The following is a 225,213-nucleotide window of genomic DNA, read 5'->3' on the forward strand; positions in this document are numbered from 1 at the left end:
GCGGCTCAACGCCGAGAACCGCGCATCGAAGGTCGGGGGAACCTCCGCGGCGGCACGGACGACGACGGCGCCCTCCTCAGGCGCGAGCACGCCGGCCAGTCGACGCAGGATCGCCGCCTGCGGGGGAATGTCCCGGCCTCGGGAGAGTCCCTCCCACTCGGCGCGCTGCAGGTCCAGGTGGACGACCTGGCCGCGAGCATGGACTCCGGCGTCGGTGCGGCCGGCGACGACGACCTTCACCGGGCGGCGGATCAGGGTGGCCAGCGCGTCGGTGAGCACTCCCTCCACAGTGCGCAGCCCGGGCTGGGCGGCCCAGCCGCGGTAGGCCCCGCCGTCGTAGGCCAGGTCGAGTCGGATCCTCACGTCTGTCATGGCCTCCAGGGTATCGGGCCGGACCGCCGTCACCACAGACACGCAGGAGCCCCCGATCCCTGCAGGGATCGGGGGCTCCTGGCGCACCGGAGGCCGGTAGAGACGACTCACGAGGCCCTCAGGCCCCGAGGACTCACTTGTCCTCGGTCTCCTCGGAGGTCTCCTCCGTAGTCTCTTCGGCGGTGGGCTCCTCGGCGGCGGCCTCTTCGACCGGAGCCTCTTCGACCGGCTCCTCCTCGACCTGGGCGGCGGCGGCCTGCTCGGCCTCCTTCACCACAGCCTGCTTCGGGGAGACGGGCTCCATCACCAGTTCGATGACGGCCATCGGAGCGTTGTCGCCCTTGCGGTTGCCAATCTTGGTGATGCGGGTGTAGCCACCCTCGCGCTCCGCCATGGCCGGGGCGATCACGGTGAACAGCTCGTGCACGATCGCCTGGTTGGTGGAGTTCTTGGCGCTCAGCTGGCCGACCACCTTGCGGCGAGCCGCCAGGTCGCCCTTCTTAGCGATGGTGATCAGGCGCTCGGCGTAGGGACGCAGGCGCTTGGCCTTCGTCACGGTGGTGGTGATCGAGCGGTGCTCGAACAGGCTGGCAGAGAGGTTCTGCAGCATCATCTTCTCGTGCGACGGGCTGCCGCCCAGGCGCGGTCCCTTGGTGGGAGTAGGCATGGTCTCGTTCTCCTTGGATGGTGCGCCGCCGGGTCACATCCCCTGCGACGCGCAGATGTTGTCGTGTGCGTCAGTCCCTCAGAACTGCTGCTCGCCCTCGAGGTACTCGCCCTCGCCCGCCTCCTGGAAGCGGGCCGCCGTCGGGTCGAAGCCCGCCGGGGAGTCCTTCAGGGACAGGCCGAGCTCCGTGAGCTTGTCCTTGACCTCGTCGATGGACTTCGCACCGAAGTTGCGGATGTCCATCAGGTCGGCCTCGGAGCGTGCCACGAGTTCACCCACGGTGTGGATGCCCTCGCGCTTGAGGCAGTTGTAGGAGCGCACGGTCAGCTCGAGGTCCTCGATGGGCAGAGCCATGTCGGCGGCGAGGGCGGCGTCGGTCGGCGACGGGCCGATCTCGATGCCCTCGGCGGCGACGTTGAGCTCACGAGCCAGTGAGAACAGCTCGACCAGTGTGGTGCCGGCCGAAGCCAGCGCGTCACGCGGCACGACGGACGGCTTGGTCTCGACGTCGACGATGAGCTTGTCGAAGTCGGTGCGCTGCTCGACACGGGTCGCCTCGACCTTGAAGCTGACCTTCAGGACCGGCGAGTAGATCGAGTCGACCGGGATGCGGCCGATCTCCGAGTCGCCGGCCTTGTTCTGCGAGGCCGAGACGTAGCCGCGGCCGCGCTCGACGGTCAGCTCCAGGTCGAGCTTGCCGTCCTCGTTGAGGGTGGCCAGGTGGAGCTCCGGGTTGTGGATCTCCACACCTGCCGGCGGGGTGATGTCCGCGGCGGTCACCTCCCCCGGGCCCTCCTTGCGCAGGTAGGCGACGACGGGCTCGTCGTGCTCCGAGGAGACGGAGAGCCGCTTGACGTTGAGGACGAGCTCAGTCACGTCCTCCTTGGCACCGGCGATGGTGGTGAACTCGTGGAGCACGCCGTCGATCCGGATGCTGGTCACCGCGGCGCCAGGGATGGAGGACAGCAGGGTGCGACGCAACGAGTTGCCCAGGGTGTAGCCGAAGCCCGGCTCCAGGGGTTCGATGATGAAGCGGGAACGGTTGTCTGCGACGACTTCTTCGGTCAGCGTGGGGCGCTGTGCAATGAGCACTGGTGGTTCCTTTCAGAGTGCATCCGCTATATGACGCAGTCTCAGCGATGATGATGCTCATCCCCGCCGCGACCAGGGAGGTCGCGGCGGGGATCATTGTCCTGGAGAAGGTCGCTCAGACGCGACGGCGCTTCGGCGGGCGGCAGCCGTTGTGCGCGCTCGGGGTGACGTCCGAGATGGAGCCGACCTCGAGACCGGCGGCCTGCAGGGAGCGGATGGCGGTCTCACGACCGGAACCCGGGCCCTTGACGAAGACGTCGACCTTGCGCATGCCGTGCTCCTGGGCACGCTTGGCAGCCTGCTCGGCGGCCATCTGCGCGGCGTACGGGGTGGACTTGCGGGAACCCTTGTGGCCGACCTCGCCCGACGACGCCCACGAGATCACGGCGCCGGTGGGGTCCGTGATGGAGACGATCGTGTTGTTGAAGGTTGACTTGATGTGGGCCTGGCCCTGGGTGATGTTCTTGCTGGCCTTGCGGCGCGGCTTGCGTGCCGCTGCGCGGGTCTTGGGGGGCATATTCTCTCCGTGACTCAGTTGGTCTGATCTGCGTGTGCCGGCCGGTCCGACGGACTCAGGCCGAGGGCATCACGTCGAACTACTTCTTCTTGCCTGCGACGGTGCGCTTCGGACCCTTGCGGGTGCGAGCGTTGGTCTTGGTGCGCTGACCGCGGACCGGCAGACCACGACGGTGGCGCAGGCCCTGGTAGGAACCGATCTCGACCTTGCGGCGGATGTCCGCGGCGACCTCACGACGGAGGTCACCCTCGACGGTGAAGCTGCCTTCGATGTAGTCACGCAGAGCGACCAGCTGCTCGTCAGTCAGGTCCTTGACGCGGGTGTCCGGGGCGATCCCGGTGGCCTCGATGGCCAGGTTGGCGCGTGTCTTGCCGACGCCGTAGATGTAAGTGAGTGCGATCACCGTGCGCTTCTCGCGCGGGATGTCCACACCAGCCAGACGTGCCATATGGCAGTCCTCCTCTTTCTAGTCCGAAGGTCTCAAGCAGTGCGTTCCCTCTGGGACCCGCCCGATGCGTGCATCGGGGGCGTCCGGCGTCGGAGGTGACGCCGTCAGCGGGTCTCCGGCCTTCGGCAACCGGAGGTGTGTCCGTGCAGCTCATCCACGGACTGCACTGCTATTCATCATTGAGCTGTGGTCGAGCGCGCGGGCGCCCTCACTTCATCGTGTGCAGAATGGTGAGGAGCTCAGCCCTGGCGCTGCTTGTGGCGCGGATTCTTGCAGATCACACGGATCACGCCGTTGCGGCGGATCACCTTGCAGTCAGTGCAGATCTGCTTCACGCTGGGGTGAACCTTCATGACTTTCCTCTTTACTTGTAGCGGTAGACGATACGTCCACGGTTGAGGTCATACGGGCTCATCTCCACTACGACCCGGTCCTCGGGGAGGATCCGGATGTAGTGCTGGCGCATCTTGCCCGAGATCGTGGCAAGCACCACGTGGTCGTTCTCCAGACGCACACGGAACATCGCGTTGGGAAGGGCCTCGGTCACCCGGCCCTCCACCTCGATCACACCTTCTTTTTTACCCATATGCTCCACACCGTTCGCGACTCCCCCGTCTGGTGCCCGCGCGAGGCCGACGGCGCCCGCATATCTGACCGAGGACGGCGCGACGCACCGTCTGGCCCGTGATCATGAGGAATGATGCCGCCGCGCACATGTGCGGGCCGGGAGAATCTGGTTCTGTTTCTGACAGACGCCGCTGAGCCTCGCCGACCTGAGGACCGGGAGCGCATGACGCCCGCCGGTCTGCGGGCACGGCTGAACCACAGAGACAACCAGCAGTCAATCCTACCTGACGCGGGTCGGCCCGGCAATTCAACGGAATCTGAGGGCCTCTGCCACGTCCCCAGCTGATGGATCGGGCGCCAGGAAGCAGGGCCGGATCAGCTGAGGGGAACGGGGGTGATGCCCAGCGGCTCCAGCTCGGAGGCGCCGCCGTCGGCAGCGGTGAGGACCCAGATCCCGCCCTCATGCCGGGCCACCGAGTGCTCCCACTGGCTGGCACGGCTGCCGTCCTCGGTCACCACGGTCCAGTCGTCATCGAGCACCCGGGTCTCGATTCCCCCACGGGTCAGCATCGGCTCGATGGCCAGCGCGAGCCCGGGCCTGATCTTCGTGCCCTTCATACCGGTGGCATAGTTGAAGACATCGGGCGGCAGATGCATGGCGGAACCGATCCCGTGGCCGACGTAGTCCTCCAGGATGCCGAGCCGCTCCCCCGGCTGGGAGACCACGTACTCCTCGACGGCCTCCCCGATCTCCCCCACATGTCGGGCGACGGCGAACGCGGCGATCCCGCGCCACATCGCCTGGCGAGTGATCTCCGAAAGGCGCTCGTCCCCAGCGTCGGCGGTGCCCTCGGCGGAGGAGCCCAGGATCACGGTGCGCGCCGAGTCGGAATGCCAGCCATCGATGATGCAGCCGCCGTCGATCTTCAGCACATCCCCGGGCTGCAGGACTCGGCCACCCGGTATCCCGTGCACCACCTCGTCATTGACCGAGGCGCAGATGTGCCCGGGGAACCCGTGGTAGTTCAGGAAGTTGGGCTTCGCCTCGTGGGCGGCCAGCACCTCGGCGAAGATCGCATCCAGCTCCGCCGTGGTCCGCCCCGGCTCTGCGGCAGCGACGGCGGCATCCAGCGCCTCACACAGCACGGATCCGGCGGCGTCCATCGACGCGAGCTGCTCCGGGGTCTTCAGCTCCACCCGGGGACGCGAGAACATCAGGAGCGGATCGCTTCCATGATGCGGCTGTTGACCTCATCGATGGCGCCGAGGCCGTCCACCTGACGCAGCAGCCCACGGGAGTCGTACGCGGAGATCATCGGCGCGGTCTCGGTCTGGAACAGCTCGAGACGACGGCGGATGGCGTCCTCATCGGCGTCGTCCTCACGGCCTTCGATCTCGGCACGCCTCTTCAGCCGCTGCGTCAGCTCCTCGCGGTCGGCGGTGAGCTCCAGGACGACGTCGAGCTCCACGCCCAGGCGAGAGAGCATCTCGTCCAGCGCGGTGACCTGGGTGCGGTTGCGCGGGTAGCCGTCCAGCAGGAAGCCCTCCTGCGCGTCCTCCCAGGAGAGGCGGTCCTCCACCATGCGGTTGGTCACCGAGTCCGGGACCAGCTCACCGGCGTCGACGTACTTCTGAGCCTCCTGGCCCAGCTCCGTCTGGCCCTTGATGTTGGCACGGAAGATGTCTCCGGTGGAGATGGCCACGATCCCGAGCTCCTCGGAGATCCTCTTCGACTGGGTTCCCTTGCCCGACCCCGCGGGTCCGACGATCAGCATTCTCGTCATCGCAGCAGCCCTTCGTAGTTCCTCTGTTCCATCTGAGCGTTGATCTGCTTCACAGTGGTCAGACCCACACCCACCATGATGAGGATGGAGGTTCCGCCGAACGGGAAGTTCTGGTTGGCCCCGATCAGCACGAAGGCGATGAGCGGGATCAGGGCGATGAAGCCCAGGTACAGCGAACCGGGGAAGGTGATGCGCGAGATCACGTAGGCCAGGTAGCCCTCCGTGGGCCGACCGGCCCGGATGCCCGGGATGAAGCCGCCGTACTTGCGCATGTTCTCGGCGACCTCGTTCGGGTTGAACGTGATCGTCACATAGAAGTAGGTGAAGCCGATGGTCAGCAGGAAGAAGACCGCCATGTAGACGGGGTGGGTGCCGCCGGAGAAGTAGGTCTGCACCAGGTTCGAGAACCAGCCGGGCTCCTCCCCCGGAGCAGGCTGATTGAACTGCAGATACACCGAGGGGAGCATCAGCACCGAGGAGGAGAAGATGACCGGGATGACGCCGGCCATGTTGACCTTGATCGGGATGTAGGTCGAGGTGCCGCCCACGGTGCGGCGGCCGACCTGACGCTTGGCGTACTGGACCGGCACGCGGCGCTGGGACTGCTCGACGAAGACGACCGCCGTGATGGTCACCAGTCCGATCAGCATCACGATGGCGAAGGTCCGCCAGCCCTGGACGGTCCAGATCTCGCCCATCGCGCCGGGGAAGCCGGCGGCGATGGAGACGAAGATGAGGATCGACATGCCGTTGCCGACGCCGCGCTCGGTGATCTGCTCACCGAGCCACATGATCAGGGCCACGCCGGAGGTCATCACCAGGATCATCAGGACGATCACCCACAGGGAGTCGTCCGGGATGATCGGGATGTCGCATCCGAGCAGAGCGCCGGAGCGCGCCGTGGCGACCAGTGTGGTGGCGTTGAGCGTGGCGAGACCGATGGTCAGATAGCGGGTGTACTGGGTCAGTTTCGCCTGGCCCTGCGCACCTTCACGCTGGAGGTTCTCGAACCGTGGGATGACCACGCGCAGCAGCTGCACGATGATGGCCGCAGTGATGTATGGCATGATGCCCAGCGCGAAGACTGACACCTGGAGCATCGCACCGCCGGAGAACATGTTCACGAAGGAGTACACGCCTCCTTCAGTGGTGCCCAGCTCAAGACACTGCTGGACGGCGCCGTAGTCCACCCCGGGGGCCGGGACGAAGGCTCCGATGCGGTAGATCGTGATGATCCCGATCGTGAACCAGATCTTACGGCGCAGGTCGGGCGTCTTGAACACCCTGGCTAGTGCGCTGAACAAGCGTCCTCCTGTGGATGGTGCCTCGGCATGGCGACAGTGCGAAGCCACCGGAGTCCGGCGGCCACACAAATAGCCATACTAACGTCACATGCGGGGCCTGCGAGAATCCTGCCCGAACCTCAGCCCGTCACCGGGCGCTCCCGGGCGTCTTCAGCGAGGCAGAACCATGCAGGGGCTGACGATGCACGACGGCCCCCGTCGCACGCGACGGGGGCCGTCATACATCAGCGTCGAGCCGTTCAGCCCTGAGCCGGACGAAGGTCCAGCTTCTCGACCGAACCTCCGGCCGTGGTGATCTTCTCCTCGGCGGAGGCGGAGAAGGCGTGAGCCTTCACCTGCACCGCGGCGGAGATCTCACCGGAGCCGAGGACCTTCACGGGACGGCCCTTCTTGGCCGCACCCTTGGAGATGAGGATCTCCGGAGTCACCTCGCCGCCCTCGGGGAAGAGCTCCCCGAGGGTGGACAGGTTCACCGGAGAGAACTCGACCCGGTTGGGGTTCTTGAATCCGCGCAGCTTCGGAAGGCGCATGTGCAGCGGAAGCTGCCCACCCTCGAAGCCGGCACGGACCTGATAACGGGCCTTGGTGCCCTTGGTGCCGCGACCTGCCGTCTTGCCCTTGGAGGCCTCACCACGACCCACACGAGTGCGGGCCTTCTTGGAGCCGGGGGCCGGACGCAGGTCGTGGACCTTGAGGACGTCGGACCCGGCAGCGTTGTTCTCTGCCATCACTTGGCCTCCTCGACATTCACGAGATGCTTCACACTGTTCAGCATGCCCACGGTGACGGCGTCGGCGTCTCGGACCACAGTGTGGCCGATCCGCTTCAGGCCCAGCGAACGCACGGTGTCACGGTGCTTCGGCGTGGCGCCGATGGTGGACTTCTTCTGGGTGATCTCCAGCTTGCGGTCGCCGGGGACCAGGTTCTTGGCGGTGGTGTAGTTGACAGTCACCCTCATGCACCTGCCTTCTGCGCACGGGCCTCGCGGTCCGCCTCCATGGTGCGGAGCATCGGGGCCGGTGCAACCTCGTCGAGAGCCTTGCCGCGGCGTGCCGCCACGGCCTGGGGCTCCTCGAGCTGCTTCAGCGCGTCGATGGTGCCGTGCACGATGTTGATCGCGTTCACCGAGCCCATGGACTTGGTGAGCACGTCGTGGATGCCTGCGCACTCCAGCACGGCACGGACCGGACCACCGGCGATCACACCGGTACCCGGGGATGCCGGACGCAGCAGCACGACGCCGGCGGCGTCCTCACCGGTGACCAGGTGCGGGATGGTGGAGCCGACGCGCGGAACGCGGAAGAAGTTCTTCTTGGCCTCCTCCACGCCCTTCTGGATCGCGGCGGGCACCTCCTTGGCCTTGCCGTAGCCGACGCCGACCATGCCGTCACCGTCGCCGACGACGACCAGGGCAGTGAAGCTGAAGCGACGACCACCCTTGACGACCTTGGAGACGCGGTTGATGGTCACGACGCGCTCGAGGAACTTGTCCCGATCGTCGTCGCGGGCGCCGCGGCCTCGGCCCTCGCCGCGACCACGCCCACGGCCACCACGGCCGCCGCGCTCGTCACGACCGCCTCGACCGGAGCCCTTGTCAGCGGCCTGCTGGGTCTCGCCGGCCTGCGGCTGCTGAGCAGCCTGGGCGGCGTTCTCGTTGGCCTCAGTCACAGATGAGTCCTTCACAGTGTTGTCGGTGTTCTCACTCACAGCTTCAGACCACCCTCCCGAGCCCCGTCAGCGACGGCGGCCACGCGACCGTGGTACTTGTTGCCGCCGCGGTCGAAGACCACAGCGCCGATGCCGGCGGCCTGGGCGCGCTCGGCGATCAGCTCGCCGACCTTCTTCGCCTTGGCGGTCTTGTCACCGTCGAAGCTGCGCAGGTCCGCCTCCATCGTGGTGGCGGAGACCAGCGTGCGGCTGCGGGCGTCGTCGACGACCTGAGCCACCATGTGGCGGGCGGAACGGGTGACCACCAGGCGCGGACGCTCGGCGGACCCGCTGATCTTCTTGCGCAGGCGGAGGTGGCGACGGCCGCGGGCAGCGGACTTCGACTTGCCCTTGATACCAATAGCCATGCGTTACTTACCTGCCTTTCCGGCCTTGCGGCGAATCTGCTCGCCCTCGTAGCGCACGCCTTTGCCCTTGTACGGGTCAGGCTTGCGCAGCTTGCGGATGTTGGCGGCGACTTCGCCGACCTGCTGCTTGTCGATGCCGGAGACCGCGAGCTTGGTGGCACCCTCGACCTGGAAGGTGATGCCCACGGGGGCCGTCACCTGGATCGGGTGCGAGTAGCCCAGGGCGAACTCGAGGTCCGAGCCCTTGGCCTGCACCCGGTAGCCGGTGCCGACGATCTCGAGCTTCTTGATGTAGCCCTCGGTCACACCGATGATCATGTTGTTGATCAGGGTGCGGGTCAGGCCGTGCAGCGAGCGGGATTCGCGCTCATCGTCGGGGCGGGTCACCGTGATGGTGCCCTCCTCGACGGTGACGCCGATGCCCTCGGAGAGGGTGCGGTGGAGCTCGCCCTTGGAGCCCTTCACGGAGATCTCACGGCCATCGAGGGAGACCTCGACGCCGGCAGGGATGGTGATCGGAAGACGACCGATGCGTGACATTGTGCTTCGACTCCTTCCGGTTACCAGACGTAGGCGAGGACTTCCCCGCCGACGCCCTTCTTGGCAGCCTGCCGGTCCGTGAGCAGACCGGAAGAGGTGGACAGGATCGCGATGCCCAGACCGCCCAGCACGTGCGGGAGGTTGTTGGACTTCGCATACACCCGGAGGCCGGGCTTGGAGATGCGGCGCAGGCCGGCGATCGAACGCTCACGGTTCGGGCCGAACTTGAGGTCGATGGCCAGGGTCTTTCCGACCTCGGCCTCCTCCTCGCGCCATTCGGTGATGTAACCCTCGGCCTTGAGGATGTCGGCCACCCGCACCTTCAGCTTGGAGCTGGGCATGGAGACCTGGTCGTGGTAGGCCGAGTTGGCGTTGCGCAGACGCGTCAGCATGTCTGCGACTGGATCAGTCATTGTCATGTGGGGCGTGTGCCCTTCCTCACCGCGGTTTCCGATCTCCGAAGGAACTCGTCGAACCCGGACCGGCCGGGTGCGATGGAACCTCTGGTGAAAGGACCTGCGGCGTAGTGTTTACTGTTCGGTCTTGAAGGGGAAGCCGAGCGCCTTCAGCAGCGCACGACCCTCGTCATCGGTCTTGGCGGTGGTCACCACAGTGATGTCCATGCCCCGGGCGCGATCGATCGAGTCCTGATCGATCTCGTGGAACACCGCCTGCTCGGTCAGGCCGAACGTGTAGTTGCCATTGCCGTCGAACTGCTTGGGGCTCAGGCCGCGGAAGTCACGGATGCGCGGCAGCGCCAGCGTGACGAGGCGGTCGATGAACTCCCACATGCGGTCTCCGCGCAGCGTGGTGTGCGTGCCGATCGGCTGGCCTTCACGCAGCTTGAACTGCGCGATGGACTTGCGGGCGCGAGTGACCTTCGGCTTCTGGCCGGTGATGTTGGTCAGGTCACGCACGGCACCATCGATGAGCTTGGAGTCGCGTGCGGCCTCGCCGACACCCATGTTGACCACGACCTTGACCAGGCCGGGGACCTCCATGACGTTGCCGTAGCCGAACTCGACCTGCAGCGCGTCGCGGATCTCGGAGCGGTACTTGTTCTTCAGACGGGGGGTGATCTTCTCGGTCACGCTCTGCACCTCGGTCATCACAGGTCCTTTCCGGAGGCCTTGGCGTAGCGGACCCGCACAGTCTTGGTGCGGCCGTCACGCTCGACGGTCTCCTCCCGGTAGCCGACGCGGGTGGTCTTGCCCGTCTCCGGGTCCACCAGGGCGACGTTGGAGATGTGGATGGCGGCCTCAGACTCGACGATGCCGCCCTCGGTGTTGCCGAACTGGCCGGCACGGAGGTGACGCTTCATCCGGTTGACGCCCTCGACGACGACGCGCTCCTTGGCAGGGTGCACCTCGAGGACCTTGCCCTGCTTGCCGCGGTCCTTGCCGCTGAGCACCTGGACGAGGTCGTCCTTCTTGATCTTTGCCATGGGTCAGAGCACCTCCGGCGCGAGAGAGACGATCTTCATGAACTTCTTGTCGCGCAGTTCACGACCCACCGGCCCGAAGATTCGGGTGCCGCGGGGCTCCGGAGTCTCACCCTTGAGGATGACGGCAGCATTCTCATCGAAGCTGATGTAGGAGCCGTCGTTGCGGCGGGTCTTCTTCTTGGAACGGACGAGCACAGCCTTGACGACGTCGCCCTTCTTGACGTTGCCGCCGGGGATGGCGTCCTTGACGGTGGCGACGAATGTGTCGCCGATGCCTGCGTAGCGGCGTCCGGAACCGCCGAGCACACGGATGACCAAGAGTTCCTTGGCACCAGTGTTGTCAGCGATCTTCAGCCGCGATTCCTGCTGGATCACGTGGATATCTCCTGTCGTCTCGCCGGTTCTCGTCGTCCATCCGACGAGCCTTGCGGAACTTCTTCGGGAACACTCCCCCGCCGCTTACCCCCGTGGTCTGTCGCGTCGAGCGCGACCTGTCACTGTCCACGGGGCCGAGGCGGCTCTGGGGGACATGCGCTTTCCTCGACTCCCCCGGCCGGATGGCCGGCGATGAGAGCCCGCGGGATGGATGGTCCCGCTATAAGGGCGCACAAGCTCAATATCATACCTGAAAACAGTTCGGGACCCAACTCACCGCGGTGAGTCGGGTCCCGAACGGTATGACGGCCCGAGGGCCGAGGCCCCCGCGCTGCCTTCCTGCGAGGGAAGGCGGCGCGGAAAGTCGATCAGCTGCTGATCACTTGGCCTTCTCGATGATCCGCACCAGACGCCAGCGCTTGGTCGCCGAGAGCGGACGGGTCTCCGAGATCTGCACGGTGTCGCCGATGCCGGCCTCACCGTTCTCGTCGTGGGCCTTGAACTTCGAGTGCCGCTTCATGACCTTCCCGTACAGGGAGTGCTTCCGGCGGTCCTCGACCTCGACCACGATGGTCTTGTCCATCTTGTCGGACACGACGACGCCGCGCAGGTTCTTGCGGTAGTTGCGCTCAGTGCCCTGTGCTTCTGTGGTGTTCTCGCTCATGATCAGTCCTCAGCCTTCTCTTCAGTGGACTCCGCCTCCGCGCCGACCACCTCACGGATGCCCAGCTCACGCTCCCGAAGGACGGTGTAGATCCGGGCGATGTCGCGCTTGACGGCCTTCAGGCGGCTGGAGTTCTCCAGCTGACCGGTGGCGGACTGGAAGCGCAGGTTGAACAGCTCCTCCTTGGCGCTGCGCAGCTGCACAGCCAGCGAAGCGTCGTCCATGGTCGAGAGCTTCTCAACCGTCAGATCCTTCGATCCAACTGCCATCGTCACTCACCACTCTCTCGGCTGATCACGCGTGCCTTCATCGGCAGCTTGTGGATTGCCAGACGCAGGGCCTCTTTGGCCACCTCGTCGCTGACACCGGACAGCTCGAACATCACACGTCCGGGCTTGACATTGGCGACCCACCACTCGGGCGAACCCTTACCGGAGCCCATGCGGACCTCGGCAGGCTTCTTGGTGATCGGCTGGTCCGGGTAGATGTTGATCCACACCTTTCCGCCTCGCTTGATGTAGCGGGTCATCGCGATACGTGCCGACTCGATCTGCCGGTTGGTCACGTAGGCGTGACTCAGGGCCTGGATGCCGTACTCGCCGAAAGCGAGTTCGGTGCCGCCCTTGGCCTGGCCGCGGCGCTTGGGCTTGTGCGGCTTGCGGTACTTGACTCGACGGGGCATCAGCATCAGCTCTGTCCTCCTTCTGCTGAAGACTCGGCAGTCTGGCCCTGCTGGTCACGGCTGCGACCGCCACGACGACGACGCTCACCACCACCGGGCCCACCGCCACCGGGGCCTCCACGACCGCCGCGACCGCCCCGGCCCGAAGGCTGGGAGGCCTGCTGGGCCGCGAGCTCCTTGGCGGTCAGGTCACCCTTGTAGACCCAGACCTTGACGCCGATGCGACCGAAGGTGGTCTTGGCCTCGTGCCTGCCGAAGTCGATGTTGGCGCGCAGGGTGTGCAGGGGCACACGACCTTCGCGGTAGAACTCCGAACGCGACATCTCCGCACCGCCCAGACGGCCGGCGCACTGGATGCGGATGCCCTTGGCACCGGCACGCATGGCCGAGGAGATGGCCTTCTTCATCGCGCGGCGGAACGCCACACGCGAAGCAAGCTGCTCCGCCACACCCTGGGCGACCAGCTGAGCGTCAGTCTCGGGGTTCTTGACCTCGAGGATGTTCAGCTGGATCTGCTTGCCGCTGAGCTTCTCGAGCTCACCACGGATGCGGTCGGCCTCGGCGCCCCGCCGGCCGATCACGATGCCCGGACGCGCAGTGTGGATGTCCACACGGACGCGGTCACGGGTGCGCTCGATCTCGACCTTGGAGATGCCGGCACGCTCGACGCTCTTGTTCAGCAGCTCCCGGATCTGGACATCTTCCTTCACGAAGTCCTTGTACCGCTGACCCGGCTTGCTGGAGTCGGCGTACCAGTGGGAGACGTGGTCAGTGGTGATGCCCAGACGGAAACCGTTGGGGTTGATCTTCTGTCCCACTACTGATCCCCACCTTTCTCTTCCGTACCGACCACGACGCTGACGTGGCTGGTGCGCTTGTTGATGCGGTAGGCCCGACCCTGGGCACGCGGACGGAACCGCTTCATGGTCGGTCCCTCGTCCACACGGGCCTCGGTGACGTAGTAGTCGTCCTCGTTGAAGGCGACACCGGCCTTGTCGGCGTGCTGGCGGGCGTTCGCCAGCGCGGACGCCACCACCTTGTACACCGGCTCAGAGGCAGCCTGCGGGGCGAACTGGAGAATCGCCAGCGCCTCGTTGGCCTGCTTGCCGCGGACAAGGTCGACGACGCGCCGGGCCTTCATAGGCGTCACACGCAGGTAGCGCGCAATTGCCTTGGCTTCCATTGCTTTCCTTCTCTCGTCTCTCGATAGAAGAGGCTCACGTTCACTCATCCCGATGAGGGGATCAGCGACGCTTGCCCTTCTTGTCGTCCTTCACATGGCCGCGGTACGTGCGGGTCAGAGCAAATTCGCCGAGCTTGTGCCCGACCATCGACTCGGTGATGAAGACCGGAATGTGCTTGCGCCCGTCATGCACGGCGATCGTGTGACCGAGCATGTCCGGGATGATCATGGAACGGCGGGACCAGGTCTTGATGACGTTCTTGGTGCCCTTTTCGTTCTCAGCGACCACCTTCAGATACAGGTGCTGATCAACGAAGGGGCCCTTCTTCAAGCTGCGTGGCATGTCTCCAGGCTCCTATCGCTTGTTCTTGTTACGACGGCGACGCACGATGAGCTTGTCGCTCTCCTTGTTGGGACGACGTGTGCGACCCTCGGGCTTGCCGTTCGGGTTCACCGGGTGGCGACCGCCGGACGTCTTGCCCTCACCACCACCGTGCGGGTGGTCGACCGGGTTCATGACCACGCCGCGGACGGTCGGGCGGACGCCCTTCCACCGGTTGCGGCCGGCCTTGCCCCAGTTGATGTTGGACTGCTCGGCGTTGCCGACCTGTCCGACAGTCGCACGGCAGCGGACGTCGACGTTGCGCACCTCGCCGGAGGGCAGTCGCAGCTGGGCGTACCTGCCCTCTCGGGCGACCAGCTGGATGGTGGCGCCGGCGGAACGGCCGAGCTTGGCACCGCCGCCGGGACGCAGCTCCACAGCGTGGATCACGGTACCCAGGGGGATGTTGCGCAGCGGCAGGTTGTTGCCAGGCTTGATGTCCGCGTTCGGGCCGGACTCGATGGCGGCGCCCTGCTCCAGCTTGGCCGGAGCCAGGATGTAGCGCTTGGTGCCGTCGGCGAAGTGCAGGAGCGCGATGCGGGCAGTGCGGTTCGGGTCGTACTCGATGTGCGCGACCTTGGCCGGGACGCCGTCCTTGTCCGAACGACGGAAGTCGATCAGACGGTACTGACGCTTGTGACCTCCACCCTTGTGACGAGTGGTGATCTTGCCCGAGCTGTTGCGGCCGCCGGTCTTGGACAGCGGGCGCAGCAGGGACTTCTCCGGGGTGTCCCGGGTGATCTCTGCGAAGTCGGCCACCGACGAGCCACGCTGGCCCGGGGTGGTCGGCTTGAGGTTACGGATAGCCATGTTCTACTTCCTCGATTAAGTGGTCTCCGCCGGGCTCAGCCCTGCGGACCTCCGAAGATGTCAATGTTCCCCTCTTTGAGGGACACGATCGCGCGCTTGGTCGCGTTGCGCTGGCCCCAGCCGAAGCGCGTGCGCTTCCGCTTGCCGGCGCGGTTGATCGTGTTCACGGAGTCGACCTTCACCGAGAAGATCTTCTCCACGGCGTACTTGATCTCCGACTTGGTGGCCTTCACGTCGACGAGGAAGGTGTACTTCCCCTCATCGATCAGACCGTAGGACTTCTCCGAGACGACCGGTGCGATGACCACGTCCCGGGGGTCTTTCTCAGTCAGGACGCTCACTTGGACTCCTCCTTCTGGGCGCCCGCCTGCTGCGCGAGGAAGGCGTCGTAGCCGGCCTGGGTGAACACGACGTCATCGGAGACGACGACGTCGTAGGTGTTCAGCTGGTCCGAGTACAGCGTGTGGACCTGGGGCAGGTTGCGGGTCGACAGCGCCGCGACGTCGTCGCTGCGGTCGATCACGACCAGCCAGTTGCGGTTCTGACCGTCCAGGGCGGCCAGCGCCTCGCGGGCGGCCTTGGTGGACGGAGTCTCGGTGACCAGCGCGTCCACGACGTGGATCCGACCATTGCGCGCCCGGTTCGAGAGGACGCCGCGCAGTGCGGCGGCCTTCATCTTCTTCGGGGTGCGCTGCGCGTAGCTGCGCGGAGTCGGGCCGTGGACGATGCCGCCGCCGATCATGTGGGGAGCGATCATCGAGCCCTGACGGGCACGACCGGTCCCCTTCTGACGGAACGGCTTCGCGGTGGTGCCAGAGACTTCGGCGCGAGTCTTGACCTTGTGCGTGCCCTGACGGGCTGCGGCCTGCTGCGCGACGACGACCTGGTGGATCAACGAGACGTTGGTCTTGGCGTCGAAGACCTCGGCAGGGAGGTCGACGGAAACCTTGTTGGCCATGTGGATCATGCTCCCTTCACTGCCGTGCGGACCAGGACGACCTGGCCGCGGGCACCGGGCACGGCACCCTTGATGAGCAGCAGGTTCTTCTCGGCGTCCACCGCGTGGACGGTGAGGTTGTGCGTGGTGTGGCGCTCGTTGCCCATGCGACCGGCCATGCGCAGACCCTTGAAGACGCGGCCCGGAGTGGCGGCGCCACCGATGGAGCCCGGCTTGCGGTGGTTCTTGTGCGAGCCGTGGGACGCACCGACACCGGCGAAGCCGTGACGCTTCATGACGCCGGCAAAGCCCTTGCCCTTGGTCTTGCCGATGACGTCGACCTTCTGGCCGGCGTCGAAGGCCTCGACGGACAGGTCCTGGCCGAGCTCGTAAGACGAGGAGTCGGTGGTGCGGATCTCGACGAGGTGACGACGCGGTGTCACACCGGCCTTGGCGAAGTGACCCGCCAGCGGCTTGGTGACCTTGCGCGGGTCGATCTGGCCGTAGCCGATCTGCACTGCGTTGTATCCGTCGGTCTCGTCGGTGCGGACCTGCGTGATGACATTGGAGTCGGCCTGGACGACAGTGACCGGGATGAGGTTGTTGTCCTCGTCCCAGACCTGGGTCATGCCGAGCTTCGTGCCCAGCAGCCCCTTGACGTTCAGTTCGACGCGGGAAATATTGGTCATAGTTCTCTCAGCACCTCCCTGCTTCAGAGCTTGATCTCGATATTGACGTCTGCAGGCAGGTCGAGACGCATCAACGAGTCAACCGCCTTGGGAGTGGGGTCGACGATGTCGATGAGGCGCTTGTGGGTGCGCATCTCGAAGTGCTCGCGGCTGTCCTTGTACTTGTGGGGAGAACGGATCACGGCGTACACGTTCTTCTCCGTGGGCAGCGGCACCGGGCCCACCACCGTCGCACCTGCGCGCGTGACCGTGTCAACGATCTTCCGGGCTGAGGTGTCGATGACCTCGTGGTCATACGACTTCAGCCGGATGCGGATTTTCTGTCCCGCCATGGCGTCTGCCTCTTTCTGGTCAGTGCTTCTTCGTCTGGTCTTCTCGCAGTCCACCGCTGCGGCAGAGCATGACGCTCCCAGAAAAGGCATCGCCCGCTCCTGTCTCAGACAGGCTCCGGCGGCACTCCCCTTCTGCAGTTGTGGACTGCGCATCAGGCAAAGCCGTGATGCACATCCCGGTCAGGCCGAACCCGTCGAGGAGACGGGCTGCTCGGCCTGTCGGGCTCCGACCCCCGCGGTCGGGCGTGTCGCTTTGATGGGCGGAGAACTCCGCACACAGCAGTACACACCGCGTGGGTCGGGCTGGACTACGAACAGATTGACAGCTCGACGGCACCCTGGGGCGCCGGGACTCGGGCTCCTCCTCCAGGCATGATCTGCGGCACTGCCGCTTCGCTGGACCTTCGGAGGGCGCACTCGTCCGTGAGCAACTTGTCCATCCTGACAGAAAAACCCCCGACACGCAAAACGAGAGCCCCCGACGTCCCTGGGGACGTCGGGGGCTCTCGTGCTCCCTCAGCATGCCGCCCGGTCGAGACCGGGTGCAGACTGAGGATCAGCGGAGGTGATCAGCTCACTTCAGGATCTTGGTCACACGACCCGAACCCACGGTGCGGCCACCCTCACGGATGGCGAAGCCGAGGCCGTCCTCCATGGCGATGGGCTGGATCAGCTCGACGGACATCTCGGTGTTGTCACCGGGCATGACCATCTCGGTGCCCTCCGGCAGGGAGATCACACCGGTCACGTCAGTCGTACGGAAGTAAAACTGCGGACGGTAGTTGGTGTAGAAGGGGTTGTGGCGGCCGCCCTCATCCTTGGACAGGATGTAGACGTTCGCCTCGAAGTCGGTGTGCGGAGTGATCGAGCCGGGAGCAGCCACGACCTGGCCGCGCTCGACGTCGTCACGCTTCAGACCGCGGAGCAGCAGACCACAGTTCTCGCCGGCCCAGGCCTCGTCGAGCTGCTTGTGGAACATCTCGATTCCGGTGACCGTGGTCTTCTGCTTGTCACGGATGCCGACGATCTCGATCTCCGAGTTGATCTTCAGCGTGCCACGCTCGGCACGGCCGGTGACCACGGTGCCACGACCGGTGATGGTGAAGACGTCCTCGATGGGCATCAGGAACGGCTTGTCCTTGTCACGCTCCGGCTCCGGGATGAACTCGTCGACAGCCTCCATGAGCTCCTCGACGGTCTTGACCCACTCGGCGTCGCCCTCGAGGGCCTTCAGGCCGGAGGTGCGGATGACCGGTGCGTTGTCGCCGTCGAAGTCCTGGTCGGACAGCAGCTCGCGGACCTCCATCTCGACCAGGTCCAGGAGCTCCTCGTCCTCGACCATGTCAGCCTTGTTGAGGGCGACCAGCAGCGCGGGGACGCCGACCTGGCGGGCCAGGAGGACGTGCTCACGGGTCTGGGCCATCGGGCCGTCGGTGGCGGCGACCACGAGGATCGCGCCGTCCATCTGAGCGGCACCGGTGATCATGTTCTTCACGTAGTCGGCGTGACCGGGAGCGTCGACGTGCGCGTAGTGACGCTTCTCGGTCTGGTACTCGACGTGCGAGACGTTGATCGTGATGCCGCGCTCGCGCTCCTCCGGAGCGTTGTCGATCGAGGCGAAGTCACGCTGCTCGTTCAGGTCCGGGTACTTGTCACCAAGCACCTTGGAGATGGCGGCAGTCAGCGTGGTCTTGCCGTGGTCGACGTGACCGATGGTGCCGATGTTGAGGTGCGGCTTGGTCCGCTCGAACTTTGCCTTGGCCACAGGTTCCTCCTATAGAACTTGTTAAGGTCAGAAGACTTGCTATCAGCCGCACATGGAACGAGGCTGAAACTCTCGCAAGTCTACTGGGGCGCATCGTATTTGGTGAAATTCTCCGGATGCCTGACGGGCCGGGCTGGCCTGCTCCCGTGAGGCCGCTGCGACGGCGGGACGAATCCGGAGCTCGTCCCGCCCCCGGCCCGATCCCCCGGCGGCCTGGACGGCTGCCGGGTTCACGGGCGGTGAGCTTCACGAGCGAGGGGTCACCTCACTCGCCGCGGTTCTTCTCGATGATCTCCTCGGACACGGCCTTCGGCACCTCTGCGTAGGAGTCGAAGGACATGGTGAAGACGGCACGGCCCTGGGTGCGTGAGCGCAGCTCGCCGATGTAGCCGAACATCTCGGACAGCGGCACCAGTGCCTTGATGACCTTCACGCCGGCCGCGTCGTCCATGGACTGGATCTGACCGCGGCGGGAGTTCAGGTCGCCGATGACGTCGCCCATGTACTCCTCGGGAGTACGGACCTCGACGGCCATCATCGGCTCGAGCAGCACCGGGTTGGCGCGGCGTGCACCTTCCTTGAAGACCTGGGAGCCGGCGAGCTTGAACGCCATCTCCGAGGAGTCGACGTCGTGGTAGGCGCCGTCCACCAGCTCCGCCTTGACACCGACCATCGGGTAGCCGGCGAGGATGCCGAGGCCCATCGCGTCCTGGATGCCTGCATCCACGGACGGGATGTACTCGCGCGGGATGCGACCACCTGTGACCAGGTTGGCGAACTCGTAGAGCTCGCCCTCCGAGGTGTCCAGCGGCTCGAAGTTGACGAGCACCTTGGCGAACTGACCCGAACCACCAGTCTGCTTCTTGTGGGTGTAGTCGACCTTCTCCACACGCTTCTTGATGGTCTCGCGGTAAGCCACCTGGGGCTTGCCCACGTTGGCCTCGACCTTGAACTCGCGCTTCATACGGTCCACCAGGATGTCCAGGTGGAGCTCGCCCATTCCGCCGATCTCGGTCTGGCCGGTCTCATCGTTCTGGTTCACGGTGAAGGTCGGGTCCTCCGCGGCCAGCTTCTGGATGGCCGTGGAGAGCTTCTCCTGGTCACCCTTCGACTTCGGCTCGATGGCCACGGAGATCACCGGCTCCGGGAAGGTCATCGACTCGAGCACGATCTGATCGTTCGGGTCGCAGAGCGTGTCGCCGGTGGTGGTGTCCTTGAGCCCGATGACCGCGTAGATGTGCCCGGCCTGGATCTCCTCGACCGGGTTCTCCTTGTTCGCGTGCATCTGGAAGAGCTTGCCGATGCGCTCCTTCTTGCCCTTCGTGGAGTTCACGATCTGAGCGCCGGCGGCCAGCTTGCCCGAGTAGACGCGGATGAACGTGAGCTGCCCGAAGAACGGGTGCGCCGCGATCTTGAACGCCAGAGCGGAGAACGGCTCGTCCTTGCGCGGACGGCGCGTCAGGACCACGTCCTCGTTGTTCGGCTTGTGCCCCTCCATCGCCTCGACGTCTGCCGGAGTGGGCAGGTAGTCGATGACGGCGTCGAGCATGGGCTGCACACCGCGGTTCTTGAACGCGGAGCCGCAGAACACCGGGTAGGCGGCGCCGGCCACGGTGAGCTTGCGGATGCCTTCCTTGAGCTCGTCGATGGAGATCTCTTCACCGTCGAGATACTTGGTCATCAGCTCGTCGTCGGCCTCGGCGACCTGCTCGATGAGCTCGCTGCGGTACTGCTCAGCGCGCTCCTGGAGGTCCTCGGGGATCTCGTGGGTCTCGTACTCGGCACCCATGGTGACGTCACCCTTGGCATCGCCGGGCCAGACCAGAGCCTTCATCTGCAGCAGGTCGACGACGCCGACGAAGTCGCTCTCGGAGCCGATCGGCAGCTGCATCACCAGCGGAGTCGCGCCGAGGCGAGACTTGATGGTGTCGACGGTGAAGTAGAAGTCTGCGCCGAGCTTGTCCATCTTGTTGACGAAGCAGATGCGCGGCACGTTGTACTTGTCGGCCTGGCGCCAGACGGTCTCGGACTGCGGCTCGACGCCCTCCTTGCCGTCGAAGACGGCGACGGCGCCATCGAGCACACGCAGGGCACGCTCCACCTCGACGGTGAAGTCCACGTGGCCGGGGGTGTCGATGATGTTGATCTGGTTGTCGCCCCAGAAACAGGTCACCGCGGCGGAGGTGATCGTGATGCCGCGCTCTTTCTCCTGCTCCATCCAGTCCGTCGTGGACGCGCCGTCGTGAGTCTCACCGATCTTGTGGTTCATGCCGGTGTAGAACAGGATGCGTTCGGTCGTGGTGGTCTTACCGGCATCGATGTGCGCCATGATGCCGATGTTGCGGACCTTCTTCAGGTCAGTGAGCACGTCTTGTGCCACGGTGGATCCCCTTGTCCTCTCAGATCTCTCGATAAGCAGATCTCTCTCAAAAAGGCGGAGCCGTCAGCGGGGCTTCCGACTCCGATCAGCCTACGCGGGCCGCCCACGCCGGTGAAGCCTCGTCCCGCAGGACGACCTCATGACCGGACGCGGACGGGATACGTCGCGCAGGCAGGCGCTCACCAGCGGTAGTGGGCGAAGGCCTTGTTGGACTCTGCCATCTTGTGCGTGTCCTCACGGCGCTTCACTGCGGCACCGAGGCCGTTGGAGGCGTCGAGGATCTCGTTCATGAGACGCTCGGTCATCGTCTTCTCACGACGATCCTTGGCATAGCCGACCAGCCAGCGCAGCGCCAGCGCGGTGGCACGGCCCGGCTTGACCTCCACCGGCACCTGGTAGGTGGCGCCGCCGACGCGGCGGGAGCGGACCTCCAAGGCGGGACGGACGTTGTCCATGGCCTTCTTGAGGACGCCCACGGCATCCTCGCCGGACTTCTTGTTGACGCCCTCGAGAGCGCCGTAGACGATGCGCTCCGCGGTGGACTTCTTGCCGTCGACGAGCACCTTGTTGATCAGCTGGGTGACCAGCGGGGAGCCGTGGACGGGGTCCTGGACGAGAGGGCGCTTGGGAGCGGGACCCTTACGAGGCATTACTTCTTCTCCTTCTTCGCGCCGTAGCGGCTGCGGGCCTGGCCGCGGCCCTTGACACCCTGGGTGTCGAGGGCGCCGCGGACGATCTTGTAGCGGACACCGGGGAGGTCCTTCACACGACCGCCGCGCACGAGCACGATCGAGTGCTCCTGCAGGTTGTGCCCCTCACCAGGGATGTAGGCGGTGACCTCGACGCCGCCGTTCAGGCGCACACGGGCGACCTTCCGGAGTGCAGAGTTCGGCTTCTTCGGGGTCGTGGTGTACACACGGGTGCAGACACCGCGACGCATCGGGCTTCCCTGCAGGGCAGGGGTCTTGTTCTTGGCAACCTTGGGAGTGCGCCCCTTGCGCACCAGCTGCTGAATAGTAGGCACTATGCGTTCTCCATACGTGGTTTTGGGCTTGACGCTCCGCGGACTCACCGCAGACCGGTCGAGCTGAGGGATGCTGAAGATCCCGCGTACGATCGGTTCTGACACGATCCGCGGGAAAGGCCCCTGGGCGTGCAAATATGTGGCATTCGTTGCGCAACCTCCCCGCAACCCGGACCAAGTCCCTCTGCCACACAGAAACAATCAAGGCAACGATACCAGCTGCCGCACGAGGTGGCTAAACGGGGCAGCCGAGGAGGCTGCGCCCCGCCCGGCCGGCACCCCAGGCGATCAGCCCTCACCCACATCCTCTTCGCCTTCCTCGCCGACCTCGTGATCCACGTCGTCCTCGCCGCGATCCGCAGGCTCGACGGTGATCACCACGCGTCGGTTCTCCGCCCGGCCACCCTCGGTCCCATTGTCCGCCCGGGGCACGTCCTCGCCGAAGCCCTGCGCGGACATCAGGTCCGGATCCATACTGCCGTGATCGGCCAGCCAGTCCACCACCGACTCGGCCCGCAGCTCCGAGAGCCGCTGATTGTCCTCATGGTCGACGGTGGCGACGTCGTCGGTGTGCCCCTCCACACGGACCACGTAGTCGTCGTCGCGGTCTGCGATCTCCGAGGCGATGGCCTCCAGATCAGCCTCGGCGCCGGCGCGGACCTCATGGTCGTCCGGGTCGAAGAGCACATCACCCTCGGTGATGTAGGAGACCTGCTCCTCACCCTCGGTGCGCTCGGTGTGCTCGGCGTCATCGAGACGATAGGTCTCGAGCTTCTCGGTGGGGATCGAGACCGTGGGGATGCTCAGGGTCTCAGCGGTGACGGTCGGCAGCGTCATCGTCGGGGAGCTCCAGCCGTCGCCGGAGCTTCCCCAACGCGTCTCTGACCACTGGGTCTCGGCCCACTGGTGCTCCGACCACCGATGCTCCGACCACCGATAGGCGGCCCAGACGTGGTCCCCGGGCTCGAGGTCGTCCTCGTCGGCCTGGCAGACCTCATCGGCGACGACGCCCTCGATCTCGATCGCCGGCATCTCGACGGCCGGCTGCACGACCTCCTCCAGCACGGTGCCGTCGGGCAGCCGCACCTCAGGAAGCACGCGCTCCGGCAGCGTGACCGCGGGGACATAGGCAGCGGAGAGTTCGACCCGGGGCAGGCATGCGCCGGGAGCCGCGTGCGCCACGAGACAGCCGGCCTGCCCCACACGCTCCGGGATCAGCACGCCGGGGGCCCCGGGAATCTCGACCTCCTGACCGTCGACGTCGAGGGTCTGGGACGGCACCGGGTCATGTTCGACCTCCTCGACGACCACATCCTCGAGCATCGTGACCGTCCGCCCCTCCCCGGGCTCACAGCCTTCGATATCGATCGGGTCGCCCACCTCGGCGACCAGCAACTCCGCCTCCTCGGCGTCTCCCCCTCGCCGTCGACGCCGTCGTGGACGTCATCACCACCCGACTCCTCACCCCCACCCTCCTGCGGACGGGCCTCCGGCTCCCCCTCGATGCCCTGTCCAGCGGACCCTCCCACATCCTGCGCGGCGTCCTGCCGCCCGGCGGACCTCTCCTCCTGCTGCCCGGCCGACACGCAGCCGGTGAGCAGGGTCAGCGCCGCCAAGACGGCGAGGCCCCGCCCCACCACAACCCTCCTCTCCACGTCCCACATGATGCTCCGCTCCCTCTGCTCGACCGACGATCCGCAGGAATCCCTGATAGGATTCACGTTTGCAAATCATAGCACCGGAGTTGCTCCCGCAAAACCCCGGCGCTCGCGCACGTCATGACGAACTCTCCTGGCCAGACCCTCATCTCTCGTGCGATCCGCCGCTGTCACCCTCCCGCGCCTCATCCATGACCTCTTCCGGAACCTCCCCCGGAACCTCCTGAGCACGTGAGCGACGACGCCCGCGGCGCCGGCGCACCAACCAGCGCACGACCACTGCCACGATGATCAGCACCGGCAGCCAGGGAAGCATCGCCCCGGTGACCACCAGCACACCGTCGGCGGCGGCCACGAGGCCGGCCCAGCCCGACTGCAGCCCTCCGAGGAACCCCTCGGCGCGCACCACCGCAGCACGGCCGTCGAGAAACTCGAGCCGCAGGGTAGACATCTCCACCTGATCGCTGAGCCCTTGCCGCTGGGCGACCAGCGCCTCCAGCGAGGCCTGACGCTCGCTGAGGCTCGACTCCGCCTGGAGCAGGTCCTCACTGGTGGTAGCCTGCTCCATGATCTCCAGCAGTCGCTCCACCGAGGTCTCCAGCGCCTCGATACGGGCATCCAGGTCCCGGGCGGTGCCCGTGACGTCCTGGGCGCGCTCACTGAGGTCCTGCACATCTCCCAGCTCGGCGAGGTGCTCGAGGACCTGCCCCAGATGCTGGGCCGGGATCCGCAGGGTCAGCGTGGCACTGCCGAGGCGACCGTCGTCGTCGACCTGCTCCCGGCGAGACTCCACGTGCCCTCCGTGGCCTTCGACCTGGGCGATCACGTCGTCGACGGCCTCACGGACCTCGCGGACCTCCACCAGGGCAGAGGCGGTGGTGATGACCTCCCTATCCTCGACGTCGACATCAGCCGGGGGTCCATTCTCACCCGGCGCCGCCGGTGCGTCCTCCACGCCCGCCCGGTCCCCCGCCTCGTGGTCACCTGACTCGTGGTCGGCCATGCCGTGCTCATCACCGCCATCCGCGCAGCCCGCCAGCAGAAGTGCCGCCAGCATCGCTCCAGCGATCCAGCGCAGCCGCTGCACCCATGCCTCCATGGTCATCCCCTCCGGTCACCGCTCCAGATATTTGCTTTTGTGAAGCCATGATCGCAGGAAGGATCACCGAGGACAATCCCTGACGGCGATCTCCCTCCTCCCGGACCTGCTCTCGCAGGTCCGCCCGGGACGCACGAGAGCCCGGACCCCCATGGGATCCGGGCTCTCGTCTCACTGCTTCAGGCTCCAGGCGTCGGAACCGTCAGCCGCCGCAGGTCAGCGGAAGTCGACCTCGGTGTTGTAGTCATCCAGCGGGATGGCGTGGAACTCGCCCTCGCCCTCCGCACCGGCGTAGTCGAAGCTGGAGCCGTAGAGGCTCGGCCCGGTGAACAGGTTCGCCTTGGCCTCCTCCGTGGGCTCCACCGAGGACTGCGTGTAGCGGTCCAGACCGGTGCCGGCCGGGATGAGCTTACCGATGATCACGTTCTCCTTCAGGCCCAGCAGCGGGTCAGACTTGCCCTCCATCGCCGCCTGGGTCAGGACACGGGTGGTCTCCTGGAAGGATGCCGCCGACAGCCACGAGTCCGTGGCCAGCGACGCCTTCGTGATGCCCATCAGCTCGTCACGACCGGAGGCCGGCTGCTGACCCTCGGCGACGGCCTTCCGGTTCTCCCGCTGGAAGCGGAACCGGTCGGTCAGCTCGCCGGGCAGCAGCGCGGTGCCGCCGGACTCGATGACGGTGATGCGGCGCAGCATCTGCCGGACGATGACCTCCACGTGCTTGTCGTGGATGCCCACACCCTGTGACTGGTAGACGTCCTGCACCTCGGAGACCAGGAACTTCTGCGCAGCCCGCGGGCCGAGCACACGAAGCACCTGCTTGGGGTCCACCGCGCCGGCCACCAGCTGCTGGCCGACCTCGACACGTTCCCCGTCCTCCACCAGCAGACGCGCACGGCGCAGCACCGGATAGGCCTGCTCCTCCGTGCCGTCGTCCGGGGTCAGCACCAGACGCAGCTGCTTCTCGGCGTCCTCGATGCTGACCCGCCCGGCGGTCTCCGCGATCGGCGCGACACCCTTGGGGGTGCGGGCCTCGAAGAGTTCCTGGATTCGGGGCAGACCCTGGGTGATGTCATCTGCGGACGCGATACCGCCGGTGTGGAAGGTACGCATCGTCAGCTGCGTGCCAGGCTCACCGATCGACTGGGCCGCGATGATGCCCACGGCCTCACCGATGTCCACCGTCTTGCCGGTGGCCAGCGAGCGGCCGTAGCAGAGCGAGCAGGTGCCCACCGCCGACTCACAGGTCAGTACGGAGCGGACCTTGATCTCCGTGATGCCCGCCTCGAACAGCTTCCCGATGAGCACATCGCCGATGTCGGTGCCGGCCTCGGCCAGCACCGAGCCCTCGGTGTCCGCGACGTCGACTGCCAGAGTCCGTGCATAGGCGGAGTTCTCGACGGCCTCGTGCAGCCGCAGCTCCCCGTTCTCATCGGGCAGCGCGATCGGCACCGTGAGACCGCGCGAGGTGCCGCAGTCCTCCTCGCGGACGATGACGTCCTGCGACACGTCCACCAGACGACGGGTCAGGTAGCCCGAGTTCGCCGTCTTCAGCGCCGTGTCGGCCAGACCCTTGCGGGCACCGTGGGTCGCGATGAAGTACTCGAGGACCGAGAGGCCCTCGCGGTACGAGGACTTGATCGGACGCGGGATGATGTCACCACGCGGGTTGGTCACCAGACCACGGATGCCGGCGATCTGCCGGACCTGCAGCCAGTTGCCTCGAGCACCTGAGGTCACCATCCGGTTGATGTTGTTCAGCGAGTCCATGCCGCTCTTCATCGCGGCGGCGACCTCGTCGGTCGCCTTGGACCAGATCTCCACCAGCTCGGCGTGACGCTCGTCGTCACCGATCAGACCCATGTCATGCTGCGACTGGACCTTCGCGGCCTGATCCTCGTAGGCGTCCATGATGGACTGCTTGTCCATGTCGGAGGTGATGTCCGAGATGGCCACGGTGACGCCGGAACGCGTCGACCAGTAGAAGCCGGCGTCCTTGAGGTTGTCCAGGGTCCGCGCCGTGGTGACGGTCGGGTACCGCTCAGCGAGATCGTTGATCAGCGAAGAGAGCTGACCCTTGTCCGCCACAGTGTCCTGCCACGGGTAGTCCGCCGGGAGGAGCTCGTTGAAGAGCACCTTGCCCAGAGTGGTCCCGATGGTGGCCGGCTGGCCCTCCTCCCAGCCCTCAGGTGCGGGGACCTCGGCCGAGGGGACGAAGCCCTCCACCGTGATCTTCACCGGAGCGTTGAGATGCAGCTCCTTGAGGTCCAGTGCCATCTGCGCCTCGCCCAGGGACGCGAACGCCCGTCCGGCACCGGCCTCGTCCTCGCGGACGGTGGTCAGGTGGTGCAGGCCGATGATCATGTCCTGCGAGGGCAGGGCCACCGGACGACCGTCCGAAGGCTTCAGGATGTTGTTCGAGGACAGCATCAGGATGCGGGCCTCAGCCTGCGCCTCCGGGCTCAGCGGCAGGTGCACTGCCATCTGGTCACCGTCGAAGTCCGCGTTGAACGCGGCACAGACCAGCGGGTGCAGCTGCAGGGCCTTGCCCTCGACCAGCTGTGGCTCGAAGGCCTGGATGCCCAGACGGTGCAGCGTGGGAGCACGGTTCAGCAGCACGGGGTGCTCGGTGATGATCTCCTCAAGGACGTCCCACACCTGGGAGCGCTGGCGCTCCACCATCCGCTTCGCGGACTTGATGTTCTGGGCGTGGTTGAGGTCCACCAGGCGCTTCATCACGAACGGCTTGAACAGCTCCAGAGCCATCTGCTTGGGCAGACCGCACTCGTGCAGCTGCAGCTGCGGGCCCACCACGATGACCGAACGGCCCGAGTAGTCCACACGCTTGCCGAGCAGGTTCTGACGGAAACGGCCCTGCTTCCCCTTGAGCATGTCGGACAGCGACTTCAGCGGACGGTTGCCCGGCCCGGTGACCGGACGCCCGCGACGGCCGTTGTCGAACAGCGAGTCCACAGCCTCCTGGAGCATGCGCTTCTCGTTGTTGACGATGATCTCGGGGGCACCGAGATCCAGCAGACGCTTCAGGCGGTTGTTGCGGTTGATCACGCGACGGTACAGGTCGTTGAGGTCGGAGGTCGCGAAGCGGCCGCCGTCCAGCTGGACCATCGGGCGGATCTCCGGCGGGATCACGGGCACGGCGTCGAGCACCATGCCGCGCGGGGTGTTGCCGGTGCCCAGGAACGCGTTGAGGACCTTCAGACGCTTCAGGGCGCGGGTCTTCCGCTGTCCCTTGCCGGTGCTGATGGTCTCACGCAGCTTCTCGGCCTCGGCCTCCATGTCGAAGGTCTCCAGGCGACGCTGGATCGCCTCGGCCCCCATGAAGCCCTCGAAGTACTGGCCGTAGCGGGCACGCAGCTCGCGGAACAGCGCCTCATCGCCTTCGAGATCGGAGACCTTGAGGTTCTTGAAGCGGTCCCAGACCTTCTCGAGCTGCTCGATCTGAGCGTCGGCGCGCTTCCGGATCTGAGCCATCTGCTTGTCGGCGCCGTCGCGGGCCTTCTTCTTCTCAGCGGCCTTGGCACCCTCGCCCTCCAGACGCTCGAGGTCGTCCTCGAGGTCCTTCGCGACGGCGGCGATGTCGGAGTCGCGCTGATCGGCCAGGTGCTTGATCTCCTGGTCGTACTCGGCCTGCAGGTTAGGCAGGTCGTCATGACGGCGGTCGGCGTCCACGGTGGTGATCATGTAGGCCGCGAAGTAGATGACCTTCTCGAGGTCCTTCGGCGCCAGGTCCAGCAGGTAGCCCAGGCGGGACGGCACACCCTTGAAGTACCAGATGTGGGTCACCGGGGCGGCCAGCTGGATGTGGCCCATGCGGTCACGGCGGACCTTGGCACGGGTCACCTCGACGCCGCAGCGCTCACAGATGATCCCCTTGAAGCGCACGCGCTTGTACTTGCCGCAGTAGCACTCCCAGTCGCGGGAGGGACCGAAGATCTTCTCGCAGAAGAGCCCGTCCTTCTCCGGCTTCAGGGTTCGGTAATTGATGGTCTCCGGCTTCTTGACCTCACCGTGGGACCAGCTGCGGATGTCATCGCCGGTGGCCAGCGCGATGCGCATGGTGCCGAATGAGGATTCGTTGGACATAGTCCTGTATCTCTCTTTTCTCTCTCAAGATTCGTGACGAGATGACTGCTGCTGTCGCCGTCGGTCACCCGACGGCGACAGCGCGGATGAGGTTCAGACCTCTTCGACCGAGCTGGGCTCCGCACGGGAGAGGTCGATACCCAGCTCCTCGGCGGCGCTGAACCCGGATTCCTCCGCGTCACGCATCTCGATCGCGCTGCCGTCCGCGGAGAGGACCTCCACGTTGAGGCAGAGCGACTGCATCTCCTTGATCAGGACCTTGAACGACTCCGGAACGCCAGGCTCCGGGATGTTCTCGCCCTTGACGATGGCCTCGTAGACCTTCACTCGGCCGTGGATGTCATCGGACTTGATGGTCAGCAGCTCCTGCAGCGTGTAGGCCGAGCCGTACGCCTCCAGGGCCCAGACCTCCATCTCGCCGAACCGCTGACCGCCGAACTGCGCCTTACCACCCAGCGGCTGCTGGGTGATCATCGAGTACGGACCCGTCGAACGCGCGTGGATCTTGTCGTCGACCAGGTGGTGCAGCTTCAGGATGTACATGTAGCCGACCGAGATGCCGTCCGGGAACGGTTCACCGGAGCGACCGTCGAACAGCAGGGCCTTGCCATCGGAGCCGACCAGGCGCTCACCGTCGCGGGTGACGTTGGTGGAGGCGAGGATGCCGGTGAGCTCCTCGGCCTCGGCACCGTCGAACACCGGGGTCGCGACCTTGGTGGGGCCGGTCTCGCGGGGCAGGTTCGGCAGGTTCTTCAGCCAGTCCGGCTCGCCCTCGATCGTCCAGCCCTGCTTCGCCGCCCATCCCAGGTGCAGCTCCATGACCTGGCCGATGTTCATACGGCCGGGCACACCCATCGGGTTCAGCACGACGTCGACCGGGGTGCCGTCCGCCAGGAACGGCATGTCCTCGACCGGGAGGATCTTGGAGATCACACCCTTGTTGCCGTGGCGTCCGGCGAGCTTGTCGCCATCGGTGATCTTGCGCTTCTGGGCCACGTACACGCGCACCAGCTGGTTCACGCCCGGGGGCAGCTCGTCGCCGTCCTCGGCGTCGAAGATGCGGACCCCGATCACGGTGCCGGACTCTCCGTGAGGCACCTTCAGGGAGGTGTCACGGACCTCGCGGGACTTCTCGCCGAAGATGGCGCGCAGCAGGCGCTCCTCCGGAGTCAGCTCGGTCTCACCCTTCGGGGTGACGCGGCCGACCAGGATGTCCCCGGACTCGACCTCGGCACCGATGTGGATGATGCCGCGCTCGTCCAGCTGGGCGAGCATCTCGTCGGAGACGTTCGGAATGTCCCGGGTGATCTCCTCCGCGCCCAGCTTGGTGTCACGGGCGTCGACCTCGTGCTCCTCGATGTGGATCGAGGTGAGCACATCGTCCTGCACCATGCGCTGGGACAGAATGATCGCGTCCTCGAAGTTGTGACCCTCCCAGGACATGAAGGCGACCAGCAGGTTTTTGCCGAGCGCGATCTCGCCGAACTCGGTCGAGGGGCCGTCCGCGATGAGCGACTGACGCTCCACGCGATCACCTTCGGTGACCCGGACCCGCTGGTTGTAGGTGTTGCCCTGGTTCGAGCGCTCGAACTTCATGATCGGGTAGTGCGTGATGGAGCCGTCGTCGTTCATGACGGAGACCAGGTCCGCGGCCACCTTGGTGACCACGCCGGCCTGCTCGGCGGTGACCGAGTCTCCGGCGTCGATGGCGGCGTACTTCTCCATGCCGGTGCCGACCACGGGGGACTCGGACTCCAGCAGCGGCACAGCCTGACGCTGCATGTTCGCGCCCATGAGCGCACGGTTCGCGTCGTCGTGCTCGAGGAACGGGATCAGCGCCGTCGCCACCGACACCATCTGGCGCGGGGAGACGTCCATGTAGTCGATGTCCTCGGAGCCGACCAGCACGGGCTCACCGGCGCCGCCGCGCTGACGACAGAGGACATGCTCCTCAGCGAAGGAGCCGTCCTCGGTCAGCGGCGCGTTGGCCTGGGCGATCTGTGCGACCAGCTCGTCATCAGCGGTCAGGTAGTCGACCTCTGCGGTGACCTTGCCGTCGACGACCCTGCGGTACGGGGTCTCGATGAAGCCGAAGCTGTTGATCCGGCCATAGGTCGCCAGCGAGCCGATCAGACCGATGTTCGGACCTTCAGGGGTCTCGATCGGGCACATGCGGCCGTAGTGCGACGGGTGGACGTCTCGGACCTCCATGCCGGCGCGGTCACGGGACAGACCGCCCGGGCCCAGTGCGGAGAGACGACGCTTGTGCGTCAGTCCGGCCAGCGGGTTGTTCTGGTCCATGAACTGCGACAGCTGCGAGGTGCCGAAGAACTCCTTGATGGAGGCCACGACCGGACGGATGTTGATCAGCGTCTGCGGCGTGATGGCTTCGACGTCCTGAGTGGTCATCCGCTCACGGACCACACGCTCCATGCGGGACAGGCCGGTGCGGACCTGGTTCTCGATGAGCTCGCCCACGGCACGGATGCGGCGGTTGCCGAAGTGGTCGATGTCGTCGACCGTGACCGGCAGCGCGATCTCCTCACCGTCGCGCAGGCCCTTGATGGACTCCCGGCCCGCGTGCAGCGCACACAGGTAGTGGATCATCGCGACGATGTCCTCCTCGGTGAGGACCGAGGCGTCGGAGTCGGTGAAGTCCTTGTCCACACCCAGCTTGCGGTTGAGCTTGTACCGGCCCACCTTGGCGAGGTCATAGCGCTTCGGGGTGAAGTACAGGCCCTTCAGCAGCCCCTCGGCGGCCTCCACTGTCGGCGGCTCTCCCGGACGCAGCTTGCGGTAGATGTCCAGCAGGGCGTCGTCCTGGGTCTCGAACGCGTCCTTCTCCAGGGTGGCGCGGATGGAGTCGAAGTCGCCGAACTCCTCGATGATGCGGGACTCCGTCCAGCCCAGCGCCTTCAGCAGCGCGGTCACCGGCTGCTTGCGCTTGCGGTCCAGACGCACGCCGACCTGGTCGCGCTTGTCGATCTCCAGCTCGAACCAGGCACCGCGGGACGGGATGACCTTCGCGGTGTAGATGTCCTTGTCGCTGGTCTTGTCCGGCGTGCGCTCGAAGTAGGCGCCCGGGGAGCGGACCAGCTGCGAGACCACGACGCGCTCGGTCCCGTTGATGACGAAGGTGCCGCGATCGGTCATCAGCGGGAAGTCGCCCATGAACACCGTCTGCTGCTTGATCTCGCCGGTGTTGTGGTTCATGAACTCCGCCTTGACGTACAGCGGAGCCGCGTAGGTGGTGTCGCGCTCCTTGCACTCGGCGGTCGGCATCTTGGGGTCGGCGAACTCCGGCTCCGAGAAGCTCAGGGACATGGTGCCCTGGAAGTCCTCGATCGGTGACATCTCCTCGAAGATGTCAGCCAGCCCGGAGGTGTCGGAGACACCCTTGATGCCCTTCTGGCGGGCGTCCTCCACGCGAGCGGCCCAGCGCTCGTTGCCCACCAGGCGGTCGAAGGAATCGATCTGCAGAGCCAGCAGCTCCGGAACATCGAGAGGCTCGTGAATCTTTGCGAATGAGAGTCGGCCGGCGTATTCAGCGGTCCGGGCCGAGGCAGCGGTTTGAATTGAGGTGCTCGAGGCGACCAAGAGGGATCCTTCCACAGACCTTCGTAGCTTCCTTGGCACGCCTCCCCGTCCCCGCGGACGCGGACGGGTCTGTCCGATCCGACACCGAAGCAGACGTCAGACGGTTCAGTCGTGAAGAGGAGACGATGCAGATGCCCACCGCTATTTGAAGGCACGCGCATAGAGGGGAGGCGCAAAAGTACAGCATAAACGACGAGTGTGCAGACGCGCAACGCCGCATCGCGTCGCGGAGGTCACACACGCCAGCGATGATCAGTCAGGACGCCCGGCGCCGGACCGGCGGGGCTGATTCCGAGCGACGAGTCTAGCATCGGCATCGCCGTCCCGCATGATCCGCGCCACGCCACGGAGACTCAGGGCCTCAGGGCCTCAGGGCCTCCAGATGCCGGACGATCATGCCCGCCATGTCCACCTGAGGATCATAGAGCCACTGCGCCTGCAGCCCGTCGGCGAGCGCCATGAGCGTCCGCGCAGTGGCCTCCGGATCAAGGTCGGCACGCATCCGGCCGGCGTCCTGCTCCGCCCGCACCGCCCGTGACAGCTCCGCACGGACGCGACCCTGACGCTCCCGGAAGTACTCATGAGCGGCATGCGAGGCATCGGCCGCCTCGGCCTGCAGCCGCGTGTAGAGATGCACCAGGCCCGGCACCTGCGCGTTGTGCTCGATGATCTCCACGAACCGATCCGCGCTGAGCCCGCCGGGCCCGCCCTCGTCCTCCGCGGCCCGGCCGGCGTCGACCTCGTCACGGGTGCGGAGCACCTCGATGAACAGCTCCTCCTTGGTGCCGAAGTGGTGCAGCAGTCCGGCCTGACTCAGCCCGACCGCCTCGGCGAGCTCGCGCACCGAGGCGCTGGAGTATCCGCTGCGCGCGATCACCTCCAGAGCCGTGCGCAGGATCTCGCGACGCCTGGCCAACCCTTTGGCATAGGACCCTCGTCTTCCCATGCCGGTGAGTCTAGGGGTCACCCGCTGGTCCTTGCACCGCGAAAACCGAGTGTCGTACAGTTTTTGTCGTGAGCGAGAGCACATGAGCGTTCCTCCGCCCCGACCCGTCCCCCGCAGGCCACCCCTGACCGGCACACCAGGAGATCCCCCCCCCCCATGACCACCAGCTCGACCCCCGCAGACCTGCGCACGGGCACAGCCGCCGACGTCGTCGCCGGCCTCACGCTCGAGCAGAAGGCCGACCTCGTCGTCGGCGCCACCTTCTGGACCACGGCCGCCGTGGACGAGGCCGGCATCCCGGCGATCATGGTCACCGACGGCCCCCACGGGCTCCGCAAGCAGGCCGGTGCGGCCGACCACCTCGGCCTGGAGAACAGCGTGCCGGCCACCTGCTTCCCTCCCGCTGTCGCCCTGGGCTCCTCCTTCGACACCGAGCTGGCTGAGCGCGTGGGCGCCGCCATCGGACTGGAGGCTCGCGCCGAGGACGTCAGCGTGGTGCTCGGGCCGGGGATGAACATCAAGCGCTCCCCGCTGTGCGGCCGCAACTTCGAGTACTTCTCCGAGGACCCTCTGGTCTCCGGCGAGCTCGCCGCCGCCGTCACCCGGGGCATCCAGTCCCGTGGCGTCGGCGCCTCGCTGAAGCACTTCGCTGCGAACAACCAGGAGCACGACCGCATGCGGACGTCCAGCGACGTCGACCCCCGACCGCTGCGCGAGATCTACCTGCGCGGCTTCGAACGCGCGGTCAAGGCCACCCAGCCGTGGACGATCATGAGCTCGTACAACAAGATCAACGGCACCTACGCCTCCCAGAACCCCTGGCTGCTCACCGAGGTGCTCCGTGACCAGTGGGGCTTCGAAGGACTCGTCGTCTCGGACTGGTTCGGCGTCGCGGACCGGCCCGCGGCCCTGCGCGCCGGGCTGGACCTGGAGATGCCCACCAACGGCGGTGTCAGCCAGGAGCGGGTGCTCTCCGCCGTGCGAGCTGGCGAACTCGCCGAGGACACGCTCAACGCCTGTGCGGCCCGCGTGGTCGAGCTGGTGCAGAAGTCCCTGCGCGGCGCCGAGACCGAGGTCGAGGCCTGGGACTCGGAGGCCCACCACGGCCTGGCCCGTGAGGCTGCTGCTCGCTCGGCCGTGCTGCTGAAGAACGACGACGCGCTGCTCCCGCTGAACCCCCGGAACTCGGTGGCCGTGATCGGCGAGTTCGCCCGCACCCCGCGCTATCAGGGCGCCGGCAGCTCCCAGATCAGCCCCACCCGCGTGGACGACGCTCTGACGGCCCTCACCGAAGCCTCCTCGGGCGAGGTGCGATTCTCCCCCGGCTTCCGCCTTGAGGGAGTCGAGGAGACTGCGGGGGCCCAGGACGCGGAGCTGCGCGCCGAGGCCGTGCAGACCGCCCGGGCCGCCGACGTCGCCGTCATCTTCCTCGGCCTGCCCGCCGCCGCGGAGTCCGAGGGCTTCGACCGGCAGCACATCGACCTGCCCGCCGAGCAGCTGGCCCTGGTCGACGCCGTGCTGGAGGCCAACCCGCGCACTGTCGTGGTGCTCTCCCACGGCGGTGTGGTGGCCCTGCCCTTCGCCGAGGAGGTCCCCGCGATCCTGGAGGGCTGGCTGCTCGGACAGGCCGGCGGCTCCGCCACAGCAGACCTGCTCTACGGCACCGCGAACCCCTCCGGCCGACTCACCGAGACCATCCCGGTGCGGCTGGCGGACTCCCCCGCCTATCTGGACTTCCCCGGCGAGCACGGGCACGTCCGCTACGGCGAGGGCATCTTCGTGGGCTACCGCTGGTACGACGCCCGCGAGCTAGAGGTGGCCTTCCCCTTCGGACACGGGCTGAGCTACACCAGCTTCGCGCACTCCGCTCTGCAGGTGAGCTCCGACGACGCGGGCCTGCACCTGCAGGTCACCGTCACCAACACCGGCGACCGCCCCGGGCGGGAGGTCGTGCAGGCCTATGTGGGCCGTCCCGGCTCTGCGGTGGCCCGCGCCCCGAGAGAGCTCAAGGCCTTCGCCGCGGTGGCGCTGGACGCCGGAGAGTCACACACGGTGGAGCTGACCGTGGCACGGGAGGACCTCGCCCACTGGGACGTCCGGCTGGACGACTGGGTGGTCGAGGGCGGGGAGCACGTCGTCGCCGTCGGCGCCTCCTCCCGCGACCTGCGCCAGGAGACCACCGTAGAGGTGCCCGGCGACGAGGTCGCCGTCCCGCTCAGCACGGAGGCCACCCTCGGCGACGCGCTCGCGCACCCGGTGACCGGCCCGCTCATCCGTGACTCGCTGCAGCAGGCCGTGCAGGTCGGCGAGGACGACGTGTTCAGCGCAGAGGGGCTGCTGAGGATGCTCAAGTCCTTCCCCCTGGGCAGGATCAGCGGCTTCGCCGGGGCCGGGCTGGACCGCGAGAAGGTCGCGCAGCTCATCGCCATGACGCAGCAGGGGTGAGCGGAGCCGACGCCGGGACGCCCCCGACTGCTGAGCCGACCACCGCCCTGAGGCCGGACCGGACCCCGGCGGCTAGACGATCCGGCGCTGCTCCGCCCACCGGGTCAGCTCGTGCCGGGAGGAGAGCTGCAGCTTCCGCAGCACCTTCGAGACGTGGGACTCCACCGTCTTGACCGAGATGAACAGGTCCGAGGCGATCTCCCGATACGTGTAGCCGCGGGCGATCAGCCGCATCACCTCCACCTCACGGGCGGAGAGCAGGTCCAGCTCTTCGTCTCGGACGTCCTGGGCCGCCGAGGACGTCCCGAACGCGTCCAGCACGAATCCAGCCAGCCGTGGGGAGAACACGGCGTCTCCTGTGGAGACCACTCCGACCGCGTCCACCAGCTCATCTGAGCTGATGGTCTTGGTGACATAGCCTCGGGCCCCGGCGCGGATCACTGAGACCACATCCTCGGCCTGGTCGGAGACGCTGATCGCCAGGAACTGGACCTCTTCGAGCAGGTCCCGGCAGGCCCTGACCACCTCCGCTCCCCCGCCTCCGGTGCCACCGGGCAGGTGCACGTCCAGCAGCACCACCTCCGGCCGGTGCTCACGGACCGCGAGGATCGCGGAGTCGACGTCATGGGCCTCCCCGACTACGGCGACCCGCCCGTCCAGCTCCGCACGGAGACCGGAACGGAAGATCGCGTGGTCATCGACGATCACCACCCTGTTGCGGGTCCGCCCGGCGGACGCGCCTGCCTGCTCACTCATGACCGTTCTCCTCCTCGCCGGCGGCGTCCACAGGCATGAACAGCTGCACCTCGGTGCCCCGACCGTTCGAGCGGATGCGCGCCTCGCCGCCGGCCCGGCGCATCCTGCCGATGATGGACTCGCGCACGCCCAGCCGATCCTCCTCGATGCCGTCGAGTTCGAACCCTGGGCCCCGGTCGCGGACGAACACCGCATCCTGGGTGGCATCGGACTCCACATACACCGACGCCGGGCCGGCATGCTTGAGCGAATTGACGATGGCCTCGCGGGCGGCCCCCACGAGCGCCCGATGGTCCTGACGCCTGGACTCGCCGACGGCGACGACCTCCACCGTGCCGTCGTGCATCTCCTCCAGCTCCGCCGCCGTGGCGCTGAGCCGATCCTTCAGAGTGCCGGACTCATGTTCCTGCTGACGGTACAGCCAGCCGCGAAGCTGCCGCTCTTGGCTGCGCGCCAGGCGCTCCACCGCCGCCGGATCCTGGCGCTGCTTCTGGATCATCGCCAAGGTCTGCAGCACGGAGTCGTGCAGGTGGGCCGCGATGTCCGCGCGCTCCGCCTCCGCGGCCGCGCGCGTGCGCTCCGTGCTGGCGGTGCGGTAGAGCCGGATGAGCCAGGGGGCGATCACCAGGGCGATACCGGCCAGCAGCATCATCGCCACGATCAGGCCCAGCAGCAGGTCTCCACCGGGCAGGATCCCGCCGGCGATGACCAGCAGTGCCACCACCACCAGACCAGCCCCGCCGACGATCTGCCACAGCGTGCCATGGTCGGTCCCGCCGCGGCCGGTCTTGTCCACCTGGGACCAGGCCAGCAGGACTCCGACCACGAGCACCGCGGGTGGTCCGAAGAGCCGCCAGTTCAGCGGCACCCCCGCCAGGGAGAGCGCCAGCAGCGCGGCCGCACCGAGCAGCAGCCCGCCGAGCAGCACCTCTGGGGAGCTGGTGAGGCTGTCGAGAATCCGCCGGATCCGAGCCCCTGGGTCCTCCCCGGCAGAGGACGTCGGCTCACCGGAGCCCTCGCTCGGATCCCCGCCGCCTTCGACCGCCGGTCCCGACAGGCCACGCACTCCGGCCGAAGCCTCGGGCTCCTGCTCGGACGGCACGAAGATCCATAGCCAGCAGTAGAGCAGGATCCCCACACCGCCAGCGATGGCCAGACCGATCATCACGGCGCGCACCACCGGCAGAGAGACCCCAAGGTGCCGGGAGACTCCCAGGCAGACCCCCGCCACCGGAGTTCCCACACCCCTGCGCAGAGGGGGTCGCTCCGTCTCGGTCACCATGGCTCCATCCTGCCACGCCCGCCTGCCCTGATCGCCGGTGCTGCCCGGAATTCCGGGCTTCTGAGGGAAGGATCAGGGTCGAATCAGGGTGAACCCCCATAGCGCGCACCCGGCCTGGGGGAGGAAGCTGGAGCCATGGATGACTCGACCACTCCCCGTGATGAGGAGGCCCGGCCACGGCCGGACGCTCCCGGCCCCCGGCCTGAGGCCGGCCACCAGTTCTTCGACTGGATCCGTTCCACCGGCCTCCACCGCCCGGACACCGGATGGATCGGCGGCGTGATGGCCCTGCTGGCGGAGAAGCTCCGCTGGGACGCCGCCCTAGTGCGCGGTCTGGGCGTCGTCGCCGTCGTGCTCTTCTTCTCCCCGACGATCCTGCTCTACGGGCTGGCCTGGATCCTGGTCCCGGACCGCGAGGGCCGGATCCCTGTGCAGCAGGCGCTGCGCGGCGACTTCACCGCCGGCCTCTTCGGCGGCGCCACGCTGGCCGTGGTGGGCGCGCTGAACGTCTTCACCCCGCTGAGCATCGCCGGACCGTTCGCCATCCTGGTGAACCTGCTGGTGATCGGCGTGGTGGTGTGGATCGTGGTGGCCCTGGTCCGCGGTCATCAGCGGGGCACCGGCGACGCGCCCGGAGCCGGAGGGTCACAGCGGCCCAAGGACGACGACGCCCGTCAGCAGCACCGTCAGGCCGCTCGCGACGCCCGGCACGAAGCCCGTCGGGAAGCCCGTCAGGCGCGGCACGACGCTCGCCGGGAGGCCCGCGCACAGCACTCGGAGCGAGAGGAGCCCGCCCAGGGAAAAGCACCGGCCGGGAGCTCGTCATCCGTCCGTGATGACGGCCGCCCGGCCTGGTATCCCAAGGAGTCTGCAGACTCGGAGAGCACTCCCCCCGCCGCCTCCCCCGGCGCTCAGGACGAGACCGACTCCTGCCGATCCACTGCGGTGATGCCGACCCTCGCGCAGCGGGAGGAGGCCAGGCGCCGACGCATGGTCTCCTTCGGGCTGCTGCTGGCCGCGGCCTCCGGCGTCCTGCTGGCAGTGGCGGTGCTGGGCATCCCCGGCACGTCGGCACTGCTGGTCGGCCTGGTGGGGCTGGTCTCCGTGCTGGCGCTGCTGCACATGGTGGCGGCCCTGCGCGGCAGGCGCGGCCGCGGATTCCTGCTGACCGTGACCACGCTGGCCATGCTGGCCACCTTCTTCCTGCACCAGAACCCAGGCAGCGCCCCCACTCTCCACGGCTCCAACGTGGCGTTCGGACAGTACACCAGCCAAGACGAGTCGATGAACTCGGCGTTCGCCAACTCCACCATGGACCTGCGCCACCTGACCAGCGGAGAACCCGGCCAGACCGAGGTCGTCCATGCGGAGCTCAACAGCGCGTTCGCCCGGGTCACCGTGGTGATCCCCGACGACGCGGCCCTGACCGTGGAGTCCCGGCAGGCGCTCGGCCGCCTGGACATCCACACCCAGGACGAGCAGCGCAGCGCCCGAGGGATGGACCTCACCGAACACACCGTCGGCGACGCCGATGCGGACCTGCAGATCCGACTGACGGCCAACACCGCCTTCAACCGGGTCACCATCTATGACGCCACCACCTACGCCGAGGAGTCCGTCGGCGCCCCGGCATCCGAGGGCGGCGACCTCGAGGGGGCCGGCCAGGACTCCGTCGACCTCGCCGGCTACCCGGTCCCCGGCACCGCCCCGACCACTCTGGAAGGATCCCCCCGATGACCACCGGACCCCGGGAGCGCGATCAGCACACTCCCTCCGCCGCCCCCTCCCCCACGGGCGCCTCGACAGGCTCGCCCACCCGTCCTGCGGCCCCGCCCCCGGAGCCCGAGGATGTGGACGCCCTGCTGGCGGACTCGCTGAAGGCACAGAGCGAGCAGGAGTTCGCCTGGAGGGAGCCGGAACGCCGCCCCCGATGGTACGAGCGGGCCGAGATGGAGCGGAACAGCACCTCGACCTCCGCCTCCCCGGGAGCCGCTGTGGCTGCTCCAGCCGCACACCGGTCTCGGCGGACCGGCGGACGGATGAGGGTCGGGCAGTTCATCGTCGGCGCGATCTGCCTGATGCTCGCCCTCTGGTGTCTGGCGACCCTCGTGCTGGGCGTGGTCTTCGACCCGCTGCTGGTCGCCCTCGCGGTCTGCGCCGTGGCCGGCCTCGCACTGGTCGGCGCCGGACTGCGCCCCAAGCCCGGCACGCGGATATAGGCCACCCCGGAGCCGACGTCGGCGCAGGTCGCCGCGCTCTACGGCCCGGGCGGACGCCTGGCAGGGGGAGCCCCACGATGACGCTGCGCAGGAGCCGAGCAGCCGCGGGCTGACGCCACGTCGCCCTCACCTCGGCTCACACGTCAGCCGCGTCGGCCTCCTCAGCCTCTTCAGCTTCCTGGGCCTCATCGTCGCTGGAGAACTCGTAGCCCCCGCGGGAGACCTGCATCCAATGGTCACCGGCGACGCAGGTGATCGCTTCCTCGTCGACAGTGCAGGAGATGCCCTCGACCTCGAGGACCTCACCGTAGTCCAGGGTCGGCACCTCGGAGGGCTCGAACTCCGGGTACACCGGACCGTCATAGCCGAAGAGCCCGGCCTCGGTCTCCAGCAGCGTGGGGTGCCGATCACGCCCCTGGTCGTCAGGCTCGGGCTCCGCGTCCTCATCGAACGCCATAGAGCACACGACCGCCGGGGTCGCAGCCTCGCCAGAGCGTCCCAGGCTGCACATGTGCCGGCCGCTGGGGGTCTCGAACTGCCAGGCGCGGGCACCCGTGGCCTGGCTCTGCTCGTCCGGCGGCACCTCGAAGGCATCCGGATCCACGCGATCCCCGCTGAGCTCGCCGTCGAGGTGCTCATCGACCGGGGCATCATCCTCGCCGTCCTCGGGCTCCTCGACGTCGGCGTCGTCCTCGGTCTGGTCGTCCTCGTCCTGGCCGCCCTCGTCCGGGGCCGCGGGAGTCTCGTCGACCTCACCCTCCGAGTCCTCCGCCACGGCGCAGGAGGTCAGCACCAGGGCGCCGACCCCCATCGCGCCCAGCAGTGCACGCGTCGTCCTGGTCACCATCATCACGTCACCGTCCTTGTCGTCATCGGTCTTCTGGATGATGCTACTGATCCTGGCGGACGGAGACGATGCAGACACCCCGGAACTGGCGCTCAGGTCGACTCCGTCGATGGTCAACCGGTTCACCTACGGGCCGACGCAAAGGTGACTCGCCCGCGGGAATGCGTGAGCACAGGCTTGACTAATGGTGACTAAACCGGTCATTTTGTGATCCGGGTCTCATGGGCTCGCCCTGCGAAGAGAGGACATCACCATGACCAACAATCCATTCTCCCGCCGGAACGCGCTGCGCGCCGCCGGTGCCATGGCGGCCGGCGGACTGCTGGCCGCCTCCGCGGCGGCCTCCGCTTCGGCCGCCGGAATGAACCATCCAGGAGGGCGCGGTCAGGGGGCGGGCAGAGCTCGCGGTCGAGGCCGTCCGCCGGGCGGGGTGAAGACCGGACCAGGGATGGTCTGCTACGTGGAGGTCAACGACCACAGCATGACCAACCTCGGGAAGTACAGACTGGCCGAGAGCGGCGCCGACGTGTTCGACATCGGCATCATCTTCGCCTCCAACATCAACTCCGACGGCGACAGGGCCGTGCTGCACCACAACCAGCAGGTCACCGCCGTGCTGGAGAATGTCTCCACCGAGGTCCGTCCGCTGCAGAGACGAGGGATGAAGATCCTGCTGTCAATCCTCGGCAACCACCAGGGTGTCGGACCCGCGAACTTCCAGACCTATGAGGAGGCCGACGCCTTCGCCGCCCAGCTCGCGGACACAGTCCACACCTACGGCCTGGACGGCATCGACTTCGACGACGAGTGGGCCCGCTACGACCTCGGCCACCCGCCCAACGACTGGTCCTTCCCATACCTGGTCCACGCCCTGCGCGCCCGCATGCCGGGGAAGATCATCTCCCTGTACTGGTACGGCCCCATCACCGAGACGCTGGAGTACGACGGCATCCATGTCGGCGAGCTCATCGACTACAGCTGGAACTCGATGTACGGCACGTGGCTCATCCCCGAGGTCCCCGGACTCTCTCCCGAGGAGCTCGCACCGGCAGCGGTGAACATCTCCGCCACGGATGACGCCACGGATCACGCCACCGCAGCCTCCCTCGCGAACCGCACCGTCGCGGAGGGGTACGGCCTCTACAACACCTACGACCTGCAGGCGGACGATGCCTCCGCCTCGCTGACTGCGGTGACCACCGTGCTCAACGGCGAGGCCACGGTCTACTCCGGACGTCCAGGCTGAGAAACCCTCCCCGACACAGAAGAATCCCCGGGAGCGTGTCCTCAGACACTCTCCCGGGGATTCGTCTGCGCAGATGGTCCAGAGGACCTGCGAGAAGCGACCTTCAGGCCGCGATCATCACTTGACGGTGACGGTGGCGCCGGCGCCCTCCAGGGCCTCCTTGGCCTTCTCAGCGGCGTCCTTGTCGACACCCTCGACGACTGCCTTGGGGGCGCCGTCGACCAGCTCCTTGGCCTCCTTCAGGCCGAGGGAGGTCAGACCGCGCACCTCCTTGATGACGCCGATCTTCTTGTCACCAGCAGCCTCGAGGATGACGTCGAACTCGGTCTGCTCCTCAGCAGCCTCGTCCTCGCCGCCGCCAGCCGGGGCGGCACCTGCGACGGCCACCGGGGCGGCGGCGGTCACGTCAAAGGTGTCCTCGAAGACCTTCACGAACTCGGAGAGCTCGATGAGGGACATGTCCTTGAACTGCTCGATCAGCTCGTCGTTGCTCAGCTTCGCCATGGTGGGCGCTCCTTCTCATGTCTCGACGTGCTCCGCCGCGGGTTCGCGACGTGCGCACATGCGGATCTTGGTGGTCACCGCCGCTCCGAAGAGCGACGTGGTGAGGGGCCCGGTACGCCACCGGACTCTCACCCTCGTGTCACTCGGCTCAGGCAGCCTCTTCCTGCTTGGCCCGCAGTGCGTCGACTGCGCGTGCGATCTTGGAGATCGGGGCCTGGAAGGTGGAGGCAGCCTTGGACTGGGCGCCGATGAAGGCACCTGCCAGCTTGCCGAGCAGAACCTCACGGGATTCAAGATCCGCGAGCTTCTTCATACCCTCCTCATCGAGAGCGGCGCCATCCATGTAGCCGCCCTTGACGATGAGCTGAGGGTTGTTCTTGGCAAAGTCACGCAGCGCCTTGGCGACGTCCACGGGGTCACCGTGGACGAAGGCGATCGCAGACGGACCGGACATCTTGCCCTCAAAGGCGTCGACGCCGGCCTCCTTGGCCGCAATCTCGGTGAGCGTGTTCTTCACCACGGCGTAGTTCGCGTTCTCCCGCACGGACCGCCGCAGAGTCTGCAGCTGGCCCACGGAGAGGCCGCGGTATTCCGTGAGCACTGCGGCGCTGGAGCTGCGGAACTGGTCCACGAGCTCGGCAACGGCGGCAGCCTTCTCAGGATTCGCCATGGCACTCCTTCCGATCAATCGAGCCGGTCAGTCCCACCGGGAACCGTCGGGGCATGAAAAAAGCCCCAGTGCGCAGGCACGGGGCTCGTCAGGCCTCCAGACAGGATTCACTGTGCGGACACAGCACTCCGAGTGGAGGACGGCTCAAGGTGCACCTGCGCAGGTCGCCCGGACGGGCCTTTACAGTTGCGTCGCACCTCGGGCATCATGCCCGACGACCGCGGAGCTCAGTGCCACTGATCTCCGCACGACGACAACGACCGGCGGTCTTTGGTCATCGTTCATCTTACACAGCGCCTCGCGGCGGCGCAAAAACGGTGCAAGAGCACGGAACCATGACGCACGTCGCCGCCGACCTCCGCGACCTCGGGCAGCACCTGGACCCCGTGGCCGATCTGTGTCATGGCACACATGCGCCAGGTCGATGTCCTTCACCGAGGGCCCTTCTGCGGCGAGCATGGTGACCACTCGTCACTCGACCAGGAGGACACCGTGATTCCCCAGTCCATGACCACCCGTGCAGCGGCCGTCGCCGCCGCAGGAGCGCTGACGCTGAGCCTCGCCCCTGCGGCGAGCGCCGCCCCGGAGGGAGGGGCCACCGTCTCAGCTTCGTCCCAATCCTCCCACGCGGACGCCGGAGAGCTCGGCGCCCACCTGCTCGACCAGGACCTGACGTGGGAGGACTGCACCTTCCCCGATCTTGCACCGCAGACCCAGGCCGCACTGCAGGAGATCGAAGGACTCGCCTGTGCGGATGTCACCGTCCCCCGCGACTGGCACGACCCCACCGACGGCGAGACCATCACCGTCCGGCTCTCCGTGACGGACACGGCCGACCCCGAGCGCTCCCAGGGGATCGCCCTGGTGAATCCGGGCGGGCCCGGCGGCTCCGGCCTCCCGTGGGGTGCCGCCATGGCCATGCGATCGCCCGATCTGGCCGAGGAGTTCAACTTCGTCGGATTCGACCCGCGCGGAGTGGGCCAGTCCACCCAGCTGAGCTGTGAGTACCAGCCGGACACCTCCCACGACGCCTGGGAGGACGGCGCCGCGGCCGCGGCCGGGTGCCTGGACAACCTGCTCACGCCGTTCATCACCACGGAGCAGACCGCCTATGACATGGACTTCCTCCGAGCCCTGCTGAACGAGGACCGCATCAGCTACGTGGGCTACTCCTACGGCACCTGGCTGGGCAGCTGGTACCAGACGCTCTTCCCGAGCCATTCCCACCGATTCCTGCTGGACTCGGCCACGGATCTCACCCGGAAGTCCCTGCAGGAGACCTGGGACCTGCAGCCCCGCAGCCGCGACCGTCAGTTCCAGGACATGCTGCTGCCCTACATGGCCCGCAACCACGAGACCTACCAGCTCAGCGAGGACCCCCTGGAGATCCGTCGCGCCTGGGAGCAGGCCGGCGGCACCCGAGACCCGCTCGGGGCACTCATCACCGCCCAGATCGTGATCCCGGCCATGTACTCCACCGCCGGCTACCCCGGCGCCGCGGACGCCGTCGCCACCTTCATCGCGCTGGACGCTCCGGAGGCCGACGGCGCAACCGAGCTGGCCGCCCAGCTCGAGGACCTCATCGCCGCCTCCGACGGGGTCGCCGTGGATCCCGTCGAGTCGGGCGCGGTCCAGGCCCAGCTGTTCGAGAAGGCCCGCGAGGAGGTCCAGCGCCTCGTGGAGGTCGAGCGGGCCGCGGCGACCGGAGAGACGGTCAGCTTCGACGGCTCCTTCGACGCCATCCGCTGCCAGGACGGCCAGTGGAACCGGTCCCGGGGCTACTGGGACGCCTGGGTCGCCGACCTGAACACCAAGGCCCCCTACATCGGCCCGTTCATGGGTGCTCCGCTGTGTGCCCACTGGCCCGCGGTGACTGAGAAGCCGAAGCCGCACCAGCGGACCCACCCCGAGACGCTGATCCTGCAGTCTGAGTTCGACGCCGCCACCCCGTACGAGGCCGGCGAGCGCTCGGCGAAGATCATGCCGAACACGACGCTGATCAGCGTCAACAACGAGGGCACCCACGGCCTGTTCCCCTACGGCACCACCTGCGTGGACGACTCGGTGGAGGCATTCTTCCTGGATGGCACCTTGCCGAAGAACGTGGCCTGCGGGGCGCTGCCGCTGCCCGGAGAGGACCAGGCATACCAGGTCGGCGGTGATGTCCACGAGGCCCAGCAGACGGTAAAGGTCAAGATGCGCACCGATGCGGTCAAGGAGGCCAACCGGATGGTCCGCGAGATGCTGATGGAGCAGCACCACGGGGAGTGATCCTCAGACGATCCATCCCCGGCGCGCGGCCTGCACCCCCAGTTGGAAGCGGGTCCGCGCGCCGGTGTGCTCCAACAGCTGCTGCACCTTCCGGGAGAGGGTCCGGCGGCTGATCCCCAGCTCGCGGGACATATGCTCATCCGTCAGACCGGAGGCCATGAGTCGCAGCAGCCGTCGGGTGTTCCCGTCGACGTCGTCGAGGCGGGGGATGTCCTCCGCCACGCCCAGGGGCACCGAGGTCGCCCAGATCGAGTCGAACAGGCCGATCAGTGCGGCCAGCAGCGGTGAGGGGTGCACCAGCACCCCGGTGACACGCTCCTCCTCGTTGAGCACGATCAGCCCGAGATCCTCGTCCATGATGCGCAGCCGCATCGGCACGGCCGCGTGGACCCGGGCATCCTCACCCAGGTCCATCGCCTCACCGATCGCCCGCCGGATGTGCGGCGCTGAGGCGGCGTCGTCCCCGTAGACGGTCCGGTACCGGATTCCACGGGGCAGCATCTCTCGCTGGATCGGGCACATCGTCCCCGCGGTGGAGGGCGAATACGGGCCTCGATCCAGAGATCTGACCTGATGGCGGACCGCCAGCTGGGAGGAGTCCGCCACCTGCGTGACCGCACTGCGGCCATGGAGCACCTCCACGATCTCCGTGCCGGCCGCACGGGGCCGGTCCCACAGCGTCCCGAGCCGATGCTCCAGATGCAGCACCGCCTCCGCCTGCCTCCGGTGCCGACGCGCCGCGGCCCGCAGGACCTGCCGCGGGTCGTTGAGCAGCCAGACGCCGGCCTCCTCCGTCTCCCCCAGAAGGCCGGCCGCGGCCAGCTCGGAACGCACCTCCGGGGGTGGGCTCACCTGTCGGGTCCCCTGCCCCAGCATCTCCAGATAGGCCTGCCCCGCGGCGGTGGACAGACCCATCTGGTGCAGCTCCTGGGCCTCCACCGCCCGCTGAGCAGCCCTGTTGCTCGTGCCGTCCATGCCGTGGCGCTCCTCTCCGTGCCCTCGGCGAGCTCTCCGAACACGTTACCCGAGCGTCACTGCGACGTATGTCATAGATCTGGAACATCGCTGAAGTACGCTCGGACCCCATGAGCAGGTCGGTCCCGCCGGCCGGAGAGGGGCAGATGTGCTCGACGAGCTGGAACTCCGCATCACCGAGGCCCTGCAGTGCGACCCGCGTGCCAGCTGGCGGCGGATCGCGCGGGTGCTGGGTGAGCACGAGCGGCTGATCGCCCGCCGTGGAACCGCGCTGCTGGAGTCCCGCCGCGTCGTCGTCGCCGGGATCCGGCCCGAGGGGCAGAGCACAGTGGTGCGCGGGATCTGCCACCCCGGCGCCCGACTCACCACGGCCGAGGCGCTGGCGATGCGCCCCGACTCCACCTTCACCTACGTGCTCAGCGGCGCCTTCGACGTGGTCGCCGAGGTCTTCCGCAGCCCGCGCTCGCCCTCCTACTCCCTGGACGCCTCGATCACCCCTGGGCTCTCCCGGGCCGAGACGCTGCCCATCCTGCGGTACTTCCGCACCATCCGCGGCTGGCGGCTGGGCGCGCTGACCGACGCTGAGATCCGGGCGCTGACCTCCGGTCCCGCTGATGTCTTCCCCGACGGTTCCTGCCACGGGCCCGAGACCGACGTGGACCGTGTCATCCTCGACGCCCTCACCGTGGACGGCCGGATGAGCCACGAAGAGATGGCCCGCCGCGCCGGGGTCTCTGAGTCCACGGTCCGACGCCGGTTCGATCTGCTCCTGGAGGACGACCGGGTGAACATCCGTGCCCTGGTGGAGCCCGGCGCGGCGGGACTCCACACCGAGGCGCTCCTGTGGATGCGTGTGCCCCCGCACCGGATCGAGCAGGTGGCCACCGAGATCGCCGCGGATCGCCGGGCTCGCTATGTGGCCGCCGTTGCCGGGGCGTGCCAGGTGGTGGCTGACATCACCGTCACCGATCCGCCCGCGCTGTACCGCTTCCTCACCGAAAGTCCCTGGGCACGGCACGTGGGCGCCCTCGACGTCTCCATGGTGGCCGGTGCCCGCAAGAGGGGCGGTCAGCTCCTCAGGATGCCCGGGGCCACCGAGGACCAACCTGTGGCCCTCTCGTAGGCCCACCCGCACTGCAGGAGCCAGGGGTCGCGCAGATGGTCCGCGCTGAGCTGGACCCCGGTCGGCAGGCCCTCGGCGTCGAAGCCGGCAGGCAGTGCCAGTGTGGGGATCCCGACGGCGGAGAGGATGCTCGCCGAGCGCATCCAGTCCAGGTAGTCCTCCATGGGGCGACCGTCGACCTCCTCGGGCCATCGCAGGGAGACGTCGAAGGGTGCCAGCTGCGCACCGGGGCTGAGCAGGAGGTCGACCTGCTCGAAGCATGATCTCGTGGCCGCGCGCAGCCTGGCGAGCAGCCGTCGGGCGTCGAGGATCTGCTCGACGGTCAGGGCCAGTCCCTGCTCCACGTTCCAGATGACCTCGGGCTTGATCCGTTCCCGGTGGTCGCTCACCAGGGCGCCCAGCGCTCCGGCGAAGTCCAGGGCGCGGGTGACGCGAAAGACCTCGTCGGCGCCCGTGAAGTCATGACGGGACTCGACGACCTCCGCACCGAGCTCCTCGAAGGCGGCGGCGGCCCGCTGCAGAGCCTCCCGCATCGCGGGCTCCACCGGCACGTCGAGCCCGTGGTCCAGAGTCACCCCCACCCGCACGCCGGCCAGGTCTCGGGCGCGTGGCTCCCGGCCGGTCAGGAGGAACGCCTCGGGCGGCAGGAACGGCGTCCCAGGAACATCCGAGGTCCCCGCGACGACGGCCCGCATGAACAGTGCGATGTCCTCCACGGTGCGGGCCATCGGTCCGCTGCGCCCCAACCAGGCCTCGACGTTGCCCGGTGAAGCTCCCGGCATCAGCCCATGGGAGGGTCGGAATCCCACGATGTTGCACCAGCAGGCGGGGTTGCGCAGAGAGCCGCCCATGTCACTGCCCTCCCCCAGCGGCTGGATCCGGGAGGCCACGGCGGCGGCCACCCCTCCCGAGGAACCGCCGGCGCTGCGCGTGGTGTCGTAGGGGTTCCCTGTGGCCCCGAAGACGTCGTTGAACGTGTGGGACCCGGCGGCGAACTCCGGCACGTTGGTCTTCCCGGTGGAGACGACACCGGCGCGGCGCAGCCGGGCGATCAACGGGTCGTCGGCCTCCGGGACGTGGTCGGCGAAGAGCGGGGAGCCCTGTGTGGTGCGCATCCCGGCGACGTCGTGGGTGTCCTTGTGGGTCATCGGCAGGCCGTGGAGCAGCCCCGCAGGCTCTCCCCTGGAGCGCCTGGCGTCCGCGGCGCGAGCCTCCTGGAGCGCCCGTTCGGGCTCCAGGGTCACCACGGCGTTCAGACGCGGGTTCACCTCCTCGATCTGCGCCAGATGCGCCCGGGTCAGCTCGACGGAGCTGAGCTCGCCACGGACTATCAGCTCCACCAGCCGGGCGGCCCCGTGCTCCAGCAGATCCTCCATATGCCCTCCATCCGTCCAGGTGGTGCCCAGCCTGCCTGCTGAGGTGAGCGATGGACCAGGGCTGGCGGAATGCGACATCGGCACCGTCCTATTCCGTGAATCCTTGAATCGCCGCCCCGAACTTCCAAGACTCGACCACACGTTTCACCGAGGGAGGCATCTGGATGAGCACCGCGAGCTCCAACGACATCTGGGCGGTGGCCCAGTCGCCCTGGCTGTGGGTCTGCGCCCTGGTGGTCTTCGCCGTGATCGGCGTGCAGTCCTGGATCTACATCCGTGCGGCCAGGGCCGCCGGAGAGGACGTCGGCATCAGTCGCCGAGACCTGAACCGGGCCTTCCGCTCCGGGGCGGCAGCCTCGGTGGGGCCCTCTCTGGCAGTGGTGCTGGTGGCCATCGCCCTGCTGACGCTCTTCGGCACCCCTGCGGTCCTGATGCGCATCGGGCTGGTGGGTTCGGCAGCCACGGAGACGGCCTCGGCCACCATCGCCGCCAGCAGCATGGGTGCCGATCTGGGCGGGCCCGCTTGGACCCAGGAGGTGTTCGTGGTGGCGTTCTTCGCGATGTGCGTCTCCGGCGGAGCCTGGATGCTGTTCACGCTGATCTTCACGCCGATCCTCAAGCGCGGCAGCCGCCGGATCGCACGAGTGAACCCCCGGGCGATGGCGATCATCCCCGGCTCGGCCCTCCTGGCCGCATTCATGGCGCTGACCATCACCGAACTGCCCAAGTCCGCGATCCACGTGATCGCCGTCCTCGTCTCAGGTGCCAGCATGGCCGCGATGATGTGGCTCGCCCGGCGCTTCGACCTCGGCTGGCTCAAGGAGTGGGCGCTGGGCCTGGCCATCATCATCGCCCTGGCCGTCATCTACGTGGTCCACCACGGGCACCTGGGCTGATCCGCGCCGCATCAGGACAGGGAGATCAGGAGACCGAGAGGGAGACCATGAACACCGCAGACCTGGCCATGAGCCGTTTCGAACACACCACCGCCCGCTGGGGCCGCGCCACGATGGGCGCCGTTCTGATGGTGTCGCTGGCCGCACCGCTGATCCTGCTCGCCGTCGGGGACTTCGACATCACCTTCAGCCAGCTCCTGACCGCGTATCTGGCCGTGGCCGCCGTTTACCTGGTGCTGGCGATGGTCGAGCCCATCACCTACTTCCCCATCCTGGGGCAGGCCGCCATGTATCAGGCCTTCATGATCGGCAACATCGCCAACAAGCTCCTGCCGGCTGCGATCGTCGCGCAGAACCGCCTGGACGTGCGGCCCGGCAGCCGCAAGGGCGACCTGGTCGCGGTGATGGCCATCTGCGGCGCGGCGGTGGTGCACATCGTCTCGCTGCTGCTGTTCGTCGGGGTGCTGGGCACCTGGCTGCTGAGCGTGGTGCCCGAGCCGGTCATCGAGATCGCTCAGCTCTACATCCTGCCCGCGATCCTCGGCGCCGTCGTCGTCCAGGCCGTCGTCACGGTCCGCCAGGCTCGCAGCACCGGCTTCGCCCTGGTGATGTCGCTGCTGGTCATCCTTGTGCTGGTGCCCCTGGCCCCCGCCATCGGACCCTTCGGCATCGCGCTGGCTGTGCTGCTGACCGTCCTGGCCTCGTGGTTCTTCCGTGGGCCGTCCGGCCCACAGGAGGAGGACGGAGACGCCGACGGCGACCGACCCGTCGTCCCCGGCGCCGCGGCGTCTGCGGAGTCCGGTGAGCACCGGCCCCCGAGATCCTGAGCGACAGACCACATTCCCACCCGGCCCATCTGAGGAGAGACCACCCCATGACACAGACCCATGCCTTGCCCGCCTTCGCCCTCGATCCTGCGGAGCAGGAGCAGATGCATCAGCTCTACCGGACACTGCACGCCGAGCCGGAGCTCAGCATGCAGGAGCACCGCACCGCCGAGCGCATCGAGGGCATCCTCGACGAGCTCGGCGTGGAGCACTTCCGCTGCGGCGGCACCGGAGTGGTGGGCCTGCTGCGCAACGGGCCGGGGCCCGTCGTCGCCTTCCGCGCCGACACCGACGGGCTGCCCATCGCGGAGCAGACCGGGCTGGCCTACGCCTCCACTGCTCGAGGCAGGCTGGAGGACGGCACCGACGTGCCGGTGATGCACGGCTGCGGGCACGACACCCACGTGGCCTCGTTGGTCACCGCCACCCGGCTGCTGCTCAGGGAACGCCAGCGCTGGTCCGGCACAGTGGTGCTGATCTTCCAGCCCGGGGAGGAGACCGCGGCCGGGGCGCGGGCGATGGTCGCCGACGGCCTCTGGGACCGGGCGCCCCGCCCCGAGGTCGTGCTCGGCCAGCACGTCTCCCCTGACCAGGCCGGCACGGCGCGGCTCAGCCTGGGCCCGGCGATGGCCATGGCCGACTCACTGCGGGTGCGCGTCCCGGGGCGGCAGACCCATGGCTCGCAGCCGCAGAACGGACGGGACCCCATCGTGGCCGCCGCGGCGATGGTCACCAGACTGCAGACCATCGTCTCCCGCGAACTGGCGCCTCAGGACCCCGCCGTCGTCACCGTCGGCACCTTCCACGCGGGACTCAAGGAGAACATCATCCCCGCCGAGGCTGAGTTCACCGTCAACGTCCGCACCCTCACGCCGGAGGTGCGCGAAAAGGTGCTGGCCGCGGTCCGACGGATCATCCGGGCCGAGGCCGCCGGAGCGGACCTCGAGGAGCCGGAGATCCGCGAGATCTATGACTTCCCGCTCAACCACAACCACGAGGCGACGGCCCAGACGGTCCTTGAGGCGTTGCGCGGATCCCTCGGGGAGGAGCAGGTGACCGAGTCCGGACCGCAGATGGGCTCGGAGGACTTCGGCTGGCTGGGAGCATCCATCGGGGTGCCCACCGTGTTCTGGTTCTTCGGCGGCACCGCCGACGGCGATCCGGAGGGCCCGGTGAACCACTCCCCGCACTTCGGACCGGTCATGGAGCCCACGCTGAGCACCGGAGTCACAGCCGCACTCGCCAGCCTGCTGCATTGGGTGGGTCAGACCGACTGACTCCTCCCCCGGACAGAGACAGAGAGGACCCCGATGCACCTAGTGCATCGGGGTCCTCTCTGTCTCTGTCCGCGACGTCAGGACGCCGGCGGCTCAGCTCATGCCGATGTCGGCTCAGGCGTCGAGGACGACCTTCGTGACGTTGGGGTCGACCTGGATTCCCGGACCGAAGGTGGTCGAGACGGTCGCCTTCTGGATGTAGCGGCCCTTCGACGCCGACGGCTTCAGACGAAGGATCTCGTCCAGTGCGGCGGCGTAGTTCTCGGCCAGCTGCTTCACGTCGAAGTTGGTCCGGCCGATGATGAAGTGCAGGTTGGCGTGCTTGTCGACACGGAAGTCGATCTTGCCGCCCTTGATCTCGGAGACGGCCTTGGCGACGTCGGGCGTCACGGTGCCCGTCTTCGGGTTCGGCATGAGGTTGCGCGGGCCCAGGATCTTGCCGAGGCGTCCGACCTTGCCCATCATGTCCGGCGAGGCCACGGCGGCGTCGAAGTCGGTCCAGCCGTCGGCGACCTTGGCGATCAGCTCGTCGGCGCCGACGTGGTCTGCACCGGCCTCTTCAGCCTTGGCGGCGTTGTCACCCTGGGTGAAGACCACCACGCGGGCGGTCTTACCGGTGCCGTGCGGCAGGTTGACGGTGCCGCGGACCATCTGGTCGGCCTTGCGGGGGTCGACGCTCAGACGGAAGACGACCTCGACGGTCGTGTCCTTCTTCGACGGGTTGGTCGACTTGGCGAGGGCCACGGCCTCCGCCGGGAGGTACTGGCTGTCTTCACCGATCTTCTCGAGAGATGCCTTGTATGCTTTGCTGCGCTGTGCCATCTGCGGTGTTCTCCTTAGCAGGTGTGGTGTGTCGGACCGCGCTCGGCCCTTCCCACGATGTTCTGTTCAGCCGGAAGGCTGTGTTCAGCCGTCGACGGTGATGCCCATGGAGCGGGCGGTGCCGGCGACGATCTTGGAGGCCGCCGCCAGATCGTTGGCGTTGAGGTCCTCCATCTTGGTCTGGGCGATCTCCTCGACCTGAGCCTGGGAGAGCTTGCCGACCTTCTCGGTGTGCGGCACGCCGGAGCCCTTCGCCACACCAGCGGCCTTCTTGATGAGCTCGGCGGCCGGCGGGGTCTTGGTGATGAAGGTGAAGGAGCGGTCCTCGTAGACCGTGATCTCCACAGGAATCACATTGCCGCGCTGCGACTCGGTCGCCGCGTTGTAGGCCTTGCAGAACTCCATGATGTTGACACCGTGCTGACCGAGGGCAGGTCCGATCGGCGGGGCCGGGTTGGCGGCGCCTGCCTGGATCTGCAGCTTGATCAGGCCGGCGACTTTCTTCTTCGGGGCCATGTTGAAGCGTCCTTACATGTCGTGCGGTTGCCCTGCTGCCACAGGAGCGTGGACAGAGGGTTGTGGTCACCATGGCGGCGATGACCGGATCGACGCCGCGGGCCAAAGCAACTCGCGACGTCGACAGGCTGTGAAGTTGTGGGATCCCTGCCACGTCGCAGGGAGCCCGGAACCTCAGTAGATCTTGTCGACCTGGTTGAAGTTCAGCGTCACCGGGGTCTCGCGCTCGAAGATCGAGACGAGCACCACCAGCTGGCGGCTGTCCGGGTGGATCTCGGAGATCGAGGCCGGCAGCGTGGCGAACGGACCGTCGTTGACGGTGACCGACTCGCCGACCTCGAAGTCCACGGTGACCTCTTCGGCCTGGGCGGCGGCGCCGCCGGCTGCCTGCTCCCCGCCGTCGACCTTCCGCGGAGCGTCGGGCTTGCCCAGCCGGTGCTCGGCGAGCATGTCGAAGACCTCATCGGGGGTCAGCGGGTGAGGGTCGTGGGCGTTGCCCACGAATCCGGTGACACCGGGAGTGTGGCGGACCACGCCCCAGGAGGCGTCGGTGAGCTCCATGCGGACGACCACGTAACCCGGGATGCGGACTCGGTTGACGACCTTGCGCTGGGTGCTCTTGATCTCGACGACCTCTTCCATGGGGACGTCGATCTCGTAGATGAAGTCCTCCATGTCCTGGGTCTGGATGCGGGTCTCCAGGTTGGACTTCACACGCTTCTCATAGCCGGCGTAGGTGTGGACCACGTACCAGTCGCCCAGCTGACGGCGCAGCTTGCCGCGCAGCTCGTCGGCACGCTCCTCGTAGGACTTCTCCTCCTCGGGGACGTCCTCGGTCGCGGTGGCCTCGTCCTCTGCGGAGGAGGCGTCAGCATCGGCCGGCTCAGCATCGACAGCCGCAGAGTCGGCCTCATCGGCGTCTCCCGCCTCGGGCCCAGGCTCCTCCGCGGGGGCCTGCTCGGTCTGCTCGGCACCCTCTTCGGCAGGAGTCTCGGCGCCCGCCTCCTCGACGGCGAGGGCCTCGTCAGCCTCGACGGCCTGGGCCGCCGCGTCCTCGGCGTCAGCCTCGGTGTGCTGCGAAAGTTCCTGATCAGACACTGTTCTCCTGCTTTCCGTGGTGCTGGCCGGGCCCCGCCCTGGGACGGGCTCCGCGGCCGCTTCGTCTCTCACTTCATCGCTCGTCCTGCCGACGACGGCGACGTCGACGGCTCATTCGCCGGCGCCGTCACCCTCGACTGCGAGGGCCGAGGGCGCCTCCGTGGAGCCGTCCCCGAAGATCAACTCCGCCCCGTTGCTGAACATCCAGTCCAGCCCAGAGACGATCAGGATCACGATGATCACGAAGACCAGGACGACCAGCGTGTAGTTGGTCAGTTCGCGACGGGTCGGAACGACGACCTTCTTGAGCTCGTCGACGACCTGGCGCAGGAACAGCCACACCTTCCCGAAGGGACCTCGCGGATCGCCTCCGTCAGGCGTCGACCCTTGCACGTCAGTGGAAGGCGTCTGGGACACGGAGGGCTCCATCTGGTCGAGGGGACGTCGTGTGATGCTGTGTGCCTGAGATGCCGTCGCGACGACGCTCAGCGCAGGGCAGACAGGACTCGAACCTGCAACCTACGGTTTTGGAGACCGTTGCGCTACCAATTGCGCCACTGCCCTTGGGGTCACCTGAGACCTGACCGACCTATTCTCGCACCGAAGCGCTCCGCCGCAAACTGCGGATCGGATCCCTCCAGGCGGGCATGGCCATGCCAGGTGCACAAGACACCGATGGACAAGTCTACGGGCAGCCGCCGTGGACGGCAAACCGAGCCGGACTTCCCTCGACGGCCGGCGGAGCCCTCCCGGTAATGTGGTGCCCGCAGGTGCGCCTGCCACCTCCGGTCAGTGTCGACACCGTCCACGCTCGCGACAGACAAGGAATCCCCATGACTGCCCCGTCCTCCCGCATCTCCGCCCGCATCGGCGCCATCGCGGAGTCCGCGACCCTCGCCGTCGACGCCAAGGCGAAGGCCCTGAAGGCCGCCGGCGAGGACGTCATCGGCTTCGGGGCCGGCGAACCGGACTTCCCCACTCCGGACTACATCGTCTCCGCGGCCGTGGAGGCGGCCTCCGAGCCTCGCTTCCACCGCTACTCGCCCGCCGCCGGCCTGCCCGAGCTGCGCCAGGCCCTGGCCGAGAAGACCACCCGGGACTCCGGGTTCGCCGTCGAGCCGAGCCAGGTGCTGGTCACCAACGGCGGCAAGCAGGCCGTCTACAACACCTTCGCGACGCTGCTCGACCCGGGCGACGAGGTCATCCTCCCCACCCCGTACTGGACGACCTACCCGGAGGCCATCGCACTGGCCGGCGGGGTGACCCGAGAGGTCTTCGCCGGCCCTGAACAGGGCTACCGGGTCACCGTGGAGCAGCTGGAGGCCGCACTGACGGAACGCACCAAGGTGCTGCTGTTCGTCTCGCCGTCCAATCCCACCGGCGCCGTCCACTCCCCCGAGGCCACCGCCGAGATCGGGCGCTGGGCAGCCGAGAAGGGCCTGTGGGTCGTCACCGACGAGATCTACGAGCACCTGACCTACGACGGCGCCCCCTTCACCTCGATCGCCTCGCTCCCCGAGCTGGCCGAGCAGGTCGTGGTGCTCAACGGCGTCGCCAAGACCTACGCGATGACCGGCTGGCGTGTGGGATGGATGGTCGGGCCCGCCGACATCATCAAGGCCGCCGCGAACCTGCAGTCCCACGCGACCTCCAACGTCGCCAACGTCTCCCAGATGGCGGCGCTGGCCGCCGTGACCGGGCCGCTGGACGCCGTCGAGGAGATGAAGACCGCCTTCGACCGGCGCCGCCGCGCCATGGTGGACGGGCTGAACGCGATCGCCGGCTTCTCCTGCCCCACCCCTGAGGGCGCGTTCTACGCCTATGTGGACGTCCGTGGGGCGCTGGCCGGCGGGGAGCGGCCCGCCGAGATCGCCGGCCGCACCCCGGAGACCTCCGCCGAGCTGGCCGAGCTGATCCTGGAGGAGGCGAAGGTCGCCGTCGTGCCGGGGGAGGCCTTCGGCCCCAGCGGCTTCCTGCGGCTGTCCTACGCACTCGGCGACGAGGACCTCGCCCGCGGCCTGACGCGGATCCAGGAGCTGCTGGGCACCGCCTGAAGCCCGCAGCGCGAGCGTCGCGCACGTCGCACCCCTAGACTGGACGCATCCACCTGTCGAGGGCGCCAGGTCGTTCACCCATGATCCGACAGGAAAGGGACGAGCTGCACCATGCGCATCGGACTCCTCACCTCCGGCGGCGACTGCCCCGGTCTCAACGCCGTCATCCGCTCCGCCGTGCTGCACGGCATCAAGAGTTACGGCGACGAGTTCGTCGGCTTCCGCAGCGGCTGGCGCGGCCTCATCGAGGGCGACTACATGGAGCTCAGCCGCCAGGACGTGCGTGGCCTCGCGCGCGAAGGCGGCACCATCCTCGGCACCTCACGCACCCACCCCTACAACCACCCCAAGGGCGGTCCGGAGAACATCCGGAAGGCGATGCGCCGGCATGACATCGACGCCGTCATCGCCATCGGCGGGGAGGGCACGCTGGCCGGCGCCCGACGCCTGGCCGTCGACGGCATCCCGGTGGTGGGCGTGCCCAAGACGATCGACAACGACCTGAAGGCCACCGACTACACCTTCGGCTTCGACACCGCGATCTCCATCGCCACCGACGCCATGGACCGGCTGCGCACCACCGGCGAGTCCCACCACCGGTGCATGGTCGCCGAGGTCATGGGCCGTCACGTCGGCTGGATCGCCCTGCACTCCGGCATGGCGGCCGGTGCGCATGCGATCCTCATCCCGGAGCAGAAGGTCAGCCTGGATCAGATCAACGAGTGGGTCGAGCAGGTCCACTCGCGCGGTCGCTCCCCACTGGTCGTGGTCGCCGAGGGGTTCATCCCCGAGGGCGCGGAGGAGGCCGTGGCCGGCAAGGGCCAGGAGGCTGACGGGCGTCCCCGCCTGGGAGGGATCGGCGAGTGGCTGACCCACCAGATCGAGGAGAGGACCGGGATCGAGACCCGCAACACCACGCTGGGACACATCCAGCGCGGCGGGAACCCGACCGGCTACGACCGCGTGCTCGCGACCCGCTTCGGCATCAAGGCGCTGGACCTGGTCCACGAGCAGGCCTGGGGGCACATGGCCTCGCTGCGCGGCACGGAGATCGTCAAGGTGGACTTGGCAGAGGCACTGGACGGCCTCAAGGAGGTTCCGCTGCCGCGCTACGAAGAGGCCAAGATCCTCTTCGGGCGCTGAACCGCACCGCGCGTAGAGTGGCCTCCATGTCGCTGACCGAACAGACCCGGCAGATCGTCAAGCTGGCCTGGTCCCGCATGCTGCGCCTGGAGGACACCGACCTGGATCTCGGAGACCCCTCCGTGCGGGTGGAGGCGGTGGAGGACGACGCCGCGGCGGTGACGTTCGTGCGGCTCTTCGACCGCACGGTGATCTTCGGGCCCTCCGAGGTGGTGGGCGATGCCCGACGTCTCGACGACGACCTCCTGGCCCAGGAACGCACGCTGCTGGACCTGGTGCGAGCCCACCACGGCGGGGCGCGGGCGCTCGGCGCGGCTCAGCTCTTCTACTGCGAGGAGCCGCCGCAGGTCAGCCCGCCGTCCGGCGTCGCCGTCTCCTTCGAGCCCGAGCATGTCGCCGAGCTGATGGCCGCCTGTCCCGCCGACGACGTGGCCGGCTCCGGGCTGGCCGACGCCGTCTGGGCGGCCACGCTGGTGGCTGACCGGGCGTCCCCGCAGGATCCGCAGATCGCCGAGGAGCAGGTGCTCTCCGCCGCGGGCCGTGAGGTCTGGCAGCAGATGATCGCTCAGCTGGGCGTGCTCTCCCATCCCGAGCACCGCGGTCGCGGGCACGGTCGCTGCATCGCCGCGGTGGCGATGGAGGAGGCGTTCGTGGACGGGCTGATCCCGCAGTGGCGAGCCGCCCTGGAGAATCCATCCTCCCGCCGAGCGGCGATCAGGCTGGGCTTCACGCTCGCGGGCTCACAGACCACCGTCGTGCTGGAATGAACGCCCCGCTCAGCGCGGGCCGCGGAGGAAGTCCCCCTGCGGACGACCGACCGTCTTGCCGGCGTCGGGACGCACGATGACCTCCTGGGCCGCGGCGTAGAAGCTCTCCGCCTCGGCGTCACGCACCACCAGTCGCGCCTCCGGTCCCACGCGGCGTTTCAGCAGGGCCAGCGCGATCGGACCCATCTCGTGATGCCGGGCCACCGAGGTCACGGTCCCGACCGACCGCTCGCGCTCCATCGACTCACGCGTGGCGGCGTCGACGTCGGCGGGGGCGAGCACCTCTGAGCCGACCGTCGGCAGGGTGTGCTCGCTGCCGTCGAGATGCAGGAACACGAGCCGACGCGGGGGGTGGCCGAGGTTGTGCACGCGGGCGACGGTCTCCTGGCCGCGGTAGCAGCCCTTCGACAGGTGCACGGCCGTGCGGATCAGGTCGAGCTCATGCGGGATGGTCTTCTCGTCCACCTCGTGGGCGAGCCGGGGCCGCCACGCGGCGATGCGCAGCGCCTCGGCGGCGAACGTGCCGGCCGGCCGCCACCCCTGCTCCTCCAGGGAGGCGACGACCTCCATCAGTCGGGGCCGCTCCACCAGGGTCAGGCGCCAGGACCAGTCCACGGCGGGGTGGTCCTCCTCGGCCACAGCGGCGTAGCTGACCGCGCCCTCGCACAGCCGCGGCCAGGGGTCCTCCCAGCGCACCGGCAGCACTCCGGCAGACTCGGCTTCCTGAGGGAGCGCCGTGGTGGAGCCCAGGACGGCGACCTCTGCGGTGCGTTCGACGATCTCCACCTGCAGCATGAACTTCATCGAGTCCAGCCAGCCCGCCAGCCGCGGGCCATGCGCAGCCTCGGTGATCAGCCAGGCGGTCTCGCCGTCGTCGACGATCGCGGCGTCATGCTCGATGCGGCCGGAGATGTCCAGCAGCAACAGCTCGCTCGACTCGCCGGGCTGCAGGGCGGCGGTCTGCTGCGAGGAGAGGGTGCTCAGCCAGGAGAGCCGATCCGGCCCCGAGACCGTGACCACCGCCAGATGGGAGAGGTCGACGACGGCACGTCCGCCCTCCAGGGCGCGCTGCTCCCCGGTGGGGTCGCCGTAGTGGGCCGCGACGCCGGAGTCCTCCCGGCCGGCGGCCACTGCACCCTGGCGCTGCATCAACGGACTCGTGCTCACGGGCGCTCCTTCGAGGTCGGTGCTCAGCGTCCCGGGTCAGCAGCTGACGCTCGGCGATCCAGGATCGCGGAGGCGTGCGGCTCCATATCCCCGTCGGCGCCGCGGATGTCCCAGCGCCAGAAGAGCTGACTGTTCACCAGGCCGAACATGCGGGTGGCCCCGTTGTATTCCGCGGCGTGCTCGCCACGCATCACCGCATCTGTGGCGATCTGCAGCTGCGGCCCCTTGATCTGGCCGAAGTACAGCTCCGTGAGGCTCCCGGGATGAGAGATCGTCGCCGTGATCGGGTAGGAACCGTCCGCGTTGACGAGCTGCTCCACCTCGGAGGCGGTCTTATAGGCGGGCACGACGTCGGCAGGATGCAGCCCGGGGCCGACGTCGGCGTCGGCGCGCGGCCGGTCCAGCGCCCAGAATCCGGACTCCACGCTCAGCGGGCGCAGCCGGGAACCGGACTCGTCGGTGAGCCAAGACTCGGCGCGGTACTCGACGAACTCCAGGCCGGAGTCGCGGAATGTGACACGCTGGGTGAAGGTGGGGTCCGACTCTTCGCCGGAGCCCAGGCGGCCCTCGCCCTCCCAGCTGCCGAGCAGCCAGTACAGCGGAGCCAGCTCAGGCGTGAGATCTGTGGGCAGCTCCATAGGTGCCAAGGCTCAGCGCTGCCCCTTGTACAGGCGGGAGACGACGGTCCAGGAGATGCCGGCGATGACCAGCGTCGCCAGGATCAGCAGCCCGATGAAGAAGATCTCCAGGGCGAGCAGCGAGACGTTCTGCAGTGCGAATTCCATGCCGGAGAGTCTACCCCCGGCATCGGCCCGATGTGGCGTCACCGACACCAGATGACCTTCAGACGAAGAGCAGCCGTTCGGCGAAGTAGACCAGCGCCCCCATGCCCGCGATCGGCGCCGCTCCGACGGCCATCGCGGAGAGCCGACCCTCCGGGGCGCCCTGGACGATGAGGAACCGGCGCATCGCAGCGATCAGCGCGCCGGCGCCCAGCCCCAGCAGCCCGGAGAAGAGCAGCGTCAGCTCCCCCCACAGCAGCGCCGTGCCCAGCGCTCCGGCGAAGCCGCCGAGCACCACCAGCGGCAGGACGAGCGCATCGCGCAGCGGCAGGCAGGCCAGCAGCACCGAGACTCCGAGACCGATGGCGGCCAGACCGACCACCGAGAGCTCACCCCCTGTGCCGGTGACGTCGAGCAGGGCCCAGTCCTCGAAGAGCGTCAGCCCCGGCACGGCCAGGACCCCGAGGGCGTCGTCGCTGTCACCGATGCCGACCAGCTCCGCGGGATAGCGCAGCCCGGCGACCCAGCCGGCCGCCGTCGTGGAGATGACGACCCCGGCGCTGGCGCCCAGCGTGGACTCCAGCCGATGCGGACGGCCGGTGCCGCGCAGCACCTGGATGACGAAGACCGACATCACGCCGAAGGCCAGCGCCACCGAGGACCAGAAGAACAGCGACTCCACCTCGCGGACGACGGCGGCACCGAGCGCGGCCACCACGCCGGCCAGCAGGATCACCGTGGAGAGCGAGCGGCGCGCCGTCACTCCCATCAGCTGCGGCCAGCCCAGGGAGAGCACGAGGCAGATCACGCACACCACCGCGGTCAGGGCAGAGGTGCCCGCCCAGGAGCCCGCGACCAGGGCGATCGTCGAGAGCAGGGCCGAGGCGGCCACCGGGAAGTACTTCACACCAGGACATCTTGCCAGAGGCCCGCATGAGAGCTGCTGTGACGTGGCCCGCGCCCGGCTGACCGGCGAGGCAGATATACTCGACGTCGTGCGATCCCGCGCACTGCTGGCGCTCACGGTGATGATGACACGCTCGAGAAGGGACCCGGATGGCTCAGGTGCTGCTGCTCTCTGACGCCCCCGACGACGCCCTGCCATCCCTCGAGCTCCTCACCCACCGGGTGCGTGTCTTTCCGGCCGAGGCCGCCTCAATCGTGCGGGCCCCCAACGCCGACCTCACCCTGGTGGACGCCCGCCGGAACCTCGCCCACGTCCGTTCCCTGTGCCAGCTGGTGAAGTCCTCCATGCTCACCCCGATCGTGGTGATCGTGGCCGAGGCGGGGCTGCCCACGCTCAACGAGTCCTGGCAGGTCGACGACTTCGTGCTCTCCGACGCCAGCCCTGGCGAGGTCGACGCTCGGATCCGGCTGGCCGCCGTCGAGGTGGAGGAGGAGAACCCCACTGGGGAGATCCGGGCCGGCGGCATCACCATCGACGAGACCACCTACATGGCGACCATCGACGGCCGGCTGCTGAATCTGACGTACAAGGAGTTCGAGCTGCTCAAGCACCTCACCCTCCACCCCGGTCAGGTCTTCACCCGCGACCGCCTGCTCCATGACGTGTGGGGCTACGACTATTTCGGCGGCACCCGCACCGTGGACGTCCACATTCGCCGCCTCCGCGCCAAGCTCGGCCCGGACCACGAGTCGCTGATCGGCACGGTGCGCAACGTGGGATACCGCCTGGTCGTCGACGACGCCGGGCGTGCGGGCCGCGCGGCGCGCACCGGAGACGGCGACGGCGACTGAACCTCCCCCGTACCGTCGCAGGAGCCGGGTCGGCGCTGGACCCGAGCCGCGAGGGTTCCCGCCTCCGTTAGAGTGGAGACATGAGCTCCGAGGAGACCCAGATCGCCCCCGAGACGACCATCGAGCTGAGCGGCGGTGCTCCCACCCCGGATCAGGTGGACGCCCTCGTCGAGCTGGCGCACGCCGCCGAGGAGGCCGACGCCAATCCCCCGTTCTCCGAGCAGACCCTGGTGGAGCTCCACAAGGCCGCCGACTCCGGCGCCATGGACGCACCGCTGCGTGTGGCCTACGCCTGGGCGGCACCCGACGAGGGCAGCACCGACCACCAGTACCTGCTGGCCGGAGCCGGCGTCGTCGTCCTGGGTGGTGAGGGCTCCCCGGACGTCCTGGAGCTGGTGGTCCGTCCCAACTGCCGCCAGCACGGGATCGGTGGCCAGCTGGCCACCACGCTCGCCGACGACGTCCTCGCCCCCCAGCCCGGACGCATCCAGCGGGCCTGGGCCCATGGCGAGCACGACGCCGCCGCGCTGCTGGCCGTCCGTCACGGGTGGGCCCCGGTGCGCGAGCTCTGGCGCATGCGGCTCACCTCCCTGGACGAGATCCCCTCCCCGCGCCTCCCGGAGACCGTGACCATCCGCCCCTTCGAGACCGGCCGTGACGAGCAGGCCTGGCTGCGGGCCAATGTCGCGGCCTTCGCCGACCACCCCGAGCAGGGCCGGCTCACCCGTGAGGACCTCGACGCTCGGATGGCCGAGGAGTGGTTCGAACCCTCCGGATTCCTCCTCGCCGAGGAGGACGGCCAGCTGCTGGGCTTCCACTGGACCAAGGTCCACCCCGGCGAGGACGGCGGCTCCGAGCCGCTGGGCGAGGTCTACGTGGTCGGCGTCGTGCCCGATGCCCAGGGCCGCGGGCTCGGGTACTCCCTGACGCTGGCCGGCATCGAGCACCTGCGCTCGCAAGGGCTGGGAGCGATCATGCTCTACGTCGACTCGGACAACACACCCGCCGTGGAGCTCTACCGCAGGCTCGGGTTCACCCGCTGGGACGTGGACACCATGTACGCGCCGGTGACCGAGCCCGGGGCGGAGCCCGCCTGACCCTGACCGTGACTGCGTGAGACAGCGAGCACCGATCCGATGAACCCCCGGCCGAGCGCCCCCGCCGAGAGCACCGGCACCAGCAGTGACAGCATCCCCGACTCCGCCGTGCCTCCCGCAGGGGACACCCTGCGCCGAGTCCCCCGCCGCCGCACCGAGGTCTGCGCCGACGACGGCACCGACGCCCAGATCATCGCCGCCGGCGCGCTGTGCTGGCGGCTGCACCGCGGGGAGCTGGAGGTGCTGCTCATCCACCGGCCGCGCTATGACGACTGGTCCTTCCCCAAGGGCAAGCTCGACCCCGGCGAGACGATCCCCGAGTGCGCGGTGCGGGAGGTCTCCGAGGAGATCGGCCTGCAGGTGCGGCTGGGCGTCCCCCTGCCGGTCACTCGCTACGACGTGCGGAAGAACGGCCGACCCAAGGCCAAGGAGGTCTGGTACTGGGCGGCCCGCATCATCAAAGGCACTCCGACGCCGGACGGCCAGGAGACGGACGAGGTCCGCTGGGCGCCGGTCGCCGTCGCCCACGAGATGCTGACCAACGAGACGGACCGCGAGCCCCTCGAGGAGCTGGAGCGTCTCCACTCACGCATGCGGCTGCACACCAGCCCCTTCGTGGTGCTGCGCCACGCGAAGGCCAAGCCGCGCGCCAGCTGGTCCCGCGCCGAGGGAGAGCGCCCGCTGGCCGCCACCGGCAAGCGGCAGGCCCGGGCCGTGGAACGGCTGCTCACCGCCTGGCGGCCCCGGCTCATCGAGACCAGCCCGTGGAGACGCTGCGTGGAGACCGTAGCTCCCTATGTCCGGCGGCACCGGCACAAACTCAAGCACCGCAAGTCCCTCACCGAGAAGCGCGCCCAGGAGGACCCCCGCAAGCCGGTGCACCGCACCCGCAAATGCCTGGAGGTCCTGCAGCCCACGGTGCTCTGCACCCACCGTCCGGTGCTGCCCCTGGTGCTCGACGAGCTCCGCGACTGGATCCACGATCCGGCCCTCCTGCAGGCGATGCCCGACGCCGACCCCTACCTGAGTCCCGGGGCGGTGCTGGTCGCCCAGCAGGCGGTGGACCGCGGCGGCGAGATCGTCTCGGTGGAGATCTACGAACCCTTCGAGGACTGACAGCGCTCCTTCAGTGACGGTAGTCTCACCTCATGAGCGTCCAGAAGAACGTCCACCCCGCAGCGGTGCTGCGTCGCGATGAAGACCGTGGCCGGGCCGAGCTCTGGGACACGATCGACGGTGCCGAGACCTTCATCGGGTTCATCGGCTACACGGAGGAGAACATCGCGGGCCAGCAGGTCAAGCGACTGCAGCACACAATCATCAGCCCGCAGCACGGCCGGCGCGGCTACGCCCGCTGCCTGGTCACCCTGCTGCTGGACGAGCTCATCGAGGAGGGCTGGTCGTTCATCTCCGAATGCTCCTACATCGACCAGTACCTGCACCGCTACCCGGAGTATCGGAAGCACCAGGCGCCGGTCAGCTGAACGCCCCAGGCCCTTGCCTCCGGCCGCTATGCTGGGGGCGTGAGCGACGCGATCCCCACCCCCTACGAGGACCTGCTGGCCGACGTGCTGGAACACGGCACGCCCAAGTCCGACCGCACCGGCACCGGCACGCGCAGCGTCTTCGGCCGGCAGATCCGCTTCGACCTGCGGGACTCCTTCCCGCTGATCACCACCAAGCGGGTCCACTTCAAGTCCGTGGCTCTGGAGCTGCTCTGGTTCCTGCGCGGAGACTCCAACGTGCACTGGCTGCAGGAGCGGGGTGTGCGGATCTGGAACGAGTGGGCCGACGAGGACGGTGAGCTGGGCCCGGTCTACGGCGTCCAGTGGCGCAGCTGGCCCACCCCCGACGGCGGCTCGATCGACCAGATCGCCCAGCTGGTGGAGTCCTTGCGCAGCGACCCCGACTCGCGGCGTCATCTGGTCACCGCGTGGAACCCGGCCGAGGTGGACCGCATGGCGCTGCCGCCCTGCCACGTGATGTTCCAGTTTCATGTGGCCGAGGGGCGGCTCTCCTGCCAGCTCTACCAGCGCAGTGCGGACATGTTCCTCGGTGTGCCGTTCAACATCGCCTCCTACTCGCTGCTGACGCTGATGCTCGCCCAGCAGGCCGGCCTGGAGCCCGGCGAGTTCATCTGGACCGGCGGTGACTGTCACATCTATGACAACCACCTCGACCAGGTCACCGAGCAGCTCTCCCGGCAGCCCCACCCGTCCCCGCGACTGCGCATCACCCGGAAGCCGGAGACGATCTTCGACTACGAGTACGCGGACTTCGAGGTGCTCGACTACCAGCACCACCCCGCCATCAAGGCCCCGGTGGCGGTATGAACGCACCGCACGAAGCGCTGGGCGAGCAGGAGCGCACCGGCCCCTGGGTGGGGATGATCTGGGCGCAGACCCGCGACGGCGTCATCGGCCGCGACGGCGAGATGCCGTGGCACCTGCCAGAGGACTTCGCCCACTTCCGTGCCCAGACCCGTGGCCGCCCGGTGGTCATGGGGCGTCGCACGTGGGAGTCCCTGCCGGAGAAGGCCCGCCCGCTGCCCGGCCGACGCAACATCGTCATCACCGGGAATTCCGCCCGCGCCGCCGAGATCGCCGCGGCAGGGGCGGAGACCACGACGTCGCTGGATGAGGCGCTGGCGCTGGCCGCCGGTCCCGACGCCGAGGGCCGGGTCCCAGAGAAGGTGTGGGTGCTCGGCGGCGGCCGCATCTACACGGAGACCGTGGACCGGGAACTGGCCGACACGGCGGTGATCACCGTGATCGACCTGGACGCCGACGGCGACACCTGGGCACCGCAGCTGCCGCCGTCGCGCTGGGAGCTCTGCGCCGCGGACCCGGCCGAGGGCTGGCACACCGCCGCCAACGGCCTGCGCTACCGTTTCGAGACCCTGTGCCGACGCGACGGCGAGATCTCCGCCGAGGACTGAGCCCCGACGCTGCGGGCGGGGGATCGTGACACCGGCCGCGCAGAGCCTTAACGTCGTGTCATGAGCACGATGCACGGCATCGGCGGGGCGGACGACTGGAGCGCCGACTCCCGCGAGATCCGCGCCGAGGCCAGCCGAGCCGAAGAGACAGGCGCTCCCCACCGCAAGGGGTGGAAGTTGGCCCTGGGCGTGCTCCTGCTGCTGGTCGCCCTGGGGTCGCTGGTGGGCGCCGTGGCGCAGTACATCGGGGAGTCCTCCTCCGGGTTCGGCGCCGGGGAGCCGCTGGGCCTCTACCTGATCGGCATGCTGCTCGGGGGATTCCTGTTCGTGGTGGTGCCTGCCGTCGTCGCCGCCTGGCTCCTCTGGGGCTGGCGTCGCGGGATCTGATCTCTTCGCCTCGTGCGGCACCCCTGACGCGCTCTGGTGACCCGGCCCATACCCCTGCGATGCCCAGGTTCGCTACCCTGGTAGGCATGGCTTCTACGACATCCCCTGCTGTCTCTGCCCTCTCCGCCCTCACCGGCGACACCCCGTCCGTCGGGATCGTCGGCTGGCGAGGCATGGTCGGCTCCGTGCTGATCCAGCGCATGCTCGACGAAGGGGACTTCCAGCACATCGCCCCGGTCTTCTTCTCGACCTCGAACCCCGGCGGGCCCGCCCCGGACCTCGACGGCGCCCAGCCTGGGGAGGACACTCTGCAGGACGCCTATGACATCGACACGCTGGCCAAGCTACCGATCATCGTCACCGCCCAGGGCGGGGACTACACCCAGGCCGTCCACCCGAAGCTGCGCGCGGCCGGCTGGGACGGCATCTGGATCGACGCCGCCTCCACCCTGCGGATGGCGGAGGACTCCATCATCACTCTGGACCCGATCAACCGGGACGTCATCGACGCCGGTCTGGCCGCCGGCGTCAAGGAGTTCGTCGGCGGCAACTGCACGGTCTCCTGCATGCTGATGGGCCTGGGCGGACTGTTCACCGCAGGCCTGGTCGAATGGGGCACCGCGATGACCTACCAGGCGGCCTCCGGCGGCGGTGCCAAGCACATGCGGGAGCTGCTGCACCAGTTCGGCGACCTTCACAGCGCCGTCGGCGACGAGCTCGCCGACCCGGCCTCCGCGATCCTGGAGATCGACCGCAAGGTGCTCGAGGCTCAGCGCAGCGGCCTGGACGCCTCGCAGTTCGGAGTGCCGCTGGCCGGCTCGCTCATCCCCTGGATCGACGCCGACCTCGGCGACGGCGTGGCCAAGGAGGAGTGGAAGGCCGGGGTGGAGACCAACAAGATCCTCGGCCGCGGCGACTCGCTGGCCCCCGGCGTGGAGCGCCGCGGGGAGAAGATCCCCTTCGACTCGCTGTGTGTGCGTGTGGGCGCCCTGCGCTCCCACTCCCAGGCGCTCACGCTGAAGCTGCGCGAGGACGTCCCGGTCTCCGAGATCGAGTCGATCATCGCGAAGGGCTCGAGCTGGGCGAAGGTGGTCCCCAACGAGAAGGAGGCCACCATGGAGCAGCTGACCCCGGTGGCCGCCACTGGCGAACTGACCATCCCGGTGGGCCGCATCCGCAAGCTTGAGATGGGCCCCGAGTACATCTCGGCCTTCACCGTGGGCGACCAGCTCCTCTGGGGCGCGGCCGAGCCGCTGCGCCGCATGCTGCTGATCGCCATCGGCAAGCTGTGAGCTGACCGGCCGGGCAGGTCGTTGAACGAGAGGCTCAGAGCTCGCAGCCGATGAGCACTGGCTCCGGGTGCAGCTCGATGCCGAAACGCTCGACCACACGGTCACGCACCGCGGCCGCCACGGTCAGCAGGTCACCCGCTGAGGCCTCTCCCCTATTCGTGACCGCCAGAGTATGCTTCGTGGAAAGCGAGGCGCGCCCGCCCACCAGATCCGCACCGAAGCCCTTCCCACAGCCGGCGCGATCGATCAGCCAGGCTGCGGAGAGCTTCACCCGGGGCGTGCCGTCGACGTCGGGCAGTGCCGGGAATCGCGGGGCTCCCTCGGGCAGGGTGGAGACCACGTCCTCGCCGACGAGCGGGTTGGTGAAGAAGGACCCGGTGGACCAGGTGTCGTGGTCCTCTGCCTCGAGCACCATGCCCTTGCCGGCACGCAGTGCCAGCACCTTGGCGCGCACGTCGGTCAGCGGGGCCCGGCGCTGGTCCTCGGCGGCGTTCACCTCGAGCCCCAGGGAGCGTGCCAGCTCCGCGTAGCGAACCGGCGAAGACGGCGTGTCCTCGCCCCGATGCTCCAGCCGGAACCGCACGGAGAGCACCACATACCGCGGGGAGCCGTGCAGCGTGGTGCGCTTGAGCACCGAATCCCGGTACCCGAAGCCCAGCTCCTCGTTGCTCAGGGTGATCACCTCACCGTGGAGTCGATCCCAGGCGCGCACGTCCACCAGTGTCTGGGACACCTCCGCGCCGTAGGCACCCACGTTCTGGACCGGGGTCGCCCCGGCGGCTCCGGGGATCCCCGAGAGCGCCTCCAGCCCCGCATAGCGGCGCTGCACGGTCCAGGCGACGACGTCGTCCCACTCATGCCCGGCGGCCACAGTGACGATCACATCGCCGCCGTGCGTCTCGTCCGGTTCGGCGCTGATCCCGTCGAAGGCCAGCTGCAGCACGGCGCCGGGGAAGCCCGCGTCGGCGACCAGCAGGTTCGAGCCGCCCCCCAGCACCAGGAGGGTGTCCCTGCCGGCCAGGCGATTCTCCTCCGAGGGAAGCGGGTGGCGGGACAGCGTCTGCAGCGCCTCGAACTCGGTGTGGGCGACGATCCATTCGCCGGCGGTGCCGCCCACCCGGGCGGTGGTGTGCTCGCTGAACCGCCGCATCAGGCCTCGAGGTCCACGCCGGTGGGGTTGAGCACGCGGCGCAGGAAGTCCTGGGTGCGCGGCTGCTGCGGGTTGCCGATGACGTCGGCGGCGGGACCCTCCTCGACCACGAGGCCCTTGTCCATAAAGACCACCCGGTCGGCGACCTCCCGGGCGAAGCCCATCTCGTGGGTCACCACGAGCATCGTCATTCCGGCTTCGGCCAGCTGCCGCATGATCGCCAGCACATCTCCGACGGTCTCGGGGTCCAGCGCGGAGGTGGGCTCGTCGAAGAGCATCAGCTGGGGCCGCATGGTCAGCGCACGGGCGATCGCCACGCGCTGCTGCTGACCGCCGGAGAGCTGGTCCGGACGCCGCTGGGCGAAGTCCTCGAGCCCGACCCGGCGGAGCTGGACCATCGCCTCGGCCTCGGCCTCGGACGTGGCCTGCTTGAGCACCCGACGGGGGGTGATGGTGCAGTTCTCCAGCACGCTGAGGTGCGGGAACAGGTTGAACTGCTGGAAGACCATGCCGATGTGCCGGCGCATGGCGTCGAGGTCGACGTCGGGGTGGGTGGTCTCGAAGGAGCCCACTGTGATGGTCCCGGCGTTGGGGTCCTCCAGACGGTTCACACACCGCAGCAGCGTGGACTTCCCCGATCCGGAGGCGCCGATCAGGCAGACCACCTCCCCGGGGCGGACCGTCATGGAGATGCCCTTGAGCACCTCGTTGTCACCGTAGGACTTGTGGAGCCCTGAGATGGACACTCCTGCGGATGCGCCGTCGGCGGATGCCGTCGCGGCCGGTTCAGGCTCGGTCATGAGGATCGGGCCTCCCTACTTCTTCTTGGGCGACCGCTGCTCCATGCGGCGAGCCAGGATGGACAGCGGCACGGTGATCAGCAGGTAGCAGACGCCGGCGGCCACCAGGGGGGTCAGACCCGCCTGGTAGATGTTGATGCCGTCGCGGCCGAACTTCGTCAGCTCAGCCGCACCAGCGGTCAGTCCGACCACGAAGATCAGCGAGGAGTCCTTGGTCAGCAGGATGGCCTCGTTGGTCAGCGGGGGCAGCACGATGCGGAACGCCTGCGGGATCTGGATGGAGACCATCGCCCGCCATGCCGGCATCCCCAGCGCCCGCGCGGCCTCGACCTGGCCCTTCGGCACGGCCTGCAGGCCGGCGCGCAGAGTCTCGGCGATGTATGCGCTGGCCACCAGCCCCAACGCCGAACCGGCGATCTGCAGGGAGTTCAGGTTCCAGCCGAAGGCGATCGAGACGCCGAACCCCAGGGCGAGGAACACCAGGATGGCGGGAATGCCACGGAAGAACTCGATGTAGGCCGTCGCCAGCCAGCGGTAGACCGGGAAGCTGGAGAGCTTCATCAGCGCCAGCAGGGTTCCACCGAGCAGGCCGAGCACGAAGCCGACCGCCGTGTACTGCAGGGTGTTGATCAGCCCGACGGTGATGATCTCGGGGAACATCGGGCGGACGCGCTCGATGTCGAAGAAGCTCCGATGGATCGCCGTCCAGTCGATGATGATGATCAGCACGATCACCAGGGCGATGAACAGCCCGGCCTGGATCCCCAGGCTCAGCCGCGCTCGTTGACGGGTCGTCAGTGCCATGAGGGTCAGTCGTCGTCCTCGTCGGCGTCCGCGTCGTCTTCAGCCGCGTCGTCCTCAGCCTCGTCGGCGTCAGCGTCGTCCTCGTCGCCGTCGCCCTCTTCGCTGTCGCCCTCTTCGGGGGTCTCGCCGCCGCCGAACCAGAGGTCCTCGATCTCGGCCATGTAGCCGCCGGACTCCATCTCGGCCAGGATCTCGTCGACGACGTCGATCAGCTCCTGGTTCTCCAGCTGCGCCGCGATGCCGAGCTGCTCGCCGGTGTCGATCTCCTCGACGAACTCGGAGCTGTCATCCTCGCCGGCCTGGTAGCCGAGGATGGAGATGTTGCCGATCGCGGCCTCGACCTGCCCGGACTCGAGGCCCTGGATGAGCAGCCCGGAGTCCGGGTAGGAACGGATCTGGTAGCCCTGCTCCTCGGCATAGTCCTCACCGGTGGTGTCAGCCTGGACTCCCACGTTGATCGAGTCGTCGATGTCCTCCAGCGAGCCGATGCCGGCGTCACCGGCGGCGAGCAGGCCGAGGTTGTCATCCAGGTAGGGATCGGAGAAGAGCATGTTCCCGGCGCGTTCCTCGGTGATGGTCATCCCGGAGATCGCCAGGTCGCAGGTCTCGGCGTTCAGCGCCACCCCGGACTGGATGCCCTCGAAGCTGGTCTGCACCACCTCGAGCTCGACATCGAGCACACTGGCGAGGCCCTCAGCGATGTCGATGTCGAAGCCGACGACCGTGCCTTCCTCGTCGTAGTACTCGAAGGGCGGGTACGGTACGTCCGAGCAGACGGTGAGGGTCCCCTCGTTGATGAGCTCGACGTCGTCGACCTCGAGGTCCAGCTCAGCGTCGACCTGGGACTCGGCCTCGACCTCGTCGTCCTCACCGTCACCGCCGCAGGCGGTCAGAGCCAGGGCGGCGATGGCGGTCACGCCCAGGCTCTTGGCGATCGGGGTGCGGCGTGAGCCGACGGGCTGGGCGAGCGCGACGCTGCGCTCGTCGAACTCGGTCTCAGTGGTGCTGGGCATGAGGTGTCCCCTGTTCGGTCGTGCGCATGGGCCGCTGGGATGCGGTCGCGGCGAATCTGTGTGGCGATTATACGGTGCCGTTCGGCTCGCGGGGTCGAACCCGGCGGCTGATCCGGCAGAAGTCTCAGAGCGTGACGCTGACCTGGGACTTCACGAGGACCTTCGTGCCGTCCAGGCTCACGGTGAGGTCGATCCGTGCCGTCGAGGCCTCGACGTCGACCACTCCGACCTTGCCGCTGACCTGCAGCGTGGCCGTCGGGGCGTCCGGAGCACCGGTGTCGGCGTCGGGCACCGGGACCGGCTTGGTGAACCGCGCCTGGTAGTCGCTCACGCGTCCGGGATCGCCTACCCATTCGGTGACCAGGTCCACGGCCAGGCCCATGGTGAGCATGCCGTGGGCGATGACGCCGTCCAGCCCGACTTCGCGGGCGAAGCGCTCGTTCCAGTGGATGGGGTTGTGGTCGCCGGAGGCGGCGGCGTAGCGGATCAGGTCCGCCCGCGAGAGCTGGATCTCGCGGCTGCCGATCTCCTGACCCTTCTCCAGGGTGCTGATCCGGGGTGCGGGGCTCATGCGCTCTCCTCCTCGTCGTCGGCACGCACCAGCAGCGAGGAGGTCACGGTGCTGCGCGCCTCGCCCTCGGCGGTGGTGATCTCGACCCTGGTGGTGACCATGGCACCGGCTCCCATGAGGCGGATGCGGTCCAGGGTGACCTGGGCGTTCAGCGTGTCCCCGGCAAGGATCGGGGAATGGTGGGTGAACCGTTCATCGGCATGGACCACGCGCGAGAAGTCGATGCCGACCTCGCTGTCGGCGACGACGGCCGCCTCGGCACGCTGGGCGACCACGACGGCGAAGGTCGGCGGGGCGACCAGGTCACGGTGTCCCAATGCGGTGGCAGCGTCGACGTCGTGGTGGGCCGGGTGCTCGGACTTGACCGCACCAGCGAACTCACGGATCGCCTCCCGGCTGACCTGGTACGGCGCGGCGGACGGGTAGACCCGTCCCTCCGCCTCGGTGTTGATGCTCACGCTCAGCGGCCTCTCTTCCTCGACGTGCCCGCACGGGCCTGGATGATCTGCTTGGCCTGCCGCTTGCGGAGCAGGATGGAGATCAGGTGGCTGATGATGCCCAGCCCGATCAGCGCCAGCCCGGCCCCACGCAGCGTCGGTTCAAGGTCCGGTCCGACGGCGACGGCCGCCAGCACCACGAGCACCACGCCGAGGAAGGTGGAGAAGATCCCCAGCAGCAGGGTTCGCCGATAGGCGGGGGTCCCGTTGCTCCACGGGTCCAGGGTGGGTGTGCTCATCGGCCCAATCCTACCGGCCGCGGTACCGGTCCAGGATGATGTCCACCAGCTCCGAGGGGGAGGCCGACGGATGCTCGATGTCCTCAGGGGCCGGGAGCAGCGGGGCGGTGGTGAAGTCCGCCTGGGCCTTCTCCAGCAGATCCTGGAAGTAACCCGGCGCCAGCAGATAGCTGACGACGACGACCCGTCCCTCCCCCGCACCGTCAGCGTGCTGCCTCGCACCCGCGACGGCCTCGGCCACCGTGGGCTTCGCCGCGGCAAGGAAGGCGACCTCCACCTCGGCGTCCAGCCGGACGGCGAGGCGCCGGCCCATCTCGTGGCAGTCCTCCACGGCGGCGGCGTCGGAGGAGCCGGCGACGCCGAGGATGATCGTGTCTCGCTCCGGATCGGCCCCGGCCTCCTCCAGGCGCCGGACCAGCAGCTCCACGAGCCGGTCATCGGGGCCCAGGGCGCCGGCGATGGTGACCTCGCGGCCGACGTCGGCGGTCTCCTTCTTCAGGTCCACGTTGACGTGGTACCCGGCGGAGAGCAGCACCGGCACGACGACGGCCGGCAGCTGCGCGGGCAGGTCCGCGAGGGTGGCCGGCACATCGGGATCCTGGACGTCCACATGCCCCAGTCTGACCTCGGCGCCCAGCCTCTGGTCGCGGGCCGCCGTAGCGACGTCGTCGACCAGTCTGCGCACCACGGCCTGCCCCGACGGGTTGGAGGTGCCGTGGGAGATGGCGGCCAGCGCGGGGAGGAGCTCCGTGCTCAGGGAGGGGTCACTCATGGCGGGTCCTTCCGGAAGATTCCTGCTGCTGACCCCAGCCTAGGACGGATGTGTGACACACCCGTGAACGCGACGTCTCGCGGCGTCACGGCCCCGGTGAGGAGAACACGACCACGGATTGGGCCCCGATCCTCTGGCCGCCGGACCTGCCGGGCTCGGCCTCGCCGCCGGAGTCGATCTCGAAGCGCCACTGCAGATCCTCGGGGAGACGCACCTCCACCGCGTCACCGAGGTTGAGCACGACCGCGACGGCACCGGGCAGAGCCTCGCCGGTCGGGTCGCCGGCGGCCCCGCGCAACACCGCGATGATCGTGCGGAGCTCCGGATCCTCCCAATGCTCCTCAGTGGCCGGCTCGCCGTCCGCGCTCAGCCAGAGGACGTCCGGGTCTCCCCCGGCGCGGGCGCCCCCGTGCAGGAAGGTCCGCTGGCGCAGGATCGGCAGCCGCCACCGGACCTCGATCAGGCCGGCGACGACGTCGAAGAGCTTCTGATCTGGCGAGGACCAGTCGATCCAGCCGATCTCGTTGTCCTGCGCGTAGGCGTTGTTGTTGCCGCCCTGGGTGTTGCCGATCTCGTCCCCGGCCAGCAGCATGGGCACACCCTGCGAGACGAGCAGGGTCGCGAGCATCGCCCGCACCCGCCGCGAGCGGGCCGCGAGCACGCCGGGGTCATCGGTCGGGCCCTCCACGCCGAGATTGTCGGAGTGGTTCTCGCTGTGCCCGTCGCGACCGTCCTCGAGATTCGCCTCGTTGTGCCGCGCGGTGTAGGAGACGACGTCGGCGAGGGTGAACCCGTCGTGGGCGGTGATGAAGTTGATCGACGCCGTGGGGGCACGTCCTGAGTGGTCGAAGGCCGCGGCTGATCCGAGCAGCCGTTCACCGAGGGCTCTCACCGCGTGCTGGTCGCCGCGCCATGCCCGGCGCACGTCGTCGCGGAAGCCGTCATTCCATTCCGACCACGGATGCGGGTATCCCCCGAGCTGATAGCCGTCGGGCCCGAGGTCCCACGGCTCGGCGATGAGCTTGACGTCGGCGAGCACCGGATCCTGCCCGGCCGCCTGGAAGAAGGCCGCCCTCGGGTCAAATCCGTCGGGGCCGCGCCCCACGGCGGTGGCCAGGTCGAAGCGGAAGCCGTCGATCCCGTAGCGCGTCGCCCAGTGGCGCAGGCTGTCCAGCACCAGACGCAGCACAGTGGGTCGTTCAGTCGCCACGGTGTTCCCGGTGCCGGTGTCGTCGATGTGCGTGCCATCGTGCAGCCGGTAGTAGCCGGAGGCGTCGAGCCCGCGCAGACTGAGCGTCGGTCCGCCGTCCCCACCCTCTCCGGTGTGGTTGCAGACGACGTCGATGAACACCTCGATGCCCGCCTCGTGCAATGCGTGCACCAGGCCGCGAATCTCGGCGTCGGCGTCGCGGATCGCGTAGCGCGGCTCCGGCGCGTGCCAGGCGATCGGCTGGTACCCCCAGTAGTTGCTCAGGCCACGCTCGACGATGTGCTCATCGTCGAGGAACGCCTGCACCGGCAGCAGCTCGACGGCGGTGACGCCGAGCGAGGTCAGGTGGTCGATGATCGCGGGGTGAGCGATCCCGGAGTAGGTGCCGCGCAGCTCCTCCGGGACCTCGGGGTGCATCGCGGTGAGCCCTTTGGCGTGCGCCTCGTAGATGACGAGATCGGCGACGTCGTGGCGTGGCCGGTTCGCGGCAGGGTCGGGCCCGGCGGGCTCTCCGAGGACGATCCCCTTCGGCACGGCGGGAGCACTGTCGGGCCTGTCGCGGGCGAGCGTGACTGAGCCGTCGTCGGGTTCCTGCACCCGGGAGTCCGACATGAGCCGGTCCCACCGCGCCGGCGCGTCGAGGGCGCGTGCATAGGGGTCGATCAGCAGCTTCTGCTCGTCGAAGCAGAGACCCTGCTCGGGCGCGAAGGGACCGTCGGCGCGGAGGCCGTAGCGTGCGCCCGCCTCGATGCCCCTGACGTGGGCGTGCCAGACGCCGCCGGCGTGGTGGGGCAGCGGGATCCGCTCTTCCTGCTCACCTTCGAAGAGGCAGAGCCAGACGCGTTCGGCATCGGGGGCCCAGACGGCGACGTTCGCGCCCTCTTCGGACAGGGTGATGCCCAGCGGCCAGGGGCGGCCGCGAGAGACACGGTCCTTCACCGCACCAGCTCCTGGAACAGCTGGGCATATTGCGCACCCGAGGCGGCCCAGTCCACCGGCGTGGTCATCGCGCGGTCGCGCACCTCTCGCCACGCCTCCTGGTCCTGGTAGAGGCTCGCGGCGCGGTCGAGCGCATCCCTGAGCCCTGTGGTGCTGATGTCGGTGAACGTGAACCCTGTGGCCGTGCCGGACGCGCGGTGCTCGTCCGTGGAGTCCACGACCGTGTCGCGCAGCCCACCTGTGGACGCGACGAGCGGCAGCGTGCCGTACCGCAGGCCGTAGAGCTGCGTCAGGCCGCACGGCTCGAACCGTGACGGCACGAGCACGAGGTCACCACCGGCGAACATCCGGTGGCTGAGCGGCTCGTCATAGCCGATGCGCACCCCGACGGCGTCGGGACGGTGCGCGGCGACCTCGCGGAGGCTCTGCTCATGGCCGGGGTCTCCGGAACCGAGCACGACGACCGCCCCGCCTCCCTCCACGAAGGCGGGCAGCGCCTCGAGCAGCATGTCGACACCCTTCTGATGGGTCAGACGTGTGACGACGACGGCGAGCGGTCCGGACGGCTCCGCGAGCCCGAACTCCTTCAGCAGCGAGGCGCGATTCTCAGCCTTGGGGCCGGGCGACGCGGCCGAGTACGGCGTCGTGTGCGGATCCCGCGCCGGGTCCCACACGGTGGCGTCGATGCCGTTGACGATTCCGTGCATCTCCCCACGATCCCGACGCTCCGCGACGACGCCCTCGAGACCGAAGCCGAACTGGGGCGTCGTGAGCTCCTCCGCATAGGTCCGGCTGACAGTCGTGAGCCGCGAGGCATGCACCATCCCGGCCTTCAGCGCGCTGACGGCGCCGTGGTATTCGATACCCCCAGGGTGGAAGTCACCTGTCGGCAGGTTCAGACGGTCCAGCTGGTCAGCGTCGAAGACGCCCTGGAACGCGATGTTGTGGATCGTCATCACACTCGGAACAGCGGATCCGGCGTACCTGAGGTACGCCGGCACGAGCCCGGCCTGCCAGTCGTGGGCGTGCACGATGTCGGGGCGCCATCGGTCGCTCGTGCCCTCGATCGCGATCTGCGCGGCGGCCCAGCTCAGCGCCGCGAAACGCAGGTGGTTATCCGGATGGTCGTGATGATCGACGGAGTAGGGACCACCGGGCCGGTCGAACAGGTGGGGCGCGTCCAACAGCAGCACCTCGAATCCGTCGGCCGTGCACGCGCGCACACATGCTGGCCCACCGAACAGGTCGTCGCTGCGCCAGATGCGGCGGGATCGGACTGCCCCCTCGAGCACGGTGGGGTAGGCCGGCATCAGCACACGCGAGCGCCAGCCGTGAGATTCCAGCGCCCCGGGGAGGGCGCCCACCACGTCGGCCAGGCCCCCGGTCTTCATCAGGGGCGCACACTCCGACGCGACGGAGAGCACTCGACCACGCAGGCGGGGCATAGGGGGTCCTTTCAGGGGCACCAGGACAGACTAGTCGAGCGCGGCGGCGCGGCGGTCGAGCATATCCTGCGTGATGAGCGTCACCCCTTTCGCGGTGCGCCGGAACCACTTCGCGTCTTCTTCCGGATCCTGACCGATCACCAGGTGGTTGGGGATCCGCACACGGCTGTCGATGACGCAGCGGCTCAGCTGCGCATGCCGGCCCACCTCGGCGTACGGCAGCGCGACGACGTGATCGAGGGTCGAATAGGAGTGCACCCGGTTCCCCGTGAAGAGCAGAGAATTGTGCACGTCGGAGCCGCTGATGATGGTGTCCCCTGAGATCAGCGACTGGATCGCCTGCCCCCGACGGTCCTCCTCGTCATGGATGAACTTCGCCGGCGGCGTGTGCTCGGCGTAGGTCCAGATCGGCCACTTCTGGTCATACAGGTCCAGGGGCGGCACGAACTCCGTGAGGTCGATGTTGGCCTGCCAGAACGAGTCGATCGTCCCGACGTCACGCCAATAAGGGCTGGTCTCGAGACCGCTCATGACGCATGACTCGCTGAATCGGTGTGCGTATGCGGCGCCGCGACTGACCAGCAGCGGAATGAGGTCATGGCCGAAGTCATGGCTCGACTCCGCGTCGTTCATGTCGTCCAGGAGCAGCCCGCGCAGGAAGTCCCAGTCGAAGACGTAGATGCCCATCGAGGCCAGCGCGACATCCGGATCGCTGGGAGTGCCGGGCGGGTCGGCCGGCTTCTCGAGGAAGTCGACGATGCGGTCGCGCTCGTCGATGTGCATGACGCCGAAGGCTGTCGCCTCGTGGCGTGGCACCGTCAGACAGCCCACGGTGACGTCGGCGCCCGTCTCGACGTGCTGGCGGAGCATCACCTCGTAGTCCATCTTGTACACGTGATCGCCCGCGAGCACGATCACGTACTTGACTCCGTAGTCGTCGACGATGTCGATGTTCTGGGTCACCGCGTCCGCGGTGCCGAGGTACCACTTGCCCTCTTCGACGCGCTGGCTGGCGGGAAGGATGTCCAGGTATTCGTTGCGTTCGGCGCGGAAGAAGCCCCAGCCGCGCTGCATGTGCCGGATCAGCGAATGCGCCTTGTACTGGGTGGCGATCGCCATCTTGCGGATGCCCGAGTTGAGCGCGTTCGAGAGCGGGAAGTCGATGATCCGCGATTTTCCGCCGAAGTGCACGGCGGGCTTCGCGCGTCTGTCGGTGAGCTCCTCGAGGCGGCTGCCGCGCCCGCCTGCGAGCACGAAGGCCATGGCCTGACTGGTCAGCCGAGTGGGTGCGCCGGGCTCGATCGAGGTGTTCATGAGTGGTCCTCCACGAAATAGATGGCCGAGAGAGGGGGAAGAGTGAGCAGGGCGGACTGCGCCTCCTGCACGGTGGGCACGGGCTCAGTCTCCACCGCACCGCCGTGACCCCGATCGCCGCCGCCGTAGGCGGAAGAGTCGGTGTTGAGCGCCTCCCGCCAGCGGCCCGCGACGGGGAACCCGATGCGATAGCCGGTGCGTTCGACAGGGGCGAGGTTGAGCACGACCACCACGTGTGGATCACCGGCGTCGCCCCGCCGGGTCCAGGCGAGGACCTGGTCCTCGGCCGCGTCGACGAGCAGCCAGGAGAACCCCTGACCGTCTGCGTCGTGACGGTGCAGGGCGGGCTGTTCGCGGTAGAGCCGGTTGAGATCCCGGACGACGGCCTGCACGCCGGCGTGACCGGGGTCGTGGAGGGACCCCCAGTCGAGCTCCCCCGAGTGGTTCCATTCGGCGGTCTGGCCGAACTCCTGGCCCATGAACAGCAGCTTCTTGCCCGGGTGTCCCCACATGTAGCCGTAGAACGCCTTGAGGCCGCCGAGCTTGTCGGCATGCGAGCCCGGCATGCGCCCGTACAGGGATCCCTTGCCGTGGACGACCTCGTCATGGCTGATCGGCAGCACGAAGTTCTCGCTGAACGCGTAGGAGAGGCCGAAAGTGAGGTCGTCGTGGTGGTACCGCCGGTGGACCGGGTCCCTGCTGAAGTACGTCAGCGAGTCGTTCATCCAGCCGAGGTTCCACTTGTAGCCGAACCCCAGTCCGTCGAAGTCGACGCGGCGGGTGACCCCAGGGAACGAGGTGGACTCCTCAGCGGTCATCGCGACGCCGTCATGCGCCCCGTAGACCGCGACGTTGGTCGCGCGCAGGAAGTCGATGGCCTCATAGTTCTCCCGGCCTCCGTCGCGATTCGGGATCCACTCCCCCTCCTCGCGCGAGTAGTCGCGGTAGAGCATCGAGGCGACCGCATCGACGCGCAGACCGTCGAGGTGGTACTGGTCGATCCAGTACAGGGCGTTCGCGACGAGGTACCCACGCACCTCGGGTCGCCCGTAGTTGTAGATGAGGGTCTTCCAGTCGGGATGGAAGCCCTGGCGCGGATCGAGGTGCTCGTAGAGCGCCGTGCCGTCGAATCGGGCGAGACCGTGCGCGTCAGTGGGGAAATGGCCCGGCACCCAGTCGGCGATGACGCCGATCCCTCTCGCGTGTGCAGCATCTACGAAGGCGGCGAACTCGCGCGGGGTGCCATGGCGGATCGTCGGGGCGTACATTCCCACAGGTTGGTAGCCCCAGGACCCGTCGAACGGATGCTCGCTGACGGGCATCACCTCGATATGGGTGAATCCGAGGTCCACGACGTAGTCGACCAGCTCCGTCGCAAGTTCCAGATAGGACAGAGGGCGGCCCCCCTCGGCCCGCCGCCAGGACCCGAGGTGCACCTCATAGACGCTGATCGGGCTGTCGACCGCGTTGGCCTCGGCTCGTCGGTCGAGCCATTCCTGGTCCTGCCAGTCGTGGGCGTCGAGGCGCCGCACCACGGACCCCGTCGCGGGCGGATGCTCACTGCCGAAGCCGACCGGGTCCGCCTTCTGCGGCAGGTGGCCGCCCTCGCGGTCGTGCAGGTCGTACTTGTAGATCGCGCCCTCGGCGACGCCGGGCACGAACGTCTCCCACACCCCTGTGGATCCGACCGTCCGCAGCGGATGCGCCTCGGCGTTCCAGTGGTTGAAGTCCCCGACGACCGCGACACGGGAGGCGTTCGGGGCCCACACCGCGAAGTGCACACCGTCCACGCCCTCATGGGTCATGAGATGTGCCCCGAGCGCGTCCCAGAGGCGATGATGCGTTCCCTCCGAGATGAGGTGCTCGTCGAGCGCGCCGAGCACAGGACCGTGGCGGTGTGGATCCGTCTGATGAGCCATCGCCGGGACCTTTCGTCGAGGAGAAGACGGTCACTGCGCCGGAGGGAGGTCCCAGATCTCCTTCATGTATTGGCCTATGGCGCGATCGGAACTGAAGCAGCCGACCCGAGCCATGTTCAGCACCGCCATGCGTTGCCACCGCTGCGGATCGCGGTACGTCCTGTCTACCAGCTCCTGGGATGAATTGTAAGCGTCGAAATCAGCGGCGACGAGGAACCAGTCGCTGGTCCACAGGTGGTCGAGGAGACTGCCGTAGCGGCCCGGTTCGTCAGGGCTGAACGTGCCCTCTGCGACAGCCTGCAGCACATCCTGCAGCGCCTGGCTCTGCTCGATCGCCGTCCGTGCGTGGTCCGGCTGCTCGCGGCGCGCCGTGACCTCCTCGGCCGTGAGTCCGAAGAGGAAGAAGTTCTCGGCGCCGACCTGTTCGCGGATCTCGACGTTCGCCCCGTCGAGGGTGCCGATCGTGAGCGCTCCGTTGAGCGCGAACTTCATATTGCCGGTGCCGGAGGCCTCCATGCCCGCCGTCGAGATCTGCTCGGACAGGTCTGCCGCAGGGATGAGCTTCTCGGCCATCGTGACGTTGTAGTTCGGCGGGTAGACGACGCGCAGTCTGTCGCGCGTCTCGGGGTCGTCGTTGATGACTCGCCCGACGTCGTTGATCAGCCGGATGATGTCCTTGGCGGCCGCGTAGCTCGGTGCGGCCTTGCCGCCGAAGATCTTGACCCGAGGCATCCAGTCGGCCTCCGGATCCGCCTTGATCCTCTGCCAGCGCGAGACGGTCCACAGGATGTTCAGCAGCTGCCGCTTATATTCGTGCAGACGCTTGGCCTGCACGTCGATGAGCGAGCCCAGCGGAAGCTCTATCGCGTGCTCATCGGCGAGCCACGACGCCAGGCGCCGCTTCGCCTGGTGCTTGGCGCTCCCGAAGGCCTCGAGGAAGCCGGGATCCTGCGCGTGGTGCTCGAGGTCGCGCAGCCGCTCGAGGTCGGACTCCCAGCCCGGGCCGATCGTCTCGGTGACGAGGTCCGCGAGCGCAGGATTGGCGAGCTTGAGCCAGCGGCGCGGTGTGATCCCGTTGGTGACGTTGATGAGGCGACCCGGCGTGAGCGCCTCGAGGTGAGGGAAGAGGTTCCGGCTCACCAGGTCGGTGTGCAGCGCCGAGACGCCGTTGACCCGGTGGCTGGTCGCGAACGCGAGGTCACCCATCCTGACGTGACCGTGCTCGATGAGATGCACCTCGTCCGCCGCGTGACCATGGACCTCATGGATCCTCCGGTCCAGCCGTTCGATGATCTGCAGGTGGCGGGGAAGCAGATGGCGCATCAGGTCGACGGGCCACATCTCGAGGGCCTCAGGCAGCAGTGTGTGGTTCGTGTAGCTCAGCACCTGCGTGGCGAGGTCGACGGCGCCGTCGAAGGCGAACCCGTGGTCGTCGACGAGCAGGCGGATCAGTTCGGGACCGGCGATCGCGGGATGTGTGTCGTTCATCTGGATGGCCGCCTGCTCCGGCAGGCGACGCAGGTCGTCCTGCGTGGCGAGGAACCGCCGCAGCACGTCCTGCACCGAGGCGGACGTGAGGAAGTACTCCTGGGAGAGACGCAGCTCCCTGCCCAGATCAGTGGTGTCCGTCGGGTAGAGCACCCGGTTCAGGGTGCGGGCCCAGGTCTCGAGGTCGGCCGCCCCCATGAAGTCGCCGGCGTTGAACCGGTCGAGATCGAGCAGGTCGCCGCCCGGGAGCGCTGACCACAGACGCAACGTGTTGACCCACCTGCCCCCGTAGCCGACGACCGGTGTGTCGTGCGCGGCCGCGATGATCCGGGTCGCCGGGCGCCACACCTCGCGCCCGTCGACTTCGTCGAGCTCGCCGCCGAACCGCACCTCGTAGGCCGTTTCGGGTCGCGTGAAGCTGAAGGGATCACCGTGGGAGAGCCACTCGTCCGGGCGCTCGATCTGTCGCCCGTCCTCGAAGTGCTGCCGGAAGAGTCCGCGCTCATAGCGCAGGCCGTAGCCATAGGCCGGACATCCCAGGGTGGACATCGACTCGAGGTAGCAGGCGGCCAGACGTCCCAGGCCCCCGTTGCCGAGCGCCGGATCCGGTTCGTCGTCGACGACGTCGGCGACGTTCACGCCCAGGTCGTCGAACGCGGCGACCACGGCATCACGCAGCTGCAGATTGATGGCGGCATCCTCAAGGAGCCGGCCCGGGAGGAACTCCATGGAGAGGTAGTTGACGCTCTTGAGTCCTTCATCCCGGGTGCGCCGTGCGGCCTCGAGCCACGGGGCCGTCGCCCTGTCGCGCAGCACGTGCGAGAGCGCCACCCGCCAGTCGAGCACACTCGCACGGTCCGGTTCGACGCCCGCGGAATACCTCAGATGGTGCAGCAGGGCGGAGCGCAGCTCCGGAGGTGTCGGCATGGTCCACAGCATAGCGCCGGGCTGACCCCGGGCGGTGCTGGACCCCGCGCGGCCCAGGCGTCGGAGCGGACCCCTTCTGCCGCACAGAGATGACGCGACCCCCGAACCGTGGTGGTCCGGGGGCCGCGTCATCGTCAGGCATCGGTAGCGGTGGCGGGGCTCGATCCCGCGACCTCACGATTATGAGTCGTGCGCTCTAACCAGCTGAGCTACACCGCCACAGAATGAGAAATGCCCGCGCCGCGCGAGATGCGCTGCGCGGGCTCTCATCCAGAGCCCCAACCGGGAATCGATCCCGGGACCTCAGTCTTACCAAGACTGCGCTCTACCACTGAGCTATTGGGGCAACGGCATGAAACTCTACCACCAGCCCTGCCAGCGGCAAAAACCGGGATAGAGAGACATCCGTCACTGGATCATGCGGGGATTCAGCGCCAACGCGGCTTGCGCTGACGGTCTGCCTTGTCGCCGCCGAAACCGCCCTTGCGGTGCCCGCTGCGCGCACCACGATCGCCTCCGCGGTCGCCACCACGGTCACCACCACGGTCACCACCACGGCTTCCGGCGCCGGAGTCCTTCTCCAGACGGATCAGCTCGCCGCCGATCCGCGTCTTGGCCAGCGCCTCCCACTGGTCGCTGGAGAGGTGCTCAGGCAGCTCCACCAGCGAGTGGGTGTTGCGGATGTCGATCCCGCCGATCTTCTTCGCCGGCAGGCCCGCCTCGTTCGCGATGGCTCCGACGATGTGACCGGGTGCCACGCCGTCGCGACGCCCCAGGGCGATCTTGTACATGGAGTTGCCCGGCCCAGCCTCGCGAGGAGCACGCGGGCCCCGGTCACCCCTGTCGGAGCGCGGACCGCGCTCAGCACGGTCGTCATCGCGCTCCCGGCCCGCACGCTCGGCCTCGCGGACCAGCTCGTCGGAGCCCTTCTCGTCCAGCAGCAGCGGACGCCCGTCGTGGACCATCGCCACCAGGGCGGCGGCCACATCCTCGGCCGGGGTGTTCTGCTCGGACACGTAGGAGCTCACCAGCCCGCGGTACTCCTCCAGGTCCTCGGAGGAGAGCGTCTGGGTGATCCGCTCGGAGAACCGCTGCAGACGCGAGGCGTTCACATCGGCCACCGTCGGCATGGACATCGGCTCCACCTTCTGACGGGTGGCCTTCTCGATGGCCCGCAGCAGGCGCCGCTCCCGCGGAGTCACGAACAGCACGGCCTGGCCGGAGCGTCCGGCGCGGCCGGTGCGCCCGATGCGGTGCACATAGGACTCGGTGTCGAGCGGGATGTCGTAGTTGAACACGTGACTGATCCGCTCGACGTCGAGCCCGCGGGCGGCGACGTCGGTGGCGACAAGCACGTCCACCCGACCGTTGCGCAGGTTGTCCACGGTGGCCTCGCGCAGCTTCTGCGGGATGTCACCGTTGATGGCCGTGGCACGGAAGCCGCGGGCGCTCAGCCGGTTGGCGACCTCTTCGGTGGCCGAGCGGGTGCGCACGAAGACGATGGCGGCGTCGTGCGCCTCGGTCTCCATGATGCGGGTCAGCGCCTCCAGCTTGGAGGAGTGACGGACCTGCACGTAGCGCTGGTTGATGGTCGACGAGGTCGACGTGGTCGACTTGACCGAGACCTCCACCGGGTCATTGAGGTAGTCGGCAGAGATCCGGCGGATGGCCCGCGGCATCGTCGCCGAGAACAGCGCGGTCTGCTTGTCAGCAGGAGTCTGCTCCAGGATCTGGTCGACCTCCTCGGCGAAGCCCATGCGCAGCATCTCGTCGGCCTCGTCGAGCACCAGGTGCTGGATCTCGGAGAGGTCCAGCGACCCGCGGGAGAGGTGGTCGATCACACGGCCGGGAGTGCCCACCACGACGTTGGCACCACGGCGCAGGCCGGACAGCTGCGGGCCGTAGGGCGCACCGCCGTAGATGGGGAGCACGGTGAGGCCGTCGATGTCGGCGGCGTAGGTGGAGAATGCCTCCGCCACCTGCAGGGCCAGCTCACGGGTGGGGGCGAGGACCAGCGTCTGCGGGGCGGTGCCCACCTCGCCGGCGTCGGCGGCACGAGCCATGTGAGTCAGGGCCGGCAGTGCGAACGCTGCGGTCTTGCCGGTGCCGGTCTGGGCCAGGCCGACGACGTCACGGCCCTGGTTCAGCAGCGGGATGGTTTGCGCCTGGATCGGCGAGGGGGTCTCGTAGCCGAGCCGCTCGGTGACGGCCAGGACACGAGGGTCCAGGCCCAGGTCCACGAAACGGGGGCCCTCCTGCTTCGGAGCCTCCTGCTCGGGCTCGGCCGGCTTCTCGACCTGCGACTGATCCTGCTGCTCGACCTGCTGCGGGGCGTTCTCCGGGGTCTCGGTCTGCTCTGGGCTCTCGACGGAATCGGGGGTGTCCGGCGTCTCAACGGTGGGTGTGCTCATGGGTGAGGCTCCTTCGTCATGATGGGCGGCCTCGAGTCCCCGCGCTCGCCCTCTGCACACGGGCGTCGACCGCCTCTGCTCGACTTCGCGTCAAGGGCAGGGCAGGGTGCACGTGCTCTGGTGGGGCGTGATGGGACGGGGACTCTGCGGCCACTGATGGGCTCCGGAGTCGACCCGTGAAAACACACACGAACCTCGACAGCTTCCTCAGGCGCCGAACGGATCGGCGCGCACCGATCATCGGTGCAGAGAAGCTGGAGTAGCAAGAGAAGACGGGATCTTCCGGAGAATGCTCTTCAAGTGTAGGGGACGTCGCCGAGTTTTCCCCAATCAGGAGACGAACGTCACGTCTACGGGCGCCCCACTCCCCGGAGTTGAGATGGTGAGTTTCCGCCGAAATGACATCGATTCGGCACCCATTCGGGCGGAAACTCACCATCTCAACGCAGGGTGGGAGGACTGCCCGCATGGGGCTGCCCGGCATGCCCGTCAGTCGTTCGGGCGGGCCGCCGTCGGGCCCTTGGCCAAGGCGAGCTCGCGGATCGTGAGCTCCGGGACCTCAGCCACGGAGATGACCTCGACCTGGTCTCCGGCGGCGATCATCCCTGGGGTGACGACCCGGAGGTAGGTGCCGGGACGCCCGGCCTGCAGGAACCGCTTCACCCAGCCCGGCTGCTCCATCCACCGACCGAACGTCGCACACGGGATGCGCGGCCGGGTGACCTCCAGGATCAGCCGCTCCCCCACACGCCAGCGCTCACCGGGGTAGGCGCCGTCGACGTCGAAGCCCTCACCATCGGCCCCGGAGATCCGCAGGTTCTCGCCGAAGCTGCCAGGCGGGACCCCCTGACCGAGCTGCTCGGCCCACCAGGCGGCGTCGGCGGCCGCGTAGGCGTACACGGCCTTCTCCTCGCCCCCGTGGTGCTTCCGATCGGCCTGGACGTCACCGTGCAGGCCGAGGGTGCGCACCCTGACTGCCCCCTCGACGGGGCGCTTGTCGATGCCGGTGACCCCGACAGGGCCGGCGTCGTCGCGGACCAACTGATCCACCACGCAGACGGCGTCCACGGTGCCGGTCATGCCCAGCCGCTCGGCGGCGGCTGCGAGACAGGTCGGTGAGGAGACAGGGCCGAGACTCATGGACGACAGTGTAGGGACCCGGGACGCAGAATGCCTCTGCGGTTCGGGCCCTTCTCAGCGCGGATCACCACGCAGAAGGGCCCGAACCGCAGAGGCATCACGGAGCGTGTCGGCTCAGAGCCCGGCCAACGCCTTGTCCAGGTCATCGATGAGGTCGGCGACGTCCTCGATGCCCACGGAGAGCCGCAGCAGATTCTCCGGCACCGCCAGCTCTGTGCCGCGCACCGAGGCGTGGGTCATCTCATGCGGGTAGTTCATGAGCGACTCGATGCCGCCCAGCGATTCGGCGAGCACGAACAGGCGCGTGGCCTCGGCGACCTTCCGCGCGGCGGGCTCCCCGCCGACCAGCTGCAGCGAGACCATACCGCCGAAGCCGCTCATCTGGGTCTTCGCCAGCTCGTGACCGGGATGGTCCGGCAGCCCCGGGTAGAGCACCCGCTCGACGCCGGGGTGGTCCACCAGGTGCTCGGCGATCGTCTGGGCGTTGCTGCAGTGCCGGTCCATACGCACCCCGAGGGTCTTCAGCCCGCGTGTGGTCAGGTAAGCGTCCAGCGGCCCGGACACCGCGCCGACCGCGAACTGCTGGAAGGCGACCTTCTCGGCCAGTTCCGCCGCCGCATCGTCGGAGCCCAGCACCACCGCACCGCCGACCACGTCGGAGTGGCCGCCGATGTACTTGGTGGTGGAGTGCACCACGATGTCCGCGCCGAGGGTGAGCGGCTTCTGCAGGTACGGGGTGGCGAAGGTGTTGTCCACGACCAGCAGCGCGCCTCGGGTGTGGGCGATCTCGGCCAGCTTCGGGACGTCCACCACGGTCATCAGCGGGTTGGACGGGGTCTCCACCCACAGGACGGTGGCGTCGTCACCGTCGAGCTCGGCGGCGACCCGTTCGTGGTCGGAGAGGTCCAGCGGAGTGTTCGCGATGCCCCAGTCGCCATGGATCCGGCTGATCAGGCGGTAGCTGCCGCCGTAGGCGTCGTTGCCCATCACGATCCGCTGCCCCGGGCGCATCACGGCCCGGATGAGCGCATCCTCGGCGGCCAGCCCGGAACCGAAGCTGAAGGCGTGCCCGCCGCCCTCGACGGCGGCCAGCTGGGTCTGCAGCGCGGTGCGGGTCGGGTTGCCCGCTCGGCCGTAGTCGTAGCCGTTGCGCAGATTGCCGATCCCGTCGGGGGCGAAGGTGGTGGAGAAGTGCAGGGGCGGCACCACGGCGCCGAAGACCTCGTCGAGGTCCTGGCCGGCGTGGATCGCCTCGGTGGAGAAGCCGCGGGCGCGCTGGGCGTCGGCGTCGTCATGGTGATGGGTCATCAGTCCTCCTCTGCACCGCTGAGGTGCGCCAACAGATCATTGCGGGTGAGCACTCCGACGATGTCGCCGTCCTCAGCCACCAGCAGGGTCGGGTCCCGGCGCAGCTTCGCCAGGACCTGGTCCACGGTCTCGGTGATGCCGACCAGCGGCAGGTTCTCACGCAGGTGGTTGGCCACCTCGTCGCGCGGATCGGCATGGCCGACGATGAGGTCCTCGGAGAGCCGTTCCACATCGACGATGCCGTACACCTCGCCGATGCGCGCCACGCGTCCGGGCTGGTCGATCACCGGGACGATGTCGATGCCGTAGCGGTTCATCACCGACACCGCATCACGCAGGGTGGTGGTGCGCGGGATGGAGATCACCTCCGGGAGCGCCTCCCCGACAGTGTCGCGCTTGGCGGCGAGCACGTCGGCGGCGGTCGTCGAGGACGGGTCCTTGGCCCCGGTGCCGGGAGCGGGCGAGGCATCGGTCCCGATGACGCCGTCGCGCACGGCCGCGCTGATCTCCTCCTGGCTGGCCACGCTGATCTCGGTGCCGGTGGAGGTGGACACCACGGCGCCGAAGCCGTGGTCGATCATCCACTGGTCGTTGAAGATCTTGCCGAGATATCCGCGGCCGGAGTCCGGCAGCACCGCGACGACGACATCGTCGGGCCCCAGCTCGGCGGCCACCTTCAATGCTGCGGCCACCGCGGTGCCGGAGGAGCCGCCGACCAGCAGCCCCTCCTCGGTGGCGAGCCGCCGCGCCATGGCGAAGGACTCGGCGTCGGTGATGGCGTGCTTCTCATCCGGCACGGAAGCGTCGTAGTTCGCCACCCAGACGTCCTCGCCCACCCCCTCGACGAAGTAGGGACGACCCTCTCCTCCGGAGTAGATGGAGCCGTCGGGGTCCGCGACGACGACTCTCACGGGACCGGTCTCGCGGTTCGCGGAGACCTCCTTGAGATAGCGTCCAGTGCCGGTGACGGTGCCGCCGGTGCCCGCGCCGACCACCAGATGGGTGATGAGACCTTCGGTGTCCTCCCAGATCTCCGGACCGGTGGTCTCATAGTGCGAGGCCGGGGCGGCGGGGTTGGAGAACTGGTCCGGCTTGTAGCCCCCTTCGATCTCGGCGGCGATCTGATCGGAGACCCCGTAGTAGGACAGCGGTGACTCCGCGGAGACGCCGCTGGGCCCGACGACGACGTCGGCGCCGTAGGCGCGCAGCACGTCACGCTTCTCCTGGGCGACCTTCGGCACGGTGATGAAGACGCTGCGGTAGCCCTTCTGCTGGGCCACCAGAGCCAGCCCCACACCGGTGTTGCCGGAGGTCGGTTCGACGACGACGCCGCCGGGGCGCAGCCGACCGTCGTCCTCGGCCTCCTCGATCATCTTCAGCGCGATGCGGTCCTTGATGGACCCGCCGGGGTTGAGGTACTCCAGCTTCACCAGGACGGTGGCGGAGATTCCTTCTGTGACGCGGTTGAGCTTCACCAACGGCGTGCCGCCGATGAGGTCGACGACGGACTGGGCATATCTCATGCTCTCAGCCTACCGGCGCGGGCGGACACGACTCCGGGCCGCCGCCCGCGCCGGACTCACGGCGCAACATGTCATGGTGCTGTGCTTCCATGGACGGGTGATCCACCAGCCGAGCGCAGGGAGTCCGGACGGCGAGCTCATCGTCGACCTCGGGGCCCCCTACGACCTGCCGCGCAGCCTGGAGATCATCCAGCGCGGGGCCGGCGACCCGGCGTTCCGGGTGGATCCCGTCGGCCACCGGGGCGGCCCTGGGGGCACACCGGGTGCGGGCGCGTGGGCCTGCTTCCGCCTCTGGTCCCCTGCGTCCGCCCTGGAGCAGGGGCAGGTGCTGCTGCGCCTGGACCAGCTCGACGCCGCGCGAGTCCGGGCCCGGGCCTGGTGCGCCGGGGCGGAGGCCTCTCCGGCGGAGCTCGCCCGGACGGCGCTGGCACGTGTGCCCGCGCTGCTGGGCGCCGGGGACGACTGGGCGGGGTTCGAGCATCTGCTCACGACCTCGGAGGACGAGCAGTCAGCCGGGCTGGAACGGATCCGCCGCCGCCACCCGGGAGTGCGTCTGCCCTCCAGCGGACAGCTGCTGGATCAGCTGGTGACCGTGGTCCTGGAGCAGAAGGTCACCCATGATCAGGCCCGCCACGGGTGGCGGCAGCTGCTGCGCCGGCACGGAGAGCGCCCGCCCGGACCTGCTCCGGCATGGATGCGGCTGCCCCTCACGGCCGGGCAGCTGCGCGCGGTGCCGTCCTGGGAATGGCATCAGATGTGGGTCCAGCCGCCGATGGCGGCCACCATCCGGCGGGTGGCCGAGCGCGCCTCCGCGCTGCACCGGCTGGCGGGAAGCCCGGCCGGCGTGAGATCCCTGGAAGAGCTGGCCGGGATACTGACCGCGATCGACGGCGTCGGGTCCTGGACGGCCGCAGAGACCCTGCAGCGCACACACGGCGCCGCCGACCTGCTGGCCGTGGGTGACTATCACCTGCCCGCCCTGGTGGGCGAGGCGCTGACCGGAAGCAGGACCGACGACGCCGGCATGCTGCGGATCCTTCGCCCCTGGCGGGGACACCGCCAGAGGGTGGTGCGGCTGATCCGGGTGAGCGGATACCGGCACCAGAAGTTCGGCCCCCGGCTGAGCCCTGCGGACCACCGGAGCCGGTGACGCGCTGCCCGGACCGGCCCGGCGCTCATCCCTGGAGGGACGCGTAGACGATGAAGTTGTCCTCCAGCTCTCCGGTCTCTTGGTTCAGCCCGTCACAGGTGATCAGACGCAGCTCAGGGCCGGCGGTGTTCCCGTAGACGTCCAGTGTGGGGAACTCCTCCTGGACGAACCTGTCGGTCCGATAGACCCTGAACTCGGCGACGGATCCGTCTTCCCGAGGCACTTCGACAGTGTCGCCGACCGCCATGTCCGGAAGGTCGGCGAAGATCCCGGGTCCGCCCTCCCAGGCGTTGCGATGCCCGAGGATGACAGAGGGTCCCACCTCCCCCGGCGTGGGGCTGTGTCGGTACCAGCCCGCCGGCGAGCCCGCACCGTACGGTGGGACCTCGATCACGCCGTCGTCCTGCAGGCCCAGCCGCATGACATCGGAGACGACCCCGATGCTCGGCAGCTCGATCGAGACCGGCACGGACGGCTCCATCGCCGGAACGTCCTCCTCCTGGGGCTCCTCCTGCTGAGGTCCGGGCTCCCGACGTTCCTGATCTGGTGTGGCCGCGCCGGGAGCCGGCTCCTCATCCTGCGCGGCAGGGGCCCGCTCGGCGCTCAGGGGTTCGGCGTAGTCAGGTGCGGCAGGCGCGGTGCATCCGGCCAGGAGCAGCGCGACCCCCGCCGCACAGGTGGCCAGACCACCTGTGCGGCGGGCGGGGCGCGTCATCGGCATGTCGTCGCCCGGCCCTTCTCAGGCGCGGACGGTCCGGCGCCGCACAGCCCAGGCACCTCCGCCGAGAGCCAGCATGGCCAGCAGACCGCCCCCGAGGGCGAGGCTCGTGCCGCTTTCGGTCTGCACCGGGGCTCCGGTGTCGGCACCGCCGTCGGGCATCTCCTCCATCTGCGATGCCGTCAACGTCCCACAGGCAGCCGGCAGCGTCGCCGCCAGCGGCAGCTCCGGATCCAGGTCACTCTGCTTCTCAGCCGCCTCCTCCGGCATCAGCTCAGGGTCCACTCCATGGACCACGATGACGGCGTCGCCGTCCTCGATGGAGGTCAGAGTAGCGTCATCGAGCTCGAACGTCCGCTCATAGGAATACTCCGCACCCCCGGGGAACCGGTCCACTGCGAGCCCGGAGTCAGGGCTGGTGTCTCCCTCCGTGGTGAGCGACGTGCCGATGTCACCGTAGAAGTGGTGGCCTTCGAGGGTGCTCACCACTCCGTCGCCGTCGGTGTCGGCCTCGGGCCCGGGACACACGCCCTGTGCCCCGATGTGGATGTGTTGGGCGTGCGGGAAGGGACCGTCCATGAACTCCTCGGCCGCACCGGTCACGTTCATCGTGACGGTGGCCTCCTGGCCGTGGATCTCGATCATGACGTCGCCAGAGGTGCCGCTGCCGTTCAGCTCCTCCAAGGACGTCTGCACGGACCAGGCGTCCTGCTCATGGCTATCCGCCATCGCCGGCGAGGCCGTCAGGGCCAGGCCTCCGAGGGCCAGTGCGGGAACAGCGAACAAGGTGGAAGTGCGCATCATCGTCTCCTCGTGGGTCGCGGGACGCTCGGCAAGCCTCGAGGCCCAGCTCATCGGGTCGGCATGGCTGCTTGCACGTGATGTTCGTCGCACGTCGCGATCCGGATTGGACGAAGTTCCAGAGAGTCGATGACGCCCACCCTCGGACAGACGAAGGGCCAGGCTCTGCGGAGCCTGGCCCTTCGTCATATGGTCTGTCCGGGTGTGTCAGGCCTGCTGGCCCTCGGCCTCGTCCTCGGCGATCTGCCGGTGGATCTCCTCCATGTCGAGGCCCTTCACCGCGGTGATCACCTCGGTGAGCTGATCGGCATTGAGCGCCCCCGGCTGGGAGAACACCAGCACCTTCTCGCGGAACGCCATGAGCGTGGGGATGGAGCTGATGCTCGCCGCGGCGGCGAGCTCCTGCTCGGCCTCGGTGTCGACCTTGGCGAAGGTCACGTCCGGGTGCTCCTCGGAGACCTTCTCGTACACCGGGGCGAACTGCTTGCACGGGCCGCACCAGTCAGCCCAGAAGTCCACCAGGAGGATCTCGTTGTCCTCCAGCGTCTTCTGGAAGTCCTGTGCGGTGATGTCGGTGGTAGCCATGGCGGCCACGATACGCGACCGGCGGGCGGCTGTCCGCTCCGCCGTCGTCGTCGCAGAGGCCTTAAGCGCCCCGCGAAACGGCCTGGGCCGCCTACGTGCCTGCCCCTGCCCGGACACGAAGAGGCCCGGACCGCTGCACGGTCCGGGCCTCTTACTCTCGGTGGCAGATGAGGGATTCGAACCCCCGTAGGCAATGCCAGCTGATTTACAGTCAGCCCCCTTTGGCCGCTCGGGTAATCTGCCGTCTGGCCGTCGCCGACCTTCCGTCGGAGCCCATGGCCCCGAGGCACCAGACAACTTTACCCAAGACCTCGGGATTTTTCGAATCCGCACGTGCAGAACTCCGCAGTAGGCTGGGGCTGCCCCGTTTTTCCGCCATGCCCAGAACCAAGGAGGCTTCGTGGCTGACATCGAAGCCGAGTCATTGGCCCGCTCCCTGACGGAGCGCAGCCCCGCCGGGATCGCCGAACAGGTCCGCGAACTCATCGCAGCAGGAGTCCTCAGCGCCGGGATGCGCCTGCCCACCGTGCGCGACGTCGCCACCGAGATCGGGGTCAGCGTGGGCACCGTGGCCCAGGCCTGGGCGCTGCTGCGTGAGGGCGGCCTCGTGGAGACCCGCCGCCGCGGCGGCACGCGCATCATCGAGGGACGCGGCCCGCTGGCCGGAGAGTTCTCCGGGTGGGCCGGCGTCGACCTGCTCTACTGCAGCCCGGACCCCAGTCTGCTGCCCCCGCTGGACGAGCCCATGAGCAAGGCGCTCAAGCAGCCCGGGATCAACGCCTGGGGCCGAGAGCACATGGTGGCCGACCTGCAGCGCGAGCTCCAGAAGCTGCTCACCGACCAGCCGCGGGAGTTCATCACTGTCAGCTCCGGCACCGAGGCGCTCTGGCTGGCCACGCGCGCCGTCGCGGAGTCCGGAGACCTCATCGCCGTGGAGGAGCCGGCCTCCCCCGGCTACCTCTCGGTGCTGCAGTCCATGGGGCTGCGCGCCGTCGGCGTCGCAGTGGACGAGCACGGGCCCCTCCCGGAGCGACTCGCTGAGGCCCTCGAGGCCGGCGCCGTCGCCTTCGTGCACTCCCCGCAGGGGGCGTTCTCCGATCGCCACGTGCTGACCCCGCAGCGGGGCCTGGCGCTGGAAGGGACGCTGCAGGCTCACCCACACGTGGTGATCATCGAGGATGACCCGCTGGGACCACTGGCTCCGCCCGAGGTGCCCTCCCTTGACGCTCTGTTCCCCGAACGGACCCTGCGGGTGCTCGGTTTCGAGCGGGCCTTCGGCATGGACCTGCGCACCTCCGCCCTGGCCGGTCCGCGGAAGCTGGTGCAGGCCTGCCTGCGGCACCGCTCCGGAGGGGTCGCGTCGAACTCCCGGCTGCTGCAGCACGCCCTGGTCGAGATGCTGCGTGATCCGGTGGTCTCCCACCGCATCACCTCCGCCCGGGGCCACTACGCGATCCGCCGTGGACTGGCGCTGGAGGCCTTCGAGGCCGCGGGACTGCCCGCCCGCGCCGGTGAGCACAGCTGGGCCGTGTGGGTGGAGGTCCCCGACGAACGCTCCGCGGCCTTGGCACTGAGCGGACAGGGCGTGGTCGTCGACGTCGGCTCCGGCAGCTTCGTCACGGAGCTGCCGACGGGCCTGCTGCGCCTCTCGGCGGCACAGTTGCCAGAGGATGACGCCGTGCTGGCCGATCTCGCGCAGCTGGTCTCGCGGGCCGCTTCGGGCGCGTTGGACGAGGCCACCTTCGTCTGAGGACGACGGCGGCGGACGCCGATAGACTCGTCCCAGACATCGATCCCGCAGATCAGGAGGACCCATGGCCAAGGATTCCAGCTTCGACATCGTCTCCAAGGTGGACAAGCAGGAGGTCAGCAACGCCCTGAACCAGGCGCAGAAGGAGATCGCCCAGCGGTATGACTTCCGCGGCACCGGTGCCGAGATCGACTACTCCGGGGAGAACATCCTCATCAAGGCCAACTCCGAGGAGCGGGCCAAGGCTATCCAGGACGTCTTCGGCTCCAAGCTGATCAAGCGCGGCATCTCGCTGAAGTCCTTCGACGGAGGAGAGCCGTTCGCGTCCGGCAAGGAGTACCGGATCGAGGGCGCCATCAAGGAGGGCATCGATCAGCCCACCGCGAAGAAGATCACCAAGCTCATCCGGGACGAGGGGCCGAAGTCGGTGAAGGCCACCATCCAGGGGGACGAGCTGCGCGTGACGTCGAAGTCACGGGATGACCTGCAGGAGGTCATCGCCCTGCTGAAGGACTTCGAGGACGCCGCCCTGCAGTTCATCAACATGCGCTGACCCTGCGACAGGTCAGCCCAGCTGCAGATCCCATTCCCGCGCTAGAAGACCGCGTCCGGAGTCGGTGAGCGTCAGACCCCGGCCGGCGCGGTGCTTCTGCACCCATCCGACCTCCAAAAACCGGGAGGCGACCGCCGCGCCGAGGGCTCCGGCCAGGTGGTGACGCCGCATGGTCCAGTCCAGACAGGCTCGTGTGGTGGTGCGCCGCAGGCTTCGCACGGCGTCAACGTCGACACCCAGTGTGGAGATCCCGGCATGGCCGGCCTCGGTGAGCGCGAGCTGGTCACCGACCAGCCACGCACGACGCCGCCACTCCTCGGTGAGTGCGACGCCGAGCCGACCTGCCAGGTGGTCGTAGCAGAGCCGAGCCTCGGCGAGCCGCTCCGCCTGACGGCTCAGCGCATACCCCCGGATCTCCGCAGGATCGCTGATCGCGCCGAGCGCCTCCAGGGCCTCGGCGACCTCCGGACCCGCCAGGGCGTACCAACGGCGCCGGCCTCGCGCCGTGCAAGTGATCATCCCCGCGTCCACCAGGACGGCCAGGTGCTCCGAGGCGGTGGACGGACTCACCTGCGCCGCGCGCGCCAGGTCTCCGGCCGGACGCAGGCTGCCGTCCATGAGCAGGTTGAGCATCGTCGACCGGGCCGGTGCCGCCAGTGCGGCCCCGATCCTCGCGAAGTCTCGGTCTCTCGCCTCAGCCATCTGTCCGTCCTGGTCACGTGTGCCGCGCCGATCATGCCCGATGCTGCTGCCATGATGCCAGGCCGTCGTTTCGGTGAGAGCCGAAACGAGGCCGGCCTACGGTGGGGGCATGACCACCACACAGCATGAGTATGAGACCAGACTGTCCTGGCCGGTGTCATCGGACGCCGGCTCCACCGGCGGCGGAGTGCGCGGCTACTCCCGAGACCATGAGGTCACGGTCCCCGGAGTGGAGGGGAGCCTGGCGATGACCGCGGACCCGGCCTTCCGGGGCGACGCCTCCCGCCTCAATCCGGAGCAGATGCTGGTGGCGGCGGCGTCATCCTGTCAGATGCTCAGCTTCCTGGGCGCGGCCGCACGTGCCGGGGTGGACGTCGTGGGCTATGGGGACACCGCCGCCAGTCGGCTGCTCCTGCAGGAGGCCCCTGCGCGTCTGGACACGCTCCGCCTGGACATCACAGTGCAGGTGGCGGCGGGGACGGAGGAGGGTGTCGTCCAGGATCTCGCCCGGCAGGCCCATGAGCAGTGCTTCATCGCGAACAGTCTGGCGATCCCGGTCGAGCTGACGGTCACTGTGGACCCTGTCTGAGCGCCCTCACCGGCGTTCGTCGTCACCCCCCGGCGCTTCTTCGGCACCTCCGGTCCGTTCGGGACCTTCCTGGCCGCGGATCTCGTGGAGGACCTCCTGGAAGAAGTCCCTGACCTCCTCCCAGCGGACGCGGGAGTTGGCGAGGTGCTCTTCGAACCGCTCGATCTCCTCATGCTGGAGTCGGCGCTGCCGCTGCTCGGCGAGCTCCCTGCGGAGCTCCACCACCGTGGATTCGGCCTCACGGAGGATCTTCTCGAGCTCAGCCTCGAGCTCCCTGACGTGCTCACCATCCTCCGGATGGTGTTCGTGGTGTTCAGCGCTCACGCCTCGCCCCTTCGATGTCCGGGGCGCCAGCCGCCCATGGTCCCTGCCACCACTGTGGCGCAGAGTAGACCTCCAGCACAACGGATCTCCCGCGTCGGGTCGGAGACCCGCCGCGGAACGCTCAGAAGATGACGGTGGCGAAGATCAGCACCATCGGCAGGACCACGAAGATGCCCAGCACCCAGACGGCGGCGTAGATCTTCTTCTCCACGGCGAGGTTCGCCAGCCAGGTGGCTCCGCGCGGCGGCAGGTCCCGCAGGAACGGCAGGCCGAAGATCACCAGGGTGGCGAGCACGTTGAAGGCCAGGTGGACCAGCGCGGCGATGAGCGCGTAGTGGGCCTCGACACCGGTGAAGGCGAAGGCGGAGATCAGCGCGGTGACGGTGGTGCCGATGTTCGCGCCGACGGTGAAGGGATACACCTGGCGCAGTGTGAAGGCGCCCGAGCCGGCGAGCGGGACCATCAACGCCGTGGAGGTGGAGGAGGACTGCACCATCACGGTCATCAGTGCGCCGGAGCCGATGCCGCTGAGCGGGCCGCGGCCGATGGCCGCGTTGAAGACCTGCTTGGCGCGGCCGACCATGAGCACCTTCAGCATCCGGCCGATGAAGTTGATGACCAGCAGGATCAGCGCCACGGCCACGATGATCATCACGATGCCGCGCACCGGGTCGGGGATCCAGCTCAGGGAGTACTGGATGCCTTCGGAGAGCGGAGTGGTGGCGGCCTTGACGAGATCGCCGATGCCGCCGAAGAGCGCTGCCACCAGGCCCCCGTCGGTGCCGGAGACCCGGTCGGCGAAGAAGGTGGCGATGCGCTCGAGGATGCCGAAGGCCATCTCCAGCGGCAGGAAGATCGCCACGGCCATGAGGTTGAAGAAGTCGTGGACGGTGGCGGCGGCGAATCCGCGCCGGAACTGCTCCCTGTCCCGGATCATACCGAGACTCACCAGAGTGTTCGTCAGCGTCGTGCCGATGTTGGCGCCCAGGATGATGGGGATCGCCACAGCCAGCGGGAGCCCACCGGCGACGAGGCCGACGGTCACCGAGGTGGTGGTGGAGGAGGACTGGGTCAGCGCCGTGGCGGCCACACCGATCATCAGACCGATGAGCGGATTGGTGGCGAAGGCGAAGAGCGTCTCTGCCTGGTCCCCGGTGGCGGCCTTGAAGCCGGAGCCGATCACGTTGACTGCGGTGATCAGCACGTAGACGGCCGCGACCACGGCCAGCCAGTTGATGACGTCGAGAGCACGCCCGGTGACACCGAGACGCTCGAACGGGCTGATGAGACGAGGTGTCTCTTCAGCGGCCTGCACTGTCGGGCGGCGGGCCTCGACAGACGGCATTGCGGTCATCCAGTCTCCTCCAGCTGAGGGCTGCGGCAGCCCTGACTCACTGTCCTCATCCAGAGTGGAGCCTCTCGACGACCAGAACCACACGTGAAGGTGAACGGAAGGTGAACACTGCCTCTCAGACCCTGTGAACCGCCGCACACCGGCGGTCCGGGAGCGCTCCAGCGATATTCCGTGACCTGGCCGTCACCGGTTCTCAGTAGGATGGGGGCATGCATCATCACCACGGACGGCTCCGCACGGCGGGCCTGCTGGCCTTCCTCTTCGCCCTGCTGCTCTTCGTCGGCGCGATCGTCACCTACTTCACGAACAGCCCGATCTTCCTGTTCATCTTCGCCGGGATCGGGCTGGTCTCCGTGGGGATCAGCTATTGGAACTCGGACAAGATCGCCCTGCGTGCCATGAAGGCCTACCCGGTCAGCCGGGAGCAGGCCCCGCAGCTGCACCAGATGGTCGAGGAGCTGGCCCAACGGGCCCAGCAGCCGGTGCCGCGGATCTTCATCGCCCCCAGCCCGACCCCGAACGCCTTCGCCACCGGGCGGAACCCGGAGAACGGCGTGGTCTGCTTCACCGAGGGGATCCTGAACCTGCTCACGCCCCGTGAGCTCCGCGGCGTGACCGGCCACGAGCTGATGCACGTCTACAACCGGGACATCCTCGTCTCCTCGGTGGCGGCCGCCGTGGCCGGCTTCCTGACCACCATCAGCCAGTACTTCATGTTCTTCGGGATGATGGGCGGCGGCCGCAGCAGCAACCAGGGCGGCGGCAACCCGCTGATGCTGGTGGGCGGCCTGCTCGCAATGATCCTGATGCCCATGGCCGCAAGCCTGATCCAGATGGCGATCAGCCGCACCCGCGAGTACGACGCCGATGCCGACGGGGCCGAGCTCAGCGGAGACCCGCTGGCACTGGCCTCGGCGCTGCGCAAGCTTGACGGCGGCATCGCCCGTCAGCCGCTGCGCGAGGAGCCCAAGCATGACGCGCACGCCCACATGATGATCGCCAACCCCTTCGGGCCGCGGTCCAAGCGGATGTTCAGCACCCACCCGCCGATGGAGGAGCGGATCGCCCGACTGGAGCAGCTTGCCGGAGGGCAGCTGCCTCAGGGCTGATGAGCGCCTCCTGATCAGACCCTCCTGATCAGACCCTCGCCTGCACGGCACGGGAGATGCGGACCATCTCGTCACGCGGAACCACCTTGACACGCTCGCGCTCCACCGGTCCGCTGGCCGTGGCCTCCTGGCCCAGGCGCAGCTCGTGCTCGTCCAGCTGCATCCAGCCCTCCCAGGTCGTGTAGCGCACGCCACGGGACTCCAACAGCTCGACGACGGCGTCCTCGCGCGGGTCCTCAGCGGCCGGCAGATGGTGGACATCCTCCAGCAGGCAGCCGACGGTCTCCAGGGCGTCGCCCTTGGTATGACCGATCAGCCCCACAGGGCCGCGCTTGATCCAGCCGGTGGCGTAGGTGCCCGGGATGTGCTGCCCAGCCTCCATGACACGGCCGGCCTCATTCACGATGACGCCGCGGCGCTCGTCGAAGGGCACACCGTCCACCGGGGAGCCGAAGTAGCCGATGGCACGGTAGACGGCCTGGCACTCGTAGTCGACCAGCTCGCCGGTGCCGCGGACGTTGCCGGTGCCGTCGAGCTCCATGCGTTCGAAGCGCACGCCCACGACCTTGCCGGCCTGCTCGCCGGTCCCTTCGAGGATCTCGACCGGCTGGTGCAGGAAGTGCATGTGCATCCGGCGGGTGGCCTGCTCGGTGCGCTCCTCCTGCTCGACGAGCCAGTTCGCCAGGGTGTTGACCATGGTCTTGACCTGGTTGTTCGACTTGATGGCGTCGTCGGAGGCGGCGTCGAACTCGAAATCCTGCTCATCAAGGACGATGTCCACGTCGCGGCAGTGCGAGAGCTCCCTCAGTTCCAGCGGGGTGAACTTCACCTGCGCCGGGCCGCGACGCCCGAAGATGTGGACGTCCGACACCGGGGAGGACCGCAGGCCCTGGTACACGTTCTCCGGAATCTCGGTGGCCAGCATGTCCTCGGGGTGCTTGGCGAGCACCCGGGCGACGTCCAGGGCGACGTTCCCGTTGCCGATCACGGCGACCGTCTCGGCCTCCAGCGGCCACTCACGGGGATGGTCAGGGTGGCCGTCGTACCAGGACACGAAGTCCGCGGCGCCGAAGGAGCCCTCAAGCCCGATGCCGGGGATGTCCAGGTCGGCGTCCCTGATCGCACCGGTGGCGAAGATGACGGCGTCGTAGTGTCGGCGCAGATCCTCCAGCGTGAGGTCGGTGCCGACGTCGACATTGCCCAGCAGGCGGATGTCGCCGCGGTCCATCACCTTGTGCAGGGCCTTGATGATGCCCTTGATGCGCGGGTGGTCCGGGGCAACGCCGTAGCGGATGAGCCCGAAGGGGGCGGGATACCGGTCGAAGAGGTCGATGCTGAACTCGATGTCGCTCTTCTTCTGCGACTTCGACAGGATGTCCGCCGCGTACACCCCGGCGGGACCGGAGCCGATGATGGCCACACGGAGGGGCCGCTGGCGGGGGTTCTCAGTCACGGACGACTTCCTTTCGGCGCGAATACCACAGAACAGTATGCCGTATTGGTCAACGCCGACTCGCCCCAGGCTGTTCCCGACGGGGCCGGATGCGGCCGAACATGAGAGAACTCACATCCTCCCTGAGGTCCGCCTACCAGGATGCACTGACAGTGCAGTAAAGTGCACTGCGTGGACATGAACCAGACTCTGGGCCGACGGATCCGGACGGCACGCCGGCACCGCGGCTGGACTTTGGACCAGCTGGCCGAGGCGGCAGCGGTCAGCCGCCGGATGGTGGTCAACATCGAGCAGGGCTCGACGAACCCCACCCTGGGCACTCTGCTGAAGCTCAGCGAGGCACTGGGCACCGGGCTCCCTGCCCTGGTGGAGCCGCCTCGGCGGCCGGTGCAGCTCACCCGTGCCGGCGAAGGCGCGACCCTCTGGCAGGGCGAGCACGGAGGCCGCGGAGTGCTGGTGGCCTCCGGTGACCGACCCGACGTCGTCGAACTGTGGGACTGGACGCTGCGTCCTGGCGAGGTGCACCGCAGCGAACGCCATCTGCGCGGCACCCGGGAGCTGCTGCACCTGCTGGAGGGAGAGATGATCCTCGAGGTCGACGGCGAGCCCCACCACCTCGGTCCCGGTGACGCCCTGGCCTTCCCCGGCGATGCGCCCCATTCCTACGCCTGCGTCGGTGAGGCGACTGCGCGCTTCTCGCTCGCCGTCCACGAACCCGTCCACGAACCCCGCTCGGAAGGAACCCCATGACGGATCACCCCCACACGGCACTGGACCCGTTGACCGGCGCGGCCGTCTCCGAAGACGTCTTCACCCTGCGCCCCGACTACCGGGCACTGCTGCTCACCGTCGACGACGTGGACGCCGGTCCCGGCGACGAGGCCAGCGAGGCGCTGCTGCGCCGGGCAGAGTCCTCCGCCCGCGAGGAGCTCGCCTCCCAGCCCGCCTCGCAGGTACCGCACGTGGCGGCCTGGCGAGAGGCCTACCGCGCCTTCGGCGCGAAACCCAAGAAGACGGCCAGCAGCCTCGAGGCGCTGCTTCGTCGGGCCGCCGGTGACGGGCTCCCCCGGATCAACCGACTCACCGATGTCTACAACGCCGTCTCCGTGCTGCACCGCGTACCGCTCGGCGGAGAGGACCTGCACCGCTACCAGGGCCCACCCATGCTGGTGCGCGCCACCGGCGAGGAGTCCTTCGAGACCGCTTCCGCCGGGGAACCGGTGATCGACCACCCGGCACCGGGAGAAGTGGTGTGGCGCGACGACGTCGGAGTCACGTGCCGCCGATGGAACTGGAGGCAGTGTCGGCGAACCGCGCTGACGACGTCGACCTCCGCCGCCCTGTTCATCCTGGACGCCCTCGAGCCGCTGGACGACGACGCCTTACACGCTGCCGCGGACGCACTGTGTCAGCACCTGGGCGCCGACTCCTCGGCCCGCCGACTGCTCCCGGGAGGCTGAGCCATGCCGTCCCACCCGCTGACCGGACTCTCCGCCTTCCCGCTGACGCCGATGCGTCGCTCCGGCACCCGCCCAGGTGCCGCCGAGCACCTCGACGAGGAGGCCGTGGCGCACCTGGTCACCCGCGCCGCCGAGGCCGGGGCGGACTCCGTGACCATGCTGGGCTCCACCGGGTCCTATGCCTACCTGGATCGGGCAGAACGGCGCCGAGTGGTGGAGCTCGCCGTCGCCCACGCCGCAGGCACCCCCGTACTGGCCGGGGTGGGCGCGCTGCGCACCTCTGCGGTGCTGGACCACGTCCGAGACGCCGAGGAGGCCGGGGCGGACGGGGTGCTGCTTGCTCCGATCACCTATCAGCCGCTCTCCGCCGACGAGGTGTTCGAACTCTTCCGCACCGTCTGTACGCACACAGAGCTGCCTGTGGTGCTCTACGACAACCCCACGACCACAGGCTTCCGGTTCACGCCGGCGCTCTACGGCCGGATCGCCGCGCTGGACGGCATTGCCTCGGTCAAAATCCCGCCGCTCCCCGCTGATCCGGTCGAGGCACAGGACGTCGTCGACGCCGTGCGCGCCGCCGTTCCGCAGCACGTCACCGTCGGCATCTCCGGGGACCCCTCGGCCGCACGCGGCCTGCGTGCCGGCTGCCACGCCTGGTTCTCTGTGATCGGTGGGGTGCTGCCCGAAGCGGCGGCCCGCCTGGTGCGCACCGGCGATGATGCGCACCTGGCACCGCTGTGGCCGCTGTTCGCCGAGCATGGCAGCCTGCGGGTCGCCGCGGCGGCGGCCGAGCATCTCGGGCTCGCCCCAGCGGACTGTCTGCCCCGTCCCGTGCAGGGCCTGGACCCGAACGCCCGGCACCGGGTGGCCGAGGCCCTGGAGGCGCTGACCTCCCAGTAGACTGGCGCCCATGGCGGAGATGCTGGTGGAGAAGTTCAAGGACCTGGTCCCGAAGTACCTGGATGAGAAGTGGACCCCGGAGGAGGGCTACTCCGCCGCGGATCTCGCGGCGGCACTGCGCGAAGCAGAGCTCCCTGAGGGAGTCGAGCTGCCTCTGGTGCTCGAGGAGTTCTACCGTGCCCTGGGCCGCTGCGAGGAGCTCATGGAGGCCTACCACTTCTTCTTCGACCCTGACGAGCTGGAAGTCGAGGACGGGCACCTGCTGTTCCTGGAGGACGAGGACGAGCGCTGGGTATGGGGCATCCCCCTGGACATCCTGGACGTCCCGGACCCGCTGATCCGCCGTCGCAGCAACGCCCAGCACCACTGGAACGACGAGGACGCCACCGTCAGCGAATTCATCCTCGACCTGCTCGAGTTCTCCTTCGAGGAGGACTGATGCCGCTGTGGACCTCCCACGCCCCGGAAGGCTATCCCTGCCCGTTCTGCGACCTGGCCCGCGGTGACGTCAGCGACCCCTATAACCGATGCGAGCTCACCGACCTGGTCTTCCAGGACGAGGAGCTCATGGTGTTCATGGCCTGCGACGGCTTCGGGCCCCATGAGGGGCACGCGATGATCAGCCCGATCGCCCATCGGGAGGCGCTCTATGACCTCGACGACCACCTGCTGGCCCGCATCGGGATCATGTCCCGGGACGTGGCGCTGGCGATGAAGCTGGCCTGGAAGCCCGAGGGCACCTCAGTGCGCCAGCACAACGAACCTGCCGGCAACCAGCACGTCTGGCACTATCACCTGCACGTGTTTCCCCGCTACAGCGATGACATGCTCTACCGGCAGGTGCGCCATCCCGTGGCGGTCCAGACCCGCGCCACGAAGGCACGGCAGCTCGCCGCAGCGCTGTCCGAGGTCCTGGCCGCGAAGCGCCGCTGATCAGCTCTCGCGGTCGACGACGGCGTCGGCGAAGGAGAGCAGCGCCGTCTTCACCGTGGAGTCCGGAAGCCCGGCCAGGGCCTCCTTGGCCTGCGAGGACCAGGCATGGGCGACATCCCAAGCGTCCTGGGTCACCGGATGGGCGACGACGGCGGCCACGGCCTCAGCAAGGGCCTCGTCTTCGCCGAGGTCGCCGTCGACCAGGCGCAGCGTCTCGGACGCCTCCTGCTCACCGGCTGCGGCCCGCTCGCGGAGCAGCAGCACCGGCAGGGTGGGGATCCCCTCCCGGAGGTCCGTGCCCGGTGTCTTGCCGGAGGTCTCGCCGTCGGAGGTGAGATCGATGACGTCGTCGGCCAGCTGGAAGGCCACTCCCACAGCCTCCCCGTAGGAGCTGAGCATGTCTGCGACCTCAGGCGCACAGCCTCCGAAGGTAGCGCCGAGCCGGGACGCCGCGGCCACCAGGGAGCCGGTCTTGTCGGCGACGACCGAGAGGTAGTGCTTCTGGGGGTCATCGCCTTCGCGGGGACCGACCGTCTCGTGCAGCTGCCCCATGACGAGGCGCTCGAAGGTCCTGGCCTGCACCCGGGTTCCCTCGTCGCCCATCGCGGTCATCAGCTGGGAGGCGCGGGCCAGGATGAGGTCTCCGGTGAGGATGGCCACCGAGTTGCCCCACACCTCGTGGGCGGCCGGGGCACCACGACGCACCGGGGCGGAGTCCATCACGTCGTCGTGGTAGAGCGTGGCCAGATGCGTCATCTCCATGACGACCGCGGCCTCGCGGACGCGCACGTCCGGGCCGTCGCCCAGCAGCGAGGTGAGGATGGTCAGCAGCGGACGGATGCGCTTGCCACCGGCCTCGGCCAGGTAGCGGGCGGACGTGTTGGCCAGTCCGTCTGAGCTGGACAATGCCTGCAGCAGGCGCTCCTCCACCTCTCCGAGGGCACGGAAGACCTCGGCGGCGAGGGGCTCGTCGTCGGCGAGGGCATCAAACCCTGCCGGCAGTCTCAACGGCAGGGGCTCGGCTGCTGATTCAGTCATCGGAGTCCAGCCTACCGAGCTTGCGGGCGTGGTGAATCGCCACGATGCCGCCGGAGAGGTTGCGGTACTTCACATCCGAGTACCCGACCCCGGTGATCTGCGCAGCCAGCTCTTCCTGATCCGGCCAGGCACGGATGGACTCGGCCAGGTACACATAGGCCTCCGGGTTGGAGGACACCGCGCGGGCCACCGACGGCAGGGCGCGCATCAGGTACTCGTTGTAGACCCGGTTGAACGGGCGGAACGTCGGATCGGAGAACTCCATGACGGCCAGTCGGCCGCCCGGCCGGGTCACCCGCAGCATCTCGGCCAGCCCGGCCAGAGGCTCGGCGACGTTGCGCAGCCCGAAGGAGATGGTGACGGCGTCGAAGGTGTCGTCCGCGAACGGCAGGTCCATGGCGTCGCCTGCGACGAACGTCATGTCCGGGCGGCGGCGCTTGCCCACCTGGAGCATTCCGAGGGAGAAGTCGCAGGCGATCGCCTCGGCGCCGGCGGCGACGAACGGCTCGGTGGAGGTGCCCGTCCCAGCAGCCAGGTCCAGGACCCGCTCCCCCGGTCTCACGTCCAGCGCCTCGACCAGTCGACGGCGCCACAGCCGCGTCTGCCCGAAGGACAGGACATCGTTGGTGAGGTCATAGCGGGCTGCGACCTCGTCGAACATCGAGGCGACGTCGGCCGGTTTCTTGTCCAGATCAGCCCGGTTGCCCTGGGCGTGCTGCTCCTGAGTCACCCCAGCATTGTCCCAGATCGCGAGCGGAGGTGCGCACGGCGGGCAGCGGCAGGTTCGGCGATAGACTGGCCAGCGCCATGCATGCCCAGTCTCTGCGCGCCGTCTCAGTGACGGTCGCCCTCCCCGATGACGTCGCCCTGACCGACCTGTTGCCCCGGCTCCAGCCCAGCGGCACGTGGGTCCGCCATGGCGAAGGGATCATCGGTCTGGGCGTGGCGGACCGCGCTGCCGCCCACGGCTCCGAGCGCTTCGCCGAGCTCGCCCACTGGTGGGAACGGCGGCTCGAGAGCATCACAGAGGATCCGCGTCCGGAGCAGCTGCGCGATGTGCCCGGCTGCGGCCCCACCGCGTTCACCTCGGTCACCTACTCCTCCGACTCTGCCGCAGACTCGGTGCTGGTCCTCCCGGAACTGGTGCTCGGCTCAGTCGCCGGCCGGACCTGGGTGACCGTCATCGGCGAACAGTCCGAGGGCGATCTCACCGTCGAGGCCGTGCTGGACCGCCATGGGCTCGGCATCGAGGACGGCGTCCTCGCTCCGGCCAAGGATGCCGCCGACACCGCCCCCGAGACTGCCCCCGAGACCGCCCTGCAGGAGGGCACACACCCGGTCTCGCACTATCTGCAGGCCGTGGAGGCCGGAGTGCAGGCCATCGCGGAGCGCCGGCTGGAGAAGCTCGTGCTGGGCCGCGACGTCGTCGTCACCGCCGACGCACCGCTCTCCGCGGGCTCGGTGCTGGCCGCGCTGACCCGTGAGTACTCCGACTGCTGGATCTACCGGGCGGGCGAGGTGCTGGGCGCCACCCCTGAGATGCTGGTCACAGTGCGTGGCGAGCGGATGGCCGCCCGCGTGCTCGCGGGCACCGTGGACGGCTCCCTGCCGACTGATGAGGCCAGCGTCCTACTGATGGAGGACCCGAAGCAACGCACGGAGCATGAGATCGCGGTGCAGTCCCTGCTGACGCAGCTGGCGCCCGTGGTGGAGGTCATCAGCGCGCAGAACCCGCCGACCGTGCTGAGGCTGCCCAATGTGTACCACCTCTCCACCGATGTCACCGGCAGGCTGGTGAAGGACTGCACCGACAGCGGCCGGGTCGGGGCAGAGCCGGTGGCGCCACGGGTCCCACCTGCACTGCTGGTGGCCGAGCGGGCCCATCCCACGGCCGCGATCTGCGGAACACCGACGGCGACGGCAGCCGAGTTCATCGCTCGCCTGGAAGACCTGGACCGCGGACCCTTCACCGGGCCGGTGGGCTGGGTGGACGGCCAGGGCAACGCAGACTTCGGCGTCGCGCTGCGCGGCGGCATCCTCTCCGCGGACCGACGCCACATGCGGCTCTATGCCGGCTGCGGAATCGTGGCCGGCTCCGAGCCGGAGTCGGAGCTCGCCGAGACCTGGGCCAAGCTGCGCCCCATGCTCGGGGCGCTGAGGGCTCAGCCGGTGGGTTGACCCTGTCGATCCGGCTCCGGAGCGAACAGCGCCGCCACGCCCACCACCACCGGAATGGCCGCGAGGATCGCCGCCGTGAGCGCATAGGAACCGACCAGGTCCAGCCCCAGCGACAGCATCACCGGGCCGAAAGCCGTGGATCCCACCGCCACAGTGGTCACGATCCCGCGGATCGCTCCCAGATGGAGCGTGCCGAAGTACCTGGCGAAGGAGGCAGCCTCCACTGTGCGTACGGCTCCGCCGGAAGCCCCGAGGAGAGCCCCGTAGATGACCCCGGTCCAGGGGTCCGTCACCAGCGTCAGAAAGGCCATCGAGCCCGCGAGCAGCAGCATGGAGGCGGCGACCGCGACCTTCGGCGCCAGCCGATCGGCCAGACCTCCGACACCGATGGTGACCACCAGCATCGCGACCGCCTGCGGCACGAAGTTCGCGGCGGCCTCGGTGGGGCTGAGCCCGCGCTCACCGAGGGCCGCGATCTGATGGAACTGCAAGCCGGTTCCCAGCATCCCGGAGGCTGCGACCCCCGCCGTGATGATCCAGAACATCGGAGCGCGGACGGCCTGGGACGCCGTCCAGTGCAGCTGCGGCGCCACGGCGGAGATCGATCCGGAGCTCGGGCTGCGCTCCGGCTCGACCAGCGGGCGCGGCAGCCGCCGGAAGTACAGCGCCACAGGGATCACCACGGCCCAGACCAGCAGGCCCTCGATCAGCCAGACGGTGGACATGCCCAGGTGGCGGATCATCCACTCCAGCAGCACCGGGGCCATGGCGATCCCGGCCGACCCCACCGCCGTCTTGATGCCGATCGCCAGGCCGCGGCGCCGCGTGATGTGCACCGCGACCGCGGTGGAGGCCGCCAGTCCGAGAGCCCCCTGCCCGACCATCCGGACACCGATGAAGCCCAGTGTGAGCCCGATGATCTCGGTGACCAGGCTCAATGCCACCAGCACCGCCCCGAACACCAGCCCGATCGCGACCATCACCCGTCCGATGCCGTACCGGTCCAGGGCGCGGCCGATGAACGGCAGGGCGCACGCTCCCAACAACGTGGCCACCATATAGCTGGTGGAGAGTGCGTTGCGGGTGATGTCCAGCTCGTCGATGAGCGGGTCGGTGAAGACCGCGATGGCCGCAGTCTGACCGGGGGCGCTCATCACGGTGGCCACCGAGCCGGCGGTGACGATCGCCCAGGGGCGCCCGTGCGACCTGCGGACAGCCGGATCGTGCTCGTGGGTCACGCCGCCACCAGGGCTTCCAGGGTGAGATGCTTCCGGGTGCGCTCGATGCCGAGCAGGTGCCAGCGGTCGCGGAACAGCGCCAGCAGCTGACCGTCGCTGCGCTCCAGCACCTCGACCCCGGCCATCGCCGCCAGCTCCTCGGCCGAGTCGGTGTCGGTGGCGCGGGCCAGCGAGTGCCCGAGAGGCTCGAGCTTCGACGGTGAGCGGAACTCCTCACGCAGCCGGTGCTCGACGACCTCGAACTGCATGGGGCCCACCGCGGCCAGGACGGGCACGTGGGTGCCGCGCCGCTCGGAACGCAGCACCTGGATCACGCCCTCGGCCTCCAGCTGGTCGACGCCGCGCCGAAACTGCTTCATCCTTCCCATGTCGGCCGGCCGTGCCACGGCGAAGTGCTCGGGCGCGAAGCGCGGCAACGGGGGGTACACCACGGGTTCGGCCTCGAAGAGCGTGTCCCCGATCCGCAGGGCCGAGGCGTTGACGATGCCGACCACGTCACCCGGGTAGGCGACGTCGACGACATCTCGGGTGCGCCCGAAGGCCAGGTGGGCGTACTTCATGGAGAAGGGCCGTCCGGTGCGCGCCGAGGTCACCGTCATCCCCCGGTGGAAGACCCCGGAGCAGACTCGCACGAAGGCCAGCCGGTCGCGGTGGGCCGCGTCCATTCCGGACTGGATCTTGAAGGTGAAGGCGCTGAAGGGCGCGTCCAGCTGCCGCGGGGCGCCGTCGACGTCGGGGCGTGGCTCCGGCGGCGGGGCGAGCTCGGTCAGGGCGTCCAGCAGACGGGGCACTCCCAGATGGCGGACCGCCGCGGCGAAGAACACCGGTGTGGAGATCCCGGCCAGGAACGTGTCCTGGTCATGGTCTGCCCCCGAGGCCTCGAGCAGCTCGGACTCCTCAAGTGCCTCGGCGAGCTCGGGGAGCTCCTGCGCCACCCGATCGACCTGATCGGCGTCCAGGTGCTCCTCCTCCGCTGCCTGGCGGCCGCCCGGCGTCGCGCGGATCAGCGTGAGATCTCCGGTGCCGCGTTCCACGTAGCCGCGGAAGTCCCCGGCGATGCCTACCGGCCAGGTGACCGGAGTGGGTGTCAGTCCTGTCTCCTCACGGATCTCGTCGATCAGCTCGAGCGCCTCTTTGCCGGGGCGGTCCCATTTATTGATGACCGTGATGATCGGGATGTTCCGGTGCCGGCAGACCCTGAACAGCTTCATGGTCTGCGGCTCCAGCCCTTTGGCCGCGTCGATGAGCATGACGGCGGCGTCGACAGCCGCCAGCACACGATAGGTGTCCTCCGAGAAGTCCGCGTGGCCGGGGGTGTCGAGGAGGTTCAGCACGACGTCACGGTGCTGGAGCTGCATGGAGGCCGAGGAGATGGAGATTCCACGCTCCTTCTCCATGCCCATCCAGTCCGAGACCGTGGCGGACCGTCCCGCCTTGCCGTGGATGTGCCCGGCCTCGTCGATCGCCTGGGCGTTCAGGGCCAGAGACTCGGTGAGCGTGGACTTTCCGGCGTCCGGGTGACTGATGATGGCGAAGGTCCGACGCCGTGCGGCCTGTCCGCCTGGTGAATCGTCCGGGCGATCGGTCACCGACATGTCCCGCTCCTTCCTGAGAGGTCTGTGAGGCGCTGCCTGCTGCTGCCATCCTCCCAGGTCCGCGCGGCGCTGGACGCCCGGGGAGGCAGAATCTATCGTGAGAACCTACCGCAACGTGAGAGTTCACCCCGACATGCCGGACGCGCCCGGCATCACGTCAGGAGGCCGACGGTGGACCAGCAGGGCGACAGAACCATGCACATCGGCGAACTTGCCGAGCGGACGGGGCTGTCACTGCGCTCCATACGCCACTATGGCGACATCGGGCTGCTGCCGGCCAGCGGCCGTACCGAGGCGGGGTACCGCCTCTTCTCCGAACAGGACCTGCAGCGGCTGCTGCGCATCCGGAGGCTCAAACCCCTGGGATTCAGCCTGGACGAGATCGGCGAGGTGCTCTCCCTCTGGGAGCAGGGCATGGACGCGGGCCGACGCCAGGAGGCCGCGGAGACCCTGGAGCGCCTGCGGACTGAACGTGCCCGCCTGGCGCGCAGCCTGGCAGAAGCTGACGCGATGCTCGCGGACCTGGAGTCCCATCTCAGCACCTGAGACTCTTCTCACATCATTCTGACTCTTCCCTTACGTAAGGGTAGTGTTGTCTCGCGTGAGCCGGGCGTGCCCCGCCCGCCGCTCCTCGCCCATCACACCTGGCGCAGTGTCGCGCCCCGCCGTCCCTTGAAGAGCCGGACACATCTGTGCCCTGCACGTGGCACACACCGGTGTCCCGACCCCAGAACGGAGCCCCATGGCCCCCGCACCCTCACCCGCCGTCGCGCATCCGGAGGAGTCCATCGCCCATCCGGAGGACCGACAGTCAGTCCTGCGGACCCTGAAGTCTCCCCGACTGCTGAAGGTCGAGCTCCTCGCAGGCCTCGTCGTGGCCCTGGCCCTGATCCCGGAAGCCATCGCCTTCTCCCTCATCGCCGGAGTGGACCCGCGATACGGGCTGTTCGCCTCTTTCACCATGGCCGTCGCCATCGCCTTCCTCGGCGGACGGCCGGCCATGATCTCTGCCGCGACAGCCGCCACCGCACTGGTCATCGCACCGCTGGTCGAGAGCCATGGGATCGACTACTTCATCGCCGCCGTGATCCTGGCCGGGATCTTCCAGGTCCTGCTGGGCGTCCTCGGCGTCGCGAAGGTCATGCGGTTCATCCCGCGCTCCGTCATGGTCGGCTTCGTCAATGCGCTGGCCATCCTGATCTTCACCTCCCAGCTCCCCGAGCTCATCGGCGTCCCCTGGCTGGTCTACCCGATGGTGGCCGTCGGGCTCATCGTGATCTACCTGCTGCCGCGGATCACCACGATCGTGCCCGCTCCGCTGGTCTCCATCATTCTGCTGACCGTCATCTCGGTGGCTTTCGCCTTCAACGTGCCGACCGTGGGGGACAAGGGCGACCTCCCGGACTCCCTGCCTTCGCTGTTCATCCCTGACGTCCCGCTGACCCTCGAGACGTTCCAGATCATCGCTCCGTTCTCCCTCGGCATGGCCGTGGTGGGACTGCTCGAATCCCTGATGACAGCCAAGCTGGTCGATGACGTCACCGACACCCGCTCGGAGAAGGTCCGCGAGTCCTGGGGGCAGGGCGCGGCGAACATCATCACCGGCTTCTTCGGCGGCATGGGCGGCTGCGCGATGGTGGGCCAGACCATGATCAATGTGAAGGCCTCCGGAGCCCGGACCCGCATCTCCACCTTCTGCGCCGGTGTGTTCGTCCTGATCCTCGCCGTTGCCCTGGGCGACATCGTCGCGCTGATCCCGATGGGTGCGCTCGTGGCGGTGATGATCTTCGTCTCGGTCGCGACCTTCGACTGGCACAGCGTCCGGCTCTCCACCCTGCGCATGATGCCCAAGAGCGAGACCGCGGTCATGCTGGTGACCGTGATCGCCACCGTGTGGACGCACAACCTGGCCATCGGCGTCATCCTGGGCGTGGTGACCGCGATGATCCTCTTCGCACGCCGGGTGGCCCACCTGGCCACGGTGACCCGTCACGTGGACGAGCACTTCGGCGAGGAGGTCGCCAAGTATCAGGTCAAGGGCCAGCTGTTCTTCGCCTCGTCCAACGACCTGTACACCCAGTTCCACTACCGGGACGACCCGGACCATGTGGTCATCGACCTCTTCAGCTCAGAGGTCTGGGACGCCTCCACGGTGGCGGCGCTGGACGCGATCTGCGAGAAGTATGCCAAGTACGGCAAGCACGTGGAGATCGCCGGGCTCGACGGCGCCAGCGCAGCCATGCATCAGCGCATGGCAGGAAAGCTCGGCGCCGGGCACTGAGCCCCAGCGGCTGAGCCGGCGCTCAGGCCTCAGCGGCCGCACGCTGGGCGATCCGGCCGCCGACCAGGACCATCTCCACCTGCCGGGGCGAGAGCCGGTGACGCAACGTGATCTGCCGCTCGCCCTCACTGTCCCCGTCGCCGCTGACGATGGCGGCCGGCACCTCGGATCCGGCCCGCAGCGCCTCGTGCAGTCCCCGCAGCCGCAGCCTGTCACCCTGGGCCATGGTGGCGTAGACGTCCTCGTCGCACTCCAGCGCCAGCACCCCGAAGTTGGCCAGGTTCTGCCAGTGGATGCGCGCGAAGGACCGGGCCATCACCACGCGCAGACCCAGGTGACGCGGGGCGATCACTGCATGCTCGCGGGAGGAGCCCTGCCCGTAGTTCACTCCGCCGAGGATCGCGTGGCCGCCGTCGGCCGCCACTGCCCGATCCGGGTAGGTGGGGTCGACCTGGATGTAGACGAACTCGCTGATCTTGGGGATGTTGCTGCGGTACGGCAGCACGCGGGATCCGGCGGGCATGATCTCGTCCGTGGAGACGTCGTCGCCGACCTTCAGCAGCACCGGCACGTCCAGATCTTCGGGCAGCGGGTCGAACTCGGGAAGCGCGCTGATGTTGCTGCCCTTGACCAGCTCGACGTCGCGAGCCTCCTCCGCGGGCAGGGGCGCCACCAGCATCTGCCGGTCGACGGTGGGAGCCTCCGGCATCCGGGGCACCGGGCAGCTCAGGCCCCGTTCCTCCTCCAGAGTCCGAGGGTCGGTGATGCGCCCGGTCAGCGCCGAGGCCGCCGCGGTCTCCGGCGAGCACAGCCACACGGAGTCCTCATCCGTGCCGGAGCGCCCGGGGAAGTTCCGGGGCATGGTGCGCAGGCTGTTGCGACCCACTGCCGGCGCCTGCCCCATGCCGATGCAGCCCATGCAGCCGGACTGGTGGATGCGACCGCCTGCGGAGATAAGGTCCAACAGCCAGCCGCCACGGGCCATGTCGGCATAGATCTCCCGGGATGAGGGATTGATGTCCAGCGAGACCCGCGGGTCGATCTGCCGGCCGCGCAGGATCTCAGCGACCACGGCGAAGTCACGGAGCCCGGGGTTCGCCGAGGAGCCCACGACGACCTGGTCGACCTCCTCACCGGCGACCTCATGCACCGGGGTCACATTCCCCGGCGAGGACGGCGCGGCGATCAGCGGCTCCAGGGCGGAGAGGTCGATGTGCTCGGTGACGTCGTAGTCCGCCTGCTCGTCCGCCTCCCACTGGACGAACTGGTCCTCGCGGCCGCGTTCTGCCAGGAATCGGCGCACCTCGTCGTCAGCGGGGAAGACGCTGGTGGTCGCGCCCAGCTCGGCACCCATATTGGCGATCACGTGACGGTCCATCGCGCTGAGCGTCCGGACGCCGTCGCCGTGATACTCGATGACACGGCGGGACCCGCCGGTGACACCGTGGCGCCGGAGCATCTCCAGGACGACGTCCTTGGCCGAGGTCCAAGGCGGCAGGTCGCCCGTGAGCTCCACGCCCCAGACCTCGGGCATGGTCACGTACAGCGGCTCGCCCGCCATCGCCATGGCCACCTCGAGTCCACCGACGCCGACGGCGAGCATCCCCAACGCCCCAGCCGCGCAGGTGTGGGAGTCGGATCCGACCATGGTTGCGCCGGGCCGACCGAAGTGCGCCTGGTGGACCGGGTGGGAGACTCCGTTGCCTGCGCGGGAGAACCACAGGCCGAAGCGACGGGCCCCGGACTGCAGGAACAGATGGTCCTCCGGGTTCTTCTCATCGGTCTGAAGCAGGTTGTGGTCCACATATTGGGCAGAGAGCTCGGTGCGTACTCGATCCAGACCCATCGCCTCCAGCTCCAGCATCACCATCGTTCCGGTAGCGTCCTGAGTCAGGGTCTGGTCGATGGCCAGGGCGATCTCCTCCCCCGCCCGCGGCTCACCCTCGAGCAGATGCGATCGGATCAGCTTCTGCGTGAGGTTCTGGGGCTCGCCCGAGGCGGTGTCCGTGACTGCTGCGGTGGATGACATGTCGGCCCTCCTGCCGTGGATGATGATCCCCGTCAGCACGACCATCTCGCTCGGGCGCGACGTGACACAAGGTCTGCCGACGGCGAGGCGGCGCCTCGGCGGCACAGCGGCCGGCTGCGCGGTGTCACCGCCCGTGGGCAGAAAGGTACGCGTCAGAGGTGCCGCATAGCGTGAGAATCACGGAAGACGACGGCCCGTTCCGAGGTGTGTCATAGGGGGTGGATAGCGTGGAGGACATGGAGCACCAGCACCGGAGCAGCAGGGGAGAAGGAGCCGGCGACGACGACGTCGCTGGCGTCTTGCCTGCACGGATCGCGCATCTGGACGCTGAACCCGAACTCACCACCGGATTCGACCTGCTGCTGGCCTCCCGGAGAGCCGAAGCAACACTGATCACCACCCTGCTGACCTATCAGGACCGGCGCGAGCGTGAAGCCCTAGCCACCGGACTGGCCTTCCATCAACGCCGCGCCGCCCGCGATGCCGCCCTGCGCGATGCCGCCCTGATCCTGGGCGCCACCGAAGCAGTGACCTCTGGGATCCTCACCGCTGCCCGCACCACCCGGACCAGCCTGCCCACCACCTGGACCGCCTACACCACCGGGGAGATCGACACCCCCAGGATGCGCACCATCGCCCGAGCCGCGATGACCCTGATCCGTGCCGAGCACTTCGGGGCACTGGATGCCGCCGCTGCGGCGGCTGCGGCCCGCATGACCGTAGGTGAGCTGCGAGGATGGCTGCGCCGCTACATCGCCCGACTCGATCCCGCCCACTACGCCGCAGACTGCGCCGCCTCCCGGGCTGATCGCTGGGTACGCATCCATCACGATGATCACGCGATGAGCTACCTGGAAGCCCGACTGCCCACTGTGGCCGCGGCAGCGATCGCCAACCGGCTACGGGCAGTCGCCCGCGCACAGAACACCCCCATCCCCACCCCCGCCGGGGCAGGCGCCCCGCCGCCGAGGGCACAGGCACCGGCTACTAATGGTCAGGCACCGCTGCCCTTCCCTGTCGAGGAACACGACGGGCTGGAACGCACCACCATCGAGGAGCCACCGATCCAGGTCCAGGACGGTCCTGAATGCCTCCCCGACCAGGCGCATGACTCAGCAGCGGCCACCCATACCCACGCCGGTACTGATGCTGGTACTGATGCTGATGCTGATGCTGATGCTGTCAGAGAGGCTGGGGATACTCGGACGTTGTCTCAGCGGGAAGCGGATCTGTTCTGCGCCTGGCTGCTCGATGGTCGGGTCGAGGGTGCCTCGATCGAGGCGAAGATCGCGATCATGATCCCCGAGGCCACCCTGAGCGGTGACTCCCAGGCCCCTGGGATCAGCGCAGACCGTACATGGGTCATTCCCGCCGAGGACGCCCGCCACCTCGCCGCCCAGACCCTCACCCAGAACACCAGCCAGAACACCAGCCAGAACACCGGCCAGGATCGGGGTCTTCACCACTGGTATCAGACCTACTATCGCCCCACTCCGAACCCCGCCGACCGATCAGGTGCAGCTGGGGCTGCTAGTGCTGCTGCTGGTGATGATGGTCTGGGACCCACGGCAGATGAGGCCGACATCCTCTCGGTCACCTACCAGGGCCGCTACGCACCGGCCCGTCTACGCGATGCGATCACCTTCCGCGACGGCACCTGCCAAGCCCCCGGATGCGACGTTGAAGTCCCCCGCTGCGATCTGGATCATCGACTCCCATACCCGACAGGACCCACCACTGGGGGAAACCTCCAGGCACTGTGCCGACGACATCACCGGCTGAAATCCCATGGCCACCTCGAGATACCCGCACGCCCGGCCCCAGAACCAGCCCCACCAAAACCAGCCCCACCTCGAGAACCGTGTCGCCACCGCGCGCCTGCAGTCCGACTCACGCCTGACGTCCGTCCATCGGAGCGCCCCGTCGGGCTTTCCGCCCTGCCGCGACGCCGTCGTCCTTCACCGGTCCGTGGTCCGGTGGACCTCCTCCACTGCCCCACCCCGGTCCAGCTGCTGTCCTGAGGGCCGGCTGTACCGTTGCGCCCGTCACAGACCGGCCACGCCCTCCTTCATCCTGGCGTGCAGCTCGCGCAGCCCCCGGCGATCGGTGCGGACCTCGATGATCCGCAGCCCGAGCCTGTCGTCCGGGTGAGCGAGCGCCTGCCCCAGCTCGTCCAGAGTCTCGACCCTCCGATGCTCCACCGCGAACCCGGCCGCCAGGGAGGCGAGATCCACCGCCTGCGGTGTCCCGAACAGCCGCTCCACGGCATCTGCCTGCCCGGGACGTCGCCCCACCTCGCCGTGCTCCAGCTGGTCGAAGATCGCCCCGCCGCCGTCGTTGACCACCACCACGTCCACGCTGGGCGCCTGCTCCCCGGAGGGCAGCAGCAGCGCGTTGAGGTCGTGCAGGAACGTCAGGTCCCCCACCAGCGCCGTCACCCGATGCCCGCGGGACAACGAGACGCCCGAGGCTGCCGAGACGTTGCCGTCAATCCCGGAGAGGCCCCGCAGCGCGAACAGCCGCGCAGGCCCTGGCTCGCCCAGCCGAGCTGACAGGTCGACGTCACGGATCACCGAGGAGGACCCCAGAAGCAGCGGGGTCCGGACGGTCTCCGCCACCGCCTGCGCCACCTGCACCGAGCTCAGTCCGCCGGCCGACACCTCCGCCAGCTCCCGGTCGACGACCTGCTGAGCACCTCGGCCCAGGGCCAACCACTCCTCCAACCATCCCTGCGGCGGGGCGCCGGCGAACTCCCGGATCCGCTGCGGGTCTGCCTGCACCGGACGAGGCAGGCGCTCATCATGCCAGCCGACCCCTGCGGGTCGATACTGGACGACGTCAACCCCCTCGGCGGCCAGCAGCCGCTGCACGGGGCGGGACAGCGTCGGCCGCCCGGCCACCACCACCCGCTGCACCGAGGCGGTCAGCCGTCCGGCTGCGCTCGTCTCGGGCGCCTGCAGCAGCAGCCGGTAGGCAGGCACTGCCGCATCGGCGTGCCGCGATCCGCTCGTCGGCTCGGCCAGCAGTGGGTGGCCCAGTTCCAGGGCCAGCTGGGCCACCTCCGCCGGGGCGTCGTGTCCCAGCACGAACACCGTGCGCACGTCCGGCTCGATGTCCTGCACAGCTCGCAGGCTGCGCCGAATCTGCTCCCGGGCCGCTTCGCGTTCCTGCGCGTCGAGCCCGTCCAGCAAGGTGCTGCTTCGCCCCTGCTCGGCCGGTCGGGCCGGCGAGTCCGGGAGCACGGGGCGGCGGGCCCACCGCTGGGGAGGCGGCGGGGCCCCGCCGTCGGGTGAGCGCGGAATCAGCGGATCCCGGAAGCCGATGTTCAGATGCACCGGCCCCGGCCCCCTCCCACGGGACTCGGCGGCCTGCCGCATCAGCAGCGACACCTGGGTCTCCGCGGAGAGCAGGTCATCCCGGGAGACCGGCTCCAAGCGGACCTCCCCCTGCTCCAGGTGGATCTCGTCGCGCACACGGGCAGCGAACATCCCCTGCTGCCAGGTGGTCTGGTTCGCCCCGGTGCCGTGGAGCTCTTCGGGCCGATCGGCGGTGATCGCCACCAGCGGCACCCCGGCCATGTCGGCCTCCATCATCGCCGGCATCAGGTTCCCGGCCGCGGTCCCGGAGGTGGTCACCACCCCGGCGGGCCGCCCGGAGTCCAGCGCGATGCCCAACGCCGTGTAGGCTGCCGAGCGCTCGTCGATGCGCACATGCAGGCGGATGGCGCCCAGCTGCTCGGCCTCGGCCAGCGCGTAGGCCAGCGGTGCGGACCGCGAGCCGGGTGCGATCACCACATGTCGCATGCTCAGACTCAGGCCACGGACCACCCGACGGGCCAGACGCAGGGCCTCGGCGTCCTCGGAGTCATCGAATTCGCGAAAGGGACGCCGGCTGGAATGCATGCCCCAATCCTAAGACGCCGCTTCCTCCAGCACCGCGTGGGCGGCCCGCAGCCGCTCCTCCCACCAGGCCCGGCGCTCCCCCTCCACCCGATGCTCGGCCAGCAGTCGCTCCGCGGGCTCCGGAGCAACCACCACGCCGTCGCGCAGCGGCACCGGCAGCGCCCCTTCCCGGGGGATCAGCGGGTGATCGACGATGTCGGCGGCCAAGAGCGCCGCCGTGCCCAAGCCGCAGGCGAAGGGCAGCGAGTCCAACCGGGCGGCCAGCGCCAGCCCGGCCGCCAGCCCGATGGAGGTGTCCAGAGCGGAAGAGACCACGGCGTCCAGCCCGGAGGCACGGACCACCTCCGCCGCCCGGCCCACACCGCCCAGCGGCGGAACCTTGACCACGATGAGATCAGCCGCACCCAGCCGGGCCACGCGCAGGGGATCCTCGGCCTTGCGCACGGCCTCGTCAGCTGCCAGGCGGACCGGCACCCCCCGGCGGTGCAGCTCTTCGCGCAGCACGGCCAGCGGCTCCACCCCGGCCACCGGCTGCTCCGCATACTCCAGCCGCTCGCCGACGACGGCGGCGATCGTCTCGATCGCGTGCAGCGCCTCCGCATGGCTCCAGCCGCCGTTGGCGTCCACGCGCAGCCCGGCATGCGGCACCAGGCGGGCGACCTCACGGATGCGGGCGAGGTCCTCTGCGAGGCTCTGTCCCGGTTCTGCCACCTTGATCTTCACCGCGGGGATGGTCTCCGGTCGCCCGTAGCGCTCCAGCACCGCGGGGACCTCTCCGGCCATGACGGCCGGCATGGTCGCGTTGATCGGCACGTGGGTGCGCCGAGGAGTTCCCAAGCCGCGCCAGCCCGCTTCCACGGCGGCGTCCAGCCATGCCGCGGACTCGGCGGCCGCGTACTCGGGGAACGGCGCGAACTCCGCCCAGCCGGCGGGACCGCGCAGCAGCATCGCCTCGCGGACGATCTGCCCGCGGAATCGAGTGCGCATGGGCAGCCTGACGACGACGGCGTCGTCGAGCAGCTCCTCGGGGTCCGGCAGGCGTGTCATGGCCACAGTGTAGGCACCTTGGCGATGCCGGCCTGCGATACTGGTGCACATGTCCGCTGCCTCGTCCCGCCCCCGTCCGCCGGCACGCCGCACCTGGCTCTGGGTGTTGGGCATGCTGGTGTGCGCGTTCACCCTGGTGGCGGTGCACGAGTTCTTCATCCGCTCGTCCACGGGCCAGTGGCTGGAGCAGGCCACCCTGGAGTCCCGGTACTGGAACATCACCCAGGGCCCGCTGCAGAACGACACCCTGCGTGAGGTGCTGGGGGCGGCTCCGACGGTCACGGCGATCATCGCCGGGGTGATCTTCCTCGCCATCACTCTGCTGCGCCAGCGTTTCGTGGGCGCCGGCATCGCAGTGGCCGTGTTCCTGGGGGCGAACATCACCACCCAGGCGCTGAAGGGCGTGTGGATCCACCGGGTGGACCCGGATGTGCCGATGTCAGACCCCAACATGCAGCTGTGGTGGTGGGACGTCGCCTCGTTCCCCTCAGGTCACGCCACACTGGCCGCGGCCGCCGCCGTCGCCGTGTTCCTGGTCAGCGCCCCGCACCAGCGCCCTTTCATCGGGCTGTTCACCGGGCTGCTCGCTGTCTTCTCCGGGGCGGCGATCTTCATGACCGGGCACTTCGCCTCCGACATCATCGCCGCCTATCTGGTGGTCGCGCTCTGGGGGCTCCTCGGCGGCTGGCTGGTGATGCGCACCGGCGAGCGCTGGAACACCGTGACCCTGGAGGATGACACCGCCGTCGGGGCGGGCGCCGGCCTCGCCTGGTTCCTGGGGGTCGTGTTCTGCGTGGCCGCCGGGCTTGCGCTGCTCTTCGCCGGCGGCTGGGAGGCGATCCGCACGGCGGCTCAGGACCCCAGCGGCTGGCACTGGCTGGCCGGCACCCTGCTGCCGGTGGGACCGGGCTTCCTGCTCTGCGCTGCCGGGATCACCTTCTTCGACGCCGAGGCCGGTCGCCGGCACCACGGGCAGTCCCTGCATGCGCCGCAGCAGTCCGACCATCCGGTCCCCCCGCAGTTCACCCACCTCTACGAGGTCTGATCCAGGGGCCTCGGGCTCAGGACCGCCAGTCGATGCTCGCCCAGATCGCCAGGCCGAAGATGACCATGGCCGCGAGGATCACGAAAAGCCAGTTCAGCTTCACCTGGAAGTCCGGCTCCCCGTGTCCCTCCCCTGAGGGGCGGCGATTGTTGATCAGCATGGGCGGATCGGATCAGTGGCCCGCACGCAGCCGGGTGATGAGTTCCCTGGACTCTTCCGGGCCGTAGGGCAGGATCGGGATCGCCTTGGTGGCGTCGTTCACCGCGTCCCGCAGCGCCTGCTGGGATACCGAGTGCCCCTGCTGCATGCGCCGTCGCATGGAGGCGACGAAGTCGGCGTCGACCGGTCTGCCGTGGCCCGGGATGATCCGGGAGAAGCTCCCGGCCATGGACCAGATCCGGCCCAGGGTACGCACCCACTCCATGGGATGGGAGTCGCGGAAGCTCGGATCCGTGCCCTCGCGGACCAGATCGCCGCAGAACATGATGCCGTCGTGACCCTCCCGGCGGACCACGACGACGACGTCGCCGTCGGTGTGGCCACGGCCCAGGTGCTCGACGACGACGTCGATGCCGCCGATGTCCAGAGACACCGGGCCCTCCTGCAGCAGCTGCGTGGAGGTGGCGACCTCGGCATCGCGGTGAGCCAAGATGATCTCCACCCCCTGTTCACGCAGGAAGGCGTTCGCCCCGATGTGGTCACCATGGCCATGGGTGTTCACCACGACCAGCTCCACGTCGGTGACATCTCGGACGGCGGCCAGCAGGGCGCGATGGTCGCCCTCGGCCGGTCCGGGATCGATCAGCACGGCCTGCCGTGTGCCGACCACCAGGCCGATGTTCAGGGGTGTGACGCCGCCGTCGACGGTGGTCATCCAGACGTCGTCGTCCACGCGGGTGAATGGGGCGAGGCCAGGGGTCGCGGCCATCGTGATCACCTTCTCTGCCAAGCGGGTGCCCGTAGTGCTTCATTCTGCACCACGGACACCCCCTTGGCGAGGAACGACTCCGTCAGCTCCGACCTCAGTCGGCTGCCGGGTAGTGACCGTCCGGGATCGGCACCTGCTTCCAGTCGATCTGGTGGCCCAAGTAGAAGTCCGGGTAGGTCGGCTGGTTGTAGGCGGTCTGCTGGAAGGCGACGCCGACCCGGTACTGCGGGTCATGCATCAGCGTGTACAGGCGGCGGTCGGTCACCTCGGTGGAGGTGTGGATCCGCAGGGCCTCGCTGTCCGTGGTGCGCAGCACGAGCTCCTCGCGCCAGTCGCCGAAGACGTCTGCCACCAGGGAGGGGTTCCCCTTGGTGTAGTTGTTCGTCAGCGTGCCCTCAGCCTCCAGCAGGGTGCCGTTCTGCCAGTCCTCGATCCGCGGGGTGGCCTCCCGGTCGCCGCTGATCAGCTGGGTGGTCATGTCCGCCGCCCACCTGATGTTCATGTTCGTGCCGGGGACGGCACCGTCGATCTGCTCGCCGTCGGCGGTCCACAGTCCGCTGGCGCCGTCGTCCTCTCCCGGCGGGATGGAGGCCCAGGCGTGGTAGCCGGCGGTGTCCGGGTCGATGTCGCCGACCATCCCGCGGCCCACATCGGTGCCCGTGTAGCCTCCCCACAGGGTGTCTCCCGTGGCGGCGTCGCGCATCACGTACCCGAACGGCGCCCAGGGTCCGGCCTCATGAACGGAGAAGATCTCCTGGCCAGGGCGTGAGGGGTCGAAGTGCCCCACGTGCAGCGCATCGCCATGTCCCAGCGGAGCCTCCTGCCCGGCGATCGGGCTGTCGGGATGCCCAGTGTCGGTGGAGGAGTAGAGCAGGCTGCCGTCGTGGTCCAGGGTGGCGGAGCCGTAGATGATCTCCTGGTTGCCGTCGCCGTCGACGTCGGCCACGCTCAGCGAATGGAAGCCCTGGCCGGCGAAGTCCCCCAGCTCGGGATCGGTGCCGGGGCTGCCGTGCGGCCCGGCGTCGAAGGGGTTGTCCATCGGCACATGCCCGGAGTCGGCCACCCACCGCTCGGTGATCTGCTCGCCGTCGAAGTCGTACGCCGCGGCCGCTGAGCGGGTGTAGTACCCACGGGCGAAGACGGCCGACGGCGCCTGGCCGTCCAGGTAGGCCACACCGGCCAGGAAACGGTCCACCCGGTTGCCCGGCTCGATGCGGGACATCGCATAGTCGCCCCACATCAGCCCGTCGTCGCCACGCTCGGGCGTGTACTCCACCGTGTCCAGCTCAGCACCCGACTCACCGTCGAAGACCGTCAGGTACTCGGGGCCGTGGACGATGAAGCCCTCGAAATTGCGCAGGTCGTTGCGATCGCTGCGCTCGGGCGCGTAGTCGTCGATGAAGTGGTCGGCCAGCTCGCGGGCATCCGCGTCGCTGAGCGGATACTCGTGGGAGGGCTCCTCGCCGAAGGCCTCCTCCAGGGTCTCCGGCCACTGGCCGGAGACCACCTCCGGATGCTCGTGCCAGCCGCGGAGCATCTCGACCACATGCTCGTAGTAGTCCTCCGCGCTGAGCCGGTAGTCATCCTCGTGGCTGTATCCCGCGTCGAGGTCGGCCTGCGGCATCGAGACGTGCTCGCCGTCGCCGGCCACGGTGCCCGGGGCGGTCTTCATCATGATCTCGGAGGTGCCGTCGCCGTCGAAGTCGTAGACCAGGAACTGCGTGTAATGGGCGCCGGCGCGGATGTTGGGGCCCAGCTCGATGCGGTTCAGCAGCTCACCGTCGAGAGTGTAGGTGTCCACGTAGACCTCCCCGGTGTAGCCCACCTGAGAGACGTCCTTGGAGTTGCTGGGGTCCCATTTCACGATGAACTCATAGCGCCCGTCGCCAGTGACGTCCCCGACGGAGACGTCGTTCGCGTGGTACTCGTACTCCTCCCCTGCCGGAGTGACGCCGCCCTCAGGCTTGTCCAGCGGCAGATCGTAGTGGCCCTCGGCCCAGACCTCGGCCTCACCGTCGGGGCCGTTGTGCGGTGCGTTGCCGACCGGGGTGACGGTGTAGACGGCCTCTGCGTCGCCGTGCGCGTCGTGGAAGTTGGTGGAGTCGTTGACGGTGGCGATCCGCTGCCCGTCACGCAGGACATGGAAGTTCGGCCCCTTCATCCCATGGCCGGTATGACCGCTCACCTCGTCACCCAGCAGTCGCCAGCTGAGGAAGACGCCGTCGTCGGTCCCGACGGCGACCAGGCCGCGGTCCAAGGCCTCCAGCTGATGGCCCTGCTGCGGATCAGCGGACACGGATCCCGCCGTCAGCGACAGCGCCACGGCTCCCGCCAGGACAGCGGCGGCGGTACGTGCTGTTCGTCGTCGATAAGGCACTGGCTCAGCTCCTCGTTCATCACTCTCGGATCATCCAACGTTGTAACGTAGATCACCCTAGAGCGGCGCGGTTGCCCTCGACAACAGTGATGCTAAAAACGTTTCAGCTCTGGTGATCACCGCACCGGCACGGCATGATGACCTGCGGAGCACACCCCGAAGACACCCCGGCGGCACGATTTCTCCCTGTTGCCCGCCTCACAGCGCGCGATAGGGTCAGCCCATCATGACTATGGATTCACTGCTCCAGATCATCGGAGACATCGAAGAGATCGCCTGGAACTGGCTCGGCATCTGGGTCATCATCGGCGTCGGCGCCTACATGACCATCCGCACCGGGGTGGTCCAGCTGCGGCACCTGCCGGCGATGTTCACCGCCATCGTGGAAAAGGCACGGCGCGACGACACCGGACGCACCAAGTCGCTCTCCGCCTTCCAGGCCTTCACGATCACGGCCTCGGCCCGCGTGGGCACCGGAAACATCGCCGGCGTGGCCGGGGCGATCGCCATGGGCGGCCCCGGAGCGATCTTCTGGATGTGGGTGATGGCCATCCTCAACTCCGCGGCCTCCTTCGTGGAGTCCACCCTGGCCCAGCTCTACAAGACCCGCCGCTTCGACACCTTCAAGGGTGGGCCCGCCTACTACATCCAGCGCGGACTAGGCTCGCGCAGCGGCGGCATCGTCTTCGCCGTGATCTTCATCTTCTGCTTCGCCCTGTCCTTCACCTCTCTGCAGGCCAACACCGTCGTCGACGCCGTCACCGGTGCCGCAGGCGCCACCGGAATGGCGGACACCACCACGCTGACCTGGATCCTCGCAGTGGTGCTGACCGTGCTGACCGGACTGATCGTCGTCGCCGGCCTGCGCAGCGTCGCCCGGGTCGCTCAGAACGTGGTGCCGCTGATGGCCTCGCTCTACATCATCCTCGGGCTCGTGGTGATCATCATGAACATCGAGGAGCTGCCGCGGGTGCTCACCCAGATCCTCGGCGACGCCTTCGACATGCGCTCCGCCGCCGGTGGCGCCTTCGGCATGGTGATCATGGCCGGGGTGCAGCGCGGAATGTTCTCCAACGAGGCCGGTATGGGTTCGGTGCCGAACGTCGCGGCCACCGCCGACGTCTCCCACCCCGCCAAACAGGGTCTGGTCCAGACCCTCGGCGTCTACCTGGACACGATCATCATCTGCTCGGTGACCGCGTTCATCATCCTCTTCACCTTCGAGGATCCCCTGGGCGCGGAGGCCAACCTCGGCGTGGAGCTCACCCAGGGCGCCCTGGAGGCGAATCTGGGCGCCTTCGGCGCCATCGCCTTGGCGGTGATCATCACCCTGGTGGCGTTCACCTCCATCCTGGGGAACTACTCCTACGGCGAGGCGAACATCCTGTTCATCTCATCCTCGGAGAAAGTCCGGAAGATCTTCGCCCTGGTGCTCACCGGAGTGGTGTTCGTGGGCTCGATCATCAGCGTGGACCTCGCCTGGGCCATCGCCGGGGTCACCATGGTGATCATCGCGCTGTTCAACCTGGTGGTGATCTGCCTGCTCGGGGGCAAGGCCTTCCGACTGCTGAAGCACTTCGACTCCCAGCGCAAGCAGGGCCTGGACCCGGTCTTCGTGGCCGAGGACATGCCGGACCTGAAGAACGTGGAGTGCTGGGACCGCGAGGACGTCAGCGACTACCTGCAGCAGCGAGAAGCCGCGCCAAGTCCTCAGGACAGGTGACCTGCGGCCAATGACCGGAGTCCAGATCCACCAGCTCGACGTCGGATCCGGCCGCCAGCTCCGGCATGAGGCCGGCCTCCAACCACTCCCGGCAGTCCGCAGCGCTGAACTCCGGGCAGATCACCGTCACCGGGATGTCGTGCCGACGGGGGTCTCGGTAGGCCACCGGAGTCTCCAGCACCCCGGCCGGGCTGGGTCGCATCATCGCCTCCAGGCGGGCGCGGGCACCCTCGTCGAGGTCCCGCACGTCAGCGGGCTCGAAGCCCGCCCAGCCGGGGAAGGGGACGTCCCTGCCGTCAGCCGCGAACCCCTCCAGGAACGGCCGACCCTCGGTGGCCGGCATACCGCCGATCATCACCGTGCGGGTCACTGCCTCCGGCCGGGCGTCGGCAGCCAGATGCGCGAGTGTGGCGGACGCCGAATGGCCGACGACGACGGCGCCCTCCGAGTGGGCGTCGACGGCGGCGAGCACCGAGTCCAGATGATCGAGGAGGGTCAGGCCGGAGCGGTCGGCCTCGGACCCCTCCAGCCCCGGAAGGGTGAGCGGCTGCACGGTGTGGCCGGCCTGCCGCAGCAGGTCGGTGACCGGCCCCCAGGAGTCGGCGGCGAGCCACAGCCCCGGGATGAGGATGAATCGCATGGAGGAAGCCTTCACCCGGACAGGCGGCGGGTCAAGGCCTGAGGGTCCGGCACCCCCTACTGCGGTAGGGGGCAGAGATGGCTCCAGCGAGTGACGCCGATACGCGGACCGGCTCTTTACGCTGGGCGCATGAGTATCACCAGCATCGACACCCCGAGCACCGAGCGGGGCAGCGGCGTGGACACCGCCACGCGCATCCCCCGCAACACCTTGACCAAGGACTTCGCGGCCCTGGCCGCGGAGGTCAAAGAGGCTGGGCTCATGGACCGCCGGGCCGACCGGTACATCCTGCGGCTGGTGATCCTAGGACTGGCCACCGCCGGCTCCCTGGCACTGATGCTCACCCTCGGACAGAGCCTGTGGCAGCTCGCACTGGCCGGAGTCTTCGGGATCCTGTTCACCCAGCTGGCCTTCCTCTCCCATGACAGCGCGCACCAGCAGGTCTTCGCCTCCGGGCACCGCAACGAGTGGTTCTCGCGCATCGTCGGCAACCTGGGTGTGGGCCTGAGCTACGCCTGGTGGTCCCGGAAGCACGGGCGCCACCACGCCAGCCCCAACACCATCGGGCGCGACGGAGACATCGCCACCGGCGCCCTCGTCTTCGTCCCCGGCGAGGAGAAGGACCGCACCGGGTTCATGGGCTGGATCACCCGTCACCAGGGCTGGCTGTTCTTCCCGCTGCTGACGCTCTTCGCCTTCGCCCTGCACTACAACGCGGTGCGGACGATCATCCTGGAGCCGAAGGTCAAGCACCGCGCCGTGGAGGCCGTGCTGATCACCGTGCGCCTGGTCGGCTTCCCCGCGCTCGTCCTGCTGACCCTGGGACTTCCTCTGGGACTGGCGTTCCTCGCCATCCAGCTGGTGGTCTTCGGCGTGTATATGGGCGGCAGCTTCGCCCCGAACCACAAGGGCATGCCGCTGATCCCGAAGAACGAGCGTGTCGACTTCCTGCGCCGGCAGGTGCTGACCTCCCGCAACATCCGCGGCGGCGTGCTCATGGACTGGGCGATGGGCGGCCTGAACCTGCAGATCGAGCACCACCTGTTCCCGCGCATGCCCAGCATGAATCTGCGCAAGGTCCGCCCGATCGTTCAGCGCTTCTGCGCGGAACGGGACGTGCCCTACACCGAGGCCGGCATCATCGAGTCCTACGGCATCATCCTTCGCTACCTGAACCGGGTGGGGCTGGGATACGCCGACCCGATGGACTGCCCGCTGATCACCCAGTACCGCGGACGCTGAGACCCGCGGGGCGGGGCGGAGACGGGATCTGCTCCGGCTCCCTCAGTGCCGACTCGCCCAGTGCGGGCTGTGCATGAGGCCCAGGACGACGCCGAACGGGTCACGCACCACGGCCGTGACGAAACCGGCCTCTCGGCGCACCAGGGGCTCCACCTCCGTAGCTCCCCGCGACACCAGGTCATCCATGGCCGAGGCGACGTCCTCGACGTGCCAGTACGTGGTCGCGACACCGACGCCGTCGGCCCTTCGTCCTTCTGGTGCGTAGCGCTGATCTATGAACCCGAGCTCATCCTCATCGGGCCCGATCCGGAACTCCGCGTAGGCCGGCTCCTGGGTCGACGGACGCAGGAAGTAGGGCTCGAGGTCGAGCAGGTCGCTGTACCAGGCGACCACCGCCGGCACGTCCTCGACGTAATGGGTCTGGGTCGTCATTCCTCGCAGCATGGCGTTCTCCTCATCTGATGTGTGGACTGTGGCCGGCACCTGGGGCGTCCGTGATGTCAGCCCCACTCTCCCAGGAAAGTGCTCAGGGTATGAGCACTTTCCTTGCTACGCTCTCCCCATGGGCGCCCACCGCCTCATCGCGGTCCTCCTCATCCTCCAGACCAGGAAGCGGGCGACCGCACGGGAGATCGCCGACGAGCTGGACGTCTCCGTAGCCACGGCCCGCCGTGACCTCGAGGCCCTCAGCACGGCCGGTGTGCCCGTCTACTCCGAGGCCGGACGTGGCGGGGGCTGGCGACTGGTCGGGGGTGCCCGCACGGATCTGACCGGACTGACGGCGTCGGAGGCTCATGCGCTCTTCGCCGCCCTGGGCTCCACCGCGACGACGGCCGGCCAGCAGACCATGCTGCGCAAGCTCCAGCGCGCGATTCCTGAGTCCTTCCACCTTGAGGTCGCAGCCGCGATGAGTGCGGTGCGGACAGACACCGCCCGGTGGGGAGAGCAGGCACAGGACCATCCCGCAGAGGTGGATGCTCTCCAACAGGCGATCATCCGGGGCAGAAAGGTCAGCCTCGACTACAGGAACCGGGCAGGACACCGTCAGGACGTTCCGTGTGGACAGGATCTCCACCCTGAGTGCCACCGGCGAGCCGGCCCGACCAGCCCCGATGGATCTCGACGAGGCGTGGCGGGCCGTCGTCGAGCGGTCCGAGCAGGAACGCTCCCGCATCGTCGCCTCTGTGTCCGTCCGCGAAACGGACTGGCCGGTGCTCCGCCACCATTTCGGACGTCACGCGCAGCACGTGGAGGACCGACCAGAAGGCCGGATGTTGGTGCAGGTGGCCGCCCACACCGTCCGTGGGCTCGCCGAGCAGCTGGCCAGCTGGGGGCAGCACCTGGAGGTGCTGGAGCCCGCCGCTGTCCGCGCTGAACTGGCCAGGATCGGCGCTGAGCTCCTCGACGCCTACGGCTGAGCGCACCTCACGCCAGCGGCAAGCGCGCCTCCACACAGAACCCACCCTCCGGCGTCGGGCCCGTCTCCACCTCACCCCCGACTGCGCTCACCCGTTCCCGGATACCCGCGAGGCCCAGGCCCGCACCGGGGGCCGGGACGAGGTCACCTGTGGGTGGGACGGAGTTGACCACACTCAGCCGCAACCGACCGTCGGCGACTCGAGCGGTGACCTCCACTGTCGACCCCGGCGCATGCCGCAGCGCGTTGCTCAGCGCTTCCTGCACCAGGCGGTAGGCCGCCAGGCCCACCGCGGAGGGGATCTCCGGCAGTGCCCCGAGTCCATGGGCACGGATCGTCGCCCCGGAGGCTCGGGTGGATTCGACCAGCTGACCGATGTCCTCCAGGCCTGGTGTGGGCCCAGTGGGCGCCTCGTCCTCGCCCCGCAGAATGCCCAGCAGCATCCGCATCTCCCCCAGAGCCTGCCGCGACGACCGGGCGATCTCGTCGAACTCCCGCTGGGCCGACTCCCCGATGCCCGGAGTGCGGTACTTCGCCGTGGCCGCCTGCACGCTGATCACCGACATGCTGTGAGCGACCACGTCGTGCAGCTCGCGGGCGATCCGATTGCGCTCCTCCAACTCCCGGCGGCGCTGCGTCTGCTGGGCGCTGTCCTCCTCAGAGGCCTGCAGCCGCCCGGCGTTGAGGATCCACTGCCTGGTCAGACTTCCCAGAAGCACCACTCCGGCGCTCACTGAGGCGAAGACGATCGCCGTGCTCAGCGCGCCGCTGGGGACCTCTGGAGCGGCGGCCAGCACGGCGGCGGCGGTCAGCAGCGCGCTGGCCGCCCATCCGCTGGCCGCGCAGTACCACCGACGCCGCAGGGCGGCCACCAGCAGCACCCCACACTGGGTGAGCAGCACCGTCACCGGCCACGGCCACACTCCGACGCCGGACTCCGCCGTGGCTCCCATCAGGGCCGCCGCGGCGACCAGCGACAGCCCGACCCCGCTCCACTGATGACGCAGCGTCAGCACCAGCGCCCCGCAGTGGGCGATCGTGAGCACCATCGCCCCGGCCACGTTGACCTGATAGACCGCAGCCGTCACCGGCCACCCCACCGCGCACAGCACGACGGCGGCGAACACCGCCCCCATCCAGGACCAGGCCTGGGCACTGAAGGAGGCGCCGGTGGAGAGCGCCGAGGGCTCGATCGCCGGTGCCTCCTGAGTCGGCGAACCGCCGTCGGGAAGCCGCCCACGACCGCCGGCGCCCAGCAGGCTCGTGGCAAGCACGGCGTCCAGCCACGCCAGGCCGTGCATGAGAGCCGGCAGGGTGACCAGGAAGATGACCCCGATGATGAGGAAGACCGCCGAATCCAGGAGGTAGCGGCTGACGTCGCCCGCAGGCAGAACTGCCGGCGCGATCAGTTCCAGGAGCTGGATGAGTCCGCGCTCCCCCGGGAGGAAGCGGGACCAGAAGAAGTAGGTGATCCCGGCCGGACCCATGGCGATCCACAGCACGGCGATGACGAAGGTCACCAAGCGCACCGGCAGCGCGATGACGGACTCGAAGACGAGGTCGAGCCAGCGCCGAGGGTCACTCAGCAGCTTGAGCATCCCCGCCATGCCAGGTCCGCGCGGCCGGTAGACCACCGGTTCGGGGATGGCACCCCACAGCCACAGCCTGCGGCGGGAGAGCTCCGCGAAGCCGGAGGCGACGATCAGCGTCAGCGGCAGCAGCAGCGCCCCGAACCACAGCGGAGCGGTGACGATGGAGGCCGCGGTCAGCGAGATCAGCAGGCTGAACCCGAAGACCGCGATGGGCAGCCCGGGGAGCACATAGGCACAGTCGCGCAGCAGTCGACGGATCATGGCATCGATCCTGAGTCAGAGGTTCTGATGGTCACATCCCACCATAGAGCGATGTCCTTGCGGTACCGGGGCGGTAGCGTGGTGACCATGCCCTCCGAGACCTCCGCCGCCGTCCGCGTGCTCATCGTGGATGACCAGTCCATGATCCGCGCCGGATTCGCCGCTCTGCTGGACGCCCAGGAGGACCTCACCGTGGTGGGCACCGCGGAGGATGGCCAGGGGATCGTCGACGTGGTGCGGCAGACTCGGCCGGACGTGGTGCTCATGGACATCCGCATGCCCCTGGTCAACGGGCTGGAGGCCACCCGGCTGATCGCGCAGATGCCCGGGACCCCGCCACGGATCCTCATGCTGACCACCTTCGACGCTGACGAGTACGTGTTCGACGCGCTGCGCGTCGGTGCCAGCGGATTCCTGCTCAAGGACGCGACTCCTGAGGAGCTGACCCACGCGGTCCGGGTGGTCGCCGCCGGCGAGGCGCTGCTCTCCCCCAAGGTCACCCGCACGCTGATCGCCGACTACGCCGCCCGACCGTCGTCGAAGCGCAAGACCCACCTGCTGGCGGACCTGACCGATCGGGAGCGCGAGGTCATGACGGCCGTAGCCCGCGGCCGGGCGAACAGCGAGATCGCTGGCGAGCTGCACCTGGCCGAGCAGACCGTGAAGACCCATGTGTCCCGGATCCTCACGAAGCTGAGCCTGCGCGACCGCACGCAGATCGTGGTGACCGCCTATGAGTCGGGACTGGTCCGCGCCGGGGAGTGAGGGCGGACCGGGCGGTCTCTGCGCCAGGTCAGATGACGCGGCGGGTAGATCCGCGAGGGATGAGGCTCGGCGTCGAGGTCCGCACTCCCCCAGTGACGCTGCGATGATCGATCTTCGCCTCCAGCAGCTCCAGGGCGTTGGAGGCGATCTCCTCGAAGGGAACTCTCATGCTGGTCAGCGGAACTGGGAGGTGGGCGCTGAGCGGGATGTCGTTGTAGCCGACCACAGACACGTCGTCAGGCACCCTCTTCCCCCGTCGTGCCAGAGCTGACATGGCACCGATGGCGAGATTGTCGGTCGCGGCGAAAAGAGCCGAGAATTCGTGACCAGCATCCAGCATCCTGTGGACTGCGTCAGCGGCGGAATCCACCGTGAAGTCAGTGGCCCCGACCAACACGGGGTCGATCGCGGCACCCTGTTCCTCCATGGCCTCGCGGAACCCGTCCTGACGCAGACGAGCGTTTGACGCGAACTCGGGCCCGGTCAGCAAAGCGATGGTGGTGTGGCCGAGGTCCAGAAGATGTCGGGTGGCGAGATACCCTCCCAGCACGTCGTCTCCGACGGCGGCGTCGCCACCACCCTCACGCCTCAGGGCCAGCACATACGGCACCTCAGACTCGTCCAGCCAGCTGACGACCGGGTCGTCTCGCCGATCAGCCGCGAAGATGATCCCATCGACGCGCCGCTTGACCAGATTCCTCACGGCACGCCTCGCTCCGTCCGGCTGATGGTCTGTGGTCGCCACGACAGCCAGCTTCCCCCGCCGATCACTGGCATGGGAGATCGCTTCGAAGAACACCGCCATCGCCGTATCGGTAAGCCGGGGAACGATGACGCCGACCGTGTTCGTCCGGCCCTGACGCAGGCCAGAGGCGAAGACGTCGCGGGTGTAGCCCAGCTCGTCTGCGATGCGTCGCACTTTCTGGGCGTTCGGCGAGCGCGAGTGGGGAAGCCGGTCGTCAAGGATGCGTGACACCGTCGACTTGCTGACCCCGGCCGCGCGCGCCACATCCAAGATCGTGACCCGACGCCCTCTGCCGCTCTCCTGCTCCATGAACTCTCCACCTCCCACTGTCGACCACTCTAAAGGCACGACGTCGAAGATTCTGCGATCACACCCCTTGACACTGATTGTGACCCGCGCCATAGTGGGAACGTTCCCGCAATCGATTCTAAGGAGTAGTGGAAGATATGCAGACGATGGACCTCAGGGGCCTCAACCCCGCACCCGTCACCGTGTTCAGCGCGACCGGCGACGTCGATCACGCCGCCAACGCCGACTACGCCCGGTGGCTCGCGTCCTTCGACGGCGTGAAGTCGCTGGTGTGCCTCGGCCACGCGGGTGAGGGAACGTTCCTCACCACCCGGGAGCAGACCGACCTGATCAGGACTCTCGTCGAAGCCGTCGACGGGCAGATCCCGATCATCGCTGGAATCACCGGCGAGGGGACCCAGGTCGCCGCCGAGGAGGCGGTCCGCGCCGCTGACGCCGGAGCGACCGGCGCACTCGTCTACCCCTCGCACGGGTGGCTGCGCTTCGGGTATCAGGACGGAGCGCCGCAGGAGCGCTACCGCGCGATCCACGAAGCCTCCGGCCTGCAGTCGATCCTCTTCCAGTACCCCGACGTCACCAAGGCCACCTACAACCTCGACACCCAATTGGAGATCGCCGCTCAGCCCGGAGTCGTCGCGACGAAGAACGGTGTGCGGAACATGCGCCGATGGGACACCGAGATCCCGGCCCTTCGGGCGGAGAATCCTGACCTGCAGGTCCTCACCTGCCACGATGAGTATCTGCTACACACCATGTTCGACGTCGACGGCGCCCTGGTGGGCTACGGAGGGCTCGCCCCGGAACCGTTGATCGAGCTCATCCGGGCGGGCAAGGCCAAGGACTACCCGGCGGCCCGGGCCATCCACGACAGGCTCCTCCCGGTGACGAAGAACGTGTACCACCGCGGCTCGCACATGGAGGGCACCGTGGCTCTCAAACTCGGCCTCGTGGAGCGGGGCATCATCCCTCGAGCGACCGTCCGGAGCCCTCTGCTCGACCTCCCGGAACAAGCCCGCATCGAGATCGCCGAGGCGCTGAGGGCCGCGGAGCTGACATGAGAAGGGGGGCGCCTGCCATGGCTGAGACACGAGACGCCCAGGAGCACCCCTCCTGGGTCCGCAGACTCATCACCGGTCTGGCCATCATGGGCCCGGCCTTCATCGCCGGCGCCTGGCAGTTCGGCCCAGGCGCCCTCACCACCGCTGTGCAGGCCGGCAACCGCTTCGGATACAACCTGCTGTGGGTGATCGTGCTCTCCACGATCCTTGCCATCGTCTTCACCGACATGAGCGCCAGGATCGGCCTGCGCAGCGGAAAATCGATAATCCAGACCGCTAAGGACACCTTCGGCACCGGATGGGGAGCTCTCTCGGGGTTCGGGGTCTTTCTGATCACCCTGATCTTCAGCGTGGGCAACGCCGTCGGGACGGGACTGGGACTCGCCGGGCTGTTCGGCGGTCCCCCGATGATGTGGACGATCGTCGCCTCCCTCGCGGTCGCGTTCGTCGTCTTCGCGAAGAACGTGTACCGGATCATCGAACGGATGCTGATCGCCATGGTCGCGGTGATGGCACTCGGATTCATCCTCAGCGCCCTGATGACCGACCCCGCCTGGGGATCGGTCGCCATGGGCCTGGTACTCCCTTCGATTCCGGGCGGGGCCGAGCTGCTCGTGGTCGCACTGGTCGGCACCAACTTTTCCATCAACGCAGCGTTCTACGTCAGCTATGCGATCCGCGAACGCAAGTTGACGGCGGATCAGTTCCGCCAGGTGCGCTGGAGGGACACAGTCCCAGGCATCGCTGCACCGGGGATCATGGCGGTCTTCGTCATCGTGGCCGCCGTAGCAACGTCGGAGCGCGGACTGGAAGCCAACACACTCCAGGAGCTCGGTACTGCACTGGAACCCGTCGCAGGTCCCCTGGCCTCTACCTTGTTCGCGTTGGGCTTCTTCGCCGCGGCGTTCTCCTCCATGACAGCGAACGCGGTGGCCAGCGGGACAGTGCTCTCTGATGCGCTCGGCAAGGGCGACAAGCTCGCGTCACGGCCCGTGAAGACATTCATCCTCATCCCTCTGGCCTTCGGCCCGACCGTCATGATCATCGCTGGAGGCAACCCGATCCAGCTCATCGTGACGGCACAGGCTCTGATCGTGCTGGTGGCACCCTATGTGGGGCTGATAGTCGTCCTGCTGGCCGGTCGGAAGGCTCTGATGGGAAGCCTGGTCAACGGCGTGGCGATGAAGTCAGCAGGCGCGGTCGGCATTCTTGTGCTCCTGGCGATGAGCGGGCGGCTGGTCATCTCCTGGTTCGGGTGACCCCGCACTCCCTCGATGCCTGGTGGGTGGTCAGATCACTGGCGATCAGGTCACCCACCAGGCATCTCTCTGGGCGGACGGAGAGCACCCCGCTCAACTTGTCGACCGATCAGTCCACCGCGACGAACACGTCGTCAGCGAACATCCCCGGCGACACCTTCAGCACGCCGTCCTCCACGCCGTCAGCCGGCACGTGGAGTGCGATGTTGCCGGTGGTGGAGGCGCCTTCGTACAGCGTGCCCATGGAGTCGAAGCTGTCCGGCGCCACCGTCATCATGTCGGAGGAGCGGAACGTGTTGCCCTCGGCGGATACGTAGTCGACGCTGACCATCGGAATGTCCCCTTCGGGATCGTCCCCGATGTACTGGACGCTGAGGTCCACCAGGATGTAGGCGTGGCCCTCCTCCGGGTCCTCGTTGAACGGGTTCTCCGCCAGGATGGCGTCAGTGGCGTCCAGGTCCACGCTGTTGACCGTCACTGCCCAGTCGGAGGCGGTGATCTCCGAGCCCAGCGGATAAGGGTTCGCGCGGGTGCCCTGCTCGGCATCATCGGCGGGGGCCTCGTCGTCATCAGACGATGCGACGACGTCGGCCTCCTCCTCAGTGGCCGCCTCGTCCTCGGCCCCAGACGCGGCCTCGCCGTCGTCGCCCTCACCCTCCTCAGGCGCGGAGACGATCGTCTCGTCGGTGAAGGTGTCATCGAAGGCGTCGGCCACCACGGCGAAGAACACGATGACGCCGATGACGGTGCCCACCACCGAGACGATCAGCCCGGCGATCCCGGCTCCGCGCTTCTTCCCCTTCAGGAACAGGGACACCAGCGCCAGGACGAAGGCGATGGGCAGCAGCGCCCATCCCAGGATCAGCGCGCCCGGCACGCAGGCGAAGATCGTGCCGAGGATCGCGGTGATCAGGGCGATGATCCCGAGGACGTTCCGGCTCGGCGCCGCCTCGACGGCGACGGGCCCGGGATAGGTGGAAGTCATGGCTCAAACCTGCTTTCTTCATCAGTCTGCGAGTGCTGCACGATGTGCTGATTCGAGCCTGTCGAAATCCGCACCGCCTCGGCACCGCTGATCAGGCAGACCGCACTGCCCCATCGGGCACATCGGGGTGCCCGATCCGCCGTGTCCGCATGTCAGAGCGCCTCAGTACACTGACGGCATGTTCCCCCGATCGTGGCCCCGGGCCGTGCGTCTCATCCTCTCCGGCATCGTCGTGCTGGTGATGATGGGCACCGGGCTTCTGGTGACGGTGACAGCGCTGATGACGAACCCGGGGTACATCGACCCGACGACGGACGAACCGAGCACTCTCGGCGTCATCATGACCGGGCTGGGGATGCTGGCCCTGCTCACGCTGCCCTTCTACCGGCGCGCTCCGCTGGTGCCGATGATCGCCGGCGCCGTCGTCGCCCTGCTGCTGCGTCTGGATCCCTTCGTCCTGGCCGTGGGGCTGACCGTGTGGATCGTGCGGGCCGAACGCCGCTGGCACTGGGCGGTCGCCGCCGCCGGATTCGCCATCATCATGATCTGCGCGGGCCTGCATCTGCACGCCCTCTCCGGCTGGCCGGATCCGGACTACCGGCGCACGGGGCAGATCCTGGTCGCCGTCGTCACGGTCCTGTGCCTAGGTCTGGTGCTGGGGATCTCCCTGGGCGTGCGGCAGCGCCGCTCCGCCCGGGCCGCCGAGGCCCACGCCCGGGCCGCCGAACACAGCAACGAACAGCTCACCGAGGAGCTCACCCGTCAGCAGGAGCGGCAGGTTCTGGCTCGCGAGGTCCACGACACCTTGGCCTCCGACCTCTCCGGGCTCTCCCTGCATGTGGGCGGGCTGGAGAAGGCCGCGCAGCACGCCGGCGACCCACGCCTCGATGACGAGCTGCGCACCACCCGGCACTATGCCGACCGAGCCCTGACCAACCTCCGCACCCTGCTCACCTCGCTGCGCGAGGGCGGAGCCGGCGACGACGCCCCGGCACCCTCCCCACAGGGCGTGGCCGACCTGCAGGCCCTGTTCGCCGAAGCCGCGGCCGGCGGTGTCGAGGCACGTCCCTTCGTCCTCGTCGACGGTTTCTCCGCAGCTCCTGACGCCCTGCAGCACGCGGTCCGTCGCATCCTCCAGGAAGCACTGACCAACGTGCTGCGGCACAGCAGCGACCGCACCGCGGAGGTGAGCCTGACCGGCGGTGAGGGCCAGGGGATCGATCTCCGGGTCACCAACCGAGTCCCGGAGCAGCCCCGCTTCACCGCCGGCTCCGGCACCGGCCTAGTCGGCCTGGAGGAGAGGGCCCGAGCGCTCGGCGGCACTGTGGAGACCCGTCAGCACGAGGGTCGCTTCATCCTCACCGTCCGGCTTCCCTGGCCTCTGCCCGAGACCGCCGAGCATCCGGCCTGAGCCTCGGCCCGGCCCGCGCCGCTGACCTGGGACTCCCCCGTCGTGTCAGTCCCCAGTTGGTAGACTTCGCGCGTGATGCTCTCCGTGGTGATGGTCGACGACGACGCCCTGGTCCTGGGCTCGCTACAGAACATCCTGAGCGGCGAGGAGGACATCGCCGTCGTCGGCACCGCCCCATCCGGCGCTGAGGCGATCGACGCCGTCCGCGCCCACCGGCCCGACGTCGTCGTGATGGACCTCCACCTGGGTGCAGGCATGGACGGCGTCGAGGCCATCCGCCGGATCCGCGAGCAGCTGGCCCCGCCCGCCGTCCTGGCGGTGACCGCCTTCGGCACGGACACCCACCTGCATGGCGCCCTCGACGCCGGGGCCACCGGCTTCCTGCTGAAGGAGGACGCCACCGAGTTCCTCGCCACCGCCCTCCGCATGGCCCACGAGGGCGACCCGATGATCTCACCGGCGATGACCTCCCGGCTGATCGCCAGCTACGTCGGCCCGCGGACGGAGCCGGTCTGCGAGTCGGCCCGTCGACGCGTCAGCGGACTCGCTGAGCGCGAGATCGCCGTGGCCCGGCTGATCGGTGCCGGCAACACCTATGAGGACATCGCAGGTGAGCTGTTCATCTCGCCGAGCACCGTCAAGAGCACCCTGGCCAGCGCACGGGCCAAGATCGGGGCGGACACCAGCGCCCAGCTGGCCGTCATCGTCGCCCAGGCCCGGCTGGATCTGAACGGGCAGGCATGACGACACAGCCGTGACACCGCCCTCTGGTTGAATGGTGCCCATGTCTGAGACCACCACGATTCCCGCTCCCCCGCAGGCGAAGAAGGTCCCCACCACCCGCACCCATCACGGTGACACCGTCACCGATCCCTACGAGTGGCTGCGGGACAAGGACTCCCCGGAGGTCCAGGACCACCTGCACGCGGAGAACACCTACACCGACGCCGTCTCCGCGGAGCAGAAGCCGCTGCGTGAGGCGATCTTCACTGAGATCAAGCACCGCACCGTGGAGACCGACCTGACCGTACCCTCTCGCCGCGGCGGGTTCTGGTACTTCACCCGCACCATCGAGGGTGAGCAGCACTCGATCTACTGCCGCGTGCCGGTCAGCGCCCCTGACACCGAGACCGCCGGTGCCCAGGCCCTGGAGTCCTGGACACCGCCGGAGGTGGAGCCCGGCGTCCCGCTCCCGGGTGAGGTGACCTACTTCGACACCAACGCCGAGGCGAAGGCACACGCCTTCTACCAGCTGGGCGGGATGAGCATCGACGAGTCCGGCCGGCTCCTCGCCTACTGCGAGGACACCACAGGGGACGAACGGCACACCCTGCGCTTCCGTGACCTCACCACCGGGGAGAACCTGCCCGAGACCGTCGAGGACGTCCACGGCGCCGCCGTCCTGGACCCCACCGGAGCCCGCGCCTACTACATGGTGGCCGATGAGACCTGGCGCCCGTGGCGGCTCTATGTCCACACCCTCGGCACCGACGCCTCCGCGGACCGGCTGCTGCTGGAGATCACCGACGAACAGCTGTGGACCGGATTCGGGCTCTCCTCAGACAAGCGGGAGCTGATCATCGTCTCCGGCAACTCGGAGTACGACGAGACCCGACTGCTGGACCTCACCGACCCCGACGCCGAGCCGGTGCTGCTGATCTCTGCGGCCCGTCGTCTGCTGCACAGCGTGGACCCGATCGAGCTCGACGGCCAGCGCCTGCTGCTCGTCACCCACAACGCCTCCGGGCCGAACAACGCGCTGAGCCTGACCACAGCAGAGGCGCTGGCCGCCCAGGCCCTCGACGCGGAGCTGGATCTGGGCACCGAGGTGCTCACTCACGAGGACACCGTGAAGCTGGAGGGTGTAGCCGTCACCGCCGCCCAGGTGCTGGTCAGCGCCCGGCGGAACACTGTGGAATCGGTGCAGCTGCTCTCTCTGGACACTCTGCGGCAGGTGCGCGACGGCGGGTATCCGGTGCCGACGTCGTCGTTGCCCGGCCCGGCCTTCGACGAGGAGCTGTTCACCTGCGCCGTGACCTCCGCCGAACATGAGGCCCCGCTGTTCCGGGTGCTCTACACCTCGTGGTTCACTCCGCCACGGATCTACGACATCCCGCACGCTGCCACGTCCGACGACGGCGCCGCGCCGGCGCCGATCCTGCGCCGCGAGACACCGGTCAACGACGTCGACCTCACCGCCTACCGGGCCACCCAGACCTGGGCACCGGGCGAGGGCACCGCCCCCGACGGCAGCCCTGTCCGTGTCCCGATCACGGTGATGCACCATCGTGACGTCACCCCCGACGGCACCAACCCCACCCTGGTCTACGGCTACGGCTCCTATGAGATCAGCATGGACCCCTCCTTCGGGATCCCGCGGCTCTCCCTGCTGGACCGGGGCGTGGTCTTCGCGATCGCGCATGTGCGCGGAGGCGGGGAACTGGGCCGCTGGTGGTACGAGGACGGCAAGAAGCTGGCCAAGGCCAACACCTTCACCGACTTCATCGCCGCCACCGACCAGCTGATCAGCGAGGGCTGGGCGGACCCGGCGCGGATCGCCGCCCTCGGCGGCTCCGCCGGCGGGCTGCTGATGGGCGCCATCGCGAACCTGGCACCGGAGAAGTACACGGCGATCGTCGCGCAGGTGCCCTTCGTGGACAACCTGACCTCCATCCTGGACCCGGACCTGCCGCTCTCCGCCCTGGAATGGGAGGAGTGGGGCAACCCCATCGAGGATCCCGAGGTCTACGCGTACATGAAGTCCTACTCCCCCTATGAGAACGTCCGGGACACCCGGTACCCGGCGATCGCCGCAGTGACCAGCCTCCATGACACCCGGGTGCTGTACGTGGAGCCGGCCAAATGGGTGCAGGTGTTGCGGGAGCACCAGCAGGGCGAGGCCCCGGTGGTGCTGAAGATCGAGATGGACGGCGGCCACGGCGGCGCCTCCGGCCGCTATGAGTCCTGGAAGGAACGCTCCTGGGACTACGCGTTCCTGGCGCACCACCTGGGTGCCGTCGAGCGGCGGTTCTGATGGGTGAGGCCGTCGCGGTCGAAGGGCCCTGGACCGAGAACCCGGACATGGTGCGGGTCTACGACGTCGAGAACTCCGGGATGTGGGACCACGAGTTCTATGCCGCGCTCATCGAGGAGAAGGGCGCCCGCCGGATCAGCGACATCGGCTGCGGCACCGGGGTGCTCGGCGTCGAGCTGGCCCGCCGGGGGCTCCAGGTCACCGGGGTGGACCCTGCGGCGGCGATGATCGAGGCCGCCCGGACTCGACCAGACGGTGAGACCGTCACGTGGATCCAGGGCACCGCGGAGCGGCTGCGCACGGCCGCCGCAGACTTCGCAGTCATGGAGGGCCATGTGGCCCAGTACTTCCTGCCCCGCGGCGAATGGGACGAGGTGCTGCGCCAGGCTCACCGGAACCTGGTGCCCGGCGGGTGGCTGGCCTTCGAGACCCGCAATCCTCAGGGGCTGGAACTGGACACCTGGGATGCCGAGCACACCCGAGAGACCCAGCCACACCCCGACGGCGGTGAGTTCACCTCCTGGGTGGAGCTCGCCGCCGTGGACGAGACCTCAGCCGACGCTGAGGCCGACGGTCCGCTGATCACCCACCGAGGCCACACGGTGCTGCCCGACGGACGGCACCTGGTGGTCCACGAGACTCTGCGCTACAGGAGCCTGCCCACACTCATCGAAACGCTGGCCGAGGCCGGCTTCGCCGTGGCGGAGATCTGGGGCGACTGGGACCGCGAGGAGCTGCATCCGGACAGCCCGGAGATCATCATCCTGGCGCAGAAGCTGTAGGTCCTGGTCAGCGCCGCGCCTGGCGGATTAGCTTAGGGGCATGCCTTGGTTCGCGTGGATCGTGATCGCCGCAATCGTCGTCGGCGGCCTCATCGCTGTGGCCACCGTCTGGTCCGAACGTGGGATCGGTGCCCCACCTGACCGAGACGAGCTTCAGCGGCTGAAGCGCCGGATCGCCGAGCTGGAGGAGCAGCAGTCCGCGAAGCAGCTCGAGGGGCCGCATATCCCGACCCGCGCCGAGGAGAACCTCACCGCCGAGGACCGCTGGCGGCTCGACATGCTCGAGGCCCGGTTGGAGAGTCTGGAGGAGAAATCCACGGACGATGACGACGACCCCGGCGAGGACGGCCTCAGCGGCGGCACCACGCGGTGACGACGTCGTCGTCGAGCAGGGCCGTGTAGGGGTCCCCGGGGATGCCCAATGCCCGGGCGAAGGCCGGCTCGGTCTTGATGCCCTGGGACTTCAGCGCGCGGACCTGATCCCGTAGCGGGGTCCCGTGGGCCCGCAGCAGCCGCCTTTCGGCGAGCATGTGACGGTGTGCTCGCTGTTGGGCCACCGGCATCGCCTGGATGAACAGCTCCACCAGGAACCCCTCCTCCTCGAAGGCCGCGCACCAGGCGTCTTCGCGGCTGTGTCGCCAGGTGGCGAACCCTGCGCGGTGGGCGAACCGCCCCCGCATGGCCTGGTGCACAGCGTCGATGTCCTCGGCGTGGATCAGCACGTCCAGGTCAGAGCCCTCGACATCGACCCCGATCGGCAGGGTGCCGGCGAGCGCCCACTCGTGGACGCCGTCGAGGTCATCGAGCCCCAGCGTGTCCAGGAGCACCGTGGCGGCGTGCAGTCGCATCACAGTGTCAGAGCGAGTCAGAGCGCCCGGGCGTACTGACCGTGCGGTCCGGTGCGGGCGATCGGCTCCCCGTCGAGCGCCAGCACGAAGTCGGTGGCGTCGTCGTCGCCTCCGGGCAGCCGCTGGGCGATCTCCGGGAGCACGTTCACACCTTCGTTGGAGATCCAGCGGGCCTCGGAGGCACGGACCTGCCGAGCGAAGGACTCCCGATCCTCCAGCGGCAGGTAGGCCAGCACCGCGGAGTGGAAGACCACCGGTGTGGCCCCGTGGGGAACCTGGGAGAGCAGCTGCGGCAGCATCCCGTTGAGGTCCCCGCGCACCAGCGAAGGCGGCTGTGCGGCGACCAACAGAGCTCCCGCGTGGATACGGTCCAGGCGGTATTCCATCCCTGGCCACACCAGGGTCTCCAGCCACTCACGGTCGTCGTCGCGGCGCAGGTCCAGCGGATTGAGGTCCACTCCGGCCCGCCAGGCCACCTCCGGGAGCGACGACGGCGGTTCGACCCCCTCCAGCGCGCAGTCCAGGTCCACCTCAGCACGCACTGGACCGGTCGGTTCCAAGGTGATGGGGCCTTGCGCCGTGCCGTAACGGATCTCCCAGCAGTCCGGGTACAGCAGCAGTCCGGCGGAGGCACCCACCTCGATGAGCGCCACCGGGCCCTCGATGCGCGCGAGAGCGAGGTTCAGGACCGCACTGCGTCCCGGTTCGTTGGTCTGGGTGCGACGCTGCCGCATGGTGGCGGCGATGTCCTCCCAATGCGTGATGATCTGCGGGCGGGCATCCTCCCATGGTTTCAGCGGGGTCCCGTGCAGCCGGGCTGCGGCGAAGAGCAGATTCGGCTGCCGCTTCTCCGCCGGCAGGGTCAGCAGTCGGTCGAGGATCTCGGTGTCCTCGGCGACGCCGAGGGCCCAGTCCTCGTACAGCACGGACACCGGAGCCGCTTCGACGTGCCCGAAGTGCCGGTAGAACTCGCGCAGGTGGTCCAGGTCGCCGTCATGTGTGATCTCCCGCATACCCTCACCCTACGGGTGCGACCGGGTTTCGGGAACTGACCTCGGAGAAAGGCCCGGTGGCACCTCGGGTACGGTGTCCGCATGGAGGAGAGGACGGAGTTCACGCCGGCGCGGCACGCCTTCCGCTTCCCCAACAGATTCCGCAACGTGATCTGGTCCGGGCGCCTGCCGCCGTGGACGGGCCGAACGAAGACCGTCACCAGCCGAGGACGCTGCGGCGGCATGGTCTTCTCCGCACTGGACCACTTCCATGCGGGGAGGTCCGTTCCGCCGTCGACGCCCCATGACTTCGACGGCTCGGAAGTTCCGCCCGACGGGCGCCCGCTCGCCGACCACCTCCACTCTCGCCAGCTGCACAGCATGGTGACCAGCTGGTGCGGGGCGTTGAACGGGCTCCGGTTTCTGCTGTGGAGCCTGCTCCCCACCGCCGCCCTGACCACACGGACATCTCGTGAGCTGGAGAAGATCGTGGCCTCCATCGACGACGGCGTCCCGGTGGCGCTGGGCCTGGTGACCGCCTCATCCGTGCGGCCAGGGCACCTGGGACGGAACCACCAAGCCGTCTGCCACGGGTACCGTAAGAGCAGCTCCGGCGAGGTGGATCTGCTGATCTATGACCCGAACCATCCCTACGATCCCTCGTCCCCGGAACGCAGCGACATCGTGCTCCGCCGGGCCGACAGCGAGACCTCCGGCGCTGAGCCGCCGTCATTCCCCTACCGGTCGTCCTCCACCGCGGGACGCACCCGGTACTGGCGCGGCTTCTTCCTCGAGCGCTATCGGTTCCGGACTCCGCCGGCGCCCCTGCGCTGACGTGTCCACGGCCACGTCATCAGTGCCCAGACCGCCGCGACGAGCACGATCTCCCAGAAGATGAAGATCGGCCAGGGCCCAAGAAGATCCAGGATCGAGGCTCCGGGCGGGTGGTCGTTGAGAAAGCCGTAGTTGGTCCCGATCAGCGCGTTGATCCCCATCACCAGCGCCGCCCAGAGCAGCACCGCGCCGAAGGCGAGGCGGAAATCTCGCCACTGCGGACGGTACCCCAAGCCCCAGATGAGCCCGATGGCAACCAGCAGCACGGTGATGTGCAGCCCCCAGTAGAACGGGAATTCCACCGGCGAGAGGCGGAGCTGGCTCGGATGCGGACTCAGCAACGCCTGAGTGTTCAGCGTCAGGCCCCAGTAGTAGGTGATCGCGACCGCCCAGCGGGCCCGCCAGATCAGCGCCACGGCGGCGATCAGCCGCAGCACGTCAGAGAAGTGCAGCGGCAGCGACCGGCCGATGTCCCAGTTCTCCGGCAGCATCCACCAGCCCATCCACGCCAGGGAGGCGACCAGCAGGACCCACCCGCACGTCGTCGTCACTGGGCGTTCGGCGTCTCGGCCGCGCAGCCGGCGGGCGGCCACCACGACGACGACGGCGAGCGCGGCCGCCAGCCCCAGCAGGGCGAGGTGCCGGGCACCGAAGACCTCTGGGGCGGCTGCGGCGATCACAGGGGTCACATCTTCACTGTACGTGTGAGCGGAGCACCGACCCCACAGTCCGGATCGCCTCACGGCTTCGCACCTGGTGTGTGAGATCGCACCTCCGACGTTGGGGGTGCGATCTCACACACCAGGTGCGGACCAGCGAGCGCCGGCCGGAACAGCAGCACGGAGCAAGGGCCGCGCGCCTCACTCTGTCACGAAGACTCCCACGAGGGAGGTGAACACTTGCCATGAGATGTGACGTGCACTACATTTCCGTTCATCGGGAGAACAAAATGTGCTCACTCGCCGATCTCTCGCCGCACCCACCGTGCCGCGACCCGGCACAGCTCCGAACCGGACGCGGAAGCCTGATCACCTTCCCAGCCGGACCGTGAACATTCCCACGAAAGGTGATGACATTCCCATGACCACCGCTCAGACGCTGCCCACCCGGACGGCGACACGACCCCCGCTCCCCGGCCGCGTCCGCCGGCTTCTGCACCGCCGCGCCGTCGCCGTCGCCGCCGCGCTGGCCATGCTGTGCGGGGCCGTCCTGGCCACCCCGGCCTCGGCCCAGCCGGTCTACGAGGACACCCAGGGTTATCACGACGGCTACTTCTACACGTTCTGGACCGACGCTCCCGGGACCATCACCATGAACCTGGAGCCGGGAGGCAGCTACTCCACGCAGTGGGGAGACACCGGGAACTTCGTGGTCGGCAAGGGCTGGTCCACCGGCACGTCCCGGACCGTGGACTACTCCGCGACGTTCAACCCGTCGGGCAACGGCTACCTGGCCCTCTACGGATGGACCCGTGGTCCGCTCGTGGAGTACTACATCATCGAGGACTACGGCACCTACCGTCCCACCGGTGACTACAAGGGCACCTTCTGGTCGGACGGCAGCTACTACGACATCTACGAGACCACTCGGGTCGAGGAGCCGTCGATCGACGGCACCCAGACGTTCCAGCAGTACTGGAGCGTCCGGCATGACACGCGCACCAGCGGGTCGATCACCACGGCGAACCACTTCCACGCATGGGAGCAGGCCGGCATGCCGCTGGGCACCCATGACTACCAGGTCATGGCCACCGAGGGCTACCAGTCCTCCGGCAGCTCCTCGGTGACGGTCCACACCGCCCCGTGAGGCGCAGGTTATGACCTCCCGCGGAGGGCTCTGCACCCCGGAATCACGATCGCCGCGCCATATCTGGTGAGGCAGACGTGATTCCGGGGTGCAGAACGGCCGGAACCCACGACGGCGGCGGTATCGTGAGCCGCATGACCATTCACGCGGCTCGAGCGTCCGGGTGGCGCACACGCCCCGAATCGCCCACGGATCCCGCCGATGCGGCCTCCGTGCGCCGCATCACGCGCGCCGCCTTCGAGACCAGCGCCGAGGCAGATCTGGTGGACGCTCTCCGGCAGGACCCTGCCTGGATCCCCGGGCTCTCCATGCTGGCGCTGACACCGGAGGGTGAGCCGGTGGGCCACGCCTTGCTGACCCGCTGCCACATCGGTGAGATGCCGGCCCTGGCCCTGGCTCCCTGCTCGGTCGTCCCGGTTCACCAACGCACCGGAGCGGGATCGGCCGCTACCCGCGCCGGGCTCGACGCCGCCCGGGACCTAGGCGAGGACGCCGTCGTGGTGCTGGGCCACCCTGAGTACTATCCCCGGTTCGGCTTCGAACGAGCCTCCTCCCACGGGATCAGGGTCGGCTTCGACGTCCCTGACGAGGCTCTGATGGCACTCAGCCTCACCGGTTGCCCACTGCCGACGGGGACGATCCGGTACCCCGCACCGTTCGGCGTCTGAGACTGGTCCTCTGCACCCCGCGACGGCGGCGGTATCGTGACACCCATGACAGCGGATGAGCACTGGGAGCGGCTCCTCACCGCCCTGGAGCAGGACGACACCATCCTGGAGCAGACGATCCGTGACATCCGCGCCACCGTACCGGGCTACGACGACGTCCCGGACTCCGCCCTGGAGTCCTCCGTGCGGCGCAACATCGCCCTGAGCATCCGGACTGTGCGTGCCGGATTCGAGCCCTCCCCGCAGGACGTCAGTGAGGCCGACGCGCTGGCCTCGGAGCGCTATGCCCAAGGCGTGCCCGTGGGCAGCGTGTTGGCGGGCTTCCGAGTGTGCATGTCCGTGATCCTGCACCGCCTGCTGGAGCACGCCCCGGCCCACCGCATCCCTGCCGACCAGGTGCTGGCCTCCTCCACCATCCTGTGGGCACTGGGAGACGCCTTCTCCTCCCGGGCGGTGCTCGTCTACCAGGACAAGGACCTCGCCCGAGCTCTGGCCGACTCCACACGCCGGGCGGCATGGATCGGCGACGCCGTCGCCACGTGGATGGAGCCCGCGGAGCTGGCCCGGGGCGCGGCCCTCTACGACGTCCCCACCTCCGCGCCGCTGCGCGCACTGGCTGCGGACTCGCAGCCTGACGCCGACGTCGAGCGTCAGCGCCGGCTCCAGGACTGGGCCGACCGCACCGGCGTGCGCATCCTCACCGCCGTGCGGGCCAGCTCCCTGGTGGGCCTGATCATCGGAGGTCCGGATCCCGACGCCCATCCGGAACGGCTGACCGTCGGGGTCGGCCCCGCCGTGACGCTGGAGGAGCTGCCGCAGTCCTTCGAGTCCGCCGCAGCCGCCCTGCGTGCCGCCGAGACGGTGGGGATGACCGGGCTGGTAGACCTGGAACGGCTCTCCTGGCGCGCCGCGGTGCACGCCAGTCCGGAGGTCACCGCGCTGCTGCACGAACGCCACCTGCAGCCGCTGGCTGAGGCCGGCACCTTCGGTGAGCATGTGCTCGAGGCGGTGGACGCCTACCTGCGCCACCGGCTGAACATCCCGCTGGCCGCCCGCAGCATCCCCGTGCACGTCAACACGTTGCGCTACCGGCTCCAGCGATTCCAGGAGATCGCCGGAGCGGACCTCGGAGATCTGAACACGCTGATCGAGCTATCCTGGGCGCTCGCCGCCCATCGGAGTCACCCCGCTTCGTAGCCAGGCACGAAAACGGCGCATCACCGTTGAACGGGAGGATGTAGCGCGCGTCACACCCCAGCGCGCATGCTGGTCGACGACGCCGAGACGGTCGTCACCTGCTCATCACCCTCCCCGAGGAGACCTCCATGATCCTGGGCATCATCGGCATCATCGTGTCCCTGCTGCTGCTGATCACGCTCGCCTACCGGGGCGTGCCGGTCATCCTGGCCGCCCCCATCTCCGCCGTCGTCTGCCTGGTGTTCTCCGGGGCCCCGATCCTGGCCTCCTACACCGAGGTGTTCATGCCCGCGATGGCCGGGTTCGTGGGCAGCTGGTTCCCGATCTTCCTCGTCGGGGCCATCTTCGGGATCCTGATGACGGTCACCGGCTACGCCGAGTCCATCGCGCGCTCCGTGACCGGTTGGATCGGCAGCCGCAGCGCCATCGCCGCCACGGTGATCACCTCCGCGCTGATGACCTATGGCGGCATCAGCCTGTTCGTGGTCGCCTTCGTGATGTACCCGCTGGCCCGCGAACTGTTCCGGGTGGCCGACATCCCGCGCCGGCTGATCCCCGGCACCATCGCCCTGGGCATCTTCACCTTCACGATGACCGCCCTGCCGGGGTCCCCTCAGGTGCAGAACATCATCCCCGGCCAGTTCTTCGACACCGGCGCCTACGCAGGCCCGGGGGTCGGCATCCTCGGCGGCACGCTGATCTTCGGACTGGGCCTGCTGTGGCTGGAGCACCGCCGTCGCAGCCTGATCACCAAGGGCGAGCACTTCGAATCCCCGGAGTCCAAGAAGGTCATCGGCGGCTCCGCCGACGACGGCTCCTCGGTCACCACCGCGCTCTCCCCGCCGAACCGCCTGGTCCCCTTCCTGCCGCTGCTGACCGTCTTCGTGGTGAACTTCGCCTGCACCCTGGTGATCTTCCCCGCCCTGGACTGGTCCTACCTGCAGGAGGACACCTTCGGCGGCATCACCTACGACTCCCGCGCCGGGCTGTGGGCCGTGATGGTGGCCATCCTGGTCGCCATCGCACTGATCGTCGCGATGAACTTCGGCCAGTGGAGCACCCTGAAGGTCGGCTTCAGCGACGGCGTCAAGCGCTCCATGCTCCCGATCTTCTCCACCGCCTCCGAGGTGGGCTACGGCGCCGTCGTCGCCTCGGTGGCGGCCTTCGCCGTAGTGCGTGACTCCGTGTTCGGCATGGGGGCCAATGCCCTGGTGACCTCGGTGGTCACCACCTCGATCACCGCCGGGCTGACCGGTTCCTCCTCCGGCGGGATGACCATCGCGCTGAACGCCCTGGGAGGGGACCTGCGCGCCATGGCAGAGGCCGAGGGCATGAGCCTGGAGATGATGCACCGGCTCACCGCCATGGCAGCCGGCGGCCTGGACACGCTTCCCCATTCCGGCGCCGTCGTCACCCTGCTGATCGTCTGCGGGCTCACCCATCGCCAGTCGTATAAGGACATCGGTATGGTGACGCTTGTCATCCCTGTGCTGGTCGTGGCGGCGCTGATCGCTCTGGTCTCCGCCGTCGGCGGGTTCTGATCCGGATATCCGGCCCAGCTTCACCGGCCTCCCGGCCCCATGCCTCCCCGACCCCGACACTCCGTCCCTGTCCCCGACCTCCCAGGAGAAGCCTGATGGACCAGACCATCGCCCGGACCCCACCGATCCAGCCCGACACGCTGGCCGGCCGCCGCGCCGTCGTCACCGGAGGGGCCTCCGGGATCGGGGCGGCCTGCGTGCGGGCCCTCGCCGCCGCCGGTGCGCGGGTGACGGTGTGCGACCTCGACGGCGACGCCGCCCGCACGCTGGCCGCGGAGGTCGGCGGCGCCGCCTGGGCGGTGGACCTCTCCGACACCGCCGCCCTGGAGGAGCTCGACGAAGCGTCCGGGGTCCACGAGGCCGACATCCTGGTCAACAGCGCCGGCATCCAGCGAGTCGCACCCCTGCACGAGTTCGATCCCGAGGCGTGGCGGCTCATGCACCGGCTGATGGTCGAGTCCCCGTTCCTGCTGATCCGGGCCGCACTGCCCGGCATGTACCAGCGTGGCTTCGGCCGGATCCTCAACATCTCCTCGGTGCACGGGCTGCGCGCCAGCCCCTTCAAGTCCGCCTATGTGGCCGCCAAGCACGCGCTGGAGGGACTCTCGAAGGTCACCGCCCTGGAGGGTGCTGAGCACGGAGTGACCTCCAACTGCCTCAACCCCGCCTATGTGCGCACCCCTCTGGTGGAGAAGCAGATCGCCGACCAGGCGCGCATCCACAGCATCGACGAGGACCAGGTGATCGAGCAGATCATGCTCACCGAGTCTGCGGTCAAGCGGCTCGTGGAGCCAGAGGAGGTGGCGTCGCTGGCCACCTGGCTGGCCTCCGACGCCGCCGGCATGGTGACCGGCACCTCCTACGCCATCGACGGCGGCTGGTCGGCGAGCTGACCAGCCGCAGGCCTCCCCGCAAGCACGTAGTCCTTCAGCCCTCGAATCCCAGCCCCGAGTCCCAGCCCCCGAGTCCCTGAGGAGGACCCATGACCATCGACAAGACCGTGGCGACCGCCGCTGAGGCAGTCGCCGACATCCCTGACGGCGCCTCGCTCGCCGTGGGAGGTTTCGGCCTCTCCGGCAACCCGATTCAGCTCATCGAGGCGCTGTTGGAGCAGGGCGCCTCCGGGCTCTCCGTGGCCTCCAACAACTGCGGAGTGGACGGCTGGGGCCTGGGCGTCCTGCTCGCCGCCCACCGGATCGCGAAGATGACCTCCTCCTATGTGGGGGAGAACAAGGAGTTCGCCCGGCAGTACCTGGAGGGCGAGCTCGAGCTGGAGCTGGTCCCGCAGGGCACGCTGGCGGAGAAGATGCGCGCCGGCGGCGCCGGGATCCCCGCGTTCTACACCCGCTCCGGGGTGGGCACCCAGGTCGCCGACGGCGGCATCCCGATGGCCTACGACGGGTCGGGCGGCGTGGCCAAGGAGTCTCCGCCCAAGGAGGTCCGCCCCTTCACCGTCCACGACGGCCGCCAGCTGGAGTTCGTCCTGGAAGAGTCGATCGTCACCGACTTCTCCCTGGTGCACGCCGTGCGCGGCGACCGGCACGGCAACCTGGTCTTCAACAAGGCCGCACGGCAGTTCAGCCCCGACGCCGCCATGGCAGGCCGGGTCTGCATCGCCCAGGTGGAGGAGCTCGTCGAACCCGGGGAGATCGACCCCGACGCCGTCCACCTGCCCGGGGTCTTCGTGCACCGGATCGTGGAGGTCGGCCCTGAGATCGAGAAGCCCATCGAGAAGCGCACCGTCCGCAGCGACGAGAAGGAGTGATCGCGCCATGACCACTGAGACCCGTGCTGGCTGGACCCGCGACCAGATGGCCGCCCGCGCCGCCGACGAGCTGCGCGACGGCGCCTATGTGAACCTGGGCATCGGGATGCCCACGCTGATCCCGAACCACATCCCGGCCGAGCGCACCGTGGTGCTGCAGTCGGAGAACGGCATCCTCGGAGTGGGCCCCTACCCCGCAGAGGACGCCGTGGATCCGGACCTGATCAACGCCGGCAAGGAGACCGTCACGGTGCTCCCCGGCGCGGCGTTCTTCGACTCCTCCACCAGCTTCGGGATGATCCGCGGCGGCAAGATCGACGTGGCCGTGCTGGGCGGGATGCAGGTGGCGGAGAACGGCGACCTCGCCAACTGGATGGTGCCCGGCAAGATGGTCAAGGGCATGGGCGGTGCCATGGATCTGGTCCACGGGGCGGAGCGAGTCATCTGCCTGATGGACCATGTGGCCAAGTACGGCTCCCCGAAGATCATCCCCCAGTGCACCCTCCCGCTGACCGGCAAGGCCGTGGTGGACCGCATCATCACCGACCTGGCGGTGATCGACGTCGTCGGCTCCGAGAACCAGCCGCGCCTGCAGCTGGTGGAGACCGCACCGGGCGTGAGCGAGGCACAGGTGCGCGAGGCCACCGGCGTGGAGCTGCACTGAGTCCTCCTGGGCTGCACCGGGACGGGCATCCACCCTCGGACCGACTGGTCGGTAGACTCTGGACGTGACCGACGCACAGAACACCGACGCCCCGCACAGGCCCGCGCCGCAGCCGACGCTCCCCACGAAGGTCTCCGACGTCTTCGACCCCTGGCAGTGGCGCCAGGTGGAGGGCTTCGAGCTGGAGGACATCACCTACCACCGGCGGGTGGAGCGCGACCGCGACGGACGGATCCTGCGCGACCTGCCGGCCGTCCGCATCGCCTTCGACCGGCCGGAGGTGCGCAACGCCTTCCGCCCTGGCACCGTGGACGAGCTCTACCGCACCCTGGACCATGCGCGCATGACCCCCGACGTCGGCGCCGTGCTGCTGACCGGCAACGGCCCCTCCCCGAAGGACGGCGGGCATTCCTTCTGCTCCGGTGGGGACCAGCGCATCCGCGGCCGGGACGGCTACCGCTACGCCTCCGGAGAGACCGCCGAGACGGTGGATCCCGCCCAGGCGGGCCGGCTGCACATCCTCGAGGTGCAGCGGCTGATCCGCACCATGCCGAAGGTCGTCATCGCCGTGGTCAACGGCTGGGCCGCCGGCGGCGGGCACTCCCTGCACGTGGTCGCCGACCTCACCCTCGCGTCGAAGCAGCACGGGAGGTTCAAGCAGACCGATGCCACGGTGGGCTCCTTCGACGCCGGCTACGGCTCCGCCCTGCTCGCCCGCCAGGTGGGACAGAAGAAGGCCCGGGAGATCTTCTTCCTGGCCAGAGAGCACTCTGCCGACGACATGGTCGCCGCCGGGGCCGTCAACGAGGCGGTGGACCACTCCCGGCTGGAGGAGGTCGCGCTCGAGTGGTGCACCGACATCGCCGCCCAGTCCCCGCAGGCTGTGCGGATGCTGAAGTTCGCCTTCAACGCCGCCGACGACGGGCTGGCCGGTCAGCAGGTCTTCGCCGGGGAGGCTACTCGGATGGGATACATGACCGACGAGGCCGTGGAGGGCCGCGACGCGTTCCTGCAGAAGCGGGCCCCGGACTGGTCCAGCTTCCCGTACTACTTCTGAGCCCTGAATCCACGTTGCCCAGGAGAACCCATGAACCCTCCTGCACCCTCCCCCGACTTCTGGATCGGCCCTGCGCTGGAGGCGCTCGACGCCGCTCTGCGCGGAGAGACTCCCCCGGTCGAGTTCCTGCCCTCCGACGACGACGGCGTCCCGCGCTGGGTCAGCCGTCCGGACGCGACGCTGGCTGAGGGGCCACGCCCCGCCGTCGTCGTGCGCACCTCCGGCTCCACCGGAACCGCCAAGCAGACTCTGCTGTCGGCCGAGGCGCTGCGGGCCTCCGCCGAGGCCACCGCCGAGACGCTCAGTGGGCACGGGCAGTGGCTGCTGCCCCTGCAGCCCAGCTACGTGGCCGGCCTGGCGGTGCTCTCCCGCAGCCTGGTCGCGGGCACCGTGCCGGTCCCTCTGCTGGCAGGCACCACTGATCCGGCGACCGTCGCCCAGGCCGCCGAGCAGATGACCGCGCAGCGACGCTTCGTCTCTCTGGTGCCCACTCAGCTGAGCCGGCTGCTGGAGACCGGGGACGCCCGCACTGTGGAGGCGCTGCGCCGTTTCGACACGATCCTGCTCGGCGGCGGGGCCTCGCCCGCACCGCTGCTGCGCCGGGCAGAGGATGTCGGGCTGACCGTGGTGCGCACCTACGGGATGAGCGAGACCTGCGGCGGCTGCGTCTATGACGGTCGCCCGCTGCCGGGCGTCGGAGTGGACACGGACGAGACCGGGCGGGTCCGGCTCTCCGGGCAGATGGTCGCACTGGGCTACCTCGATGACGAGGAGCTGACCGCCGCACACTTCGACGTCGCGCCCGTCACCGGGCACCGGCGCTTCCGCACCGACGACCTGGGCGCCCTCACCACCGGCGAGGACCACAGCGCCGGGCAGCCGAGGCTGAGCATCTCCGGACGCGCCGACGACGTCATCAACACCGGCGGGGTGAAGGTCTCCGCCGAGCAGGTCCGGGCCACGCTGCTGGAGCAGCACGCCGTCCGCGACGCCTTCGTGGGGGCCGCTCCGGACCCGGACTGGGGCCAGCGGGTCTGCGCCGCCGTGGTGCTGACCACTGGTTCCCGCAGCGAGGACACCGTGGACCGTCTGCGCGAGGCCGTCCGGGAGGCGCAGGGGCCGGCCGCGGTGCCCAAGCAGCTGCACGTGCTGCGGGCGCTGCCTCTGCTGGCCTCCGGGAAGCCGGATCGACGAGAATTGCTCAGGATGTTCGCCGGCTGACCAGCGAGACCTCAGCATCACTGGCACGCAGCACCGCCCGCACGTATCACCGCCCGCACCATCGAAGGAGACTTGTGGCCGCCACCTGGGACTGGATCGCCGGAGCCCGCCCCCGCACGCTGCCCATGGCGGTGGCACCGGTGGTGATCGGTGCCGCCGCGGCCGCCGGACTGGGTTCCTTCGATCTGCTCATCGGAGCCCTGGCGATGGTCGTCGCACTGGCCCTGCAGGTGGGCGTGAACTACGCCAACGACTACTCGGACGGGGTGCGCGGCACCGACGACGCCCGAGTGGGTCCCATGCGGCTCACCGCCAGCGGCACGGCCTCCCCGGCCGCGGTGAAGGCAGCTGCCTTCATGTCCTTCGGAGTCGCCGGGGTCGCCGGGCTGGTGATCGTGGCGCTCTCCGGGATGTGGTGGATGGTGGCTGTGGGGGCGCTCTGCGTGCTGGCCGCCTGGTGGTACACCGGGGGCTCGCGCCCCTACGGCTACCTGGGACTGGGCGAGGTGATGGTGTTCGTCTTCTTCGGGCTGGTCGCCACTCTGGGCACCACCTGGGTGATGGCCGCACAGCTGAGCGCCGCGGCGGTGGTGGGTGCGGTGGGGTCCGGGCTGATCGCCTCAGCCCTGCTGATGGCCAACAACGTCCGGGACATCCCCACGGACACAGAGTCCGGAAAACTGACGCTGGCCGTGCGCCTGGGCGAGCGGAAGGCGCGGACCAGCTACGTGGCGATGATCGGCGTCGCGGTGCTGCTGCCGCTCTCGCTGGCGACGACGAACCCCTGGTTCCTGCTGGTGGTGCTGGTGTGGCCGCTCTGCGCCGGGCCGGTGCGGATCATGCTCTCCTCCCGGCACACCGGGAGCGCGCTGATCACCGTCCTGCAGCTGACCGGCCAGGTGAGTCTGGCGTTCGCGGCGACGATGACGGCCGCGATCCTGCTCGGCTGAACGGGCCCGCGGCGCTGGGGTGATCAGACGCTGGGGTGATCAGTTGTTGCGCGGGTCCTCGACGTCTGTGTCCTCTGCCGCCTCCCCGGTGGCATCCTCCGGGTCCTTCGCGGGCCGCCCGTTGCCTGGGTGCTCCTCCGCGGCGCCGGCGGCCTGATCGGTGGTGCCAGTCTCAGGCTGCGGGGCGTCGTCGGGCTTCTCCTGCTGCTGGCCCTTCTGGATCTGGTCCTTCTGCTTGGCCCTGAGCTCGGCCTCCTTGCGGCGGAGCTCCTCCTCGCGCTGCTTCTGCCGACGCTGGATCTCGAGGTTCTGCAGGAAGTTGGGGTCGTCGTCGGGGGCAGAAGTGCGTTTGGGCGCGGCTCCCGGGGTCCCTGCCCTGGGGCGGCCGAGGCCCAGCCACAGCCCAGCGCCGAGGAACGGCACGAACACGATCACCGCGAGCCAGGCACTCTTGCCCAGGACCCTCACGCGGTGGCGCGGGGTCTGGATGCATTCGATCAGGCTGTAGATCATCAGCCCGACACCCACGATTCCCAGCGGGACGATCACCTTCAACATATCTTCCAGGGTAGTTCATCGGCCCTGCCTGTTCACGCCGAGACCGCCTGGTCAGCTCACCGCGGACACATTGTGCTCTACAGGACGTAGAATCGGGTGATGGCCGTTCTCAAGTACACCGTGCTCCGCCTGGCGACGTTCTTCATCCTCTTCGCCGCCTGCCTCCTGCTGGAGCTGGGCATGATCTTCGCCCTGATCGTGGGTCTGCTGGGCTCCTGGGCCGTGGGTTACCTGTTCTTCAACCGGCTCCGCGTGGAGGCCGGGGAGGCTCTGGCCCGGCGCTTCGGCGGAGACCGGCGGCTGGGCGCCTCGGAGCAGCAGGACAACGCCGCCGAGGACGCCCTCGCCGAGGACTACCACGCGCAGCGCGAGCGGGAACGTGAGCAGGAGCGCCGCGAGGGGCGAGGAACGGGCCCCGGGCTCCCGGAGCAGGACGGACCCGGCGAGGACGACGATTCCCCGCGCTGACCCCTCCCCCTCGAGTGGCCACGAATCGCGGCATCTCACCCCCAGATACGGCGTGTCACCGGCCAGGCGCCGTGATTCGTGGCCACTCGATGTGCTCATCAGCGCCCGTCCCATCCTCGCGAGTACAGCGCCCGGCGGATCTTCAGCAACCCTGCACGCCAGAACCCGCGACTGTGGTCCTTCGTGATCCGCAGCTCCAGCCAGCCCATCGCCTCCGCCCGCTCCGCCCGGCGGACGTCCTTGAGCACCTGCTGCGGGTCGGAATGCACCTCGACGCCGTCATACTGGATGGCGATCCGGTACTCGTCGATCGCCAGATCCGGCTGGAGGACGACCCGCCCGCGATCGTCGAAGATCTTCGGATTGACCCGCGGCTCCGGCAGCCCGTCGCGCCACATCGCCAGGCGCAGCCGGGTCTCCTGCGGCGAGTCCGCCCCCACCCGTGCCAACTCAGCGGCCTGCCGGACCGTCCTGATCCCCCGACTTCGTCGACGCAGCGCGACGGCGGCCCGCAGCTCCGACAGCTCCAGGATCGACTCGCCCTGCTCACCGAACTCCCTACGAGGTGAGCGCAGCATCTGATCGGCCAGGACCACGGCCTGCGTCTGAGACAGCCCGAGGGCCAGGTCCACCCAGGTGCGTCCCGGGCTGGTCACGCGCACCCCGGCGACCACGGTCACCTGCTCGGCCGGCACCGTGGAGCGATGCGGCACGACGCCCTCGCGACGCACGCGTCCGGCGGAGCGCGGAGACGTCAGGTGCAGCGGACGTTCCAGGATGAAGCCGGACACCCCATGAAGCGCCGCCGCCGTCGCGTGGCTGGCCATCTGGGTTCCGTCTGCGGTGAGCACCTGCAGCAGCGCCAGCTCCTCCCCCGCCAGCGGATCGCAGTAGACCCCATGGCCCGGCTGAACCACCGCTCCATAGCCGAGGGCGCGCCGCAGCCCGGCGTCAGTCCACCCGTCGCGCAGCAGCTGCCGGCGGGTCCACGCGCCGTTCGGGGGCCGCGGCGGGAGCCGTCGTCGTCGATCGGACAGAGGGAACTCCATGGGCCCAACACACCCGCGGGCCCAGCGGGTCTACCACCTGCGCGGCTGCTCTGTGGAGGCTCCGGCGAGTCGTCACGGGCCGCCGTCGTCCTGTGGAGGAGGGAACCCCGGCATCGAGTGGCCACGAATCGCGACATCTCACCCCCAGATACGGCGTGTCGCCGGGGAGACGCCGTGATTCGTGGCCACTCGACGAAGCCGGACGAGCGGCTCGCTACTCCGGCAGTCCGGCGTAGGAGTGCAGGCCCGGGAAGTAGACGTTGACCACCGCGTAGTTGAAGATGATGCAGGCGAAGCCGATGATCGACAGCCAAGCGGCCCGGTTCCCGGTCCAGCCGCGGGTGGCGCGGGCGTGCAGGTAGCCGGCGTAGACCACCCAGATCACGAAGCTCCAGACCTCCTTGACGTCCCAGCCCCAGTAGCGGCCCCAGGCCTCCTCGGCCCAGATCGCGCCGGTGATCAGCGGGCCGAGCGTCCAGAAGACGAACCCGACGGCGTTCATCCGGTAGGCCCAGTTCTCCAGCGAGGTCGACGACGGCACCATCCGCATGAACTGCCAGCCGCCGGTGCCCTCCAGCTGCCCGGAGGCCAGCTTCAGCTCGCGGCGGTGCTGGACCAGCTGCAGGACGTTCATCGCGAACGTCAGGGTGAACAGGCCCATCGCGAGCACCGCGAGGGTCACATGCACTGCCAGCCACGGAGACTGCAGCGCGGGCTGGACGTGCGCCACAGGAGTCGGGAAGCCGATCGTGGCCCCGGACATCATGACCACCACGAGACCGATCGCGAACGTCCCGAGGAAACGCAGGTCCTTGCGGATCAGCGCCAGCAGGAACACCGCCGAGACGATCAGCGCACCGGTGGTGAGGAACTCGTACATGTTGGCCCACGGCACGCGCCCGGCGGCCACACCCCGGGAGACGACGGCGAAGGCGTGCGCACCGACGGCCAGGATGGTCAGCGCCACAGCCACGTTCGCGAACGGACGGCGGGTTCCCAGATAGGCCATGTCCTCGTCGACGAGGTCCTCCGACTCAGCCGCGATCGGAGATCCTCCCCCGCCTGCGCTGACCAGCGCGTCACGCCGCGCACGTGCCAGCTCAGCCTCGGCCTCCTCAGCGAGTTCGACCTCCAGGCGGCGGATCGTCGCCGAGCTGCGGACCATGTCCACGGCGAAGACAATGAACGCCGCCGTGTAGATCAGCGCGGCGATGAACATGAACAGGTCGCTGTACTGCGCCAGCTCCTGGTTGACAGGATCCATCAGTCCTCCTCCTCAGGGGCCCGCACCGGCCACCGCTTCTCCAGCTGGGTGCGCAGGGCGATGTTCTCGTCCCGCAGGCGGAAGTCCTCGCCCCGGGACAGCAGGCCGTAGCGCACCAGGGTGCGCCCGGCCTCGTTGGTCTCCACAGTCACCCAGGCGCGTCGGCGGCGCAGGAACAGGGACAGGATCAGCCCGCCCAGCGCGGTGAGCGCGAAGACGAGCACCCCGCCCTGCGCAGGGTTGTAGTGGATGTCGATCGCGACGTAGTCCTGGACCTCCTCGAAGGTGATGGACCCCATCTCCTCCGGCAGCTCCTGGGTCTCGCCCGGCTCGAGGACGATGCCGCCGGCATCGACCTCTCGGGAGTTGAGCGTCTGGAGGTTGTCGGTGTCCAGGACGTAGACGTTCTGCGGGATGCCCTCGTCCAGGCCGAGGTCCCCGGCGTAGGAGTTGAGCTGCAGCTGCGGGTTGTGAAGCTCCGGGTCCACCGAGATCGCCGGGCCGCCTTCCTCCGCCTCGTGCGCGGTGGGCAGGAACAGTCCCACGAAGCCGAGCTGCTCCGGCTGGGCGTCCGGCGCCTTGATCACCGACATCGAGGTGTAGACCTGATCGTCCGGGCGGGAGATCACCGGCCCGGAGAAGGCCACCTCGCCCTCACCGTCGCGGACCGTCACCACCGGAGCATAGCCGTTGCCGACGAGGAACACCCGAGCCCCGCCGAGGGTCAAGGGGTGGTTGACCTTCAGCTCCTCGGTCTCGGGCTCGCCGTCGGTGCCCTCCTGGGTGGTCACCGTGGCGGTGAAGTCCAGGGCCTGGCCGTAGTGGGTGGTGGAGTCGCGGTCGAAGACGCGCTCGAACTCGTCCAGGCGCAGGGAGAACGGGTGCAGGTGGGACTCGTCGAACCAGGCGCCCGGATAGAAGTTGTCATAGGCGACCAGCGCGTTGACGAAGCCCTCGTCCTCGATGATCACCTTCTGCCCGCGGTAGCTGATCATCGAGCCCAGGGCCACGCAGATCAGCACACCCACCAGGGCGACGTGGAACACCAGGTTCCCGATCTCCTTGAGGTACCCCTTCTCCGCGCCGATCGACGCCGGTCGCGGCCGGCCCCGGGAGTCCTCTCCGGCGGCGCGCACGTCCACCCGGTAGCGCCGTCGCTTCAGCTCCTCGGCGGCCTCCTCAAGCGCCTGCTCGGGGGCGGGGCCGTCGTCGTCGAGCTCCAGGGCGCCGTACTCGGGCAGCCGCTCCAGTCGGGCGGGGGTGCGCGGCGGGGCAGATCGCATCTGCCGCAGGTGCTTGCGTGCCCGCGGGATGATGCAGCCGATCAGCGAGATGAACAGCAGCAGGTAGATCGCGGAGAACCACACTGAGGAGTAGACGTCGAAGAGCTGCAGGGCGTCGAGGACCGGACCGAGGGTGGGGTTGTCGTCGATCCAGGTCTGCACGGCGAAGGCGTCCTGGACCCGCTGCGGGAAGAGCGAGCCGGGCACCGCGGCCACAGCCAGCAGAAGGAGCAGCAGCAGAGCGGTGCGCATGCTGGTCAACTGGGTCCAGGCCCAGCGCAGCATGCCGGTGAACCCGAGCGTGGGAGGCGAGACCTCCTGGCGCGGGGACTCCCCGGTGGCCGCGTGGAGCGCGTCCTCGCGGGCGTTGTCCCTGTGGGCGGATGGCTGGGTCATCAGATCGGCATCCTCACCTCATTGGCGAACCAGTCCTGGAGCGCGTAGACCCAGGTGTTCCACACCCCGGAGAGCATCAGCAGCCCGACGACGATCAGCACGCCGCCGCCGACTCGCATCACGGCCACACGGTGCTTCCGGAAGAAGGACACCGCCTTCATGCCGCGCTGGATGCCGAAGCTGATGAGGATGAACGGGATCCCCAGTCCGAGGCAGTAGATGAACATCAGAAAGGCCCCGCGGGCCGGGTCTCCGCCCACCGGGGTGGAGAGGGCGAGCACGGCGGCCAGGGTGGGACCGATGCAGGGGGCCCACCCGATGCCGAAGGTCGCGCCCAGCAGCGGGGCGCCGAGCAGCCCGTCCGGCGGGCGGCGCTCGATCTTGCGCTCGCGCTGGAAGAAGCCGAAGGCGCCCATGAACACCAGACCCATGAGCACGACGACGCCGCCGAGCAGCTGGGTCAGCCAGCCGCCCTCCACCCGCAGCCAGACGGTGGCCTGGGTGAACATGAAGCCGATGGCCACGAAGACCGCGGAGAATCCGAGCACGAAGAGGCTGGCGCCGAGCACCATGCGGGAACGCCGACGCTCGGCGAGGTCCACCCCGGAGAGCCCGGTCACGTAGCCCAGATACCCGGGCACCAGGGGCAGCACGCAGGGTGAGAGGAAGGAGACCAGTCCGGCCAGCAGCGCGACCGGGGCGGAGATCAGCAGGGAGCCGTCGAAGACGATCTCCGCGAACCGATTGTTGGCCGTGCCGAGGGTGCTGGCGGCGCTGAGGGTCGCGAACCCGAGGTCGGCGCTCATGCCTGAGAAGACTCCTCCAGCGCGGTGGTGATCAGGGCACGCAGGGTGCCCGGTTCGGCGATGCCGAGGATCCGCGCGGAGACCCTGCCGTCCCGGTCGAGCACCAGGGTGGTGGGGACGGCCGACGGCGGCACATAGTCCGTCATGGCGAGCATCACTCGACCGTCGCGGTCCTCCATGGAGGGGTACTCGATGCCGAAACGGCGTTCGAAGGCCTCGGCGGTGGGCTGGGTGTCGCGGGTGTTGACCCCGTAGAACTGGACGCCGTCGTCGGCGAACTCCTGATGCAGCTCCGCCAGGTCGGGGGCCTCCACACGGCAGGGGGCGCAGGCGGCGTACCAGAAGTTGATGACGACGACCTCGCCGGTCCAGCGGGCGGGGTCCACGGCGGAACCGTCGAAGAGGGTGGACTCGAAGTGCACGGGTTCGCCACGCTCCTCGGGGGCGAACTCCTGGACGGAGCCGTCGCCGGCGACGTAGTTGCTGCCGTCGTTGGCGGCCTGTTCGGCGAGACGGTCGTTCTCGGAGCTGCAGGCGCTCATCACGAGCAGCCCGGCCATCAGCCCGGAGGCGCCGAGCAGGGCGCGACGACTCATCGCGGGACGGCGCGGGGCCGGCTCGTGCGCGGTGGCCTCGGGTGAGCTCATAGGGCGGTCCTTGCGTGGTGACACGGGGTGGGGCGGCTGGCGTCGCGGCCGGAGCCCTGGCGTGCAGGTGCGCCGGCACGGACACCGGCTCAATTCTACAGCTTGTAGTAATCGTGGTCCTGGAGCGGCGTCGTCATATGACCATGCATCTCCGGGACCGGGCCAGAAGTTATCAGCCGAACCTGGGCGTCTGCTTGCCTCGCACTGATCGGCAGGTCAGGCGCCGGGCAGGGCAGTGGCGTCCTTGAGCAGCTCGTGGTTCGGCTCGGCGTAGCTGACCGACTCCACGCCGCGGGGGCCGATGTGCAGGCTGGTGATGGAGGTCAGGGAGCACTCGCGCCGGCGTGGATCGTGCCACAGCGGGCGGTTCTCCGCCCAGAGGCGGGTCACCCAGATCGGCAGCTGGTGGGAGACGACGACGACCTCCGCGCCGTCTCCGTGCTCCGCGACGGCCTGCCCGGAGAGATCCTTGGCCGCGGCCAGCATCCGGCTGGCCTGCTGGGTGTAGGGCTCGCCCCAGGAGGGTCGGAACGGGTTGACCAGCAGCGGCCACCAGCGCGGGTTCCGGAGCTGCTGCTTGACCCGGGAGAGCCCCTCAAAGGAGTTCTCCGCCTCGAGCACGCGCTCCTCCGTGATGACTGGCAGGCTCAGCCGCTCGGCCAGCGGCGCGACGGTCTCCTGGGCGCGCTGCAGCGGGGAGGCGGCAAGCAGATGGACGGGCTGCCCGGCGTCGGACCGGGCGGCGAAATGCTCGGCGATGCCGGCGGCCATGCGATGGCCGAGCTCGGAGAGTCCGTAACCGGGCAGCCGCCCGTAGAGGACCTTCTCAGGGTTGTGGACCTCCCCGTGACGGACGAGGTGGACGGTGGCCGTCGTCGGACCGGTGATGCTGGATGCCATGGACACCAGTGTCGCAGAGTATCGGCCGCCGAGGCGCGGAGACCCACTCTGCCTTTCCCCGGCTCAGAGCGATAAAGTGCTGTCCAGGAGGGCTGAAGGACCCATCGGCGGTCTGGTCAGTGATGACGCCAGCGAGAAGGATCGAGGATCATGAGCACCACCGGTGATGAGAACCAGGGCGGTCCCCAGGGCCCCTACGGACAGCAGCCTCAGTACGGGCAGCCACAGCAGCCGGCGTATGGGCAGCAGAGCCCCTACGGCCAGCCGAACCCTTACGGCCAGCAGAACCCCTATGGACCCTCGGAGCCCGGACAGCAGGACTATTCCCAGCAGCAGTTCCCGCAGACCGCGCCGAACCAGCCTGGCGGTGCGGTGGACGCCTCTGGAAAGCCGAAGCGCCCCACCACCCTGCTGGTCTCGATGGTGCTGCAGCTGCTGACCGGCGTGGTGATGGCGGTCGCCGGCGTCATCTCGGGCGTAGGCATCATGAACGCCCACCCCACTCAGCTGCTGCCCGCTCAGGACTGGGAGGACTTCGCTGACGTCTCGATCAGCGAGGCGGAGGCGATCATGGGCATGCTCGGCGGCATGCTCATCGTCGGCGCGGTGCTCCTGGCGATCCCCTACTTCATCTTCGCCTTCGTCAGCACCCGTGGATCGAACGTCGGACGAATCCTGGCGACGATCTACCTGGCGCTGAGCATCTTCTCAGTGTTCTTCGGGGCCTGGAACCTGCTGCTGGTGTTCCTGCCCAGCATCGCCGCCCTGGTGCTGCTGTGGCTGCCGCCGAGCAGCGCCTATGTGCGGCAGGTCCGCGCGGCCAAGCAGCCGGACGTCCCGGGCGGTCCTGGTGGCCCTGGTGGTCCTGGTGGTCCTGGTGGTCCTGGTGGCTACGGCAGCGGCTACGGACAGGGCGGCTACGGACAGGGCGGCCAGCCCGGTCAGCCCGGCCAGCAGCAGAATCCGTACGGAACCCCGCCGCAGGGTGGATACGGGGCCCAGCCCGGCCAGCAGGGCTCGCCCTACTCGTCCTGACTCCGCGCCGTGGCGGCCGGACTCCTGTGCCTCCTGCTGGCCTGGCGCAGCACCTCGGGATCGCCCTTCGCTCGAGGCGTGGCCGCAGCCGTGCTGCCGCTGAGCCTCAGCGGCTGCCGGGCATCCCGGGGATCGTCGTGAGCATCTGGTCCTCGTAGTCCAGGTAGCACTGGGTCATCGACCGCTCGGTGAGGGCGTTCGCGCGGCACTGGTCGAATTCGGCGGTCGCGCCCCAGAACACCACCTGCGCAGACGCGGTGGCTGCGAACATGCCGCAGCAGACGATCGCGGCCAGGGCGCTGACCAGGATGAGCGCCGGCAGGCGGCGCCGGATCGCCTGGACCAGCAGCACCACACCTCCGATGAGCCCGACGGACCCGGCGGCCACGGCCAGCAGCCGATAGGGCAGGGGAGCCTGCAGTCCGATGTACGCGACAATCAGCGCCACGACCAGCCAGCCGGTGAAGCGGGCGTAGCGGCGGAAGGTCTCCTGATCCAGATCCGCGGCACGACGACGGCCGGGCTTCTCCCCCTCGGGCCGGCTGTTCTCGGATCCGTTCCGGGGCTGCTCCTGCTGCGGTGGCGTGACGCTCATGGCACACCAGCCTACGCGGCGTGCGACCGCCTCGGGGAAGTAGGGTGGAGTCCATGCGCATCGTGGTTCTGGTCTCCGGCTCGGGGACCAATCTCCAGGCCGTCATCGACGCCGTCTCCGCCGGCTCCCTGCCCGTGGAGATCGCCGCGGTCGGCTCCGACGTCGCCGGCTGCGGCGGCCTGGACCGGGCCGAGCGGGCCGGCATCGACACCTTCTCCGTGCCGCTGGCCCGAGGAGGTGACCGCTCTGCCTGGAACACGAACCTCCGGAAGGAGGTCCGCCGTTTCCAACCAGACCTGGTGGTCTCCAGCGGCTTCATGCGCATCCTGGGCTCGGAGTTCCTCGACGGCGTCGGCGCCCCCATCATCAACACGCATCCGGCTCTGCTCCCCAGCTTTCCCGGTGCGCATGCGGTGCGCGACGCCATCGACCATGGTGTGAAGATCACCGGCTGCACGGTCCACCAGGTGGATGCCGGCGTGGACACCGGACCGATCATCGCCCAGGAGGCGGTGCGGGTGCATCCCGAGGACGATGCCGACTCCCTGCATGAGCGGATCAAGGTCGAGGAGCGGCGCCTGCTGGTGGAGACCATCGGCGGGATCGCCGAAGGCCGGATCAGCCTGCCGTCAGGATGATCCGGTCCTTCTGATGACGATCTACATCGACCCACCGGTGTGGCCCGCCCACGGGACCCTCTTCTCCCACCTGATCTCCGACGTCTCCCTGGACGAGCTGCACGACTTCGCGGATCGCTCGGGCATCAGCCCCCGCGCCTTCGACGAGGACCACTACGACGTCCCCCAGCACCGGCATCGGGATCTCATCGCCCGCGGTGCGATCCTGGTGAGCGGGCTCGAGCTGGCCCGGATCCTGGCGGAGTGCGGGCTGCGGATCCGCAGCGTCGAACGTCCCGCGAAGGTGCGGGCGCGGCTCTCCCGGGCGTGGGCGCGGCTGCTGCCCGCAGACGCCACGACCCTGGGCGAGGAGCTGCTGGAACGCTGGTCGGAGCCCCACCGTCACTACCACTCCCCCGCCCATCTGGCCGCTGTGCTGAACGCCGTCGGGGTGCTGCAGCGAGCCGGCGAACTTCCGGAGCACCTCCGCCGGAGCGTCCTGCTGGCCGCCTGGTTCCATGACGCCGTCTACGCCGGCACTGCGGGCCAGGATGAGGAGGACAGCGCCCGGCTGGCCGAGGACCGCCTGCCCGGGCTGCTGCCGGACGGCGAGGTGACCGAAGTGGCCCGGCTGGTGCGGCTGACCGCCACCCACGACCCGCACCCGGCCGACGTCGCCGGTGCCGTGCTGGTGGATGCAGACCTGGAGGTGCTGGGCCGCGCTCCGACGGCCTACCGGCGCTATGCCGACACAGTGCGTCGGGACTACGACCATGTGCCCGACCATCTGTTCCGTCAAGGCCGGGCGCAGGTGCTGGCGAGCCTCCTGGAGCGACCCCTCCTCTACCGCACCGCCGCCGGTCGCCGGCTGTGGGAGCACGCAGCACGGGAGAACCTCAGCGCCGAGCTTGCGCGCCTGCGCCTCGAGTGACGGGGCGGAGGCAGCAGGCTCACGCCTCCGATACGTCATCCCCCGGCTCCTCAGGCCCCTCCGCCCGACGGCGGCGCACCCTGTCCGCGGCCGGGGCGATGAGGTAGCCGAGGATCGTCCCGAGGGCGACCCAGGCGCCCAGCAGCCCGGCGGCCAGCAGCGCATGCGGGCCCACATCGGTGAGCCGCCCGATCCCCAGTGAGATGTGGGAGAGCCACAGCGGCAGCACGACGACGGCCGCCGCCACCCCTCCGGTCAGCAGCCCCAGCGTCAGGGTCGACAGCGACCAGGAGATCGGGCGCCAGGAGATCCGCAGCGCGCACCAGTCGTCCAGATGGTTCTCCCCTTCGCGCATGAGCCACCATCCGGCGATCATTCCGGCCACCAGCGGCACAGCCAGCACAGCCAGCACCGCCTCCCCGGAGGCGGTCGGCAGCGCACCGAGCACGGGCAGGGCGGGCACCGGGCCCAGCTCCAGGGCATGCGGAGCCACGATGGTCCCCGAGCCCAGCGAGAACCCTGCGCCTGTGGTGTAGGCCAGCGTCCAGAGCACCAAGTTCGGCAGCAGCCCCAGGTGCAGCAGGGTCAGTCCCACCACGCCCCACATGCCCGGGTCCAGCTGCTGATAGGTGTTGGCGATCTCCATCCAGGAGAAGCCCACCTGTGCACCCAGCAGCAGCGCAGAGAGCCCGACGGCGGTCACGACGGCGATCAGCCCACCGCGGACCACGGCCCAGGCATAGTGCCCGGCCCACTTCAGCCGCTGGGAGAGCCGCTCCACACGCTCCTCGAGGTCCACTCCGATCAGTCGGGCCCAGGAGCGGGCCTCCACGTAGCTTCCGGCGAGCGCACCGACGGCCATGACCGCGGCTGCGCACAGCGCCGCCCAGTGGAGCTGCACGGTGAAGCCTTCGGCCTGCGCCAGATGCGCGAGGCCGGCGGCCACGGCCGCGTAGCCGAGCACCAGGGCGAGCAGCCCCTGCCAGAGCTGATCGGAGTATGCCCCTCGTGCCAGCCGGCCGCCGGCGCGCCAGCCGAGGGCCAGGGGCACCAGGGTGAGCCCCATGGGCAGCAGATGCAGCCAGCCCTCGGCGAGCGTCACTCCCTCGCCGAGCACGCCGCCGTCGATCGGCACTGCGACCTCCACGGGTGTGCCGTGGATGACCAGCCAGATCTGTGCGGAGAAGACCCCCACGAACTCCAGGTCCATCTGGGCGAATCCGCCGGCCAGCCCCATGGCGAGCACCGGCAGCGTCACCAGCAGGGCGGTGGCCAGCACCACCTGGACGGCCTCGAGCAGGCCCAGCAGCCACAGCGGCGGGGCCGGCAGCCGGAAGCGCCGTCGGGCGCGACCGGGGACGTCGGGGTCACCGGCGGTGCGGGAGTCGGTCTCTGAGGGCGTCATCGAGACCATCGTGCCAGTCGGGGGCACGGATCAGCGGAGCAACAGACCGGCGTCCACCGAACTCTCAGGTTCAGAGCAGCAGCCGGATGCCGGTCCCCATGGCCAGCAGGGAGCCCAGGATGGCGAGGAACACCACGAACCTGCGCACCGTGGAGTCGTCCACGCGGCGCTGGACCCATTCGCCGACCCAGATGCCCAGCACGATGGAGACCACAGAACCCACCCAGGCCCACCACGGCATGTCGGGCATCTGGCCGTCGTCGAAGGCCCACTTGATGCCGAAGGAGAAGGCGGAGATGAGGATCCACAGAGGCTGCAGGGTGGCGACCATGCGCATGATCGGCCAGCGGGAGAGCACCGCGTAGATGGTGATGGCCGGGCCGCCGACGCCGCCGAGCACCGTCCCTACCCCGGAGCCGATGCCGGTGATGATCTGCGCGGCACGGCCGTCTCCGTCGACGGCGGCGCTGATCCGGCTCAGCAGCATGGAGGTCAGCAGTCCGAAGAGCACCAGACCGGCGACCACCACGTAGAGGGGCCCGGGCGGCGAGACCACGGAGATCCAGGCGGCCGCAGGCATGATCAGCACTGCGGGGATGCCGAGCCAGAGGACCTTGCGCCACTCGATGTCGTCCCAGATGCGTGGCAGCACCAGGATGGGGGCGATGATGGACAGGAAGTTCACCAGCATCACGCCCTCGTGGGCGCCGATGAGCACCACCAGGAACGGTGCGAGGATCATGCCGAAGCCGAGCCCAGCGATGCGCTGGATCGTGGCGGCGAGAAGGATGAACGCCACCACCGAGATGGCCATCGTGATGCCCAAGCTGCTCCCCCTCCTGCCGTGGTCGGCCGTGAAGGCCCCCAGTGACTCTACGCCTGCGCCCACAGCGACGCCGAATGCCGTGACGCAGGTCGCAGGGGCTCCTCCGGACCGGCTCCCGCAGGGTTCTCCGCAGGTTCATCTTTCCTCCATGGCGATGACGTCACCAGGGCATCTTCAGCGCACATCCTGGCGTTGTGAAGGTCGTCGTGGTCGCAGAATCATTCCTTCCGCACATGAACGGAGTCACGAACTCCGTGCTCCATGTGCTGGCCCACCTGCGTCGCCGTGGGGACGAGGTGACGGTCATCGCACCGGCCTCGGGTCTGTGGGACGCCGGCGGCGAGGCGCATGAACACTGTGAGGGCTTCCCCGTGGTGCGGGTCCCGTCGTTGCCGTTCCCCGACTACCCCAAGGTCCGTGTGGCCGCAGGGTTCGTGCCACGGATCCTGCACCTGCTGGAGGAGCTGCGGCCCGACGTCGTCCACCTCGCCTCCCCGTTCGTGCTGGGCTGGCGGGCCATCCAGGCCGCCCGGACGCTGGGCATCCCGACGGTCTCGGTCTACCAGACGGAGGTCCCCACCTACGCCGCCCGGTATCGGCTGCCGTGGGCTGAGGAGCTGCTCTGGCAGCACGTGGACCGGATGCACACCAGCTCCACGTTGACCCTGGTCCCTTCGCGCTTCTGCAAGGACCAGCTGCGCCGCCGGGGCATCCGGCGGCTGAAGACGTGGCGGCGCGGCGTCGACCTCCGGCGCTTCTCCCCTGGGCGCCGGAACGAGGCGCTGCGCCGCAGCCTGGCGCCGCAGGGCGAGCGGCTGATCGGCTTCGTGGGGCGGCTGGCCGCAGAGAAGCAGGTGGAGGACCTCGCCGCGCTGAACGACCTTCCGGACAGCCGGCTGGTCATCATCGGCACCGGGCCCGCCGAGGAGCAGCTGCGCCGTCGACTGCCGGGGGCCCATTTCGCCGGCTTCCGAAGCGGGGACGATCTGGGCCGCCATGTGGCCAGCCTGGACATCTTCGTCCACCCTGGGGAGGCCGAGACCTTCTGCCAGACCATCCAGGAGGCCATGGCCGCCGGGGTGCCGGTGGTCGCCGTCGGGCGAGGAGGGCCGCTGGACCTGGTGGACGAGGGCCGCACCGGGTGGCTCTACCAGCCCGGGGATCTGGGGCGGATGCGCTCCGCGGTGGAGCACCTGGTCACCGACGACGACGCCCGCCGCCGTTTCGGGCAGGCCGGAGCCCAGGCGGTGCAGGGGCGCACCTGGGAGGCGATCTGCAACCAGCTGGTCGGCCATTATGCGCGCGCGATCGACGTCAACGAACGGATCCTGCGCATGCAGGCCAAGGACTTCATCCGCCAGCAGAGCCGGCTGGCCGGGATGGTGACCGACCCCTTCGACCTCGCGTGAGACCGGCGGCCGCGCCCGGGCACCGGGGTGGTCTCAGCACCGGAGGTGATGCTTGCCTCGGGCAACCTCCGTAGAGTGGGGACATGACGCAGATCACGCCTTATCTCCGGAACCCGCATCTGGCGGGCGACCTGATCACCTTCACCGCCGCCGACGACGTCTGGCTGGCCCCCGATGCGGGAGGTCGCGCCTGGCGGCTGACCCGAGACGCGGCACCGGTGCGCACCCCGCGCCTCTCCCCCGACGGCTCCCAGGTGGCCTTCATCTCCAGTCGGGACGGTCATCCGGAAGTCTTCTCCGCCACCGTCGACACCGGTGAGATCCGCCGGCTGACATGGTGGGGCGCCGCCAAGGCGGCCATCCTGGGCTGGGCGCCCGACGGCCGGCTGCTGGTGGCCACCCATGCGGTGGAGTCGGTCATCCGCGAACAGGTGGCCCACGCGGTGTCCCTCGACGGCGGCACGGAGCGGCTGCATTACGGCTCGGCCGGAGGGCTGGCGATCAGCGAGTCCGGCATCGTGGCGCTGGCCACCCCGCCGACCCGGCCCGCCGGGCACTGGAAGCGGTACCGCGGCGGCGTGGCCGGACAGCTGTGGCTGGGCGTGGACGGCGTCGACGGCCCCGGCACCGCGGGACGCTGGCGGCGGCTGCTGCCCGAGGAGCCTGCTGGCCTGCTGGACCCCCTGTGGGTGGACGGGCAGCTGGTGATCTCCTCCGACATGGCAGCGACCTTCCCGGAGCGGACCCGTGAGCAGGCGAACCTGTGGGTCCTCGACGGCGCCGGAGCCGAGGGCGCCTCCGAGGCCGACGTCGAAGCTCACCAGCTGACCTTCCAGGGAGAGGAGACCGGATACGTCCGCGACGCGACCACCGACGGTCGCCGCATCACCTGGCATTCCCGGGGCGAGATCTTCATCCTGGACTCCCTGGACGCCCGACCGCGCCGCCTGGAGGTCGCCCTCCCCGGGTCCGCCCCGGCGCCGCTGCGGCTGAAGCCCACGAAGAACCTCGACGTGCTAGCACCGGACTGGACCGGCGACGCCTCTGCGGTGTCCTGGCGCGGCACGACCTGGTGGCTGACCCACCGGGAGGGGCCTGCCCGGGCCCTCGCCGCCGACTCCGGGGTCCGCACCCGCGAGCCCGTGGTGCTGGGGCGGAGCGGGCGGGTCGCCGTCGCCACCGACGCCGAGGGTGAGGACGCCCTGGAGATCCATCTCCTCGACGGTTCCGCCCCGGCGCAGCGCGTGCTGGGTGGAGAGCTCGGGCGAGTGCTGCACATGGTTGCCGACCCGGCCGGCACACGTCTGGCGGTGATCTCCCATGACGGCAGGCTGCGGCTCATCGACCTGAGCGAGTCGGAGGGCCGACTGCAGGCCTCGGCCCGAGAGATCCGGCGCTCCGAGCACGGGGAGCTGCTCGACGCCTCCTTCTCCCCTGACGGCCGCTACCTGCTCTGGTCCGCGCCGACCATGAGCGAGTCACAGATGCATCAGCTGATGATCGCCGACACCGCCAGCGACCCGATCACGCCGCGGGCACTGACCGGCGGCACCTTCCATGACAGCTCGCCGGCCTTCACCGCGGACGGGAAGCACATCGCCTTCCTCTCCACCCGCACCTTGGACCCGCACTACGACGATCACGAGTTCAACCTGTCCTTCGCCGGGTCCGTCCGCCCGTGGCTGCTGCCGCTCTCCGCGGCGGAGCCGGCCCCCTTCGGGCCCAGCGCCGAGGGCTGGCGGATCTCCGCCGGCGAGGAGGCGGGAGCGCGGGGAGACTCCGGCGCAGACTCCGCGGCGGACTCCGCGCCGGTGAGCCCGGACCTGGACGATGAGCACGCCGAGGAGAGGATCGTGGCCTTCCCGGTCGCCTCCGCCCGGTACCGCGACCTGCGAGCGGTCAAGGGCGGGCTGCTGTGGATCCGCCAGGCGGAGGAGACCGGGGAGCTGGGCACCCGCCGCTCCGGAGTCGACGGCGAGAAGCCTGCCGATCAGCTCATCCGCTGGGACTTCACCGCCCGGAAGGCCACCACGCTGGTGGAGAAGCTCGACTCCTATGCGGTCAGCGGCGACGGGTCCCGGCTGGTGGTCCGCTCGGGCGATGAGGTGACCGCGGTGCCGGCCACGCGGAAGGCGGAGAAGGACGACGCCGAACGCGTCACCGTGGACCTCTCCCGGCTGCGGCTCAGCGTGGACAGGCCCGCCGAATGGGCGCAGATGTTCGAGGAGACCTGCCGGCTGATGCGCCAGCAGTTCTGGCGCGAGGACATGGACGGAATCGACTGGGACGCTGTGGTGGAGCGCTGGCGGCCGGTCGTCGCCCGGGCACGCACCCACGATGACCTGGTCGACATCCTCTGGGAGACGGTCGGGGAGCTCAACACCTCCCACGCGTACGTGATGCCGGCCGAGGAGGACGCCGACACCGACCGCCGGCTCGGCCTGCTGGGTGCAGACCTGGAGCCCGCGGGGCTGGAGACCGGCGAGCCCGGCTGGCGGATCACCCGCATCCTTCCCGCCGAGTCCAGCGAGCCGGAGGCCCGGTCGCCGCTGCGCGCCGCCGGGGTGGACGCCCGCGAGGGAGACGTGATCATCGCCGTCGACGGACGCGCCGTGGACCCCGTCGCCGGGCCCAACGTCCAGCTCGCCGGTGCGGCAGGCAAACCGGTGGAGCTGAGTCTTCGACGGCCGGGACCAGCGGGCGAGGAGACGCGTCGCGTCGTCGTCGTGCCACTGTCCGGGGAGGAGGAGCTGCGCTATCAGGACTGGGTGCGCTCACGCCGGGAGTACGTGAAGCGCGCCTCCGCAGGTCGCCTCGGCTACGTGCATGTGCCGGACATGACCTCCACCGGCTGGGCCCAGCTGCACCGCGACCTGCGACTGGCCGCCGGCTGTGAGGGGATCATCGCCGACGTCCGCTACAACCGCGGCGGCCACACCTCCCAGATGGTGATCCAGCGGCTCTCCAAGCAGCTCGTCGCCTGGGCGACCGCACGGGGAGAGTCATCGGTGGAGACCTACCCCCTGGCCGCGCCCCGCGGTCCGGTGGTGCTGGTGGCCAACCGGTGGTCCGGTTCCGACGGAGACATCGTCAACGCCGCCGCCCAGGCCATGGCTCTGGGCCCGGTGGTCGGCGAACGCACCTGGGGCGGAGTGATCGGCATCGACGGGCGGTACTCCCTGGTGGACGGCACGGTGGTCACTCAGCCGAAGTACTCGTTCTGGATCCAGGGGTACGGCTGGGGCGTGGAGAACCACGGAGTGGATCCCGACGTCGAGGTCGTCCATGATCCGGGCGTGTGGTTCGCGGAGGAGGATCCGCAGCTGGACCGGGCGATCGCCGAAGCCTTCGACCGGCTGGAGCAGACGCCTGCGTCAGTGCCGCCGCCCCTGGATCCACCGAAGAACCGCTGAGGCGGCCGCGCGACCGGTCAGGAGGAGACGACCCGGGCATCCCCCAGGACGTCGATGAGGTCGTCCAGCCACTCGACGTAGCTCGCGTAGGTGAAGGGGCGCTTGTCATCCCACTCGACGACCTGCCCGGCCTGAACCGCCGGCAGCCGGCCGAAGGCCGGGACGTCCTTCACCTGGTCGGCCGTGCCGGCGTAGCTCAGCACGACGTCGGCCGGGTAGTCCCCGACGCTCTCCCAGCTCAGTGAGGCCCACGCCGAGTCTGCGTCCGGGCCGGTCAGGGTGAAGCCGAGCTCTTCGAGCAGAGCGAGCTGCCCCAGCGTCGACTGACCCACGTAGAGCTCGTCATAGCCGTTCAGCGCGATGAGCGTCAGATCCGGGGAGTCGGAAGCGATGTCCCGCAGCACCTGCAGCCGCTCCTCGAAGTCCTGCGCGGCCTGCTCGGCCTCGGTCGAGTCGGTGTCGCCGCCGAGCGCCTCCGCCAACGACACGTAGTCCTCGATCACCTCTTGTACGGGGCGCCCTCCGAAGTCCACCCCCAGGAACGGCGCGACCCGAGTGGCCTCGGACTGGACCTGCTCATCCCACCAGGTCCAGCCCGTGCCGTCGTCGTCGCCGAACCCGACGATCAGATCCGGCTCCAGCGCGCCCAGCTGTTCGAGATCGAACTCACCCTCCCTGCCGACCACCGTCATCTGCGAGACGTCGGCTGCTCCGATGGCCACGGAGTCCTCCTCCGTGATGCCGTATCCGAAGACCCCGGCGGGGCGGATGCCGTACTCCCACAGCGCCGCGGCGGAGTAGCCGTCGACCACGAGCGACTCGGGTCGCTCGTCCAGGGTGATGGTGTTGCCGTACCCGGTGTCGGTGAAGCTCCAGGAGTCCGGTGCGTCCTGATCGGATGCGGAGTCAGTGGCCGAGACCGGGTCGCCGCAGGAGGTCAGGGCGAGGAGTGCCGCGGTGGATGCGAGGAGCAGCATCGTGCGACCCCGAAGTGTGGTGTTCATCTGCGTTCCTTAGGAGTGAGTTCCAGGCAGGTCGATCGGGCCGGCCAGGTGATGGGCAGCCCGCTAGTGGGCATTTTTAATCATATATATGATCTCTAATCAGGTGAGGCTACCCTGTGTCGTTGGGAGGCTATCACGGCGAGGACTCGTCCACGCCGACGCCCGCACCTCCGCCCATACCGAGAAGGGACGACAGATGGCACCGAATGGTGAACAGGCACACTCAGCCACCGGGATCCTGCTGGCCCGCGCGGACTCCGCCCCGAGGGCAACCCGGCACCCCCGGCAGAGGGAGTCCCGACAGCTCGTGCAGGATCCCCACCTCCTCGGCAGCGTGATGTTCGAAACTGCCTCAGAGACCCTCTGGAGCCTTCACAACCACCCCTGCGAACACGAACTGCTGTGGCCCCTGACCGGAGCCCTCACCGTCACCGCCGCGGGACGCATCTCAACCGTACTTCCGGGGCAGGGTGCGTGGCTGCGAGCCGGAGAGGGGCACGAGGTGTCTACTCGGAGGCCGACCCGCTTCGGCGTCACCTTTGTGCGGACCGATGCCCCCGGAATCGGCTCCCCGGCGACCGGCACCTCTGCTGTGACGCCGGCTCTGCGGGAGCTGCTCATCCACATGAACCGGGAGCAGCTCGATCTCGAGGCGCACCTTCGGCTCCAACGTGCCTGCCTCGACCTCATGACGCCAGCCCGAATGCCCCGCCCCTCTGTCCCGGTCCCGCAGGACCCCCGCCTCACCCCTCTGGTGCACGGACTGCTGGAGGACTGTGGTGACCCTCGATCACTCCATGAATGGGCCGAAGAGCTTCACCTCAGCACCCGCACGATCTCCAGGGCGCTGCACGCCGCGACAGGAATGCCCTTCAGCCGATGGCGGCGACAGCTGCGCATCCAGCAGGCCCAGACCCTCCTCGCCGACGGCGAGACTGTGACCAGCACCGCCTGGCAGGTCGGCTACCTCTCCACGAGTGCGTTCGTGGCCGCTTTCAGGACAGTGACCGGAGTCACTCCGGCGACTCTCATTCCGCCCGACGTCGACCAGACGCCCCTCGCCGACCGCTGACCGGATCGCGACACATTCTGTCCGTAATACGACACGTATCGAATCCCTTAATCACATAAGGTTAACCTGACCTTGATGTGTCACGGCCCGAGTGGGGAGCCCTCCGTGCGTGGTTACGGACGACGGGTTCGACCCCCGGGCGGAGGGCTCTCCGAGGCTCCTGATGCCCCTGATGAGAAAGGCCGCCATGACCTGTTCGACCGCCTCCGCCTCGCCCGCACGACGGCGTCTTCCGACTCTGTTCGCGGTGGCGCCGCTCCTCGCTCTGACCGCCTGCGGCGACCAGGGAACCACCGCGGAGGGCGCTGGGGAGGAGCCGACCGCCGAGACGATCACCTTCGACTATGCGGAGTTCACCGGAGAGATCCCTGCCGAGCCCGAACGAGTCGTCGTCATCGAAGGCCGGGCAGATCTCGAGTTCGCCCTGACGGTGGGGTACCCCGTGGTCGCGTCGGGGTTCTTCTTCGGCCGTGAGGGCGCCCTGTTCGACGAGCTGGATGAGCTGATCACCGATGACCTCGAGACCTTCGAGTTCGCCGACAGCCACGAACCCGACTACGAGGTCATCGCCTCTGTGGAGCCCGATCTCATCGTGATGAGGCAGAACGCCTACACGGGGGACTTCTATGGGCTGGATCGCCTCGAGGAGATCGCTCCGGTCCTCGCCGTCGAGACCGGCGTCGCCGACTGGCAGGAGGTCCTTCGCGACCAGTCGGCCGCGCTCGGCCGGGAGGACGCCGCCGAGGAGGAGATCCGGAAGTACCACGACCTGGTCGAGGTGATCACCGACAGGTCGGGCGAGGTCTTGGCCGAGACGACCCTCGCCTGGGGAACAGCCCTCGATGACGCCGGGATATACGTGATCACCAACTCGCTGGGCAACGCCGTCGCCGAGGATCTCGGGATGGCCGTGCCCCACTACGACCCGGAGGACGAGGACGGCCACTACGAGGTCTCCGAGGAGAACCTCGACGTCGTCGCCGATGTGGACGCACTGGCCATCTTCGCCTTCGACGAGCGCCCCGCCCTGGGCGATTCAGCCGCGTTCGGCCGGCTGCCCGCGGCCCAGGAGGACCGTGTGCAGTCCGTCGATCTGACCGTGAACCAGGGCCTCGCCCGTGCTGCACGCGCCATCGCGCTCGAACTCGAAGGAATGGTGAACGACTCATGAGCAGACTCGCACGGCTTCTCCCTGCCCCTCAGCGGGCCGCTCCCCCTCCGCGCCGCGAGACCTACCGGGCCTTCGCGACCACTGTCCACGCGGTCCAGGACCTCTCCCCGCGGATGCGCCGAGTGACCCTCGCCGCCCCGCAGTTCACCGACTACCTCACCAGCCGGGCCGACGACTTCTTCGCCCTTCTCATCCCCGGCGCCGACGGGCTGGCGCTTCCGCCCGAAGGACTGGTCGGCACGACCCCCCGCGGCCTCGTGACCGCCATCCCGGAGGCGCAGCGCCCGGAACTGCGGTGGTACACGATCCGCGACCATCGGCCCGACGCCGGGGAGATCGACGTCGACATCGTCCTGCACGGGTCCGACCCGGAGAGCGGACCCGGCAGCCGCTGGGCCTCCCGTGCGGAGCCCGGAGACACGGTGGGCTTCGCCGAGGGCAACGGCATCTACAATCCACCCGCGGCTGCGCACCACCAGCTGTTCTTCGCCGACATCACCGCGGTCCCCGCGCTGGCCGCGATCCTGGGAGCCCCGGAACCCAGCCCGGGCCAGCCGAGGCCCGGCCGCACCGCGATGGCGCACGTGGAGGTCCCCGAGGCCGAGGACATCATCGAGATCGACACCGACGTCGCCGTGCACTGGCACGTGCGGGGGAGCCGGAACCCCGGGTTCTCCATCCCGCAGATCCTCGACGGCGTCCCCCGTGGGCAGATCGACTACGCGTGGGTGTGTGCGGAGGCGGACCTGGTCAAGCAGACGCGTCGGCTCCTGGTCCGCGAGGGCGGAGTGTCCAAGGACATGATCACGTTCAGCGGCTATTGGCGCCGCGGGGCGGCCAGAAACTGACCATGTCCACGACCCGCACCTCGACGATCCCCCGCACCTCACCCTCACCGTCACCCTCAGCTCGCCGAGGAGCTGAGGCCTCCCCGAGCCTCTCTCCCCCGCAGTCTCCAGCGGCCCCCACACCCACGACCGCGTTCTCCGCCGTGCGACGCTCCGCTGCGCTGGTCGCCCTGGTCATCGCCCTGGCGGTCGCCGTCCTACTGAGCATCGCCGTCGGGTCGAAGGAGATCCCGCTGGGCACAGTGCTGGAGTCCTTCTGGTCCTTCGACCCCACCGTGGACGAGCACTTCATCATCCGCGAGATGCGTCTTCCCCGAGCCACCGCGGGAATCGCGGTCGGGGCCGCACTCGCCGTGGCCGGCGCCCTGATCCAGGCCCTGACGCGAAACCCGCTGGCCGATCCCGGAATCCTCGGGGTCAGCTCCGGAGCAGCCTTCTTCGTGGCCCTGAGCGTGGGGGTCTTCGGCGTCACCGCGGTGCTGGGCTATGTGTGGTTCGCGTTCGCCGGGGCGCTCGTCGTGACGGTGGCCGTCTACCTGATCGGCTCGGCGGGCGGAGGGACGCCGGACCCTCTGCGCCTCACGCTCGCCGGCGTCGCCCTGGGTGCCGTGCTGGCGGGCATCACCACCGGCATGGTGCTGCTGAACCCCGTCGCGTTCGACCAGATGCGTCAGTGGAACGCCGGCACGATCGCCGGGCGCGGATACGACATCCTGCTGCCGGTGCTCCCGTTCCTGCTGATCGGGCTGCTGCTGGCCCTCTCCGTAGCCGCCCCGTTGAACTCAATCGCCCTGGGCGAAGATCTCGCCGCATCCCTCGGCACCCGCATCGGACTGGTCCGGGTGGCCGTCATCGCCGCCGTCACCCTGCTCGCCGGAGGTGCCACCGCCATCGCCGGTCCGATCCTCTTCGTGGGACTCATGGTCCCGCACATCGCCAGATGGATCACCGGCCCCGAACAGCGCTGGATCCTGGCCTTCAGCATCGTGCTGGGGCCCCTGCTGCTCGTCGTCGCCGACACACTGGGGCGAGTCGTGATGCGACCCGGTGAGCTGCCGGTCGGCATCGTGACCGCGTTCGTCGGCGCACCGCTGCTGATCCTTCTGGCACGACGGCGAAAGGCCAGCCGCCTGTGACGGCCGCTCCTGACACACGCACAGTGGACTTCGGTCGATCCCAGCACGTCCTGCGCTGGGGCGGCATCTCGCTGCGCATCAGTTCACGGGCGGCTGTGGTCTGCGCGGTGCTGGTCGTGCTCTGCGCGATCGGGGCCGTAGCGGCCCTGGCCCTGGGCAGCTATGCGGTGAGCCTCCCCCAGCTGGTCGACGTCCTCCGGGGAGCCGACGACTCCTTCGCCCGCACGGTCGTCACCGAATGGCGCGCTCCACGAGCTCTGGCTGCGATCGTGTTCGGTGCGGCGCTGGGCATGTCGGGCGCGGTGTTCCAGGGACTGACGAACAACCCCCTGGCCAGCCCCGATGTCATCGGCTTCGCCGCGGGATCCTACACCGGTGCCCTGCTCGTGATCATCGTCCTCGGCGGAGGGTACGCCTCCGTGGCCTCCGGGGCGCTGCTGGGCGGCCTCGCCACCGCGACGATGGTGTACCTGCTGGCCTACCGCGGCGGCATCACCGGTTTCCGACTCATCATCGTCGGCATCGGAGTCGCCGCGATGCTCGGCTCGGTCAACACGTGGTTGCTGCTGCGTGCCGATCTGGAGGTCGCGATGAGCGCCGCCACCTGGGGTGCGGGGTCCCTCAACGGCATCACCTGGGAGCAGACTGGCGTCGCCACCGGATTCATCCTGGTGCTGTTCGTCGGAACCTGCGCGCTGGGCTCCTCACTGCGGCAGATGCAGCTCGGCGATGACGCTGCCCGCGCGCTCGGGGTGCGTCTCGAGCCTTCTCGGCTCGGGCTCGTGCTGACCGGGGTGGCGCTGACTGCTGCGGTGACCGCGGCTGCGGGCCCCATCGCCTTCGTAGCCCTCGCCGCCCCGCAGATCGCTCGTCGCATCGCCCGCACGCCGGGCATCACTTTGGTTCCGGCGGCGTGCACCGGCGCCGCCCTGCTGCTGGCAGCCGACGCGGTCGCCCAGCATGCGCTGCCCAGTCCGCTCCCGGTCGGAGTCGTCACCGTCGTCATCGGGGGCGGGTACCTGATCTGGTTGCTGATCCACGAGATGAGGAGACACGCATGAACGAGTCGCGGCTGCGCGCGGAGGCTGTGTCCATCGGATACGACGAGAGGACGATCTCTGAGGAACTGAGCGTCGAGATCCCACCGGACTCCTTCACCGTCATCATCGGGCCCAATGCCTGTGGGAAGTCCACCCTGCTGAGGGCGCTCTCACGGCTGCTGAAGACATCGGCCGGAGATGTCCTCCTCGATGGGAAGGACATCTCTGCGTACCGGACCAAAGAGGTCAGCAGGAGACTCGGGCTGCTTCCGCAGTCCTCACTGGCTCCAGATGGGATCAGTGTCGCCGACCTGGTGGCCCGTGGCCGGGCACCTCACCAGGGAATGCTGCGGCAGTGGTCCGCTCAGGACGAACGGGCCGTGGCAGACGCGCTGGCCGCCACGGGCACCACTGAGCTCTCGCCACGTCTGGTGGACGAGCTGTCCGGGGGTCAGCGGCAACGAGTCTGGGTGGCGCTCGCCCTGGCTCAGGAGACGCCCTTGCTGCTGCTCGACGAACCCACCACCTTCCTCGACATCGCGCACCAGATCGATCTGATGGAGCTGTTCACCGATCTGCATCTGCAGGGGCGGACGCTCGTCGCGGTGCTGCACGATCTCAACCAGGCGGCGCGGTATGCGACACATCTGATCGCGATGAAGGACGGGCAGGTCGTGGCCACCGGGGAACCCGCAGCGGTCATGACCGAAGCTCTCGTCGAGGAAGTCTTCGGGCTCCGCTGCCGGGTCCTGCCCGACCCCGTCGCCGGCACCCCGCAGGTGGTGCCGCTGGGGCGGGACCGTCAACGTCGACCCACAGAGGCTCCTGCCCCGATTCCGGATCCCGTGCCGTCACTGACCACCACGCTCGCCTGATCCTGAAGAGTCCTCCATGCTCGACCTGCCCTCCCGCCGCGCCTGCTCAGTCCAGCAGACCGTGGGCCTTCAGCTTGGCGACGATGTCCTTGCCGTCGGGGCCGTAGATCCACGGGATGCTGCGCCCCTCGACCTCCTGGAAGCCGGTCGGGGGGCGGGCGCCGTCGCCGGAGCCGAGCAGGAACTCACTGTCCGGGTCATTGGCACGGCCACCGGCCAACAGCGCCTCGGAGTAGGTCAGCTGGCGGATGATGACCGCGGTGACGGCCTGCGGATGCCGCCGGGCGAAGTCTGCGTAGATGGCCGGGTCATGCTGGCCGTCGTCGCCGATCAGCACCCAGGACATCTCCGGGAAGTCCTGGGCGAGGCGCTCGAGCTGCTCCTCTTTGTGCTGCCGGCCGGAACGGAACCAGAGCTCCTGGGTGGGGCCCCAGTCGGTGAGCAGCAGCGGGCCGTGCGGATAGAGGTTGCGGGTCAGGAATCGGGTGAGCGTCTGCGCCACATTCCACGCACCCGTGGAGATATAGATGACCGGCGCGCCCGGATAGCGGTGCAGCAGCCGCTCCATCATCACCGCCATGCCGGGGGTGGGTGTGCGGGCATGTTCGTCGAGCACGAAGGAGTTCCAGGCGGCCAGCACCGGGCGAGGCAGCTTGGTGACCACCACGGTGTCGTCGATGTCGCAGACCACGCCCGTGTGCGTCCCTTCGGCGATGATCTGCACCTCCGCACGGGTGGCCTGCGCCCCGAGCGCGCGCAGGGTGATCTGCTGCCAGCCGGGCTCGAGGTCAGTCTCAATGACGGTGTCGACCAGACCGCCGCGGTCAGCGACGACGTCGACGGTGCGGTTCCCCACTGTGATGCTGACCTCGGCGAAGGGCACCGGGGCGGAGACGAAGTTGCGCCATCCGCGCACCCCGTCGGCGATCACCCTGGCCACGCGGCGGCCGTTCTCGAAGTGGGAGTCCGGCGCCATGACGATCCGGGAGAAGACCCTCACCCAGCGCTGGGTTCCGTAGCCGGTGAGCGAGAGCACCGTGACGTGCTGGCGGCGACGGCGAGCCAGGTCGAGGCGGAAGCGGTGCCACCTGTCCTCGACCTTCATCGCCGTGTTTCGGTCCGGGTCGGAGTACTGCCGGCGCACGGATTCGTCGTTCTGGGCCACCTCGGTCACAGCACCATCCTGCCATGGTCGGGGCAGTCACAAGGGCGGGCAGCGGTGCACATCTGCGCTGGGCGAACCCGACTCACCCTCGCTGAAGCGCTCTGTCCCGGGACGACGCCCGGCGCACCGCGGGGTGCAGGACCCCGCACACGCCGGGCGGAGCCTCCCTGCGGTCTCAGATCGTCGTCCGCAGCGGAGTCTCGCGGATGAGCAGGTTGGCCACGATCGCGGGCAGGGTCATGCAGGCAGCCACCAGGAACATGACCCCGGAACCGTCGGCGAACTCCGGAGACGGCGCCCCTGAGACACCATTGAGCTGACTGACCGAGACTCCGGCCACCTGCAGCGCCATCACCGAGCCCAGGACGGCGGTGCCCGCGGCCCCTCCGAAGACCCGGAAGAACGCGACCAGCGCACTGGCCTGCCCCACCCGGGTGACGGCGACCGTGTTCTGCACCGCGAGCATCAGATTCTGCATCTGGGCGCCGAAGCCCAGTCCGACGAAGAAGATGACGCCCATGACCACGCGCAGGTCCGTGTGTGAGTCCACCGTGGACAGGGCGAACATCGCTGCCGAGAGCAGCATCGAGCCGATCACCAGATAGATCTTCCAGCGTCCATAGCGGGTGATCAGCCGCCCGGTGGTCAGCGAACCGATGAGGTTGCCCACCACCAGGGGCAGGATCATCATGCCGGACTCGGTGGGGCTCAGCCCGCGGCCGATCTGGAAGTACTGCCCCAGGAAGGCCGGCATCCCGAACAGGCAGACCGCGATCGAGGACGAGGAGATCACCGCCAGCAGGGTGGTGCGGCTGATCAGCATGCGGAGGGCGACCACCGGTTCGCTGCTCCGGCGCTCCACCAGCACGAAGACCGCCAGCAGGACCACGGCGGCGGCGAGGATCAGCCCGGACTCCCAGGACACCCAGGCGAAGAACTCCGGCGTGCCGGCGAAGGAGAGCCACATCAGCAGCAGCGAGGAGACGGCGACCAGCAGCAGCGCCCCGGCATAGTCCATACGGACCTTCCGCCGCACGTGTGGCAGGTGCAGGGTGCGGTGGACCAGCACCAGGGCGACGAGGGAGAGCGGCACACCGACGAAGAAGCACCATCTCCACCCCAGCGTGTCCACGGTGAGACCCCCGATGAGCGGGCCTGCGGCCGTGGCGGTGGTGAGGATCGCGCCGATGTAGCCCGCATAGCGGCCACGCTCCCGGGGGGAGACGATCGAGGCCATGATCGCCATGGCCAGGGCGCCGAGCCCGCCGAGACCCACACCCTGCACGAAGCGGGCCGCGATGAGCATCTCCATGGAGACGGCGAAGCCCGCCGCCAGCGAGCTCAGGAAGAAGATGATGTTGCTCAGCTGGAAGAGCCTCTTCTTGGACACCATGTCCGCGAGCTTGCCCCACACCGGAGTGGACGAGGCATTGGCCAGCAGCGTGGCGGCGACCACCCAGCTGTACTGGATCTGCGTGCCGTCGAGCTCCCCGACGATGACCGGCAGGGCGGTGACCACGATGTTCATCGCCAGCATGGCGGCGAAGAACACCGTGAGGATGCCGGCGATCGCCCAGCCGACGTCGCGCCGGGTCATGCCCTCTGGCGTGGACTGCGGCGGACGGCGGGTACGAGAAGACACGCGTCTTAGTTGCATTATCAAACGATCTTAGGGGCAGAATCCCGGATCCGCCAACGAGAGCGGCCCGGCACCTGCGCTCCGACGGGCGCACCGGGCAGACGCGGCCGCGACTGCCGTCTAGTCTGGAACGGTGACCGACACCCGCGCCGCCCGTCCTGCCAACCGGCCTGCCTCCGCCCCGTCGCTGCCCTCCCCTGCGCAGCTGCGCAGGATCGCCTGTCAGGCCGCCGACGACGTCGGCCCTGCCCTGGCCGCGGCGTTCCGCACCGCAGTGGAGACCGAGGAGAAGACCAGCGCCCATGACCTGGTGACCTGGTATGACTCCGCCACGGAGGAGCGACTCGTGGAGCTGCTGACCGCCGCCGTGCCGGACTCGCGCATCACCGGCGAGGAGGGCGGGGCGCAGGGAGCCGGAGCGGTGGAGTGGATCGTGGACCCGATCGACGGAACCTCCAACTTCGCCCACGGGTTCGCCATGTTCTCCGTCTCTATCGCCGCAGCAGTCGACGGCGAGGTGGTCGCCGGGGTGGTCCACGACCCGAGCAACGGCCTCACGTTCTCCGCCGACGACGCCGACGCCTGGCTGCGCCAGGCCGGCGGCGAGCGCGCCCTGACCGGGCGGGCAGTACGTCACACCGCCGGGGAGCAGCAGCTGAACCTGGTGACCAGCTACCCTTCGGCAGAGGCGCTGCAGATCGATGGGGCCGCCGCGCTGGAGACCTTCGGGGAGGCGATCAGCACCTTCTCCACGGTGCGTCGTCTGGTGTCCGGGGCGCTGGAACTGTGCCACGCGGCCGCCGGCTGGGCCGACGTCGTCTTCGGCGTGGACACCAGCCCCTGGGATGTCGCCGCCGGCATGCTGATCCTCCGCCGGGCAGGCGGGACCTATGAAGGGCTCGGCGCCGGGGCTGACACCCGGGGCGATCACCTGGCACCGCACTATCTGGCCTTCGCGCCGGGTGTGGACTCCCCCACGGCGCGGCGACTGGTGAAGGGGATCGCCGAACGCCGCGCAGGCTGAGGCAGAGCCCGCCACCACCTCGGACACCACTTCACCGAACCCGTCCGCGGATGCTGTGGCACGATGTCGTCATGCCGAAAAAGGTCGACCATCACCAGCGCCGAGAACTCATAGCGGCGGCCGTGATGCGCGTGGTGGCCCATCATGGCCTCGGGGCCGCGAGCCTACGGACTGTCGCCGCCGAGGCCGGCGTCACCGGCGGGATGGTCCAACACTACTTTCCCAACATGGAGGCGATGCTGGACTTCGCCATGCAGTCCGCCCGCGCTCGGTACGGCGAGCGGATGGAGCATGCTCTGGCGGCCCTCGGCGATAATCCGGAGCCCACCGCCGTCCTGGAGGCCGCCCTCATCGCGCTGCTGCCCCGCTCGAAGGAGGAGCGGGCAGACGGGCGAGTGGCACTGGCTTTCATGTCCCATGCCTCCACGAAAGCCTCGGCCACCAGGCAGCTGCGGGAAGACAATGAGGGGATGCGTGCACTGTTGGCCGACCACATACGGACCGCACGCGGCGGCTCAGCGGCATCTCTGGCAGACCCGCCCGACCAGGACGCTTCGCGAGCAGCCGCTGCACTGATGGCACTCACCGACGGCCTGGGGGTCCACATACTCAGCGCCGAGCTTGACGCTGAGGACGCGGTGGGAATTCTGAGACACCACATCGCACTGGTCCTTGCCTGAGCCCACTCCGCTCCGACTCTTTTGCAGTGCATCTGCAATGCAACGTGTTATACAATGCAGATGCATTGCACAACACGTTGCCCCGAAGAGAACCGGAGTGCCCCATGACGGCCATCCAGCACACCACCACAGATCCCGCCGACCTGGTGCATGCCGCCTTCGCAGCCCTGGAACGGCAGGACTTCGAGTCCGTTGTCAGCATGATGGTCGATGACTTTCGCATCAACATCGCCGGCATGCCTCAGCAGAAGCGAGGCATCCCTGCCTGGCGCCGGAATATCCAGATGATGTTCAACGCCTTTCCCGATCTCCAGGTGCACGTCCAGGACCTGTTCGCCGAGGACGACAAGGTGGCAGTGCGTGTGAGATTCACCGGCACGCACCAGGGAGAGTTCCTTGGGATCCGGCCCACCGGCAAGGAGATCGACTACCTCAGCAACGAGATCTACCGAGTGGAGCACGGGAAGATCACCGAGGAGTGGATCTGCTCGGATCTGATGACTCTGCTCCAACAGATCGGTGGTGTCTCCTCCGCTCGCCTGATGACTATGTGGCTGGTCGGCTACCGGACATGGTTCGCTCTGGCGAGCGGAATCGCGGGTGGAGCTGCAGCGGGCTTGGCGCTGAGGCGACTCGTGCGCTGAAGCCTCGCATCGGGCCGTTGCCCCTCATCGGAAACGGGCTTCCGCGACAGATGCCCCACACTGCACCACCCGCAGCCCTGCACACGACAGGAATGGCGTGCGAGACTCATGTCTCCTGCAGTACTGAGCCATGACTCACACGTCTGGGCCTCAGATTTAGGGATTCCGAAGGATCGTCACAGTGACCACACGCCTGCCGGAGCACCGAAGGAAGGGCAACAATGGTGGGGTGAGCACCGACGACGGCGCCCCGCGCCCTCCAGACCAGCCTGGGACTCCCCCTCCCGAGCCGTCCTCCCGGCAGATCCGCCGGTGGCGGAGGCATCTGGCCGATGAGATCGCCGAGGGGAAGCTCTACGCCGACCTCGCCCGGCGCAAGGGCGGCGAGGATCGGCAGATCCTGCTCGGCCTCGCCGAGGCCGAGAAGCGGCATCAGGAGCATTGGCGCCAGCTGCTCGGTCCGCACGCTGAGCGCCTTCCCTCCCCCTCGTTCCACCGGGTGCTGCTGGGCTGGATGGCCCGCGTCTTCGGACCGGTCTTCATCCTGGCCCTGGCTCAGCGCGCCGAGGGCGACTCCCCCTACGCCAAGGACTCCGACGCCACCGCCGGCATGGCCGCCGACGAGGCCATCCATGAGGAGGTCGTCCGTGGGCTGGCCACGCGCGGCCGGGAGAAGCTCTCCGGCGGCTTCCGCGCAGCGGTCTTCGGCGCCAACGACGGCCTGGTCTCCAACCTGGCGCTCATCATGGGAATGGGTGGCACAGGCGTCGGCTCCACCGTCATCCTGGTCACCGGCATCGCCGGGCTGCTCTCCGGGGCGCTGTCGATGGCGGCCGGCGAATACGTCTCGGTGCGCAGCCAACGTGAGCTGCTGGCCGCCACCCGACCCACGCAGGTGACCCTGAAGGCCGCCCCCGACCTCGACGTCGACCAGAACGAGCTGGTGCTGGTCTACCGGGCACGCGGGCTCAGCCAGCAGGACGCCGAGCACCGCGCCGAAGAGCGACTCGGGGTCTTCGACTGCGACTGCAACCCCTCCAAGTCTTGGCAGCCTGTGAAGGAGGACGCCCAGGACGACCATGAAGTGGTGGGCGGCGCCGGCACGGCCGCGCTGTCCAGCTTCGGCTGCTTCGCCGCCGGGGCACTGATCCCGGTGCTCCCGTACCTGCTGGGCATGACCGGGCTCGCCGCCATCGTGACCTCGCTGTCCCTGGTGGGAGTGGCGCTGCTGTGCACCGGCGCCGTCGTCGGCCTACTCTCGGGGGCCTCCCCGCTGATGCGCGGCCTGCGCCAGCTGGGCATCGGCATGGGTGCGGCGGCGATCACCTACGCGCTGGGTTCGCTGTTCGGCGTCGTGCTGGACTGACCTCCGGTCGGTTGCCGGCCGATCGGTGAGGGTCACTCGGCCCGGCCCTCTTGACCTGCCGACGGCGGCGCAGCGCAGGATGAGGGTCATGCCCTCCACACCTCACCGGACAGCCCATCCGCCCGAGCCCCACGCCCCGCTCCGCGCCGTGCTGCAGTGCCGCACCTGCGGCGTCGAACGCCCGCCGGAGGACCGCCCTCCGGAGTGTCCGATCTGCGCCGACGAGCGCCAGCACGTGCCGGTCCGCGGCCAGGAGTGGACCTCGCCCCGGGAGTCCCAGGAGGCGGGGGCGCGTCTGGAGCTGATCGACCGGGAGCCCGGAGTGCACGGCCTGGTGCTGCACGACGGGCCCGGCATCGGGCAGGTGACCAGCATCGTGGCCACCCGCATCGGTAATGTGATGATCGAGCCGCCTGCGTACATCGACGACGACGCCGTCGACGCCGTCGCCTCGGTGGGCGGGCTCGCCGCCATCCTCGCCTCACATCCGCACATGTACGGGGTGCAGTCGCTGTGGGCCGAGGCCTTCGGGGAGGTGGATGTGTACATCTCCGCGGCAGATGAGCAGTGGCTGGCGCTGCGCCCTCCACGGACGGTGGTCTGGGAGGACCGCGTGCAGATCGCCGAGGACATGGTGGCCACGCAGATCGGCGGGCACTTCGTCGGCAGCATGGTGGCCCAATGGCGGGCTCCGGACGGGCGCGGCGTGCTGTTCACCGGGGACGCGATCTTCCCCGTCGCGGACCAGGGCTGGGTGACGTTCATGCGCTCCTACCCGAACATGATCCCGCTCTCGCCCGCGGTGGTGCGCCGGCTCGCCGACCACGTGGCTCAGCACGACTACGACCGGCTCTACGGCAACTTCGCCCGGCACATCACCGCCGATGCCGCCGCCGCGGTGGAACGCTCGGCCCAGCGCTACATCGCCTGGGTCAGCGGAGCCCGTGACGAGGAGACCTGAGGCTGCGCTCCTCGGCCCCGCGCCTGACAGGTGCATGGCCGCGGCCATCACACCTGTCCCCTGGGGTGGCGCACGGAGGTAGAATCCGAGCAACCGAGGAGGACTTCTCCCGTGCAGCGGAAAGTGGTGCGACATGTTCGATCACGCAGACGACGAACCGGTCCTGGTGCTCTCGGAGGATGAGAGCTGGAGGCTTCTGGAGAACACGCAGCACGGGCGGCTCGTCACGGTGGTGGCCGGGCGCGCTGACATCTTTCCGGTCAACCACGCGGTCCAGGAACGGACCCTGGTGCTGAGGACAGCTCCGGGGACCAAGCTCGCCGAGATGGCGGTGAATGAGGAGGTCCTGTTCGAGTCCGACGGGATCCTCTCGGATCAGGCCTGGTCCGTCGTGCTCCGTGGACATGCTCAGCGGCTCGAGACGGATAAGGAACGGGAGGCCGTGCAGTCGCTGGGCCTGCGTTCATGGGTTCCGACCCTCAAGGAGAACTACGTGAGGATCACCCCCACCCACATCAGCGGACGCCACTTCCGATTCGGTCTCCAGCCGGAACGAGAGCTGGGCGAGGGCTCAGAGACCGGCTGAGCCTCCGACACCTGGGCTCGGAGACACGACGAGGCCCGCACCCCCGACGTTCGGGGTGCGGGCCTCGTCGTGGAGAACCGGCAGGATCAGAGCGCGGACGGCTCCACTGCGACCGGGTAGACCTCACGCAGCAGGTGCGCGGTCTCCGAAGGGGTCTTGCCGACCTTCACGCCGGCGGCCTCGAGGGCCTCCTTCTTGGCCTCCGCGGTGCCGGAGGAGCCGGAGACGATGGCGCCGGCATGGCCCATGGTCTTGCCCTCCGGAGCGGTGAAGCCGGCCACGTAGCCGACCACCGGCTTGGTGACGTTGGCCTTGATGTACTCGGCCGCGCGCTCCTCGGCGTCGCCGCCGATCTCACCGATCATCACGATCGCCTTGGTCTCCGGGTCGTTCTCGAAGGCCTCCAGCGCGTCGATGTGCGTGGTGCCGATGACCGGGTCACCACCGATGCCGATGGAGGTGGAGAAGCCCAGGTCACGCAGCTCGTACATCATCTGGTAGGTCAGGGTCCCGGACTTCGAGACCAGCCCGACGCCACCCTTGCCGGTGATGTTGGCAGGGGTGATGCCGGCCAGCGACTCGCCCGGAGTGATGATGCCGGGGCAGTTCGGGCCCAGGATCCGCGTCACGGGCCTGCCGTCGTCGCCGGTCTTGGTCAGCGAGTAGTTGTAGAACTCTGCGGAGTCCTGGACCGGGATGCCCTCGGTGATGACCACCAGAAGGCCGATGCCGGCGTCGATGGCCTCCACCGCGGCGTCCTTGGCGAACTTCGGGGGCACGAAGACCACCGAGACGTCGGCGCCGGTCTTCTCCATGGCCTCGGAGACGGAGCCGAAGACGGGCAGCTCGATCTCGGAGCCGTGCTGGTCCTCGTGGGTGACGGTGGTGCCGGCCTTGCGGGCGTTGACACCGCCGACGATGGTCGTCCCGGCCTGCAGCATGCGGGCCGTGTGCTTGGAGCCCTCGCCGCCGGTGATGCCCTGGACGATGACTTTGGAGTCCTTGTTCAGAAAGATAGACATGCTCGAGCCTCAGTCCTTACTTGTTCGCCAGTTCGGCGGCCTTGTCGGCGCCTTCGTCCATGGAGGTGGCCAGGGTGACCAGCGGGTGGTCGGCCTCGCGCAGGATGCGCCGGCCCTCCTCCACGCTGTTGCCGTCCAGGCGGACCACCAGCGGCTTGGTGGCGGCGTCGCCGAGGATCTCCAGGGCCTTGACGATGCCGTTGGCGACGGCGTCGCAGGCGGTGATGCCGCCGAAGACGTTGACGAACACTGACTTGACCTGGTCGTCGCCGAGGATGACGTCGAGGCCGTTGGCCATCACCTCGGCGGAGGCGCCGCCTCCGATGTCCAGGAAGTTGGCGGGCTTCACGCCGTCATGGGCCTCACCGGCGTAGGCGACGACGTCGAGGGTGGACATGACCAGACCGGCACCGTTGCCGATGATCCCCACCTCGCCGTCGAGCTTGACGTAGTTGAGGTCGTTGGCCTTGGCCTTGGCCTCCAGCGGGTCCTCCGCCTGCTCGTCGACGAGCTCGGAGTGGCCCGGCTGACGGAACTCGGCGTTCTCGTCCACGGTGACCTTGCCGTCCAGGGCGATGATCCGGCCCTCACCGGTCTTCACCAGCGGGTTGACCTCCACCAGGGTGGCGTCCTCTGCGGCGAATGCGGTCCACAGCTGCTGGAACACGTCTGCCAGGGCGGGGACCTGCTCGGCGCCGAAGCCGGCCTGCTCGGCGATCTCGGTGGCCTTGGCCGTGTCGATGCCGGTGTTCGGGTCGAAGTTCACCCGCGCCAGTGCCTCGGGCCGCTCCTCGGCGAGCTGCTCGATCTCGACGCCGCCCTCCTTGGAGCACATGGCCAGGTAGTCACGGTTGGCGCGGTCCAGAAGGATGGAGAAGTAGTACTCCTCCGCGATGTCGGCACCCTGGGCGATCATCACCCGGTGCACGGTGTGCCCCTTGATGTCCATGCCCAGGATCGCCTTGGCGTGCTCGTGGGCCTCGTCGGCGTTCTTGGCGAGCTTCACGCCGCCGGCCTTGCCACGGCCTCCGACCTTGACCTGAGCCTTGACGACGACGACGCCGCCGATCTGCTCAGCGGCCGCCTTCGCTTCTTCCGGGGTGTGCGCCACGATCCCAGCCAGCACGGGAACTCCGTGTGCCTCGAACAGATCGCGCGCCTGGTACTCATACAGGTCCACGGGTGGTGTCCTTCTGCGTCGAAGTCGGTTCTGACAACCTCAGCCCGAAGTCAACAGCGGGACCCGCCGGCAGGGGGCTGAGCGGCCACGCTGCACACCTGGCGCAGCGCTGAGCCTGAAGGCTAGTCGGCCTTCTCCAGGGGAGCATATCGCAGGAGCAGACGCTTCTCGCTTCCTGCGAAGCTGACCTTCGCCACAGTCTTGTCTCCCACACCCTCCACGGCGAGGACCTCGCCGCTGCCAAACTTCTGGTGGGAGACCTTGTCACCGGGGGCGAGGTCCGGGATCCTCCGACTAGGATCCACCTGGCGGGGCGCGACGCCGCCGGCCGCCCCGGGCAGCGAAGATGACGTCTTGTCGCTGCTCGCCGACCCGTAGACGGTCGGCGCGGAGCGTCCGCCGCGGCCGGCCCCGGCGCCTCGTGATCCGCCGGAGCTCGGGCCGGTGCCGAAGCGGGGAGCACCGTAGTGGTGGCCGCCCAGCCCGCCGGAGAAGCCGCCCAGCCCTCCTGACGATGCGGCATCGATATGAAGCAGGTCCTCCGGGATCTCCCCGAGGAACTGGCTGGGCGGGTTGTACTGGTGCTGGCCCCACAGGTGGCGGGACTCCGCACGGGTCAGGTAGAGCCGACGTCGGGCGCGGGTGAGGCCCACATAGGCCAGGCGGCGCTCCTCGGCCAGCTGTTCGCCGTCCGAGATGGAGCGGGCGTGGGGGAAGATCCCGTGCTCCATCCCTGTGAGAAACACCACAGGAAATTCCAGGCCCTTGGCCGTGTGCAGCGTCATCAGAGTGACCTGCCCCTGTTCGCGGGCGAGCCGCTCCGACTCGGCATCGCCGGCCGAGGGGACGGAGTCGGCGTCGGCGACCAGCGAGACCTGCTCCAGGAAGTCCGCCAAGGTGCCACCCTCGGTGGAGGCCTCATACTCCTTGACCACCGCGACGAGCTCGCCGAGGTTGTCCGCCCGAGATTCGTCCTGCAGGTCCTTGGACTGGCGCAGCGCCTCCAGCATGCCGGTCTGCTCCAACACCGCCTCCAGCACCACCGAGGGCTTCTCCGAATCCCTCAGGGAGGCGAGGTCGTCCATCATCCGCACGAAGGAGGCGATCGCCTTCAGCGAGCGGGTCGCCATGGCGGGAGCCTCCTCGGCCCGGCGCAGGGCCTCGAAGAACGTGGTGCGGTCCCGCTGGGCGAGCGCGGCTGCGGCCCCCTCCGCCCGGTCCCCGATGCCCCGCTTGGGCTCGTTGAGGATGCGGCGCAGGTTGACGTCGTCGTCGGGGTTGTTGATGACATGCAGGTAGGCCAGTGCGTCCTTGATCTCCTTGCGGTCATAGAACCGCGTGCCTCCGACCACCCGATAGGGGATTCCGCGGCTGATGAGCCGCTCCTCCAGGGAGCGGGACTGGGCGTTGGTGCGGTAGAAGACCGCCACGTCGGCGGGACGGATGCCCTCACGGTCGCCGAGACCGTCGATGGTGCGGGCGATCCACTCGGCCTCGTCGGACTCCGAGGGCGCCACATGCAGCGTGACCGGCTCCCCCTCACCCTCTTCCGTCCAGAGTTTCTTCTCCGTGCGGCCCGAGTTCTGCGAGATCACCGCATTGGCAGCGTCGAGGATCGTCTGGGTGGAGCGGTAGTTCTGCTCCAGCTTGATGGTGGTGGCGTCCGGGTAGTCGCGCTCGAACTCGATGATGTTGCGGATGTCCGCACCACGGAACGCGTAGATCGACTGGTCGGAGTCGCCCACGACGGTCAGCTCGGCCCCCTGGGTCTCGACGCCGTCGCCCGGGGCGCCGGTCAGCTGGCGGACGAGCCGGTACTGAGCATGGTTGGTGTCCTGGTACTCGTCGACGAGCACATGGCGGAAGCGCCTCCGATAGCCGTCGAGGATGCCGGGGAAGGCGTCGAACATGTAGACCGTCTCGGCCAGGAGGTCGTCGAAGTCGTAGGCGCTGGCCTGACGCAGCCGTGCGGTGTAGTCCCGGTACACGCTGGCCACTGCCTCGGAGAACGGCTCGTTGGGGGCCGTGGAGCTGAACTCCTCGGCATCGACCAGCTCGTTCTTCAGCGCGGAGATCTTGTTCTTGATGGCCCGCGGGGCGAAGCGCTTGGGGTCCAGATCGTGCAGCTTGGCGATGGTGGTGATCAGCCGCAGCGAATCGGCGGCGTCATAGATGGTGAAGCTGGACTTCCGACCCAGGTTCGCGGCCTCGGCGCGCAGGATCCGCACGCAGGAGGAGTGGAAGGTGGAGATCCACATGCGCTCCGCGGCCGGACCGACGAGCTCGACCACCCGTTCCTTCATCTCTCGGGCGGCCTTGTTTGTGAAGGTGATGGCCAGGATCTCGTGCGGCCGGGCGGCACCGGTCTGGAGCAGATGGGCGATGCGCCGGGTGAGCACCCGTGTCTTGCCGGAACCGGCACCGGCGACGATCAGCAGCGGCGCGCCGGAGTGCAGCACCGCCTGCCGCTGCTCGGCGTTCAGCCCCGCGGCGGGGTCTGCCGCGGGGGCGGCGACGGCGACGCCGGCCGGGGCGCCGTCGTCGGCGGCGGCCTTCTTGGCACGGGCGGTCTCGGACGGGCGCTCAGCTGGCGGGGTGAAGAGGAACTCCATGGTCCCTCAAGTCTAAGCGCGGCCGGTGACCCGAGTCCCGCAGGGGGCCAGCGGCGCTCTGCAACAATGGGGACCACATGCGGCCATCCCTCGTGCCCGCGGACGACCACTCCGCTGATGACCGCGCCATGACCCTCGAGGAGGACGATGTCCAGACGACGGAAGGCTCCGCGCGGCAATCCCGCGGCGAGCTCCGAGTCGACGTCCGGCGGTTCCGACGCAGACCGGAGAAGCCGACCCCGCCCCCGTCTGATCGGCGGTGGCAGGATCCTCGCCGAGGCGAACCCCCGCGCCGGGGACGACCCGAAGTCCAATCCGAAGCTGCTGGTCTACGCGCTGCTGGGCACCACCGTCTTCCTCTTCTGCTACCTGCATCTGCTCGCGCTGCCGCAGATGACCCAGTTCACCGGCGGATTCTCGATGCCGGACTCGCTGCTGACCGGCTATGACGTCTCCGACATCGAACGGCTGCGCTCGGTGATGGATGAGGATGCCCTCGGACAGCTGAACTTCGTCCACAAGACCGCCGGGATCCTGTTCCCGGTCTCCTTCTTCCTCACCGCCTGGGCGGTGGTGGGCCTGATGATGCGCGAAGGCGTGGTGCGCTGGCTGCTGCTGGCCGCCGCGGGACTGTTCACAGCCATGGATATCACCGAGAACTTCCTGATCGACCAGATCCTCTCCGCCGAGACCGTGGACGCCGGCACGGTGAACACTTCCTCTGCGCTAACCGTGAGCAGCTGGCTGCTCTTCGCCGTGGTGGGCTCCCTGCTGATCATCGCGGTGATCATGGCCATGGTGAGACGCTCCGTGGAACGGACCGCCCGGCCGCTGTGAAACCGGTAGGATGGTCGGGTCCCAGCCTCCGTAGCTCAGGGGATAGAGCACCGCTCTCCTAAAGCGGGTGTCGCAGGTTCGAATCCTGCCGGGGGCACCAGTTGGTCCTTGTTCAAACCTGCGGCGTTCGTGGTTTGAACTCCACTCTGATCTCCACCAGCCTGCTTCCGACGCAGCGCGGTGGACTGGACCTCGGGGTTGAACAGGATGTCGAAGGGCTCACCGGCCTCACCGTCCACGGCATCGGCCTCTGTGAGGTGGAGCCTGTCGAAGAACGCCTGGGTGGGGATGCGGCGCAGCGAGTCATAGATGCTCATGTCGATCGCGTGACAGTCACCAACCAGAGCCAGGAAGTCCTCCAGACGGGCCTGGGCCTGCTTGCAGTAGTCCTCCACCGCACGCTTCACATCCGGGATGTACACGGCCTTCTGCTCGCAGTTGGTGCGCTTGGGGTGCCGCCCGGCACACCTGACGTACGGGCAGATCACGCCCTGGCGGATCTTGGCTTTGATCATGACCAGCAGGGACCCGCACTGGCCGCAGTACAGACTGCCTGTGAGGTAGTGGTCATGGACCTGGGCCTTCTCTCCCGAGGCCTGAGGCGAAGCTGAGCCCATCGACCACCGAAGCGACCGCACCTGGGGTTGCCACGGTAAGGGCTTGCTGACGCCGGGGGTCATTGTGCAGGGACGTTCTTCTTGTGTGCTGCCATCCGGGCGCTGATGATCAGTAGCAGTCCGATGAGGGTGAGGCCTGCTCCGCTGATGGTGGGGCTGTGCAGCCCGTAGTCGGCGGCGATGGCTACTCCGGCGAGGCTGACGCCGATGGTGTTGCCGAGGTTGAAGGCGGCGATGTTGGTTGCCGAGGCCAGGGTGGCTGCCCCTTTGGCATGCCGCATCACCCGAGCTTGAAGGCCGGGTACGGTGGCGAAACCGACCAGCCCGAGAAGGGTCAACATGATCGCAGCGAACACTGGGAACGCAGCGGCTGCCCCTAGGCCGAGGATCACGGCGGGCAACAGTATCGAGAGGATCAGTACGGCGTTGTCGGCGTTCTTATCGGCTGCCCACCCACCGACGATGTTCCCGGCGAAGAGCCCTACGCCGAAGAGCACCAGCAGCCAGGGAACTGCCGAAGCGGAGTAGCCGGTGACTTCTCGCAACAGGGGCTCGATGTACGTGAAGACTCCGAACATGCCGCCGAAGACCATCGCGGTGGTCACAAGCGACATCAACACTTGGGGTCGTGCCAGGGTGCGGAACTGTTGGCCGAGCGGCAGCTGGTTCTGTTCCGGTTGAGTCTTCGGCACCAGGGTGACCAGTCCGGCCAATGCGAGGACACCGATTGCGGAGATGATCCAGAACACCGAGCGCCAGCCCAGTTGTTGTCCGACGAAGGCACCAGCCGGGACACCCAGGACGTTGGCGATCGTCAGTCCGGCGAACAGCGCCGCGACCGCAGACGCTCTCCTGTGCTCGGGCACCAGGGCGGCGGCTATCACGGCACCGATGCCGAAGTATCCGCCGTGAGCCAGAGCGGCGATGATGCGCCCGGCGAACATCACCTCGTAGTTCGGCGCCCAGGCCGAGAGGGTATTGCCGACGATGAAGAATGTCAGCAACAACACGAGCGCGTATTTCGGGGCTCGCTTCATCAGAAACGGGGTGATCGCCAAAGCACCGGGGACCACTGCCAAGGCGTAGCCGCCAACGAGGTGGCCTGCTTGGCTGATGGAGACATCCAGGTCGGTGGAGACTTCGGTCAGCAGCCCGGCAATGACAAACTCGGTCAGCCCGATGCCGAACCCGCCGACGCTCAGAGCTAGCAGGGCCAGCATTGTCCTTCTTTGGCTGCCCTGGGTGGCAGCCGGGGCTACAGGTGAGGCAGTGGAGCTGGTGGTGTTTGTACTGGTGGTGTTTGTTGATGTCACAACTTCCACTGTCAGGCTCATCGCCAGCAGCAGCCATCCCTCTGTTGTGCCTACCCCTGCCAGGGGCACCCTCCGCCGGTGACATCCCCGCCACAGTCTTGGGAGAATGGAGGGCATGACCCTCCAGTACGCTCACCGGGAGAGTGCCGGCTCGGAGGCACCGAATCCTCTGGCCGATTTTCTGCGGGCTCATCGTGCCCGGATCACTCCCGTGCAGGCAGGAATCCCCTCCTACGGCACCACCCGGAGGGTCCCGGGGCTGCGTCGGGAAGAACTGGCTCAGCTGGCCGGGGTGTCGGTGAATTACTACACCCGTCTGGAACAGGGGGAGGCCAAGAACCCCTCCGAGGGAATCATCACGTCGCTTGCACGAGCCCTTGATCTTGATGAGGATGCCACCAGCTACCTGCACAGCATCGCTGGTACCACGCCGCCCACACACGGCACAGTCGATCCGGGTGCCTCGGAAGCCGGAATGAGCTTCACCTTCGAGCGTCTGGTCGAGTACATGCCCGGCACGGCTGCGATCACGCTCTCGGCCACCAACGATGTGCTCTCCTGCAACCACCTGGCCCACCAACTGTTTTTCGCTCACATGGGACAAGAGGACCGTGATGAACTCGGTGCTCGGTGGAACACCCATCGATTGCTGTTCACAGATCCCTACACTCGGGACCTCTATCGTCACTGGCACGAAGAGGCCGCTCTCGCTGTCGCGTCACTGCGATTCCATGCAGCCTCAGCACCCGACGACGCCGCCGTCCAGGCCTTGGTGGGGGAACTCTGTGTGACCAGCAGCGAGTTCGCCCGCCTATGGGCCGAACACCCTGTACGTCGGTGCACACGAGGCACCAAGCACCTCATCCACCCTGGGCACGGGGACCTGGACCTGGAGTATCAAGTCCTCCATGCCCCCGGCGGAGACGGTCGCCGGATTCTGATCCACACCACCACACCGGGAAGTCCCGCAGCAGATGCCCTTCACGTGCTGAGCTAGCACACATAAGTAACCCACCCGCCAACCATCCCCGCCAAGCTCCTAGCACTGGCGTGATGGGAAGAACCATGCGGTGAAATCAGCCAAGACAGCCCTTAGAACTTCTGAAGTCTCAGGAGGCTGCGGTGTCGAGTAGCCAGTGGTGACGCACACGAGTGGCACGTTCATACCCGGCCAGGAGGCCTGCGATCACCACAGCGGTGTTAGCCCATGCCGAAAGTCTCATCGGTGATCTGAAAGTCCCCACGCGCTCAGCCACAGGTGGAATCTCGGTGAGAACCTCCACACCTTGGAGGGCGCTCAAACTCAGAGCCACGAGCAACACCACCACCGACAGCAGCGCAAGAAGCCTGCTGACCGTAGGGAACATTTCACCGAGCCGGGCACGCCGGCCTTCTTGGCTGCGCCGGTCAGGCTGCAGCAGCTGCTCGGTGCCATCGTCGGTCACATAGTGCATCCGCCGGACGCCGAACTCGGTGGTTGCCACATGGATGACACCACCGGGGACGGTGAACATCGTGGGTACATTCGAGCGTGCGATCTGTAGACCGTCGCGGTAAAGGGAGGCAGGAGGCTTGCCTTTGCCGGCTTCATGGTCAGCTTTGGACTTCGAGTCTGTCAGCAGCCGGACATCCACCGCGTACACGTGACTGTGTCCGGTGTCGTCAGCCAAGCGGATATAGAACAGCGAGCGGCTGAAAAGCTGCCAGGGGCGGAAACGCCGGAGGTGGCTTCCATCTCCTGTGCGGACCTTGTTCATCTGCCAGCGGCGTCGGAGGTTTCTGATCACCAGATCAGTAGAAGGTGTGCCCTTGGGGCAGGGTCAACTATCCATGAAATGCTCTAGCTGAGCAGGTCATCGGAAGGTTCGGAGGTGAAGAATCAGTGCCGTGGAGCACCAGGCAACTTGCTGAGCTTGCCGGAGTGACGGTGAAAGCCGTTCGACACTACCATCGACTCGGTCTGCTGGATGAGCCGACTCGTTCGCTCAATGGGTACAAGCACTACGACGGCGCGGACCTGGTGAGTCTGCTGCAAATTCGCAAGATGATCGAGCGTGGCTTCAGCCTCAGCCAGATCGCCGACATGGACGACGACTCACGCCATCAGGACAGCATCCGGGACATGGACTCCCACCTCGGTGCCGAGATCGAACGTCTGACGGGGCTGCGTGAAGAACTGTCTGCGCTCCTTGAACACGGCTCAACTCCGGAGACCCCAGCAGGCTTCGTGACTGTCTCGCAGGGGCTCTCCGAGAATCAGCGGAAACTGCTGGTGGTCTACGAACGGTTCTTCAGCGCCGAAGTAGTCAACAGCCTGGAACGTATGCTGCTGGACCGCACTGAAGAAGAACGCCAGATCGATGACGACTTCGATCAACTGCCCGAAAACAGCGACGGCGCCGAGATCGATCACCTCGCCCAGCGGATGGTTCCCATGATCCAGCGCCTGCGAAGAGATCACGCTTGGCCAGATGACCCCCTAGAGGACTCACCGCATGGGGCTGGGACGGCAGGCTACGCTCTGGCCCACACGCTAGTGAAGGTTTACCACACGGCCCAGATCAGAGTCTTGCAACAAGTAGACGCGATTCTTCAAGACCAACCCTGGTCGAGTTCACCAGCTGACTGACCTCGGACGGGCTGATGCGTGTTGCCCTAGAGGTCAACGACGGCTAACCGACCCAGCCAGAGCCTCAGCTGCGGACTGTGCTCGGCCAGCTGTGCGCGCAGCCCTTCCGCGGAGCACGGTTCCGGGGAAAACCGCTGGCAGCTCGGCCCGTCCATGATGTTGGCTGCTGCGGTAGAGCTGGGCCACGTAGTTTCCCTCGTCGCTGCTCGAGTCAAAGTAATCCACGACGACGGCGTACTTCTCGGCCTCCAGACGGCCCTTGGCGGTCTCTACCGCCGACGCCGCCTGTTGGTCATAGCCAGTCGCGCTCCCGGGCATAGCGGGCAGCATCGTGCCTGGACTTGGACTGGGTCTTCTGCATCGCCGCAGAGAGGTAGTTGCGTACAGTTCCCTCCGCCAAGTGAATCCGGCCGGAAATGTCCGCCACAGAGTATCCCTGGGAGGTCTCTCGGAGCACATCGATCTCACGGTCGGTGAGCGGGCAGTCGTCGACGACGGCGAGTGCGGACACATCCGGGTCGATCCAGCGCCTGCCCTGATTCAGAGCCGAAATGACCTCTGCGATGTGGGCGGGTTCGGCCGCCTTACTGATGAAGCCACGCACACCCAGTTTCAGCGCGCGGCGGAGGACCCCGGGGCGGGCATGCCGGGTGAGCATCAAGACAGTCTGCTCCGGGCGGCGGTGCTGGAGCTCGGCGAGGGCGTCGAGGCCATCGGTGCCTGGCATCTCTAGATCGATCACCAAGAGATCAGGCTCATGCCGGATCACAGCCTCGACGGCGGCTGCTCCGTCCTCTGCCTCGGCCACGACGGTGATGTCGCCCTCTAGAGGCAGGAGGGATGAGAGCGCCTTGCGGAGCAGGGCCTCGTCATCGGCCAGGACGATTCTGATGGGGCGCTGGGCCGAGGTGGGTCGGTCGGCGTTGCTCATCGGGCGGTCTCCTGGGGGAAGTACGCCGCTGTCGAGAATCTTGAGCCGCGGCGGTTTACCTGGAGCTCTCCGCCGTTGTCCGCGATCCGCTGTTTGAGGGTATTCAGACCTCGAAGCTGTGACTGGGCCAAGGCCTCGGTACCGGAAGCCCCGCCGGGAGCAGAACCGCACTCTCCAGAGGCGGGGCGGGCGCCGTCGTTGATCACGGTGATGCTCGTCCAACAGAGCTCGATCTCCACCCGGGTGGCCTGGGCGTGTCTCAGGATGTTGGTGGTGGTCTCGCGCAGGACCTGGCCGAACAGCGCCCCGTACGGGCTGTCGTCCGGCGCCTCCTCCTCATCCTCGCGGCGGATCTGAACCTCGATGCTGGCGGCTTCGAAGAGATTCTTGGTGTTCTCAAGCTCGGAGGCCAGGTTCAGCCGGCGCTGGGCGTAGGCGAGCTCCTTGGTCTGGGTGATGGTGTCGGCGACCAGCTCGTGGACCTCCCGCAGTTCCCGGGCAGCGCGGCCGGCCTGGTATTCCATCAGCTTCTCGGCCAGTGCCACCTTCAGCTTCACGACGTGCAGGGTGTGCCCCTGGATGTCATGCAGCTCGCTGGCAAAGCGGACCCGTTCGCGCATGATACCCAGCTCCGCCTCTGCCGTCCGGGCCTGCTCCAGCTCATGGAGGATCACCCAATAGCGGTCCGAGTAGAGCATCATCGCAGTCACGAACACGGCGATGACGCCCGGGACCACGGAGAACTCCAGGAGATCCAGCTCCGGGTTCCGCCAGACGGCGGCCGCCCCGATCACAGCCGTCAGCAGGCCAAAGCCGACCGTCCCGACGGCGCGGTGCCGCGGCAGCCGTGGGACCGTCATTGATCCCACGAGGGCCAGCGGGAAGAACGCCATCGAAGTTCCGAACACGACGGCGCCGATCCCCCATACGGTGACGCAGACGATCAGCGCCGCCGTCCCGAAGCGCGGGTACCCCGAACGGCCCCACTGGGTCATCACGCAGACCGAGGCCACGAAGGCCACTCCGACGACAGCGGCCTCCCACCAGTTCTGTGCCTGCACAGCGATCAGGATGATCCCCACAGGCAGGATGCTGACCATGGTGGTCACCACCGTGGTGCGGTGCATCCGGCGGTAGCTGGCTTCCGCGTCATAGGGGCGGAGCTGGGTGGGATTCATCGTTGACGAGCCTAGCCCCAGGGGTAGACCTCCAGAAGTGACACTGCGTCATATCCACCCGTGACACGGTGGCACTGCCCGACGCGCGTCTGGGGCGGAAGAGTGAGGGACCGTACTGATCAAGCCCTACCTCCCGGAGCAGCAATGACACAGAACAGCACAACTATCGGGTTTCTCGACATCCTCCCGCAGCCGGTCGTTGATTTCATGACCGAGGTCGTGGAGTGGATGGTTGAAACCGCAGCCGGCGCCGAGACCTGGCAGCAGACCCTGGTGATGCTTGCCGGTGGCGCCATCCCCTTTCTGGAGTCCTACGTGACTAGCTTCGTCGGTGTGCTGGTGGGAATGCCCGCGCCGCTGGCAGTCAGTGCAGCCGTCGTCGGGAACGTGGTGTGCACGCTGGTACTGACCTTCCTCACCGGTGGGGCGCGTTCAATGGCAACCCGCGGCAAAGAGGCTCAGCCCAGCAAACGACGCCAGCGTGTGGCGAAGTACATGGACCGGCTCGGCGTGCCCGGAGTCTGCCTGGCCACCCCGCTGGTACTTCCGACTATGTTCACCGCACCCATCCTGGTCGGCATGGGCGCCAAGGTGCAGAGCGTGATCCTCTGGATGACGGTCTCCATCATCGCCTGGGGCGTGCTCTTCGGCTTCTTCGGCGACTGGGTCTCCGGCTGGTTCATGTAGCCCGGCCTCTTCCCGGACATGCCATGAGGTCCCGTCAAAAGCCCAGTTCTCCAGCGGCCGCTTCATGAGCGAAAACTCCTCGCCCAACAGTGCCTCAGCATGTCCTCCTGAGCCTGACACCGGGTGAAGCTCGCATATTCGAAGCTCATGCCCCGGGGGTGCTGACGATCACCGCACCGCCAACCCAACTGTCACCACCTCATTGCTCACGTCTTGCGAGGAGGCTGATGCGCCAAGTCGATTGGAGGCCTCGTTCCTTCTCACCATCAAAGCTCGGAGCGAGACATGCCTCTGAGAGAGCAGACCGTCTCTCCGTGCGCACTCACAGCGGAACGAACGGCATCCTGACCTGTTTCACCCTCGACAGCGGCGTACCCAGCGGCCAGTTCCTTGCGATGTGCGGTACTCAATCCGGATTGGGGCCCACGCGAATATCTCGCCACCGGAACCCGCTCATCGTGGTGCCGGGTCGCCTGGACCCGAAACCAACACCCCGCCGACCTCTGAGGACACTCCGGATCAGCACTTTCGCCGGTCTGCGGGAGGCTTGAGAAGTGTCCACGAAGGTGCACCAGATCGTCGTGGCACCGACCCACGACTCTCGTATCATCGGAACTGACCACGCGACTCGGCGTGCAGGTAAAGACAGCCCGATGCCGGCATGGCCGCGATGAGCGCACCGCCCTATGCCAGGGAGCACCCGCATGACCCACATCGTCCCCACCGTACGCCGGTTCACCACCGATGCAGATGACCGCAGCGTGCCCTTGGGAGACCGCCGGATCTGGATCACTCCTGCCGTCGAGGCCTCCGAGGGCGGCCCCCTCAGTGCCTACAGCGCGCACTTCGGCCGGAGCGAACGGGCTGAGCTGTCCGCCCCGTACGAGGAGGTATGGGTCGTTCTGCGTGGTGAGCTTCGCGTGACCGGTGGCTCCTCCGAGCTGCTGGTCCATGCCGGGGAGTTCCTCCACGTGCCTGAGGACTCACCTGGTCAGGTGGAGGCGATGGTCGACACCGACCTGGTCTGCGTGTCGGTGCCGGCCCACTGAGGCGATCCGGTCGATACCGCCGCCGTTCAGGTGAGCGCCCACTGTCGGGCGGTGGGGTGACACCAGTCGATGAAGGGAGTGGACGTGTCAGATGCCATCTTGTTCGTCCACACGATGAAGGTTCCGGCTGCCGAGATGCATGACTTCACGAGGGCGTTGCAGAGCGCCGTGGAATTCGTGGAGGCCAACGGGCCGCACCTGATGGTCGAGGCCTACGTGGATGAGTCACGAGAGCGTGCCTACAGCTTTCAGCTCTACCCGGACTCAGCATCCATCAGAGCTCACTGGGAGATGTCGGACCCCTACATCCGTGACGTGATGAAGCATGCCAGCGTCGAGCGGCTGGACATCTACGGGCACCCCGACGACTCGGTGATGCAGCACATCCGGGAGCTCTCCGCGGCAGGTGTCGAGGTGTCGGTGACGCCCAACCTCACAGGTTTTCACCGGCTGGCTCCGCCTGCGCCCGACTAAGTCCGCCTGCGGGGCTCCCCCGCCGCAGCGCTGCTGCTGTCCGTCGAGACAGCCGGACGTGGGGACCTGAGGAGCCGCTGTGCTCCTGGCCCACCAGCTCCGAGGACGTCATCCGGGTTGGAGTACGGACATGACTCCAGGGACAGACAGCCACAGCCGATGCAGTTCGAGAACCGGTCACGCAGCGCGGTCAGGTGCTCGATCCTGTCATTGAGATCATCGCGCCATTCCCGCGAGATGCGCGACCAGTCCTTCTTGGTCGGAAGCCCCTGCTCAGGAAGCTTGTCCAGGGCCTCCTTGATGCGGTCCAACGAGATCCCGACCCGCTGTGAGGCCCGGATGAAGGCGAGAACCCTGAGCGTCTCTCGGCGATACTCACGCCGATTGCCCCCGGTCCGCCGGCTGCGGATCAGCCCCAGCGACTCGTAGTAGTGCAGCGCCGAGACTGCTACCCCGGCGCGCGCCGCCACCTGACCAGGCTTGAGCCAGATGATGTCCTCGTGCACCTGGGGCATCGACACCCTCCCGAGTAGACCCTTGACATCAAGTTCACTTGACGTAGTCGACTGTACATCGAGCGACAACAGCGACGACAGGAGCGGACTGTGATCGAGATCGATGTGTGGATGGACGTGCGGTGCCCGTGGTGCTGGATCGGGCTGCGCCGTCTGGAGCGGGCCCGAGCCATGGTTTCTGAACCGTTCCGCGTGCATCGCCGGAGCTTCCTCCTGGAGCCCCAGGGACCAGCGAGCCCCGGCCGGCCCACCTCTGAGGTCGCGACGGCCCAGTGGGGCATGAGTCCCGTGCAATGGGGTGCGAAGAGTCGTCTCATCCGCTCTGCAGGCCTCCAGGAGGGCCTTCGCCTAGATGTCGACGGGGCCCTGATGTTCGACTCGGCTGCTCTGCATCGGCTGCTCAAGCTCGCCGCCGAGGAGTTACATGAGGACACCGGAGCCCTGTGGGAGTCCGCATTCGCTGCGCAGTTCGTGCATCTCGAGGATCTGGGCGATCCGAAGGTGCTGCGGGCGTTGGCGTCCCAGTGGGGCCTGGATGAGGCTGCGGCACGGAGCGCGCTGGCAGAGGGTCGCTACGCCGACGAGGTGGCCCGCGACATCGAGGAGGCCCGACGCGTCTCCGTCACATCCATTCCGACGCTGAACGCCTCCGACGGTCGGCGCCTCTCGGGGAGCGCCTCAGTGCAGACGATGGCTCGTCTCCTCGGCCCCGGCGGGTGGGACCGATGAACGCGACCATGCGAGCCGCAGCCATCGACGCCTTCGGACCGCCCGAAAGGCTGCAGGTGCGTGAGCTCCCTCGCCCGGTCATGGCTGATGACGACGTGCTGGTGCGCGTACGCGCCGCCGGAGTGCAGCTGACCGATGCCGCCGTCCGCGCCGGGTGGACACCACCTGGCGCCGTGATCCGCCTGCCCCAGATCCTCGGGAACGAATTCTCCGGGACAGTCGAAGAGGTCGGCGAGGGTGTGACGAGGTTCCGACCTGGTGACGAGGTGCTGGGATTCAGGCTCCTGGGCTGCTACGCGGAATATGTGGCGGTCCCAGAGTCGCAGGTGGTCATGAAGCCCCGCACGGTGGGCTGGCACGCCGCAGGTGCGCTCTCGGCGTCCGGTCAGACCGCACACACCGCCTTCGAAGACCTCGCAGTGGAAAGAGGAGACGTGGTTCTCGTGCATGGTGCCGCAGGTGGAGTCGGCACGGTCTTCACCCAGCTGGCCGTGCAGGCTGGGGCGACCGTCGTCGGGACCGCGAGCCAGGAGAACCACGACTATCTCAGATCCCTGGGCGCCATTCCGGTGGCCTACGGGCCGGGACAGAGGGACAGGATCCGCTCCCACCTGCCCCGAGCGGACGCCGCCTTCGATGCCGCCGGACATCAGAACCTGCGCGACGCCGTGCACTTCGTCGCGGATCGCCAGCGGATCGCCACTATCGTCGACATGCCGCTCGCACAGGAGCTGGGTTGCCGCATCGTGAGAAGCCGCCGCTCCGCGCGTCGGCTGGCTGACCTCGTCGACCGGCTGGACAGGGGTGTGCTACGCATCCACGTCCGTCGCAGGTACCCGCTCGATGCTGTCGCGGACGCCCACAGGGATGTCGAGTCCGGGCACGGACGCGGCAAGGTCCTCCTCGACATCAGTGAGGAGGCGTGAACTCAGGACCGAGCCCGATCCACGGACGCCTGTGGACGTCGACGACGTGGCCCTTCATCGCCAGTGTGCTGGCGCTGATGACCTTCATCGCGTTCGAGTCCTTCGCCATCACCACCGTGCTGCCGGTCGCGATGGCCGAACTCGGCGGTCCACAGTGGTATGCCCTCGCATACTCCTCCACCATCACGGCGGCCCTGGTGGGCATGATCATCGGTGGTGACTGGTGCGACCGGGCAGGCCCGCACCGGCCCCTCCTGATGGGCGGAGCTCTGTTTCTCTGCGGACTCGCCCTGTGCGTGATGGCTCCCGACGCCGGGACCTTCATCCTCGGGCGCATCCTCCAAGGACTGGGCGGCGGGATCGACTCGGTCGTCCTCTACGTGCTGATCGCCCGCCACATACCCGAAGCTGCCCGCCCTCGGATGTTCGGCCTGCTGACGGCTGCCTGGATCGTCCCTTCGATGGCAGGGCCCACGATCGCGGGGGCCCTCACGGAGCTGACGACGTGGCGAACGGTCTTCGGCCTCATCCTGGCAGGGGCCACGATCGCCCTGGCCTGCCTGCTCCGGACGACGCGGCAGGCTCCGCGCACCGCCCGGGTCCCGCCGCAGGCCGTGTTCGGCCGCAGAGCCGCTCTGTCGTTCGTGGCGGCGTCCCTCCTCATCGTCCTTCACCTCGGCGCGCAGCTCGATCCTCCGAGATCGATCCCGGTGGTGCTGGGTGCGCTGGTCGGACTCGGTGTCGTCGCGCAGAAGATCCTGCCCGCAGGGACGCTGCTGCTCCAGGGCGAACCGCAGCGCCTCATCGCCCTGAGAGCCGTCCTGGGAGCGACGGTCACCACCACGGATCTGTACCTGACCCTCTACCTCCAGACGGAACGCGGGCACCCGCCCACCATCGCCGGACTCGTGATCTCCGTCGGAGCGCTCGGCTGGGCCGGCGGCGCATGGCTGCAGGGACGATTCTCCAGCCGACATGCCGTCCATCGACGGTTGATCGCCTTCGCGACGCCGCTCATCTCAGCGGGCCCCGCCACCGCGCTGCTCCACACAGCCCACGTGCTCCCCCTGTGGACGGTCATCGCAGGGTGCCTCGCCATGGGCACCGGCATGGGGATCGTCTACCCGAGACTGTCCAGCTCCACCCTCTCCCTGACGGACGCCGAGCAGCACGGCACGTACAGTTCAGCGCTGCAGGTGGGTGAAGGGCTCACTGTGGGGGCGGCCACTGCGCTGACAGCGGTCATCCTGGCTTCCTCCCTCGCGTCCAGCACGTCCTTCACCTTGGTGTACGCAGTCCTCCTGACCCTTTCGCTGGGCGCCATCCTCATCGCAGCACCGGGCCGCCTGCCCGCCCGTGGGTGACCCGTCCGGCATTCCGTGTGCCACAGGCCAACCGGCGGTAGTGTCACAGGATGTCCCTGGATCTGACGACCCTGAAGACCCTGCGTGCCGTGATGGAGCAGGGCTCCTTCGCCGCCGCCGGCCGCGACCTGGGCTACACCTCATCCGCGGTGTCGCAACAGATGGCTGGGCTTGAGAGGAGTCTCGGCCTGGAGCTCTTCCATCGGGAACCGCGGCGGATCGTTCCCACCGGGGCGGCAGAGTATCTCTACGAGCATGCAGCTGAGGTCTTCCGCCTGATCGATCAGCTCCAGGTCGATGTCGAACGCTGGTCAGCAGGTCAGGAGGGGAGGCTGCGGGTCGGCACCTACGCCTCCGCCGGCGGGCCGATCGTGGCGCAGGCGATCACACGGTTCCTCGTCCGCCGTCGGAAGGTGCAGATCTCACTGGACGAAGGCGAGCCCTACGAACTGTTCCCCCGCGTGGAGAGCGGAGAACTCGACGTCGCCCTGGGCTTCCAGTACGACCTGGTGCCGAAGCAGTGGTCCTCCGCCGTGGAGCTGACGGAGATCGGCGTCGAGGAGCTTCACCTGATCGCACCTCGTCATCACCGACTGGCCAGCCGTGACGCTGTGGACCTCGCGGAGCTGCGGCTCGAACGCTGGGTGACTCACACGAAGGAGACCGCGGCCAGCGACTGCCTCACGTCCTTCTGCGGAAAGGCAGGTTTCACCCCAGACGTCACCTTCCGCAGCAACAACATGGATACGATCCGAGGCATCGTGGCAGAAGGGCTCGGAGTGGCGCTCATTCCGGCGCTCGCCCATGTCGACCGCGAGAGGACCATCGCCCTTCCCCTCACCGAACAGCTGCCCCGTCGGCAGATCATGGCCGCCACCAGACTGGGACAGCGCACGCCGCTCGCCAGCTCCTTCCTCGATGCCGTGGCACACGCCGTAGACACCTCGATGCCGCGATCACCGCGAAGCTCGCCTCCGGGTCCCTGAACCGACCCGACTCGGGACGAGCATAAGGATCAGTGTCGCTGAGAGTATCCAGGTCTTATCACAACCCCCTCCCCCTGCCGATGGGCCGCTCCTAGGCTGTGGACTCATCACCGCACGAGGGCCAGACAGTCTGGTCCTCACCGAGGCGCAGGGAGTCACAGATGTCTGGGAACACTGAAGCACCCACAGTGCTGGCCTTCACCCTCTATTTCGTGGTCGTCCTGATCATCGGCGTATGGGCGTACCGCAAGAACTCCGAGATGAGTGACTTCGCCATCGGGGGACGCAGACTGGGCACCTTCGTCACGGCCGTCAGCGCCAAGGCGAGCGACTCCAGCCAATGGGTCTTCCTCGGGCTGCCCGGAGCGTTCTATGTCAGCGGGATGAGCAACATCTGGATGATCCTGGGGCTCACGCTGGGCTTCTACCTGAGCTGGCGGCTGCTGGCCGCCCGCCTGCGTGACTACTCCGCTCGCTGCTATGACTGGCGCCGGGGCCAAGGGACCGAGTCGGTCACAGTACCCGGATTCTTCGCCAACCGATTCCACAGTGAGCTTCTACGATCCGTCTCTGCGCTGATCGTGATTATCTTCTACGTGATCTACCTCGGCTCCGCCTTCCTGGCGACCGGGATGATCTTCAACCAGGTCTTCGGTGTCTCCACCACGGTCGGTGTCATCGTCGGTGCGCTCGTCGTCATGGTCTACTCCTCGCTCGGCGGCTTCCTGGCCAGCAGCTACACCGACGTCCTCCAGGGCTGCCTGATGTTCGGCAGCCTGGCCATCATCTCTGTGGCCGCGGTCGTCCATGCCGGCGGTCCCGGCGCGATCGTCGAAGCTGTCCAGGCAGAGAACCCGAGCATCGGCTCGGCCTTCGCCGAGGTCAGCCTCGTCGACGGTGAGTGGCTGACGGAATCGTCATTCACGGTGGTCGCGGCGGTGTCCGGCCTGGCGTGGGCCTTCGGCTACTTCGGCCTCCCCCACATCCTGGCTCGCTTCATGGGCATGCGGTCGAGCAAATCCGCCAAGAACGGCGCCCGGCTCGGGGTCTTCCTGTCCCTGACCCTGCTGGGCTTCGCCGCCATCATCGGGTTCTCAGCCATCGCCATCTTCGGGGGAGACCTCGACGGTCCGGAGAACGCCTACATGGAGCTGGTCTCCGGACTGCTGCCCACGTGGATCGCCGGAGTCTTCCTGGCAGGCGTGGTCGCCGCAGTGATGAGCACGGCCGACTCGCAGCTGGTGGTCGCCTCCACCACGCTCACCGAAGACTTCTACCGGGCGTTCATCAACAAAGAGGCGTCCGACAGGTCCCTGGTGTGGCTGAGTCGGGCTGCCGTGGGGCTCAGCACGGTGATCGGCGTGGCCATCGCTCTCCAGGGCGGGACGATCCTGGATCTTGTCGGCTACGCCTGGGCCGGGTTCGGTGCGGCCTTCGGGCCCGTCCTGCTCGCCGCGCTGTACTCACGCCGGACCACCTGGTTCGGAGCCCTGTGCGGCATGGTCGGCGGTGGCCTGACCGTGGTCGTCTACCGCCAGATCGACACCATCGGCCTCTATGAGCTGGTGCCTGGTTTCCTCGTCGGCGTCCTGGCCCTGTGGCTGGGCAACACGCTGGGGCCCAGGCCCGGCGACGCCATGCAGCGCAGCTTCGACCAGCTCAGCCAGAACTCCCCGGTCACGATCGGCTCCTCCCCCAGCGCGACGACGACGTCGAGCTGACCATTGCCAGCGCCACCTGTTCTGCGGCGCACCAGCTCCACCGGCAGAAGAATCCACCACCAGAAGAATCCACCACCACGAGACGGAGTGATGAACCCCATGGGCCAGGTAGACCTTGAGATCACTGACGGATGCGCCGTCGTGACTCTGAACAACCCGACGGCGCTCAACGCCTGGAGCCGCAGCATGCAGCAACGGGTCGGGGAGCTGATGGCCGAACTGGATGCAGACGACGACGTCAAGGGGATCGTCCTCACCGGCGCCGGTGACCGTGCCTTCTGCTCCGGTCAGGACCTGAACGAGCTGGAGACCTTCACCACCGACCACGTCGAAGGGTGGCTCGACACGTTCTACCGCGTCTACAACGCCGTACTGGGCACCTCGAAGCCGGTGGTCGCCGCGCTCAACGGCGTCACCGCGGGCTCCGGCTACCAGTTGGCTCTGCTCTGCGATCTGCGCATCGCCCACTCCGGGGTCCGCATCGGCCAGCCGGAGGTGAAGTCAGGCATCCCCAGCATCACCGGGATGTACCTGACCTGGCAGTCGCTGGGCCACAGCAAGACCACCGAGCTGATGCTGACCGGCAGGTTGATGTCAGCGGAGGAGGCCCACCAGCTGGGACTGATCGCAGAGATCCTGCCCCAGGATGAGGTCCTCACCCGCAGCAAGCAGCTGGTCGACGAGCTCGCGCGCCTTCCGAAGCAGGCTTTCCGGCTCACGAAGCAGCGGGTCCACGCCACGTTGATGCCGGGGCTGAAGGAGGCCTTCGACGCCGCCCTGGCCTCGGACAGGAAGGCCTACGACGACGGAGAACCTCAGGCGACCGCCGGCGCGTTCCTCTCCCGCGGGCAGGAGACGCGCGAGGGCAGGGGGTCCGGCAGCTGATGGATGCACCGATGCACCAGACGGTGGACGCCCAGCGATTCGTCCATGGGCCCGCGATCCCCGAGCAGCTGCGCCGTCGCGCCGCCACCGACCCCGACCAGGTCTACGCCGTAGAGGGCGAGAAGATCATCACCTTGGCCGAGCTGGACCTCCTCGTGGACAGCATCACCGAGCTGCTGGAGACGCTCGAGGTGGATCCAGGATCCCGGGTGGGGGTGGGACTGTCGACGACGGTCCAGCACGCGGCGACCATCCTGGCGCTGTTCCGACGCGGTGCCCTGTGGGTGCCGGTCAATCCGCAGCTGAAGGGCTTGACCCTCGCCCACCAGATGGACGATGCCCAGGTCACCCACATGGTGCTGGAGGCAGACAGCGACTTCGCCCGCCGTGTGGCCGAGACGGCGTCGATCGCCAGGGATCTCGACTTGGGCGGTGGTGCCGTCCTGTGGCAGCTGCCTCGTGAGGATCCTCCTGAGCTGCTGCCCGACGCGGAGCTGCTGATGTACACCTCGGGCACCACGGGCCCGCCCAAGGGGGTCAAGGTCAGCGCGACCATGCTGCGGGCGTGCGTCCTGGGAACCATGCACGTCACGGAGGTCCGCCGCGGTGATGTGCTGTACCTCTGGGAGCCCCTGTTCCATATCGGCGGGGCGCAGACCATGCTGCTTCCGCTCTACGCCGAGGTCCACCTGGTGTTCGCGCCGCGGTTCAGCGCCTCACGGTTCTGGTCAGACGTGACGCACCATGGCGTGACCCATGTGCACTACCTGGGCGGAGTGCTCCAGATTCTGCTGCAGCTCCCCGTCTCTGCGGAGGAGCAGCACCATGGCGTGCGTGTCGCCTGGGGGGCGGGTGCCGCGCCAGCGCTGTGGCAGGCGGCACAGGAACGCTTCGGGTTCGCCCTGCACGAGTGCTACGGCAGCACCGAGACGTCCAGCATCGTCACCGTCAACAAGAACGCGCCGGCAGGAGGGGTGGGGATTCCCCTGCCGTGGTTCGAGGTGGACCTGCTCTCCTCCTCCGCGAACGGCGGCGGTCAGGGCGAGGTCACGGTCCGGAGCCGCATCCCCGGTCTCATCACCAGCGGGTACCTGAACCGTCCCGAGGCGACGTCGAGATCCTGCACCGCCGACGGTTGGTTCGTCACCGGAGACCTGGGACATCTCGATGACCGAGGGCAGCTGCATTTCGACGGGCGAACCAGCGACGCCGTGCGCATCCGTGGAGAAAACGTCTCCACCTGGCAGGTGGAGAACGTCTTCTCGCAGCACCCTGGGGTGGACCGATGTGCCGTCATCGGTGTGGAAGCCGAGATCGGTGAGCAGGAGATGCTGCTGTTCCTCGAACCCGCCGACGTCGCGGCCTGCGATCCTCGTGAGGTGCTCGACTGGGGCGCCCAACATCTGGCCAGATTCCAGCTGCCCCGCTACGTGCGAGTGATCGACCAGATGCCGCTCACACCGAGCCAGAGAGTCTCCAAGCATCAGCTGCCTCGAGGGCTCGAAGACGCCCTGGAGCCCTGAGGTGATTCGCCCGGCGACGAGGCCGGTTCCTCCGCCTCCGGTTCGCTCCAGTTCACCGGGCCCCGCCACAGGAAACCGGCGACAGTGGTCGCCGCGCAGAACGCCACGACCGCCGTGGCGATCGTGAAGATCGCTTCGTCGTCGACGTGGACGGTCGCATAGCGCGGGGAGAGGAACAGCTGCATCGTCACCTGGAAGGCCAGGTGGAATCCGATCGGGCCCCACACCGAACCGGACATCACCCGCAGCAGCCCCACCACGACAGCCATCGAGAAGAACAGCACCGACCGTTCGAGGAACACTCCCCAACCGGCGGAGATCACCCACAGGGCGGTGCCGAAGAACGAGAACAGCAGAGCCTGGACGATGGCAGCCACCCAGGGCGCCACCGCGTCCGCCAGATTCCTGTAGATATAGCCTCGGAAGATGAGCTCCTCGGGGAGAGCCTCATAGACGAACACCAGCAGGACCAGCAGCAGCACCGCGCCCACCAGCTCCCCCGGCGTCGCCTCGACCCGGATCTCCATCCAGCCCAGGAGGACCACCGCTGCCAGTCCGATCCCGGCCGGCAGCACCCAGGTGAGGGCGCCACGCAGCATGTCCTTCAGGGCTCCGCCACCCCCGGACAGGCCGAGGGACGAGAGCGGGCGCCTATCCACCTGCCGGCAGAGGATCAGGACCATCGGCACGGCCAGCAGCGTCACTCCCACCGCGTTGGACACATGCCGACCCAGCGACTCCTGTCCCCACCAGAGACCCGTCAGCTGAGTCACGGCGACCCAGATGACGAGACAGCCGAGGACGGCCAGCGCCAGCCTCGCCGCAAGGGGCAGACGAGGAGATTCCCGTTTCGAGACCTGCGCCGAGTCGCTCATGACGCCCACGTTAGGCGGACGGCGCGACGCACGCAGGTGCCGAAAGTCACGGCCGCGTTCACGGCCGCGTTCAGGGCCGCATCGTCGCCGTCCGGTCAGCTCCGACCCTCGGGTAGTCTCTGGAACGTGACGAGGCATTCTGGGATCGTGGCACCTCCCATTGCGGAGCTCGGGGGACCTGGGTGAGCACCGAGGCCCTGGCGCTCGTCCTGACCGCGGCAGTCTTCCATGCGACGTGGAACCTGGCGGCCAAGACATCCCGCGGCGACACCACCGTCTTCGTCTGGCTCTATTTCTCCCTGGGCGGGCTGCTCTGCCTCCCGGTGGGCCTGGTGCAGATGCTCCGCACGAGTGCGTCCTACGGCTGGGAGCTTCCGGGCGCCGCGCTGTTCACGGCTCTCCTGCACGTCGGCTATGCGATGCTGCTTCAGACCGGGTATCGGCGGGCCGACCTGGGCGTGGTCTACCCGGTGGCCCGAGGGGTCGGACCGGTGCTGACCATGGTCATCGCCGTCGGGCTGCTGGGTGAACGCCCGGAGACCTCCGCCCTGCTCGGCGGCCTCGTGGTCATCGGAGGAATCCTGATCGTCGCGGGCCGGCGGCTGTTCGGAGGCGGGAAGAGGGTCTCCGCGGGGCTCTTCTACGGAACGGCGACCGGAATCGCCATCGCCGCCTACACCGTGTGGGACAGCTTCTCCATGACCCGCCTCGATCTCGAGCCCATCCTGTACTTTGCGCTCAGCAGCGTCTTCCAATCACTGGTGATGCTGCCCTGGGTGCTGCGCAGAAGGGCCCTGATCCCCGCCACCTGGCGGATCGACCACAGACTCGTAGGCATCATCGGTGTCCTCTCACCCCTGGCCTACATCCTGGTGCTCTACGCGATGACGACGACGCCGGTCGCCCTGGTCGCGCCGGTCCGGGAGTCTTCCATCGTAATCGGTGCACTCCTGGCCTGGTGGCTGTTCAAGGAGCCCGACCCGGTGCGTCGCGTACTGGGCGCCGTCGTCGTCTGCGCCGGGGTGGCGCTGATCGCCGGATGACGGGTCTTCTGCCGGCCACAGCATGTGTGGCGGCTCCGATGGGAGAAGATGGGTGCCGTGCGTCCTTCCCCTCGTCTGTGGCTGATCCTGCTGGTGGCGACCTCCATGCTGGGTCAGTTCTCGGTCAATATGATCCGCCCGGCCACCACCTACAAGGTGGACGCCCTCGGAGGCGACGCCGGCATGGTGGGCGTGGTGGCGGCCTCCTACGCGATGATCCCTCTGGTGATCGCGATGCCGGTGGGCCGACTCATCCAGCGGATGGGTACCCTGGCGGGTCTGATCGGCGGAGGTCTGTGCGTGATGGCCGCCGGAGCGGCGGCGATCGCACTCTCCCCGGCCGTATGGGGCGTCGTCGCCGGCAGCGTCACCCTGGGCCTGGGACAGCTGGTCTTCGCCATCGGCGGGCAGAGCGCGGTGAGCCGGGCCGCGGATCCGGCGAAGCGGGATGCGGCCTTCGGATGGTTCACTGCCGGAGTGTCCGCCGGCCAGATGCTGGGACCGCCCGTGGCCGGTTGGATCATCAGCGCACCCGAGGACGTGGAGACCGGCATCGACGCCTCCATCCTCGCCGGCGGCGCGGTGGCCCTGCCCGGCGCGCTGCTGCTGTTCCTCGCCATGGGGCGGATGCGCGGAACTTCCCGCAGGAGGCCCGGGACGCAGCCGAGGACGACGGCCCGCCGGGATGTGCAGAGGGTCTCCACTCGGGCGATCCTGCGCACCCCGAAGGTGGGCTCACACATCGCCTCCTCCGCCGGGCTGCTCGCCCTGACCGATGTGCTGGTGGCGTTCCTGCCGCTGCTGGGCCAGCGGGCCGGGCTGAGCCCTTCCGAGGTGGGCCTGTTGCTGGCCCTGCGCGGGTTGGGATCCCTGGCCTCCCGGGTGCTGCTCGGACTGCTGGTGCGCCGGGTGTCCCGGGAGGTGCTGCTCGTGCTCTCCCTGCTGCTCTCCGCCGTCTGCTTCGCGGCCATGCCGTTGACCACCGCGACCGTGGTCCTGGCCGGGACACTGATGGCGGTGGGCGGATTCTTCCTGGGCCTGGGGCAGCCGTTGACGATGACCATGGTCACCGCCGCGGTCCCCGAGGGCTGGAGCGCCCCGGCTCTGGCGCTGCGCCTGATCGGCAACCGGCTCGGCCAGGTGGTCATGCCGGCCGCGGCCGGCGCCCTGGCTGGACCCGTGGGCCCGGCCGCCGCCATCTGGCTCGGCGCCGGCGCGCTGCTCCTCTGCGGAGCCGACCAGCTGCGCCACCTGCCACGGGGCGGGCCCGACGCGTCCGAGTAGACGACCTCCCGCTCAGAATCCATGGTGTGCCCCTTGGCAGACGCCGGACGGCGTCCTCAGGGCCGCTCCCAGGGCTCGATCTCACCGGGCACCCCGCGGAACAGCGGGTGGATCGGCACGGTCTGCGTCGGTGAGCCAGGAGAGCCCGATGAGTCCGACCACCCCGGGGACACCAACTCCGGCGAGCGCCGAGCCAGCTTGGCCTGCAGATGGGCCCATTCGAAGTCCAGCTGACCGAGGGTGACGTCGATCCGCGCGACCGCGCCCGGCCCCTCGCTCGCTTCGTCCCCGGCGGGCGGCACCGCGATCCGACCGGCGTCGAACCGGTACCCACGCCTGAGGGCCTCCTCGTGCATCGCGGCGAGGTAATCTCCGATCGCCGCCGTCGGGTGCGGATGCGCGCGGAATCGTTCGAGCTGGGGATGGCGCGTATACCCCCGGGTGCGCCCCAGGAGCACGGCCTGCGCCAGCAGGGCCTCACGCCAGCAGGCGATCAGACCCTGGCGGTCCAGCGTGGAGGGGTGAAGGGACCAGAGACGCATCCTCAGGGCACCACCCCGGCGGCCACAGGGCTGAATCCGCGCCGCACGTTCTCGCAGCACCCGGGCCGGCAGACGTCGTACCAGGGGCCCAGCTCGGTCAGATGCGGGCGCTCGGAGACCGGCACCGCCTCCATGCGCTCCTGGACCAGGTCCACCAGACTGGACACGAACGCCTGGTGCACGCCTGGGGTGGGGGTCCGCACGGCGCGCAGACCAGCCTCCTCGGCGGCCTCCATGGCCTCCTCGTCCAGATCCCAGAGCACTTCCATGTGGTCGCTGAGGAACCCGAGCGGGACGACGGCGACCGCCTTCACCCCCTCCCCGGGAAGTTCAGCGATGCGGTCACACACATCCGGCTCGAGCCACGGCTGTGAGGGCGGACCTGATCGGGACTGGTAGACCAGCTCCCAGCCGGTGCCGTCGCCGGCGACGTCCTCAGCTCGCAGCCGTCCCATGATCTGCTCGCCCACGGCCAGGTGCTGGGCGGCGTAGGCCCCGCCCTCCCCCAGCCCGAGCTCCTGCGGACCTGAACGTTCGGCGTCGGCGGTGGGGATGGAATGGGTGGCGAACAGCACCCGGATCTCCTCAGCGGCGAAGCCCTGCCCCGCGAATCCGCGCAGCGCCTCGGCGACGCCTTCGGCGAAGGGCTGGACGAAGCCGGGAACGTCGAAGAACTGCCGGACCTTGTCGATCCTCACGACACCGGCCAGTCCGGTGTCCAGCACTGCCCGGGCGAAGTCCTCCCGGTACTGCCGGCAGCTGGAGTAAGAGCTGTAGGCGCTGGTCGCCACCGCCAGCAGGCGGGTGTGACCGGCCGCGGCGGCCTCCTGGACCACGTCCTCGAGGTAGGGAGCCCAGTTCCGGTTGCCCCAGTAGATCGGCAGTTCCATTCCGCGGCTGCGCATCTCCGCCTCGATGGCCTCGCGCAGCTGCCGGTTGTGCTCGTTGATGGGACTGACCCCGCCGAAGTGTCGGTAGTGGGTGGCCACCTCCTCCAGCCGTTCATCAGGGATCCCTCGTCCACGGGTGACATTGCGCAGGAAGGGCAGGACGTCCTCCTGGCCTTCCGGTCCGCCGAAGCCGGCCAGCAGGACGGCGTCGTACTCCTGCGCGGTGAGGACATAAGGGGCCCCTGAGGCGGAGGCTTCGGTGGCGTGCGGAACCTGGGCGGAGGAGGTGGTGTGCGCATGGGGCGTCAGCGCGGGGTCTCTGGTCGGGTCAGGCATGGCGGCTGTCCTCTCTGCGGGCGGTCATGGGCAGGTGGTCGTGTGCAGGTGCGTGTGTCCAGGTGCTGGCCTGCGGGCGGTCACACCGCGAGGATGAGCAGGATCGTCAGCGCAGCGCCCGCCGCGTAGTTGATCCAGAGGAAGTGCCGCCAGCCCCGGTGCGCCTGGGACGCCTCCTCGTCGGTGAGGTGACGGTACGGCAGCGCGGCGGCCAGGTAGGGCAGCACGAGCAGTCCGGCCAGCGCACCGGGCCATCCGGTGCCGAGCACGAGCACCCCGGCTGCGGCCCACATCGTCAGGGCGAACCTGACCGTCCTGCGCGCACCGAGCGCGGTGGCGATGGAGCTGATCCCCGCCGCCCGGTCCGGGCCGATGTCCTGCACGGCGCCGAAGGCGTGGCTGGCCATGCCCCAGAGCAGGAACGCGCCCAGGGCGCACACGACGACCAGGTCGAGCTCAGCGCCCACCAGAGCCAGGCCGTAGGCGGCCGGGGTGACGAAATGCAGGCTCGAGGTGAAGGAGTCCAGCACCGGGATCTCCTTGGTGCGCAGCGGCGGCGCGGAATAGGCCACCAGGGCGAGGAGACTGATCCCCAGCACCAGCCAGGAGACCGGAGACCCCCACATGACCAGCACGAGGACGAACGGCAGCACGACCAGCGCGCTGGCCAGCAGCATGGGCCGGTGCAGGCGCGGGGTCAGCAGTGCCCCCTCGGCTCCGCCCTTGCGCGGATTGGCGAGGTCGGAGGCGTGGTCGAAGACGTCGTTGATGCCGTAGAGCGCCAGGTTGTAGGGGACCAGGAAGAAGACGACGCCGACGAGAAGGACGACGCCGGCCTCTCCCCCGCCGAGCAGCCAGGCCGCGGCGAAGGGGTAGGCGGTGTTGATCCAGCTCAGCGGGCGGGAGGAGCGCAGCATCTCAGCGATCATGGGTCCTCCTGCGGGGGCTGAGCGGCTCGAGCAGCAGCCACAGTGCGGGCAGCAGGATCACCGCGGCCAGCGGGTAGGCGAAGTCCTCGATCGGTGCCAGTCCCACCCGGATCCCGGAGATCCCGTCCTCGGCGTAGGTGAAGAGCCCGACGGCGATCATCACATTGTCGAAGACGGCAGTCAGGACGAGCAGCACGACCGCGGCGAACGCGCATGCCCGCACCATGCCCGGCGCGTCACCACCTCGCCGAGCCCGCACGGCGCCGACGATTCCGGCGACCAGCGCGGCGATCGCCAGGAACACGGCGCACAGCAGCAAGTACGTCGTCGAGGTCACCGGCGGACACCTCCGCTCATCAGGCGCTGGGCACCCAGGATCAGCACCATGGACAGGTGGCACAGGAACAGCAGGAAGAACAGCTCCTCCAGGGGAAGTTCGGGGGCGAGCATGATCCCGGTCATGTAGGGGCCGGGGCCGTGGAGGAAGATGCCTAGGGAGATCCCGGCGAGGTCCCACGCCAGGAAGAACACCAGCCCGAGCACCAGGACGGCGCCGGCCCGCAGCGGCTCACGGAACAGGAACACCTCGAAGCGCCAGTCCACCAGCAGCAGGGAGCCCCCGGAGATCAGCAGGGCTGCGAGGTAGAGCAGGCTCAACAGCTCCTCAGGCATGGGCCACCGCCCCGGAGGTGCCGTCGGAGCCGTCGGTGCTCCGCACTCCGCCGACGTCGGCACGCATCGCGGTGCGCACCAGCTCGGCACTGATCAGGCACATCGGGACCCCGATGCCGGGCATCGTGGTGGCTCCTGCGTAGTAGAGCCCCCCGAGCTTCGGCGAGCGGACCGGGCCCCGCAGGAAGGCGCTCTGGCGCAACGTGTGCGCCGGCCCGAGAGCTCCGCCGCGCCAGGCTCCGAAGTCTCGGGCGAAGTCCGCCGGGCCGATGCTGCGACGGACCACGATCCGTGAGGCGAGGTCCTCGACGCCGGCCCATGCGGCGATCTGCTCGATGGACTCGTCGACGATGCGCTCCACACCGGAGTCTCCGGAGCCGTCGACTCCCCCGGCCCCCAGGGAGACGTCGGCAGCAGTGGGGATCAGCACGAAGAGGTTCTCATGGCCCGCCGGAGCCACGTCATCGGTGGCGCTGGGCCGGCACACGTACAGGGACCGCGGTGGCCCGCCGGCAGGTCGCCGTCCGGCGATCTCGTCGAATCCACGCTGCCAGTCCTCGGTGAACAGCAGCGAATGGTGCGCCAGCTCAGGCAGCTCGCCCTCCACTCCGAGCAGTGCGAGCACCGCGCCGGGGCCGGGGTCCCGGCGGCGCCACGCCCGTGCCGACCGGCTCCGGTGTTCCGGCTGGAGCAGCTGGGTCTCCGTGACGTGCATGTCCGCGCTGGAGACTACGACGTCGGCGGGCAGGAACTCCCGGCCGCCGTCGGCGGTGGTGACGTGCACACCGGTGGCGCGGCCCGCGGACGCGGTGATGTGTCGCACGCGGCAGCCGGTGCGCAGCCGCGCCCCCTGGCCCTGGGCGACGCGCGCCACGGCGTCGACCACCGCTCTGAACCCACCCTTCGGGTACAGGACCGACTGGGTGATGTCGAGGTGGCTCATCAGGTGATAGAGGCTCGGCGCCGCCGACGGGGAGGTGCCCAGGAAGACCGCCGGGTAGCCGAGAATCTTGCGCACCTTCTCGTCCTGGGCGTGCCGGGCGATGAACCCCTCCAACGGTTCGCCGAGCAGCCGCAGCAGACGGGGCAGCCGGCGCAGGAGCGTCGGGTCCAGGAAGTCCCTCGGTGAGGAGAATGTGGAGTAGAGCAGACGCTCTGTGGCCAGCCGATAGGTCTCGGCGGCGGAGTCGAGGTAGGCCTCGAGCGGGCCCGGGGAGGATTCGCGGGCCTGCAGCGCCTGGAGCGCATCGTCGGCGGGAAGGTCGAAGGCGGTGTCGTCTCCCTCGAAGAAGACCCGATAGGCGGGGTCGAGTCGGAGCAGGTCCAGCTCAGCGGCTGCGGAGGTCCCGAAGCGCGCGAAGAAGCGGTCGAAGACCTCCGGCATCAGGTACCAGGAGGGACCGGTCTCGAAGCGGAACCCGCGGTGCCGCCACTCCCCGGCGCGGCCGCCGAGGGCGTCCCGGGCCTCGAGCACCGTGACCTCGAGCCCGTCCTGGGCCAGCAGCGCAGCAGTGGCCAGCCCGGAGAATCCGCCGCCGATCACCACGGCGGTGCGCGGGTAGCGCCGTCCTGGACGTGCCCGTCGGCTCATCCGGCGGACCCCGGTGAGGCCGCCGCCATCGCGGAGAGGAGGATGCGGGCCTTGACGTGACGGGGCACAGAGACCCGACGGCCGTGCAGCTCGGCGGCGGACATGCGGCGCAGCCGGGAGGCGAGCTCCTCGAAGAGCCCTGCGGCGAGCGCGGTCGCCCGCCGAGGCCCCCGTGGCAGCATCGCGATCGCGCGCCGTGCCGCCGTCAGGTCGGCGTCGATGTCGGCGAGGATCTCGGCCTTGCGCGCCTCTCCCAGCTCCCCGGGGACGGTGCCGGGGAAGTAGGACCGGCCGAGCAGCTGGGCGTCCTCGCCCAGATCACGCAGGAAATTGATCTTCTGGAACGCGGCGCCCAGGCGCTCTGCACCGGACTCCAGCTGCGTGCGCCGCTCCTCCGAGACCGCGTGATCCTGCAGGAATACCCGCAGGCACATCAGCCCGACCACCTCGGCGGAGCCATGCACATAGCTGCGGTACTGCTCCTCGCTGAGCGAGTGCACCGGCTCCAGATCCCGGCGCATGGAACGGAAGAACGCCTCCACGAGCGCATCCTCGATGCCGGCGGCACGTCCGGTCATGGCGAAGGCATGGACGATGAGGTTGGTGCTGAACCCGGTGTGCAGGGCGGCGAGGGCCTCAGTCTCCAGCGCATCCAGCGCGTCTCGCCGAGCCTGGGACCCCAGCCCGGCCTCTTCGGCCGTGCCGTCGACGATCTCATCGGCGACGCGCACCAGGGCATAGATGCTGCGGATGCCGGTGCGGGTGCGCCCCGGCAGAAGCGCGGCGGCGATCCCGAATGACGTGGAGTACTCACGGATGACCCGCGAGGAGGCACACTGTGCCGTGTGCGTGTACAGGCTCAGCGGAGAGCGGTGCGCGCCGTGGGTCATGGGGCCGGCTCTTCGACGTCGCTGGCCGCAGGTGCCTGCCGGTAGAGAGCCATCTGCGGGACCTGGAGCACCAGCCAGGGCGAGAACGCCCAGGGAGTGGCCTCGACGGCAGCCCGGAGCTGCTCCGGACGCACCCAGACCAGCTCGGCGACCTCATCCGGATGCGGCCGGGGGTCGGGCTCGGCCGTCACCTTGGCGATGAAGACCGGGCAGATCTCATTCTCCACCACGCCCGAGGCATCCGTGGCGCGGTAGCGGAACTCCGGGAGGGCGCTCTCGACGGTGTCGAGCTCCATCCCCAGTTCGTGGCGGGCATGACGGCGCACCGCCTCCTCCATGGTCTCCTCCGGCTGCGGGTGGCCGCAGAAAGAGTTCGTCCAGACGCCGGGCCAGGTACGTTTGGTGAGTGCACGTCGAGTGACGAGCACCTGGCCGTGAGCAGTGATGAGGTGACAGGAGAATCCCAGATGCAGCGGAGTGTCCGCGGTGTGCACCTGGCTCTTCTGCGCACTGCCGCAAGGCTCCCCGCTCTCGTCGAGCAGCACGACGTGTCCTGCGGTGACATCCATCATCTGACCTCACATAGCTAACATGGCTAGTAATCAACTTGGCTAATGATAACCGAGAGACCCTCATGACCACGAAGCGTCCGTCCCCCGAACCGGGCGAGCCATTCTCCCTGCTCGATCCCCGCGTCATGGACCCCGAGGGGGAGATCGTCTCGCACGAATCCCTCGACGAGGCCGATCTGGACCAGGTCGTCCGTGTGATGGAAGCACTTCGACGCTGGCGCGCCACCGAACGCAGGATGAGTGAGGCCTCGCGCAGGTACATGAAACTGGGCGAGACCGACATGCGGGCGCTGCGCTACATCATCGCCGCCCAGCGCAACGCCCAGCTGGCCACGCCCAGCGACCTGGCCAGGCATCTCGGGGTCTCCACCGCCTCGGTGACCAAGCTCCTGGACCGTCTGGCCGCACAGGACCACATCCGCAGGCTCCCCCATCCCGCGGATCGCCGCAGCACGGCCATCGAGGTCACCGAGGAGACTCATCGCACCGCCAGGGAGTCCATCGGGCGCTCCCACGCAGGCCGGTTCCATGCCGCCGCCGATCTCACCGTTGAGGAGCGCGAAGTGGTCATCAGGTTCCTGGACGCTCTCTCGGCGACCGAGCCTCCGCCTCAGCCGTGAGACGGGCCGCCATCTTCCGGAAGATCACCGCGTGGAACGGCGTCAGCGCCAACCAGTAGAGGCGCCCGCCCAGCCCTGAAGGGAAGAAGATGGCCCGCTGGGTGTAGCGCGAGCCGCCGTCGTCGTCAGGCTCGACCGTGAACTCCAGCCAGGCCTGCCCGGGCACCTTCATCTCGGCGCGCAGCCGCAGCAGGCGTCCGGGCTCCAAGGTCTCCACGCGCCACCAGTCCACCGCCTCACCGAGCTGCAGCGACTCCTGGCTCCTCCGCCCGCGTCCCAGCCCGACCCCGCCCACGATCTTGTCCAGCAGGCCGCGCAGCCGCCATGCCTTCGACAGGGAGAAGTAGCCCTTCTCCCCGCCGATGCCCTGGATCACCGCGAAGACAGCCTCCGGACTGGCCGGCGTCCGCGCATGACGCTCATCGCGCAGCACCGTGCGGCCCGACCAGTCCGGGTCCGACGGCAGCGGCTCCGAGGGGAGGTCCAGCGCATGGGAGGCCGCCCAGGTGGTCTCGACCCGGTCTGCGGACATCTTCTCCAGGGCCAGGGCCACAGCCTCCGGATAGGCGGTGAGCCCTTCCTTCGGCGGGGCGATGAGCTCGTCGATACGGCGATCCTTGACCACGCAGTCATGCTGCAGGGACTCGACCAGCGGGATGGCCAAGGACCGCGGAATCGGGGTCACGAGGTTGACCCACTGGGCGGCCAGCCAGGGTGTCAGCACCGGCAGCGGCAGCACCCGGGGCTCACGCAGCTCGGCGGTGCGCGCGTAGATCTTCATCAGCTGGGCGTAGGAGTGGACGTCTGGTCCGCCGATGTCACAGCGGATGCTGCCCGGCAGGTCCTCCTCGGCGGCGCCGACCAGGTAGTGCAGCGCGTCCCGCACCGCGATGGGCTGGATCTGATTGAGCACCCAGCGTGGCGAGGGCATCACCGGCAGGACATCGGTGAGATGGCGGATCATCTCGAAGCTCGCCGAGCCGGAGCCGATGACCAGTCCGGCCTGCAGGGTCAGCGTGGGGACCCCGCTGGCCTCCAGGATCTCGCCGACCTCCACCCGAGAACGCAGATGCGGGCTCAGCTCGCCCTGCGGGTGCAGTCCGGAGAGGTAGACGATGCTGCGCACCCCATGATCCGCCGCCGCCTGCCCCACGGCCTCCGCACAGCGCTTGTCCGTGGCGGCGAAGTCACCGCCTCCGGTCATCGAATGGACCAGGAAATAGACGACCTCGGCGTCCTTGCAGAGCTCACGGGCGGCCGCGATGTCGGTCAGGTCGCCTTCGAGGACCTCCACGTCCTTCCGCCAGGGGACATCGCGCAGGGAGTCCGCGCGGCGGGTCAGCACGCGCACCTCATGGCCGCGGGAGAGGAGCTGCGGGACGAGCCGGCCACCGATGTATCCGGTGGCGCCGGTGACGGCGATCAGTGCCATGGGCGTGCCTCCTCGAAACGATGGAGCTGATGAGCGCTCACGCTAGCACCCGTCAGCGGTCGCGAGCAGGGGCTGTCGGCCCTGGTCAGCGTTGCCTCTCTCGGAGCGAGCCTCTAAGGTCGCGCTATGGACACCACCGTCGGACCTCTGGGCCTGACCTTCCGCGAGGCCCGCCGTGAGGACCTCCCGCGGATCGTCGAGCTGATCCGCGACGACGCCGTCGCCGCGGCCCGCACCGGAGAGCTCGCCGAGACCCATTCCCGGGGATTCGAAGCCATCGAAGCCAGCCCGAACGATGAGCTGGTGGTCGCCGAGCGGGACGGCGTCGTGGTCGCAGTGATGCAGCTGACCTACATCCCCGGCATCTCGCGCAACGGGGCGACGCGGCTGCACATCGAGGCCGTTCGGGTGGCCGCCGAGCTGCGCGGCGGCGGGATCGGACGCCGCCTGATGGAGCATGCGGAGGAACGTGGCCAGGCACGGGGCTGCGGGCTCGCCCAGCTCACCTCCGACGCCGCTCGGCCCGATGCCCATCGGTTCTACGAGGGGCTGGGCTATGCGGCATCTCATGTGGGGTTCAAGAAGCCTCTTGCGCACGGCCCCGGGTGAGGGCTCCCCGGTGCCCCGGAGTCAGGGAGCAGCTCCGTGGCGTCTGGCGACGGTGCCGAAGGCGGCCTTGGGCTGCCAGGTGCCGTCCGGCAGCGGGGCCACGATCCCGTAGCTGGCGAGGTCGAGATCCTGCCGAGGCTCGTCAGAGCGGGTCAGACGCGGCTCGCTGAACCCCCACACGAAGGTGCCGTCGACCTCGGCCTGCTCGAAGATGTCGAACAACTCGTCGAGGTAGTCGGCCTGACCCTGCTCATCACGCACGAGGGTCTCCGGCACCTCCAGTCCGCCGTCGACCTCCCGGAGGACATCGGACGCCTGCGAGGAGCTGTCCGCGGCACCGGCGTAGGCGCAGGTGCCGAACTCGACGATGTGGACCGGACGATCCGCGCGGTGATGCTTCTGGACCGCGCGGCGCAGGCTCCTTGCGAACCACGGCGCATTGGACGCATCTCGGTAGGCGTCCAGGCCGACGACGTCGAAGATCCTCCAGTCCGGGCGTTCCCATGACCCCGCCCCGTAGCTGACCGGGCCGTTGAAGCGCTGTCGGGTCACCTCCACGAGCTGACGCAGATACCTGCGGAGGCGCAGATTCACCACGGGCAGCAGCAGTGAGAACAGCGGCAGCAGCGTCCCGCGCGCGGAGAACGTCCGCCCCGGGGTGAAGCCCCGCGCCGAGAGGCTCAGCTCGCATCCGACGTTCAGCGACACCGTGCCATGGTCTCGGCGCAGCTCCTCCGCCCGTGTGGCGACCTCCGCGAGGTGCTCTGCGATCTCACCGCGCCTGGCGTCGAAGAGCCGCGGCTGGATCCAGACGGCCAGGCCTTCCTCGCAGGCGATCCGCGCGGTCTCCAGCAGCCGGTCGATGTCGGTCGCCATCACGAGCACGGCGTCGCAACCGAGGCGTCTCCGGATGGCACGAAGGTCCGCACGCACAGCGTCGGCCTCCCAGACGGGCCGTGAGTCGAAGTCGCCGTCGTAGATCACCCCGGCGTCATAGCCGATCCCCCGCAGAGTCCGGGCCGGGGCATTCGTGCTGAACGTCATGGGGGGGGGCTCCTGGGCCTCGATGGGGATCGGCGGCGGGATCGGCGTGCGCAGCCGACGATAGCCAGGAGGCGGCCAGCGTGACCAGTGCCGGAAGTCACCGTCATCCGGGGGCGGTTCGAGGGAAACACCGCCCCTCTATACTTGCCCCACGCATCTACACAGGAGGGGCCCCTATGCAGACCACCCGAATCGCCGCCATGATCCCGATGCTGGGCGTGGCAGCCCTGGCACTGACCGCCTGCAGCTCGGAGGTCGAACCTGATGAGCTCACCGCGGAGGTGGAGCGCACTCTCACCAGCGAGTTCGGGGTGGAGCTCGACGCAGTCGACTGCCCCGATCCCCTCCCGGCCGAGGAGGGCTCTGAGGTGCGCTGCACCCTGACCTATGAGGGTGAGGACTACGGTGCCACCGTGACCTCCCAAGGCGAGGAGGACGACCAGATCAACTTCCTCATCGAGGTTGACGAGGAGCCGACGGACTGACCCCTCCTCCCTCTAGCCCCTGACCACCGGAGGTCCGCTGATGAAAGCGTCCACGATGCCGCTGCGCGAGGTCCCCGTGGACCACCACCTGGCCCGCCGAGCCCAGCGGGCCTACATGGAAGAGCTCCACAGGCGGTTCGGATTCGCACCGGGGCCATTGGACGCCCCCGAGCCGGGGGCCACGTATGTGGTCGCCACTGCAGGAATCCACCCTGTGGCCTACGGCGGGATCAGGCCGGCCGTGGGCCACGAAGACGCGATCATCGAAGGCGCCGCCGAGGTCAAGCGCATGTGGGTCCACCCCGACTGGCGCGGGGCAGGCCTGGGGGCACGCGTGCTCAGCCGCCTGGAGGAACTCGCGGCCGCACGCGGTTGCGCGCAGATGATTCTGGATACGAACGGGGCACTCAAAGAAGCCATCTCCCTCTATGGCCGAGCCGGATATCAGCGCATCCAGCGGTACAACGACAACTCCGAGGCCGAGCTGTTCTTCGCCAAGGACCTCAGCTGAGTCCGAATAGTCGTCGAATCCCGACCGCCTGGCCCCTGGCTGCCGGACGGACCGCACGTAGCCTTCGATCGTCGGCTATGGCAGATCCGGGCGCCAGAGCCGACAGGGTGAGGGATCAGCCCTGCCAGGCAGGGTAGTCCGTGTAGCCGCGCGCCCCGCCGGCGTAGAAGGCCTCGGGCCGGGCCTGGTTCTCCTCGAGGCCCTCCTCCCAGCGGCGGAGCAGGTCCGGGTTGGCGAGGGCGGCCCGGCCGACGGCGACGGCGTCGACCGTCTCCTCGGCGAGCAGCACCGAGGCTTCTTCCCGGGTGGTGACCACACCGAAGCCGGAGTTTCCCACCAACGGGGCCCCTGAGACTCGGCGGATGGTCTGGACCAGCTCGCCGGACAGGTCCGCACTGAGTACGTCGATGAAGGCCAGGTTCAGCGGGGCGAGCCCTTCGGCGAGCGCGGTGTAGGTGGCCAGAGCGTCGGCGTCGTCAGGTTCCAACGCACCTTGGATGCCGTGCTGCGGGGAGAGTCGGATGCTGGTGCGTTCAGCACCGATGGCCTCCGCCACCGCCCGGGTGACCTCCACGGAGAGCCGCGCGCGGTTCTCCGGTGTCCCTCCGTAGGAGTCCTGACGCTGGTTGGAGACCGGGGAGGTGAACTGG

At 68.6% G+C, this 225,213-nt stretch carries 223 protein-coding genes, 5 tRNA genes and 2 pseudogenes (2 of these 230 running past the window's edge); 96 read left to right on the forward strand and 134 right to left on the reverse strand.

The window, feature by feature from the left end:
• From truA to HNR09_RS04140, 39 genes are all read right to left on the reverse strand, one after another.
• A protein-coding gene (truA, locus tag HNR09_RS03950) for a tRNA pseudouridine(38-40) synthase TruA (RefSeq protein ID WP_179540866.1) crosses the window boundary here: on the reverse strand, positions 1-372 show its 5' portion. Its footprint begins 480 nt before the window's first position; the window shows 372 of its 852 coding nt (coding positions 1-372); it begins with the start codon at positions 370-372; the stop codon falls past the left edge of the window.
• Positions 373-505: 133 nt separating this feature from the next.
• Complete coding sequence (gene rplQ, locus HNR09_RS03955) at positions 506-1,039, reverse strand: 50S ribosomal protein L17 (RefSeq protein WP_179540867.1); 534 nt, start codon at positions 1,037-1,039, stop codon at positions 506-508.
• 78 nt (positions 1,040-1,117) lie between these two features.
• Positions 1,118-2,131 (reverse strand): DNA-directed RNA polymerase subunit alpha, encoded by a 1,014-nt coding sequence (locus tag HNR09_RS03960; protein ID WP_179540868.1) that lies wholly within the window; start codon positions 2,129-2,131, stop codon positions 1,118-1,120.
• A 115-nt stretch (positions 2,132-2,246) separates the two neighbouring features.
• Complete coding sequence (gene rpsK, locus HNR09_RS03965; RefSeq protein ID WP_179540869.1) at positions 2,247-2,648, reverse strand: 30S ribosomal protein S11; 402 nt, start codon at positions 2,646-2,648, stop codon at positions 2,247-2,249.
• 79 nt (positions 2,649-2,727) lie between these two features.
• On the reverse strand, positions 2,728-3,096 hold the full coding sequence (rpsM, locus tag HNR09_RS03970; protein WP_179540870.1) for a 30S ribosomal protein S13: 369 nt from the start codon (positions 3,094-3,096) through the stop codon (positions 2,728-2,730).
• 239 nt (positions 3,097-3,335) lie between these two features.
• Positions 3,336-3,449 carry a 50S ribosomal protein L36 gene (gene rpmJ / locus HNR09_RS03975; RefSeq protein ID WP_179540871.1) on the reverse strand — a complete coding sequence of 38 codons (114 nt, stop codon included), beginning with the start codon at positions 3,447-3,449 and terminating at the stop codon, positions 3,336-3,338.
• An 11-nt stretch (positions 3,450-3,460) separates the two neighbouring features.
• On the reverse strand, positions 3,461-3,682 hold the full coding sequence (infA, locus tag HNR09_RS03980) for a translation initiation factor IF-1 (protein ID WP_070162529.1): 222 nt from the start codon (positions 3,680-3,682) through the stop codon (positions 3,461-3,463).
• Positions 3,683-4,038: 356 nt separating this feature from the next.
• Entirely contained in the window at positions 4,039-4,878 is an 840-nt protein-coding gene (map, locus tag HNR09_RS03985) for a type I methionyl aminopeptidase (RefSeq protein ID WP_378937586.1), read from the reverse strand.
• Positions 4,878-5,447 (reverse strand): adenylate kinase, encoded by a 570-nt coding sequence (locus HNR09_RS03990; RefSeq protein WP_179540872.1) that lies wholly within the window; start codon positions 5,445-5,447, stop codon positions 4,878-4,880. Before HNR09_RS03990 ends, map begins: the two co-directional genes overlap by 1 nt.
• The gene (secY, locus tag HNR09_RS03995) at positions 5,444-6,751 is read right to left on the reverse strand and encodes a preprotein translocase subunit SecY (RefSeq protein ID WP_179540873.1); all 1,308 of its coding nucleotides are present in this window, start codon (positions 6,749-6,751) and stop codon (positions 5,444-5,446) included. Before secY ends, HNR09_RS03990 begins: the two co-directional genes overlap by 4 nt.
• A gap of 239 nt (positions 6,752-6,990) precedes the next feature.
• A complete protein-coding gene (gene rplO, locus HNR09_RS04000; RefSeq protein ID WP_179540874.1) occupies positions 6,991-7,479 on the reverse strand; it encodes a 50S ribosomal protein L15 in 489 nt (162 codons plus the stop codon).
• Positions 7,479-7,709, reverse strand: a complete 231-nt coding sequence (rpmD, locus tag HNR09_RS04005) for a 50S ribosomal protein L30 (protein WP_179540875.1) — start codon at positions 7,707-7,709, stop codon at positions 7,479-7,481. Before rpmD ends, rplO begins: the two co-directional genes overlap by 1 nt.
• On the reverse strand, positions 7,706-8,419 hold the full coding sequence (rpsE, locus tag HNR09_RS04010; RefSeq protein WP_378937580.1) for a 30S ribosomal protein S5: 714 nt from the start codon (positions 8,417-8,419) through the stop codon (positions 7,706-7,708). The genes rpmD and rpsE overlap by 4 nt, the downstream gene beginning before the upstream one ends.
• 35 nt (positions 8,420-8,454) lie before the next feature.
• Positions 8,455-8,826 carry a 50S ribosomal protein L18 gene (rplR, locus tag HNR09_RS04015; RefSeq protein ID WP_179540877.1) on the reverse strand — a complete coding sequence of 124 codons (372 nt, stop codon included), beginning with the start codon at positions 8,824-8,826 and terminating at the stop codon, positions 8,455-8,457.
• A 3-nt stretch (positions 8,827-8,829) separates the two neighbouring features.
• Positions 8,830-9,366 carry a 50S ribosomal protein L6 gene (gene rplF / locus HNR09_RS04020; RefSeq protein ID WP_179540878.1) on the reverse strand — a complete coding sequence of 179 codons (537 nt, stop codon included), beginning with the start codon at positions 9,364-9,366 and terminating at the stop codon, positions 8,830-8,832.
• Between the two features lie 20 nt (positions 9,367-9,386).
• Positions 9,387-9,785, reverse strand: a complete 399-nt coding sequence (gene rpsH, locus HNR09_RS04025; protein WP_179540879.1) for a 30S ribosomal protein S8 — start codon at positions 9,783-9,785, stop codon at positions 9,387-9,389.
• Between the two features lie 111 nt (positions 9,786-9,896).
• Entirely contained in the window at positions 9,897-10,475 is a 579-nt protein-coding gene (rplE, locus tag HNR09_RS04030) for a 50S ribosomal protein L5 (RefSeq protein WP_179540880.1), read from the reverse strand.
• Entirely contained in the window at positions 10,475-10,810 is a 336-nt protein-coding gene (gene rplX / locus HNR09_RS04035; RefSeq protein ID WP_179540881.1) for a 50S ribosomal protein L24, read from the reverse strand. Before rplX ends, rplE begins: the two co-directional genes overlap by 1 nt.
• Before the next feature lie 3 nt (positions 10,811-10,813).
• Positions 10,814-11,185 carry a 50S ribosomal protein L14 gene (rplN, locus tag HNR09_RS04040; RefSeq protein ID WP_179540882.1) on the reverse strand — a complete coding sequence of 124 codons (372 nt, stop codon included), beginning with the start codon at positions 11,183-11,185 and terminating at the stop codon, positions 10,814-10,816.
• Between the two features lie 379 nt (positions 11,186-11,564).
• The gene (gene rpsQ / locus HNR09_RS04045; RefSeq protein ID WP_179540883.1) at positions 11,565-11,849 is read right to left on the reverse strand and encodes a 30S ribosomal protein S17; all 285 of its coding nucleotides are present in this window, start codon (positions 11,847-11,849) and stop codon (positions 11,565-11,567) included.
• 2 nt (positions 11,850-11,851) lie between these two features.
• Positions 11,852-12,118, reverse strand: a complete 267-nt coding sequence (gene rpmC, locus HNR09_RS04050; RefSeq protein WP_179540884.1) for a 50S ribosomal protein L29 — start codon at positions 12,116-12,118, stop codon at positions 11,852-11,854.
• Positions 12,119-12,120: 2 nt separating this feature from the next.
• Positions 12,121-12,537: a 50S ribosomal protein L16 gene (rplP, locus tag HNR09_RS04055; RefSeq protein ID WP_179540885.1), complete on the reverse strand. Its 417-nt coding sequence runs from the start codon at positions 12,535-12,537 to the stop codon at positions 12,121-12,123.
• Positions 12,537-13,349 (reverse strand): 30S ribosomal protein S3, encoded by an 813-nt coding sequence (gene rpsC, locus HNR09_RS04060; RefSeq protein ID WP_179540886.1) that lies wholly within the window; start codon positions 13,347-13,349, stop codon positions 12,537-12,539. The genes rplP and rpsC overlap by 1 nt, the downstream gene beginning before the upstream one ends.
• Positions 13,349-13,714, reverse strand: coding sequence for a 50S ribosomal protein L22 (gene rplV, locus HNR09_RS04065; protein ID WP_179540887.1), 366 nt, complete (start codon positions 13,712-13,714; stop codon positions 13,349-13,351). Before rplV ends, rpsC begins: the two co-directional genes overlap by 1 nt.
• 61 nt (positions 13,715-13,775) lie before the next feature.
• On the reverse strand, positions 13,776-14,057 hold the full coding sequence (gene rpsS / locus HNR09_RS04070) for a 30S ribosomal protein S19 (RefSeq protein WP_179540888.1): 282 nt from the start codon (positions 14,055-14,057) through the stop codon (positions 13,776-13,778).
• A gap of 12 nt (positions 14,058-14,069) precedes the next feature.
• Positions 14,070-14,906 carry a 50S ribosomal protein L2 gene (gene rplB / locus HNR09_RS04075; protein WP_179540889.1) on the reverse strand — a complete coding sequence of 279 codons (837 nt, stop codon included), beginning with the start codon at positions 14,904-14,906 and terminating at the stop codon, positions 14,070-14,072.
• Between the two features lie 35 nt (positions 14,907-14,941).
• On the reverse strand, positions 14,942-15,247 hold the full coding sequence (gene rplW, locus HNR09_RS04080) for a 50S ribosomal protein L23 (protein ID WP_179540890.1): 306 nt from the start codon (positions 15,245-15,247) through the stop codon (positions 14,942-14,944).
• Positions 15,244-15,864 (reverse strand): 50S ribosomal protein L4, encoded by a 621-nt coding sequence (gene rplD, locus HNR09_RS04085; RefSeq protein WP_179540891.1) that lies wholly within the window; start codon positions 15,862-15,864, stop codon positions 15,244-15,246. Before rplD ends, rplW begins: the two co-directional genes overlap by 4 nt.
• A 5-nt stretch (positions 15,865-15,869) precedes the next feature.
• Positions 15,870-16,532, reverse strand: coding sequence for a 50S ribosomal protein L3 (rplC, locus tag HNR09_RS04090; RefSeq protein ID WP_179540892.1), 663 nt, complete (start codon positions 16,530-16,532; stop codon positions 15,870-15,872).
• A gap of 23 nt (positions 16,533-16,555) precedes the next feature.
• Positions 16,556-16,864, reverse strand: a complete 309-nt coding sequence (gene rpsJ / locus HNR09_RS04095) for a 30S ribosomal protein S10 (protein WP_022871716.1) — start codon at positions 16,862-16,864, stop codon at positions 16,556-16,558.
• Between the two features lie 574 nt (positions 16,865-17,438).
• Positions 17,439-18,629, reverse strand: coding sequence for an elongation factor Tu (gene tuf / locus HNR09_RS04100; RefSeq protein WP_179540893.1), 1,191 nt, complete (start codon positions 18,627-18,629; stop codon positions 17,439-17,441).
• Positions 18,630-18,894: 265 nt separating this feature from the next.
• Entirely contained in the window at positions 18,895-21,009 is a 2,115-nt protein-coding gene (gene fusA / locus HNR09_RS04105; RefSeq protein ID WP_179540894.1) for an elongation factor G, read from the reverse strand.
• A gap of 179 nt (positions 21,010-21,188) precedes the next feature.
• Positions 21,189-21,659: a 30S ribosomal protein S7 gene (gene rpsG, locus HNR09_RS04110; RefSeq protein WP_179540895.1), complete on the reverse strand. Its 471-nt coding sequence runs from the start codon at positions 21,657-21,659 to the stop codon at positions 21,189-21,191.
• On the reverse strand, positions 21,659-22,033 hold the full coding sequence (gene rpsL / locus HNR09_RS04115; RefSeq protein ID WP_070161800.1) for a 30S ribosomal protein S12: 375 nt from the start codon (positions 22,031-22,033) through the stop codon (positions 21,659-21,661). The genes rpsG and rpsL overlap by 1 nt, the downstream gene beginning before the upstream one ends.
• A 288-nt stretch (positions 22,034-22,321) precedes the next feature.
• Positions 22,322-23,428: an OmpA family protein gene (locus HNR09_RS04120; protein ID WP_179540896.1), complete on the reverse strand. Its 1,107-nt coding sequence runs from the start codon at positions 23,426-23,428 to the stop codon at positions 22,322-22,324.
• A 408-nt stretch (positions 23,429-23,836) separates the two neighbouring features.
• Entirely contained in the window at positions 23,837-24,796 is a 960-nt protein-coding gene (locus HNR09_RS04125) for a DUF4349 domain-containing protein (RefSeq protein ID WP_179540897.1), read from the reverse strand.
• A gap of 210 nt (positions 24,797-25,006) precedes the next feature.
• Positions 25,007-28,894: a DNA-directed RNA polymerase subunit beta' gene (locus tag HNR09_RS04130; RefSeq protein ID WP_179540898.1), complete on the reverse strand. Its 3,888-nt coding sequence runs from the start codon at positions 28,892-28,894 to the stop codon at positions 25,007-25,009.
• A 93-nt stretch (positions 28,895-28,987) separates the two neighbouring features.
• Positions 28,988-32,491, reverse strand: a complete 3,504-nt coding sequence (gene rpoB / locus HNR09_RS04135) for a DNA-directed RNA polymerase subunit beta (protein ID WP_179540899.1) — start codon at positions 32,489-32,491, stop codon at positions 28,988-28,990.
• 361 nt (positions 32,492-32,852) lie between these two features.
• Positions 32,853-33,458 (reverse strand): TetR/AcrR family transcriptional regulator, encoded by a 606-nt coding sequence (locus HNR09_RS04140; RefSeq protein ID WP_343047440.1) that lies wholly within the window; start codon positions 33,456-33,458, stop codon positions 32,853-32,855.
• 135 nt (positions 33,459-33,593) lie between these two features.
• Between HNR09_RS04140 and HNR09_RS04145 the strand changes: the two genes are divergently transcribed.
• On the forward strand, positions 33,594-35,882 hold the full coding sequence (locus tag HNR09_RS04145) for a glycoside hydrolase family 3 C-terminal domain-containing protein (protein ID WP_179540900.1): 2,289 nt from the start codon (positions 33,594-33,596) through the stop codon (positions 35,880-35,882).
• A gap of 72 nt (positions 35,883-35,954) precedes the next feature.
• Here HNR09_RS04145 and HNR09_RS04150 read toward each other — a convergent pair whose 3' ends face one another.
• The gene (locus HNR09_RS04150; RefSeq protein ID WP_179540901.1) at positions 35,955-36,638 is read right to left on the reverse strand and encodes a response regulator; all 684 of its coding nucleotides are present in this window, start codon (positions 36,636-36,638) and stop codon (positions 35,955-35,957) included.
• Positions 36,631-37,920: an ATP-binding protein gene (locus tag HNR09_RS04155; RefSeq protein ID WP_179540902.1), complete on the reverse strand. Its 1,290-nt coding sequence runs from the start codon at positions 37,918-37,920 to the stop codon at positions 36,631-36,633. The genes HNR09_RS04150 and HNR09_RS04155 overlap by 8 nt, the downstream gene beginning before the upstream one ends.
• Positions 37,921-38,055: 135 nt before the next feature.
• Here HNR09_RS04155 and HNR09_RS04160 point away from each other — a divergent pair, with 135 nt between their 5' ends.
• Together HNR09_RS04160 and HNR09_RS04165 are read left to right on the forward strand one after the other, a co-directional pair.
• Positions 38,056-39,657 (forward strand): PspC domain-containing protein, encoded by a 1,602-nt coding sequence (locus tag HNR09_RS04160; RefSeq protein ID WP_179540903.1) that lies wholly within the window; start codon positions 38,056-38,058, stop codon positions 39,655-39,657.
• A complete protein-coding gene (locus HNR09_RS04165) occupies positions 39,654-40,139 on the forward strand; it encodes a phage holin family protein (protein WP_179540904.1) in 486 nt (161 codons plus the stop codon). Before HNR09_RS04160 ends, HNR09_RS04165 begins: the two co-directional genes overlap by 4 nt.
• 136 nt (positions 40,140-40,275) lie before the next feature.
• On the opposite strand, the gene HNR09_RS04170 is transcribed toward HNR09_RS04165, so the two are convergent.
• Positions 40,276-41,103, reverse strand: coding sequence for a hypothetical protein (locus HNR09_RS04170; RefSeq protein ID WP_179540905.1), 828 nt, complete (start codon positions 41,101-41,103; stop codon positions 40,276-40,278).
• A 136-nt stretch (positions 41,104-41,239) separates the two neighbouring features.
• Here HNR09_RS04170 and HNR09_RS04175 point away from each other — a divergent pair, with 136 nt between their 5' ends.
• On the forward strand, positions 41,240-42,232 hold the full coding sequence (locus HNR09_RS04175) for an endo-beta-N-acetylglucosaminidase H (RefSeq protein WP_179540906.1): 993 nt from the start codon (positions 41,240-41,242) through the stop codon (positions 42,230-42,232).
• 117 nt (positions 42,233-42,349) lie between these two features.
• Here the strand turns inward: HNR09_RS04175 and rplL are convergent, their stop codons facing one another.
• Positions 42,350-42,736 (reverse strand): 50S ribosomal protein L7/L12, encoded by a 387-nt coding sequence (rplL, locus tag HNR09_RS04180; RefSeq protein ID WP_179540907.1) that lies wholly within the window; start codon positions 42,734-42,736, stop codon positions 42,350-42,352.
• Between the two features lie 148 nt (positions 42,737-42,884).
• Positions 42,885-43,406: a 50S ribosomal protein L10 gene (rplJ, locus tag HNR09_RS04185; protein WP_179540908.1), complete on the reverse strand. Its 522-nt coding sequence runs from the start codon at positions 43,404-43,406 to the stop codon at positions 42,885-42,887.
• Between the two features lie 492 nt (positions 43,407-43,898).
• On the opposite strand from rplJ, the gene HNR09_RS04190 reads away from it, so the two are divergent.
• Entirely contained in the window at positions 43,899-45,677 is a 1,779-nt protein-coding gene (locus HNR09_RS04190) for an alpha/beta fold hydrolase (protein WP_218881879.1), read from the forward strand.
• A 3-nt stretch (positions 45,678-45,680) separates the two neighbouring features.
• Here HNR09_RS04190 and HNR09_RS04195 read toward each other — a convergent pair whose 3' ends face one another.
• Entirely contained in the window at positions 45,681-46,652 is a 972-nt protein-coding gene (locus tag HNR09_RS04195) for a helix-turn-helix domain-containing protein (protein ID WP_179540909.1), read from the reverse strand.
• A gap of 148 nt (positions 46,653-46,800) precedes the next feature.
• On the opposite strand from HNR09_RS04195, the gene HNR09_RS16325 reads away from it, so the two are divergent.
• On the forward strand, positions 46,801-47,775 hold the full coding sequence (locus HNR09_RS16325; protein WP_179540910.1) for an AsnC family transcriptional regulator: 975 nt from the start codon (positions 46,801-46,803) through the stop codon (positions 47,773-47,775).
• Here HNR09_RS16325 and HNR09_RS04205 read toward each other — a convergent pair.
• Positions 47,721-49,151, reverse strand: coding sequence for an amidase (locus HNR09_RS04205; protein WP_179540911.1), 1,431 nt, complete (start codon positions 49,149-49,151; stop codon positions 47,721-47,723). The two genes, HNR09_RS16325 and HNR09_RS04205, sit on opposite strands and share 55 nt — an antisense overlap.
• 164 nt (positions 49,152-49,315) lie before the next feature.
• Between HNR09_RS04205 and HNR09_RS04210 the strand changes: the two genes are divergently transcribed.
• The 3 genes from HNR09_RS04210 to HNR09_RS04220 are packed head-to-tail and all read left to right on the forward strand — an operon-like array spanning position 49,316 to position 52,151.
• Positions 49,316-50,047, forward strand: coding sequence for a DUF5058 family protein (locus tag HNR09_RS04210; RefSeq protein WP_179540912.1), 732 nt, complete (start codon positions 49,316-49,318; stop codon positions 50,045-50,047).
• A gap of 47 nt (positions 50,048-50,094) precedes the next feature.
• Entirely contained in the window at positions 50,095-50,874 is a 780-nt protein-coding gene (locus HNR09_RS04215; RefSeq protein WP_179540913.1) for a hypothetical protein, read from the forward strand.
• A 47-nt stretch (positions 50,875-50,921) separates the two neighbouring features.
• Positions 50,922-52,151 (forward strand): amidohydrolase, encoded by a 1,230-nt coding sequence (locus HNR09_RS04220; RefSeq protein WP_179540914.1) that lies wholly within the window; start codon positions 50,922-50,924, stop codon positions 52,149-52,151.
• Positions 52,152-52,265: 114 nt separating this feature from the next.
• On the opposite strand, the gene rplA is transcribed toward HNR09_RS04220, so the two are convergent.
• From rplA to HNR09_RS04245, 5 genes are all read right to left on the reverse strand, one after another.
• Positions 52,266-52,973, reverse strand: a complete 708-nt coding sequence (rplA, locus tag HNR09_RS04225; RefSeq protein WP_179540915.1) for a 50S ribosomal protein L1 — start codon at positions 52,971-52,973, stop codon at positions 52,266-52,268.
• An 84-nt stretch (positions 52,974-53,057) separates the two neighbouring features.
• Positions 53,058-53,489 carry a 50S ribosomal protein L11 gene (gene rplK, locus HNR09_RS04230; protein WP_179540916.1) on the reverse strand — a complete coding sequence of 144 codons (432 nt, stop codon included), beginning with the start codon at positions 53,487-53,489 and terminating at the stop codon, positions 53,058-53,060.
• Between the two features lie 174 nt (positions 53,490-53,663).
• On the reverse strand, positions 53,664-54,587 hold the full coding sequence (nusG, locus tag HNR09_RS04235) for a transcription termination/antitermination protein NusG (protein ID WP_179540917.1): 924 nt from the start codon (positions 54,585-54,587) through the stop codon (positions 53,664-53,666).
• A gap of 111 nt (positions 54,588-54,698) precedes the next feature.
• Complete coding sequence (gene secE / locus HNR09_RS04240) at positions 54,699-55,004, reverse strand: preprotein translocase subunit SecE (RefSeq protein ID WP_322477930.1); 306 nt, start codon at positions 55,002-55,004, stop codon at positions 54,699-54,701.
• Between the two features lie 74 nt (positions 55,005-55,078).
• Positions 55,079-55,151: transfer RNA gene (locus tag HNR09_RS04245), tRNA-Trp, on the reverse strand.
• A 269-nt stretch (positions 55,152-55,420) separates the two neighbouring features.
• On the opposite strand from HNR09_RS04245, the gene HNR09_RS04250 reads away from it, so the two are divergent.
• The 3 genes from HNR09_RS04250 to HNR09_RS04260 all read left to right on the forward strand — a co-directional run bounded on the left by HNR09_RS04250 (position 55,421) and on the right by HNR09_RS04260 (position 58,551).
• On the forward strand, positions 55,421-56,641 hold the full coding sequence (locus tag HNR09_RS04250; RefSeq protein ID WP_179540919.1) for a pyridoxal phosphate-dependent aminotransferase: 1,221 nt from the start codon (positions 55,421-55,423) through the stop codon (positions 56,639-56,641).
• A 111-nt stretch (positions 56,642-56,752) separates the two neighbouring features.
• Entirely contained in the window at positions 56,753-57,784 is a 1,032-nt protein-coding gene (locus tag HNR09_RS04255) for a 6-phosphofructokinase (protein ID WP_179540920.1), read from the forward strand.
• Positions 57,785-57,810: 26 nt separating this feature from the next.
• Positions 57,811-58,551: a GNAT family N-acetyltransferase gene (locus HNR09_RS04260; protein ID WP_179540921.1), complete on the forward strand. Its 741-nt coding sequence runs from the start codon at positions 57,811-57,813 to the stop codon at positions 58,549-58,551.
• Between the two features lie 9 nt (positions 58,552-58,560).
• On the opposite strand, the gene ygfZ is transcribed toward HNR09_RS04260, so the two are convergent.
• Genes ygfZ through HNR09_RS04275 form a run of 4 tightly spaced genes read right to left on the reverse strand, consistent with a single transcriptional unit; the run spans position 58,561 to position 61,407 of the window.
• The gene (gene ygfZ, locus HNR09_RS04265; protein ID WP_179543003.1) at positions 58,561-59,700 is read right to left on the reverse strand and encodes a CAF17-like 4Fe-4S cluster assembly/insertion protein YgfZ; all 1,140 of its coding nucleotides are present in this window, start codon (positions 59,698-59,700) and stop codon (positions 58,561-58,563) included.
• Between the two features lie 41 nt (positions 59,701-59,741).
• Entirely contained in the window at positions 59,742-60,356 is a 615-nt protein-coding gene (locus HNR09_RS04270) for a nitrobindin family protein (RefSeq protein ID WP_179540922.1), read from the reverse strand.
• Positions 60,357-60,368: 12 nt separating this feature from the next.
• Positions 60,369-60,503, reverse strand: coding sequence for a hypothetical protein (locus HNR09_RS16330; RefSeq protein ID WP_281366338.1), 135 nt, complete (start codon positions 60,501-60,503; stop codon positions 60,369-60,371).
• A gap of 58 nt (positions 60,504-60,561) precedes the next feature.
• The gene (locus tag HNR09_RS04275) at positions 60,562-61,407 is read right to left on the reverse strand and encodes a hypothetical protein (protein ID WP_179540923.1); all 846 of its coding nucleotides are present in this window, start codon (positions 61,405-61,407) and stop codon (positions 60,562-60,564) included.
• Positions 61,408-61,556: 149 nt separating this feature from the next.
• Between HNR09_RS04275 and HNR09_RS04280 the strand changes: the two genes are divergently transcribed.
• The 8 genes from HNR09_RS04280 to asd all read left to right on the forward strand — a co-directional run bounded on the left by HNR09_RS04280 (position 61,557) and on the right by asd (position 67,972).
• Positions 61,557-62,258 carry a response regulator transcription factor gene (locus HNR09_RS04280; RefSeq protein ID WP_179540924.1) on the forward strand — a complete coding sequence of 234 codons (702 nt, stop codon included), beginning with the start codon at positions 61,557-61,559 and terminating at the stop codon, positions 62,256-62,258.
• Positions 62,259-62,338: 80 nt separating this feature from the next.
• Positions 62,339-63,355, forward strand: coding sequence for a mycothiol synthase (gene mshD / locus HNR09_RS04285; RefSeq protein WP_179540925.1), 1,017 nt, complete (start codon positions 62,339-62,341; stop codon positions 63,353-63,355).
• Positions 63,356-63,394: 39 nt separating this feature from the next.
• Entirely contained in the window at positions 63,395-64,471 is a 1,077-nt protein-coding gene (locus HNR09_RS04290) for an NUDIX hydrolase (RefSeq protein ID WP_179540926.1), read from the forward strand.
• Positions 64,472-64,503: 32 nt separating this feature from the next.
• Positions 64,504-64,839, forward strand: coding sequence for a GNAT family N-acetyltransferase (locus tag HNR09_RS04295; RefSeq protein ID WP_179540927.1), 336 nt, complete (start codon positions 64,504-64,506; stop codon positions 64,837-64,839).
• A gap of 39 nt (positions 64,840-64,878) precedes the next feature.
• Positions 64,879-65,688: a thymidylate synthase gene (locus HNR09_RS04300; protein ID WP_179540928.1), complete on the forward strand. Its 810-nt coding sequence runs from the start codon at positions 64,879-64,881 to the stop codon at positions 65,686-65,688.
• The gene (locus HNR09_RS04305) at positions 65,685-66,293 is read left to right on the forward strand and encodes a dihydrofolate reductase (RefSeq protein WP_179540929.1); all 609 of its coding nucleotides are present in this window, start codon (positions 65,685-65,687) and stop codon (positions 66,291-66,293) included. Before HNR09_RS04300 ends, HNR09_RS04305 begins: the two co-directional genes overlap by 4 nt.
• A gap of 60 nt (positions 66,294-66,353) precedes the next feature.
• Entirely contained in the window at positions 66,354-66,680 is a 327-nt protein-coding gene (locus tag HNR09_RS04310; protein WP_179540930.1) for a hypothetical protein, read from the forward strand.
• Positions 66,681-66,766: 86 nt separating this feature from the next.
• On the forward strand, positions 66,767-67,972 hold the full coding sequence (gene asd, locus HNR09_RS04315; RefSeq protein WP_179540931.1) for an aspartate-semialdehyde dehydrogenase: 1,206 nt from the start codon (positions 66,767-66,769) through the stop codon (positions 67,970-67,972).
• Positions 67,973-68,006: 34 nt separating this feature from the next.
• Here asd and HNR09_RS04320 read toward each other — a convergent pair whose 3' ends face one another.
• From HNR09_RS04320 to HNR09_RS04410, 19 genes are all read right to left on the reverse strand, one after another.
• A complete protein-coding gene (locus HNR09_RS04320) occupies positions 68,007-69,122 on the reverse strand; it encodes a UDP-N-acetylmuramate dehydrogenase (RefSeq protein WP_179540932.1) in 1,116 nt (371 codons plus the stop codon).
• Entirely contained in the window at positions 69,122-69,922 is an 801-nt protein-coding gene (locus tag HNR09_RS04325; RefSeq protein WP_179540933.1) for an amino acid ABC transporter ATP-binding protein, read from the reverse strand. The genes HNR09_RS04320 and HNR09_RS04325 overlap by 1 nt, the downstream gene beginning before the upstream one ends.
• Before the next feature lie 15 nt (positions 69,923-69,937).
• A complete protein-coding gene (locus HNR09_RS04330) occupies positions 69,938-70,726 on the reverse strand; it encodes an amino acid ABC transporter permease (protein WP_179540934.1) in 789 nt (262 codons plus the stop codon).
• A 5-nt stretch (positions 70,727-70,731) separates the two neighbouring features.
• Positions 70,732-71,739, reverse strand: coding sequence for an ABC transporter substrate-binding protein (locus tag HNR09_RS04335; RefSeq protein ID WP_218881880.1), 1,008 nt, complete (start codon positions 71,737-71,739; stop codon positions 70,732-70,734).
• Positions 71,740-71,863: 124 nt separating this feature from the next.
• A complete protein-coding gene (locus tag HNR09_RS04340; protein WP_179540935.1) occupies positions 71,864-72,310 on the reverse strand; it encodes a MaoC family dehydratase in 447 nt (148 codons plus the stop codon).
• Positions 72,307-72,768, reverse strand: a complete 462-nt coding sequence (locus HNR09_RS04345) for an FAS1-like dehydratase domain-containing protein (RefSeq protein ID WP_179540936.1) — start codon at positions 72,766-72,768, stop codon at positions 72,307-72,309. The genes HNR09_RS04340 and HNR09_RS04345 overlap by 4 nt, the downstream gene beginning before the upstream one ends.
• A 2-nt stretch (positions 72,769-72,770) precedes the next feature.
• On the reverse strand, positions 72,771-73,046 hold the full coding sequence (locus HNR09_RS04350; protein WP_179540937.1) for a hypothetical protein: 276 nt from the start codon (positions 73,044-73,046) through the stop codon (positions 72,771-72,773).
• Positions 73,047-73,056: 10 nt separating this feature from the next.
• Positions 73,057-73,818 carry a sirohydrochlorin chelatase gene (locus tag HNR09_RS04355; RefSeq protein WP_179540938.1) on the reverse strand — a complete coding sequence of 254 codons (762 nt, stop codon included), beginning with the start codon at positions 73,816-73,818 and terminating at the stop codon, positions 73,057-73,059.
• An 85-nt stretch (positions 73,819-73,903) separates the two neighbouring features.
• Positions 73,904-75,967: a glycogen debranching protein GlgX gene (glgX, locus tag HNR09_RS04360; protein WP_179540939.1), complete on the reverse strand. Its 2,064-nt coding sequence runs from the start codon at positions 75,965-75,967 to the stop codon at positions 73,904-73,906.
• A complete protein-coding gene (gene glgA, locus HNR09_RS04365; protein ID WP_179540940.1) occupies positions 75,964-77,412 on the reverse strand; it encodes a glycogen synthase GlgA in 1,449 nt (482 codons plus the stop codon). Before glgA ends, glgX begins: the two co-directional genes overlap by 4 nt.
• A gap of 30 nt (positions 77,413-77,442) precedes the next feature.
• The gene (gene glgC, locus HNR09_RS04370) at positions 77,443-78,726 is read right to left on the reverse strand and encodes a glucose-1-phosphate adenylyltransferase (RefSeq protein WP_179540941.1); all 1,284 of its coding nucleotides are present in this window, start codon (positions 78,724-78,726) and stop codon (positions 77,443-77,445) included.
• Complete coding sequence (gene glgB, locus HNR09_RS04375; protein WP_179540942.1) at positions 78,723-80,645, reverse strand: 1,4-alpha-glucan branching protein GlgB; 1,923 nt, start codon at positions 80,643-80,645, stop codon at positions 78,723-78,725. The genes glgC and glgB overlap by 4 nt, the downstream gene beginning before the upstream one ends.
• Positions 80,646-80,675: 30 nt before the next feature.
• Positions 80,676-83,060 carry a glycogen/starch/alpha-glucan phosphorylase gene (locus HNR09_RS04380; protein ID WP_246348711.1) on the reverse strand — a complete coding sequence of 795 codons (2,385 nt, stop codon included), beginning with the start codon at positions 83,058-83,060 and terminating at the stop codon, positions 80,676-80,678.
• Positions 83,061-83,205: 145 nt separating this feature from the next.
• A tRNA-Met gene (locus tag HNR09_RS04385) sits at positions 83,206-83,279 on the reverse strand.
• Positions 83,280-83,334: 55 nt separating this feature from the next.
• Positions 83,335-83,406, reverse strand: a tRNA-Thr gene (locus tag HNR09_RS04390).
• Between the two features lie 82 nt (positions 83,407-83,488).
• Positions 83,489-85,471: a DEAD/DEAH box helicase gene (locus HNR09_RS04395; protein WP_179540944.1), complete on the reverse strand. Its 1,983-nt coding sequence runs from the start codon at positions 85,469-85,471 to the stop codon at positions 83,489-83,491.
• Positions 85,472-85,960: 489 nt separating this feature from the next.
• Entirely contained in the window at positions 85,961-86,611 is a 651-nt protein-coding gene (locus HNR09_RS04400) for an MOSC domain-containing protein (protein ID WP_246348713.1), read from the reverse strand.
• A gap of 114 nt (positions 86,612-86,725) precedes the next feature.
• A complete protein-coding gene (locus HNR09_RS04405; RefSeq protein ID WP_179540945.1) occupies positions 86,726-87,919 on the reverse strand; it encodes a cystathionine gamma-synthase in 1,194 nt (397 codons plus the stop codon).
• The gene (locus HNR09_RS04410) at positions 87,919-89,442 is read right to left on the reverse strand and encodes a pyridoxal-phosphate dependent enzyme (RefSeq protein WP_179540946.1); all 1,524 of its coding nucleotides are present in this window, start codon (positions 89,440-89,442) and stop codon (positions 87,919-87,921) included. The genes HNR09_RS04405 and HNR09_RS04410 overlap by 1 nt, the downstream gene beginning before the upstream one ends.
• Before the next feature lie 97 nt (positions 89,443-89,539).
• Between HNR09_RS04410 and HNR09_RS04415 the strand changes: the two genes are divergently transcribed.
• The gene (locus HNR09_RS04415) at positions 89,540-90,592 is read left to right on the forward strand and encodes a DNA-3-methyladenine glycosylase family protein (RefSeq protein ID WP_343047442.1); all 1,053 of its coding nucleotides are present in this window, start codon (positions 89,540-89,542) and stop codon (positions 90,590-90,592) included.
• Positions 90,593-90,617: 25 nt separating this feature from the next.
• Here the strand turns inward: HNR09_RS04415 and HNR09_RS04420 are convergent, their stop codons facing one another.
• From HNR09_RS04420 to HNR09_RS04435, 4 genes are all read right to left on the reverse strand, one after another.
• Positions 90,618-91,307 carry a class F sortase gene (locus tag HNR09_RS04420; protein ID WP_246348714.1) on the reverse strand — a complete coding sequence of 230 codons (690 nt, stop codon included), beginning with the start codon at positions 91,305-91,307 and terminating at the stop codon, positions 90,618-90,620.
• A 24-nt stretch (positions 91,308-91,331) separates the two neighbouring features.
• Positions 91,332-92,114, reverse strand: coding sequence for a hypothetical protein (locus HNR09_RS04425; RefSeq protein ID WP_246348715.1), 783 nt, complete (start codon positions 92,112-92,114; stop codon positions 91,332-91,334).
• A gap of 204 nt (positions 92,115-92,318) precedes the next feature.
• Positions 92,319-92,813, reverse strand: a complete 495-nt coding sequence (gene trxA / locus HNR09_RS04430; protein ID WP_343047443.1) for a thioredoxin — start codon at positions 92,811-92,813, stop codon at positions 92,319-92,321.
• Between the two features lie 44 nt (positions 92,814-92,857).
• Positions 92,858-92,939: transfer RNA gene (locus HNR09_RS04435), tRNA-Tyr, on the reverse strand.
• Between the two features lie 157 nt (positions 92,940-93,096).
• Here HNR09_RS04435 and HNR09_RS04440 point away from each other — a divergent pair.
• Both HNR09_RS04440 and HNR09_RS04445 read left to right on the forward strand, forming a co-directional pair.
• Positions 93,097-94,446 (forward strand): GntR family transcriptional regulator, encoded by a 1,350-nt coding sequence (locus HNR09_RS04440; RefSeq protein WP_179540948.1) that lies wholly within the window; start codon positions 93,097-93,099, stop codon positions 94,444-94,446.
• A 64-nt stretch (positions 94,447-94,510) separates the two neighbouring features.
• Positions 94,511-94,999: a YajQ family cyclic di-GMP-binding protein gene (locus tag HNR09_RS04445; RefSeq protein WP_179540949.1), complete on the forward strand. Its 489-nt coding sequence runs from the start codon at positions 94,511-94,513 to the stop codon at positions 94,997-94,999.
• 12 nt (positions 95,000-95,011) lie between these two features.
• Here the strand turns inward: HNR09_RS04445 and HNR09_RS04450 are convergent, their stop codons facing one another.
• A complete protein-coding gene (locus HNR09_RS04450) occupies positions 95,012-95,701 on the reverse strand; it encodes an ArsR/SmtB family transcription factor (protein ID WP_179540950.1) in 690 nt (229 codons plus the stop codon).
• A gap of 109 nt (positions 95,702-95,810) precedes the next feature.
• On the opposite strand from HNR09_RS04450, the gene HNR09_RS04455 reads away from it, so the two are divergent.
• The gene (locus tag HNR09_RS04455) at positions 95,811-96,290 is read left to right on the forward strand and encodes an OsmC family protein (protein ID WP_179540951.1); all 480 of its coding nucleotides are present in this window, start codon (positions 95,811-95,813) and stop codon (positions 96,288-96,290) included.
• Positions 96,291-96,296: 6 nt separating this feature from the next.
• On the opposite strand, the gene HNR09_RS04460 is transcribed toward HNR09_RS04455, so the two are convergent.
• Together HNR09_RS04460 and HNR09_RS04465 are read right to left on the reverse strand one after the other, a co-directional pair.
• A complete protein-coding gene (locus HNR09_RS04460; protein ID WP_179540952.1) occupies positions 96,297-96,614 on the reverse strand; it encodes a hypothetical protein in 318 nt (105 codons plus the stop codon).
• Between the two features lie 121 nt (positions 96,615-96,735).
• Positions 96,736-97,968 (reverse strand): Na/Pi symporter, encoded by a 1,233-nt coding sequence (locus tag HNR09_RS04465; RefSeq protein ID WP_179540953.1) that lies wholly within the window; start codon positions 97,966-97,968, stop codon positions 96,736-96,738.
• Between the two features lie 209 nt (positions 97,969-98,177).
• On the opposite strand from HNR09_RS04465, the gene HNR09_RS04470 reads away from it, so the two are divergent.
• The gene (locus HNR09_RS04470; RefSeq protein ID WP_179540954.1) at positions 98,178-99,077 is read left to right on the forward strand and encodes a M48 family metalloprotease; all 900 of its coding nucleotides are present in this window, start codon (positions 98,178-98,180) and stop codon (positions 99,075-99,077) included.
• A 28-nt stretch (positions 99,078-99,105) separates the two neighbouring features.
• Here HNR09_RS04470 and HNR09_RS04475 read toward each other — a convergent pair whose 3' ends face one another.
• Positions 99,106-100,530 (reverse strand): FAD-dependent oxidoreductase, encoded by a 1,425-nt coding sequence (locus tag HNR09_RS04475; protein ID WP_179540955.1) that lies wholly within the window; start codon positions 100,528-100,530, stop codon positions 99,106-99,108.
• A gap of 177 nt (positions 100,531-100,707) precedes the next feature.
• Here HNR09_RS04475 and HNR09_RS04480 point away from each other — a divergent pair, with 177 nt between their 5' ends.
• Genes HNR09_RS04480 through HNR09_RS04500 form a run of 5 tightly spaced genes read left to right on the forward strand, consistent with a single transcriptional unit; the run spans position 100,708 to position 103,823 of the window.
• Complete coding sequence (locus HNR09_RS04480) at positions 100,708-101,280, forward strand: helix-turn-helix domain-containing protein (protein WP_179540956.1); 573 nt, start codon at positions 100,708-100,710, stop codon at positions 101,278-101,280.
• Entirely contained in the window at positions 101,277-101,990 is a 714-nt protein-coding gene (locus HNR09_RS04485) for a B3/B4 domain-containing protein (RefSeq protein WP_179540957.1), read from the forward strand. The genes HNR09_RS04480 and HNR09_RS04485 overlap by 4 nt, the downstream gene beginning before the upstream one ends.
• 3 nt (positions 101,991-101,993) lie before the next feature.
• Positions 101,994-102,890: a dihydrodipicolinate synthase family protein gene (locus HNR09_RS04490; RefSeq protein ID WP_179540958.1), complete on the forward strand. Its 897-nt coding sequence runs from the start codon at positions 101,994-101,996 to the stop codon at positions 102,888-102,890.
• A 10-nt stretch (positions 102,891-102,900) separates the two neighbouring features.
• The gene (locus tag HNR09_RS04495; protein ID WP_179540959.1) at positions 102,901-103,329 is read left to right on the forward strand and encodes a hypothetical protein; all 429 of its coding nucleotides are present in this window, start codon (positions 102,901-102,903) and stop codon (positions 103,327-103,329) included.
• Positions 103,329-103,823 carry an HIT family protein gene (locus HNR09_RS04500; protein WP_179540960.1) on the forward strand — a complete coding sequence of 165 codons (495 nt, stop codon included), beginning with the start codon at positions 103,329-103,331 and terminating at the stop codon, positions 103,821-103,823. The genes HNR09_RS04495 and HNR09_RS04500 overlap by 1 nt, the downstream gene beginning before the upstream one ends.
• Here the strand turns inward: HNR09_RS04500 and HNR09_RS04505 are convergent, their stop codons facing one another.
• Both HNR09_RS04505 and HNR09_RS04510 read right to left on the reverse strand, forming a co-directional pair.
• On the reverse strand, positions 103,824-104,861 hold the full coding sequence (locus HNR09_RS04505) for a polyprenyl synthetase family protein (RefSeq protein ID WP_179540961.1): 1,038 nt from the start codon (positions 104,859-104,861) through the stop codon (positions 103,824-103,826).
• A complete protein-coding gene (locus tag HNR09_RS04510) occupies positions 104,854-105,522 on the reverse strand; it encodes a demethylmenaquinone methyltransferase (RefSeq protein ID WP_179543009.1) in 669 nt (222 codons plus the stop codon). The genes HNR09_RS04505 and HNR09_RS04510 overlap by 8 nt, the downstream gene beginning before the upstream one ends.
• Positions 105,523-105,668: 146 nt before the next feature.
• Here HNR09_RS04510 and HNR09_RS04515 point away from each other — a divergent pair, with 146 nt between their 5' ends.
• Positions 105,669-107,039, forward strand: coding sequence for an isochorismate synthase (locus tag HNR09_RS04515; RefSeq protein ID WP_179540962.1), 1,371 nt, complete (start codon positions 105,669-105,671; stop codon positions 107,037-107,039).
• Here the strand turns inward: HNR09_RS04515 and HNR09_RS04520 are convergent.
• Together HNR09_RS04520 and HNR09_RS04525 are read right to left on the reverse strand one after the other, a co-directional pair.
• A complete protein-coding gene (locus HNR09_RS04520) occupies positions 107,024-108,277 on the reverse strand; it encodes an MFS transporter (RefSeq protein WP_343047445.1) in 1,254 nt (417 codons plus the stop codon). The two genes, HNR09_RS04515 and HNR09_RS04520, sit on opposite strands and share 16 nt — an antisense overlap.
• A complete protein-coding gene (locus HNR09_RS04525) occupies positions 108,274-109,872 on the reverse strand; it encodes a peptide chain release factor 3 (RefSeq protein WP_179540963.1) in 1,599 nt (532 codons plus the stop codon). Before HNR09_RS04525 ends, HNR09_RS04520 begins: the two co-directional genes overlap by 4 nt.
• A 171-nt stretch (positions 109,873-110,043) precedes the next feature.
• Between HNR09_RS04525 and HNR09_RS04530 the strand changes: the two genes are divergently transcribed.
• Both HNR09_RS04530 and HNR09_RS04535 read left to right on the forward strand, forming a co-directional pair.
• Positions 110,044-110,418, forward strand: coding sequence for a MerR family transcriptional regulator (locus tag HNR09_RS04530; RefSeq protein ID WP_343047446.1), 375 nt, complete (start codon positions 110,044-110,046; stop codon positions 110,416-110,418).
• 196 nt (positions 110,419-110,614) lie between these two features.
• Positions 110,615-112,153 carry a SulP family inorganic anion transporter gene (locus HNR09_RS04535; RefSeq protein WP_179540964.1) on the forward strand — a complete coding sequence of 513 codons (1,539 nt, stop codon included), beginning with the start codon at positions 110,615-110,617 and terminating at the stop codon, positions 112,151-112,153.
• Positions 112,154-112,175: 22 nt separating this feature from the next.
• On the opposite strand, the gene HNR09_RS04540 is transcribed toward HNR09_RS04535, so the two are convergent.
• Positions 112,176-114,182, reverse strand: coding sequence for an aconitate hydratase (locus HNR09_RS04540; protein ID WP_179540965.1), 2,007 nt, complete (start codon positions 114,180-114,182; stop codon positions 112,176-112,178).
• A 236-nt stretch (positions 114,183-114,418) separates the two neighbouring features.
• Here HNR09_RS04540 and HNR09_RS04545 point away from each other — a divergent pair, with 236 nt between their 5' ends.
• Positions 114,419-116,203, forward strand: a complete 1,785-nt coding sequence (locus HNR09_RS04545; RefSeq protein ID WP_179540966.1) for an HNH endonuclease signature motif containing protein — start codon at positions 114,419-114,421, stop codon at positions 116,201-116,203.
• A 24-nt stretch (positions 116,204-116,227) separates the two neighbouring features.
• Here the strand turns inward: HNR09_RS04545 and menD are convergent, their stop codons facing one another.
• Together menD and HNR09_RS04555 are read right to left on the reverse strand one after the other, a co-directional pair.
• Entirely contained in the window at positions 116,228-118,084 is a 1,857-nt protein-coding gene (gene menD, locus HNR09_RS04550; protein WP_179540967.1) for a 2-succinyl-5-enolpyruvyl-6-hydroxy-3-cyclohexene-1-carboxylic-acid synthase, read from the reverse strand.
• 9 nt (positions 118,085-118,093) lie between these two features.
• Positions 118,094-119,131 (reverse strand): o-succinylbenzoate synthase, encoded by a 1,038-nt coding sequence (locus HNR09_RS04555; RefSeq protein ID WP_179540968.1) that lies wholly within the window; start codon positions 119,129-119,131, stop codon positions 118,094-118,096.
• 49 nt (positions 119,132-119,180) lie between these two features.
• Between HNR09_RS04555 and HNR09_RS04560 the strand changes: the two genes are divergently transcribed.
• Positions 119,181-120,176: a phosphatase PAP2 family protein gene (locus tag HNR09_RS04560; protein ID WP_179540969.1), complete on the forward strand. Its 996-nt coding sequence runs from the start codon at positions 119,181-119,183 to the stop codon at positions 120,174-120,176.
• Between the two features lie 16 nt (positions 120,177-120,192).
• On the opposite strand, the gene HNR09_RS04565 is transcribed toward HNR09_RS04560, so the two are convergent.
• The 3 genes from HNR09_RS04565 to HNR09_RS04575 form a co-directional block, all read right to left on the reverse strand.
• Positions 120,193-120,336, reverse strand: a complete 144-nt coding sequence (locus tag HNR09_RS04565) for a hypothetical protein (protein WP_179540970.1) — start codon at positions 120,334-120,336, stop codon at positions 120,193-120,195.
• A gap of 12 nt (positions 120,337-120,348) precedes the next feature.
• Positions 120,349-121,104 carry an MBL fold metallo-hydrolase gene (locus tag HNR09_RS04570; RefSeq protein WP_179540971.1) on the reverse strand — a complete coding sequence of 252 codons (756 nt, stop codon included), beginning with the start codon at positions 121,102-121,104 and terminating at the stop codon, positions 120,349-120,351.
• 94 nt (positions 121,105-121,198) lie between these two features.
• On the reverse strand, positions 121,199-123,481 hold the full coding sequence (locus tag HNR09_RS04575) for a rhamnogalacturonan lyase (RefSeq protein WP_179540972.1): 2,283 nt from the start codon (positions 123,479-123,481) through the stop codon (positions 121,199-121,201).
• 226 nt (positions 123,482-123,707) lie between these two features.
• On the opposite strand from HNR09_RS04575, the gene HNR09_RS04580 reads away from it, so the two are divergent.
• Positions 123,708-125,204 carry an alanine/glycine:cation symporter family protein gene (locus tag HNR09_RS04580; RefSeq protein ID WP_246348716.1) on the forward strand — a complete coding sequence of 499 codons (1,497 nt, stop codon included), beginning with the start codon at positions 123,708-123,710 and terminating at the stop codon, positions 125,202-125,204.
• Here HNR09_RS04580 and HNR09_RS04585 read toward each other — a convergent pair.
• A complete protein-coding gene (locus HNR09_RS04585; protein ID WP_179540973.1) occupies positions 125,152-125,844 on the reverse strand; it encodes an alpha/beta fold hydrolase in 693 nt (230 codons plus the stop codon). The genes HNR09_RS04580 and HNR09_RS04585 overlap by 53 nt on opposite strands.
• Positions 125,845-125,973: 129 nt before the next feature.
• On the opposite strand from HNR09_RS04585, the gene HNR09_RS04590 reads away from it, so the two are divergent.
• Complete coding sequence (locus HNR09_RS04590; protein ID WP_179540974.1) at positions 125,974-127,086, forward strand: fatty acid desaturase family protein; 1,113 nt, start codon at positions 125,974-125,976, stop codon at positions 127,084-127,086.
• Between the two features lie 42 nt (positions 127,087-127,128).
• On the opposite strand, the gene HNR09_RS04595 is transcribed toward HNR09_RS04590, so the two are convergent.
• Positions 127,129-127,518: a VOC family protein gene (locus HNR09_RS04595; protein ID WP_246348717.1), complete on the reverse strand. Its 390-nt coding sequence runs from the start codon at positions 127,516-127,518 to the stop codon at positions 127,129-127,131.
• Between the two features lie 130 nt (positions 127,519-127,648).
• On the opposite strand from HNR09_RS04595, the pseudogene HNR09_RS16070 reads away from it, so the two are divergent.
• Positions 127,649-127,762: pseudogene (locus HNR09_RS16070) on the forward strand (HTH domain-containing protein); the annotation flags it as partial.
• Between the two features lie 382 nt (positions 127,763-128,144).
• On the forward strand, positions 128,145-128,504 hold the full coding sequence (locus tag HNR09_RS16075) for a helix-turn-helix transcriptional regulator (RefSeq protein WP_343047447.1): 360 nt from the start codon (positions 128,145-128,147) through the stop codon (positions 128,502-128,504).
• Between the two features lie 7 nt (positions 128,505-128,511).
• On the opposite strand, the gene HNR09_RS04605 is transcribed toward HNR09_RS16075, so the two are convergent.
• The gene (locus HNR09_RS04605; protein WP_179540976.1) at positions 128,512-130,356 is read right to left on the reverse strand and encodes a sensor histidine kinase; all 1,845 of its coding nucleotides are present in this window, start codon (positions 130,354-130,356) and stop codon (positions 128,512-128,514) included.
• A gap of 87 nt (positions 130,357-130,443) precedes the next feature.
• Here HNR09_RS04605 and HNR09_RS04610 point away from each other — a divergent pair, with 87 nt between their 5' ends.
• Positions 130,444-131,121 (forward strand): response regulator, encoded by a 678-nt coding sequence (locus HNR09_RS04610; RefSeq protein WP_179540977.1) that lies wholly within the window; start codon positions 130,444-130,446, stop codon positions 131,119-131,121.
• A 28-nt stretch (positions 131,122-131,149) separates the two neighbouring features.
• Here HNR09_RS04610 and HNR09_RS04615 read toward each other — a convergent pair whose 3' ends face one another.
• Positions 131,150-132,175 (reverse strand): LacI family DNA-binding transcriptional regulator, encoded by a 1,026-nt coding sequence (locus HNR09_RS04615; protein WP_179540978.1) that lies wholly within the window; start codon positions 132,173-132,175, stop codon positions 131,150-131,152.
• 137 nt (positions 132,176-132,312) lie between these two features.
• Between HNR09_RS04615 and HNR09_RS04620 the strand changes: the two genes are divergently transcribed.
• Together HNR09_RS04620 and HNR09_RS04625 are read left to right on the forward strand one after the other, a co-directional pair.
• Positions 132,313-133,233, forward strand: a complete 921-nt coding sequence (locus tag HNR09_RS04620; protein WP_179540979.1) for a dihydrodipicolinate synthase family protein — start codon at positions 132,313-132,315, stop codon at positions 133,231-133,233.
• Positions 133,234-133,250: 17 nt separating this feature from the next.
• Positions 133,251-134,492, forward strand: coding sequence for an Nramp family divalent metal transporter (locus HNR09_RS04625; RefSeq protein WP_179540980.1), 1,242 nt, complete (start codon positions 133,251-133,253; stop codon positions 134,490-134,492).
• 109 nt (positions 134,493-134,601) lie between these two features.
• Here the strand turns inward: HNR09_RS04625 and HNR09_RS04630 are convergent, their stop codons facing one another.
• Complete coding sequence (locus tag HNR09_RS04630; protein ID WP_179540981.1) at positions 134,602-135,477, reverse strand: DUF4352 domain-containing protein; 876 nt, start codon at positions 135,475-135,477, stop codon at positions 134,602-134,604.
• A 178-nt stretch (positions 135,478-135,655) separates the two neighbouring features.
• On the opposite strand from HNR09_RS04630, the gene HNR09_RS04635 reads away from it, so the two are divergent.
• The 5 genes from HNR09_RS04635 to HNR09_RS04655 all read left to right on the forward strand — a co-directional run bounded on the left by HNR09_RS04635 (position 135,656) and on the right by HNR09_RS04655 (position 141,077).
• Positions 135,656-136,888 (forward strand): sensor histidine kinase, encoded by a 1,233-nt coding sequence (locus HNR09_RS04635; RefSeq protein WP_179540982.1) that lies wholly within the window; start codon positions 135,656-135,658, stop codon positions 136,886-136,888.
• 75 nt (positions 136,889-136,963) lie between these two features.
• Complete coding sequence (locus HNR09_RS04640; RefSeq protein ID WP_246349129.1) at positions 136,964-137,632, forward strand: response regulator transcription factor; 669 nt, start codon at positions 136,964-136,966, stop codon at positions 137,630-137,632.
• Between the two features lie 40 nt (positions 137,633-137,672).
• The gene (locus tag HNR09_RS04645) at positions 137,673-139,922 is read left to right on the forward strand and encodes a S9 family peptidase (protein ID WP_179540984.1); all 2,250 of its coding nucleotides are present in this window, start codon (positions 137,673-137,675) and stop codon (positions 139,920-139,922) included.
• Positions 139,922-140,704 carry a class I SAM-dependent methyltransferase gene (locus HNR09_RS04650; protein WP_179540985.1) on the forward strand — a complete coding sequence of 261 codons (783 nt, stop codon included), beginning with the start codon at positions 139,922-139,924 and terminating at the stop codon, positions 140,702-140,704. Before HNR09_RS04645 ends, HNR09_RS04650 begins: the two co-directional genes overlap by 1 nt.
• 40 nt (positions 140,705-140,744) lie before the next feature.
• Positions 140,745-141,077 carry a hypothetical protein gene (locus tag HNR09_RS04655; protein ID WP_179540986.1) on the forward strand — a complete coding sequence of 111 codons (333 nt, stop codon included), beginning with the start codon at positions 140,745-140,747 and terminating at the stop codon, positions 141,075-141,077.
• Here HNR09_RS04655 and HNR09_RS04660 read toward each other — a convergent pair.
• Positions 141,055-141,552 carry a DUF4269 domain-containing protein gene (locus HNR09_RS04660; protein ID WP_179540987.1) on the reverse strand — a complete coding sequence of 166 codons (498 nt, stop codon included), beginning with the start codon at positions 141,550-141,552 and terminating at the stop codon, positions 141,055-141,057. The two genes, HNR09_RS04655 and HNR09_RS04660, sit on opposite strands and share 23 nt — an antisense overlap.
• Positions 141,553-141,569: 17 nt before the next feature.
• On the reverse strand, positions 141,570-142,565 hold the full coding sequence (locus HNR09_RS04665) for a DUF2332 domain-containing protein (RefSeq protein WP_179540988.1): 996 nt from the start codon (positions 142,563-142,565) through the stop codon (positions 141,570-141,572).
• A gap of 81 nt (positions 142,566-142,646) precedes the next feature.
• Between HNR09_RS04665 and HNR09_RS04670 the strand changes: the two genes are divergently transcribed.
• Positions 142,647-143,378 (forward strand): hypothetical protein, encoded by a 732-nt coding sequence (locus HNR09_RS04670; RefSeq protein WP_179540989.1) that lies wholly within the window; start codon positions 142,647-142,649, stop codon positions 143,376-143,378.
• On the opposite strand, the gene HNR09_RS04675 is transcribed toward HNR09_RS04670, so the two are convergent.
• Entirely contained in the window at positions 143,342-144,067 is a 726-nt protein-coding gene (locus tag HNR09_RS04675) for a TMEM164-related integral membrane acyltransferase (protein WP_179540990.1), read from the reverse strand. The two genes, HNR09_RS04670 and HNR09_RS04675, sit on opposite strands and share 37 nt — an antisense overlap.
• 391 nt (positions 144,068-144,458) lie before the next feature.
• On the opposite strand from HNR09_RS04675, the gene HNR09_RS04680 reads away from it, so the two are divergent.
• From HNR09_RS04680 to HNR09_RS04725, 10 genes are all read left to right on the forward strand, one after another.
• Complete coding sequence (locus HNR09_RS04680) at positions 144,459-145,184, forward strand: glycoside hydrolase family 11 protein (protein ID WP_281366339.1); 726 nt, start codon at positions 144,459-144,461, stop codon at positions 145,182-145,184.
• Between the two features lie 134 nt (positions 145,185-145,318).
• Positions 145,319-145,852 carry a GNAT family N-acetyltransferase gene (locus HNR09_RS04685; RefSeq protein WP_179540991.1) on the forward strand — a complete coding sequence of 178 codons (534 nt, stop codon included), beginning with the start codon at positions 145,319-145,321 and terminating at the stop codon, positions 145,850-145,852.
• Positions 145,853-145,897: 45 nt separating this feature from the next.
• Positions 145,898-147,049, forward strand: coding sequence for a PucR family transcriptional regulator (locus tag HNR09_RS04690; protein ID WP_179540992.1), 1,152 nt, complete (start codon positions 145,898-145,900; stop codon positions 147,047-147,049).
• A 128-nt stretch (positions 147,050-147,177) separates the two neighbouring features.
• Positions 147,178-148,590, forward strand: coding sequence for a GntP family permease (locus HNR09_RS04695; RefSeq protein ID WP_179540993.1), 1,413 nt, complete (start codon positions 147,178-147,180; stop codon positions 148,588-148,590).
• A 95-nt stretch (positions 148,591-148,685) separates the two neighbouring features.
• Positions 148,686-149,483, forward strand: coding sequence for a 3-hydroxybutyrate dehydrogenase (locus HNR09_RS04700; protein WP_179540994.1), 798 nt, complete (start codon positions 148,686-148,688; stop codon positions 149,481-149,483).
• Positions 149,484-149,572: 89 nt separating this feature from the next.
• Positions 149,573-150,355 carry a CoA transferase subunit A gene (locus HNR09_RS04705; protein ID WP_179540995.1) on the forward strand — a complete coding sequence of 261 codons (783 nt, stop codon included), beginning with the start codon at positions 149,573-149,575 and terminating at the stop codon, positions 150,353-150,355.
• Between the two features lie 7 nt (positions 150,356-150,362).
• Positions 150,363-151,019 (forward strand): CoA transferase subunit B, encoded by a 657-nt coding sequence (locus tag HNR09_RS04710; RefSeq protein ID WP_179540996.1) that lies wholly within the window; start codon positions 150,363-150,365, stop codon positions 151,017-151,019.
• A 64-nt stretch (positions 151,020-151,083) separates the two neighbouring features.
• Complete coding sequence (locus tag HNR09_RS04715; protein ID WP_179540997.1) at positions 151,084-152,076, forward strand: 1,4-dihydroxy-2-naphthoyl-CoA synthase; 993 nt, start codon at positions 151,084-151,086, stop codon at positions 152,074-152,076.
• A gap of 30 nt (positions 152,077-152,106) precedes the next feature.
• Positions 152,107-153,297 carry an AMP-binding protein gene (locus tag HNR09_RS04720; protein WP_179540998.1) on the forward strand — a complete coding sequence of 397 codons (1,191 nt, stop codon included), beginning with the start codon at positions 152,107-152,109 and terminating at the stop codon, positions 153,295-153,297.
• 74 nt (positions 153,298-153,371) lie between these two features.
• Positions 153,372-154,247, forward strand: coding sequence for a 1,4-dihydroxy-2-naphthoate polyprenyltransferase (locus tag HNR09_RS04725; protein ID WP_179540999.1), 876 nt, complete (start codon positions 153,372-153,374; stop codon positions 154,245-154,247).
• Between the two features lie 39 nt (positions 154,248-154,286).
• On the opposite strand, the gene HNR09_RS04730 is transcribed toward HNR09_RS04725, so the two are convergent.
• Positions 154,287-154,805 carry a PLD nuclease N-terminal domain-containing protein gene (locus HNR09_RS04730; RefSeq protein ID WP_179541000.1) on the reverse strand — a complete coding sequence of 173 codons (519 nt, stop codon included), beginning with the start codon at positions 154,803-154,805 and terminating at the stop codon, positions 154,287-154,289.
• Positions 154,806-154,904: 99 nt separating this feature from the next.
• Between HNR09_RS04730 and HNR09_RS04735 the strand changes: the two genes are divergently transcribed.
• Positions 154,905-155,273, forward strand: a complete 369-nt coding sequence (locus HNR09_RS04735; RefSeq protein WP_179541001.1) for a DUF4229 domain-containing protein — start codon at positions 154,905-154,907, stop codon at positions 155,271-155,273.
• 98 nt (positions 155,274-155,371) lie between these two features.
• Here HNR09_RS04735 and HNR09_RS04740 read toward each other — a convergent pair whose 3' ends face one another.
• The 6 genes from HNR09_RS04740 to HNR09_RS04765 all read right to left on the reverse strand — a co-directional run bounded on the left by HNR09_RS04740 (position 155,372) and on the right by HNR09_RS04765 (position 161,618).
• Positions 155,372-156,322 carry a PDDEXK family nuclease gene (locus HNR09_RS04740; RefSeq protein ID WP_179541002.1) on the reverse strand — a complete coding sequence of 317 codons (951 nt, stop codon included), beginning with the start codon at positions 156,320-156,322 and terminating at the stop codon, positions 155,372-155,374.
• Between the two features lie 214 nt (positions 156,323-156,536).
• Complete coding sequence (gene ccsB, locus HNR09_RS04745) at positions 156,537-157,586, reverse strand: c-type cytochrome biogenesis protein CcsB (protein ID WP_179541003.1); 1,050 nt, start codon at positions 157,584-157,586, stop codon at positions 156,537-156,539.
• Positions 157,586-159,265 (reverse strand): cytochrome c biogenesis protein ResB, encoded by a 1,680-nt coding sequence (resB, locus tag HNR09_RS04750; RefSeq protein WP_179541004.1) that lies wholly within the window; start codon positions 159,263-159,265, stop codon positions 157,586-157,588. Before resB ends, ccsB begins: the two co-directional genes overlap by 1 nt.
• Positions 159,265-160,071, reverse strand: coding sequence for a cytochrome c biogenesis CcdA family protein (locus HNR09_RS04755; RefSeq protein WP_179541005.1), 807 nt, complete (start codon positions 160,069-160,071; stop codon positions 159,265-159,267). Before HNR09_RS04755 ends, resB begins: the two co-directional genes overlap by 1 nt.
• Positions 160,068-160,718, reverse strand: a complete 651-nt coding sequence (locus tag HNR09_RS04760; protein ID WP_246348721.1) for a TlpA family protein disulfide reductase — start codon at positions 160,716-160,718, stop codon at positions 160,068-160,070. The genes HNR09_RS04755 and HNR09_RS04760 overlap by 4 nt, the downstream gene beginning before the upstream one ends.
• 216 nt (positions 160,719-160,934) lie before the next feature.
• Entirely contained in the window at positions 160,935-161,618 is a 684-nt protein-coding gene (locus tag HNR09_RS04765; protein WP_179541006.1) for a histidine phosphatase family protein, read from the reverse strand.
• 150 nt (positions 161,619-161,768) lie between these two features.
• Here HNR09_RS04765 and HNR09_RS04770 point away from each other — a divergent pair, with 150 nt between their 5' ends.
• On the forward strand, positions 161,769-162,653 hold the full coding sequence (locus HNR09_RS04770; RefSeq protein ID WP_179541007.1) for a hypothetical protein: 885 nt from the start codon (positions 161,769-161,771) through the stop codon (positions 162,651-162,653).
• A gap of 106 nt (positions 162,654-162,759) precedes the next feature.
• Here HNR09_RS04770 and HNR09_RS04775 read toward each other — a convergent pair whose 3' ends face one another.
• Positions 162,760-163,248 (reverse strand): hypothetical protein, encoded by a 489-nt coding sequence (locus HNR09_RS04775; RefSeq protein ID WP_179541008.1) that lies wholly within the window; start codon positions 163,246-163,248, stop codon positions 162,760-162,762.
• 53 nt (positions 163,249-163,301) lie between these two features.
• Here HNR09_RS04775 and purN point away from each other — a divergent pair, with 53 nt between their 5' ends.
• Both purN and HNR09_RS04785 read left to right on the forward strand, forming a co-directional pair.
• A complete protein-coding gene (gene purN, locus HNR09_RS04780) occupies positions 163,302-163,886 on the forward strand; it encodes a phosphoribosylglycinamide formyltransferase (protein WP_179541009.1) in 585 nt (194 codons plus the stop codon).
• Between the two features lie 13 nt (positions 163,887-163,899).
• Positions 163,900-164,796, forward strand: a complete 897-nt coding sequence (locus HNR09_RS04785; protein WP_179541010.1) for a DUF4031 domain-containing protein — start codon at positions 163,900-163,902, stop codon at positions 164,794-164,796.
• Between the two features lie 19 nt (positions 164,797-164,815).
• Here HNR09_RS04785 and HNR09_RS04790 read toward each other — a convergent pair whose 3' ends face one another.
• Positions 164,816-166,201 carry a cell division protein PerM gene (locus HNR09_RS04790; protein WP_179541011.1) on the reverse strand — a complete coding sequence of 462 codons (1,386 nt, stop codon included), beginning with the start codon at positions 166,199-166,201 and terminating at the stop codon, positions 164,816-164,818.
• 70 nt (positions 166,202-166,271) lie between these two features.
• Complete coding sequence (locus tag HNR09_RS04795) at positions 166,272-167,027, reverse strand: sulfite exporter TauE/SafE family protein (protein ID WP_246348722.1); 756 nt, start codon at positions 167,025-167,027, stop codon at positions 166,272-166,274.
• A gap of 233 nt (positions 167,028-167,260) precedes the next feature.
• Between HNR09_RS04795 and HNR09_RS04800 the strand changes: the two genes are divergently transcribed.
• Both HNR09_RS04800 and HNR09_RS04805 read left to right on the forward strand, forming a co-directional pair.
• A complete protein-coding gene (locus HNR09_RS04800) occupies positions 167,261-168,436 on the forward strand; it encodes a glycosyltransferase family 4 protein (protein ID WP_218881881.1) in 1,176 nt (391 codons plus the stop codon).
• Positions 168,437-168,519: 83 nt separating this feature from the next.
• Positions 168,520-171,849 (forward strand): S41 family peptidase, encoded by a 3,330-nt coding sequence (locus HNR09_RS04805; RefSeq protein ID WP_179541013.1) that lies wholly within the window; start codon positions 168,520-168,522, stop codon positions 171,847-171,849.
• Between the two features lie 17 nt (positions 171,850-171,866).
• On the opposite strand, the gene HNR09_RS04810 is transcribed toward HNR09_RS04805, so the two are convergent.
• On the reverse strand, positions 171,867-172,853 hold the full coding sequence (locus HNR09_RS04810; protein WP_179541014.1) for an ABC transporter substrate-binding protein: 987 nt from the start codon (positions 172,851-172,853) through the stop codon (positions 171,867-171,869).
• Positions 172,854-173,355: 502 nt separating this feature from the next.
• Here HNR09_RS04810 and HNR09_RS16460 point away from each other — a divergent pair.
• From HNR09_RS16460 to HNR09_RS04840, 6 genes are all read left to right on the forward strand, one after another.
• Positions 173,356-173,925 (forward strand): helix-turn-helix domain-containing protein, encoded by a 570-nt coding sequence (locus HNR09_RS16460; RefSeq protein WP_179541015.1) that lies wholly within the window; start codon positions 173,356-173,358, stop codon positions 173,923-173,925.
• A gap of 187 nt (positions 173,926-174,112) precedes the next feature.
• Positions 174,113-175,096 (forward strand): ABC transporter substrate-binding protein, encoded by a 984-nt coding sequence (locus HNR09_RS04820; protein WP_179541016.1) that lies wholly within the window; start codon positions 174,113-174,115, stop codon positions 175,094-175,096.
• Positions 175,093-175,944: a siderophore-interacting protein gene (locus HNR09_RS04825; RefSeq protein ID WP_179541017.1), complete on the forward strand. Its 852-nt coding sequence runs from the start codon at positions 175,093-175,095 to the stop codon at positions 175,942-175,944. The genes HNR09_RS04820 and HNR09_RS04825 overlap by 4 nt, the downstream gene beginning before the upstream one ends.
• Before the next feature lie 2 nt (positions 175,945-175,946).
• A complete protein-coding gene (locus HNR09_RS04830; protein ID WP_179541018.1) occupies positions 175,947-177,080 on the forward strand; it encodes an iron chelate uptake ABC transporter family permease subunit in 1,134 nt (377 codons plus the stop codon).
• A gap of 23 nt (positions 177,081-177,103) precedes the next feature.
• Entirely contained in the window at positions 177,104-178,141 is a 1,038-nt protein-coding gene (locus HNR09_RS04835) for an iron chelate uptake ABC transporter family permease subunit (RefSeq protein WP_179541019.1), read from the forward strand.
• Complete coding sequence (locus tag HNR09_RS04840; RefSeq protein ID WP_179541020.1) at positions 178,138-178,995, forward strand: ABC transporter ATP-binding protein; 858 nt, start codon at positions 178,138-178,140, stop codon at positions 178,993-178,995. Before HNR09_RS04835 ends, HNR09_RS04840 begins: the two co-directional genes overlap by 4 nt.
• A 46-nt stretch (positions 178,996-179,041) precedes the next feature.
• Here HNR09_RS04840 and HNR09_RS04845 read toward each other — a convergent pair whose 3' ends face one another.
• Together HNR09_RS04845 and HNR09_RS04850 are read right to left on the reverse strand one after the other, a co-directional pair.
• The gene (locus HNR09_RS04845) at positions 179,042-180,169 is read right to left on the reverse strand and encodes an App1 family protein phosphatidate phosphatase (protein WP_343047449.1); all 1,128 of its coding nucleotides are present in this window, start codon (positions 180,167-180,169) and stop codon (positions 179,042-179,044) included.
• A gap of 166 nt (positions 180,170-180,335) precedes the next feature.
• Complete coding sequence (locus HNR09_RS04850) at positions 180,336-181,757, reverse strand: MFS transporter (protein WP_246348724.1); 1,422 nt, start codon at positions 181,755-181,757, stop codon at positions 180,336-180,338.
• Positions 181,758-181,932: 175 nt separating this feature from the next.
• Between HNR09_RS04850 and HNR09_RS04855 the strand changes: the two genes are divergently transcribed.
• From HNR09_RS04855 to HNR09_RS04880, 6 genes are all read left to right on the forward strand, one after another.
• On the forward strand, positions 181,933-182,823 hold the full coding sequence (locus tag HNR09_RS04855; protein ID WP_179541022.1) for an inositol monophosphatase family protein: 891 nt from the start codon (positions 181,933-181,935) through the stop codon (positions 182,821-182,823).
• A gap of 71 nt (positions 182,824-182,894) precedes the next feature.
• A complete protein-coding gene (locus HNR09_RS04860) occupies positions 182,895-183,503 on the forward strand; it encodes a TetR/AcrR family transcriptional regulator (RefSeq protein ID WP_179541023.1) in 609 nt (202 codons plus the stop codon).
• Positions 183,504-183,607: 104 nt separating this feature from the next.
• Complete coding sequence (locus HNR09_RS04865; protein WP_218881882.1) at positions 183,608-184,147, forward strand: ester cyclase; 540 nt, start codon at positions 183,608-183,610, stop codon at positions 184,145-184,147.
• Positions 184,148-184,376: 229 nt separating this feature from the next.
• Complete coding sequence (locus tag HNR09_RS04870) at positions 184,377-185,513, forward strand: VIT1/CCC1 transporter family protein (RefSeq protein WP_179543018.1); 1,137 nt, start codon at positions 184,377-184,379, stop codon at positions 185,511-185,513.
• An 88-nt stretch (positions 185,514-185,601) separates the two neighbouring features.
• The gene (locus tag HNR09_RS04875) at positions 185,602-186,474 is read left to right on the forward strand and encodes an MBL fold metallo-hydrolase (RefSeq protein WP_179541024.1); all 873 of its coding nucleotides are present in this window, start codon (positions 185,602-185,604) and stop codon (positions 186,472-186,474) included.
• A 133-nt stretch (positions 186,475-186,607) separates the two neighbouring features.
• Entirely contained in the window at positions 186,608-187,060 is a 453-nt protein-coding gene (locus tag HNR09_RS04880; protein WP_179541025.1) for a pyridoxamine 5'-phosphate oxidase family protein, read from the forward strand.
• 86 nt (positions 187,061-187,146) lie between these two features.
• Here the strand turns inward: HNR09_RS04880 and sucD are convergent, their stop codons facing one another.
• The 3 genes from sucD to HNR09_RS04895 all read right to left on the reverse strand — a co-directional run bounded on the left by sucD (position 187,147) and on the right by HNR09_RS04895 (position 191,874).
• Positions 187,147-188,082, reverse strand: a complete 936-nt coding sequence (sucD, locus tag HNR09_RS04885) for a succinate--CoA ligase subunit alpha (protein ID WP_179541026.1) — start codon at positions 188,080-188,082, stop codon at positions 187,147-187,149.
• Between the two features lie 16 nt (positions 188,083-188,098).
• On the reverse strand, positions 188,099-189,262 hold the full coding sequence (sucC, locus tag HNR09_RS04890; RefSeq protein ID WP_179541027.1) for an ADP-forming succinate--CoA ligase subunit beta: 1,164 nt from the start codon (positions 189,260-189,262) through the stop codon (positions 188,099-188,101).
• A 122-nt stretch (positions 189,263-189,384) separates the two neighbouring features.
• Complete coding sequence (locus HNR09_RS04895; RefSeq protein WP_179541028.1) at positions 189,385-191,874, reverse strand: UvrD-helicase domain-containing protein; 2,490 nt, start codon at positions 191,872-191,874, stop codon at positions 189,385-189,387.
• 147 nt (positions 191,875-192,021) lie between these two features.
• Between HNR09_RS04895 and HNR09_RS04900 the strand changes: the two genes are divergently transcribed.
• Positions 192,022-192,711 carry a hypothetical protein gene (locus HNR09_RS04900; protein WP_179541029.1) on the forward strand — a complete coding sequence of 230 codons (690 nt, stop codon included), beginning with the start codon at positions 192,022-192,024 and terminating at the stop codon, positions 192,709-192,711.
• A 24-nt stretch (positions 192,712-192,735) separates the two neighbouring features.
• Positions 192,736-192,811 (forward strand) — tRNA-Arg (locus tag HNR09_RS04905).
• A gap of 340 nt (positions 192,812-193,151) precedes the next feature.
• On the opposite strand, the pseudogene HNR09_RS16570 reads toward HNR09_RS04905, so the two are convergent.
• Both HNR09_RS16570 and HNR09_RS04915 read right to left on the reverse strand, forming a co-directional pair.
• Positions 193,152-193,391, reverse strand: a pseudogene (locus tag HNR09_RS16570) (recombinase family protein); the annotation flags it as partial.
• Positions 193,388-194,662 carry an MFS transporter gene (locus tag HNR09_RS04915; RefSeq protein ID WP_246348726.1) on the reverse strand — a complete coding sequence of 425 codons (1,275 nt, stop codon included), beginning with the start codon at positions 194,660-194,662 and terminating at the stop codon, positions 193,388-193,390. The pseudogene HNR09_RS16570 and the gene HNR09_RS04915, both read right to left, overlap by 4 nt.
• Positions 194,663-194,756: 94 nt before the next feature.
• On the opposite strand from HNR09_RS04915, the gene HNR09_RS04920 reads away from it, so the two are divergent.
• Positions 194,757-195,638: a helix-turn-helix transcriptional regulator gene (locus HNR09_RS04920; protein ID WP_179541031.1), complete on the forward strand. Its 882-nt coding sequence runs from the start codon at positions 194,757-194,759 to the stop codon at positions 195,636-195,638.
• A gap of 112 nt (positions 195,639-195,750) precedes the next feature.
• Here the strand turns inward: HNR09_RS04920 and HNR09_RS04925 are convergent, their stop codons facing one another.
• A complete protein-coding gene (locus HNR09_RS04925) occupies positions 195,751-196,428 on the reverse strand; it encodes a hypothetical protein (RefSeq protein ID WP_343047451.1) in 678 nt (225 codons plus the stop codon).
• A 95-nt stretch (positions 196,429-196,523) separates the two neighbouring features.
• Here HNR09_RS04925 and HNR09_RS04930 point away from each other — a divergent pair, with 95 nt between their 5' ends.
• A complete protein-coding gene (locus HNR09_RS04930; RefSeq protein WP_179541032.1) occupies positions 196,524-197,270 on the forward strand; it encodes a MerR family transcriptional regulator in 747 nt (248 codons plus the stop codon).
• A 292-nt stretch (positions 197,271-197,562) separates the two neighbouring features.
• Here HNR09_RS04930 and HNR09_RS04935 read toward each other — a convergent pair whose 3' ends face one another.
• Both HNR09_RS04935 and HNR09_RS04940 read right to left on the reverse strand, forming a co-directional pair.
• On the reverse strand, positions 197,563-198,201 hold the full coding sequence (locus HNR09_RS04935; protein WP_179541033.1) for a response regulator transcription factor: 639 nt from the start codon (positions 198,199-198,201) through the stop codon (positions 197,563-197,565).
• The gene (locus tag HNR09_RS04940; RefSeq protein ID WP_179541034.1) at positions 198,198-199,379 is read right to left on the reverse strand and encodes a sensor histidine kinase; all 1,182 of its coding nucleotides are present in this window, start codon (positions 199,377-199,379) and stop codon (positions 198,198-198,200) included. The genes HNR09_RS04935 and HNR09_RS04940 overlap by 4 nt, the downstream gene beginning before the upstream one ends.
• Before the next feature lie 228 nt (positions 199,380-199,607).
• Here HNR09_RS04940 and HNR09_RS04945 point away from each other — a divergent pair, with 228 nt between their 5' ends.
• The 3 genes from HNR09_RS04945 to HNR09_RS04955 all read left to right on the forward strand — a co-directional run bounded on the left by HNR09_RS04945 (position 199,608) and on the right by HNR09_RS04955 (position 201,589).
• The gene (locus HNR09_RS04945) at positions 199,608-200,066 is read left to right on the forward strand and encodes a hypothetical protein (RefSeq protein ID WP_246348727.1); all 459 of its coding nucleotides are present in this window, start codon (positions 199,608-199,610) and stop codon (positions 200,064-200,066) included.
• A gap of 704 nt (positions 200,067-200,770) precedes the next feature.
• Complete coding sequence (locus tag HNR09_RS04950; protein ID WP_246348728.1) at positions 200,771-201,115, forward strand: cupin domain-containing protein; 345 nt, start codon at positions 200,771-200,773, stop codon at positions 201,113-201,115.
• An 84-nt stretch (positions 201,116-201,199) separates the two neighbouring features.
• The gene (locus HNR09_RS04955) at positions 201,200-201,589 is read left to right on the forward strand and encodes a hypothetical protein (RefSeq protein WP_218881883.1); all 390 of its coding nucleotides are present in this window, start codon (positions 201,200-201,202) and stop codon (positions 201,587-201,589) included.
• Here HNR09_RS04955 and soxR read toward each other — a convergent pair.
• A complete protein-coding gene (gene soxR / locus HNR09_RS04960) occupies positions 201,586-202,104 on the reverse strand; it encodes a redox-sensitive transcriptional activator SoxR (protein ID WP_179541036.1) in 519 nt (172 codons plus the stop codon). The two genes, HNR09_RS04955 and soxR, sit on opposite strands and share 4 nt — an antisense overlap.
• A 90-nt stretch (positions 202,105-202,194) precedes the next feature.
• Between soxR and HNR09_RS04965 the strand changes: the two genes are divergently transcribed.
• The 7 genes from HNR09_RS04965 (at position 202,195) to HNR09_RS04995 (ending at position 210,238) form a co-directional block, all read left to right on the forward strand.
• Complete coding sequence (locus HNR09_RS04965; protein ID WP_179541037.1) at positions 202,195-202,833, forward strand: DsbA family protein; 639 nt, start codon at positions 202,195-202,197, stop codon at positions 202,831-202,833.
• Entirely contained in the window at positions 202,830-203,759 is a 930-nt protein-coding gene (locus tag HNR09_RS04970) for an NADP-dependent oxidoreductase (RefSeq protein WP_218881884.1), read from the forward strand. Before HNR09_RS04965 ends, HNR09_RS04970 begins: the two co-directional genes overlap by 4 nt.
• A complete protein-coding gene (locus tag HNR09_RS04975) occupies positions 203,756-205,123 on the forward strand; it encodes an MFS transporter (RefSeq protein ID WP_218881885.1) in 1,368 nt (455 codons plus the stop codon). The genes HNR09_RS04970 and HNR09_RS04975 overlap by 4 nt, the downstream gene beginning before the upstream one ends.
• 50 nt (positions 205,124-205,173) lie before the next feature.
• A complete protein-coding gene (locus HNR09_RS04980; protein WP_218881886.1) occupies positions 205,174-206,109 on the forward strand; it encodes a LysR family transcriptional regulator in 936 nt (311 codons plus the stop codon).
• 161 nt (positions 206,110-206,270) lie between these two features.
• Complete coding sequence (locus HNR09_RS04985) at positions 206,271-207,830, forward strand: sodium/proline symporter (protein ID WP_179541038.1); 1,560 nt, start codon at positions 206,271-206,273, stop codon at positions 207,828-207,830.
• A 99-nt stretch (positions 207,831-207,929) separates the two neighbouring features.
• On the forward strand, positions 207,930-208,715 hold the full coding sequence (locus HNR09_RS04990; protein ID WP_179543025.1) for an enoyl-CoA hydratase/isomerase family protein: 786 nt from the start codon (positions 207,930-207,932) through the stop codon (positions 208,713-208,715).
• 11 nt (positions 208,716-208,726) lie between these two features.
• Complete coding sequence (locus HNR09_RS04995; RefSeq protein WP_179541039.1) at positions 208,727-210,238, forward strand: class I adenylate-forming enzyme family protein; 1,512 nt, start codon at positions 208,727-208,729, stop codon at positions 210,236-210,238.
• Here HNR09_RS04995 and HNR09_RS05000 read toward each other — a convergent pair.
• The gene (locus tag HNR09_RS05000; RefSeq protein WP_179541040.1) at positions 210,199-211,113 is read right to left on the reverse strand and encodes a CPBP family intramembrane glutamic endopeptidase; all 915 of its coding nucleotides are present in this window, start codon (positions 211,111-211,113) and stop codon (positions 210,199-210,201) included. The genes HNR09_RS04995 and HNR09_RS05000 overlap by 40 nt on opposite strands.
• Before the next feature lie 182 nt (positions 211,114-211,295).
• On the opposite strand from HNR09_RS05000, the gene HNR09_RS05005 reads away from it, so the two are divergent.
• Positions 211,296-212,156: an EamA family transporter gene (locus HNR09_RS05005; protein WP_179541041.1), complete on the forward strand. Its 861-nt coding sequence runs from the start codon at positions 211,296-211,298 to the stop codon at positions 212,154-212,156.
• A gap of 57 nt (positions 212,157-212,213) precedes the next feature.
• Positions 212,214-213,440, forward strand: a complete 1,227-nt coding sequence (locus HNR09_RS05010; RefSeq protein WP_179541042.1) for an MFS transporter — start codon at positions 212,214-212,216, stop codon at positions 213,438-213,440.
• 56 nt (positions 213,441-213,496) lie between these two features.
• Here HNR09_RS05010 and HNR09_RS05015 read toward each other — a convergent pair whose 3' ends face one another.
• From HNR09_RS05015 to idi, 8 genes are all read right to left on the reverse strand, one after another.
• Positions 213,497-213,982, reverse strand: coding sequence for a pyrimidine dimer DNA glycosylase/endonuclease V (locus HNR09_RS05015; protein WP_179541043.1), 486 nt, complete (start codon positions 213,980-213,982; stop codon positions 213,497-213,499).
• A gap of 2 nt (positions 213,983-213,984) precedes the next feature.
• Complete coding sequence (locus HNR09_RS05020) at positions 213,985-215,208, reverse strand: ferrochelatase (protein ID WP_179541044.1); 1,224 nt, start codon at positions 215,206-215,208, stop codon at positions 213,985-213,987.
• An 80-nt stretch (positions 215,209-215,288) separates the two neighbouring features.
• Positions 215,289-216,137, reverse strand: a complete 849-nt coding sequence (locus HNR09_RS05025) for a prenyltransferase (protein WP_179541045.1) — start codon at positions 216,135-216,137, stop codon at positions 215,289-215,291.
• The gene (locus HNR09_RS05030) at positions 216,127-216,474 is read right to left on the reverse strand and encodes a lycopene cyclase domain-containing protein (protein WP_343047454.1); all 348 of its coding nucleotides are present in this window, start codon (positions 216,472-216,474) and stop codon (positions 216,127-216,129) included. Before HNR09_RS05030 ends, HNR09_RS05025 begins: the two co-directional genes overlap by 11 nt.
• Positions 216,471-216,809: a lycopene cyclase domain-containing protein gene (locus HNR09_RS05035; RefSeq protein WP_179541046.1), complete on the reverse strand. Its 339-nt coding sequence runs from the start codon at positions 216,807-216,809 to the stop codon at positions 216,471-216,473. The genes HNR09_RS05030 and HNR09_RS05035 overlap by 4 nt, the downstream gene beginning before the upstream one ends.
• Positions 216,802-218,400 (reverse strand): phytoene desaturase family protein, encoded by a 1,599-nt coding sequence (gene crtI, locus HNR09_RS05040; RefSeq protein ID WP_179541047.1) that lies wholly within the window; start codon positions 218,398-218,400, stop codon positions 216,802-216,804. The genes HNR09_RS05035 and crtI overlap by 8 nt, the downstream gene beginning before the upstream one ends.
• Positions 218,397-219,290 carry a phytoene/squalene synthase family protein gene (locus tag HNR09_RS05045; protein WP_179541048.1) on the reverse strand — a complete coding sequence of 298 codons (894 nt, stop codon included), beginning with the start codon at positions 219,288-219,290 and terminating at the stop codon, positions 218,397-218,399. The genes crtI and HNR09_RS05045 overlap by 4 nt, the downstream gene beginning before the upstream one ends.
• Positions 219,287-219,862 carry an isopentenyl-diphosphate Delta-isomerase gene (idi, locus tag HNR09_RS05050; protein ID WP_246348729.1) on the reverse strand — a complete coding sequence of 192 codons (576 nt, stop codon included), beginning with the start codon at positions 219,860-219,862 and terminating at the stop codon, positions 219,287-219,289. Before idi ends, HNR09_RS05045 begins: the two co-directional genes overlap by 4 nt.
• A gap of 62 nt (positions 219,863-219,924) precedes the next feature.
• On the opposite strand from idi, the gene HNR09_RS05055 reads away from it, so the two are divergent.
• Positions 219,925-220,482 carry a MarR family winged helix-turn-helix transcriptional regulator gene (locus HNR09_RS05055; RefSeq protein WP_179541049.1) on the forward strand — a complete coding sequence of 186 codons (558 nt, stop codon included), beginning with the start codon at positions 219,925-219,927 and terminating at the stop codon, positions 220,480-220,482.
• Here HNR09_RS05055 and HNR09_RS05060 read toward each other — a convergent pair.
• Positions 220,433-221,914, reverse strand: coding sequence for an SDR family oxidoreductase (locus HNR09_RS05060; RefSeq protein ID WP_179541050.1), 1,482 nt, complete (start codon positions 221,912-221,914; stop codon positions 220,433-220,435). The genes HNR09_RS05055 and HNR09_RS05060 overlap by 50 nt on opposite strands.
• Before the next feature lie 126 nt (positions 221,915-222,040).
• Here HNR09_RS05060 and HNR09_RS05065 point away from each other — a divergent pair, with 126 nt between their 5' ends.
• Positions 222,041-222,523, forward strand: coding sequence for a GNAT family N-acetyltransferase (locus tag HNR09_RS05065; RefSeq protein WP_179541051.1), 483 nt, complete (start codon positions 222,041-222,043; stop codon positions 222,521-222,523).
• Between the two features lie 21 nt (positions 222,524-222,544).
• Here HNR09_RS05065 and HNR09_RS05070 read toward each other — a convergent pair whose 3' ends face one another.
• Entirely contained in the window at positions 222,545-223,567 is a 1,023-nt protein-coding gene (locus tag HNR09_RS05070; protein WP_179541052.1) for a glycoside hydrolase family 113 protein, read from the reverse strand.
• Between the two features lie 176 nt (positions 223,568-223,743).
• Between HNR09_RS05070 and HNR09_RS05075 the strand changes: the two genes are divergently transcribed.
• Both HNR09_RS05075 and HNR09_RS05080 read left to right on the forward strand, forming a co-directional pair.
• Positions 223,744-224,052, forward strand: coding sequence for a DUF4333 domain-containing protein (locus HNR09_RS05075; RefSeq protein WP_179541053.1), 309 nt, complete (start codon positions 223,744-223,746; stop codon positions 224,050-224,052).
• Positions 224,053-224,092: 40 nt separating this feature from the next.
• On the forward strand, positions 224,093-224,563 hold the full coding sequence (locus HNR09_RS05080) for a GNAT family N-acetyltransferase (protein ID WP_179541054.1): 471 nt from the start codon (positions 224,093-224,095) through the stop codon (positions 224,561-224,563).
• Between the two features lie 115 nt (positions 224,564-224,678).
• Here the strand turns inward: HNR09_RS05080 and HNR09_RS05085 are convergent, their stop codons facing one another.
• Positions 224,679-225,213, reverse strand: the 3' portion of a protein-coding gene (locus tag HNR09_RS05085; protein ID WP_179541055.1) for an alkene reductase. It continues 557 nt past the right edge of the window; 535 of the gene's 1,092 nt are visible here — the last part of the coding sequence; its start codon lies off the right edge, out of view; it ends in the stop codon at positions 224,679-224,681.

The sequence above is a fragment of the Nesterenkonia xinjiangensis genome (assembly GCF_013410745.1).
GTDB lineage: Bacteria > Actinomycetota > Actinomycetes > Actinomycetales > Micrococcaceae > Nesterenkonia > Nesterenkonia xinjiangensis.

Coding starts and splice junctions, on each gene's coding strand:
- rplQ (WP_179540867.1), bottom strand. CDS start 1,039: ATGCCTACTCCCACCAAGGGACCGCGCCTGGGCGGCAGCCCGTCGCAC.
- rpsK (WP_179540869.1), bottom strand. CDS start 2,648: ATGCCCCCCAAGACCCGCGCAGCGGCACGCAAGCCGCGCCGCAAGGCC.
- rpsM (WP_179540870.1), bottom strand. CDS start 3,096: ATGGCACGTCTGGCTGGTGTGGACATCCCGCGCGAGAAGCGCACGGTG.
- rpmJ (WP_179540871.1), bottom strand. CDS start 3,449: ATGAAGGTTCACCCCAGCGTGAAGCAGATCTGCACTGACTGCAAGGTG.
- infA (WP_070162529.1), bottom strand. CDS start 3,682: ATGGGTAAAAAAGAAGGTGTGATCGAGGTGGAGGGCCGGGTGACCGAG.
- map (WP_378937586.1), bottom strand. CDS start 4,878: ATGTTCTCGCGTCCCCGGGTGGAGCTGAAGACCCCGGAGCAGCTCGCG.
- HNR09_RS03990 (WP_179540872.1), bottom strand. CDS start 5,447: ATGACGAGAATGCTGATCGTCGGACCCGCGGGGTCGGGCAAGGGAACC.
- rplO (WP_179540874.1), bottom strand. CDS start 7,479: ATGGCAGAGAACAACGCTGCCGGGTCCGACGTCCTCAAGGTCCACGAC.
- rpmD (WP_179540875.1), bottom strand. CDS start 7,709: ATGAGGGTGACTGTCAACTACACCACCGCCAAGAACCTGGTCCCCGGC.
- rplR (WP_179540877.1), bottom strand. CDS start 8,826: ATGGCTATTGGTATCAAGGGCAAGTCGAAGTCCGCTGCCCGCGGCCGT.
- rplF (WP_179540878.1), bottom strand. CDS start 9,366: ATGTCACGCATCGGTCGTCTTCCGATCACCATCCCTGCCGGCGTCGAG.
- rpsH (WP_179540879.1), bottom strand. CDS start 9,785: ATGACAATGACTGATCCAGTCGCAGACATGCTGACGCGTCTGCGCAAC.
- rplE (WP_179540880.1), bottom strand. CDS start 10,475: ATGACCGAGGTGCAGAGCGTGACCGAGAAGATCACCCCCCGTCTGAAG.
- rplX (WP_179540881.1), bottom strand. CDS start 10,810: ATGGCAAAGATCAAGAAGGACGACCTCGTCCAGGTGCTCAGCGGCAAG.
- rpsQ (WP_179540883.1), bottom strand. CDS start 11,849: ATGAGCGAGAACACCACAGAAGCACAGGGCACTGAGCGCAACTACCGC.
- rpmC (WP_179540884.1), bottom strand. CDS start 12,118: ATGGCAGTTGGATCGAAGGATCTGACGGTTGAGAAGCTCTCGACCATG.
- rplP (WP_179540885.1), bottom strand. CDS start 12,537: ATGCTGATGCCCCGTCGAGTCAAGTACCGCAAGCCGCACAAGCCCAAG.
- rplV (WP_179540887.1), bottom strand. CDS start 13,714: ATGGAAGCCAAGGCAATTGCGCGCTACCTGCGTGTGACGCCTATGAAG.
- rpsS (WP_179540888.1), bottom strand. CDS start 14,057: ATGCCACGCAGCTTGAAGAAGGGCCCCTTCGTTGATCAGCACCTGTAT.
- rplB (WP_179540889.1), bottom strand. CDS start 14,906: ATGGCTATCCGTAACCTCAAGCCGACCACCCCGGGCCAGCGTGGCTCG.
- rplD (WP_179540891.1), bottom strand. CDS start 15,864: ATGGCCAACAAGGTTTCCGTCGACCTCCCTGCCGAGGTCTTCGACGCC.
- rplC (WP_179540892.1), bottom strand. CDS start 16,532: ATGACCAATATTTCCCGCGTCGAACTGAACGTCAAGGGGCTGCTGGGC.
- rpsJ (WP_022871716.1), bottom strand. CDS start 16,864: ATGGCGGGACAGAAAATCCGCATCCGGCTGAAGTCGTATGACCACGAG.
- rpsG (WP_179540895.1), bottom strand. CDS start 21,659: ATGCCTCGTAAGGGTCCCGCTCCCAAGCGCCCTCTCGTCCAGGACCCC.
- HNR09_RS04125 (WP_179540897.1), bottom strand. CDS start 24,796: ATGACCATGGAGGCATGGGTGCAGCGGCTGCGCTGGATCGCTGGAGCG.
- HNR09_RS04130 (WP_179540898.1), bottom strand. CDS start 28,894: ATGTCCAACGAATCCTCATTCGGCACCATGCGCATCGCGCTGGCCACC.
- HNR09_RS04145 (WP_179540900.1), top strand. CDS start 33,594: ATGACCACCAGCTCGACCCCCGCAGACCTGCGCACGGGCACAGCCGCC.
- HNR09_RS04150 (WP_179540901.1), bottom strand. CDS start 36,638: ATGAGTGAGCAGGCAGGCGCGTCCGCCGGGCGGACCCGCAACAGGGTG.
- HNR09_RS04155 (WP_179540902.1), bottom strand. CDS start 37,920: ATGGTGACCGAGACGGAGCGACCCCCTCTGCGCAGGGGTGTGGGAACT.
- HNR09_RS04160 (WP_179540903.1), top strand. CDS start 38,056: ATGGATGACTCGACCACTCCCCGTGATGAGGAGGCCCGGCCACGGCCG.
- HNR09_RS04165 (WP_179540904.1), top strand. CDS start 39,654: ATGACCACCGGACCCCGGGAGCGCGATCAGCACACTCCCTCCGCCGCC.
- HNR09_RS04175 (WP_179540906.1), top strand. CDS start 41,240: ATGACCAACAATCCATTCTCCCGCCGGAACGCGCTGCGCGCCGCCGGT.
- rplL (WP_179540907.1), bottom strand. CDS start 42,736: ATGGCGAAGCTGAGCAACGACGAGCTGATCGAGCAGTTCAAGGACATG.
- rplJ (WP_179540908.1), bottom strand. CDS start 43,406: ATGGCGAATCCTGAGAAGGCTGCCGCCGTTGCCGAGCTCGTGGACCAG.
- HNR09_RS04195 (WP_179540909.1), bottom strand. CDS start 46,652: ATGGACGGCACGAGCAACAGGGCTGCTCAGCGGGCGGTGGAGGCCCAG.
- HNR09_RS04205 (WP_179540911.1), bottom strand. CDS start 49,151: ATGGAGGATCTGCTGGAGCACGGGGCCGCCCGGCTGGTGGAGCTGATA.
- HNR09_RS04210 (WP_179540912.1), top strand. CDS start 49,316: ATGAGCACCGCGAGCTCCAACGACATCTGGGCGGTGGCCCAGTCGCCC.
- HNR09_RS04215 (WP_179540913.1), top strand. CDS start 50,095: ATGAACACCGCAGACCTGGCCATGAGCCGTTTCGAACACACCACCGCC.
- HNR09_RS04220 (WP_179540914.1), top strand. CDS start 50,922: ATGACACAGACCCATGCCTTGCCCGCCTTCGCCCTCGATCCTGCGGAG.
- rplA (WP_179540915.1), bottom strand. CDS start 52,973: ATGGCACAGCGCAGCAAAGCATACAAGGCATCTCTCGAGAAGATCGGT.
- rplK (WP_179540916.1), bottom strand. CDS start 53,489: ATGGCCCCGAAGAAGAAAGTCGCCGGCCTGATCAAGCTGCAGATCCAG.
- HNR09_RS04250 (WP_179540919.1), top strand. CDS start 55,421: ATGACTGCCCCGTCCTCCCGCATCTCCGCCCGCATCGGCGCCATCGCG.
- HNR09_RS04255 (WP_179540920.1), top strand. CDS start 56,753: ATGCGCATCGGACTCCTCACCTCCGGCGGCGACTGCCCCGGTCTCAAC.
- HNR09_RS04260 (WP_179540921.1), top strand. CDS start 57,811: ATGTCGCTGACCGAACAGACCCGGCAGATCGTCAAGCTGGCCTGGTCC.
- ygfZ (WP_179543003.1), bottom strand. CDS start 59,700: ATGCAGCGCCAGGGTGCAGTGGCCGCCGGCCGGGAGGACTCCGGCGTC.
- HNR09_RS04270 (WP_179540922.1), bottom strand. CDS start 60,356: ATGGAGCTGCCCACAGATCTCACGCCTGAGCTGGCTCCGCTGTACTGG.
- HNR09_RS16330 (WP_281366338.1), bottom strand. CDS start 60,503: ATGGAATTCGCACTGCAGAACGTCTCGCTGCTCGCCCTGGAGATCTTC.
- HNR09_RS04280 (WP_179540924.1), top strand. CDS start 61,557: ATGGCTCAGGTGCTGCTGCTCTCTGACGCCCCCGACGACGCCCTGCCA.
- mshD (WP_179540925.1), top strand. CDS start 62,339: ATGAGCTCCGAGGAGACCCAGATCGCCCCCGAGACGACCATCGAGCTG.
- HNR09_RS04290 (WP_179540926.1), top strand. CDS start 63,395: ATGAACCCCCGGCCGAGCGCCCCCGCCGAGAGCACCGGCACCAGCAGT.
- HNR09_RS04295 (WP_179540927.1), top strand. CDS start 64,504: ATGAGCGTCCAGAAGAACGTCCACCCCGCAGCGGTGCTGCGTCGCGAT.
- HNR09_RS04305 (WP_179540929.1), top strand. CDS start 65,685: ATGAACGCACCGCACGAAGCGCTGGGCGAGCAGGAGCGCACCGGCCCC.
- HNR09_RS04310 (WP_179540930.1), top strand. CDS start 66,354: ATGAGCACGATGCACGGCATCGGCGGGGCGGACGACTGGAGCGCCGAC.
- asd (WP_179540931.1), top strand. CDS start 66,767: ATGGCTTCTACGACATCCCCTGCTGTCTCTGCCCTCTCCGCCCTCACC.
- HNR09_RS04320 (WP_179540932.1), bottom strand. CDS start 69,122: ATGCGGCGGTTCAGCGAGCACACCACCGCCCGGGTGGGCGGCACCGCC.
- HNR09_RS04325 (WP_179540933.1), bottom strand. CDS start 69,922: ATGACCGAGCCTGAACCGGCCGCGACGGCATCCGCCGACGGCGCATCC.
- HNR09_RS04330 (WP_179540934.1), bottom strand. CDS start 70,726: ATGGCACTGACGACCCGTCAACGAGCGCGGCTGAGCCTGGGGATCCAG.
- HNR09_RS04335 (WP_218881880.1), bottom strand. CDS start 71,739: ATGCCCAGCACCACTGAGACCGAGTTCGACGAGCGCAGCGTCGCGCTC.
- HNR09_RS04340 (WP_179540935.1), bottom strand. CDS start 72,310: ATGAGCCCCGCACCCCGGATCAGCACCCTGGAGAAGGGTCAGGAGATC.
- HNR09_RS04350 (WP_179540937.1), bottom strand. CDS start 73,046: ATGAGCACACCCACCCTGGACCCGTGGAGCAACGGGACCCCCGCCTAT.
- HNR09_RS04355 (WP_179540938.1), bottom strand. CDS start 73,818: ATGAGTGACCCCTCCCTGAGCACGGAGCTCCTCCCCGCGCTGGCCGCC.
- glgA (WP_179540940.1), bottom strand. CDS start 77,412: ATGCCCCGCCTGCGTGGTCGAGTGCTCTCCGTCGCGTCGGAGTGTGCG.
- glgC (WP_179540941.1), bottom strand. CDS start 78,726: ATGAACACCTCGATCGAGCCCGGCGCACCCACTCGGCTGACCAGTCAG.
- glgB (WP_179540942.1), bottom strand. CDS start 80,645: ATGGCTCATCAGACGGATCCACACCGCCACGGTCCTGTGCTCGGCGCG.
- HNR09_RS04380 (WP_246348711.1), bottom strand. CDS start 83,060: ATGCCGACACCTCCGGAGCTGCGCTCCGCCCTGCTGCACCATCTGAGG.
- HNR09_RS04395 (WP_179540944.1), bottom strand. CDS start 85,471: ATGAGCACACCCACCGTTGAGACGCCGGACACCCCCGATTCCGTCGAG.
- HNR09_RS04400 (WP_246348713.1), bottom strand. CDS start 86,611: ATGAGTCTCGGCCCTGTCTCCTCACCGACCTGTCTCGCAGCCGCCGCC.
- HNR09_RS04405 (WP_179540945.1), bottom strand. CDS start 87,919: ATGACCCATCACCATGACGACGCCGACGCCCAGCGCGCCCGCGGCTTC.
- HNR09_RS04410 (WP_179540946.1), bottom strand. CDS start 89,442: ATGAGATATGCCCAGTCCGTCGTCGACCTCATCGGCGGCACGCCGTTG.
- HNR09_RS04420 (WP_246348714.1), bottom strand. CDS start 91,307: ATGACGCGCCCCGCCCGCCGCACAGGTGGTCTGGCCACCTGTGCGGCG.
- HNR09_RS04425 (WP_246348715.1), bottom strand. CDS start 92,114: ATGATGCGCACTTCCACCTTGTTCGCTGTTCCCGCACTGGCCCTCGGA.
- HNR09_RS04445 (WP_179540949.1), top strand. CDS start 94,511: ATGGCCAAGGATTCCAGCTTCGACATCGTCTCCAAGGTGGACAAGCAG.
- HNR09_RS04450 (WP_179540950.1), bottom strand. CDS start 95,701: ATGGCTGAGGCGAGAGACCGAGACTTCGCGAGGATCGGGGCCGCACTG.
- HNR09_RS04455 (WP_179540951.1), top strand. CDS start 95,811: ATGACCACCACACAGCATGAGTATGAGACCAGACTGTCCTGGCCGGTG.
- HNR09_RS04465 (WP_179540953.1), bottom strand. CDS start 97,968: ATGACCGCAATGCCGTCTGTCGAGGCCCGCCGCCCGACAGTGCAGGCC.
- HNR09_RS04470 (WP_179540954.1), top strand. CDS start 98,178: ATGCATCATCACCACGGACGGCTCCGCACGGCGGGCCTGCTGGCCTTC.
- HNR09_RS04480 (WP_179540956.1), top strand. CDS start 100,708: ATGAACCAGACTCTGGGCCGACGGATCCGGACGGCACGCCGGCACCGC.
- HNR09_RS04485 (WP_179540957.1), top strand. CDS start 101,277: ATGACGGATCACCCCCACACGGCACTGGACCCGTTGACCGGCGCGGCC.
- HNR09_RS04490 (WP_179540958.1), top strand. CDS start 101,994: ATGCCGTCCCACCCGCTGACCGGACTCTCCGCCTTCCCGCTGACGCCG.
- HNR09_RS04495 (WP_179540959.1), top strand. CDS start 102,901: ATGGCGGAGATGCTGGTGGAGAAGTTCAAGGACCTGGTCCCGAAGTAC.
- HNR09_RS04500 (WP_179540960.1), top strand. CDS start 103,329: ATGCCGCTGTGGACCTCCCACGCCCCGGAAGGCTATCCCTGCCCGTTC.
- HNR09_RS04505 (WP_179540961.1), bottom strand. CDS start 104,861: ATGACTGAATCAGCAGCCGAGCCCCTGCCGTTGAGACTGCCGGCAGGG.
- HNR09_RS04510 (WP_179543009.1), bottom strand. CDS start 105,522: ATGTTCGACGAGGTCGCAGCCCGCTATGACCTCACCAACGATGTCCTG.
- HNR09_RS04515 (WP_179540962.1), top strand. CDS start 105,669: ATGCATGCCCAGTCTCTGCGCGCCGTCTCAGTGACGGTCGCCCTCCCC.
- HNR09_RS04525 (WP_179540963.1), bottom strand. CDS start 109,872: ATGTCGGTGACCGATCGCCCGGACGATTCACCAGGCGGACAGGCCGCA.
- HNR09_RS04535 (WP_179540964.1), top strand. CDS start 110,615: ATGGCCCCCGCACCCTCACCCGCCGTCGCGCATCCGGAGGAGTCCATC.
- HNR09_RS04540 (WP_179540965.1), bottom strand. CDS start 114,182: ATGTCATCCACCGCAGCAGTCACGGACACCGCCTCGGGCGAGCCCCAG.
- HNR09_RS04545 (WP_179540966.1), top strand. CDS start 114,419: ATGGAGCACCAGCACCGGAGCAGCAGGGGAGAAGGAGCCGGCGACGAC.
- menD (WP_179540967.1), bottom strand. CDS start 118,084: ATGCATTCCAGCCGGCGTCCCTTTCGCGAATTCGATGACTCCGAGGAC.
- HNR09_RS04555 (WP_179540968.1), bottom strand. CDS start 119,131: ATGACACGCCTGCCGGACCCCGAGGAGCTGCTCGACGACGCCGTCGTC.
- HNR09_RS04560 (WP_179540969.1), top strand. CDS start 119,181: ATGTCCGCTGCCTCGTCCCGCCCCCGTCCGCCGGCACGCCGCACCTGG.
- HNR09_RS04565 (WP_179540970.1), bottom strand. CDS start 120,336: ATGCTGATCAACAATCGCCGCCCCTCAGGGGAGGGACACGGGGAGCCG.
- HNR09_RS04570 (WP_179540971.1), bottom strand. CDS start 121,104: ATGGCCGCGACCCCTGGCCTCGCCCCATTCACCCGCGTGGACGACGAC.
- HNR09_RS04580 (WP_246348716.1), top strand. CDS start 123,708: ATGACTATGGATTCACTGCTCCAGATCATCGGAGACATCGAAGAGATC.
- HNR09_RS04585 (WP_179540973.1), bottom strand. CDS start 125,844: ATGCGATTCATCCTCATCCCGGGGCTGTGGCTCGCCGCCGACTCCTGG.
- HNR09_RS04590 (WP_179540974.1), top strand. CDS start 125,974: ATGAGTATCACCAGCATCGACACCCCGAGCACCGAGCGGGGCAGCGGC.
- HNR09_RS04595 (WP_246348717.1), bottom strand. CDS start 127,518: ATGACGACCCAGACCCATTACGTCGAGGACGTGCCGGCGGTGGTCGCC.
- HNR09_RS04605 (WP_179540976.1), bottom strand. CDS start 130,356: ATGATCCGTCGACTGCTGCGCGACTGTGCCTATGTGCTCCCCGGGCTG.
- HNR09_RS04610 (WP_179540977.1), top strand. CDS start 130,444: ATGCCCTCCGAGACCTCCGCCGCCGTCCGCGTGCTCATCGTGGATGAC.
- HNR09_RS04615 (WP_179540978.1), bottom strand. CDS start 132,175: ATGGAGCAGGAGAGCGGCAGAGGGCGTCGGGTCACGATCTTGGATGTG.
- HNR09_RS04620 (WP_179540979.1), top strand. CDS start 132,313: ATGCAGACGATGGACCTCAGGGGCCTCAACCCCGCACCCGTCACCGTG.
- HNR09_RS04625 (WP_179540980.1), top strand. CDS start 133,251: ATGGCTGAGACACGAGACGCCCAGGAGCACCCCTCCTGGGTCCGCAGA.
- HNR09_RS04630 (WP_179540981.1), bottom strand. CDS start 135,477: ATGACTTCCACCTATCCCGGGCCCGTCGCCGTCGAGGCGGCGCCGAGC.
- HNR09_RS04635 (WP_179540982.1), top strand. CDS start 135,656: ATGTTCCCCCGATCGTGGCCCCGGGCCGTGCGTCTCATCCTCTCCGGC.
- HNR09_RS04640 (WP_246349129.1), top strand. CDS start 136,964: ATGCTCTCCGTGGTGATGGTCGACGACGACGCCCTGGTCCTGGGCTCG.
- HNR09_RS04645 (WP_179540984.1), top strand. CDS start 137,673: ATGTCTGAGACCACCACGATTCCCGCTCCCCCGCAGGCGAAGAAGGTC.
- HNR09_RS04650 (WP_179540985.1), top strand. CDS start 139,922: ATGGGTGAGGCCGTCGCGGTCGAAGGGCCCTGGACCGAGAACCCGGAC.
- HNR09_RS04655 (WP_179540986.1), top strand. CDS start 140,745: ATGCCTTGGTTCGCGTGGATCGTGATCGCCGCAATCGTCGTCGGCGGC.
- HNR09_RS04660 (WP_179540987.1), bottom strand. CDS start 141,552: ATGCGACTGCACGCCGCCACGGTGCTCCTGGACACGCTGGGGCTCGAT.
- HNR09_RS04665 (WP_179540988.1), bottom strand. CDS start 142,565: ATGCGGGAGATCACACATGACGGCGACCTGGACCACCTGCGCGAGTTC.
- HNR09_RS04670 (WP_179540989.1), top strand. CDS start 142,647: ATGGAGGAGAGGACGGAGTTCACGCCGGCGCGGCACGCCTTCCGCTTC.
- HNR09_RS04680 (WP_281366339.1), top strand. CDS start 144,459: ATGACCACCGCTCAGACGCTGCCCACCCGGACGGCGACACGACCCCCG.
- HNR09_RS04685 (WP_179540991.1), top strand. CDS start 145,319: ATGACCATTCACGCGGCTCGAGCGTCCGGGTGGCGCACACGCCCCGAA.
- HNR09_RS04690 (WP_179540992.1), top strand. CDS start 145,898: ATGACAGCGGATGAGCACTGGGAGCGGCTCCTCACCGCCCTGGAGCAG.
- HNR09_RS04695 (WP_179540993.1), top strand. CDS start 147,178: ATGATCCTGGGCATCATCGGCATCATCGTGTCCCTGCTGCTGCTGATC.
- HNR09_RS04700 (WP_179540994.1), top strand. CDS start 148,686: ATGGACCAGACCATCGCCCGGACCCCACCGATCCAGCCCGACACGCTG.
- HNR09_RS04705 (WP_179540995.1), top strand. CDS start 149,573: ATGACCATCGACAAGACCGTGGCGACCGCCGCTGAGGCAGTCGCCGAC.
- HNR09_RS04710 (WP_179540996.1), top strand. CDS start 150,363: ATGACCACTGAGACCCGTGCTGGCTGGACCCGCGACCAGATGGCCGCC.
- HNR09_RS04720 (WP_179540998.1), top strand. CDS start 152,107: ATGAACCCTCCTGCACCCTCCCCCGACTTCTGGATCGGCCCTGCGCTG.
- HNR09_RS04730 (WP_179541000.1), bottom strand. CDS start 154,805: ATGTTGAAGGTGATCGTCCCGCTGGGAATCGTGGGTGTCGGGCTGATG.
- HNR09_RS04735 (WP_179541001.1), top strand. CDS start 154,905: ATGGCCGTTCTCAAGTACACCGTGCTCCGCCTGGCGACGTTCTTCATC.
- HNR09_RS04740 (WP_179541002.1), bottom strand. CDS start 156,322: ATGGAGTTCCCTCTGTCCGATCGACGACGACGGCTCCCGCCGCGGCCC.
- ccsB (WP_179541003.1), bottom strand. CDS start 157,586: ATGGATCCTGTCAACCAGGAGCTGGCGCAGTACAGCGACCTGTTCATG.
- resB (WP_179541004.1), bottom strand. CDS start 159,265: ATGACCCAGCCATCCGCCCACAGGGACAACGCCCGCGAGGACGCGCTC.
- HNR09_RS04755 (WP_179541005.1), bottom strand. CDS start 160,071: ATGAGCGCCGACCTCGGGTTCGCGACCCTCAGCGCCGCCAGCACCCTC.
- HNR09_RS04760 (WP_246348721.1), bottom strand. CDS start 160,718: ATGAGCTCACCCGAGGCCACCGCGCACGAGCCGGCCCCGCGCCGTCCC.
- HNR09_RS04765 (WP_179541006.1), bottom strand. CDS start 161,618: ATGGCATCCAGCATCACCGGTCCGACGACGGCCACCGTCCACCTCGTC.
- HNR09_RS04770 (WP_179541007.1), top strand. CDS start 161,769: ATGAGCACCACCGGTGATGAGAACCAGGGCGGTCCCCAGGGCCCCTAC.
- HNR09_RS04775 (WP_179541008.1), bottom strand. CDS start 163,248: ATGAGCGTCACGCCACCGCAGCAGGAGCAGCCCCGGAACGGATCCGAG.
- purN (WP_179541009.1), top strand. CDS start 163,302: ATGCGCATCGTGGTTCTGGTCTCCGGCTCGGGGACCAATCTCCAGGCC.
- HNR09_RS04785 (WP_179541010.1), top strand. CDS start 163,900: ATGACGATCTACATCGACCCACCGGTGTGGCCCGCCCACGGGACCCTC.
- HNR09_RS04790 (WP_179541011.1), bottom strand. CDS start 166,201: ATGACGCCCTCAGAGACCGACTCCCGCACCGCCGGTGACCCCGACGTC.
- HNR09_RS04800 (WP_218881881.1), top strand. CDS start 167,261: ATGAACGGAGTCACGAACTCCGTGCTCCATGTGCTGGCCCACCTGCGT.
- HNR09_RS04805 (WP_179541013.1), top strand. CDS start 168,520: ATGACGCAGATCACGCCTTATCTCCGGAACCCGCATCTGGCGGGCGAC.
- HNR09_RS04810 (WP_179541014.1), bottom strand. CDS start 172,853: ATGAACACCACACTTCGGGGTCGCACGATGCTGCTCCTCGCATCCACC.
- HNR09_RS04820 (WP_179541016.1), top strand. CDS start 174,113: ATGACCTGTTCGACCGCCTCCGCCTCGCCCGCACGACGGCGTCTTCCG.
- HNR09_RS04825 (WP_179541017.1), top strand. CDS start 175,093: ATGAGCAGACTCGCACGGCTTCTCCCTGCCCCTCAGCGGGCCGCTCCC.
- HNR09_RS04830 (WP_179541018.1), top strand. CDS start 175,947: ATGTCCACGACCCGCACCTCGACGATCCCCCGCACCTCACCCTCACCG.
- HNR09_RS04840 (WP_179541020.1), top strand. CDS start 178,138: ATGAACGAGTCGCGGCTGCGCGCGGAGGCTGTGTCCATCGGATACGAC.
- HNR09_RS04850 (WP_246348724.1), bottom strand. CDS start 181,757: ATGACCCGGCGCGACGTCGGCTGGGCGATCGCCGGCATCCTCACGGTG.
- HNR09_RS04860 (WP_179541023.1), top strand. CDS start 182,895: ATGCCGAAAAAGGTCGACCATCACCAGCGCCGAGAACTCATAGCGGCG.
- HNR09_RS04865 (WP_218881882.1), top strand. CDS start 183,608: ATGACGGCCATCCAGCACACCACCACAGATCCCGCCGACCTGGTGCAT.
- HNR09_RS04875 (WP_179541024.1), top strand. CDS start 185,602: ATGCCCTCCACACCTCACCGGACAGCCCATCCGCCCGAGCCCCACGCC.
- HNR09_RS04880 (WP_179541025.1), top strand. CDS start 186,608: ATGTTCGATCACGCAGACGACGAACCGGTCCTGGTGCTCTCGGAGGAT.
- sucD (WP_179541026.1), bottom strand. CDS start 188,082: ATGTCTATCTTTCTGAACAAGGACTCCAAAGTCATCGTCCAGGGCATC.
- HNR09_RS04895 (WP_179541028.1), bottom strand. CDS start 191,874: ATGGAGTTCCTCTTCACCCCGCCAGCTGAGCGCCCGTCCGAGACCGCC.
- HNR09_RS04900 (WP_179541029.1), top strand. CDS start 192,022: ATGTCCAGACGACGGAAGGCTCCGCGCGGCAATCCCGCGGCGAGCTCC.
- HNR09_RS04915 (WP_246348726.1), bottom strand. CDS start 194,662: ATGAGCCTGACAGTGGAAGTTGTGACATCAACAAACACCACCAGTACA.
- HNR09_RS04920 (WP_179541031.1), top strand. CDS start 194,757: ATGACCCTCCAGTACGCTCACCGGGAGAGTGCCGGCTCGGAGGCACCG.
- HNR09_RS04935 (WP_179541033.1), bottom strand. CDS start 198,201: ATGAGCAACGCCGACCGACCCACCTCGGCCCAGCGCCCCATCAGAATC.
- HNR09_RS04940 (WP_179541034.1), bottom strand. CDS start 199,379: ATGAATCCCACCCAGCTCCGCCCCTATGACGCGGAAGCCAGCTACCGC.
- HNR09_RS04945 (WP_246348727.1), top strand. CDS start 199,608: ATGGTTGAAACCGCAGCCGGCGCCGAGACCTGGCAGCAGACCCTGGTG.
- HNR09_RS04950 (WP_246348728.1), top strand. CDS start 200,771: ATGACCCACATCGTCCCCACCGTACGCCGGTTCACCACCGATGCAGAT.
- soxR (WP_179541036.1), bottom strand. CDS start 202,104: ATGCCCCAGGTGCACGAGGACATCATCTGGCTCAAGCCTGGTCAGGTG.
- HNR09_RS04970 (WP_218881884.1), top strand. CDS start 202,830: ATGAACGCGACCATGCGAGCCGCAGCCATCGACGCCTTCGGACCGCCC.
- HNR09_RS04980 (WP_218881886.1), top strand. CDS start 205,174: ATGTCCCTGGATCTGACGACCCTGAAGACCCTGCGTGCCGTGATGGAG.
- HNR09_RS04985 (WP_179541038.1), top strand. CDS start 206,271: ATGTCTGGGAACACTGAAGCACCCACAGTGCTGGCCTTCACCCTCTAT.
- HNR09_RS04990 (WP_179543025.1), top strand. CDS start 207,930: ATGGGCCAGGTAGACCTTGAGATCACTGACGGATGCGCCGTCGTGACT.
- HNR09_RS04995 (WP_179541039.1), top strand. CDS start 208,727: ATGCACCAGACGGTGGACGCCCAGCGATTCGTCCATGGGCCCGCGATC.
- HNR09_RS05000 (WP_179541040.1), bottom strand. CDS start 211,113: ATGAGCGACTCGGCGCAGGTCTCGAAACGGGAATCTCCTCGTCTGCCC.
- HNR09_RS05015 (WP_179541043.1), bottom strand. CDS start 213,982: ATGCGTCTCTGGTCCCTTCACCCCTCCACGCTGGACCGCCAGGGTCTG.
- HNR09_RS05020 (WP_179541044.1), bottom strand. CDS start 215,208: ATGCCTGACCCGACCAGAGACCCCGCGCTGACGCCCCATGCGCACACC.
- HNR09_RS05025 (WP_179541045.1), bottom strand. CDS start 216,137: ATGATCGCTGAGATGCTGCGCTCCTCCCGCCCGCTGAGCTGGATCAAC.
- HNR09_RS05035 (WP_179541046.1), bottom strand. CDS start 216,809: ATGCCTGAGGAGCTGTTGAGCCTGCTCTACCTCGCAGCCCTGCTGATC.
- crtI (WP_179541047.1), bottom strand. CDS start 218,400: ATGAGCCGACGGGCACGTCCAGGACGGCGCTACCCGCGCACCGCCGTG.
- HNR09_RS05045 (WP_179541048.1), bottom strand. CDS start 219,290: ATGACCCACGGCGCGCACCGCTCTCCGCTGAGCCTGTACACGCACACG.
- idi (WP_246348729.1), bottom strand. CDS start 219,862: ATGATGGATGTCACCGCAGGACACGTCGTGCTGCTCGACGAGAGCGGG.
- HNR09_RS05055 (WP_179541049.1), top strand. CDS start 219,925: ATGACCACGAAGCGTCCGTCCCCCGAACCGGGCGAGCCATTCTCCCTG.
- HNR09_RS05060 (WP_179541050.1), bottom strand. CDS start 221,914: ATGGCACTGATCGCCGTCACCGGCGCCACCGGATACATCGGTGGCCGG.
- HNR09_RS05065 (WP_179541051.1), top strand. CDS start 222,041: ATGGACACCACCGTCGGACCTCTGGGCCTGACCTTCCGCGAGGCCCGC.
- HNR09_RS05070 (WP_179541052.1), bottom strand. CDS start 223,567: ATGACGTTCAGCACGAATGCCCCGGCCCGGACTCTGCGGGGGATCGGC.
- HNR09_RS05075 (WP_179541053.1), top strand. CDS start 223,744: ATGCAGACCACCCGAATCGCCGCCATGATCCCGATGCTGGGCGTGGCA.
- HNR09_RS05080 (WP_179541054.1), top strand. CDS start 224,093: ATGAAAGCGTCCACGATGCCGCTGCGCGAGGTCCCCGTGGACCACCAC.